Here is a 223210-nt window from a genome sequence, read left to right as displayed (position 1 = left end):
ACGCCTTCGGCCAGATTGCGACCCTTGACTTCGATTTCGCGGACTTCGGAACCCGGGAATGCGGACCCGATTTCCTTCTTGATCAGTTCAGCGGTGGGCTCGCCGATCAGCATGCCGTAGTTACGGCGGATATAGTTGACAATGGCTTCGTCGAACTTGTCGCCGCCGACGCGCACGGAACCCTTGTAGACCATGCCGCCCAGCGAGATGACCGCCACCTCGGTGGTGCCGCCGCCGATGTCGACGACCATGGAGCCGCTGGCGTCGGAGACGGCCAGGCCGGCGCCGATGGCTGCGGCCATGGGTTCTTCGATCAGGAAGACGTGGGACGCGCCCGCGCCCAACGCCGATTCGCGGATGGCGCGACGTTCAACCTGGGTGGAGCCGCAGGGCACGCAGACGATAATGCGCGGACTGGGCGCCAGCATGTTGCGGGGGTGCACCATGCGGATGAATTGCTTGAGCATCTGTTCGGTGACCGTGAAGTCAGCGATAACGCCATCCTTCATGGGCCGAATGGCCTCGATATTGCCGGGAACTCGGCCAAGCATCTGCTTGGCTTCGTGGCCGACGGCCTGGATGATCTTTTTGCCGTGAGGCCCGCCTTCATGACGGATTGCGACCACGGAGGGCTCATCGAGCACGATGCCCTTGCCGCGGACGTAAATCAGCGTATTGGCGGTACCGAGGTCGATCGCCATATCGCTGGAAAAATAACTGCGCAGGAATCCGAACATGGGAGCTCAGCTAAATTCTGGGGGGAATTGGGTTCATGCCATGGGGCGTTTGGCCCGAAAAACGTCGGGTCCGCCTGTCATCACGGCGATTAAACCGTGAATCATAACTTATAATTTCACCGGAAATAGCGCATAAATGCAGGCTATTCAAGCTTTGTAACGGGTTTGGCGCATGCATACTGCCCAGTCCCGCCCTTCGGCCTTCGCTTATCGATTTTGCAATCCCTATGGCGCTTAATGACACAGATGTGGCCCGCATTGCCCGGCTGGCCAGAATCGAACTGACCCCCGACCAGCGCACCGTCGCGCAGGCCGAGTTGAACGGCATCCTCCACCTGATCGAACGGCTCCAGGCCGTCGACACCCAAGGCGTCGAACCCCTGGCCCACCCCCTGTCCGCCCATGAGGACATCGTGCTGCGCCTGCGTGAAGACGCCGTGACCGAGGCCAGCTCGGAAGCCCGCCGCCAGGCGCTGCTGGCCAACGCCCCCGACGCCCAGGAAGGCTTGTTCCTGGTCCCTAAAGTCCTGGACTGAGCCATGACGAAACCTGCCTTGCACACCCAATTCGAGGGGATCGCCGCTTTGCGCGCGGCCCTCGCCCAACGCCAGGTCAGCGCCGTGGAACTGGCGCAAAGCGCCCTGGCGGCCGCCGATGCGGCCAGCGGCCTGAATTGCTTTTTACATATTGACGCTGAATTGACGCTGGCGCAGGCCCGCGCCGCCGACGCCGCCCTGGCCGATGGTACGGCAGGCCCGCTGGCCGGCGTACCCATCGCCCACAAGGACGCGTTCGTGACCCGCGGCTGGCGCACCACCGCCGGCAGCAAGATGCTGGAAGGTTATGTCAGCCCGTTCGACGCCACCGTCGTCGAACGCCTGGGCGCGGCCGGCGCCGTGTCCATCGGCAAGCTGAACTGCGACGAATTCGCCATGGGTTCCGGCAACGAGAACTCGGCCTACGGCGCCGTGAAGAACCCCTGGGACCACGCCGCCGTACCCGGTGGCTCCTCGGGCGGTTCGGCCGCCGCCGTGGCCGCCCGCCTGGTGGCCGCCGCCACCGGCACCGACACCGGCGGTTCGGTGCGCCAGCCCGCTGCCCTGTGCGGCGTGAGCGGCATCAAGCCGACCTACGGCACGGTCTCGCGCTATGGCATGGTGGCCTTCGGCTCCAGCCTGGACCAGGCCGGCCCGCTGGCCGCCAGCAGCCGCGACCTGCTTGAACTGCTGGATGTCGTCAGCGGCTTCGATCCGCGCGACGCCACCAGCCTGGAAAAGTGCGACGCCGCCGTCAACGAACCGGGCCGCGTCCGCCGCGACTTCGATTCGGCCCAGGCCGCATTTGACGCCGCCGGCAGCCAGCCCCTGAAGGGCCTGCGCATCGGCGTGCCGCAAGAGTATTTCGGCGCCGGCCTGGCCGCCGACGTGGCCGCCGCGGTGGAAGCCGCCCTGGCCCAGTTCGAAGCGCTGGGCGCCGTGCGCGTGCCGGTGTCGCTGCCGCGCACCGAACTGGCCATTCCCGCTTACTACGTCATCGCCCCCGCGGAAGCGTCCAGCAACCTGGCCCGCTACGACGGCGTGCGCTACGGCCACCGTACCGAGCAGTACGGCGATCTCACCGAGATGATCAGCCGCTCGCGCGCCGAAGGCTTCGGCAGCGAGGTCAAGCGCCGCATCCTGATCGGCACCTACGTGCTGTCGCACGGCTATTACGACGCCTACTACCTTCAAGCGCAGCGCCTGCGCCGCCTGATCGCGCAGGATTTCCAGCGCGCCTACGCCGGCCAATGCGACGTGATCATGGGCCCGGTCACCCCGACGGTCGCCAAGAACATCGGCGACAACCGCGACGACCCGACGGCCGACTGGCTGGCCGACGTCTACACGCTGGGCGTCAGCCTGGCCGGCCTGCCCGCAATGTCGATCCCGTGCGGCTTCGGCTCGGGCCGACCGGTCGGCCTGCAGATCATCGGCAACTACTTCGACGAAGGCCGCCTGTTGGCCATCGCCGACCGCTACCAACAAGTCACCAACTGGCATAAGCAATCGCCAGTAAAGCAGGACGCCTGACATGAACTGGGAAATCGTAATCGGCCTGGAAACCCACACCCAGCTTTCCACCGGCTCCAAGATTTTTTCGGGCAGCAGCACTGAATTCGGCGCCGCGCCCAACACGCATGCCAACGAAGTGGACCTCGCCTTGCCGGGCAGCCTGCCGGTCATGAACCGCGGCGCGGCCGAGCGCGCCATCCGATTCGGCCTGGCCGTGGGCGCCACGATCGCGCCGCGTTCGGTCTTTGCGCGCAAGAACTACTTCTACCCCGACCTGCCCAAGGGCTACCAGATCAGCCAGTACGAGCTGCCGGTGGTCGTGGGCGGTTCGCTGTCGTTCTTCGTGGGTGAAGAAGAAAAAACCGTCAACCTGACGCGCGCCCACCTGGAAGAAGACGCCGGCAAATCGCTGCACGACGACTTCACGCTGGCCAACGGCTCGCCCGCCAGCGGCATCGACCTGAACCGCGCCGGCACCCCGCTGCTGGAAATCGTGACCGAGCCCGAAATGCGCTCGGCCGCCGAGGCCGTGTCCTATGCCCGCGCCCTGCACAGCCTGGTGGTCTGGCTGGGCATCTGCGACGGCAACATGCAGGAAGGGTCGTTCCGCTGCGACGCCAACGTGTCGGTGCGCCCGATCGGCCAGAAGGAATTCGGCACCCGCACCGAGATCAAGAACGTCAACTCGTTCCGCTTCCTGGAACGCGCCATCGTCTATGAAGCGCGTCGCCAGATCGAGCTGATCGAAGACGGCGGCACGGTCGTGCAGGAAACGCGCCTGTACGACGCCGACCGCGACGAAACGCGCAGCATGCGCAGCAAGGAAGATGCGCACGACTACCGCTACTTCCCGGACCCCGACCTGCCCACGCTCGTGATCTCCAGCGCCTGGGTCGACGAAGTGCGCGCCGCCATGCCCGAACTGCCGGCCGCCCAGCGCGCCCGCTTCGAATCGGAATTCGGCCTGCCTGCCTACGACGCCGCCCAACTGACCGTCAGCCGCGATCTAGCCGCCTACTTCGAAGCCGTGGCGCGCGCGCTGCCGGCAGGTCAAGCCAAGCTGGCCGCTAACTGGGTCATGGGCGAAGTCGCTGCCGCCTTGAACAAGGACGAAAAGAGCATCGCCGATTCGCCCGTGCAGGCGCCGGCGCTGGCCGCCCTGATCGGCCGCATCATCGACGGCACGATCTCCAACAAGATCGCCCGCGAAGTCTTCGGCGCCATGTGGGCAGGCGAGAACGGCGGCGACGCGGACGCCATCATCGACGCGCGTGGCTTGAAGCAGATCAGCGACACGGGCGCCATCGGCGCCATGATCGACGAGGTGCTGGCCGCCAACCCGGCCATCGTGGAAGAGTACCGGGCCGGCAAGCAGAAGGCATTCAACTCGCTGGTGGGCCAGATCATGAAGGCCGCCCGCGGCAAGGCCAATCCGCAGCAAGTAAACGACCTGCTCAAGCAGAAGCTCGACAGCTGATCGTTCCTTCGGGAATCAGACGGATAAAAGGCCGCGGCACATTGCCGCGGCCTTTTCTTTTGCGAAGAATGGGGAGGGTCAACGGTTGAGCGGCTGGCACGCACCCGCCAGCCCTTTGCCTCACCCCTTTTTACTTCACCCCGTACTTCGTCCGGTACGCCTGCACAGCGTCGCGGTTTTCAGCGAACGATGCGTCGTCTTGCAACAAAGCCATGATGTCCGACAGCGACGCGATTGCCACGACCGGGATGCCGTAGGTCTTGGCCACGTCCTGCACCGCCGAATGCGCCGACAGCGCATCGTCCGGGCCGGCGCGTTCCATGCGGTCCATGGCGATCAGCACGGCGGCCGGTTCGGCGCCCGCGCTGCGGATGATCTCAACGGATTCGCGCACCGACGTGCCTGCCGTGATCACGTCGTCAATGATGACGACCTTGCCCTTTAGCGGTGCGCCGACCAGGGTGCCGCCTTCGCCGTGGTCCTTGGCTTCCTTGCGGTTGTAGGCAAACGGCACGTCGCCGCGGCCTTGCATGGCCGGGTGGCCGGCCAGCGCCACGGCCGTTGCGGTCGCCAACGGAATCCCCTTGTATGCCGGGCCGAACAGCATGTCGAATTCCACGCCCGAATCCAGCAGCGCCTGCGCGTAGAACTGCGCCAGCTTGCCGACCGAACCGCCGCTGTTGAACAGGCCGGCATTGAAGAAATAGGGGCTGATCCGACCCGATTTGACCTTGAAACTGCCAAAGCGCAGCACGCCTTCGTTCAGGGCAAAGCGGACAAAATCGAGGGAGGTGGCGGAAGAGGTGGCGGCGGGCATACGAGGGGGATCCGATAGATGGCAAACCCCGGCATTTTATCCGGTGTCAGGGCTATTGCCCGGCCCCGCCGCCGAGTCGGTTAAATTCCTGACATTGTTCCGGCCCCCACGGCCGCTCTACAGGAGTCTCGCTTTGCTGCGCATCACGTCCATCAATCTCAACGGCATCCGTTCCGCCTTCCGCAAGGGCCTGCAACCCTGGATGGACAAGCATGCCGCAGACGTCCTTTGCCTTCAGGAAATCAAGATCGCCGACGCGGACCTGACCGATGACCTGCGCCACCCGCCCGGCTATACCGGCCACTTCCACCACGCGGTCAAGAAGGGCTACAGCGGCGTGGGCATCTACCTGCGCGACGCCGCCGAACGCGTGAACGTCGGACTGGACTGCGAGGAATTCGACCCCGAAGGCCGTATCATCCGCGCCGACTGGAAGAACCTGTCGGTGATCAGCGCCTACCTGCCCTCGGGGTCCAGCGGCGACGAACGGCAACAAGCCAAGTACCGTTTCCTGGACCGCTTCGGGCCCTGGATCGACGCCCTGATGCACGAGCACAAGACCACCGGCCGCGAGTTCATCATCTGCGGCGACTGGAACATCGCGCACAAGGAAATCGACCTGAAGAACTGGAAGGGCAACCTGAAGAATTCCGGTTTCCTGCCCGAGGAACGCGCCTGGCTGACCGACGTGTTCGACAAGCGCGGCTTCGTGGACGTGTTCCGCACCATCGACGACCGGCCCGACCAGTACACCTGGTGGAGCAACCGCGGCCAGGCCTGGGCCAAGAACGTCGGGTGGCGTATTGATTACCAGATCGCTACCCCCGGCATCGCCGCCCGCGCCCGTAACGTGGCCATCTACAAGGACGAGCGCTTCTCGGACCACGCGCCGCTGACGATCGACTACGACGCCACGCTCTGAATCGGCCTGGCGTCGCTGCCCTCCGCATCCGGCAACGACGCCGCGGCCTCCTGGCGCAGCCATGCCAGAAACGCCACCGCCCGGGGATCGTCCCCGTACGGGCGTGGCGACAGCAGGAAGTACGCCGAACCGTCGCGGAGGAATCCGCAAGGCGCCTCCAACCGACGGTCGCGCAATGCGTCCTGAACCATCAGCGCCGAGCCGATGGCAACGCCCAGACCCGCCGCGGCGGCCTGCAGGCTGAGATAGAAATGTTCATAGACGGGTCCGGCCTTGCGCGGGGCCTTGTGGCCCGAAGCCTGGGCCCATTGCCGCCAAGCCCCCGGCCGGGTTGCGCTCCCTAAAGCCGCCGCACCGTTCCACGCTTGCTCGCCCGGACTGCCCGCCACGCCCGGCCGGCAGACCGGGCCCGTCCATTCATCGCATACGCGCTCGGCATGCAAGGCCGTGTTCCATTCGAAATCGTTGCGCCGCAGCGCCACGTCCACGCCCTGCGCCGCGAAGTCCACGGGGCCGCCGGCCGCATACAGATGCACCTGGATGCCGGGATGCGCCCGCTGGAAATCGGGCAGGCGCGGAATCAGCCACATCATGGCGATCGTCGGTTCGCATGAAAGCACCAGCGGCGCATCGGCAGCAGGTTGACGCAGTTGCGCCAAGCCAGCCGCCAACTGCTCGAACAGGCTACGCGTCAGAACCAGCAGCTGGCGCCCGGCATCGGTCAGGAAAACAGCCCGATTCCGGCGTTCGAACAAGACCAGCCCCAGCGCCTGCTCCAGCTGCTTGATCTGGCGGCTGACCGCGCCGTGTGTGACGTGCAGCTCTTCTGCCGCGCGGCCGAAGGCTTCATGGCGGGCCGCGGCGTCGAAGACACGCAGGGAGCCGAGCGGGGGAAGTTTCATCGCTATAGGTGATTTTTTCTAACGGATATCAGGCATTAAAAATCGTTTTTCATTGCCGCGCCAGCATCACAGAATGGGCACCCTTTCCGAAGCCTCTATTGCGCGCCGTTCCCGCCGCCGCTGCCATGACCGAACTGATCGCCGTTGCCCTTATCACCGTCCTTGCCGTCATCAGTCCGGGGCCGGACTTTGCAATGGTGACCCGATACAGCTACCTGTTCGGCCGGCGCACGGGCCTTGTCTGTGCGCTGGGCATCGCCCTGGGCGTGCAGGTCCACGTGTTCTATACGATGTTCGGCGTGAGCTTGCTGGCCCATTACGCGCAGCCCGTGTTGCAAGGCATCAAACTGGCCGGCGCCTGCTATCTGGTCTATATGGGTTGGAAGACCTTCTTCAACCGCACGCCGGTCAGCCGGGACCTGTCCGCACGCCCCCCGATTTCGGCCTGGCAGGCGCTGTACAGCGGCTTCCTGACCAATGCGCTGAATCCCAAGACCACCCTGTTCGTCATCAGCACCTACACGCAGGTGGTGGCGCCGGGCACGCCGTTGCCCCAGCAGTTCGGCTACGGGTTGTTCATGTCCTTTGCACATTGGGTGTGGTTCAGCGTGGTGGCGTGGTCGGTGTCGTCGGTCATCCTGCGCCGGCTGCTGCTGGACCACCAACGCACCGCTGACCGGGTAGTGGGCGCCATCTTGATGGCTTTGGGCGCAGCGCTGGCGGTCGTCCAGGTCTGACTCCGCGCCAATTCAAGTGATCTTTCTAAAATAATTAATGGGGACACATAAATAAGAAAAAACGGGGTGCAGGACACACGGATACCGCTGCGAGCCCCTTATTTCTTGACGGACTCGCTATTCTGCAGCCCTCTCACATGAAGCCATAAAATGGGGACATATTTATTTTCCCTGTAAATACAAGGCTAATACCTTTGGATCCCGTCTTCCCATCTGTAAACGCAGGTCCCTGTGATTTCATACGTCCCTAATATATCGCGCAAAAAAGTGCTTAGATATCAAGGTGATGGCGGCGTTTCCGGCTTTGCGCAGGGCAACAATTTGCCCCTACAATTCCGCACCATGCTGGTGCGATAAATGCACCAGAACAAATAATTCGCGCCCCAAAACGGCGCACACCCGCACCTGTTCGAAGCACCCCCGAGGAGATCATGTTGAAAGTGCAGAGTCTGGACGACTTCCTGCGTGGCGTCGCCGCGCGCGACCCGCAGCAGCCTGAGTTCATGCAAGCCGTCCAGGAGGTGATGCTGAGCCTGTGGCCTTTCATCGAAAAGCACCCTCACTATGCCGAGCACGCCCTGCTCGAGCGTCTGGTGGAACCGGAACGTGTGATCCAGTTCCGCGTGTGCTGGACCGATGACCAGGGCCGTGCCCAGGTCAACCGCGCTTTCCGCATCCAGCACAGCTCGGCCATCGGCCCGTACAAGGGCGGCATGCGTTTCCATCCCTCGGTGAACCTGTCCATCCTGAAGTTCCTGGCGTTCGAACAGACGCTGAAGAACTCGCTGACCACGCTGCCCATGGGCGGCGGCAAGGGCGGTTCGGACTTCGACCCCAAGGGCAAGTCCGATGCTGAAGTCATGCGCTTCTGCCAGGCGCTGATGATCGAGCTGTATCGCCACCTGGGTCCGGACACCGACGTGCCGGCCGGCGACATCGGCGTGGGTGCGCGCGAAGTCGGCTTCATGGCCGGCATGATGAAAAAGCTGTCGAATTCCACCGCCAGCGTCTTCACGGGCAAGGGCCTGACCTTCGGCGGCAGCCTGATCCGCCCCGAAGCCACCGGCTACGGCACCGTGTATTTCGCTGAAGAGATGCTCAAGCGCGTCGGCAAGTCGTTCGACGGCCTGCGCGTGTCGGTCTCGGGGTCGGGCAACGTGGCGCAATACGCCATCGAGAAGGCCATGTCGCTGGGCGCCAAGGTCGTCACCGTGTCGGACTCCAACGGCACCGTGGTGGACGAAGCCGGCTTCACGCACGAGAAGCTGGTCGCCCTGATGCACATCAAGAACGACCTGCGCGGCCGCCTGGACACGTATGCCAAGCAATTCGGTTTGACGTACGAAGCCGGCAAGCGCCCGTGGCACGTGCCTGTCGACGTTGCCCTGCCGTGCGCGACGCAAAACGAACTGGAACTGGCCGATGCGCAAACGCTGATCAAGAACGGCGTGCTGTGCGTGGCGGAAGGCGCCAACATGCCGGCCACGCTGGAAGCCGCCAAGGCCTTCATCGCCGCCCGCGTGCTGTATGCCCCGGGCAAGGCCACCAACGCCGGCGGCGTGGCCGTATCGGGCCTGGAAATGGCCCAGAACTCCGCCCGCCTGGCCTGGACGCGCGAAGAGGTCGACGCCCGCCTGCACGCCATCATGCGCGACATCCACGAGAACTGCGTGCGTCACGGCCACAGCGAGCGTGAATACGTCAACTACCTGGACGGCGCCAACATCGCTGGTTTCGTGAAGGTGGCCGACGCGATGCGCCAGCAAGGGCTGTATTAACCTCCCCCCCCCCCGCAGCGCTGCGCGCTTCCCCCCCAGGGGGGCGCCGCTGCGGACCGGCGAAGCCGGCTCCGCGCGGCCCCGATTGGGGGTGGACCTGCCTCTGATCGGGACAGACTTGCCCGATTGAGAGTCTGTTCAGGTGAAACACACCCGCGCCAGCAGGCGCGGGCAGCGCGGGCGCTTAGTGTTTCATCGCGCCGTGGTCCATGCCGCCGTGGCTCATGCCGGGGTTGTGCGAGGCCGGCTTGACCTTGAATTGCACCGCGACTTCGCCCGCCTTTTCGAACTTCAAGGTGGCCGGCACGGTCGCGCCGTCAGCGAACGGCGCCTTCAGCTTGATGAACATGACGTGGTAGCCGCCCGGGCTGAGCTTGACCTCGGTATCGGCGGGCAGCGCAATACCGCCTTCGACCTGGCGCATCTTCGACACGCCGTTTTCCGTCTGCACGTTGTGCAACTCGACCCGCTCGGCGGCCTCCGACGACACCGACAGCAGGCGGTCTTCCGTCTTGGCATCGTTGTCGATATCCATATACCCCGCACCATTGGACTGGCCCGGCGCCGACGCGCGGACCCAGAGGTCGTCGATTTCGATCTGGCCGACCTTGTAGTCCTTCGCCCACGCCGAACCGGCCGTACACAGGCCCAGGGCGGCAATGAGTGCGAACTTGCGGATGTTCATGGGGTGTCCTCCTAGTGGGTTAACGCCGCCGGACCAAGCTGCGGGCGGCCGACAGAACCGAATCGGTCAAGGCTTCCATCGCCTCGGAGTTTACCCGCCAATGCTGCCAATACAGCGGCACATCCTCCCAGGCGCGGCCCCGAAGCAGCATCAGCTGACCGGCATCAAGGTGTTCCTGGACGAGCGGCAGTGGATTCATGGTCCAACCCAGCCCGCCGAGCGTGGCCTGCACGAATGCGCGCGTGGATGGCACCCACCAGACGGGCGGCTGCCACGGCGCCGGGTCTGAGATCTTGTGCGCGAATCGCGCCTGCAGGGCGTCCTTGCGGTTGAACACCAGCACCGGCGCTTCCGCCAGCGTCTGCGCGTTGACCCCGTTGGCGAAATAGCGGTTGTGGAAATCCGGCGTGCAGGTCGCCACGTAACGCATGCTGCCCAGCGCGTGGATGCGGCAGCCCTGCACGGGATCGGCCAGCGTGGTCACGGCGCCCAGCACCGAGCCGTTGCGCAACAGCGCCGCCGTGTGGTCCTGGTCTTCGGACAGCATGTCCAGCGTGGCCCGCGTCCGGGCCGAGAATTGCAGGGCCGCGTCGACGAACCAGGTTTCCAGACTGTCGTGGTTGACCGCGATGGGGATGCTGGCGTGGGGAACCTCGTCGTCCGACACGCCCAGCCGATTCAGTGCATCGTGTTCCAGGAGCGCCGTCTGTTCCGCCAGTTGCACCAGCACCTGGCCGTCCGCCGTAGCGGCCGCCGGCACGGTTCGCTGGACGAGCAGGCGGCCCATGCGGTCTTCCAGCGCCTTGATTCGTTGCGACACCGCAGACGGCGTCACGCTCAGGGACAGCGCGGCCCGCTCGAAGCTGCCTTCGCGCACAACGGCGGCCAGCGCCCGCAAGTTGCCGTGATCGAGTTTCATGAATTAGTTTTACTTAATATAGTGAAGGAAAATTAGCTGTATTTCATCTGTCGCGCAAGGGAAAATACGCTATCACCAGAGTGCGCAATGCCTCTGGAACCATCATCAAAGCGCCGCCACAGGCGTTGCAGTTACAGGTATTTGCATCATGTTCGCCACCTTGTCATCCCCCCTCTTCCTGACCGCCTGGGCCAGCGGAACCGCCACCGGGCTGGGCCTGTTCGCCGTCGTGGGCGCGCAAAGCGCCTTCATCCTGCGCCAAGGCCTGATGCGGGCGCATCTGCTCAGCGTCGTAGCCATCTGCGCGCTGATCGACGCCGTGTTCATCTTCGCCAGCGTTTCCGGGCTGCAGGCGCTGACGGCCTGGTTCCCCTGGCTGACGACCGCCGTGCTGTGGTTCGGCGTCGCCTTCCTGACCTGGTACGCCGTGCAATCGGCCCGTCGCGCCTGGACGGCCACGGGCGGCTTGGCCGCCGCGCGCGACGTAGTGCCGTCGCGCCGCGCCGCCATGCTGGGCGCGCTGGGCTTTTCGCTGCTGAACCCCCATTTCTGGCTCGACATGGTGGTGGTGGGCTCATTGGCGCACGGCTTCGAGGACGCCCGCATGGCGTTCGCCGCCGGCGCCTTCACCGCCAGCCTGCTGTGGCTGGCCGTGCTGGGCATCGGCTCGCGCCTGTTCGCCCGCTTCTTCGCCAGCGCCTCGGCCTGGCGCATCCTGGACGGCGTCATCGCCGTGGTCATGGCCGGGCTGGCGGTCAGCCTGGCCATCAAGGGCGTCTAAGCCCCGCTTTCCGCATCAGGGCGGCGCGCTCGGACGGTGCGCCGCCATCACTTTTATAATCTCTCCGTTGCCACTTTTTCGTCGGGCGCACGGCCGGCCCGCCAGACGATCATGCGCGGACCCTCTCCTTCCAAAGATGTGCGGCTGCCGCCGCTGGCTGCCATCCAGGCATTCGAAGCGGCCGCCCGCCTGGGCTCTTTCGAACGCGCCAGCGAAGAACTTTTCGTCACCGCCAGCGCCATCGGCAAGCGCATCGCCGCGCTGGAAGCCTTGCTGGACGTCTCGCTCTTCATCCGCAGCAGCCGGGGCGCCACGCTCAGCGCCGCCGGGCGCGACTACCTGAACCAGGTGCGCACGGCGCTGGACCTGCTGTCGGACGCCTCGCTGCACAAGCGCGGCGACCCCAAGCCGGAACCGCTACGCGTCGTCTCGACACCCACCTTTGCCCGCCAGGTGCTGATCCCTTACCTGCCCGGCTTCACCGCCGCGCATCCGGACGTCGAGCTGGAGATCATGCTGTCTATCCCCTATCTGGACATCATGCCGCCCAACGCCGACGTGTGGGTACGGTTCGGTAGCGGCAAGTATCCCGGCCTGCACGCGCGCCAGCTCACGGCCGACCCCGTGTTCGCCGTCTGCTCACCGTCGTATCTGGCCAAGCACGGCCCCTTCAATCGCCCCGCGGACCTGGCCCACGCCGACCTGCTGCGCTGCCCGATGGAGCCCTGGCGTCCCTGGCTGGACGCGGCCGGCCTAGACTGGCCCGAACCCTCGCGCGGGGTCTGGCTGGTGGATCTGGGGATGATGCTGGCCGCCGCCCGCGCCGGCCAGGGGCTGGCACTGACCCGCCGCACCCTGGCCGCGGAATGGCTGGATGAGGGCAAGCTGGTGCGCGTGCTGGACATCGACATCCCCGGTGAATCCCAGTACCACCTGTGCACCGAAATGTCCCGCCCGCCGGGCCGCGCCGTCCAAGCGTTTTCCCTATGGCTGGAAGACGTCTGCAAACAGGCATCCCAATGGCCATGCGGCCTGCCGGCCAGCCAGGAATAAATTTCCAGTGAAGGGCGGAATGAAATTCCGCGCGCCTGCTGCCCACGCTGGCTAGCATGCGGCCAACGCGGCTGTCCGCCCGTCGCACGCCTTGACGCCCCGCAAGACCCCGCTTGCAAGTCCTGCCCATGCTGCGTTGCAACGCATGGCCCGCGCCCCTTGCGCCCGTACTAGGTATTTACGCGGAAAACCCCCGCCGGGTCAGATTCGCGTAAGCGATTAAGCAGACAGTCACAACACGCAACACAGGAGAGCGCCGCAACATCAGATTTCCCGCCGTCTGGCGCCGGCAACCGGTTTTCCACGCAGTTCATCTAATTACAACGGAGACATCCATGGATTTTCGTTTGAAGCTGCTAGCAGGAACCCTTGCATTTGCCGCATCGGCCGCGTCCTACGCCGCCGACCCCATCAAGATCGGCGTGGCCGGCCCCTACACCGGCGGCTCCTCATCCATGGGCGTGAGCATGCGCGACGGCGTGCGGCTGGCCATTGAGGAAATCAACAAGAATGGCGGCGTGCTGGGCCGCCAACTGGTGGCCGTCGAGCGCGACGACGAAGCCAAGAACGAACGCGGCGTGCAGATCGCGCAGGAATTGATCAACAAGGAACAGGTCGCCGCCACGGTCGGCTACATCAATACGGGCGTGGCGCTGGCCTCGCAGCGCTTCTACCAGGACGCCAAGATCCCCGTGTTCAACAACGTGGCCACGGGCAGCGTGATCACGCACCAGTTCAAGGCCCCAGAATTCCCCGACAACTACGTGTTCCGCAACGCGGCGCATGACAGCATCCAGGCCCCGATGATCGTTGAAGAAGCGATCACCCGCCGCGGCTACAAGAAGGTCGCGATCCTGGCTGACTCCACCAACTACGGCCAACTGGGCCGCGAAGACCTGGAAAAGGCCCTGGACGCCAAGGGCATCAAGGCCGTGGCCGTCGAAAAGTTCAACATCAAGGACGTCGACATGACGGCCCAGCTGTTGAAGGCCAAGGCCGCCGGCGCCGAAGCCGTGCTGACCTACGGCATCGGCCCCGAACTGGCGCAGATCGCCAACGGCATGACCAAGCTGGGCTGGAAGGTGCCGATCATCGGCAGCTGGACGCTCTCGATGGCCAACTACATCGACAACTCGGGCGCCAATGGCGAAGGCGCGCGCATGCCGCAGACCTTCATCCAGGACCCGGACACCCCCAAGCGCAAGGCGTTCATCGACGCCTATCTGGCCAAGTTCAAGCCCAAGAACAACCGCATCGATTCGCCGGTGTCGGCGGCCCAGGGCTATGACTCGATCTTCCTGTTGGCCGCGGCCATCAAGCAGGCCAACTCCACCGACGGCCCGAAGGTCCGCGAAGCGCTTGAAAACCTGCAAACGCCGGTCGAAGGCGTGGTGATGACCTACAACAAGCCGTTCACGCACGACAACCACGACGCGATCACCGCGAAGGAAGTGGTCATCGGCGAGGTCAAGGGCGGCCGCGTCGTCAAGGCCAACTAAGCCTGGAACAAAGCAGGAAGGCGGCGGCTTCCCGGCCGCCGCCGCCCGCGCCCCGAGCATCGGGCGCGGGGCATGCAGCCGCCTGAAAACAGCGTTCTGCCCAAGGGGGTTGGGACGGAACACAGCGCCTCAAGACACACACCATGATTCTTCTACAGCTTATCTATAGCGGTATCGCGCTAGGCATGATCTATGCCGTCATCGCGTTCGGATACCAGCTTACTTTCGCCACCTCGGGCACCTTGAACTTCGGCCAGGGCGAAGCCCTGATGCTGGGCGCGCTGGTCGGGCTGACGCTGGTCGGCCTGGGCGTGAACTACTGGGTCATGATTCCCATCGTCTGCATATTCGGCTTTGCGCAAGGCGCGCTCGTCGAACGGGTCGGCGTGCGGCCGGCCATCAAGACGCGGTCGGAGTTCGGCTGGATCATGGCCACCATCGCCTTGGGGATCATCTTCAAGAACGTGGCCGAGAACATCTGGGGCCGCGACGACCTGCGCTTTCCCTCCCCGCTGCCCGAGGCGCCGATCCAGGTGCTGGGCGCGAACGTGCTGCCCATGGAGCTGCTGGTTGTGTTCGGCGCGCTGGGCATGATGATCCTGGTCGAAATCTTCAATCGCAAGTCCATCTACGGCAAGGCCTTCGTGGCCACCTCCAACGACCGCGACGCGGCCGGCCTGATGGGCATCAACACCGGCATGGTGATCACGTTCTCGTACGCGTTGTCGTCGCTGACCGCGGCGTTCGCGGGCGTGCTGGTGGCGCCGCTGACGCTGACCGGCGCCACCATGGGCGCGGTGCTGGGCCTGAAGGCGTTCGCCGTGGCGATCATCGGCGGCCTGTCCAGCGGAATGGGCGTCGTGGTGGGCGGGCTGATCCTGGGGATCGCCGAGACGACCACCGGTTTCTATCTTTCGACGGGGTACAAAGACGTGCCGGGATTGGTGTTGCTGCTGCTCGTTCTGACCTTCAAGCCCGCCGGCCTGTTCGGCAAGACCGCGATCAAGAAGGTGTAAGCGATGAAACCCTTGCACCTATTGCTATCCGTCGTGGCCGTGGCCTGCCTGGCCGCCGTGCCGCTGGGCGTGACCAACACGTATTATCTGCACCTGATCGAAACGATCATGATCTATTCGATCCTGCTGTTCGGGCTCGATATCGTGGTGGGTTACACCGGCCAGGTGTCGCTCGGCCATGCCGGGCTTTTCGGCATCGGCTCGTATGTCGCCGGCGTGCTGTTCTTCCATCTGCAGATGCCTATCTGGGTGATACTGCCCGCCGCAATCCTGATCGCGGCGGCGTTTGGCGCGGTGCTGGCGCTGCCGGCGCTGCGGGTCACGGGGCCTTACCTGGCCATGGTGACGCTGGCGTTCGGCACCATCATCCAGATCCTGATCAACGAGATGACCTTCATGACCGAAGGCCCCTTGGGCATCAAGATCCCCAAGCCGTCCATCGGCGGCCACATCCTGACCAAGAGCGAGTACTTCTGGCTGGTGGGCGCGCTGCTGGTGATCTCGCTGATCGTTGTGCACCGCATCCTGAAGTCGCACCTGGGACGCTCCTTCGAGGCCTTGCGCGACAGTCCGATCGCGTCCGACTGCATGGGCGTGTCGGTCTACCGGCACAAGGTGTTCGCCTTCGTGATCAGCGCCGGTTTCGCCGGCCTGGCAGGCGCGCTGTACTCGTACTCCGAACAGTACATCTCGCCCAACACGTACAACTTCGAACTGACCATCCTGTTCCTGCTGGCCATCATCATGGGCGGCCGCAAGAGCCGCACGGGCGCCCTGCTGGGCGCGTCCATCATCGTGCTGCTGCCCAAGATGCTGGACGACATCGGCACCTTCCGGCTGATCGCACTGGCCGTGGCCATCCTGGTAACGGTGGGCAGCATCGTCGCGGTGTCCAAGGGCCGCGCCGAACCGCGGCGCGTGGTGGTGCCCGTCGTCGGCACCATCGTGCTGGCGGTCTTCTCGTATTGGCTGGACGCCGTGACCGACTGGCGCCTGACCATCTTCGGCGCCATGATCCTGTTCGTCGTGTATTACCTGCCCGACGGCATCGTCGGCTTCGTCCGCAACCTGTTCTTCTCGACCCGCCGCGCGGCGCTGACGGTCAAGACGGATCTGGTGAAGGAACAAGACGCGGTACCCGAAGCAGCGGCCGTGGCCGGCAAGGGCGAAACGCTGCTTGCGGCCAAGAGCGTACTGATGCAGTTCGGCGGCCTGAAGGCGTTGAACGAGGTGGACCTGACCATCAAGCGCGGCACCATCCACGGCCTGATCGGCCCTAACGGGTCCGGCAAGAGCACCATGATGAACGTGCTGACCGGCATCTATGTGCCGACCGCCGGCGCGGTGGAATTCTCGGGCAAGTCGCTGGTTGGCCTGGCGCCAGCGGACATCGCCGCCGCCGGCATCGCGCGCACCTTCCAGAACGTGCAGCTGTTCGGCGAGATGACCGCGCTGGAGAACGTGCTGGTGGGCCTGCACCACACCTTCACCACGGGGCTGGCCGGCATCGCGCTGCGCACGCCCAAGTGGAAGGGCGAAGAACAAGGCGCCCGGGCCCGCGCGATGGCGCTGCTGGAATTCGTGGGCCTGGAGTCGCTGGCTAGCGAGGAAGCCCGCAACCTACCGTATGGCAAGCAGCGCCTGCTGGAAATCGCCCGCGCGCTGGCGCTGGACCCGCAGTTGCTGCTGCTGGACGAGCCCGCGGCCGGCCTGACCGCGCCCGACATCGTCGAGCTGCTGGCCATCATCCGCAAGGTGCGCGACCACGGCATCACGCTGATCCTCATCGAACACCATATGGATGTGGTGATGGGAGTGTGCGACACCGTGTCGGTGCTGGACTTCGGCCAGAAGATCGCCGAAGGCCTGCCGAACGAAGTGCAAAGCAACGCCAAGGTTATCGAGGCGTATCTGGGCGGCGCGCCCGCCTGACGCCAAGAGGACAACAAGATGCTATCGATCAAGAATCTGGAAGCGGGTTACGGCAAGGTGAAGGTGCTGCACGGCATCAGCATGGAGGTGCCGAAGGCGAAGGTCGTGACGCTGATCGGCTCGAACGGCGCCGGCAAGACCACGACGATGCGTGCACTGTCCGGCATGATCCGCCCGACCGCGGGCGAGGTCACGCTAAGCGGCAAGCGCATTGACGGCCTGGAGTCCCACCGCATCGCACGATTGGGCCTGGCCCATTCGCCGGAGGGTCGTCGGGTCTTCCCGACGCTGTCGGTGACCGACAACCTGCTGTTGGGGGCTTTCCCCCGCCTGACCGGCAGCCGCCCCAAGGGCGACGTGCAGGCCGACCTGGGGCGCGCCATGGACCTGTTCCCGCGGCTGAAGGAACGCCGCGAGCAATTGGCCGGCACGCTGTCGGGGGGTGAGCAGCAGATGCTGGCAATGGCGCGCGCGGTGATGCTGAATCCTGAACTGGTGCTGCTGGACGAACCGTCGATGGGGCTGGCGCCGATCCTGGTTGAGGAAGTGTTCCGGATCATTGCGCGGTTAAAGGACGAGGGCGTGACGATGCTGCTGGTGGAACAGTTCGCGGCGGCGGCGTTGAATGTGGCGGACTATGGGTATGTGCTGGAGAACGGGCGGATTTCCGTGCATGGGAGCGCGGAGAAGTTACGGGATGATCCGGCGGTGGTGGCGGCTTATCTGGGGGGTGGGCATTAGAGGGGTTTGATTTGCTGGGGCGAGGTTCTTAAGACGCCTGACGCGCCGGTGGCCTGCGGGACGCGGGTCAACGATTGCGGTCCGGAGCCTTCGCTCCGGACTTCCCCTTCGTCATCTTCGTTGTTGCCTACGGCAACCGCCTTCAGATTCCCTCGGGCTTATCGACTCCCCGCATCCCGCAGGCCACCGACACGACAGGCTCTGGAAGCTGACATTCCACCGCAGCTGGGGCGAATGGTTTTCTTTGGCTTCGCATCAATGGTGGGGTTTGGTGGAGGGTCTTGCGGGGCCCGCCCCATGCCGGCCGCGCGGGCGGCCTCATGGGGCTTACGCGAAGTCTTGCGTCGGGGTGCTGCCGCTTCGCGTGTGGTGCGTGCGTATTGCTGTTTTTCGTAGGATGGGTGGAGTGCGTTCGAGTCTAGCTACGAAGACCGCAGCATGCCGCACGTAACCCATCATCGACGCATGCCGGACATCGCTTTCATCATCAATCAATAACGGCACGATGGGTTGCGCGCGATGTCTAGCATCGTTCCTGTGACGGATTTGCCGCGCTCCACCCATCCTACGGCGACTGCGAGAGACGGGTGGCGCGCAAGCGAGCATCGCCACGACGCCCAGAAGCGCGTATGCCGATTGCGCGCCGCCCGGGCGGCCGCAGTCGGCGGGCGACCTACAAAGCCCACCCACGCGCCCTAAAAAACCCGACGATCAGACAATCGTCAACGTCACATCAATATTGCCACGCGTCGCATTCGAGTAAGGGCAAACGATATGCGCCGCGGCTACCAGCTTCTCGGCCAACTCGCGCTCCATACCGGGCAGCGAGATCTTCAATTCGACTTCGATGCCGAAGCCCGTGGGGATCGGGCCGATGCCGACGATGCCGTTCACCGACACGTCCGACGGAATGGCGATCTTGTCGCGGCCGCCGACGAACTTCATGGCGCCCAGGAAGCAGGCGGAATAGCCCACGGCAAACAGTTGTTCCGGATTGGTGCCGGCTGCGCCTGCGCCGCCCAGTTCGCGCGGCGTGGTCAGCTTGACGTCGAAGTTGCCGTCATCGCTGACGCCACGGCCTTCGCGGCCGCCGGTTGCGGTGGCATTGGCGCGGTAGAGGACTTTTTCGATAGACATGGTGTGTTTCCTTTGTAGGATGAAAGTTGAACTGCCTCGCCGGGCGGGCCCTCCCGCTCTGGCGCTTACCGATGACATGCAAACCTGCTGACTATATTAATAGCACACAATTATATAGTGCACTATTTATTTAAGCGGATGACGGCGCGCGTCACCCCTCACTTCAAATACTGTCGGCCAGCTTTTCCCGCAGCGCGTGCAGCGTCTTCATCATGCCCTGCGCCTCGTCCAGGGTGCATTGTGCTGCACCGGCGATGGCGTGGGGCACGGTTTGGGCCTGCTCGCGCAGGTCGCGGCCTTGCTTGGTCAGCGACACGATCACTTGGCGCTCGTCGTCCACGGCGCGCTTGCGGCTGACCAGGCCTGCGGCCTCCAGGCGCTTGAGCAACGGCGTGAGCGTCGCGGAATCCAGGAACAGGCGGTCGCCGATATCCGTCACCGTTATCTCGTCGCCCTCCCATAGCACCAGCATCACCAGGTACTGTGGATAGGTCAGGTCCAGACCGCGCAGCAGCTTGCGGTACACCTTGTTCATCGCCAGCGAGGTCGAGTACAGGGCGAAACACAGCTGGCTGTCCAGCAGCAGCGGGTTGAAAGCGCCTTTCGGTTTGGGTCTGGATTTCATTGCGCAATATTAAATAGCGCGCTATTTAACGTCAAGCGCTTTTTTCAAAAAGAAATCTGCACCCGCTCAGAGCGCCTGTTCGCCCTCGACCGCGCTGCGGTCGGAGCCGTACAGTTTCAGGCCGTCAAGATCCAGCACGCGCACGGCGCCGTACTCCACGTTCAAGAGACCCGCCTCTTCCAGCTTGCGCAGCGCCTGGTTCGCGCGCTGGCGCGACACCCGGGCCAGATAGCCGACTTCTTCTTGCGTAATGGTCAGGCGCATCCCCATGCCGGGATACAGCAAAGGGTTGAAGAGCTCGGCCAGGCAGCGGGCCACGCGCGCATCCGGATCCAGCAGGCGGTCGTACTCCGCCTTGCCGATGAACTGCGCCACGCGCTCGTTCAGTTGATGGAGCAGATAACGGTTGAACGGGATGCTGGTGTCCAGCAGCCAATCGAAAGTAGGAGCCGGCAAGCGCGCCACCACCGAATCGCGCAGTGCGACGATGTCGTACTTGCGGACCTCGCGCTTGAGCAACGAGCCTTCGCCGATCCAGCCGCCGGCGGGCACGCCGGTCAGCGACGCGACCTTGCCTTCCGCATTGCCGACCGACACCTTGACCAATCCGGCCAATACGCCAATCCATGCCTGGGCGAGTTCACCTTTGCGCTCTATGATCGATCCGGCAACGGCTTGCTGCACAGTCAGGTCCCGCTCGACGCGCGTTTGCTGTTCGGCGTTGAGCAAACGGAACCAGGCCGCGGCGAGTTGCAGGGAGTCGGCTAGCTGCATCGGGAATACCCTAAAAGTTCCTTGAATGTCGCGATGGTGACAGTTGGTAGCAACCCAACCTTATACCTTAACTCCTGCCGTAAATCTAAAACCAACTGGTCAAGCCCTTCATCGCCACTGCCGCTCCCGCGGACCCCTGGCGCGATGTGCCCAAACCGGAGGAGACAACGTGGCACATTCATCGCCCGCATCTGCACAGGTGCCGGCGGCGCTGGACACCTTTCCAGCGCTGCTGTTCGCGCATGCCAAAGTTCGTGGGTCGCGGCCCGCGATACGTGAGAAAGATCTGGGGATCTGGCAAACCCTTACGTGGTCCGACGTGGCCGAACATGTCCGGCACGTGGCGAACGGCCTTGCCTCGTTGGGCATCCGGCCCGGCATGCACGTCGCTGTCATCGGTGAAAACCGTCCGCGCCTGTATATGGCGATGATGGCCGCGCAGTCGCTGGGCGCAATCCCCGTGCCGCTCTACCAGGATGCCGTCGCGCAAGAAATGGTCTACGTGCTGCAAGACGCCGAGATCAGCGTGGCCGTCGTGGAAGACCAGGAACAGGTCGACAAGATGCTGGAAGTGCGCGAGCAGTGCCCGGCGTTGAAGCACGTGGTGTTCGACGATCCGCGCGGCCTGCGCCATTACGCGGACCCCATGCTGCTGTCTTATGAGAAGCTGGAGACGCTGGGCCAGGAATACGCCGCCCAGCACGCCGACTACCTGGACCGCGCCATCGCCGCCGTGCAGCCGCACGACCCGGCCGCCATGTTCTATACCTCGGGCACCACGGGCAAGCCCAAAGGCGTGGTGCTGACCCACCACGCGTTGATCGACCGCGCACGCGCCGTGTCCGACATGGAGAAGCTGACCGACCAGGAAGACGTGCTGGCCTATCTGCCGCCCGCGTGGATCGGCCAGAATATGTTCTCGTATACGCAGCTGCTGGTCACGGGCTTTACTGTGAACCATCCCGAATCGCCGGACACCGTGTCGATCGACATGCGCGACATCGGCCCCACCTACTACTTCGCGCCGCCGCGCGTGCTGGAAGGCCTGCTGACGCATGTGATGATCCGCATGGAAGACGCGGGTTTCATCAAACGCAAGCTGTTCGGCGCCTGCATGAACCTGGCGCGCCGGGTGGGCACCAAGATCCTGGACGGCGAATCCGTCAACGCCTGGGACCGCCTGCGCTATGCGCTGGGCAACGTGCTGATCTACGGCCCCTTGCGCAACGCGCTGGGCATGAGCCGCGTGCGCGTGGCCTACACCGCGGGCGAGGCCATCGGCCCCGACCTGTTCGTCTTCTACCGCTCCATCGGCATCAACCTGAAGCAGCTGTACGGTTCGACCGAAACGTCCGTGTTCGTTTGCGTGCAGCCCGACGGCCACGTGCGCGACGATACCGTCGGCCCGCCGGTGGCCGGCGTGGAGATCCGGGTGGCGGACAACGGCGAGATCCTCGTCAAGAGTCCGGGCCTCTTCAAGGAGTACTACCGCAATCCGGACGCGACGGCCGAAGCACGCAGCGCCGACGGGTGGTTCCATACCGGCGACGCCGGCTACCTGGACACCGACGGCCAGTTGAAGATCATCGACCGCGCCAAAGACGTGGGCAAGCTGGCCAACGGCAGCCTGTTTGCGCCCAAGTACATCGAAAACAAGCTCAAGTTCTTCCCGCACATCAAGGAAGCCGTGGCCTTCGGCGCGGATCGCGAAGATGTCTGCGCCTTCATCAACATCGATCTGGAAGCCGTGGGCAACTGGGCCGAACGCCGCGGGCTGCCCTACGCCGGCTATACCGACCTGGCGGCCAAGGACGAGGTCTATCAGCTGATCGCGGAATGCGTGGAACAGGTCAATGCCGACCTGGCCACCGACCCGAAGCTGTCGGCCTCACAGGTCAGCCGCTTTCTGATCCTGCACAAGGAACTGGACCCGGACGACGACGAACTGACCCGCACGCGCAAGGTGCGCCGCGCCTTCATCGCGCAAAAGTACGGCGTGCTGATCGACGCCCTGTTCGGCGGCAAGCAATCGCAGTTCATCGAGACCGAAGTGAAGTTCGAAGACGGACGCTCCGGCAAGATCTCGGCCGACCTGAAGATCCGCCCCGTCAAGACGTTCCCCGCCATCACTGCCAAGGCCGCGTAGAGATCATGAGCAACAACGACCGCGACCAGCGTATCGGCGACGTCATGCTGGACATGCAGAACATCTCCTTGTCCTTTGGCGGCGTCAAAGCGCTGACGGACATTTCCTTCAATGTGCGCGAGCACGAGATCCGCGCCATCATCGGCCCCAACGGCGCGGGCAAGAGTTCGATGCTGAACGTCATCAACGGCGTCTACACGCCGCAGCAAGGCGGCATCGCGTTCCGGGGCGAGCGCTTCTCGAAGATGAACCCGCGCCGCGCCGCCGAAATGGGCATCGCGCGCACATTCCAGAACCTGGCCTTGTTCAAAGGCATGAGCGTGCTGGACAACATCATGACCGGCCGCAACCTGCGCATGAAGTGCGGGCTGCTGTCGCAAGCCTTCCGGTTGGGGCCAGCCGAGCGCGAAGAGACGCAGCACCGCGAATTCGTCGAGAACATCGTCGACTTCCTGGAGATCCAGGCCTATCGCAAGACGCCCGTCGGCCGCCTGCCCTACGGCCTGCAAAAGCGTGTGGACCTGGGCCGCGCGTTGGCGATGGAGCCGCGCCTCTTGCTGCTGGACGAGCCGATGGCCGGCATGAACATCGAGGAAAAGCAGGACATGAGCCGCTTCATCCTGGATGTGAACGACGAATTCGGCACGACCATCGTGCTGATCGAGCACGACATGGGCGTGGTCATGGATATCTCGGACCGCGTGGTGGTGCTGGACTACGGCAAGAAGATCGGCGACGGGCGTCCGGACGAAGTCCGTGCGAATGAAGACGTCATCCGCGCCTACCTCGGCGTCTCGCACTAAGGCGAACAGACATGGGATTTTTTCTAGAGACCTTATTCGGCGGCCTGATGAGCGGCATGATGTATGCGCTGATCGGCCTGGGCTTCGTCCTGATCTTCAAGGCGTCGGGCGTCTTCAACTTCGCGCAGGGCGCGATGGTGCTGGTCGCCGCGCTGTCCATGGCGCGTTTTTCGGAATGGATACCGCGCTGGCTTGGCTTTGACAACATGATCCTGGCCAACGTGCTGGCGTTCATCGTCAGCGCCATGGTGATGTTCCTCTTGGCCGTGGCCATCGAACGCTTCGTGCTGCGCCACCTGGTCAACCAGGAAGCCACGACCCTGTTGATGGCCACGCTGGGCATCAGCTATTTCCTGGACGGCCTGGGCCAGATCACGTTCGGCAGCTCGGTGTATTCCATCAACGTGGGTATGCCCAAGGATCCGATGATGATCCTGGACACCGTCTTCGAAGGCGGGCTGCTCATCAACCTGGAAGACCTGACGGCCGCCGTCATCGCCGCCCTGCTGGTGGCCGTGCTGGCGCTGTTCTTCCAATACACCTCGACCGGCCGCGCGCTGCGCGCGGTGGCCGACGACCACCAGGCCGCGCAATCCATCGGCATCCCGCTGAACCGCATCTGGGTGATCGTGTGGTGCGTGGCGGGCCTGGTCGCGCTGGTGGCCGGCATCATCTGGGGGTCGAAGTTCGGCGTGCAGTTCACGCTGTCCACCGCGGCGCTGCGCGCATTGCCGGTGGTGATCCTGGGCGGCCTGACCTCGGTGCCGGGCGCCATCCTGGGCGGCCTGATCATCGGCGTGGGGGAAAAACTGTCCGAGGTCTACCTGGGGTCGCTCGTGGGCGGCGGTATCGAAATCTGGTTCGCCTATGTGCTGGCGCTGGTGTTCCTGCTGTTCCGTCCGCAAGGGCTGTTCGGCGAGAAGATCATCGACCGCGTGTAACCACCAGGCCCTCTAGGATAAAAACATGTTCTATCGCGAAAACGGCCAATTCAAGACCAGCTACCGGGCCGACCAGCAGATCTTCCCGATCCGCCAGGACCGCATCTTCATCTGGCTGCTGCTGGCCGTGGCGTTCATCGCCGTGCCGGCGCTGTCGTCCGACTACCTGCTGCGCGCCATCCTGATCCCGTTCCTGATCCTGTCGCTGGCCGCCGTGGGCTTGAACATCCTGGTCGGGTACTGCGGGCAGATCTCGCTGGGCACCGGCGCCTTCATGGCGGTGGGCGCCTATGCGGCCTGGAACTTCGGCGTGCGCTTTCCCGGCATGCCGCTGGTCATCCAGATCCTGCTGGGCGGCTGCTTCGCCACGATCGTGGGCGTGATCTTCGGCATCCCCAGCCTGCGCATCCGGGGCCTGTACCTGGCTGTCGCCACGCTGGCCGCGCAGTTCTTCGTGGACTGGGCGTTCCTGCGCATCCCGTTCTTCACCAACTACTCATCGTCGGGCAACGTGTCGGTGCCGCCGCTGACGGCCTTCGGCCTGCCCGTGCAGAGCGCGCTGGAGAAGTACCTGTTCGTGCTGATCCTGGTGGTGATCTTCAGCCTGCTGGCCAAGAACCTGGTGCGCGGCGCCATCGGCCGCCAGTGGATGGCGATCCGCGACATGGACGTGGCCGCCTCCGTCATCGGCATCCGGCCCATGTACGCCAAGCTCACCGCGTTCGCCGTCAGTTCGTTCATCGTCGGCGTAGCCGGCGCCTTGTGGGGCTACATCCACCTGGGTTCGTGGGAGCCGCTGGCGTTCGACCTGACGCGTTCGTTCCAGCTGCTGTTCATGGTGATCATCGGCGGGCTGGGTTCGATCATCGGCAGCTTCTTCGGCGCGGCCTTCATCGTGCTGGTACCCGTGGCGCTGTCGAACATCCCGCACGCGCTCGGCATCCCGCTGTCGGTGGACACCGCCGCGCACATCGAACACATGGTGTTCGGCGCGCTGATCGTGTTCTTCCTGATCGCCGAACCGCACGGGCTGGCGCGATTGTGGAGCATTGGCAAAGAAAAGCTGCGCATCTGGCCGTTCCCGCATTGACCGTATTTTGATTTCGCATTGATTTCTGCGGACCGCGGCGGCAAAAGTGCCGCGGCCCACATCCTGAATACCCGGCTCAAGACCGGGCCAATCCCGGTGTCCCAGGGTTTACTGCCCCAAACACCACGCAGGAGGTAAATGGAGATGAAGCGTCTTAACCTGAAGTTGGCGGCAGCCCTGGTGGCCGCAGCCGGCGCCGTCGGCGCCGTGGCCACGCCGGCAATGGCGGCCGAAGAGCAGTTCGTTCCGTTGCTGGTGTATCGCACCGGGTCGTTCGCGCCGTTGGGCATTCCCTGGGCAGATGGCAAGCTGGACTACCTGAAGCTGGTCAACGAACGCGATGGCGGCGTCAACGGCGTCAAGATCACGTACGAGGAGTGCGAGACCGCCTACGCCACTGACCGCGGCGTGGAGTGCTATGAGCGCCTGAAGGGCAAGGGCACGGGGGCTTCGGGCTTCGACACCCAGTCCACCGGCATCACGTTTGCGGTCAGCGACAAGGCCATGGTCGACAAGGTGCCCGTCGAAACGATGGGCTACGGCCTGTCGCAGTCGGTGGACGGCAGCGTCTTCGAGTGGAACTTCCCGCTGCTGGGCACGTACTGGACCGCGGCCGACGTGATGATCCAGGACATCGCCAAGAAAGAAGGCGGCATGGACAAGCTCAAGGGCAAGAAGATCGCCCTGGTCTACCACGACTCGCCCTACGGCAAGGAACCGATCCCGCTGCTGCAGAAACGCGCCGCCAAGGAAGGCTTCGAGCTGGTGCTGTATCCGGTGACGGCGCCGGGCGTGGAACAGAAGTCCACGTGGCTGCAGATCCGCCAGGCGCGTCCGGCCTATGTGTTGCTGTGGAGCGCGGGCATCATGACGCCGACCGCCATCCGCGAAGCCCAGGCCAGCGGCTACCCCCGCGAGAAGATGTACGCGATCTGGTGGGCCGGCTCTGAAGGCGACGTGAAGGACCTGGGCGATGTTGCCAAGGGCTACAACGCCATCACCGTGCACAACAGCGGCGCCGAGCACGACAAGGTCTATGACGACCTGAAGAAGTTCGTCTACGACAAGGGCCAGGGCTCGGACAAGACGGCCAAGAACACGCTGGGCACCATCGCCCACACGCGCGGCATGATGATTTCGATGCTGCAGGTGGAAGCGATCCGCACGGCGCAAGAGAAGTTCGGCAAAGGCAAGGCATTGACGCCCGACCAGGTGCGTTGGGGCTTCGAGAACCTGAACCTGACGCAAGAGAAGCTGGACAAGCTGGGCTTTGGCCAGATCATGCGCCCGGTCAAGACCTCGTGCAGCAACCACAAGGGTGACGACTGGGCCCGCATCGTGCAGTGGGACGGCGCCAAGTTCAAGGTCGCCTCCGACTGGTATCAGGCCGACAAGACCATTCTGGACCCGATGGTCAAGGAAGCCGCGGCCAAGTACGCCAAGGAAAAGAACATCACGCCCCGCACTTGCGAGAACTGATGTGAACCGGCGGCGGGCGCCTTTGCCGGCGTCCGCCGCCACCACGCCGCAGGAATCGTCATGACCGCTGCAACAACTGCTGCATCCATTGCCCCCTCCCCCGCCGAAGCGCCCAACGTGCTGCTCGACGTGAACGGGATCGAGGTGATCTACAACCACGTGATCCTGGTGCTCAAGGGCGTGTCCCTGCAGGTGCCAGAAGGCAAAATCGTGGCGTTGCTGGGCGCCAACGGCGCGGGCAAGACCACGACCTTGCGCGCCATCTCGAACCTGCTCAAGGGCGAGCGCGGCGACGTCACCAAGGGCCATATCCAATACCGCGGCCAGCGCATCGAACGGCTGTCGCCGGCCGAACTCGTCAAGCGCGGCGTCGTGCAGGTGATGGAAGGCCGGCATTGCTTTGCCCACCTGACCATCGAAGAGAACCTGTTGACCGGCGCCTACACCCGCAGCATGAGCCGCGGCGATACCGCGGCCGCGCTGGAACGCGTCTACCAGTACTTCCCGCGCCTGAAGCAGCGCCGCGCGAGCCAATCCGGCTATACGTCGGGCGGCGAACAGCAGATGACCGCCATCGGCCGCGCGCTGATGGCCAACCCCAACATGATCCTGCTGGACGAACCGTCCATGGGCCTGGCCCCGCAGATCGTGGAAGAGATTTTCGAGATCGTGCGCGACCTGAACCAGCGCGAACGCGTGAGCTTCCTGCTGGCTGAACAGAACACCAACATCGCGCTGCGCTACGCCGACTACGGCTACATCCTGGAAAACGGGCGCGTGATGATGGACGGCGCCGCGCTGGACCTGGCCCAGAACGAGGACGTCAAAGAGTTCTACCTGGGCATTTCCAGCGGCGAAAGAAAGAGTTTCCGCGACAACAAGTTCTACCGCCGCCGCAAACGCTGGCTGGCCTGATCCCTGGAGCGGCAGCGCCGGTGTGGACCGGCGCCCCGCCGGCAACGACACCGCAGTACGGCACACGAGAGGGTGCGATCCCATGTCCGAGTTTTTCGATGTCCTGGAAACCCGAGCGCCCGAGCAACGCGAGCGCGAGCTGATGGCCGCCTTGCCCGGCGCGATTACGCGAGCGATCGCGCGCGCCCCGGCAATCGCCGAACAGCTGCGCGGCGTTGACCCCGCCACCATCACGTCGCGGGCGGCGCTGGCCCGCCTGCCCGTGCTGCGCAAGCACGAACTGCTGGAACGCCAGCAGCACAGCCGCGACGATGCGGCGGCGCCTGCGGGCCCGGCCAAAGCCTTCGGCGGATTCTCCGCGATCGGCTGGGGCGAAGCGATGCGCGTCTTCGCCTCGCCCGGCCCCATTTACGAACCGGAAAGCGCGCGCGCGGATTACTGGCGCTTTGCGCGTGCCCTGTATGCGGCCGGCTTTCGCGCCGGGGAACTGGCGTACAACTGCTTTTCCTACCACTTCACTCCGGCCGGCTCCATGATGGAGACGGCGGCGCACGCCGTGGGCTGCACGGTCTTTCCCGGCGGCACGGGTCAGACCGAACAGCAGGTGCGCGCCATTCAGGACCTGGCGCCCAGCGGCTACACGGGCACGCCCAGTTTCCTGAAGATCATCCTCGAGAAATCCGACGAACTGGGCGTGAAGCTGGATTCGCTGCGGCGCGCGCTGGTGTCGGGCGAAGCCTTTCCGCCGTCGCTGCGCGACTGGCTGGCGGCCCGCGGCATCGAAGGCTATCAGGCCTATGGCAGCGCCGACCTGGGCATGATCGCCTTCGAGACGCCTGCCCGCCAGGGGCTGGTGCTGGGCGAAGACATCATCGTGGAAATCGTGCGCCCCGGCACCGGTGAACCCGTGCCGGACGGCGAGGTCGGCGAAGTAGTCGTCACCACGCTGAACCCGGACTATCCGCTGGTGCGTTTCGGCACTGGCGACCTGTCGGCCGTCATGCCCGGCGTCTCGCCTTGCGGGCGCACCAACACCCGCATCAAGGGCTGGATGGGGCGCGCGGACCAGACCACCAAAGTGCGTGGCATGTTCGTTCACCCCTCGCAGGTCGCGGACGTGGTGCGGCGCCACCCTGAAATCCTGCGCGCCCGCCTCGTCATCAGCGGCAGCACCGGTTCGGACCGCATGGTGCTGAAGGTGGATTCGCGGGTACGCGGCGAAGAGCTGTCCAACCGCATCGCCGAATCCGTGCGCGACGTGACCAAGCTGCGCGCTGACGTGGAATGGGTGGACGCCGACGGCCTGCCGAACGACGGCAAGGTCATCGACGACGTGCGCACCTACGAGTAGCGCAGGTTCAGTTGCCCAGCGGCCGCGCCAGCCATTCGCGGCCGCGCAGCATGCCGTTCCAGTAGATCCACGGCAACAGCGTGGCCTTCAGGAACCACGCGCTCTTGCGAGGCACCGTCGGGTCCAGCGGGAAGGTGGGCAGCAGCTTGCCGCCGTAGCCGAACTCGGCCAACACGATGCGGCCGCGCTCGACCGTCAGCGGGCACGAGCCGTAGCCGTCGTACGTGACGGGCATGGCGTGGCCTTCGCGCACCGCGATCAGGTTTTCGGCCACGGTGACGATCTGCTTGCGCGCGGCGGCGGCCGTCTTGGCGTTGCTGGTGCTGATGCCATCGCCCAGGCCGAACACGTTGTCAAAGCGCACATGCCGCAGGCTGCCGGGGTCAACCTCGCACCAGCCGGCCGCATCCGCCAGCGCGCTGTCGCGCACGACGTCATGCGGCATTTGCGGCGGCACGGCGTGCAGCATGTCGAAAGACTTCTCCACGCGCGACACACTGCCGTCGGCGCCCTTCACATCGAACCAGGCCTTGCGCGCCGGCCCATCCACGGCCACCAGCGCGGAATTGAACGCCAGGTCGATGCCATAGCTCTCGACATAGCGCATCAGCGGCGGCACAAACGTGGGCACGCCGAACAGCGCCGCGCCCGCCAGATCGAATTCAACATGCATGCGGTCCAGCACACCGGTCCGGCGCCAATGGTCGCAGGCCAGATACATCGCCTTTTGCGGCGCGCCCGCGCATTTGATCGGCATGGCCGGTTGGGTGAATAACGCCTGCCCTTGCCTCATCGACCGCACCAGTTCCCAGGTGTAGGGCGCCAGGTCGTAGCGATAGTTGGACGTCACCCCGTTCTGGCCCAGCGCGTCGGACAGGCCGTCGATCTTGTCCCAGGCCAGCCGCAGGCCGGGGCATACGATCAGTTGCTGGTACGTGACACTGCCGCCATCGGCCAGGCGCACCCGGTTCGCTTGCGGCTCGAAACCCGCGGCCGACGTATGCAGCCACGTGGCCCGCGACGGCATTACCGAACGGGTCGGGCGCATGGTCTTCTTCACATCGAACGCGCCGCCGCCCACCAGCGTCCAGGCCGGCTGGTAATAATGCTTGTCGCTGGGTTCGATCACGGCAATGCGCAAATCCGGCCGGCGCCGCAGCAAACTGGCGGTCACGCCGATGCCTGCCGCGCCTCCTCCTACCACCACGACGTCGAAATCGGCGGATGCGGCGGGTGCTGACTGTACCTGGGGCATGCTTGTCTCCGCGCCGGGTTACCGGCTTTTGAATGGTTCAACCGCCGAGAATACCCCCATGCCGACAATCATCGCGGCCACGAAGATCAGCGCCTCGGTCACGCCCGCCGACGCAGCCACCAGCGCGGGGCCCGGACAGAAGCCCGCCAGCCCCCAGCCCGCGCCGAACGCCAGGCTGCCCGCAGCCAGGCGCAGATCGATGCGAGTGGCCGTGGGCCAACGCAGGGGCTCGCCCGACAGGCTGGCGCGTCGGCTTCGCAGCGCCGCGAAGCCCGCCGCCGTGGCGAGCACCGCGCCGCCCATCACAAAAGCCAATGACGGGTCCCAGGCGCCGGCGACATCCAGGAAACCCAGCACCTTGGCAGGATTGGCCATCCCGGACACGATCAGGCCCAGTCCAAAGACCAGGCCCGAGGCGAAGGCGATCAGCGCCGCCATATCAGCCTCCCGCCAGATGTCGCATGGCGTAGACGGTGGCAAAGCCCGCGGCCATGAACAAGGCGGTCGCCACGAACGAGCGCCGCGACCCGCGCGACAGGCCGCAGACGCCATGACCACTGGTGCAGCCCGAGGCGAAGCGCGTGCCGATGCCCACCAGCAGGCCCGCCACGATCAGGCGCGGGGTGCCGGCCTCGACGGCAACTGGCGGCAGCGCGGCACCCAGTTGGTACAACCAGGGCGCCGCGCACAAGCCCAGCAGGAACGCCACACGCCACAGGCCGTCGCGCTGCGGCGGCAGCAAACCGCCCAGGATGCCGCTGATACCCGCGATGCGCCCCGCGCCGGCCATCAACAGCACGGCGGCGGCGCCGATCAACAGGCCGCCTGCGGTGGCCGACGCCGGCGTCAGGGCGGACCAGTCTGGATTCACGCGAGTGACTCCATTGCGCGGCCGCAGTACAAACTGGATAGCGTCTTCATGACCTGGCTGACTTCGAAGCTGGCCATCTGGTAGTAGACGTACTTGCCGTCGCGGCGCGTCGTAACGAGCCCTTCGTCGCGCAGCACGCCCAATTGTTGGGACAAGGTCGGTTGGCGGATGCCGGTCAGCGATTCCAGTTCACTTACGTTGCGTTCGTTCTGCACCAGTTGGCACAGCAGCAGCAAGCGGTCTTCGTTGGCCAGCGCCTTGAGCAGCGCGCAGGCCTGGGCGGCGGATTCGCGCAAGACGGCAAGTTCGCAATCAGTCAGGGCGGCATTCATAAGGCGTATTGGCAGGTCGGATAGTCGCGGATCATTATATTGACTGATAAATTATCAAACAATATTATTTAAATATATATATTGTTAGCTGCTGGCGGCCATGAATCCTCACATCCAAGCCTTTTTCGATCCCGTCACCGCTACCGTCACCTACGTCGTGCACGACGGCAGCGCCTGCGCCATCATCGATTCGGTGCTGGACTACGACCCCAAATCCGGGCGCAGCAGCACCGCCAGCGCGGACGCCGTGGCGGCTTTTGTGCGCCAAGCGGGGCTGACCACCCAATGGCTGCTGGAAACCCACGCCCATGCGGACCATCTGTCGGCCGCCCCCTATCTGCAGCGGCAGTTGGGCGGGGTCATCGCCATCGGGCAAAGCATCCGCGCCGTGCAAGGCGTGTTCAAGCAGATCTTCAACCTGGAACCCGAGTTCCAACTGGACGGCTCCCAGTTCGGCCACCTGTTCACCGACGGCGAGACCTTCCGCATCGGCAAGCTGGAAGCCACCGCGATCCATGTGCCCGGCCACACGCCGGCCGATATGGCCTATTTGGTGGGCGACGCCGCCTTCGTGGGCGACACGATGTTCATGCCGGATGTGGGCACCGCGCGCTGCGATTTCCCGGGCGGCGACGCGCATCAGCTGTACCGATCGATCCAGCGGCTGCTGGGCCTGCCGGGCGGCACGCGGCTCTTCATGTGCCACGACTACCCCCCGGCGGGGCGCGAAGCGCACTGGCAGACGTCGGTGGCCGAACAGCGCGCCGCCAACATCCATGTGCATGACGGTGTCAGCGAAGACGAGTTCGTCGCCATGCGCACCCGGCGCGACGCCACCCTGTCCATGCCCACCCTGATCCTGCCCGCCATCCAGGTGAACATCCGCGCCGGCCATTTCCCGCCTCCGGAGGACAACGGCGTGCGCTACCTGAAAATCCCCATCGACGGGCTCTGACTCGGGCGCCCGCGCCGCACTTGCGCGCCGGGCGCTTATCCCGCAAGATCGGCCGATCTCCCGATTGCCGATCAGACGGATTTCCCATGTTCGCAGAAGCCGAAGCCGACCCCAGCCTATCCAAGGAAGCATTCAAACCGGTGGAAGCGCGGCTGCGCGTCGCCCTGCTGAACGCGCAGTACCAGCGCCTTGAAAAGGCGGAAAAGACGCTGCTGATCGTAGTGGCGGGGATCGACGGCGCGGGCAAGGGCGCCACGGTCAACCTGCTGAACGAATGGATGGACCCGCGCCACATCAAGACGCTGGCCTACGGCCCGCCCGAAGGCGACGAGCAGGACCGGCCGCCTTTCTGGCGCTACTGGAAAGACCTGCCGCCCAAAGGCAGCACGGGCATCGTGTTCGGGTCCTGGTATGCGCCGCTGATCATTGAATCGGCACGCAAGAAGCCCAACCAGGACGCCATCGAGGCGCAATCCGCCGCGATCCGCCGCTTCGAAGCGATGCTGGCCGCCGAAGGCGTGCAGATCGTCAAACTGTGGTTTCACCTGTCAGCCAAGGCGCAAAAGGAGCGGGCAGAGCGCCTCCTGGCCAGCCCCGAAACCTCGTGGCAGGTCAGCCCCGTCGACTTGAAGGTCTACAAGAAGTACGACCGCATCCGCGCAGGCGGCCAGGTTGTGCTGAACCACACCGACAGCGGCCACGCGCCCTGGGTAGTCATTCCCAGCGCCGACGAGAACTTGCGGTCGGCCCGCACCGCCGAGGCGGTACTGGCGGCAATGCGCCAGCGCGGCGTGCCCCGCATTCCGCAATCGTTCCTGGCGCATTCCGCGCCCGCCCGCATTGTCGACCGCCTGGGCGAACTGGATTACGAAGCCCGCGTCGACAAGGGCGACTACGAGTCCGAACTCGGCCTGCTGCAAGGCCGGCTGGCCCGCGCCGCGCGGTCCAAGAAATTCCAGGATCGTTCGCTGGTGCTGGTGTTCGAAGGGCAGGATGCCGCCGGCAAGGGCGGCGCCATCCGGCGCGTGACCCATGCGCTGGACGCCCGGCAATTCGACATTACGCCGGTCGCCGCCCCGAACAGCTATGAACTGTCACGCCCTTATCTGTGGCGCTTCTGGCGCCAGTTGCCGCGCCATGGCCGCGTCGCGATCTTCGACCGGTCCTGGTATGGCCGCGTGCTGGTCGAACGCGTCGAGAAGCTGACCGCGCCCGCCCACTGGCGCCGCGCCTACGCCGAGATCAACGACTTCGAGGAACAACTGGCGGCCAGCGGCGCGATCGTGCTGAAATTCTGGCTGGCCGTGACCGCCGACGTGCAGCTGGAACGCTTCAAGGAACGCGAGAAATCGCCCTTCAAGAATTTCAAGATCACGCCAGACGACTGGCGCAACCGCGACAAATGGAAGGAATACGCGGCCGCAACCAACGAGATGCTGGCCCGCACCGACATCGCGCACGCGCCATGGCATCTGGTGTCCGCCAACGACAAGCGCTACGCTCGGCTGCAAGTGCTGCGGCACGTCGTCGAAGCGATGGAAAACCAACTTTGAATCCCGACAGGAGACCCTGCGCCATGAGTACCGCCGAAATCCGCCCCATCGTCGCTGCCGACTTCGAAGTCTGGCTGCCGCTGTGGAAGGGCTACCAGGAGTTCTACCGCGTCAGCATCGACGACGCGGTCACCCGCAACACCTGGGCGCGCTTCCTGGACCCCGCCGAGCCGATGCACGCGGCGCTTGCCTACGACAGCGGCCGCGCCATCGGCATGGTGCACTGGATTTTCCACCGCTCCACCTGGACCGCAGGCGACTACTGTTATCTGCAGGACCTGTACGTGGACCCGGACGTGCGCGGCACGGGTGCGGGCCGCAAGCTGATCGAACACGTCTACGCCCAGGCCGCCGCCAACAACTGCGCGCGCGTGTACTGGCTGACGCACGAGACCAACGCGACCGCGATGCAGCTGTACGACCGCATCGCGGACCGCTCCGGCTTCATTCAGTACCGCAAGGTGATGGCTTGAGCGCTCGCGACCCGAACTGCCCCCTGTGCCAGGAAGACGGCGGCACGCTGCTGTGGCGTGGCCCGCACCTGCGCGTGATCGAAGTGGGCGATGCTGACTATCCCGGCTTCACGCGTGTGATCTGGAACGCCCACCTGGCGGAAATGACCAGCCTGTCCACGCACGGGCGCGATCTGCTGATGCGCGCCGTGTATGCGGTGGAAGAAGCGCAGCAATCGGTGCTGACACCGGACAAGATCAATCTGGCGTCGCTGGGCAACATGGTGCCGCACCTGCACTGGCATGTAATTCCGCGCTGGCGCGGCGACCGCCATTTCCCCGACCCGATCTGGGCAGCGGCCCGCATTGCGGCCGGTTCAGAGCCTGCGGAATGGCACGAACGGCAGGCCCGTACGCAGGCCCTGCTGCCGCGTTACCGCAACCGCGTGATCGAGGCGATGAACGCCTTGCTCATGCACTGAACGCCGGCGCCCGCCGGTAGATAACCCCTCAGGCCACGCGCACGGGCCAGCCCAGTTCGGCCAGCCAATGCGTGTAGGCGTGTTCCACCTGGCCCGCGGTGCGCTCGGCGGAAAACAGGCCTTGGCCGCGGATCAGCTCGCGGCCCGCGTCGCCCATGCGGCGGCGCAGGGCCGGGTCCGCCAACAGGGTTTCCAGCGCCGCCGCCAGCGCGGCGGGATCGCGCGGCGGCACCAGCAGCCCGGTCTCGCCCGCCAGCATGGTTTCCGGCACGCCGCCCACGTCCGTGCCGATGACGGGCACGCCCATCGCCGCGGCTTCGATGAACACCGTGCCCAGGGCCTCCCGGTGGGTCGGCAAGGCAAATACGTCCAAAGCCATCAGCACGTTGCCGATATCGTGCCGGCGTCCGGTGAAGTGCACCCGGTCCATCAGCCCCAACGCCGACACCTTCGCCTGCAACTGGTCGAACAAGGGCATGCCGTCGCCCACCAGGACCAGATGCGCCGACGGGAAGCGGGAGCAAACCAGATGGAATGCGTCGATCAGATCGCCGTGGCCCTTTTCGGCCCGCATCACGGCAACGCAGCCCACCACCAGCGCGTCCGGGGGCAGCCCCAGCTCATCGCGCACGCAAGCGCCTTCGCGTACCTGCGGCAACACGACCGGCGAATGGATCGTCGCGACCGACTCCGGCCGCGCGCCGCCCTCCAGCAATTGCTTGCGCACGTAGCGGCTGACGGCGATCACCCGATGCGCCAGCCAGGTGTAGGCGTAGAGCGAATTGATGGGCTTGGCCAGATGCCGCGTGCGCACGATCAACGGCGTGCCGGCCAGGCGCGCAGCCATGGCGGCCAGCACGGTGTCGCGGCGGCTGTGGGTGTTCACGACGTCGAAACGCTCGCGCCGCAGCAGGCGCCGCATGAACATCACGCCGCGCAGGAAGTTGCCCGCACCGTCCATGACGATTCGGTGCACCGTGAAGCCGGCCTCGCTCAGGCGGTCTCCGAGTTCGGCCCCGGGCTGGCAGACCAGCTCCAGGTGATGGCCGCGCTCGCGCATGGCGATCATCTCTTTGTAGATGCAGAATTCCTGCCCGCCGAACGACGTGGCCGCCTCGGTGTGCAGGATGCGCAGGCGGGCGCCGGTGTTGCCGGCATGCGGTTCAGCGGGTGTGGGCATCATGGGCGGACAAGTCTTCAGCAGCGTTGAGATCGTTCCAGCTGCGGTTCTGCCACAGCAGGAAGGCTTCGAGGTAGGCGACGTCCTCCGGCTCCAGCGGGAGCGCGGATTGCGCCTGGCAGTCGTTCACGCAATCGGACGCCGCCAATTCGCGGCCAGTCCACACGCGGATACCGCCTGTGCGAGCAAAATCGAAGCGCGCCCCCTCGCTTTGCCAGGTCAAAAGGCGCATGCTGGGCGTCAAGCGCTTAACGTGATAGCGACCATGCCCAGGCTGAGCGGCCGGCGGATCCAGCGCCTCGCCCACATCGACCAGACGACTCGTGGCGCCGGGCTTGGCAGGCGTGTAGATCAGCACCGATAGAGAAGGCAGGGTCATGGAGCTAGCAGGTGTCGCCAGGCGGCATCGCTAGCCACAAACTGGTCAAGATGTTCAAGAAAAAAGCCGTTTCAGAAATCGACTGAAATACTTATTACGTGTCGACGCACCGCGGATCGGAATTTAGTCGAAATCTCTATGGAAGTCATCGGTAGGGACCGCAATGCCCACGCCCTCGGTTTTTTCCAATTCCGCTAATTTTTGCAACAATTCATGGAAAATAGCCGACGTTAGACTGCAAAGCCAAATACTGTAATTTTGTTCAGTTAAAATTCAGCTTGAATTTGACATCTTAACAAAACATTACCAAGGAGGCCCAGTGACCCAGCAGGTTCCGGCTCATTCCCGCCGCCCCTCGTTTCTCCAGGCTTTCCTGCAATCTGAAGCGCTGGGCGGCTATGTGCTGATGGTCGCAGCACTAGCAGCCCTGATCATCGCCAACAGCCCGGCCGCTCCCCTCTACTTCGAGGTACTGGGCACCAAACTGGGCTTTCACACGGGGCCCGTTATGCTGCGCGAAACCGTGCTGCACTGGATCAACGACGGCCTGATGGCCGTGTTCTTCCTGCTGGTGGGTCTGGAGATCAAGCGCGAGGTGCTGGATGGCCAATTGCGCGGCGCCGCAAGAATTGTCCTGCCGGGCATCGCCGCGCTGGGCGGCATGCTGGTGCCGGCACTGATCTACGTGCTGGTCAACCTGGGCAACCCCGACACCCTGCGCGGCTGGGCGATCCCCGCCGCCACTGACATCGCCTTCGCATTGGGCATCCTGGCGCTGCTGGGCAGCCGCGTGCCGACCTCGCTGAAAATCTTCCTGACCGCACTGGCGATCCTGGATGACCTGGGCGCCATCGTCATCATCGCGCTGTTCTATACCTCGCAACTGAAAGTCTTCGCGCTCATCATGGCGGGGGCCTTGCTGGCCTGCCTGTTCTGCCTGAACCGTGCAGGTGTACTGCGGTTGACCCCCTACCTGCTGATCGGCGCCGTGCTCTGGTATTTCGTGCTGAAGTCCGGCGTGCATGCCACGCTGGCCGGGGTCGCGCTGGCGCTGACGATCCCGCTGCGACCCCGCAATGCCGGCCAGCCGCAGGCGCATTCGCCGCTGCATGACCTGGAACACGCGCTGCACAAGCCCGTGGCGCTGCTGATCGTGCCGGTGTTCGGCTTTGCCAACGCGGGCGTCTCGTTCGCCGGCATGGGGCTGGACAGCCTGGCGCAGCCCGTGCCGCTGGGCGTGGCGCTAGGCCTGTTCCTGGGCAAACAACTGGGTGTGTTCGGCTTCGCGTGGCTGGCCATCAAGACCGGCGTCGCCAGCCTGCCGCGCCACGCGTCGCTGACGCAGTTGTACGGCGTGGCGCTGCTGTGCGGCATCGGCTTCACGATGAGCCTCTTCATCGGCGCGCTGGCCTTCACCGACGCGGCAACCGTAGACGCCACCAAGATCGGCGTACTGACCGGTTCGCTGGCTTCGGCGGTGGCCGGATTCCTGCTGCTGCGCCTGAGTGGCAAGCCGCCGGAAACCGCCAAGATGAGTCCTCGCTGACCCAGTCGCCGCCGCCGACGATCTGGAATTGAAAGATCGAAGGTGGCGGCGCTGTCGCGTGCCTTGCGCTACGGCTGCTGGCAGGCGTGCGCACCATTCGCGATCGCCTGCGCCACCCGCTTGACGACCTCAGGGCGGGCCAGGCGGCGTTCCTCGTCCGGATTCACGATCACCCCCACCTCTACCAACACCGCGGGCATCGGCGCCGTCTTCAACACCGCCAACCCATCGAAACGGTGCACACCCAGGCGGCGGTCCAACAGCGGCCGGTTTTCGCCGGCGATCGGTTCCGCGTGATACAGCGACGGCTTCTCGCCCGCGGCCACCAACTGCTCGCCGATGGCGCGCGCGCAGTGCAGGCTTTGTTCGTACCTGGGATTGCGTTCCGACACGAACACGGAGAACCCCGCAAACTCGCGCTGGCGCCCCGCATCGATGTACTGCTGCTGCATCGAGTCGTGATGGATCGAGACAAAGAAATCCGCCGTCGGCGCCACGCGTGAACGCTTGCCCAGTTCGACTTCGGCGCCATTGGCCGCCACCTGGGTCACGCGGTGGCCGGCGGCGCGCAGATCGGCCGCCACCAGATTGCTGACATCCAGGTTGTACAGGTACTCCACGCGCCCGCTGGCGCCCGTCGCGCCCGGCCGGTTGGGGGTGTGCCCGGTATCCACCATGATGTGCGCGGCTTGCGCGGGCAATCCCAGCAGAACGCCCGCGCATACCGCCACGCACGCCGCTGCGCCCAGGAAACGATGGATGAAAGCTGATGCCACGCTGATGACCGCCTGCAAGAAGGGAGGGCACCTGGGTAAGGCCCAGCCGCCGGAATGGGCCAGATGTTACCGGCAACCGGCGGCCCGAGTGGCGTTCAGGCGTTGCTCAAGCTGAAGGACTACCATCCAGAGATGCTCCTTGCGGCGGGGCTGCGCCCCCGCGCCTTCCCCGCAAGGCCTGTTGCCGGCCCCGCCACGATGCAGCATGCGCGGGCCTGCCGGCATTTCTGAACCGGAGGTTGCAGCATGAGCCAGTTGAATGGAAAAGTCGCCGTCGTGACCGGCGCCGCCAGCGGTATCGGCAAGGAGATCGCCCTGACGCTTGCACGCGCAGGCGCGACCATTGCGATCGCCGACCTGAATCAGGCCGGCGCCGACGCCGTCGCGCGCGAAATCGAGCAGGCTGGCGGCAAGGCGATGGGCGTGGCGATGGACGTCACCAGCGAAGACGCCGTGAACCAGGGCATCGACAAGGTCGCGGCCGCCTACGGCAGCATCGACGTCCTGATCTCGAACGCCGGCATCCAGATCGTGAACCCCATCGAGAACTACGCCTTTTCGGATTGGAAGAAGATGCAGGCCATCCACGTGGACGGCGCCTTCCTGACGACCAAGGCGGCGCTCAAGCACATGTACCAGGACAATCGCGGCGGCGTGGTCATCTACATGGGATCGGTGCATTCGCACGAAGCCTCGCCGCTGAAGTCCGCCTACGTGGCAGCCAAGCATGCGCTGCTGGGCCTGGCCCGCGTGCTGGCCAAGGAAGGCGCGGCGCACAACGTGCGTTCGCACGTCATCTGCCCGGGCTTCGTGCGCACGCCGCTGGTGGAAAAGCAGATCCCCGAGCAGGCCCGCGAACTGGGCATCAGCGAAGAAGACGTGGTGAAGAAGGTGATGCTGGGCGATACGGTGGACGGCGTCTTCACTACCGTCGAAGACGTGGCGCAGACCGCGTTGTTCCTGTGCGCCTTTCCCAGCGCGGCCTTCACCGGCCAATCTTTCGTGGTCAGCCACGGCTGGTTCATGCAATAGGCGAACGGATGCGCCGAAGTTGATACCCTTATGCCGTTGAGCCGGCGCGCGGCGTTGCGCGCTGGCCGTAATCGGCCTGCCTGCGGGCATAAGGAATCCCATGTCTTTCAGCTCTGACGCCTGGGCGCGCAACGCCGCGCTCTATGAAAAAACGCGCGACATGCCGTTCAACCAGGAACTGGCCAGCGGCCAGCTCGACGAGAACGCATTCAAGCACTACATGATCCAGGACGCGCACTACCTGGTGGCGTTCGGGCGCGCGCTGGCGATCGCGGCCGCCAAGGCGGACGACGCCGACGGCGTCGTGCAATTCGCGGACGCGGCCAAAGGCGCAGTGGTGGCCGAGCGTTCGCTGCACGCGGGCTTCATGAAGCAGTTCGGCATCGATGCGGCCACTTTCGAAGCCACCCCGCTGACGCCCGCCAGCCATCACTACACCAGCTTCCTGATCGCCACCGCCTGGAGCGCGCCCTACCCGGTGGCGCTCGCCGCCTTGCTGCCGTGCTTTTGGATCTATGCCGAGATCGGCCGCGAGATCCATGCCCGCGCGACGCGTCCGAATCCCTACGCGGCGTGGATCGACACCTATGCCGGCGACGATTTCCACGCGCTGGTGCGTTCCGTGATCGCCTCGGTAGACCGCGCCGCGGAAACGGCGTCGGCGCAAACGCGCGAGGCCATGCACCAGGCCTACACGCACGCCGCCCAGCTGGAATGGATGTTCTGGGACTCGGCCCACCGCCAGGCCGGCTGGCCGGTCTGAGTCCGGCACGGGCGGGGGTCTGCCTGCCCCGTCGGGCGTGCCGGCCCGTGCTTAGAACTGATAGCGCGTGCTCAGCAGGAAGCTGCGCGGCGTGCCGTAGTAATTGCCGCCATTGTTGCCCTGCATCGACTCAAAGTAGCGCTTGTCGAACAGGTTGTTCACGTTCAGCTGGATGTCCAGCTGGCGATTGACCCGGTAGCCCGCCACCAGGTCCACCAGCGCGTAAGGCGATTGCTTGATGACGTACCCAGCGCTGCCGGTCAGCGATTGCGTGGTGATCTTGCTTTGCGCTCGCAGCGCGCCGCCGACGCGCCATTTCTCGTAGGCGCCTGGAAAGTGGTACATCGCGGCCAGCTTGAACTGGTGCTGCGGGATATAGCTGGCGTAGGGCTGGCCCGCTGCGCCGTCCACGCCGCCGCTGGACACCTTGGCGCGCGTGTAGGAATAGCCGATGCCCACATTCAGGCGCGGCAGCAGCTCACCGTTGATGTCGATCTCCACGCCCTCGCTTTTCACCTCGCCCACGGCACGGTAGCAGTTGGTGGCGACAAAGCAGGACGCGATATCCGTGACGGCCTGCGGCAGGTTCGTCTGCGTGGTCGAGAACAGCGCGATGGCGGCGTTGACGCGCTCGTCCAGGTAACTGCCCTTCAGGCCGATCTCGTAGTTGGTGCCCTCCACCGGCTTGATCACGGTGCCGGACGTGTCCAGGTAGTACTGCGGCTTGAAGATGCTGGAGTAGCTGGCGTAGACCGAATGGTTGTCGTTCAGGTCGTAGATGAGTGCGGCGTACGGCGTGAAGTGGGCGTCCTCGCCGAACTTGCGGTGGCTGCTCCAGCTGCCTTGGGTCTGCTTGTTGTCGAAGTCGAACCAGTCCATGCGCGCGCCCAGGATCATGCTCAGGGGATCGGCCAGGCTGAAGCGCCCCGTGGCGTAGCCCGAGGTCAGCTCGGAGCGCTGGTCTCGGCGCCACATGGTGTCACGCACAAAGTCCTGGCGGCGCAGCGAATCCGGATTCCACGTGTAGGGATTCACGCCGGACACCATCAGGTAGCCGCCCGGCTCGTCCAGATAGCTGTAGCCGTTGTCCAGCCACTTGTCGTTGCGATAGCTCGCGCCCACCGCGATCTCGTGCTCGCGGCCGAACAGCATGATGGGGCCTTGCGCGGACACGTCGAAGCTGCGCTGCTTCTTGTCGTAGTCGTAGCGCCCACCCATCACGTCGTACACGATGCCGCCTTGCGCGTCGTAGTCGCCCGAGACGAAGTACGCTCCATCCAGCGACGATTTCCCATTGACCCCGCGGGCCGCGGCGCGCGCGATCCAGCCGTTGTCGAAGGTGTGCTTCAGTTCGGCGAACAGGCTGTACTCGCTCTTGTCCCAATAGCTCCATGACGGCGAGAACCGACGCGAACGCCGGATGTCCAGCGGCGAGCCATCCGGCGCGGTGGGCACGCCCATCCATTCGGAACCGGGGTTGTCTTCGCGGTTGGAATGCCCGCCCAGCGTCAGCGTGGTGTTGTCGGTGATGTCGATGTCCACCACCCCGTAATACAGCTGCTTGCGGCTGCTGTAGCCGTCGGTGAAGTAGTCCCGCGATTGCTGCGACGTCACGAAGCGGCCGCGCACGGAACCGCTGTCGTTCAGCGGGCCGCTGGCGTCGAATTCGCCCGAGAAATTGTTCCAGGAGCCCGCACGCGCGGTGGCGATGAATTGGGCGGCATCGGTCGGCTGCTTGCGCACGAAGTTGATGGTGCCGGAGGGGTCGCCCATGCCGGTCATGAGACCCGTGGGGCCGCGCACGACTTCCACGTGGTCGTACATGGCCGTGGTGCTGTAGGTGGACGTGTCCGTCTCGTACGACACGGGCAGGCCGTCCATCAGAAAGGTGTTGATGGTGAAGCCGCGCGAGAAATAGCGCGAGCGATCGTTGCTCCAGTGGTTCACCGTGACGCCGGTGGTGCTATTGGCCACGTCATCGATCGTCTGCATGGCAAAGTCGTCCAGCTTCTGCCGGGTGACCACGCTGACCGACTGGGGCGTTTCCTGGATGGTCAGCGGCAGCTTGGTCGCCGTGTTCATGGCGCCGGTGGTGTAGGAGCCCGTGTCTTCGGTGATCGAGTTGCCTTTGCCCACGACCGTGATGGTGTTCAACATGACGCTGGACGTGTCGCCCTCCGCCTGGCGCGACACGGACACGCTGCTGCCAGACCGTTCGAACACCAATCCCGTGCCCGCCAGCAAGGCCCGCAACGCCTGGTCCGGCGTCAGGGTGCCCGACACCGCGGGCGCCTTCAGGCCCCGCACGGTGTCGGGCGCGTAGGCCAATTCCAGCGCGGCCTGCGTCGCCAGTTGCGTCAACGCGCCTTCCAGCGATTGCGCGGGGATGTTCAAGGACAGCGACGCCTCCTGCGCCTGGGCGGCAGGCTGCGGGATGGCCAGCGCCAGCAGCACGGACACGGCCAGCACAGTCAACCCGCGCGTCGGCACAGCCAGGCGCGCAGCGGCGCGGGTAGAGGGTCCAGAAGGGATACGGTTCACGGGACTAGCATTCCTGGAGGGGTCTTGATACAGGGCTCGCCAGTCAGCCGGATGCGGAAGATTCTGGCGGCGCAGCGGCATCGGATCGATGCCCTTGGGAGACAAGACGCCTGTCGCGGTGAAATCCCTGATGGAAAACTGCTGCTGAATAGTAACTATTCGTAATTTCATTCGCCGTGCACGGTGGCGGCGGGCCGTCGGCCTTGCTTGGCTAACGGCGGACGATCAGGGACGAGCCATCCGGGCCGGCTTGCACGCGCACCGGCGCAATCGCGGGCAACAAGTCCAGGAACGCCCGGGGGTTGTCGACGCTGAATACGCCCGACACCCGCATTGCGGCCACGTCCGCGCCGGACACGCGGATCGGCGCGTGGCCATAACGGTTCATCTCGGCCACAGCGTCGGCCAGCGGGACATCGCGGAACACCGCGCGGCCGGCGTGCCAGGCCAGCAGGTTTGGCACGTCCCATGTTTCGGAGGGCGACAGGCGCCCCTCCTCGACCGTGCGGGTGCCCTGCCCCGCGCTCAACAGCACCTGGCTGCGGTTCCACCAATGCCCGGCCTCGACCGCCACCGTGCCGGCCTCGACGGCCACGCGTACGGCGTCGCCGTCGCGCCGCACGTTGAATCGCGTGCCGGTCACGCGGACGGTCGCGCCGCCCGCTTCCACGTAGAACGGCCGGCTGGCGTCCGGTGTCACCGAAAACGTGGCCTCTCCGGCAGCAAGCGCCACCACGCGGCGGTCGTCATACAGCGCCACCGACAATTGCGTGGCCGTGTTCAGGTCGACGACCGACGCATCAGGCAACGTCACGTGCTGGCGTTGCCCCGGCTGCGTGGCGTACTGCGCCGAGTAACCGGGATCCCCCGCGATCCATCGTGGCAACACCACGGCTGCCACCACAGCGGCGGTACAGGCCACCGCCACGCCCGCCATGACACGGCGGCGCGACGATACGGCACCGGGTCGGCGGGCGGCGGCGGGCGCCTCTTGCAGCAGCGCGCGCAACCGGTCTTCGCCCAACTGGCTGCTGGCGTTCCAGATGCCGCGCGCGCGCCGGTACTCCAGGTCGTGCGCGGGGTCGGCCCGCAGCCACGCGTCGAACTGCTGGCGTTCGGCCTGGCTCATCTGTTCCGAATGCACGCGGGCGAACCAAAAGGCCGCCGCGTCGCGGGGATCAGTCAGGGTGTCTGGGTCGATGGGGTCTGTCATTGCGCGGCGGATCAATCCGGGCAGAAGTGTTTCAGCTGTTCGCGGATTTCTCGCGTGGCGTCCATGATATAGCGCTCGACCGTGTTCAGCGCCAAGCCCATCCGGGCAGCGACTTCGGGCTGCGTATAGCCCTCAAGGCGGCACCAGACATAGGCTTGCCGCTTCTTCAACGGCAGGTTGGCCAGGGCGCATTCCAGTGCATCGGCCAATTGGCGCGCACGCGCGTCGGACTCCGGATCATGCCACTGCGCAGGGTCATCCGCCGCCCACGCCTCCAGCGACACCTCGTCATGCCGCGTCTGCCGCCGGATCTCGCTGATCAGCCGGTTCTGCGCGGCGCGGAACAGATAGGACTTGCCATTCAATACGCCGCTGTTTGCCCCGCTCAACAAACCGGCCATCACGTCCTGGGCCGCGTCCTCGGCGTCGCAGGGCCTGGAATTGCGCTTGGCCCACGCGCCCACCAACTCGCCGTAATGGGCGAGCCAGGCTTTCAGGCTGCTGGGGGGACGGGACATGAGGGCGACTGCGGCAAAGGCACGAAGGCGGCAATATTAACAATGATTCTCAATTAATAAACAATATCCCGCGCTTGCCGGCACGCCGGCACGCGGCGCCTTGCCTATGCCAAAATCGCGCCCATGCCGATCGATAACCGCCTCGTTCCCCACGCCCTCGCCGCCCAGACGGCGCAACTTCCCGACGCCTGGGCCGCCGCCTTCGGTAACCGTGCCGTCGCCGACGCGCTGGCCGCGGTCGCCGCCCACGTCGAAAAGCGCCTTGCCGAAGGCGCGGTGGTCTATCCCGCCACGCCGTTCCGGGCCCTGCATGGGCTCGCGCCATCGGACGTGCGCGTGGTGATCCTGGGGCAAGACCCGTATCACGGCGCGGGCCAGGCCCAGGGCCTGGCGTTTTCGGTGCCCGACGATTGCAAGCGTCCGCCCAGCCTGCGCAACATCTTCAATGAGATCGCACACGAGTTCCCGGGCACGCCCGTCCCGGCAGGCAACGACCTGAGCCCGTGGGCGGACCAGGGCGTGCTGCTGCTGAATACCGCACTGACGGTGGAAGACGGCCAGCCCGCCTCCCACGCCAAGCGCGGCTGGGAAACCGTGACCGACGCCCTGATTTCGCTGGTCGCCCGCGACCCATCGCCCAAGGCCTTCCTGCTGTGGGGCGCCCATGCCCAGGCCAAGCGGATGTTGCTGCCCGACAACAGCGGCCACCTCGTCCTGATGTCCAATCATCCCTCCCCGCTTTCCGCCCGGCGTCCCCCGGTGCCTTTTCTGGGCTGCGGCCACTTCCGGGCGACCAACGACTGGCTCGTCGACCAAGGGAAAAACCCTATTGATTGGGGACTGGACAAAAAAATAATTCCCTTGCAAGGCGAATTCGGGTTATGATCGCCGCACTGCACAAAACGAGTTCGGCATTTACCGCCTTGATTTAGCGGAATTTTTTGCAGTCTGCCGGGCAGCCTACGCCCCGGCCCCATGCCGAACTATCATCGATTCCTGACCTCCTTTCCTTTCGCCCTGCGTTCCACTCTGTATACGAGAACGCGCCACGCGCACGGTTGATTCGGTCGGCACGATGCTCCATCAACCGTCGCCTGGATCCGGCCGCCTAATCCCCTGGCCCGACCAAGCACTGCGTCGCATTGATTGCGGCAAGGGAAAGTAATGTCTTTCGAAAACCTGGGTCTTGCACCCGCTCTGTTGTCGGCCGTTCAAGAAGCTGGCTTCAGCACCCCCACCTCCGTCCAAGCCGCTGCCATTCCGCAAGCGCTGGCCGGTCACGACCTGATGGTGTCCTCGCAGACGGGCAGCGGCAAGACCGCCGCCTTCATGCTGCCGGCCCTGCACCGTATTGCCCAGATGCCCGCCAACAAGGGCGTCGGCGTGCAAGTGCTGGTGCTGACCCCGACCCGCGAACTGGCTCTGCAAGTCACCGAAGCGACCGAAACGTATGGCCGCAAGCTGGCTGACCTGCGCACCGCTACCGTCGTGGGCGGCATGCCTTACGGCGCGCAACTCAAGGCGCTGTCGCGCCGCGTTGACGTGCTGGTCGCCACCCCCGGCCGCCTGATCGACCACCTGCAATCGGGCCGCGTCAAGCTGAACACCGTGCACACGCTGGTGCTCGACGAAGCCGACCGCATGCTGGACATGGGCTTCATCGAAGATATCGAAACCATCGTCAGCCGCCTGCCGGAAGATCGCCAAACGCTGCTGTTCTCGGCCACGCTGGACGGCACGATCGCCAAGCTGGCTGCCAAAATGATGCGCGACCCGCAGCGTATCGAAATGGCCGGCGCCAAGGAAAAGCACACCAACATCACGCAAAGCCTGCTGTACGCGGACGATGCCAGCCACAAGATGCAGCTGCTGGATCACGTGCTGCGTGACGCCAAGCTGGACCAAGCCATTGTCTTCACGTCGACCAAGCGCGGCGCCGATGACCTGGCCGACCGCCTGGCCGACCAAGGCTTTGCCGCCGCTGCCCTGCACGGCGACATGAACCAGCGCCAACGCACCCGTACGCTGTCGCAACTGCAACGCGGCCAGCTGCGTATCCTGGTTGCCACCGACGTGGCTGCCCGCGGCATCGACGTGCAAGGCATCAGCCACGCCGTCAACTTCGACCTGCCGATGCAAGCCGAAGACTACGTGCACCGTATCGGCCGTACCGGCCGCGCCGGCCGCAGCGGCCTGGCGTTCACGCTGGCCACGCACTCCGAACGCCACAAGGTTCGCCGTATCGAGCACTACATCGGCCAATCGATCACGCCTGAAGTGATCGCCGGCCTGGAACCCAAGCGCACGCCGCGCCCGTCGGCTGGCGGCAGCGGCGCCCCGCGTGGCGGCAAGCCGTTCGGCAAGCGTCCCGGCGGCTTCGGTGGTTCGCGTCATGAAGGCGGCTACCAAGGCAACCGTGAAAACCGTTCGTTCGGCGGCCCGCGTGACGGCGCCCCGCGTGGCGAGTTCAAGCCGCGTGAAGGCGGTTACCAAGGCAATCGCGACGGTGCGCCGCGCGAAGGCGGCTACCAAGGCAATCGTCCTTTCGGCGACCGCCCGGCCCGTTCGTTCAGCGACCGCCCCAGCTTCGGTGATCGTCCCCAGCGCGAAGGCGGCTACCAGGGCAATCGTCCCTTTGGCGACCGTCCCCAGCGTGAAGGCGGCTTCCGTGGCGGCGACCGCGATGCGCGTCCCAGCTTCGGCGGCGACCGTCCCAGCTTCGGTGATCGTCCCCAGCGCGATGCCCGCCCGTTCAGCGAGCGTGCTCCCCGTGAAGGCGGTTTCCGCGGCGGTGACCGTGACGCCCGTCCGAGCTTCAGCGATCGTCCCAGCTTCGGCGACCGTCCCCAGCGCGAAGGCGGCTTCCGCGGCGGCGACCGTCCGGAAGGCGGTTTTCGTGGCGCCAAGCCCTCGTTCGACAAGCGCCCCGGCGGCCCCGCCAAGCGCTTCGCCAAGCCGGCTGACCGCCGCGGCTAATTCGCCCGCTTGACCCCAAACAAACCCCGCGCCTGTCGCGGGGTTTGTCTTTTCAGGCCGGCAAACGCGCGCAGCAGGGCCGTTCTTTTTTTGGGAAAATGCCGCAATGACCACGCCTTCTTCGACCATGCAACGCCCCGCTCCCGCCAATCTTCCCCCGCTGTCCGCCGCCGCCCAGGAACATAGCGACGCCGCTGCCGCGCACCTGCGCGCCGCGATCACGGCCAACGGCGGCTGGCTGCCGTTCGACCACTGGATGGCGGAAGCGCTGTATGCGCCCGGCCTGGGCTATTACGCCGCCGGCAACGTGAAGCTGGCCGACGGCGACGACGACGCCAAGACGCCCGCGGGCGACTTCGTTACCGCGCCGCAACTGACGCCATTGTTCGCCCGCACGATGGCCCGGCAGGCGGCCCAGGTGCTGCGTCAGACGCAGACGCAGGCCGTGCTGGAATTCGGCGCGGGCACCGGCGCGCTGGCCGAAGGCGTGCTGCGCGAGCTGGATGCGATGGGGCTGGACCAGACCCGGTACCTGATCCTGGAAGTGTCCGCAGACCTGCGCGCCCGCCAGGCGGCGCGCCTGGCGCCGTTCGGCGATCGCGTGCAATGGCTGGATGCGCTGCCCAATGCGTTCGCGGGCTGCGTGCTGGCCAACGAAGTGCTGGATGCAATGCCCGTATCGCTGTTCACCTGGGACGCTGCCGGCGCCGTGCAGGAACGCGGCGTGGCGCTGGATGCCGGCGGGGGCTTCATCTGGGAAGACCGCCCCGCCCCGGTCGCGCTGGCCTCGGCGGTTGCCGCACGCATGCCGGCGCTGCCGGGCTACGTGTCGGAGATCAATCTGCAAGGCGAGGCGTGGATCGCCGCGATGGGCAGCTGGCTGGAGCGCGGCGCGGCGCTGCTGGTGGACTATGGTTTCCCCCGCAGCGAGTACTATCATCCGCAGCGCGCGGGCGGCACGCTCATGTGCCATCTGCGTCACCATGCGCATGGCGACCCTTTCACTGCGCCGGGTTTGCAGGACATCACCGCGCACGTGGATTTCACCGCCATGGCCGACGCGGCGCTGGAATCCGGCTTGCAAGTGCTGGGCTACACGTCGCAGGCCCGCTTCCTCATGAACGCCGGCCTGATGGACTTGCTGGCCCAGCTGGACCCGTCAGACGCGCAGCAATACGCGCAAGCTGTGGCGCCGGTTCAGAAGCTGCTGTCGGAAGCCGAGATGGGCGAACTCTTCAAGGTGCTGGCCGTGGGCCGAGGCGTGACCGAGCCGCTGGCCGGGTTCGCGCGCGGCGACCGGCTGGGCAAGCTGTAGCGGCGGGAGGGCCGGGCGGCCTCAGCCCGCTTGCAGCTGTTCCAAACGCTCAAGGCGCGCCTGGCGCACGCTGTCCTTGATGCGGGCCGGGTCGCCGGCACAGGCGCGGGCAATCGCCCCCGCGTCCACGCCGCGCACGGCGTCCGCACGCGACTGCCAGGCGGCCATGTCCACGGGTTGCAAGACTGAAGCCGTCTTCAAGAGATCGAAGAAACGTTCGGGTTTGCGCAGCGCGTCGGCGCGCTCCATCAGCGCCAGTTGCGCATCCGCACCGCCCCCTTCGGCGGCGTCCAGGCCCGCCAAAACCTCGGGCAGCAGGCGGGCGTAATCATTGCATTCGGTGGGCACGCGCATGCGCCGGCCCAACGCCTCGCGGTCGGGTGTCAGCCGGCACAGCAAGGCATAGCGCCCCGCGAGCGATAACGCCTGCGCCGCTGCGCGGTCCACGTCAGCGCCTACTTCATTCACGCCTTGCAGTTCAGGCATCACGCGGGCGAGCGCGCCGGAATCCTGCAGCACGCCGAGCATGCGCGACGGTTTCTTCGCCATCAGGCCGCGCGACAATTCCTTCCAGACGCGCTCGGCCACCAGGGCGTCGGCCTCGCCGGCGTCCACCATGCACCGGCACAGGGCCAGCGTTTCGGGGGCCACGGTGAAGTCGGGAAAGCGCGCCGCGAAGCGGCCCAGCCGCAAGATGCGCACCGGGTCTTCTTCGAATGCTTCGCCCACGTGGCGAAAGACGCGCGCGCGCACGTCGGCCTCGCCGCCCAGGGGATCGACCCGTTCGCCGTCCAGCGTCTGGGCGATGGCGTTGACGGTCAGGTCGCGGCGGCGCAGGTCTTCTTCCAGCGTCACGTCGGCGCCGGTGTAGAACGTAAACCCCTTGTAGCCGCGGCCGGACTTGCGTTCGGTGCGCGCCAGCGCGTATTCCTCTTTGGTGCGCGGGTGCAGGAACACCGGAAAATCGCCGCCGACCGGGATGAATCCACGGCGGACCATGTCTTCGGGCGTGGCGCCCACCACGACCCAGTCGTGGTCGCCCGGTGGCAGGTCGAGCAGCGCGTCGCGCACCGCCCCGCCCACGATATAGACCTGCAAGCCGTCGATGGCCGGATCCCGCGTCATGGAATCGACGTGCTCTCGGCGCCGATCGGCACGATATTGCCCAGCCGTTCCTTCAGGGACTGCGACTGCCCGCTGAACATCGCCGCGTAATAGACCGCGTTGGACATCACGTTCTTCACGTAGGTACGCGTCTCATTGAACGGAATGGTCTCGGCGAAGATCGCGCCTTCGACCGGATGCGTGAACGTCGAGCGCCAGTTGTGCGGCCGCCGCGGACCGGCGTTGTAGCCAGCGCTGGCCAGCATCTGCGACCCGTTCAGGTCGCGCAGCACCATGTTCAGGTAATTGGTGCCCAGCACAGTGTTGGTGTCGAAGTCGTTGACGCTGGCCGGGGTGAAATCGGTCATGCCGATCTTGCCCGCAACCCATTTGGCGGTGGCCGGCATCAGCTGCATCAGGCCCGAGGCGCCCACATGCGAGCGCGCGTCCATGATGAAACGCGATTCCTGGCGGATCAGGCCGTAGACCCAGGCAGGATCCAGCGCGATGGCGTTGGCCTTGGCGGTGACGCGGCCTTCGAACGGCGCGATGAAGCGCTGGCTGAAGTCGAATTCCTTTTCCGTGCGGTCGGACGTGTTGACGACGCGGTCGTAGATGTTTTCGGCGCGAGCCAGCTCGGCGGCCGCGATCAACTGGCGGTCGCTCATGCCGCGCAACGTGAAGTTCCATTCGGGCACGGCTTCGCCGCGCCAGCCCAGGCGGAACAGCTGCACGGCACGCTGCAGGCCGGGATTGGCGCGAGCCTCGGCGATTTCGCGGTCGCTGACGGGTGCGGGGCGAGGCGGCACATTGATGCGGCGGCCCAGTTCCTCGGCGGACAACTGACCGTAGAAATCGAAGCGGTCGGCGATGCTGGCGTACAGGGCGTTGGCCTGGTCCTTGCGGCCGGTCGCGGCCAGGCCGCGTGCCTTCCAGTACACCCAGGAGGGGTCATCGCGTTGCGACGGGGGCATCTCGTCGATGGATTCGATGACCCACTTCCAGTCGATCTTCGGTTGGCGCAGCGCGGCGCGCACCTTCCAGCCGGCGTTGTAGTCCGTCATGCGGATATGGCCGGCTTCGTGATACCAGTCGTCGGCGCGGCTATCCAGCCTCAGGGCGGCCATCAGCGCGTACTGCCCGCGCACCCAGGCCAGATTCGGCTTGGACATGGACTTGGCCCATTCGCGGCGCAGATAGGAATCGGCCACGCTGACGTCCGAACGCGCCAGGCGTGCCAGCGCGATAGTCACCAGCTCTTTTTCGTTGCGACCCACTGGCATGCGGTCTTGCCGGGTCAGCCACTTCATCGGATCCTTCATCAGAAGGTCGTAGGTCTTGATATCGCGCGCCTCGAACATGTATTGCACGAGCTTGCGCGCGTCGGCGGTCTTGTCGGCCTCGATGGCGTCGCGCAGCTGCGGCTCCAGCTGTTCCCAGCCCAGGATGCTGTCGGCCACCAGCTGGTCATACAGCGCCCAGCAGGCGCCGCCCGGCGCGAACACCGCCGTGGCTTGCGCCGCCGTGGCGCGCTGGCCGGTCATGTGCTTGGCGTCCAGGATGGCGCATTCAATCTGCGCGTTGCTGTTCTTCACGGGCGCCAGTTTGCGCACGGTTTCGAAATCGCCGCTGCGTGCGGCCGCCAACAGCCAATCGCCGCGCAGGCGGTCGGCCAGGTAAGCGTCGCCGTTGCTGCTGATGAAGCGCTGCAGATCGGCCGTGGGCCGGCCGGTGGCGGGCGGGGTCCAGAGCTGATAGCGCAGCAACCAGTATTCGGGGTACATGCCCAGCGTGTCGGACTTGGCCTGCGGCACCAGCGCGCCCAGCACGGACCACTGCTTGCGGTTCATGGCTTCGCGCGCGGCCACGACGGCGGCGAGAGCGGGCGTGTCGGCGGTGGGCGGCAGGCCGGCCAGCACGGCGGGCGGCACCGAGATGATGGGTTGCGTGGCCTGGACGGCCGGTTGCGGCTGGGGATTGACGGCGGCGCTGCGCTGTTGCGCGTCAACCGGCGCACAGGCGGCGGTGAACAGGGCCAGCAGCGGCAGCCAGCGGCGCAGCCCCGCACGGGGGTCCGAAGCGATGGCGCCGCCCGGGGATTTCCGGCCGGTTTTCTGATACCGTCGAACTTGCAGAATCTGTGTCATGCCGCGTCCCTCATTTGCCGTCATACACCGGCCCTGCACGCCGGCATGCCGACTGGCGTTTCAGATTCCTGCATGCCCGATTCCAGCATGTTCGCCTTCATTGTCCACCCCCATCACAGCCACTGCATGACTACGCAAAATACTCCAGAGGATACCGCAGTCCAGCACCGCACGCGATTGCGGAAACTGCGTGCCGAAATGCCCGAAGACCAGCGCAGCCGTGGCGGTTTGCTGATGCGTGCGCGTCTGTTCACCTGGCTGAATGTGGCGCGCGACGAAGCGGCCCGAGCCGGCCGTCCGGCGCCAGCCACCGTGGCGGCTTTCTGGCCCATGGCGGACGAACCCGACCTGCGCCCCCTGCTGTCGCAATGGGTGGAAAACGGCGTCGCGGTGGCGTTGCCCGTGGTGCGCGAACGCAACGCCCCCCTCGCCTTCCTGCCCTGGACCCCTGATGCGGAACTGCGCGCCGGCCCCTACGGCATCCAGGAACCGGTGGCTGGCGCCGAAGTCCTGCCCGACGTGGTTCTGGTGCCGACGCTCGGTTACACGGATCAGGGTGACCGCCTGGGTTACGGCGGCGGCTATTACGACCGCACCCTGGCGGCGCTGCGCGAACGCGGCCACCCGTTCGTCACGATCGGCATCGCCTGGAGCTGCGGCGAACTGGACGCCGACTATGTCCCGGCCGCGCACGACTACCCGCTGGACGCCGTGCTGACGCAGGACGGCTGGGTGCCGCATGCGCCGCTGGAACAAGGCGCCACGAGCGGCACCACGCTACACACGTACCGGATGAACTGACGCACCAGATAGGCCCGGCGGCATGCACCAATACGGTGCATACAGTACCGCTGGTGCCCTACGCGCGGCGGGGGATGGCGTTTCGGCGCCCTTGGGAGGATATTGTGCCCAAGGCCCCGGCTTGCCCGAAAAGCTGGCATGCGGGTTGCTTATTCTTTGGGACTGGCCACGTATCGGCCGGGTAATGACCGTGTGCAAGGCCGCCGCCTGCCGGCCGGCCGCAGCACCCAGCATCGGAGGAGCCATGAAGGACAGATCATCCCGTCCAGCCGCTTTTGACGAAATGCGCGACAGCGCCGGCGGCATACGCTCCCAATACCAGGCCTTCGAGCGCTGGCACCAAGAGCAATCGGCCGAAGCCATGGCCGTGCGACGGCTCGAAGCCGACCTGAGTTTCCGCCGCGTCGGCATCACTTTTTCGGTCGCCGGCGACGCCGCCGGCACCGAACGCCTGATTCCATTCGACCTGATCCCCCGGATCATCCCCGCCGACGAATGGCGCCACCTGGAAGCCGGCTTGAAGCAGCGCGTGCGCGCGCTGAACATGTTCATCCATGACATCTACCATGGCCACGACATCGTGCGCGCGGGCGTCGTGCCGGCCGAACAGGTGTTCCTGAATGCCCAGTACCGCCCCGAAATGCAGGACGTGGACGTGGCGGAAGACATCTACTGCCACATCGCCGGCGTGGACATCGTGCGCGCGGGCGCGGGCGAGTTCTACGTGCTGGAAGACAATCTGCGGGTGCCCTCCGGCGTGTCCTACATGCTTGAGAACCGCAAGATGTCGATGCGCTTGATGCCGGACGCGTTCAGCCGCATCAAGGTCGAACCGGTGGCGCACTATCCCGACCTGCTGCTGGACAACCTGCGCGAGGTCGCCCCGCACGGCGGCGACGACCCCACGGTGGTCGTGCTGACGCCCGGCATGTACAACTCGGCCTACTTCGAGCATGCCTTCCTGGCCCAGCAGATGGGCGTGGAACTAGTCGAAGGCCAGGATCTCTTCGTGGAGCAGAACACGGTCTACATGCGCACCACGCAAGGTCCGCGCAAAGTGGACGTGATCTACCGCCGGCTGGACGACGACTTCCTCGATCCCCTGTCGTTCCGCGCGGATTCGGCGCTTGGCGTGCCGGGTCTCTTGTCGGTGTACCGCGCCGGCCGCGTCACGCTTGCCAACGCGATCGGCACCGGCATCGCGGACGACAAGTCCACCTACCTTTACGTGCCGGACATGATCCGGTTCTATCTCAGCGAAGAGCCCATCCTGTCCAACGTGCCGACCTGGCGTTGCGGGCGGCCGGACGAACTGTCCCACGTGCTGGCCAACATGCACGACCTGGTGGTCAAGGAAGTGCACGGCGCAGGCGGCTACGGCATGCTGGTCGGGCCCTCCTCCACGCGCGCCGAAGTCGATGCGTTCAAGGACCGCGTGCGCGCCAACCCCGCCAACTACATCGCGCAGCCGACGCTGGCGCTGTCCACCATCCCCACCTATGTGGAATCGGGCGTCGCGCCGCGGCACGTGGACCTGCGTCCCTACGTGCTGTGCGGCAAGGACATCCGCACCGTGCCCGGCGGCCTGTGCCGCGTGGCGCTGACCGAGGGCTCGCTGGTGGTCAACAGCAGCCAGGGCGGCGGCACCAAAGACACCTGGGTTCTGGAGGACTGAACATGCTGAGCCGAACCGCCGACAACCTGTTCTGGATGTGCCGCTACACCGAACGCGCCGAGAACACCGCGCGCATGCTGGACGTGAACCTGCAGATGTCGCTGCTGCCGCAAGACACGCAGACGCGCGAGGGCTCATGGCTGGGCGTGCTGCGCATCTCTGAACTGCAGGGCCTGTACCAGAGCAAGTACGCGGCCATCTCGCCGCACGACGTGCTGCAGTACATGGTGCGCGACCCCGAAAACCCCTCGTCCATCTATTCGTGCATGCGTGCCGCCCGCGAGAATGCGCGCGCGGTGCGCGGCAGCCTGACGACCGAAGTCTGGGAGACCTACAACACCACCTGGCTTGAACTGCTCAAGCACCTGCACACCGGCCTGCTGGAGCGCAACCCGGGCGAATTCTTCGAATGGGTGAAGTTCCGTTCGCACCTGGCGCGCGGCGTCACCATCGGCACGATGCTGGAGGACGAAGCGCTGTACTTCCTGCGCATCGGCATGCACCTGGAGCGCGCCGACAACACCGCCCGCATGCTGGACGTGAAGTTCCATGAACGCGGCGGCAACGGGTCGCAGAGCGCGTCGCAGAACGGCACGCAAGAGGCGCGCCCCGAACCGAGCGGTACCGCCGCGCTGCAAAGCGAGTTTTACCGCTGGTCCGCCCTGCTGAGCTCCGTGTCCGGGCTGGAGATCTACCGCAAGGTGTACCGCGACGTGATCACGCCGGACCGCGTGGCCGAACTGCTGATCCTGCACGGCGACATGCCGCGTTCGCTGCTGGCGTCGATGCGGGCGGTGGCCGACGATCTGGCGCGCGTCTCCAACCAGCGCTCGACCGAAACGCAACGCCGCGCCGGCATGCTGTGCGCCGAACTGCAATACGGCCGCGTCGAGGACATCCTCGACAGCGGGCTGCACCAGTATCTGGACCACTTCCTGGACCGCATCAACGACCTGGGCAACCGGATCAGCCAGGACTTCCTGGTCCCGCTGTCGGCATAACACGGAGACAGCAATGAAACAGTTCATCACCCACGTCACCCATTACCGCTACACCGCGCCGGTCACCTACAGCATTCAGACGCTGCGGCTGACGCCGCGCGACGACGAGCACCAGCGCGTGCTGCGCTGGCACATCGAAGCGCCCGGCGCGCTGGAAAAGCAGGTGGACGCCTACGGCAACATCACGCATACGCTGACGCTGAACCACCCGCATACCGACATCGAGCTGCGCGTGGTCGGGCAGGTGCAGGTCGCGCCGCTTGCGCGCGGCTTGCTGGGCGGCGAGGACAGCCGTCTGCCCGTGCATGCCTATTGTGTGCAGACGCCACTGACGCAGGCCGACGACACGATCATGGCCTTCGTGCGTGAGGTCTTGCCCGGCGGGCTGACGACGCCGGACGACATCCTGGCGCTCGCCAACGCCATCAGTGACCGCGTGGCCTACGAACCGGGCACGACCGATGTGACCACGGCCGCGGGCCAGGTGCTGACCATGGGCCATGGCGTCTGCCAGGACCATGCCCACCTGTTCCTGGCCTGCGTGCGCGGCCTGGGCGTGCCCGCCCGCTACGTCAGCGGCTACGTGCACACCACGACCGAACACTCGGCAAGCCACGCCTGGGCCGATGTCTGGCTGGCCGACATCGGCTGGACCAGCGTCGACATCACCAACCGCCAGTTTGCCTCGGACAGCCATTGCCGGCTGGCCGTAGCGCGCGACTATGACTCGGCCTCGCCGGTGCGCGGCGTGCGCAGCGGCGGCGGCGAGGAATCCATGGAGATCAGTGTGCAAGTCCAGACCTCCGGGCAGCAATAACCGCCGCAACCGCGCCGCAATACAATGCGGCGTGGTTTTTTCAAATTTTCGATCATGACTTACTGTGTAGCAGCCCGCCTCGACGCCGGCTTGGTTTTCCTGTCCGACTCCCGCACCAACGCGGGCGTCGACCAGATCAGCGTCTTTCGCAAGATGACCGTCTTCGAGCGCCCGGGCGAGCGCGTCATGGTCCTGATGACCTCGGGCAACCTGGCGGTCAGCCAGGCCGTGCTGCATGTGCTGACCCGCCAGCACGATGAAGGCGGCGACACCATCTGGAACGCGGCCGACCTGTTCGAGGCCACCCGCTGCGTCGGCGCCGCCGTGCGCGAGGTCTATCAACGCGAAGCCCCCGCCTTGCACGAGCAAGGCGTGGACTTCAACGTCAGCATGATTTTTGGGGGACAGATAGGCACCGAGCGCTGCCGGCTGTTCCAGGTGTATTCGGCCGGCAACTTCATCGAAGCCGGCCAGGAATGCCCGTACTTCCAGATCGGCGAAGCCAAGTACGGCAAGCCCATCCTGGACCGCGTGCTGCGTCCCGACACCTCGCTGGACGAGGCCGCCAAGTGCGCGCTGATCTCAATGGACTCCACGCTGCGCTCGAACATTTCGGTGGGCCTGCCGCTGGACCTGCTGGTCTACGACACGAACGCGCTGCGCGTCACGCACTTCGCCAGCATCGACGAGCACAACGAGTACTTCCGCATGATCCGCGGCACCTGGGGCGAACGCCTGCGCCAGGTCTTCGCCGAAATCCCGGACCCGCTGTGGACCAACCCGGATGACCCCGGTTCGCTCGTGCCGCCCAGCCGCGTCCACCAGCCGCTGCGCATCGAACCCGTGAACGCCCCGCAGCCCAGCTACCCGACCCCGCAGGTGTTGGCTGAGGATCCGGGCAAGGATCAGGCGAATTAAGGCCTGCTTTCCGGTATCTGGTTTGCGCAAGACCGCGTAAACCCGCCTTTCCCGCTGCCGAAGCCCGGCTTGTGAAACGGCAAATTCTCATCCTTGGCATGACACGCCACACTGGCTGTGGTCCGCGATGCGTTCGCGGGTCCGAGAAAACCACAAGGAGCGAGACATGCCCCCAATTTTCGCGCGCGCGGCGACGCGTGCCGCCTGGCCCATGCTGGCCCTGTCCTGCCTTGCCTGGGGTTCCGCCAGCGCGCAAGGCGCGTATCCGAACCATCCCATTTCGCTTGTCGTGCCGTTCGCGGCGGGCGGCCCGACGGACGTGGTCGCGCGTAGCCTGGGCGCTTCCATGGCCAAGACGCTGGGCCAAAGCATCATCATTGAAAACCGCACGGGCGCGGGCGGCACGTTGGCATCCCAGCACGTCGCGCGCGCGGCGCCTGACGGCTATACCTTCCTGATCCACCACAACGGCATGGCCACGGCGCCGGCGCTGTACCGCAAGCTGTCGTTCAATCCGCTGACGGACTTTGCGTATGTCGGCCAGGTGGCGGACGTGCCCATGACGCTGCTGGGCCGCAAGGACCTGCCCGCCGACGGCATGGCGGGCTTCATCAAGTACGCCAAAGAGAACGGCAATAAGGTCAACCTGGCCAACGCCGGACTGGGCGCCGTGTCGCAGCTGTGCGGCATGTTGCTGCAAGAGTCGCTAGGGGTGCAGTTCACGACCGTGCCCTACGCCGGTACGGCCCCGGCGATGACGGCACTGCTGGGCGGCCAGGTCGACGTGCTGTGCGACCAGACCACGCAGACCATCCCGCAGATCAAGGCGGACCGCGTGAAGCTGTATGGCGTCACGACGCTGGACCGCATCAAGGCGCTGCCGGATTCGCCGACCCTGCAGGAAGGCGGGTTGAAGGGCTTCGAGGTCAAGGTGTGGCACGGCGTCTATGCGCCCAAGGGTACGCCGCCCGAGGCCATCGCGAAGTTCAACGCGGCACTGCGTACGGCGCTCAAGGATCCGGCATTCTCGCAAAAGATGGCCGAGCTGGGCGCCGAGATCGTGCCCGAATCCAAGCAGACGCCGGAAGGCCTGCAGACCTGGCTGCAATCCGAAGTCGACAAATGGGGCGGCATCATCAGGAAGGTGGGCGTGTACGCGGATTGAACCTGGGCCACGCACCCTTCAAGCATGAAAAAAAGGCCGGCATTTCTGCCGGCCTTTCCCATTGCGTACGCGACGCAACGACTACAGCGACAGCTCCTTCCACACCGCCAGCGGGGCTTCCGCATGGTTCAAGGTGTAGAAGTGCAGGCCCGGCGCACCGTTGTCCAGCAGGGTCTGGCACAGTTCGGTGACGACGTCCACGCCAAAGGCGCGGATGGAAGCCTTGTCGTCGCCGAACTCCGCCAGGCGCAGCCGGATCCAGCGCGGCACTTCCGCGCCGCACATTTCGGAAAAGCGCAGCAGCTGCGTGTGGTTCGTGATGGGCATGATGCCCGGCACGATCGGTACACGCACGCCCTTGGCCTGGGCCCGGTCGACGAAGTCGAAGTAGGCATCGGCGTTGAAGAAGTACTGCGTGATGGCCGCGTCGGCGCCGGCCTTCACCTTGGCCACGAAATGGTCCAGGTCGGCCGACGGATTGGACGCCTGCGGATGCATTTCGGGATAGGCCGCCACTTCGATGTGGAACCAGTCGCCGGTCTCTTCACGGATGAACGAGACCAGTTCATTGGCGTAGCGCAATTCGCCCGCATCGCCGCCCATGCCCGAAGGCAGGTCGCCGCGCAGGGCGACCACGCGCCGCACGCCTTCATGCTTGTAGGCCTGGAGGATGTCCCGCAGATCCTGGCGCGTGGCGCCCACGCACGACAAGTGGGGCGCCGCGTCGCAACCCAGGTTGCGCAGCGTGCGCACGGCGTCTGCCGTGCCGGCGCGCGTGGAACCGCCCGCGCCGAAGGTCACGCTGACGTACTTGGGCTGGATCGCCAGCATCTGCTTGGCCGCGCGGACCAGCCGTTCCTGACCGGCCAGATCGCGCGGGGGAAAGAATTCCAGACTGAAGGCGGGAGAAGTCGAGTCGGACATTAGGGGATCAGTTTGGTAAGCAGACCAGAGATGATGCTGTACAGAATCGCACCGCCCACGGCCCACCAGAACCCGTTGACCTGGAAGCCCTTCAGCACGGAGCCGACGAACCAGAACAACAAGGCGTTGATGACGATGAGAAAGAGCCCGAGGGTGACGATCGTGATGGGCAGCGTCAGCAGCACAAGCACCGGTTTGACCAGCATGTTCACCAGGCCCAGCACCAGCGCGGCAATCAGCGCAGATCCGAAGCTGGCCACGGCGATGCCGGGCAACAGGTAGGCAACGGCCAGCAGGGCCACTGCATTCAGGATCCAGACGAGTATCAAAGTCACCATGTTCGTTCTCCTGTATTAACGCTCCGCGGCCCCTTGATCGCCAGGCGAGCCCGGGGGAGCTCCGCGGTTCGGAAAGCCCGCGCCAACATGGCGCGGCACCTTCCTATTTTGCTACATGCATCAATAGCGGTAATGGTTGGGCTTGAAGGGGCCTTCCACCGGCACGTTGATGTAGTCGGCCTGATCCTGGCGCAGCGTCGTCAGCTTCACACCCAGCTTTTTCAGGTGCAGGCGGGCGACCTTCTCGTCCAGGTGCTTGGGCAGCACGTAGACTTCGCCGGACTTGTACGCTTCGTTGCGCGTGAACAGTTCGATCTGGGCGATGGTCTGGTTGGCGAACGACGACGACATCACGAACGAGGGGTGGCCGGTGGCGCAACCCAGGTTCACCAGGCGGCCTTGGGCCAGCAGGATGATGCGCTTGCCGTCCGGGAAGATCACGTGGTCGACTTGCGGCTTGATCTCTTCCCACTGGCAGTCGGCCAGGCCGGCGACGTCGATTTCGTTGTCGAAGTGGCCGATGTTGCAGACGATCGCCTGGTCCTTCATGGCGTTCATGTGCTCACGCGTGATGACGTGGTAGTTGCCGGTGGCGGTAACGAAGATATCGCCGTGGGCGGCGGCTTCTTCCATCGTCACGACCTTGAAGCCTTCCATCGCGGCCTGCAGGGCGCAGATCGGGTCGACTTCGGTGACCCAGACTTGCGCGCGCAGCGCGACCAGCGCCTGGGCGCAGCCCTTGCCCACGTCGCCGTAGCCGGCCACGACGGCGATCTTGCCGGCGACCATGACGTCGGTGGCGCGCTTGATGCCGTCCACCAGCGATTCGCGGCAGCCGTACAGGTTGTCGAACTTGGACTTGGTGACCGAGTCGTTGACGTTGATGGCGGCAAAGGCCAGCTCGCCCTTTTGCGACATCTGGTACAGGCGGTGCACGCCGGTCGTGGTTTCTTCCGTCACGCCTTTGATCAGCGCGAGGCGGGTCGAATACCACTTGGGATCACGCTTGAGCGTTTCCTTGATGGCGGCGAACAGGATGCGCTCTTCGTCGCTGCCCGGGTTGGCCAGCACCGAGAGATCTTTCTCGGCCTTGGTGCCCAGGTGCAGCATCAACGTGGCGTCGCCGCCGTCGTCGAGGATCATGTTGGCGTTCTGGCCGTTGGGCCATTCGAAGATCTTGTGGGTGTACTGCCAGTACTCTTCCAGCGTTTCGCCCTTGACGGCGAAAACCGGCGTGCCGGACGCGGCGATCGCGGCGGCGGCGTGGTCTTGCGTGGAGAAGATGTTGCACGAGGCCCAGCGCACTTCGGCACCCAGGGCAACCAGCGTTTCGATCAGCACGCCGGTCTGGATGGTCATGTGCAGGCTGCCGGCGATACGCGCGCCCTTGAGCGGCTGCGCAGCGGCGAATTCCTCGCGGATGGCCATCAGGCCGGGCATTTCGGTTTCGGCGATGGCCAGTTCGCGACGGCCCCAGCCTGCCAGCGACAGGTCGGCAACCAGGTAATCGGAGAAGGATTTATCAGTCACAGCGTTCATGGTGTGTGTAGGCTCCACGTGAATATCGAACGGCGCACGATATGGCCGGACAACGCGAATACACCACGACAGTCGAGTGCTCGCCTTTCCCGCCATATGCGACAAAGGTGAGCGCCGTTGCTGTAGCGACGCGCAGGGCGCGGCGCTTGAACAAGGATTCCTGAGCCTGGCGAGCCGGGTTCCGCGTGGCGTGGCTGTTTTGGATCACAGCACGGCGGGAACGGCAGGGTCGTCGCAACGCTCCTCAGGATTGCGAAGGATTGTACCGGTTTGGGGTGCGGTGCGGAAACCCGTCCCCCAAAAATTCCCCCAAGCCTCACCCGGCGCGGGCCAGCGACGGCCGCGACGGCGCGCCCGCCACGAGCGGCACCAGGGAATCCAGCAGGTCCGACGCCACCGAATCCCAGCTGCGGGTCAACGCGTGCGCCCGCACCGCGTGGCGGTCCAGCGGCAGTGCGGCGCGGCAGGCGTGGGCCAGGTCGTCGTCCAGGCAGCCGGTGACGCCCTGGGTGACGACCGCCAGCGGCGCCTCGCTACGGAACGCCGCCACGGGGGTGCCGCAGGCCATCGCCTCCAGCATCACGAGGCCGAACGTGTCGGTCAGGCTGGGGAACACGAAGACGTCGGCGGCAGCGTAGAACCCTGGCAGCGCATCGTCCTGCTGCATGCCCAGGAACACCGCGCCGGGGAATTTCTTTTTCAGCCGCGCCTCGTCCGGGCCTGCGCCCACGACCACCTTGCTGCCTGCAAGCTCAAGCGAGAGGAAGGCATCCAGGTTCTTTTCCCGCGCGACGCGGCCCACGCTCAGGTAGACCGGCCGCGGCAGGTGCGCGAACGCCGCGCTGTCGGCCGGCTGGAATTTGCGCGGGTCCACGCCGCGCGACCAGACCCGCAGGTTCGCCAGCCCGCGCTGCACCAGGATGTCGCGCACCGTGGGGGTCGGCACCAGCACGCATTGCGAGGGCCGGTGGAACCACCGCAGATAGCGCCACGGCAAGGCCGCGGGGATGCCCATGCGCGCTTGCAGGTAGTCGGGGAACATCGTGTGGAACGAGGTGGTGAATTGCCAGCCCCGGGCCAGTGCCATCCGGCGCGCGGCCAGGCCCAGCGGGCCTTCGGTGGCGATGTGCAGCGCGTCGGGAATGGTGTCGCCCAGGATGCGCCGCAACTGGCGCCCCGGCTGCAGGCATAGCCGCAGGTCCGGCTCGGACGGGGCCGGAACGGTCCGGCTGCCCTGTGGGTTCACCACGATCAGCTCGTGGCCCCATTCACTCAGGATCTGCTGCATGGTCGTCCAGGTGCGGACGACGCCGTTGACTTGCGGATGCCAGGCATCCGTAACCAGGACGATGCGCATGATAGGGCCGGAAGTGGGCGATAACGCGATTTAGCCCGCGCGATATGACATGCCCAAGACGGCCGGAAAATCCCGGCCGCCGCCCGCGCTCAGTTGTTGCGCCGGGGATACCCTTGCGCCTTGATGCGGATCCAGACTTCGCGCTTTTCCTCTTCCGTCATGAACACCCAATTGGCGACTTCCATGGCCGTACGGCCGCAACCGCGGCAGATATCGTCGAACAGGGTCGAGCACACGGCCACGCAGGGGGAGTCGGTCGCCTTGAAGACGCGTTGGGCGTCTTCAGGCTCGGGCAATTCGGAAAGATCGGCGAAGTAACGATTCATGGGGCGAAGGTTAACACCAGGGGTGTGTCCCCTTTTGGATAGCCCTATCGCCCGCCGTGGCTTGATTGACAGCCGCCCGCTACCGCCATCCGAAGAACGCGCCGGCCTCGCCCAGCAGCGCGTCGGGGGTCTCTTCGGCCAGGTAGTGCGCCCCGGGCAACGGCGCGCCCGAGACTTCGTCGGCCACGGCGCGCCACAGCTCCAGCACGTCGAAATTCTTGCCCACCGCGCCGCGCTCGCCCCACAGCGCCCGCACCGGCATGCGCAGGCGCTCGCCAGCGGCGCGGCCCGCGCGGTCGTGATCCAGGTCCAGCGTGGCCGAGGCGCGGTAGTCCTCGCAGATGCCGGTGGCCCAGCCCGGCTGCCGGGCCGCGCGTTCATATTCCGCCATGGCTTCGTCGGAAAAATGCACCAGCCCGCCCGGCCGGCCGCCCATCACCGAGCGCAGGTAGAACACGGGGTCGTGCTCGATCATGGTTTCGGGGCCGGGCGCGGGCTGGATCAGCCAGAACCAGTGGTAGTACGCCTGGGCGAACGCCCGCGTCGTACCCTCGTACATGTCCAGCGTGGGCGCGATGTCCAGCAGCATCATGCGGGACACGGCATCGGCATGGTCCAGCGCCAGCCGGTGCGCCACGCGGGCGCCACGGTCGTGCGCCAGCACCTCGAAACGCTCATGGCCCAGCGCGCGCATCACCGCGATCATGTCGGCCGCCATCTGGCGCTTGGAATGGGCGGAGTGGTCCGCCGTGGCCGCGGGCTTGCCGCTATCGCCGTAGCCGCGCAGGTCTGCGGCCACGCACGTGCGGTGCCGCGTCAGTTCGGGCCATACGCGGTGCCAGATGGCATGCGTCTGCGGATGGCCGTGCAGCAACAGCAGCGGCGGCCCCGACCCGTCGATGCGCGCGGCGATTTCAATGCCATCGCCCTGGATGCGGCGCACGGGCAAGTCGAAGAATGCGGTCATGGGTACTGCCTCCTGTTGCGTTTACTCGTGCCCGGCGTCCAGGCGGTCGCGCACCGTGCGCGCCACGTCCTTCATCCAGGGATGGCGCGCCCAGTGGGCGGCTTCGAAGCGTTCCACCTCGGGCAACTGGGCCAGCGACGCACCCACCATGTCCTGGCCTTGCGCGAACATGCGGCGATGCCGTTCGGGCAAGGTGAAGTTCGCCGTCCAGCCGTCGGCGGCGCGGACCTGGCCTGCCATCACGTCGACAGCCACGCGGTTGCCGCCGGCCAGATCCGTATTGGACACCCGTGCGAGCAAGGCGTCGACCTCGGCCGGCGGCAGGCTGACCAGCAGCAGGCCGTTGTTGACGGCATTGAAGTAGAAGATCTCGCCAAAGCTCGGCGCGATCACGGCGCGGATGCCGAACTGCTGCAGGCCCCACACCGCATGTTCACGGCTGGACCCGCAACCGAAGTTCGGGCCGGCCACCAACACGGACGCGCCCGTGTAGGCCTGCTGGTTCAGCACGAAGCCGGGACGGGGCGCGCCATGCTCGTCAAAGCGCAGGTCATACAACAGGCCGCGGTCCAGCCCCGCCTTGTCGATGATACGCAGGAACTGCTTGGGCATGATCTGGTCGGTATCCAGATTGGAGAACGGCAACGGCGCGGCGATGCCTTCGATCAACGGATTCATTTGGCTTGCTCCCAGTCGCGGGCGTCAACGATGCGGCCGGCCAGCGCGGCTGCCGCCGCCATGGCCGGACTCATCAGGTGCGTGCGCCCTGCCCGCCCCTGGCGCCCTTCGAAATTCCGGTTGGTGGTGGAGGCGCAGCGCTCGCCGGGGCGCAGCACGTCGTCGTTCATGGCCAGGCACATCGAACAGCCCGGCTGGCGCCATTCGAAGCCGGCGTCGATCAATTGCGCGGCCAGTCCTTCGGCTTCCGCCTGCGCGCGCACGGCGCCCGAACCCGGCACGACCATCGCGCGCACGCCGACGGCGACCTTCCGGCCACGCACCATCGCGGCGACCACGCGGAGGTCTTCGATGCGGCCGTTGGTGCACGAGCCGATGAACACGCGGTCGATCGGCACGCCGGCAATCGGCATGCCCGGCGCCAGGCCGATGTAGTCCATGGCCTTTTCCAGCGCCAGCCGGGCCAGCGTGTCGGGCTCGGCCTGCGGATCCGGCACGCGGCCGGTCACCGGCATGGCCTGGTCGGGGCTGGTGCCCCAGGTGACGAACGGCGCGATGTCGGCGGCGTCAAACGCGTGCTCCACGTGGAAGGCGGCGTCGTCGTCGCTGCGCAGCGTGGACCAATAGGCGCGCGCGGCGGCTAGCGTTTCGCCGCGCAGTTGCGGCGCGTGGGCGGTGACGTACGCGTCGGTCACGGCGTCCGGGGCGATCAGCGCGGCGCGCGCGCCGGCCTCTACCGTCATGTTGCACAAAGTCATGCGGGCCTCGGCCGACAGGGCGTCGATCGCCGTGCCGCAGAACTCCACCGCGTGGCCGCGCGCGCCTTGGGCGCCGATGCGGTGGACCACGTAAATGACCAGGTCCTTGGCCGACACGCCCGCGCCCAGTACACCGTCGACACGGATGCGCATGTTGCGCGCGACGCGGTAGACCAGCGTCTGCGTGGCCAGGATGTGCTCGACTTCCGACGTGCCGATGCCAAAGCCCAAGGCGCCCAAGGCGCCATAGGTGGTGGTGTGGCTGTCGCCGCAGAGCACCACCATGCCGGGCAGGATCATGCCGTGCTCGGGCGCAATCACGTGTTCGATGCCCTGCAGCGGGTCGGTGGTGTCGAAGAGCGCGATGTACTGTGCGTCGCAATTGCGCTTCAGGTTCAGCGCCTGGCGCGACGAGGCGTCGTCGGGGATCACGCGCAACGCCGCCGGCACCGGGTGCGTGGGGATGATGTGGTCCACCACCGCCATCTGCTGGCCGGGACGCAGCACGTCCCGCCCGCGTGCGGCCAGGCCGCTGAAGGCTTGCGGGCTGGTGTATTCGTTCATGATGTGCAGGTCGACGTACAGCAGGATGTGCTCGTCGTCGATGCGGGCCACTTCATGGCTGGCCACCAGTTTGTCATACAGCGTCATGCCGGGCATGTCTTTCGTCCTTGATTGCGGCGCCCGCGGCGGAGCGAGGGCGCATCTTGCGGTCTAGTTGGCCTGGATGCCGGCGTCCTTCACGATGTCCGCCCAGCGCGTCATCTCGGCGGCCACCATGTCGTCCGTCTTGGCCGGCGTGGAGATCAGGGGATCGAACCCTTCCTTCTGCATGCGTTCTTTCAACGCGGGTGACTGCAACGCTTCGGCCAGTTTGGCGTTCAGGGTATCGATCACCGGCTGCGGCGTGCCCGCCGGCGCACTGACGACGAACCAGGTGTTGAACTCGTAGCCGGGCAAGCCGGATTCCGCGATAGTGGGCACGTCGGGCAACAGCGGCGACCGCGTGGTGCCGGTCACGCCCAGCGCGCGGAGCTTTTTGCCGTCGACTTGCGGCTTGGCCGCGGACAGCACCGGAAAGCTCATCTGCACCTGGCCGCTGATGGTGTCCACCATGGCCGGTCCGCCGCCCTTGTACGGCACATGCAGGATCTGCGTCTTCGATACGGACTTGAACAGTTCCGCGGCCATGTGGAACGTGCTGCCCGTGCCGGCGGAACCGAAGCTCAGGTCATTGGCCGGCCGCGCGCGCACATAGGCCAGCAGCTCGCTCACGCTGGCGACCGGCAAGGCGTTGGTGACGGTCAGCACGTGCTGGGACGTGCCCACCGTGCCCACGGACCGCAGGTCCTGCTTCGTGTCGAACGGCATGTCCTTGAACAGCGCGGGATTGATGGCCAGCGACATGGTGTTGATCGCCAGCGTGTAGCCGTTGGGCTGGGCGCGCGCCACGGCCGCCATGCCGATGTTGCCGGACGCGCCGGCCCGGTTCTCGACGATCACGCTCTGGCCGAGAGCACGGCCCCAGGCGTCCGAGATGAGCCGCGCGGCGATATCCACGCTGCCGCCGGGCGCGAACGGCACGACAAGCGTCACCGCGCGTTCGGGAAACGCATTGGCGGCCACCGCCGGAAAGGTCCAACAGGATGCGGCGGCAAGGGCCGCGCACACGGCGCCGGCCACGGGTTTGATCTTCATTCCTGGTCTCCTCGGTTGGCCGCGTCATTGCGGCTCTATATCGGTAAGGCCAGTGTATAAGCCGGTTTAATTCTTATAATTACTGATCAAACTAAATCTTTATTAAATTAGATTTATAAATAGCGGCTGGAGGCCCCCATGGACGCTCTTTCCGATCTCGCCTTCTTTTCGCTGGTGGTCAAGCACGGCAACCTGTCGGCCACCGCGCGCGAACTGGGGTTGACCCCGCCCGCCATCAGCGCCCGGCTGGCCCGGCTGGAGCAGCGGCTGGGCGTCCGGCTGCTGAACCGCACCACGCGCCGCGTCAGCGTCACGCAAGAGGGCGAACTGTATCTGGCCGAGGGCGGCCGCATCTTGGCCGACCTCGAGGCGCTGGAACGGTCGGTCTCAAGCGCCCGCGCCCAACCCCAGGGCCTGCTGCGGCTGAACGCCACGTTCGGTTTCGGGCGCGCCCACATCGTGCCGGCCGTGTCGGATTTCGCGCGCCAGTATCCGGACGTGGAGGTATTGATGCGGCTGACGGACCGGCCGCTGAACCTGATCGAAGAAGGCTTCGACGTGGCGGTGCGTTTCGGCGACCTGCCCGACGCCCGGCTGACCGCACGCAAGATCGCGTCCAATCGGCGGCTGCTCTGCGCCTCGCCGCGTTACCTGGATACTTATGGCGAACCGCGCACGCCGGGCGACCTGCAACGCCATCGCTGCATCGTGGTGCGCGAAAACGACGTGGCCTACGGTACGTGGCGGCTGGAATCCGGCCAGCGCGCTGAAACCGTGAAGGTGCGCGGCCCGGTCAGCTCCAATGACGGCCAGAGCGCGCTGGAATGGGCGCTGGACGGCCACGGCATCGTGATGCGGTCCGAATGGGAGACCGCGGCCTACCTGCGCGCCGGCCGGCTGCGCGAGGTGTTGACGGATTGGCGCACGCCGCCCGCCGACATCCATGCGCTGTACCCCGAACGCCTGAACCTGCCGGCCAAGACCGTTGCGTTCGTGGAGTTCCTGTCGCAGCGCTTCGCCCGGCATCTGCGCACGCCGGGCGGGCACGACGCCGTGTGGTGAGGGCCGACCGGCTCAGATCTCGTCGATGGCCGTGCTGGCCGACGTGCCCGCCGGCGCATCGCCCGCGCCGATCGCGTAGCGGTCCCGCGTGGTGACGTAGAAGCTGGCGCCGAAGCGGCCCACCGGAAAGTAGTCTTGCAGGCGCACGCGCCAGGTTTCCGTGTCGATCAGGCCGTCGCGCGCGTGCAGCCAGCGCACCTGCCCGATGAAGATCTGCCGGCTGGCGGTTTCCATCGTTTCGTACAGCGTGCATTCGAAGGCCACGGGCGCCTGCACGATGCGGGGCGGCTTGACGTGGTGGCTGGGCGCGGCGTCCAGCCCCGCGTGGGCCAGCTCGCTGACGTCCGCCGGCAGGCGGTCGCCGCAGCGGTGCATCTTCTCGGCCATCGCCTCGTCGGTCAGGTGCACCACGAATTCCTTGTCGCGGGCAATGTTGCGCGCCGTGTCCTTCAAGCCGCCGTCTTCCAGGCGGTTGATGCTGACCATGACGATGGGAGGGTCCTCGCCCAGCATGTTGAACATGCTGAAGGGCGCCGCGTTGACCACGCCGGTCTCGGACAGGGTGGTGATCAGCGCGATCGGCCGGGGCACGATCAGGCTGGCCATCAGCTTGTAGCGCTGGTATTCGGTGATTGCGTCGAAATCGATTTCCATGTCAGGCCAGTCCCAGCATCTGGGCAAGGGTTTGGGCGGGCTGCGGGCGCTCCAGGCTGATGCGCCGCTCCAGGTCCGCCAGGTGGTTGTCATTGATCTTCACGGCCTCGGCCACGTCGCCGCGTTCCATCAGGTCGACGATCAGCACGTGCTCGCCGTGTTCGCAGGCGGCGTTGCCGGGCGGTTCGTACAGCGCCACGATGAGCGAGCACCGCGACACCAGTTCCGCCAGGTACCCGTGCAGGATGGCGTTGCCCGACAGTTCGCCTAGCCGCACGTGAAACGCGCTGGCCTGGCGCGCCCACGCGGGCTGGCCGGCCCGATGCAGCAGGGCGTGTTCGTCGCGCAGCTGCTTGCGCAGCGAGGCGTAGTCGGCCTTGGTGGCGCGGGCCACGGCCAAGGGCAGCAGCGCCGCCTCCAGCGCGCGGCGCGCCTGGAAGATCTGGCGCGTGTCTTCGGGCGTGGGTTCGGCGACCACCGCGCCACGGTTGTGATGCAGGTCCACCACGTGTTCGTGCGCCAGCCGCTGCAAGGCCTTGCGCGCCACCGAGCGCGACACGCCGAACAGCTCGCAGATGGCGGCCTCGGGCAGTTTGGTGCCGGGAGTAAGCCGCTGGCTCATCACGCTTTCATACACCGCTTCGCAGATGCGGCGCTCCATGTCGCTGTCCGGGACCGCCTCGGTACTGCCGGCGGCATCCGTCGCGGCGGGCTCGACGGCGATCCTGCTGCGGGCCGCGGGCTTGGCGCGGGGTTTGGCTGTTGGACGGGTAGGCATTGCGGGACTCGAATGGGCAGACGGAAGAAGGGATAGGAACGCAGGAAGCTCAGCGCGCGCCGGACGGCAGGATGTCCACATGGCGGCAGATTTCGCCGGGCGTGGTGAACCAGATCTCGCCCCGGTCGCGGGCCGCGGCCAGCGGCGCCAGCGCCCGGCGCAAGTGCCGCAGCCGGTACGGCTGCCCGACGATATACGGATGCAGCGCGATGCCCATCACCAGCGGCTGGCGTGCGGCCTGCGTACGCATTTCCTCGAACTGGTCAAGAATCATATCGGCAAAGTCGCGCGCATCCATCTTGCGGCCCATGATCATCGGGATGTCGTTGAGCTCCTGCGGATACGGAATCGCCCACAGGTCACCCGCGCGGGTCCGCATGCGCATGGGTTGATCGTCATGGCACCAGTTCAGCGTATAGCGGTAGCCCGCTTCGGCCAGCAGGTCGGGCGTGGCGCGGCTTTCCGAAATCCACGGCGACAGCCAGCCCGCCGGCGCGTGGCCCGCGTGCTGGCGGATGCGGTCGCGGCAATGCGCCAGCAGCGCGCCTTCTTCGGCTTCGGGCAGGCCGCCCTGCCGGTGCGCATTGCTGTAGCCGTGCCCGATCAGTTCATCGCCGCGCGCCAGGAAGGCGTCGATCAGTTCGGGGCAATGCTCATACAGCGCGGTGTTGAGCAGCACGCCGGCGGGCAGGCGCAATTCCTCGAACAGCTCCAGGCAACGCCACGCGCCCACCCGGTTGCCGTATTCGCGCCACGCGTAGTTGAGCACGTCGGGATGCGGCGAGGCCGGTCCCAATTCCGCGCCCAGCCCTTCCCCGAACGCGAAATGCTCGATGTTGAAGCCCAGGTACACGGCCAGCCGCGCCCCGTTCGGCCACGCATAGTCCCCTCGCCCGGTGATCGGCTGGTAGGCGAAGCGGCCATGGCAGGCCAGCGGCGCGGGCGTCCACGCGGACGCGTCGCCGCGCCCCGGATTAGTGCTTGAAAGCAAGGTTGGATTCATTTTGGTGCAAATCCTGATGCATGATTGTTAACAAAATCCGTGAGCCTTTGGACACAAAATTTGAATCTGATGCGGACAAACCACGGCCAAAGACGCTGCATCCCTCTCGTAGCGGGGTGATCGCCGCCCCCGGCGACCGACTTGGACCAGATGGCATGGATCTTGCATAGGGAAGCAAAGCAGCACTTAACCCCATGCAAGATCCGTTCCACTTTTCCAGGAGTGCCCGATGGTCCCGACCCGCCGTTCCTTTCTGCTTCGCGCCACCGCCGCCGCCCTCTTCACGGCCGGCCTCGCCCTGCAACCGGCGCTTGCCGCCGACCCCATCAAGATCGGCCTGATCACGGCACTGTCCGGCGAGTCGGCACGCGCAGGCGAAGCCCTGACGCGCGGCATGACGATCGCCATCGACGAGATCAATGCGAAGGGCGGCCTCCTGGGCGGCCGCCAGATCGTGCTGGTGCGGCGCGACGACGAAGGCAATCCCGCCAAGGGCATGGCGGCCGCGCGCGAACTGATCTTCAAGGAAAAGGTCGCCGTGCTGTTCGGCGGCCTGGACACGCCGGTTTCCATGGCGATCGTGCCCATCGTGAACCAGGAGAAGGTCCCCTTCATGGGGCCGTGGGCCGCCGGCACGGCGATCACGCAGAACAAGGGCAACCCGAACTTCGTGTTCCGCGTGTCGGCCATGGACGAGATCGTGGACAGCGCGATGGTCCAGTACGCGCAAAAGACGTTCCAGAGCGCCAAGCCGGGCATGATCCTGGTGAACAATCCCTGGGGCGAATCCAACGAGAAAGGCTTGAATGCCGCGCTGGCAGCGGCCAAGGTCACGCCCGCCGGCGTCGAAAAATTCCAGCCCAACGATCTGGACGTGGTGCCCCAGTTGAGCCGCCTGAAGGCCGAGGGCGCGGACACACTGTTCCTGGTGGGCAACGTCGGCCCGTCGGCGCAGGTCGTGAAATCGCTGGACCGCATGGGCTGGAAAGTGCCGATCGTGTCGCACTGGGGCCCCGCGGGCGGCCGCTTCACCGAGCTGGCCGGCCCCAATGCCAAGAACGTGCATTTCGTGCAGACCTACAGCTTCTTCGGCAAGCAAGGGCCGGTGGGCGACAAGGTGATGCAGGCGCTGAAGGCCAAGTATTCCGATATCAAGGGTCCGCAGGACATCACGCCTGCCGTGGGCGTGGCCAACGCGTATGACGGCATGCAGCTGGCTGCGCTGGCCATCGCAGCAGCCGGTTCGACCGACGGCGACGCGGTGCGCCAGGGCTTCTACAAGATCGGCAAGTACGATGGCCTGATCAAGACCTATGAACAGCCCTTCACGCCGGCCTCGCACGACGCGCTGCGCGAGAACGACTACGTGTGGACGCAGTTCATCGACAACCGCATCCTGCCCGTCAAGGGCGCCCAGTAAACGGCACGTTCACGCGGGAGACGCGCATGTTGTTGATGTCCGCCATCGTCAGCGGCCTGGGTCTGGGAAGCATGTACGGACTGATGGCCCTGGGCTTTTACCTGACCTACGCCGTGTCGGGCACGGTGAACTTCGCCCAGGGCAGCTCCATGATGCTGGGCGCCGTGCTGACCTATACGTTCGCGCAGACGCTGGGCTGGCCGCTGGCGCCCGCCTTGCTGGCGGCCTTCGCGCTGTGTGCGCTGTACGGTCTCGCGGTCGAACGGCTGGCCGTGCGGCCGTTCGCCAGCCGGGGCTCCAACGCCTGGTTGATGTCCACGGTGGCGCTCGGCATCGTGCTGGACAACGTCGTGATGTTCACCTTCGGCAAAGAGCCGCGCAGCCTGCCGTCGCCGCTGGCGCAAGCGCCGCTGGAGATCGGCGGGCTGGGCCTTGGCATCTATCCGCTGCAGCTGTTGATTCCGCTGGTCGGCCTGGTGCTGGCGGCGGCGCTGCACACCCTGTCGCGCCGCACTCGCTGGGGCGTGGCGCTGCTGGCGGTGGTGCAGAACCCCGGCGCCGCGCGGCTGATGGGCATCCCGGTGCGCCGCGCCATCATGGCCGCCTTTGCCGTGTCCACGCTGTTCGCCGGCGTGGCGGGCGCCCTGGTCGCACCGCTGTTCAACGTGCAGGCCGACATGGGCACGCTATTCGGCCTGAAAGCCTTTGTCGTTGCGATTCTGGGCGGCATCACCAGCGCCTGGGGCGTGATGATCGCCGGACTGCTGTTCGGTGTGGTCGAAGCGCTGATCACCGTGGCCCTGGGCTCCGGATACACCCAGATCATCAGCTTCACGCTGGTGATCGTCATGTTGGCCGTGCGTCCCAATGGACTGTTCGGACGCGCCGATGTCAGGAAGGTCTGATGAATAAACGACTTGCATCGCGCTGGCTCCCGCTGGCGCTCTACGCCCTGCTGGCCGTGGCCGGCCTGGCCCTGGCGGCCACCGTCAACGGCTATTACGTGTTCGTGCTGGGCAACGTGGCGCTGCTGGCGCTGGCCGGCATCGGGCTGAACGTGCTGCTGGGGCTGACCGGGCAGATGTCGTTCGGCCATGCGGGCTTCTACGCCATCGGCGCGTATACCGTGGCCATCCTGACCGGCCAGGCCGGCTGGAGCTTCTGGCTGGCCTGGCCGGCGGCGGCACTTGTGGCCGGCGCGTTCGGGCTGCTGCTGGCGCTGCCCGCGCTGCGCGTGAAGGGCCCCTACCTGGCGATGATCACCATCGCCTTCGGTTTTATCGTCGAGCACGCGCTCATCGAAGGCGGCGACGTTACTGGCGGCCAGAACGGGTTGATGGGAATCGTGCAGCCGTCCGTTGCCGGCATCGGCGGGGACCGCGGCGTGGCCATGCTGGCCATCGTGGCGGTGTTCGTGGCGCTGGCGGCCTACGCGCTGCTGTCGCGCGGTACCTGGGGTGCGGCGATGCGCGCGGTCAAGGACAGTGAAACGGCCAGTGAATCCATCGGCATCAATCCGCTGGCGGTCAAGGCCGTGGCCTTCATGGTGTCGGCGGCGGTGGTAGGCCTGGCGGGCGGACTCTACGCGCCGCAAGCCGGCATGATCACGCCGCACAACTTCAATTTCATGCAGTCCATTCTGTTCGTGCTGGCGGTGACGCTGGGTGGCGCGGGATCGCTCGCTGGACCCTTGCTGGGTGCGGTCGTCGTCGGCCTGCTGCCGGAAATGCTGTCCAGCCTGGAGGAATACCGCCTGCTGTTCTTCGGCGTCTTCCTGCTGGTGGTGCTGTGGGCTGCGCCGGACGGCGTGGCCGGGTTGGTGTCGCGCTGGCGCCGCCATTCAGCGGGCCACGCGCTGACGCCCCGCCAGGGCGGCGCCATGCCTGCCGGTGGCCGCCCCCGGCGTGTGCTGCGCGCAGACGCGTTGACCATGACGTTCGGCGGCGTGCGCGCCGTGCAATCGGTGTCGTTCACCGTGCCGCCGGCCGCCGTCACGGCGCTGATCGGGCCGAACGGCGCGGGCAAGTCCACGGTCATCAACATGCTTAGCGGCTACTACCAGCCCACCAGTGGCGGGGTCGCGCTGGGCGACGCGCCGCTCACCGCTATGCCCGCCTACCGCGTGGCGCGCAGCGGCATCGGCCGCACCTATCAGACCTCGCAACTGTTCGACACGCTGAGCGTGGAAGACAACGTGGCGCTGGGCATGGTGCGCGGCCGGCTGGGCGGGCTGCTGGCGTCGCGCCGATATCTGGCGCCCGACGTGCGCGAACGGGCACGCGCCCTGCTGGCGTTTTGCGGCTACGAGGGCGCGTTGGACGTGCCCGCCGCCGACCTGCCGCACGTTGACCGGCGCCTGGTGGAGATCGCCCGCGCGCTGGCTACCGATGCCGACATTCTGCTGATGGATGAACCCGCTGCGGGCCTGTCGCGCGAAGACAAGACGCGGTTGGCCGGCCTGCTGCGGCGCATCGCCGAGGCCGGCGCGGGCGTGCTGCTCGTCGAACACGACATGGCGCTGGTGATGGGGGTGTCGGACCACATCGTCGCCATCGACGCCGGCCGCGAACTGGCGCAGGGCAATCCTGCCCAGATCCAGCAATCGTCCGCCGTACGGCAGGCCTATCTGGGCGACGAAGCCGCCCGTCGCGCGCCCGCCGCGCGGCAACGCCCCGCAGGCGCCCCCATCGCGCCGGAAGTCCTGGGCGTGGGCAATCTGGTCACCGGCTACGGCGCCAACCCCGTACTGCACGGCATTGACCTGCAAGTGCGGCAGGGCGAGATGGTGGCCCTGCTGGGCGCCAACGGCGCGGGCAAATCGACGTTGATGCGCACGCTGGCCGGACTGCACCGGCCGGCGCAAGGCGGCATGCATCTGCAGGGGCAAGAACTCAACGGCCTGGCGGCCGATCGCATCGTGGCACGCGGCCTGGTGCTGGTGCCCGAAGGCCGCCAGGTCTTTCCGGGCCTGAGCGTGCTGGACAACATCCGGCTGGGCGCTTTCCTTCACCCGCAAGACCGCGAGGCGCGCGTCGAAGAGATGCTGACGCGCTTCCCGCGCCTGCGCGAACGCCTGCATCAACGCGCCGGCCTCTTGTCCGGCGGCGAACAGCAGATGTTGGCGATTGCGCGCGGCCTGATGTCCAAGCCCGTCATCCTGCTGCTGGACGAACCGTCGCTGGGCCTGGCGCCCAAGATCATCGACGAACTGTTCGATGCGCTGGACCGGCTGCGCGCCGAGTCCATGACGATCCTGCTGGTGGATCAGATGGCCGCGCTGGCGCTATCGCTGGCAGACCGCGCCTATGTGCTGGAGTCGGGCCGCGTCGCCGCGCAAGGCACGGCCGCGGAAATTGCAGAGGACGGGGCACTGGCCCGCGCCTACCTGGGCGCGTAGCGGCGCGAAGTCCCGGCTGCGCGCCCCTGGCCGGCGGACGTTATTCGGCGTCCGCCTCCAGCCGCGCGCCGGCGCGCACGATGCCGCAGCGCTTGTGTGCGCGCATCACCACGCCGACTTCACTATTGAGCACGCCGTCCAGTTCCCCCAGCCGGCGCGTCACGACGTCCCACAGATGCAGGCTGTCGCGGCACAGCACGTGCCAGAACAGCTGCGACGCGCCGCTGGTGCCGAACAGGCAGCGCGTGTTCGGATCCAGCGCCAGATGCGCGGCCAACGCGTCCACCGCTTGTGGGCGCACCTGCACCGAAATCACGGCCTCTACCGGAAACCCCACCAAGGCCGGCTCCACTTCCACGCGGAAACTCAGCGCGCGCCGCTCGACCAGATGCTGCAGCAGACGCTGCGCCGTGGGTTCGCTGACGCTGGCGTGCTCGGCCAGTTCGGCCAGGCTTGCCCGCCCGTCGCGCATCAGATGGGCGACCATGCGTTGTTCGGGTTCCGTCAGCGCAGCCGGTGGCTGCGCCTGCGGCGCTTCCGGGGCAGCGTCCGGCTGGGCCTGGATGCGCCATTGCCCGGCGCGGCGGAACGGGCGCAGCACCAGCCGCGCCTCCACGTGCTCGACGCCGTCGATGGAGGGCAGCACGCGCGTGACCACATCCGGCATGTCGGCAGCATCCGCCAGCGTCAGTTCGGCCATCAGGTCCGCGGTACCGGCCAGGGTGACCACCAACTGGCTGATGTCCAGCCGCGCCAGCTGCTCGGCCACGTCCGGCACGCGGCCCGACCGGCAGCGCACCCAGGCGTGCAGCACCACCCCCTGGCCCATGGCCAGCGGGTCGGGCTCGGCGATGACCCGCAGCGCGTCGGCGTCCATCAGGCGGCGGATGCGGCGCGCGACGGTCCGCTCGGCGATGCCGGTGGCCGCACCCAGTTCGCGCCAGGACGCGCGGGGATCCGACTGCAAGGCAATCAGGCAGGCCAGATCGGTGTCATCGAGCGCTGGCATTAGGGACTTACCCTTACTTGACGTGACCATATCCATTAATCTAACGTTCGCGCATTGATAAAAACACAAAATTAAACGGTCTTTTTGACCAAAAATAAATTCTTATTTTGAGGACGTCATGAGCAGCCCATCCGCGACCTTGCGCAGCAAGCAAGGAGCAAGCGCCGCATCAGCCAGCGCAGCGCCCGTATCCCGCGCCCGCACCATCCTGGCCGGTAGTGTAGGCAATGCAGTCGAATGGTTCGATTGGACCATCTACGCCTCCTTCGCCATCTTCTTCTCCAGCCAGTTCTTCCCGCCTGGAAATGAAACCACCGCGCTCCTGGCCACCTTCGGCATCTTCGCCGTGGGCTTCTTCATGCGTCCGGTGGGCGGCTGGGTCCTGGGCATCTTCTCCGATCGCTACGGCCGCAAGGCCGCGCTCGGCCTGACGATCCTGATGATGGCGGGCGGCTCGCTCATCATCGCCATCACCCCCACCTACGCCACGATCGGCATTGCCGCCCCGCTGCTGCTGACCGGCGCCCGCCTGCTGCAAGGCCTGTCGCTGGGCGGAGAGTATGCCTCGGCCACGACCTTCCTGGCGGAAATGGCCCCGCCGGAAAAGCGCGGCTTCTATTCCAGCTTCGTCTTCTTCAGCGCCGCCGTCGGCATCCTGGCCGCCTCCGCCGTGGGCTGGATCCTGACCTCGACGCTGACCAAAGCGGACATGGCGTCGTGGGGCTGGCGCATTCCCTTCCTGCTGGGCGCCCTGGGCGGCCTGGCCGGCATGTGGATTCGCCGCGCCATCCCGGAAACCGAAGCCTTCTCGCACGCCAAGAAGGCCGGCGTCGAAAAGCAGCCGTTGCGCACGCTGCTGCGTGACCACCCGCGCGAAGTGCTGCGCATCGTGGGCTTTTCCATCCTGACGACCTTCGCGTTCTACATCTTCGTGGCCTACGTCCCCACCTACGCCATCCGCCAGGTGGGCGCCGACCCGAAGACCGCGTTCGCCGCCAACACCGTCGCGCTGATCGTGTTCATGCTGGTCCAGCCGCTGTTCGGCATCCTGTCCGACCGCATCGGCCGCAAGCCGCAGCTGATCTTCTTCGCCGCCGGCTACCTCGTGTTCTTCTACCCGTTGATGACGACGCTGGGCCCGTCCTTCGGTTCGATTCTGGCAGTGGAGCTGTTCGGCCTGGTGCTGTATGCCATGTACACGGCGATCGCCCCGGCCATCATGTCCGAGCAGTTCCCCACCAGCGTGCGCGCCGTCGGCATCGGCACACCCTACAACCTGGTTGTCGCGCTGCTGGGCGGCACCACTCCCTACCTGCTGACCTGGCTGCAAAGCAAGGGCATGGAGCGCTGGTTCTTCTACTACGTGCTGGCAGGCGCCGTGATCACGCTGATCACCTTCATCCGCATGCCCGAGACCAAGGGCCAGACGCTGAAGTAGCGGCCAGGCACCCGTGTAAACGCTTTCCGGCTCCGCAAGGGCCGGAAAGCTTTTTCTTTTTCCATGAGACCCATGCCAGAACAAGACCACACCGACCTGCATTTCCGAGACGCCCGCGAACTTGCCCGCGCCATCCGCCAACGCGAGCTGAGCTCGCGCCAGGTCACCACGCACTTCCTGGACCGCATCGAACGCGCCCCGGCGCTTGCGGCCTATAGCGAAGTCACGGCCGAACGCGCCCTGGCGCAGGCCGACGCGGCGGACCGCCTGCAAGACGCCGGCATTCTCATGGGCCCGCTACACGGCGTGCCGGTGGCGGTAAAGGACAGCATCCAGTGGCAAGGCACGCCAGCCACCGGCGGCTCGCAGACCCGCCGCGGCGTCATCAGCGGAGAGACCTCGGCCGCCGTGCGCGCGTTGGCCGCGCAAGGCATGGTGATCCTGGGCAAGACGCGCATGACCGAATTCGCGTTCGGGCTGTCGGGCCAGAACCCGACCCAGGGCACGGCGCGCAATCCGTGGGACGCCCGCGTCGCGCGTGCGCCGGGTGGGTCCTCGAGCGGATCGGGCGTGGCGGTGGCGGCCGGGCTGGCGCCGATCGCGCTGGGCGGCGACACGGGCGGCTCCGTGCGCGCCCCGGCAGCATTGAACGGCGTGGTGGGCTACAAGCCGTCGACCGGCGTGATCAGCCGGGCCGGCTGCCTGCCCCTGTCAGACACGCTGGACGTGCTGGGCCCCTTGGCCCGCAACGTGGCGGACGCTCGTCTGCTGACGCAACTGCTGGCCGGCCCTGATGTGGACGACGCCACGACCCTGGCGTTACCCGCCGCCTGCTTCACCGCGCTGCGCCACCCTGCCCCGCGCCGGCCAGGCGCAGTCGCCGTGCTGGCCCCCCAGGCCTGGCCCGCGTCGCTGACCGAAGCCGGGCTGCAGGTCTGGCATCAGGCGCAAGCGCGCCTGGAGCAAGCCGGCCTCACCCCCACCGCCTGGCACCCGCCCGCCTCGCTGTCGTTTGCGCGCATGGCGGACGACAACTCGGTGGTGCTGGCCTACGAGGCCTATCGCTACTATGGCGCGCTGGCCGAGAACCCCGCAGCGCCCTTGTGGGACATCGTGCGTGCGCGCATCGCGGCAGGCGGCCGGATATCGCGGGCCGACTACGACGCCGCACTGCGCCGCCGCCAAGCCGACATGGCCGCGTTCGCCAGCGCCATGCAGGGCGTCGACGCCCTGCTGATGCCCGCCTGCGACCAGGGCGCGCAAGCGCTGGACGCCGAAGACGTCCGCCACGTCGGACTGGGCAAGCTGCTGCGCCCCGCCAACTTCCTGGGCGCGGCCGCGATCTCGCTGCCGGCGGGCTTCGACAACGAAGGCATGCCCATCGCCGTCCAGCTGCTGGCCCCCGCCGGTTGCGACGCCGCCCTGCTGGACTGCGCCGCCGCGCTGGAACCCGTGCTGCTGCCCGCGCCGCGCGTGCCGGACCTGTCGGCCTGGGGGCTGTAGGCGCGTCACGCGAAAGCCGTCCCACCCGGCGTAGCCCGGGCGGGGTGCAAGACGAAAAAAAGCCCCTGCGAACCTTCCGCAGGGGCTTTTTCTTTGAAGAACCGGCTTACAGCGCTTTCTTCAGGTCCTGAACCTTGTCCGTGGCTTCCCACGAGAATTCCGGTTCCGAACGGCCGAAGTGGCCGTAGGCGGCGGTCTTCGCGTAGATCGGACGCAGCAGGTCCAGCATGTTCACGATGCCCTTCGGACGCAGGTCGAAGTGCTCGCGAACCAGCTTGGCGATCTCGTGGTCGGGGATGACGCCGGTGCCTTCGGTGTAGACGGTGATGTTGATCGGCTCGGCCACGCCGATGGCGTAGCTGACCTGCACCTGGCACTGGCGCGCCAGGCCGGCGGCCACAATGTTCTTGGCCACGTAGCGCGCGGCGTAGGCGGCCGAACGGTCGACCTTGGACGGATCCTTGCCCGAGAACGCGCCGCCGCCGTGCGGGCATGCGCCGCCGTAGGTGTCGACGATGATCTTGCGGCCGGTCAGGCCGCAATCGCCTTGCGGGCCGCCGATGACGAAGCGGCCAGTCGGGTTGACCAGGAACTTCGTATTCGGGGTGATCAGGCCTTCGGGGAAGCTCGGCTTGATGATGTCTTCAATGACGGCTTCGCGGATGGTCTCTTGCGTGACTTCCGGGGCGTGCTGGGTCGAGAGCACCACGGTATCGACTTCCGCCGGGCGGCCGTCGACATAGCGGAAGGTCACTTGCGACTTGGCGTCCGGACGCAGCCACGGCAGGCGGCCATCCTTGCGCAGTTCGCTCTGGCGCTGCACCAGGCGGTGCGCGTACCAGATCGGGGCCGGCATCAGGTCCGGCGTTTCATCGCACGCGTAGCCGAACATCAGGCCTTGGTCGCCCGCGCCCTGGTTCAGATAGTCTTCCGAGCTGCGGTCCACGCCTTGGGCGATGTCGGGCGATTGCTTGTCGTAAGCAACCAGCACGGCGCAGCCCTTGTAGTCGATCCCGTACTCGGTGTTGTCGTACCCGATGCGGCGGATGGTATCCCGCGCGACCTGGATGTAGTCGACGTTGGCGGTGGTGGTGATTTCACCGGCCAGAACGACCAGGCCCGTGTTGCACAGCGTTTCGGCTGCGACACGCGCGTTGGGGTCCTGCGTGAAGATGGCGTCCAGGATGGAATCGGAAATCTGGTCGGCAACCTTGTCGGGATGCCCTTCAGAGACGGATTCGGAGGTGAAGAGAAAATCGTTATTGGCCACAGATGCGTCCTTAGTGTCCGGCTTGGCCGGCGCATAGGTTCACGAGGCGCGTTGCACCCCGGACTGCATGGCATACGCTAATCTGGGCGCGACGCTTTAGCGGATTCAGCAAAGGCCGCGCATGGCGCCGCACCCTTGCCGTCGCCCCGCAAGTTGTCGGTTAACTCGGCGACTGAGCCCATTTTAAGCGAAAATGCCGTTCTTATGCTTACGCCCGGGGTGTAAACATATTCCCGGAAACCCGGCATCCCCCGGCATGACCGTGCCCGCCCTTCTCCATTTACCGAATGCTGCTTGCCCTGTTCAGACTCTTCGCCGCCTTGCCGCTACCCGTCGCGCACGCCATCGGGCGCCTGGCGGGGCTTGCGGTCTACGCCTGGCCCGGCAAGTACCGCCGCCGGCTCCAGGCCAACGCGGCCCAGGCCGGCTACCCTGGCGCGGCGTTCGCCCGCCAGGCCGCCGCCGAGACCGGCGCCATGATCCTGGAGAACCCCCGGGTCTGGTTCAAGAATGAGCAAAGCCTGGCGCAGGTAGTGTCTGACGACAACGACGTCGTCACGGCCGCCCGCGCTGAAAACCGCGGCATCCTGTTCCTGACGCCCCACCTGGGCTGCTTTGAAATCACCGCCCGCTACCTGGCGCGCCAGATGCCGATGACGGTGATGTTCCGCCCCCCGCGCAAGGACATCCTGGCCCCGCTGCTGGAAACGGCGCGCAACAGCTCGGACGTCAACGCGGTACCGGCCACCATGCAAGGCGTGCGCGAGTTCGTGCGCGCCCTGCGCCGCGGCGAATCCGTCGGCATGCTGCCGGACCAGGCGCCCAGCGTAGGCGACGGCGTGTGGGTCCCGTTTTTCGGCCGCCTGGCCTACACGATGACCCTGCCCAGCAAACTGGCCACGCAAACCAATGTGCCGATCATCCTGACCGCGGGCGAACGCCTGCCCCACGGCCGTGGCTGGCGCATCCACTATGTGCGCGTGCCGGAGCCGCTGCCTGCCGACCCGCAGGCACAAGCCGCCTTGATCAACGCCGCGATGGAAACGCTGATCCGGCGGTGCCCCCAGCAATACCTCTGGAGCTACAACCGCTACAAGACCCCGCGCGGCGCTCCGGCAGCGCCCGATGCTGGCACGGCGCCCCCGGCCGCTCCCTGAAAGCCCCGCCGTCCCAAGTAGCCCGGTCTTACCCCCACTACCCCATGAACGAATCGAAAACGCGCACGCTGGTCACCCTGCTGAAATGGTTCGGCCGCATCAAGCCGTCGACGCGCCAGCGCATCGGCGCTGTCCTGGGTTGGCTGGCCCCCCGCCTGGCCCGGTCCCGCGCCCACATCGTGCGCCGCAATCTGGAACTGTGCTTTCCTGACCAGCCCGCGTCCGTGCGCGAACAATGGGTTGCTGATCACTTCCGGGCGCTGGCGCAATCCATCGTGGACCGCGGCGTGCTCTGGTACGGCACGCCCGAGGCCGTCAAGGACCTGGTCACGCAAACGGGCGCCGACCGCATCAACGCACTGACGGCCCAAGGCCGTGCCGTGATCCTGCTGGCGCCCCACTTCATCGCGCTGGACGCGGCCGCCACGCGCCTGACCATGGAAGTGCCCAGCGCGGCCACCATGTACACCCCGCAGAGCGACCCGCACATCGACGCGGTCGTGGCCGCCGGGCGCGCCCGCTTCAACGAGGTCTTCCTGGTCAGCCGCAAAGACGGCGTGCGCGACCTGATCCGCCACCTGCGCGCCCCGCGCCCGGTGTATTACCTGCCCGACATGGATTTCGGCCGCCAGGGCTCGGTGTTGGTGCCCTTTTTTGGCGTGCCGGCCGCCACGCTGCTGGCCACCGCCCAGCTGGCCCAGAAGTGGAACGCGGCCGTGCTGCCAGTGGTGGGTTTCTGGAACCCGCAGACCGGTCGCTATCACGTGGACGTGCTGCCGCCGCTGGAGGACTTCCCGGGCGAAGACTCGCTGGAAGCCGCCACCGCCCGCCTGAACCGCGAACTGGAATCCTGGGTGCGCCGCTGCCCCAGCCAGTACTACTGGGTGCACCGGCGCTTCAAGACCCGCCCCCCCGGCGAACCGAAAGTCTATTGACCTCCCGGCGCGGGCTGCCCGCACCCCAATAATGGGCGATAATCCAGGCATGAACTGGAACTTCACCAAAATGCATGGCGCGGGCAACGATTTCGTCGTGCTCGACGGGGTCCGCCAGACCATCGACATGACGCCCGAACGGGCGCGCGCCTTGGGCGACCGGCACTTCGGCATCGGCGCCGACCAGATCCTTCTGGTCGAACGCGCCACCCGACCGGACGCCGATTTCCGCTATCGCATTTTCAATTCCGACGGTAGCGAAGTCGAACACTGCGGCAATGGCGCCCGCTGCTTCGTACGCTTCGTGCACGAGCAAGGCCTGTCCGACCGCAATCCGCTGCGCGCCGAAATCGCCACCGGCATCCTCGTCCTGGACGAAGGCGACGACGAACAGGTCACGGTTGAAATGGGCAGCACCCGTTTCGATCCCGCCGCGCTGCCGTTTGACACCGCCGGCCTCGCCTCGCAACGCCAAGGCGAAGACACGCTCTGGGAACTGGAACTGGACGCGCCCGCCGGCGTGCCCGCCAAGGTGCTGCTGTCGGCCGTGGCCATTTCCAATCCCCATGCCGTGCAAGTGGTCGACAACGTCGACACCGCGCCCGTCGCCGTGCAGGGCCCGCTGATCGAAACCCATCCGCGCTTCGCGCGCCGGGTCAACGCGGGCTTCATGCAAGTGGTGGACCGCCACAACATCCGCCTGCGCGTGTTTGAACGCGGGGCGGGCGAAACCCTCGCCTGCGGCACCGGCGCCTGCGCGGCCGTCGCGGCCGGCATCCGCCGCGGCCTGCTGGAATCGCCCGTGCGCGTGCAAACGCGCGGCGGCGTGCTCACTATTGCCTGGAACGGCGAACAGCTGCGCATGACCGGCCCGGCCGAGTCCGTCTTCACGGGGCAGGTCGACATCGACAAGCTCGTCTTCTCCATGGCGCTGAACCGCTGACCCTATGACTGATACCGCATTCACCGCCCAGGACATCGCCGCTTTCCTGCAAGAACACCCCGGCTTCTTCGACGAGCACGCTGACGTCTTCGCCACCATGCAGGTGCCCCATCCGCACGGCTCGCGCGCGATTTCGCTGGGCGAACGCCAGATCCTCACGCTGCGCGAACGCAATCGCGAACTGGAATGGCGCTTGAACGAGCTGGTGCGCAACGCCACCGCCAACGAAAGCATCGGCACGCATGTGGCCAAATGGTGCAGCCGCCTGCTGTCTGAAAACGACGCCCAGCGCGTACCCGGCGAAATCGCCCTGGGGCTGGCTGAACAGTTCGAACTCAACCACGTGGCGCTACGCCTGTGGAACCTGTCCGAGCTGCCCGCCACCGGTTACGGCGAACCCGTCTCGCAAGACGTGCGCACGTTTACCGACAGCCTGAAGACGCCGTATTGCGGCACCGATACCGCGTTCGAAGCCGCGGGTTGGCTGGACAGCACGCCGAAATCGCTGGCGCTGGTGCCCCTGCGCCTGGAAGCCGACGGCGCCGCTGTCGGCCTGCTGGTGTTGGGCTCCGACGACCCCGAGCGCTTCACCCCGGAAATGGGCACGGCATTCCTCGAATCCATCGGCCAACTGGCTTCGGCGGCGCTGCATCGCCTGAATCCGGCGTCGCCGAAGGCGTAAGACAACGCCAGGGCGGGCGGACATGAATTCCACCACGCGCGACGCGCCCCCGCCCGACTCCCCGCCGCCTGTAGCGGGCGGGCAAGCCTTGCCCGATCCGATGGACGCCTGGGTGCGTCATCTGGAAACCAACCGCCGCTATTCTCCCCACACGCTCGACGGCTATCGGCGCGAACTGCACTTCCTGCGCGAACTCGCCGAAAAGGCCCGTCTGCCGCTGGACAAGATCGCCAACGGCCACATCCGCCAGTTCGTCGCGCGCCTGCATGCCCAGGGCCGCGGCCCGCGCAGCCTGGCACGCACGCTGGCGGCCTGGCGCGGCTTCTATCAATGGTGGGCGCCGTCGATCGAACTGGCCGGCAACCCCGTGGCCGGCGTGCGCGCCCCCAAGGCGCCGCGCGGCTTGCCCAAGGCCTTGTCGGTGGAACAGACGCAGGCGCTGCTGGACCGTGCGCCGGCCAAGGTCGCGAACGAGCCCGCCGCGCTGCGCGACCAGGCCATGCTTGAACTGCTGTATTCCAGCGGCCTGCGGCTGTCTGAACTGGTGGGGCTGGATCTGCGCTACACGCGCTCGGCCGACTATGAATCCCGCGGCTGGCTGAAACTGGACGAAGCCGAAGTCGAAGTGCTGGGCAAGGGCGGCAAGCGCCGCTCGGTGCCGGTCGGGCAGGCCGCCGTGGCGGCGCTGCAGAAGTGGATCGACGTGCGGGCCCAACTGGCGCCGCCCGCCCCCCAGCCGGAAGACGCCGCGGCCCTGTTCCTGGGTGCCCGCGGCAAACGTATTTCGCCCCGCGTCGTGCAGCTGCAACTGGCGCGCATCGCGCAAGACGCCGGCCTGCCCACGCATGTGCATCCGCACGTACTGCGCCACAGTTTCGCCAGCCACGTGCTGCAATCGGCGCAGGACCTGCGGGCCGTGCAAGAAATGCTGGGCCACGCCAACATCTCCACGACCCAGGTCTATACCCGGCTGGATTTCCAGCATCTGGCCAAAGCTTACGACCAGGCGCACCCGCGCGCCGGCCGCAAATCCTGAAGACCTAACCGCCTGCCGCCACCATGCCGCCCAGCAGCATGACGCCTAGCAACAGCACCACCAACGCCGCCAACGCTTCCACGCCGTAGCGCAAGCGCGCCGCGCCCGTGCTGGACAGGCGGTGGCCGATACGCGTTGCGGCGCTGCCGGCCGCCACTGCCAGGCAGGCCAGCGCCGCGACGGTCAGGCCCGTGCCCAAGCCCATCGCCAGGGCCGACGCCACGCCGGCCAGGAAGAAGCCTTGCGACAAGGCGAACACCAGCACGATCAACGCGCCGCTGCACGGCCGCAATCCCACCGCCAATACCGCCGATCCCGCGCGACGCCAGTTCAACGGGCCCGCAACCTGATCAGGCGCCGGCACGTGCGCGTGGCCACAACCGCAGTCGTCATCGTGGTGATGGTGATGTGCAGGCGCCGGCGCGGTGGGCGCATGCACGGCAATCGCCCGCAATGCGGCAGCGCCCTTCAGCGCGGGTGCGGCAGGCAAAGGCGCAGCGACGGCCGGCGCCGGCGCGACTTCTTGGCCTGCCCGGCGCCGCAGCAACGGCCGGATCGCCTTCACCCAGACCAGCCATGCGCCCAGCAGCGTCACCAGTGCATAGGACGCCAGCTCCAGCCAACGCGTCGCCTGGTTCATCGTCGCCGCGGTGGCGTTGAACACCAACGCCAGCACCGCCACCATCGCAATCGCAACCAACGCCTGGATCAACGCGGAAGCCAGCGCCAGCAGCGCGCCGTTGCGCGCCGTCTGCCGGTTGGCCAGCACATAGGAAGAGATCACCGCCTTGCCATGCCCGGGCCCCAAGGCGTGGAACACGCCATAGGCGAAAGACAGGCCGATCAGCGCCCAGGCCGCGCCGCCTTCCGCCTGCCAGGCCCGCACTGCGCCCGTCAGCTGACGGTAGAAATGGCTTTGCCAGACCGACACCTGCCCAAAGAAGCTGGCCAGCCATCCCGGCCCGGCCAACCCCGAACCGCTTTCCGGCACGCCAAAGGGATGTGCACCCTGCGCGACGGCCGCGCCCATGCCCCCCAGCAGCACCATAGCCACCGCGAACCGCAGCGCGGCGATCGCGGCGACGCTCGGACGTCGTACTACGGGCACCGCACTTCGATGCGGTGCGTCAGCCCCTTGGTGATGGCGAAAAGCTCGTCGGGCAACGCGTCCGGGTCGGCCGGGATCGCGGCCAGTTGCTGCATGGTCTTCCAATCCAGTTCCTTGGGCTTGCGGTATTCGGACGTGCACGCCGCGGCAGCCGGGCCGCCCAGCGCCACGGCACCTTTTTCATCGAAGGCGTACGCGACGAAATACGTGGGGTCGTAGATATCGACTTGCGCGCCGTCGGCACCCGGCGCCACGGGCGCGGCCAGCGGCAACGTGAACGACAGCGTCAACCGTTTGGTCTTCGCATTCCAATCGACGCGCGCATCGCGCGGAGCTGCGAACGCGGCCATCTTGCCGTCCGCGGTGACCCGGGTGAAATAGTGTGAGATCGGTTCGCCCAGCGCCTTCATCCAGTCATCGGCCATGCCCTTCAAGGTTGCGGCGGGCAAGGAACCGTCCTTGCCCGTCTTCAGGCCTTGCGTGGCATAGGCGCCGAACATCTCGTCAAACAACCAGACCTGGCGGACTGCCGTGATGCGGTGCTGCGCGTCGATATCGATGGTGGCGCGAGCGTCGATCCACATGTGCGGATGCGCGCTGGCGGCGCCCGCCGCCAGCATGGCCGTCACGGCGCTCAGGGTTGCAAGGCCGCGGCAAGCTGACGTACGTTCCATTCAAACATTTCCAGATAGGTGGCGCCGGGCTGTCCGGACTTGGACAGCGCATCGGAATAAAGCGTACCACCCACCTTGGCGCCGGTCTCGCGCGCGATCTGCTGCACCAGCTTGGGGCTGGTGATGTTCTCGACGAAGACGGCCGGCACGCGTTCGCGCTTGACCTGTTCGATGATGGCGGCGACTTCGCCCGCCGACGGCTCAGCATCCGTCGACACACCCATTGCCGAAATGAACGCCACGCCGTAGGCGTCGCCGAAATAGCCGAAGGCGTCATGCGAGGTCACGACCTTGCGCCGCTCGGCGGGAATGGCGGCAAACGTCTTCTTCACATTGGCGTCCAGCGCTTGCAGCTTGGCGATGTAGGCGTTTGCACGCTGGCGGTAGTCGTCGGCATGCGCCGGGTCGGCGGCGGCCAGGCCCTCGGCCACATTGCGCGCATAGATCACGCCATTGGCCAGGTTCTGCCAGGCATGCGGGTCAGCATCGCCGTGATGATGGTGGCCGTCCTCGCGGTCATGCCCGTGTTCGTGGCCGTGTCCGTGGTCATCGTCATGGCCGTGATCGTCGTGCTTGTCCGCATCGCCGTGCCCGGCGAACTTGCGCGGCGTCACGCCCTGCGAGGCCACCACGGTCTTGCCCGCAAAGCCCGAGGCCTTCGTCAGCTTGGGCAGCCAGGTCTCGAAATCCAGGCCGTTCACGAACAGCACCTGCGCGGCGGACAGCTTCTTCGCGTCGCCCGGAGTGGGTTCGTATTCATGGGCATCGCCGTCGGGGCCCACCAGCGTGGTCAGGCTGACGTCGTTGCCACCCACTTCGCGCACGATGTCCCCAAGGATGGAAAAGCTGGCGACCGCCTTCACGGGGTCGGCGGCGTGCGCCGCGCCGAAAACGGCCGACAGGCACAGTCCGGCAACGGCCAACAGGGCGCGGCGGCGCGCCGGCAGAATGGAACGCATAGCGAATCTCCTAGTGAAGTCAGGCCCGGCGCATGCGGCGCGGCGCCCGCAGCAACCCGCCATGCGGGCCGCCAACGATGGAAAACAGGTAACAGGCGCCGGCGGCCAGGATGATCGAGGGCGAGGCCGGCACGTTGTAGTGGTACGAGACCAGCAGCCCGCTGACGGACGCCAGCACGCCAAACGCCGCGGCCAGCGGAATCTGCCGGGCCGCCGAACGCGCCCAGAAGCGGGCAGCGGCCGCGGGCAGCATCATGATCCCGACCACCATCAAGGTGCCCAGCACCTGAAAGCCCGCCACCAGGTTCACGACCACCAGCACCAGGAAGCCCATGTGGACCCAGCCGCCCCCGCCGCCACTGGCGCGCAGGAAGCCGGGGTCCAGGCATTCGGCCACCAGCAGGCGGTAGATCGCCGCCAGCACCAACAAGGTCGCGCTAGCCGTGATGGTCACCAGCAGCAGCGCCGCGTCATCCAGGCCCAGCACCGTGCCGAACAGCACGTGCAGCAGATCCATATTGGAGCCGCGCAACGACACCAGCAGCACACCCAGCCCCAGCGAGATCAGATAGAAAGCCGCAAAACTCGCGTCCTCGCGCAACGGCGTCAATCGCGCCACGAGTCCCGCCAGGAGGGCCACGGCCAGGCCGGTGGCGATGCCGCCCAGCATCATCGCGCCCAACGACAAACCCGACAGCAGAAAGCCGGCCGCGACGCCCGGCAGGATGGCGTGCGACATGGCGTCGCCCATCAGGCTCATGCGCCGCAGCACCAGGAATACGCCCAACGGCGCGGCGCCCAGCGACAAAGCGCTGGCGCCCGCCAGCGCGCGCCGCATGAAGCCGTAATCCAGAAAGGGCGAGACCACCCATTGCGCCAGACTCATGCGTAGGCCCTCGCGTGCCATTGCCGCGCCATCTTCAGATGCGCGTCGTTCAAGGTGTCTTGCGTTGCGCCCCAGGCCACGACCGAGCCGCACAGCAGCAGGCAATCGGGGAAGTGGTCACGCACCAGTTCCAGGTCGTGCAGGACGGCGATCACCGTCCGGCCCTGGCCGTGCAGTCCGCACAGCAACGCCATCAAGTCGTCGGCGGTATGGCTGTCCACGGCTGCGAACGGTTCATCCAGCAGCAGCACCGGCGCATCCTGCATCAGCATCCGCGCAAACAGCGTGCGCTGCATCTGACCACCCGACAGCGTATCCACGCCGCGTCCGGCGGCATCCGCCAGCCCCACCGTTTCCAGCGCATCCATGCAGCGGTCAAGTTCTTCGCCGCCATACCGGCGCCATCCGCCGACTCGGCGCCACGCCCCCATCGCCACCAGATCCAGCACCGTCACGGGGAACGACCGATCCAGTTCAGCCGCCTGCGGCAACCAGGCCAGCTCGGACCGGCCCGCGCCGCTGATGCGCACGCTGCCGGTCATGGGGCGCAACACACCCATGATTCCCTTGATCAACGTCGACTTGCCGGCCCCGTTGGGGCCCACCACCGCCGTCATGCCGCCGGCGGCAAACCGGCCCGACACCGATTTCAACGCCGGATGGCCATGCCAGCCGAACGACGCGTCATCCAATTCGATGTGCACCGGCGTCACGCTCATCGCGGCCACCAATCCAGCGCCCAGCCGGTCAGGGCCCAGAGGGCGGCGGCCGCCACCAGTGCCGCCGCCATGCGGCGCCAGGCGGAAACCAGGAAAGCGGAACGGGGGATGGCGCCTTGCCGGGGCGCGGCGCCGGGCCGGCAAGGCAGAAGCGAGAAGTGAGACATGGGAAAGCGGTGTTCGAAAGGCGGCGGAATTGCGATGCCGCGTGATTTTATTATGTTATATCATAACTAATAAAGCTTGAATCCGCCCTGGATGCCCGCATATCCATGTTTTCTGCTACCTTCCAGGCATCTCGCGCGCGTCGCGCGCGTTCCTCATTCAGGTAAAGCCCGCCATGCCCGCTCCGCCCCGATCCCCCCGCAGCGACACCGTCGGCGCTCAGCTCAGCGTCGCCGAGACGCTGTGCGAGCAGCGCGGACGCCGCCTCACGCCCATCCGCCGCAAGGTGCTGGAACTGTTGCTGCGTCACGGCCGCAGCCTGAAAGCCTACGAATTGCTGGACGCCATGCGCGAAGTCCACCCGGGCGCCGCGCCTCCGACGGTGTACCGGGCGCTGGACTTCCTGATGGACGAAGGCCTGATCCACCGGCTGGACGCCGTCAACGCCTGGAGCGCCTGTCATGACGCCGGCGGCGCCCCCCATGACCTGCTGGTGGTCTGCACGGGTTGCGGCGCCGTGGCGGAAGTGTCCGATCCGGCCATGAGCCGCCAACTGGCCGAGCGCGTCGCCCAAACGGGCTACGCCCTGGCCACCCACGAAACCGAGATCCGCGCGTTGTGTCCCCAATGCCAGCAGAAGCAGCCCGCTGACGCCGGCCATCACCACCATCACCACTAGGCATCGGCGCCATCCGGCGGACGGCGTCCGCCTGGCGCGCCCCGCCCGCGGCAGGACGGACGCCTCACCGCCCTCTGTCCCTCATCGGGCCAGGGCCGCCGCCGCCCTTGAAATCCGGCAAACCGCCCCAAAATAGTGATATCGCCCGATACTTGACGGCGTACAGCCGCGATCCGGACGGCTTCGGCCCCTGGGTTGACCCGGGGTTTGCCCCCTGCCCCCGACTGTGCTGTAATCCTGCGTCCGGCCGCTGTTGGCGGCCTTCGCAGCCTGTGGCAAACATCATCCTGCACGGGAAAAATCCCCTGCCAGGCCCATGAGTTGAATGCCTAGACTTCAGCCTTGACCTCACGCTAGCAGCTTCGCCATGAACACCCCGCGCAGTTTGGACAAAATGGTTCCCGTCACCATCCTCACCGGCTTTCTCGGTGCGGGCAAGACCACCCTGCTCAAACGCATCCTGACCGAATTCCACGGCCGCCGCGTTGCGGTCATCGAAAACGAATTCGGACCGGAAAGCATCGACAACGACCTGCTCGTGCAAGACAGCGATGAAGAAATCATCGAACTGTCCAACGGCTGCGTCTGCTGCACGGTCCGTGGCGACCTGATGCGCACCCTGTCCGAGCTGCGCGCCAAGCGCGAAGCCGGCGAACTGAATTTCGAACGCGTCATCCTCGAGACGACCGGCATGGCCAACCCCGGTCCCGTTTGCCAGACGTTCTTCATGGATGACGACATCGCCGAGTACTACCGCCTGGATGCGGTGGTGACGGTGGTCGACGCCAAGCACGGCATGGCCACGCTCGACGCGCAACCGGAAGCCCAGAAGCAGGTTGGTTTTGCCGACCGCATCCTGATCTCCAAGCGCGACCTGGTCAACGAAGTCGACTACGAAGCGCTGCGCCACCGCCTGGTTCACATGAACCCGCGCGCGCCGATCACGCCGGTCAACTTTGGCGAAGTCGACCTGAAGTCCATCATCGACATCAGCGGCTTCAACCTGAATTCCATTCTGGACATCGACCCGGAATTCCTGGCCGATGAACACCCCGACGCCGCCCACGACCATGGGCATGACCACGGGCACGATCACGGCCATGCCCACGATCACGACCATGATCACGACGGCGACTGCGGGGCGCATTGCAATCATGCCCACCATCATCACCACCACCAGCACGACGACGAAATCGGCGCGTTCGTGTTCCGTTCCAACAAGCCGTTCGATCCCGCGCGCCTTGAGGAATTCCTGGGTGGCGTGGTGCAGGTCTATGGTCCCGACCTGATGCGTTACAAGGGCATCCTGTACATGAAGGGCATCAACCGCCGCATGTTGTTCCAGGGTGTGCACATGATGATGGGCGCCGAACCCGGCAAGCCGTGGACCGCGGCCGAAAAACCGTCCACCAAGATGGTGTTCATCGGACGTAAGCTGCCCCAGGAGATTTTCACCCGGGGCTTGGAGCAGTGCCTGGCGGGGTAATCCCCCTTCCCGACGTGACGCGATGCGACGAAGGCAGTACTGTGAGGTACGAATAGCGTAAGCAGCAAGCAACACGGACTGGGAAAGGACGCCCGCGCCAGGATCGATTCATAGTGGAGTGTTTTCATGGCTACCAAGGCAGCAACCAAAAAATCAAGCAAGTCGACGAGCGATACGGCGATTGATCTGCCCAGCGAGAAGGAATTGCTGGCCATGCCCGAGTCCGACTATATGAACGAACGCCAGCTGGCTTTCTTCAAGGAACGGCTCAAACAACTCGAACAGGACATCCTGGCCAACGCCGGCGAAACCACTGAGCACCTGCGCGAAACGCAGTTCGTGCCCGATCCCGCCGACCGCGCCACCATCGAGGAAGAACACGCCCTGGAGCTGCGCACCCGCGACCGCGAGCGCAAGCTGCTGAAAAAGGTGCAACAGTCCATCGCCCGCATCGACAGCGGCGAATACGGCTGGTGTGAAGAAACGGGCGAACCCATCGGCGTACCCCGCCTGTTGGCCCGCCCCACGGCCACCCTGTCGCTGGAAGCGCAGGAACGCCGTGAAATGCGCCAAAAGCTGTACGGCGACTAATCCGTCCCGTATTTCACGCCCTGCCCTGAAAGGCTATGCTGGTTTCCGGCATAGCCTTTTTTATTGCCCTTTTTGCCGACCCGGAGGATGCGCGCCCGCAGCCTTGATTTCCGGTCAACCGCCCCCAGCTAGTCCTTTCAAAGGAAGGAACGCATGGAACAATTTCACGCCACCACCATCGTGTGTGTGCGCCGCGGCAACCGCGTCGCGCTCGGCGGCGATGGCCAGGTCACCCTGGGCAACATCGTCGTCAAGGGCACGGCCCGCAAGATCCGCCGCCTGTACCACGACAAGATCCTGGCCGGTTTCGCCGGCGCCACCGCCGACGCATTCACGTTGCAGGAACGCTTCGAAGCCAAGCTGGAAAAGCACCAGGGCAACCTGATGCGCGCCGCGGTCGAACTGACTCGCGACTGGCGCACCGACCGCGTCCTGCGCCGGCTGGAAGCCATGCTGATCGTCGCCGACACCGAGCACACCCTTGTGTTGACCGGCAACGGCGATGTGCTGGAACCCGAACACGGCCTGGCGGCCATCGGCTCCGGCGGCGCCTACGCCCAATCGGCTGCCCTGGCGTTGCTGCGCAACACCGATCTGTCGCCCGAGACCGTCGTCAAGCAATCGCTGGAAATCGCCGGCGACCTCTGCATCTACACCAACCAGAACCACGTCATCGAAACGCTGGGCGACTGACGCCCGCCACGCGGCGCACCCCGTGCGCCGCGGCCGCCTCCCCAGCCCGCCCTAGCTTCAAGGATTCGCCCTCATGTCCGCATCCAACATGACGCCCGGAGAGATCGTCTCCGAACTCGACAAATACATCGTCGGCCAGAACCGCGCCAAGCGCGCGGTCGCCGTCGCCCTGCGCAACCGCTGGCGCCGCCAGCAGGTCGCCGAGCCCCTGCGCCACGAAATCCACCCCAAGAACATCCTGATGATCGGCCCCACCGGCGTGGGCAAGACCGAGATCGCGCGCCGCCTGGCCAAGCTGGCCAACGCGCCCTTCATCAAGATCGAAGCCACCAAGTTCACGGAAGTGGGCTATGTGGGCCGCGACGTCGACACCATCATCCGCGACCTGACCGAATACTCGATCAAGCAGACGCGTGAACTGGAAATGCGCCGAGTGCGTACCCAGGCCGAAGACGCCGCCGAAGACCGCATCCTGGACGCCCTGGTCCCGCCCGCTCGCGGCGCCTCCGGCGAACCGGAACGCGGCGAAGACAACAGCGCCCGCCAGACATTCAGAAAGCGTCTGCGCGAAGGCAAGATCGACGATCTGGAAATCGAGATCGAAGTGGCCCAGGCCGCGCCGCAGATGGACGTCATGACGCCCCCCGGCATGGAAGAAATGGCCGAGCAGCTGCGCGGCATGTTCGCCGGCATGGCCCGCGACAAGAAAAAACCCAAGAAGATGAAGGTGCGCGAAGCCTTCAAGCTGATCGTCGACGAAGAAGCCGCCAAGCGCGTCAACGAAGAAGACCTGCGCACCGTGGCCATCAACAACGTCGAGCAGAACGGTATTGTCTTCCTGGACGAAATCGACAAGATCGCGGCTCGCCAGGAATCGGGCGGCGCCGACGTGTCGCGCCAGGGTGTGCAGCGCGACCTGCTGCCGCTGGTTGAAGGCACGACCGTCAACACGCGCTACGGCATGGTCCGCACCGACCACATCCTGTTCATCGCGTCGGGCGCATTCCACCTGGCCCGCCCGTCGGATCTCATTCCTGAGCTGCAAGGCCGTTTCCCGATCCGCGTGGAACTGGAATCGCTGACCGCCGAAGACTTCGTGCGCATCCTGTCCGACACAGACGCCTCGCTGACCAAGCAGTACACCGCGCTGATGGCCACCGAAGACGTGCAGTTGGAGTTCACGGATGAGGGCGTGCGTCGCCTGGCCGAACTGGCCTACGACGTGAACGAAACCACCGAGAACATCGGCGCCCGCCGCCTGTACACGGTGATGGAAAAGCTGTTGGACGAACTGTCGTTCGACGCGACGTCCAGCCAGGACAAGCACGTGAAGATCGACGCCGCCTACGTCAACTCGCAGTTGGCGGAAGCCGCCAGCAGCCAGGACCTGGCGCGCTACGTGCTGTAAGTCGGGCGGCGCGCCTGGCGCGCTCCCTTCTGATCAACGCCGTTTATCGCAATCTTGCGGTAAACGGCGTTTTTCATGGCGCGGCGTCAGTTCGTGATCGCCGTCACGACATACTTGCCGTCCTTGCGGGTGGCCGTGAAGCGGACCTTGTCGCCCGCCTTGATCTTGGACAGCAGGGCCGGCGGATCGGCCTCATAGACCAGCGTCATGGCCGGCAGGTCCAGGGCCTTGATCTCGTCGTGCTTGATCGTGACCTTGCCCGCGGCCGGATCGACCCGGCGCACTTCGCCGCTGGCGTCGGCCGTTTGCGCGAACGCCAAGGGCGTAGCCAGGGTCACGACGGCCATCGCGGTAGCGATGGCCATGGGCATTGCATATTTGCGGTCAAAAGCCATACAGGCGTCCTCCATTGACAGCGAAAGCCGAAGGGGCCGAAACGCGCGCCCTTGCTGCTTTCCACAATGCTAGGATACCGCCGTTATGCAACAGTTCCGGCGGGGTCGACGCAACAATCCTTACAGTTGATTGCGAAGCGGCCGTCCGCCCGGGCGTGCGCTTACCCCCGGACGCAATCCGCCCCTTCCTTTTCCCCGATTCAGGACACTCCCCATGGCCAACCGCTTATCCGTCATTGCCACCCGCACCGGAGACGACGGCACGACAGGGCTGGGGGACGGATCACGCGTTCCCAAGGATGGCCCCCGCATCGCGGCCCTGGGCGACGTGGATGAATTGAACAGCGTCATCGGCCTGCTGCTGACTGACCCCCTGCCGCCCGAGATTTCGCTGGACCTGATGGCGATCCAGCACGACCTCTTCGACATGGGCGCGGAACTCTGCATTCCCGGTCACGCCGCCGTGACTGACGCGCAAATCGCCCGCCTGGATGCGCGGTTGGCGCACTACAACGCCACGCTGGCCCCGCTGCGCGAATTCATTCTGCCGGGCGGCACCCGCGCCGCAGCGCAGGCACACGTGGCGCGTACGGTGTGCCGGCGGGCAGAACGGGCGGTGGTGGCGCTGGCGGGGGCCGAATCTGTGAATCCTCCGGTGCGCCAGTACCTGAACCGGTTGTCGGACCTGATGTTCGTGCTAGCCCGTTGTATAAACCAGCATGCGGGGCAGAAAGACACGTTCTGGGCGGGAGCCCAGGCGCGCCGCTAAGGCGTGGCCGCGACACGCCGGACCTCCCCGGCCTTCAGATTTCCAAGCACATGAGCATTATCGTCACCGGCGGCGCCGGCTTTATCGGGTCCAACTTCGTCCTGGACTGGCTTGCCCGCAGCGACGAACCGGTCGTCACGCTGGACAAGCTGACCTACGCCGGCAATCTGGACAATCTGGCATCGCTGACGCTCGACGCGCGGCACACGTTCGTCCACGGCGACATCGCCGATCAGGCGGCGGTGTCGGCGCTGTTGCACACGCACCGCCCTCGCGCGCTGATCAATTTCGCCGCCGAGACCCACGTCGACCGGTCCATCGCCGATCCGGGCACGTTCCTGCAGGCGAACGTCGTCGGGACCTTCCACCTGCTGGAGGCCGTCCGCCACTATTGGTCGACGCTGGACGACGGCGGCAAGGCGAATTTCCGCTTTGTGCATATTTCCACCGACGAAGTCTATGGCTCGCTGGACGAAGACGCCCCTGCGTTCACCGAGCTGACCTGCTACGCGCCGAACAGCCCCTATTCCGCCAGCAAGGCGGCCAGCGACCACCTGGTGCGTGCCTATCACCAGACTTACGGCCTGCCCGTCCTGACGTCGAATTGCTCGAACAACTACGGCCCGCGGCAGTTTCCGGAAAAGTTGATTCCCCTGGTAATCCACAACGCGTTCGCCGGCAAGCCGCTGCCGATCTACGGCGACGGCCTGCAGCGGCGGGATTGGCTGTATGTGGCCGACCACTGCGACGCCATCCGCCGGATGCTGCAAGCCGGTGTTCCGGGCGCGACGTACAACGTGGGCGGTTGGAACGAAAAGACCAATCTGGATCTGGTGCGCGGCCTGTGCGCGCTGCTGGACGAGCGCCGGCCGCGGGCCGACGGCCAGTCGTACGCATCGCAGATCGTCCACGTGCCGGACCGGGCCGGCCATGACCGCCGCTATGCCGTGGACGCAACGCGCCTGCAGCGCGACCTGGGATGGATACCGGCCGAGACTTTCGAATCCGGCATCCGCAAGACGGTGCAGTGGTACCTGGACGAAGCGCAATGGGTGGCAAATGTTGCGAGCGGCGCCTATCGCACCCCCTCCACGATTTAGCGGAACCGCGTGAAGATCCTACTGCTGGGCAAAGCGGGTCAGATTGGTCAGGAACTGCGGCACGCCTTGCCCGCACTGGGCGAGGTCGTCCCGCTTGGCCACGGCGACGTCGACCTGCGCGATCAGGATGCCTTGCTGCGCGCCTTGGCTGCGCACCGTCCCGATGTAATCGTGAACGCGGCGGCCTATACCGCCGTCGACCAGGCCGAAACCGATCGGGAGGCGGCTGATCAGGTCAACGCGCAGGCGGTCACCGCGCTGGCGCAATACGCGAAGGACGCAAGCGCCCTGCTGGTGCACTATTCCACCGACTATGTCTTCGACGGCGACAGCGACCAGCCGTACACGGAAACCGATACGCCCCGCCCGTTGAATGTCTATGGCGCCACCAAGCTCGCGGGGGAGTCGGCAGTGCTGGAAAGCGGCTGCGACGCGCTGGTGTTCCGCTGCAGCTGGGTCTACGCGCCGCATGGCCGTAACTTTCCCACATCCATCTTGCGTCTGGCCCGGACCCGGGACCGTCTGGATGTCGTGGCAGACCAGATCGGCGCACCGACCTCCGCCTCGCTGATCGCCGACGTCACAGCACAGGCCGTGGCCCGCCACCGACAACAGCGGCTGCCGGCCGGCATCTATCATCTGGCTGCCGGCGGCGCCACCAGTTGGCATGCCTTCGCGCGCTATCTGGTTTCCGGCGCTGCGGCGCGGGGCGCGGCCCTGGCACTGACTCCGGATCGGATCCGCGCCATCGCCTCGAAAGACTACCCCGCCGCGGCCAAACGCCCGCACAATTCAAGGCTGGACACCACGCGGCTCTCGGCCGCACTGGCGCTGCGGCTGCCCTCCTGGACGCAAGGCGCGGACCGCTTCCTGGATCAACTTTCGGCGCGCGGGGAATTCACATGATGCGTAAAGGCATAGTGCTGGCCGGCGGCGCCGGCGAACGGCTGCATCCGGCGACGCTGGCGGTCAGCAAACAACTGCTGCCGGTCTTCGACAAGCCGATGGTCTACTACCCCCTCACCACGTTGATGCTGGCGGGCATCCGCGACATCCTGATCATCTCGACGCCGCAAGACACGCCGCGGTTCCAGCAGTTGCTGGGCGACGGATCGCAATGGGGTTTGAATCTTGCCTACGCGGTGCAACCCTCGCCCGACGGGTTGGCGCAGGCGTTCCTGATCGGCGCACCCTTCATCGGGCAAGACCCCTGCGCGCTGGTCCTGGGCGACAACATCTTCTACGGCCACGAACTGCCCCGGCTGCTGCAAAACGCCAACGGACGCCCAGACGGCGCCACCGTGTTCACCTATCACGTGCAGGACCCGGAGCGCTACGGCGTGGCCGAATTCGACCGCGACGGCAAGGTGCTGTCCATCGAGGAAAAGCCCGCCCGTCCCCGGTCCGGCTATGCCGTCACCGGCCTGTATTTCTACGACAACGATGTGATCGACGTTGCGCGCGGCATCCGGCCGTCCGCGCGCGGCGAACTCGAGATCACCGACGTAAACCAGCACTACCTGAAGCAAGGCAAGCTGAGCGTGGAGATCATGGGACGCGGCTTTGCCTGGCTGGACACCGGCACCCACGAATCGCTGCTGGAAGCCAGCCAGTTCATCGCCACGCTGGAACACCGCCAGGGATTGAAGGTGGCGTGTCCGGAAGAAATCGCCTTCCGCCAGCAGTGGATCAGCGCCGACGCCCTGGAAAAGCTGGCCGCGCCCTTGTCCAAAAGCGGCTATGGCCAATACCTGATGCGTGTCCTGGTGGATAAGGTGTTCTGATGAAAGCCCTTGCGCAAGCCATCCCAGACGTGCTGGTCCTGGAACCCCGCGTGTTCAACGACGCGCGCGGCTTCTTCTTCGAGAGCTTCAACCAGGAAGTTTTCGAAGCCGCGACCGGCCTCTCGCGCCGCTTCGTGCAGGACAACCATTCGCGCTCGGCCAAGGGCGTCTTGCGCGGCCTGCACTATCAAGTGACGCAGCCGCAAGGCAAGCTGGTGCGCGTATGCGCGGGCGAGATATTCGACGTGGCGGTCGACGTTCGGCGCACGTCGCCGACCTTCGGGCGATGGGTTGGCGTGGTGCTCTCGGCAGAGAACAAGCGCCAGATGTGGATACCCGAAGGATTCGCCCACGGTTTCCTGACGCTGTCGGATTCCGCCGACGTCCTGTACAAGGCGACGGACTACTACGCCCCGCACCATGAGCGCTGCATTCGCTGGGACGATCCGGCCGTGGGCATTACCTGGCCGGGCGGCCTGACGCCGTTGCTGTCCGCGAAGGACGGTAACGGCGTGTCCCTGGACGACGCCGAAACAGGCTGACTCAGGCTGACTCAGGCTGACTCAGTTCACGCCAGCCGCGTGCGCCTGCTCGTCCGCGTGATACGACGAACGCACCATCGCGCCCACTGCCGCATGCGAGAAGCCCATCGCATAGGCTTCACGCTCGAACATGGCGAAGGTGTCCGGGTGCACGTAACGCAGCACGGGCAGGTGGTGCTCCGACGGCTGCAGGTACTGGCCGATCGTCAGCATGTCCACATTGTGTTCGCGCATGTCGCGCATCACTTGCAGGATTTCTTCGTCGGTCTCGCCCAGGCCCAGCATCAGGCCGGACTTGGTGGGCACTTCCGGATGCAGCTTCTTGAATTCAGCCAGCAGCTTCAAGGAGTGCATGTAGTCCGAACCCGGGCGGGCCTGCTTGTACAGGCGCGGCACGGTTTCCAGGTTGTGGTTCATGACGTCCGGCGGGCCGGCGTTCAGGATCGCCAGCGCACGGTCCAGGCGGCCGCGGAAGTCAGGCACCAGCACCTCGATACGCGTGGTGGGCGACAGTTCGCGGATGTGCGTGATGCAGTCCACGAAGTGGGCGGCCCCGCCGTCGCGCAAGTCGTCGCGGTCGACCGACGTGATCACGACGTAAGACAGCTTCAATGCGGCGATGGTGCGCGCCAGGTTCTCGGGTTCTTTGGTGTCCAGCGGGTCGGGGCGTCCATGGCCCACGTCACAGAACGGGCAGCGGCGCGTGCACTTGTCACCCATGATCATGAACGTGGCCGTGCCCTTGCCGAAGCATTCGCCGATGTTCGGGCAAGACGCTTCTTCGCACACCGTGTGCAGGTTGTGTTCCCGCAGGATGCGCTTGATGTCGTAGAAGCGCGAGCCGGGCGCGGCAGCCTTCACGCGGATCCACTCGGGCTTCTTCAGACGTTCGGCAGGGACAATCTTGATGGGGATGCGTGCCGTCTTGGCCTGCGATTTCTGCTTTTGCGTCGGATCGTAGGCCGAGTCCGCGGGTGCGGCGGCGGATTCGTTCGAGGGAACAGGAGACTCGGCGAGCGTAGACATTGGGCACCTTCGAAACCGGGGCGCAAGACGGCCCGGTCTGAGACAAAAGAGGCATTTTACCCCCGCGCGCCGGGATCCGCCGCGATCGCCCGCCCGCGCCCGGCGGCGCCTGCCCGCCTGGGTTATCGTCACGCCTGACGAATCCCCTGAAATTCTCTATGTCCTCCCTGCCTACGCTGCGCCCCGTGGCGCTCATCGCGCCCCGCCTGGATGCCGGGCCCGCTGGCCGCGCCATCCAGGCCTGCGCTGAACGCCTGGCGCCCGCCGGCCATTACCTGGCCGCCGGCCCCTGGCACGATGCCGCCATGCTGCCCCAGCTGGCCGTCCTGCGCCCGGCCGCCGCCCTGGTCATCGGCCCTCTGGACGAGCCCGTCCTGCGGGCCGGCCTGGCCGCGCTGGAAATACCGGTGGTGGAAACCTGGAGCGCCTCGGCCCGGCCGCTGGACAGCGCGGTGGTGATCGACAACGAGGAAGCCGGACGCGCGGCGGCGCGTCATCTGGCCGAAAAGCGCCACGCGATGGTGGCCTGCATCAGCGCCGATAACCCGTGGGAGCGCGCGCGGCGCGACGGTTTCCTCAGTACGGCTGCCGCGCTGGGCCTGGACCGGGTTGCCGACATCGTGCAGCCCGAGGTACAGCAGATGAACGACGGCCGCATGGCCTTCCTGCGCTTGCTGGCCACCAACACGATCTTCGACGCGGTGTTCTGCACGTCGGACCTGCTGGCAGCCGCCGCGGTCTCCGAAGCACACAACCGCGACCTGCACGTGCCGCAGGACCTGGCGGTGCTGGGTTTCACGGACGATGGCAGCGCGGCGCAATGGGCCCAAGGCCTGACGACGCTGGGCGTGGATGCCGCCGACCTGGGCAGGCGGGCGGCCCAATTGCTGCTGGACCGCCTGGCCGGCGTACGCGGCGTCGGCCAGGGCGACACGCTGGAAACGGTCTTCGAAACCCGGTTAAGCACGTAGGATGGGTGTAGCGCGAGCGTTCTGACTGCCGGGCTACTTCACACCTCGTACAGCGCCGGGAACCCGCAGTCCTGCAGCATGGCGTTGGCTTCCTTCAGAAACGCCGGGGTGGATGTTTCCGGCACGCGGACAAGCCACTGCACCCCCTCTTCTTTCTTGCCGCGCAGCAACAGCAGGCGCCCCAGGTGGAACATGCCCCGGAAGTCACCGCCTTCGGCGCAACGCTGGTAGCAGTCGAAGGCGCGTTCCAGGTCTTGTTCGACCACATCGCCCGCTTCATAGAAGCGCCCGACCACGCCGATCGACTTCACGTGGCCGGTCTGCGCCGCCTGCTGGTATAAGGCCAGCGCCGCGGCCTTGTTCTGCGTGACCCCGCCCCGGCCGCTGCGCAGCATGTGGGCGTAGTTGTACATGCCCCAATCCAGCCCGCGGTCGGCGGCCAGGCGGAACCAGTACGCCGCCACCGTATCGTCGCGCGGCACGCCCCAGCCGTTTTCGTAGCAGCGGCCCACCATGTTGATGGCCATCGGGTGATCGGCGTTGGCGGCGCGCTTGAACCACCCCAGGCCCTCTTCCGGTTGGCGTTCGACGCCCACGCCGTCCAGCAGCATCTGCCCGTAGATCGTCTGCGCTTCAACGAGCCCGAGTTCGGCGGCCGCCCGGATCCAGGCGGCGTAGTCGTCGGGCGGCCCTTCACGCAGGCGCGCCAGCTGTTCCGGGGACGTCGCGGCGACGTCGGCGGCGCTGAATGTCTTCATATCGGGTTCCTTGCGCGGCGCCAGGCGGCCGCCAGATTCTGCGCCAGCGCGTCGCCCACGTCGGTAGGCGCGCGTCGCACGCCACAGGCCGCCATGTCGACGGTGCGCAGCCCTTCGTAGCCACAGGGGTTGATGCCTAAAAAGGGCCCCAGGTCCATCGCCACGTTCAGCGACACGCCGTGATAAGCCCGCCCGTTGCGGATCTTGATGCCCAGCGCGGCGATCTTGGCCAATTCGCCGCCATCGGGATCCGGCACGTATACGCCCGGAGCGCCAGGCTTGCGGCAAGCACCGTCGACGCCATGCTGGGTCAGCGTGTCGATGACGGCGCCTTCCAGCAAGTTGACGTATTCCTTCACGTACATGTCCACGCGGCGCAGGTCGAACAACGCGTACGCCATTACCTGGCCCGGGCCGTGGTAGGTCACCTGGCCGCCGCGGTCGCAGTGGACGATGGGGATGTTGCCGGGGTTGAGCACGTGCTGCGGCAGGCCGGCCTGGCCCAGGGTGTACACCGGCGCGTGCTCGCACAGCCAGATCTCGTCAGGCGTATCGGCGCCGCGCTGGTTGGTGTACGCCTGCATTTCCTGCCAGACCGGCAGATAGTCCGCCGGCCGCGCGAGCCACTTGATCACGGCGATCCCGCTTACAGAACGATGGACACCATCGGGTGGCCGTGCAGCGCCTGGTAGAGGCTGTCGAGCTGTTCGCGCGAGGTCGCGCGCACGGTAAAGGTCAGGCCCATGTAGTTGCCGCCCTTGCTGGGGCGCATCTCGACCGTGGCGGCATCGAAACCCGGGTCGAACTTCAACACGACTTCGGTCAGCGTCTGCGCGAATTCGGGATGGTGCTTGCCCATGACCTTGATGGGAAAGTCACTGGGATATTCGATAAGCGATTCTTCGGGCGGAATATGCATGATTTGCCTAGAGTGGGTGTTGCCCCTGAATGTTCTTATATGGGGGCAAACGGTGCGTTGGCAAGTGTCCGCTGGGTGGCGGACGGCCCGGAGGGCCGCCCGGAACAACGGTCTACAGCGCGGCGATGCGGGCATCATAACCCGCACGCAATTGCTCGAAAACGGGGCCGGGCTTGCCGGATCCCACCGGTTTGCCGTCCAGCGCCACGATCGGCAGCACTTCCTTGGTGGCCGACGACAGCATCAGTTCGTCGGCGGATTCCACCTCTTCCCGCGTGATGCGGCGCGCCTCGAAGGGAACGCCGGCCTCGGCCGCCAGTTCCCCCATCAGGCCGTAACGGATGCCTTCCAGGATCAGGTTGTTCTTCGGCGGGGCTAACAGCTTGCCGCCCGAGACCACCCAGATGTTGGTGGACGACCCTTCGGTCAGGTAGTCGTCGCGGAACTGCACGACCTCGTCGGCGTCGGCGTCCACGGCCTGCTGCTTGGCCAGCACGTTGCCCAGCAGCGATACCGACTTGATCTCGCAGTGCAACCAGCGTTCGTCGGGAATGCTGATGGCGGTCAGGCCGTGCGTGCGCTGCGCGGCCGACGGCGGCGCCCACGGTGAAATCATGCCGAACACCGTAGGCGTGACCGGTGTGGCCGGGAACTGGTGGTCGCGACGGGCGACGCCGCGCGTCACCTGCAGGTACACGATGCAGGTCTCCAGGTTCGTGCGCGCCAGCAACTGCTCGATCAGGTTGACCCAGCCTTCGCGGTCGAAGGGCTGCGCGATGCGCAAGGCGGCCAGGCTGCGGTCCAGGCGGTTCAGGTGCTCCGCCATGCGGAACGCGTTGCCCTGGTAGACGGGCACGACTTCGTAGATGCCGTCGCCGAAAATGAAGCCGCGATCCAGGACGGAGACCTTGGCCTCGTCCACACGCAGGAACTCACCGTTGAGATACACCTGGCTTTCGCCCGGCACGCCCGGAATCATGAGGCACTCCTGTGAAATGGCGAAGGACGGACCGCCCGGTCCGTCCCAGAATGGAAAACGGGCGTTTCGCGTACGAAACGCCCGCTGCTAGCTTACACCCGGGGCCGCGCCTGTGGCGCGCCCGCTTACTGGAACCAGCGCTTGACGGTGTCGACCATGCGGCCGAAGAAGCCGGCGCGTTCGACGGCGTCCTGCACCACCAGCGGTTCGGTGCGCAGCACCTTGCCGTCCAGCGTGAACTGCAGCGTGCCGACCTGTTGGCCCTTGGCCAGCGGGGCGATCAGCGGATCCGTGCGCTGCGCCACCGGCTTCAGGTCGCCGGCTTTGCCGCGCGGCACGGCGATCGACACCGGGTTAGGCGGGCCCAGCTTGACGTTTTCAGCCGTGCCTTCCCAGACGCGCGCATCGATGCCCGGCTGGCTCTTGTCGAACAGCTTCACGGTGTCGAAGTTCTGGAAGCTCCAGTTCAAGAGCTTCAGGCTTTCTTCGGCGCGCGTGGCCTCGCTGTCCGTGCCCACCACGACCACCAGGATGCGGCGGTCGCCGCGCACCGCCGTCGACACCAGGCAGTAGCCGGCCGAATCGGTGTGGCCGGTCTTCATGCCGTCCACCGACGGATCGGCCCACAGCAGGCGGTTGCGGTTGGGCTGCGTGATCTTGTTGTAGGTGTAGCTCTTCTGCTTGTAGTAGTGGAAGAAGTCCGGGTGATCGGTGATCAGGTGCGACGACAAGGTGGCCAGGTCGCGCGTGGACGTCATGTGCTGCGGGTCCGGCAGACCGGTCGCGTTCATGAAGTGCGTGTTCTTCATGCCCAGGCGTTCGGCTTCCTGGTTCATCAGCGACGCGAAGGCGGCTTCGCTGCCGCCCACGGCCTCGGCCAGCGCCACGGAGGCGTCGTTGCCCGACTGGACGATCATGCCCTGGTTCAGCTCGTCGACAGTGACGGGCTTGCGCGGCTCGATGAACATGCGCGAGCCGCCGGTGCGCCAGGCGTGCTCGGACACGGGCACGGTCTGCTCCAGCGTCAGGCGCTTTTCATCCAGCGCGTTGAAGACGACGTAGGCCGTCATGATCTTGGTCAGCGAAGCCGGCTCGACCTTCATGTCGGGGTTGGAGGCAGCCAGCGTCTGGCCGCTGTTCACGTCGATCACGATCCAGGCCTTGGCCGCGATGGTGGGCGCCGGCACGGACGACACGTCACCCACCGGCACCGCACCCGAAGCCGTCGGAGCCGGCGCCGTGGCGCCTGCGGCGGCCGGAGCAGCGGCGGGCGCCTGTTGTGCCCAGACCGGCATGGAGGTCGCGAGCATCGCCGACAGCACCGCGCCAGACAGCAAGCGGCGGGTCAAGACAACGGGGGATTGAGCGGAGTAAGGCAAATTCTTCATCGGCAACGTGGGTCCAGGAAAGACGCCCGCCGGCGCGGGGCTAATGGCTGACAATTATAGGCAGCCCATTGGACCGGTCCGCCCCGCGCAGGGTTCCGCAGCATTTAAATCATGCAACCTGATGCAACCTGCGGCCCGGCCGCAACGGTCGATCAGTCCAGCGCGACCTTCAGGCGCGCCTGCACCAGCTGGCGCAGCACCAGCAGCTTGCCGTGGAAAAAGTGCGACGCGCCCGGCACCACCACCACCGGAATTGAACGCGGACGCGCCCAGTCCATGGCTTCGGACAGCGGCACGACTTCGTCTTCTTCGCCATGCACCATCAGCGTGTCGTCAGGTACCTGCACTTCGTGTGACTGGAAGCGGTTCACGGCCGGGCCCATCAGCATCAGCGCCGCCGGCAACACCGCGTCGCCGGCCTCAGCCAGCGCCGCGTAGGTTTGTGCCGCGACCGCCGTGCCGAAAGAAAAGCCCGCCAGCACCCACGGAGCGGCGGCCAGTTCCGGATGCAGCTCGCGCATTTGCGCAACAACCGCCAGCATGTCCTGCGTTTCGCCGACCGATTTGTCGAACTCGCCTTCCGACTGACCGACCCCGCGGAAGTTGGGGCGCACCGCCACCAAGCCATGCTGCACGCAGGCGCGCGACAACGTGGTGACGACCTTGTTTTCGCGCGCGCCGCCTTGCAACGGATGCGGGTGCAGGACAAGGGCCCAGCCGCGCGGCGTGCCGGCAGGCCAGTCGACGGCGCAATCGATGCGGCCGGCGGCCCCGGTAAAGGCGTGGGTATCAGTACGAGCGGAGGACATGGCAGGACTCAACGTGCAAAAAGGAAAATCGATTTAATTGGCGGACCGCGAGGCGCCGGAGGACTGGGCGGGGATATCGAATGCCGGTTCGTACGACGGGCCGGGTCTGGGGCCGAATCCGCGTCGAGGGGTGGATTCGGGTGCGCCTTGCACCACCTCGGCCAGCCATTGTGCCAGTTGGTCTGCGGCCTCATCCGTGGCGTGCCGCAGCGCTGCAACCCCACCCGCCGCGTCTTGCGTGGGCGCGGGCGTCTGCACCTGAATGCGCTTCTGAGCCACGACGGCGCGACCATTCAGCAGCACCGCCTGCAACAGGATGCGGCCTTCGCTGGACTGCCCGTCTTCGGCATACACCTGTTCAAACTGCATCAACGACAGCTGCAATTGCGGCATCTGCAGGTTGACGCGATCAGCCAGCACCGGCCCCTGGCGCGACAGACGGTCAGTGATGCGCTGGCGCACCAGCTCCGACGGCGACGAGGCCCAGCGATACGTCGCGTAGGCCTTGGGCGCGGCGCTGTCACCCACCCGCCAGATGACGCTGGTATCCGACAGCGCCGGCACAGCCTGCAGGTTCAGCGCGATGGGCGCGCGCGCCGGCAGCGTCGGCACGGGCTTGGTGTCCAGGCCCAGGTCGAATACGGAGGGCGGCGCGCCCACGCGGCCAATGCCGCAACCCGCCAGGGTCACGGTCAGGGTCAGGATCAAAACGGCGTGACGCATCTTCATTTGGGCTGTCTCCCGAAACCGGCAAATCCGGCTTCGCCGGGTCCGGGCGCAACAGGCGCCGGGCCGAACAAGAACGATTGCGGCGTGCTGTCCACACGGCGCAGGGTAACCGTCGCGCCCCGCGCGGCGGCGCTGACGTTGGCGGCCATATTGGTCACGGCGGGCAGGGTCTCGCCATCCAGCCGCGCGGCGGCGAGAGCAATGTCGTTCAAGCTGCGCGTGGCCACCGACAAGGGGCCGTCGGGCGCATTCAGCCGCGCCAGCGCCTGCCGCGACTGCTGCGCCAGATCGGCGATCTCGCGCGCGGCGCGGTCCGCCTGGCGCGACGTGTTGCCTAGCGAATCCATCAGCGGCCCCAACTTGGCCAACGTGGGTCCAAGATCACGGCTGGCATCGCGCAGCGACTGCGTGATGTCGGTGGCGTTTTGCAGGCTGGCAGTCAGCGCCTGCACGTTCTGTTCGCTCAGCACGCGGCGCAGCTGCTCGGTGGCTTCTTCCACGTTCGAAATCAATTTGCCGCCGCGCTGCTCGATACGGTCCAGGAAACCCGGACGCAGCGGAATGGCAGCGGGATGTTCGGCCGACGAGGCCAGGCGCTTGAGCGAGGTGCCGTCGTCACGCAGTTCCACGTTGGCCATGCCGGTCACGCCCTGCACGCCCAGCTCGGCCCAGGTGGACTCGGTGATCGGCGTATTCGGCGCCACGCCGATGCGGATGCGCACCTGCCCCGGCTTGTCGGGGTTCAGCGCCAGCGACTGCACCTTACCCACCGGCACGCCCTGATAGCGCACGGCCGACTGCGGATTCAGCCCGCTGACCGCCGTGGCCGACACGATTTCGTACGTTTGCAGCTTGGTCCGGTCCCGGCCGATCCAGACGGCCACCAACGCGGCGGCGGCAAGCAAGACCAGCGTAAAGATCCCGGCCATGAGCGCATGACTACGGTTTTCCATGATGCATTCCCTTCGGCGCCAGATCCCCAAGCGCGCGCAAACCGCGTTCGCCCAGGAAGAATGTATGAATGAACGGGTGGTCGACCCTCAGTACTTCCGGCACCGTGTCGCACACGATCACCCGCTTGTCCGCCAGCACGGCGACACGCGTGGCCAACGCCAGCAGCGTGTCCAGATCGTGCGTCACCATGACGACGGTAAATCCCAACTGCCGGTGCAGGCTGCGCACCAGGTCCACGAATTCGTCCGACCGCAACGGGTCCAGGCCGGCGGTGGGCTCGTCCAGGAACACCAGTTCGGGGTCCAGCGACAGCGCACGCGCCAGCGCCACGCGCTTGACCATGCCGCCGGACAGGTCCGACGGCCGCTTGCCGGCGTCCTGCGCCGACAGGCCCACCATCGCCAGCCGGCACATGACGACGTCGCGTACCAGGTCTTCCGGCACCGTGCGCAGCTCGCGCAGCGGCAGGGCCACATTGTCGAACACCGACAGCGCCGAGAACAGCGCCCCCGCCTGGAACAGCATGCCCCAGCGATAGGACAGGCGCCTGCGTTCGGCGGGCGACAGCTCGAACAGCGAATGCCCCAGCACCTTCACGATGCCGGCCGCGGGCTGGTCCAGGCCGATGATCTGGCGCAGCAGCACCGTCTTGCCCGTACCCGATCCGCCCACCAGCACCAGGATTTCGCCCGGGAAGACGGTCAAGTCCAGATTGTCGTGGACCACGTGGTCGCCAAAAGCGGTGCGCAATCCGCGCACCGAGATGACGGGTTCGACGGTGACGCTGTCGTCGGTGAATAACCGGTGCTGGGCGGCGCCGTTCATCAGATGCCCACCGAGCTGAAGATGATGGCGTACAGCGCATCCAGCAGGATCACGCCGGTGATCGAGGTCACGACCGACGTGGTGGTGCCGCGGCCCAGGCTTTCCGTGTTGGGCTGGATGCGCAGGCCGAAATGGCACGCGATCAGTGCGATCAGGATGCCGAAGGTCACGCCCTTGAGGATGCCGATCCAATAATTGGTCAGGGAGATGGCGTCCGGCAGCGATGTCAGGAACCACTGCGCCGATACGCCCAGCTGCATCTGCGCGGCCAGCATACCGCCCAGAATCGCCATGGCGTCCGTCCACAGCACCAGCAGCGGCATCGTCACGGCCAGCGCAAGCACCCGCGGCAGGATCAGCCGCTGGCCGTGCGAGATGCCCATGACCAGCATCGCATCCAGTTCCTGCGTCACGCGCATCACGCCGATCTGGGCCGTGATGGCCGACCCCGACCGCCCTGCCACCAGGATGGCGGCCAGCACGGGCCCCAGTTCGCGCACGATGGACACGCCCAGCAGCCGCACGATGAAGCGGTCGGCCCCGATCATCTGCAGTTGCTGCGCCGACAGGTAAGACAGCACCACCCCGATCAGGAAGCCGACCAGCGCCGTGATGCCCAGCGCCTGCGCGCCGGTGCGGTACACCTGCGCCGAGATCTCGCGCCAGGGGCCCAGCCGTGGGCGGCGCAGCATGGCGCCGAAATCCAGCACCAGCTGGCCCAGCATGACCAAGAGCGCCCGGCCATTTTCGGCGCCCCGGAAGATCGCGCCGCCCAGGGCGCGCACCCACCCCCAGGATTCGGCTTTGGGCTCGGGCGCCCGGGCGCCGCCCTTGTTCATGGCCAGCGCGTTGAAAACGTCTTGCTGGCCGGCCGACCAGCGCACCCGTTCGGGCAGCTTTTCGCCCCAGGCCTGCCAGATGAGCAAGGCGCCGATGGTGTCCAGCCGGCTGATGCCGTGCAGATCCCAACGCACGCCGTCCTGGACGGCGCGGGCCAATGCCGAGCGCCGGCGTTCGACTTCGCCCGCCTCGGCCAGGGCCAGGACGCTCCAGTCGCCCGCGACGTGGCATGCGTTCCCGTCCTGACGGAATGGTGCGGCGGCGGACGCGGGTGAAGCGGTTTGCGGCATGTAGGCAGGGTACCGATGCAAAATGTATCGCCAATCATAAACGCTTGAAGGCCGAAAGGCCGCGTGAGGGGGGCCGCGTGCCCTACAATCGCCGCCATGTCCGATCACGTCCGCCCTATCGACCTGCCCGCGCCGGAAGCCCTGGCCCGGGAGCTAGGCTCGCGCCTGCCCGTATTCCAAGACATTGCCTGGACAGACAGCACCGGGTCGACCAACGCCGACCTGCTGGCCCGCGCCCGCTCGGGCGCCGGCGCCGGCAAGCCTTGGCTGCTGGGCACCCATCTGCAGGAAACCGGCCGTGGCCGCGCCGGCCGCCCCTGGCAGAACCGATCGGGCTCCACGCTGATGTTCTCGTGCGCGTTCGACGTGCACCTGCCGGCCGCGCAATTGCCCGCACTGTCCCCGCTGGCCGGCGTCGCCGCCTGCGAGGCCCTGCGCACCGTCGCCGGCCCGGACGCCCGCGGCCTGTGCATGAAATGGCCCAACGACGTCCAATGGCATGACGCCAAACTCGCGGGCGTGCTGGTGGAAACCACCCGCAACCCCGGCGGCCGCGAGGCCGGCTACACCGTCGTCATCGGCATGGGCGTGAACCTGATCGACGCGGCCGAACTGTCCCGGACGCTGGGCCGCGAGGTCGCCGACTGGACGCAGGTGCAGGCCCAATCGCACCGGCTGGTCACCGCCGCCGACCTGATCTGCGCCAGCGCCACCGCCTGGCACGAAGCCGTCCAGACGCTGGAGCGCAACGGTTTCGCGGCATTCCGGCAGCGTTTCGACCAAGTGGACGCCCTGGCGGGCCGCACGGTCAACGTGCTGGAAAAAGGCGATATCCTGCTTAGCGGCGCCGCCAGCGGCGTGGACGAGCAAGGCCGCCTGCTGGTGCGCACGCCCGAGGGCGCCACACCGATTTCGGTCGGCGAAATTTCGATTCGACGCCAAGCATGATTATTCTCATCGACTCCGGCAACAGCCGTCTCAAGGTGGGTTGGCTGGACGCCAGCAACCCCGACATGCCGCGCGAACCGGCAGCGGTTGCGTTCGACGGCCTGGACCTGGATGCGCTGGACCGCTGGCTGGCCGCGCTGCCGCGCCGCCCGGTGCGCGCGGTGGGCGTGAACGTGGCGGGCGACGCCCGCGGCACGGCCATTTCCGCCATCCTGCAAAAACACGGCTGTGCGGTCACCTGGTCGCCTTCACAGGCCTGCACCTTGGGACTCGTCAACAGCTACCGCGTGCCCACGCAACTGGGCGCGGACCGCTGGGCTTCGCTCCTGGGCGTGCTGTCGCGCCTGCCCGGCGCGCACCCGCCCTTCCTGCTGGCCAGCTTCGGCACCGCCACCACCATCGATACGGTCGGCCCCGACAACGTCTTCGCTGGCGGCCTGATCCTGCCCGGCCCGGCCATGATGCGCACGTCGCTCGCCCACGGCACCGCCAACTTGCCCATCGCCGAGGGCCAGGTCGTGGCCTACCCCGTCGACACGCACGAGGCCATCGCCTCGGGCATCGCCGCAGCCCAGGCCGGCGCCGTCGTGCGCCAATGGCTGGCTGGCCGCCAGCGCTACGGCCAGGCCCCGCAGATCTACGCGGCGGGCGGCGGTTGGCCGGAAGTGCATCAGGAAATCGAACGCCTGCTGGCGGATGCCGGCGGCGCGTTCGGCGCCGCTCCGGTGCCGGTCTACCTGGATCACCCCGTCCTGGACGGCCTGGCCGCGGTGGCGCGCGCCACCCTGGACGCCAACGCCTGAGCGAGGCCCGCCATGCGAGTGCTATTCATCCTGATCTTGCTGGCCAATCTGTGGATAGCGGCGCTGGGCCAAGGCTGGATCGGCATACGGCCCGAAGACGAAGGCCGCGACACGCGCCGTTTCAGCCAGGAGCTGAACCCGGGCGCGGTGACGCTGGTTCCCCGTAAAGCGCCGTAGGCCTGCCCCCGGGACAAGCCCGATCAGGTGCTGCCGGGTCGGTCCAGCCAGGGCGCAAGCGCGGCCAAGGTCCGCCGCGTTGCCCCGGCATGCGAATCAAACCAGGCACGCGCCGCCTGACTCGCTGCCTGCCGGCGCGGCGCATCGGCAAGCAAGGCCATCGCGCTGTCCACCGCCTGCCCCGTATCCGCCGCGCGCAAGACCGCGCCCGCTGCGATCGCGTCTTCCGCCGCCTGCTTGAAATTGAACGTGTGCGGCCCGACGATGACGGGCACGCCGGCGGCGCAGGCTTCGATCAGATTCTGGCCGCCCAGCGGCGCAAAACTGCCCGCAACGATGGCCACGTCCGACGCCGCGTAATAGAACGCCATCTCGCCCAGCGTATCGCCCAGCACCACCACGGTGTCCGGATCGGGCTCGGTGCCCTCAGAACGCCGCACGAACGCCAGCCCCGCCTCCGCCAACTGGCGCGCCGCCTCGTCAAAACGCTGCGGATGCCGGGGAATCAACAGGAGCAACGGGGAGTCCGGCGCCCGCCGCGCGGCGGCATGCCGCTTGATCGCGCCGATGAAACCGCTGTCCTCGCCCTCGCGGGTGCTGGCCACGGCCAGGACGGGCCTGCCCAACTGCGCCCGCCACGCCCGGCCCGCCTGCACCTGCGGCGCCGGCAAGGCCAGATCGAATTTCAGATTGCCCGTGACGATGGGCGCGGCGGCCCCCGCCTGCGCCAGCCTGCCTGCGTCTTCGGCAGTCTGTGCCAGCACCAGGTCCAGGCCGGCCAGCGCTTCGCGCATCACGCCGCCCATCCGGCCCGCCTGGCGCAGCGACGAGGCCGAGAACCGGGCGCTGACCAGCGCCATCGGCACGCGCGCGCGCCGGGCCGCCGCCAGCAGGTTGGGCCAGATCTCGCGTTCGATCAGCAGGCCGCACCGGGGGCGATAGCTATCCATGAAGCGACGCGTCGCACGGGGAAAGTCGTAGGGCAGCCACGTCTGGCGCAATTGTCCGCAAGCAATGGCCTGGGGAAACAGGCGCTGGCCCTCGGCGCGGCCGGTCGCGGTCATGTGGGTCAACAACACGGGCAGGCCGCGGTCAAGCAACGCCTGCAGCAGTGGTTGGGCGGCGCGGGTCTCGCCCAGGCTGACGGCATGCACCCACACGGGCGCCGTCCAGGACAAAAAAGGCACGGCGTCGGCTGCCGCTGGCGACGGCGCTGCGGCATGGCCAAACCGTTCCGGCGAGAAGATTCCCCATTCGCCGCCGGCGCGCCTGGCCCGACGGGCCATCCACAGCCAGACCAGCGGTGACAATGCCCTGAGCGCCAGAGAGTAGACGCCGCGGTTCATGTCACTGGGCGGCCAATGCCTGCTCCACCGCCGCCATCACGGCTTCACGCGACGGCGACGCGCCGCGGTCTCCCAGGCTGGCGGTGTAGTTCGAACCGACCAGCGGAGTTCTCACGGGAGTGGAGGCGCGGTAGATGCCGATGGTGGGGCGGCCCAGGGCGGCGGACAAATGGGTCAGGCCGCTGTCCAGGCCCACCATCAGGCGCGAACCCGCCAGCAGGCGGGCCACCGAACTCAGATCCATGCGGGGCATCACCTCGGCCCCATCCATGCCGGCCACCAGCAGGCCGGCGCGCTGGGCTTCAGATTCATTTCCTGCCAGCAGCTTCAAGGTGCAGCCGGCTTCGCGCAACCGGCGAAAGACCGCCCGCCAGTCCTCTTCGGGCCACAATTTATCGTCGCGGCTGGCCGAAGGCATGATCACTGCGTAGCCTCGATCGGTATCCAAATGATGTAAACGTGGCAGATCCGCCACATTATTTTGGTCGACAATATCGGAAACATCGCGCGATTGTGCCGCCAGTCGCGCGAATTCTTGCAATCCGAAATCAGGCAAACCAGCATGTTGGTAACCGAAAGTCAGTGCCGCCAATTTACGTTGCCGAATGACTGCGGGCTGCCAAAACTCCACACGATGTCGCACGTTGTAAAACAACGATGCCAACGGTTCGCGTGCGGATCGCCAATCCAGACCGTGGCGAACGCCGCGTGTTTGACGCACCAGCCAGGCGGACTTCAGTAAGGCCTGCATATCCAGCACGACGTCATATTGCTTTTCGCGCAGGCGTTCGCGCAACGCTTTACGTTCTGCCCGCACCTGCTGCGACCACCAGGCTTTTCGCCACCGGCGGTGTGCCACTTTGATCACGGAACTCACCGCAGGGTGCCACGACGGGATCTCGGCAAAAGCCTCTTCCGCCACCCAATCTATCTCCGCGTCCGGCACATGGCGGGCAATATCGGTAATAGCAGGCAACATATGCACTAGATCGCCAAGTGACGATGTTCGAACGATGAGAATGCGAGTAGGCATCAATAAGAAATTGGATGTTTACATTCGTGGACACCCAGGGGATTCAAGTATTATTACTGTCTAACCCCGGGTGGGTCCAAATAACCCCGGCAATTTACATCAAAACAATCTGATGACCATCAATCCCGTTACTGACCGGAAGCTGCGTTTTGCCATTGTGGGCTGTGGACGCATCTCCAAGAATCACATCGGCGCGATCACCCAGCACGGGGACAGGGCCGAACTGGTAGAAGTTTGCGACACCAACCCTGACGCATTGAAGGCTGCCGCCGAAGCGACGGGCGCTACCCCCTATTCCTCGTTGACCGAACTGCTGGCCAACAGCACTGCTGACGCCGTAATCCTGGCCACGCCCTCTGGCCTGCACCCGTGGCAAGCCATCGAGATCGCCCAGTCCGGTCGCCACGTCATCAGCGAAAAACCCATGGCCACGCGCTGGGAAGACGGCAAGCGCATGGTCAAGGCCTGTGACGAAGCCGGGGTCCGCCTCTTCGTCGTCAAGCAGAACCGCCGCAATGCCACCCTGCAGCTGCTGAAGAAGGCCATCGACCAAGGCCGCTTCGGCCGGATCTACATGGTCACCGTCAACGTCTTCTGGACGCGACCGCAAGATTACTACGACGCGGCCCGTTGGCGCGGAAAGTGGGAGTGGGATGGTGGCGCATTCATGAACCAGGCCAGCCACTATGTCGACCTGCTCGACTGGCTGGTCGGCCCGGTCGAAAGCGTCTATGCCTTCACGGCTACCCTTGCGCGCCGCATCGAAGCGGAAGACACCGGTGTAGCAGCAGTGCGCTGGCGCCATGGCGCCATGGGCTCGATCAACGTCACCATGCTGACCTACCCGCAGAACCTGGAAGGCTCGATCACCATCCTGGGCGAGAAGGGCACTGTCCGCGTGGGCGGCGTGGCCGTCAACCGAATCGACGAATGGAAATTCGCTGACGAGCACCCCGACGACACCAAGATCCGCGAAGCCAACTACGAAACGACTTCGGTCTACGGCTTTGGCCACCCGCTGTATTACGACAACGTCATCCGCACGCTGCGCGGCGAATGCGAACCGGAGACCGACGGCCGCGAAGGCCTGCAGTCCCTGGCGCTGCTGACCGCCATGTACCGTTCCGCCCGCGATGGCGTGCGCGTTCCGCTGCCGCTGGACTGATCCAATGAGCATCCATTCCACTGCTATCGTTGATGACGGCGCCCAAATCGGCACGACCAGCCGGGTATGGCATTGGGTCCACGTCTGTGGCGGCGCCGTTATCGGCGAAGGCTGCTCGCTGGGCCAGAACGTGTTCGTCGGCAACAAGGTCAAGATCGGTGATCGCGTCAAGATCCAGAACAACGTATCCGTCTACGACAATGTGACGCTCGAAGACGACGTGTTCTGCGGCCCGAGCATGGTGTTCACCAATGTCTACAACCCGCGGGCGGCCATCGAACGCAAGAACGAATACCGCAACACGCTGGTGCGCCAGGGCGCCACGCTGGGTGCCAACAGCACGATCGTGTGCGGCGCCACCGTAGGACGCTACGCCTTCGTCGGCGCGGGCGCCGTCGTCAATAAAGACGTGCCTGACTATGCCCTCGTTGTGGGCGTGCCTGCCAAGCAGATCGGCTGGATGAGCCGCTATGGCGAACAGCTCGACCTGCCCCTGACCGGCAACGGCCAGGCCACGTGCGCACATACGGGCGAAACCTATATTTTGAAGGATGGCGTCTGCCAACAGGCGTAAACACCATGCAATTCATTGACCTGAAAAAACAGTACCAAGTCCTGCGCGATCCGATCAACTCCCGTATCCAGAAAGTCCTGGATCATGGGCAGTACATCATGGGTCCCGAGGTCAAGGAACTGGAAACCGCCCTGGCCGCGTACACCGGCGCCAAGCATTGCATCACGGTAGCCTCGGGCACCGAGGCTTTGCTGATTGCGTTGATGGCACTGGGCGTGAAGGCGGGCGACGAAGTCATCACCACGTCGTTCACGTTCGTCGCCACGGCCGAGGTCATCGTGTTGCTGGGTGCCGTGCCGGTGTTCGTCGACGTCGAGCCCGACACCTGCAACATCAAAGTGTCGGAAATCGAAGCCAAAATCACGCCTCGCACCAAGGCCATCATCCCCGTCTCCCTGTACGGGCAGTGCGGCGACATGGACGAGGTCAACGCGATCGGCGCCAAACACGGCATCGCGGTCATCGAAGACGCGGCGCAGAGCTTTGGCGCCTCGTATAAGGGCAAGAAAAGCTGCAACCTGTCGACCATCGGCTGCACCAGCTTCTTCCCGAGCAAGCCGCTGGGCTGTTATGGCGATGGCGGCGCACTGTTCACGAACGATGACGAGTTGGCCCAGGCCATGCGCGAAATCCGCGTGCACGGCCAGTCTGCCCGCTACTACCACACCCGCGTCGGCGTCGGCGGCCGCATGGACACCCTGCAATGCGCAGTGGTGCTAGGCAAGCTGGAACGCTTCGAATGGGAAGTCGAACAACGCCTGAAGATCGGCGCCCGCTACCAGCAGTTGCTGGCAGATTTGCCGGACGGGGCGCGTACCGTGACGGTGCGCCCGGACCGCGACAGCGTCTGGGCCCAGTTCACCGTCATCGTGCCGAACCGCGAGGCCGTGATCGCGCACCTGAAGGAAGCCGGCATCCCGACGGCGATCCACTACCCGCGCCCTATTCACGCGCAACCGGCGTATGCAGCGTTCGCGGACGGCGAAGGCGCGACCCCGGTTTCGGACATGTTGGCGGAACGCGTCATGAGCCTGCCAATGCATCCCGATCTTGACGAGGCCACGCAAGATCAGATCGTCGCTACCGTCCGCGCCGCACTCGCCCGTTGAATATGACCAAGAAGATCCTGACCGTCCTGGGGGCCCGCCCGCAGTTCATCAAAGCCAGCGTGGTGTCGGCGGCCATCGCCCGGCACCCGCAGCTATCCGAAGTGCTGGTCCATACGGGCCAGCACTTCGACGCCAACATGTCTGATGTGTTCTTCGACGAACTCGGCATGAAGCAACCCGAGCATCAGCTGGACATACACGGAGGCGGCCACGGCGAGATGACCGGCCGCATGCTGATCGAACTGGAACGCGTCGTGCAGGACGAACGTCCGGACGCGGTCCTGGTCTACGGCGACACCAACTCGACGTTGGCCGGCGCCCTGGTGGCCGCCAAGCTGCATATCCCGGTGGCCCACGTCGAAGCGGGACTGCGTTCGTTCAATATGCGCATGCCGGAAGAGGTCAACCGCGTTCTGACGGATCGCGTGTCGCGCTGGCTCTATACACCGACGGATACCGCCACTGCGCACCTGATCCGAGAGGGCATGGATCCTTCGCGCATCATCCAGGTGGGCGATGTCATGCTGGACGTGGCCCGTTTCCAGGGCACCCGAGTCAACGCCGAAGGCGGCGCACTGGCGCGCTTCGGATTGACGCCGGGGCAGTACATCCTGGTGACGATCCACCGCGCCGAAAATACCGACGATCCCCAACGGCTCGGCATCATCGTCGATGCATTGATGCAAGTTGGCGCCGACCATGAAGTGGTGTGGCCGCTGCATCCGCGCACACGCAACATCCTGGAAAAGCTCGGCCTGCGGGACAAACTCGCAAGCCGCATCAAGCTGGTCGAGCCCGTCGGCTACCTCGACATGGTGCAACTGGAGAAGTACTGCAAGCTGGTCCTGACCGACTCCGGCGGCGTCCAGAAGGAAGCATTCTTCCATGAGCGGCCCTGTGTCACTGTGCGCGACGAAACCGAATGGACGGAACTGGTCGACGCCGGCTGGAACCGCTTGGCGCCCCCGACATCGGTGGAGGGCATCCTCTCGGCCATCGGGATGGCACTAACTCATCAGCCTACGCCTACCAGCCCATATGGCGACGGTAGCGCAGCAGACAAAATAGCCGAGAGTCTGGCTGAATAACGCAAGGGCCTTCGGGCCCTGTTTTCCTTCCTGCGACCCCGAATCTTCGCTATCCATGATGGCACTATGCGTCAATTACAAAACTCCATAAGGCACGCATTCGTCAACCTGCCGCGTCGCATCAAGCAAATACTGGCTATTGGGCTTGACGCGTGCCTGCTGCTCTTGGCGTTTCAGCTCGCGCTTTGGCTGCGCTTTGAACTGTTCTTTTTCGACGATCACTACATCCTGTTCTCGATTGTCGCCAGCGGCACCGGCGTGCTTGCGCTTGCCGCGCTGGGCCTGTACCGATACATCCTGCGCTACATGAACGAGCGCGTGGTGTTGTCGGTCATGGGCGGTATCATCGTATCCCTGATGGCCGTGGTCAGCGTCGACCGTTTCCTGGAAATCGGCCGCGGCCTGTCGCGCGGCGTGCTGACCATCTACTGCCTGCTGGCGTTGGTGCTGCTGCTGGGCTCGCGCCTGCTCGCGCGCCGTGTGCTGTTCCCGCGAGCCGGCATGATGTCGGCCGAGCGCTATGTACCGGTGATCATCTACGGCGCGGGCGGCGCCGGATCCCAGCTTGCAACCGCACTGGACGCCGGCCCGCATTACCGCACGGTCGCGGCGCTGGACGATGACCCGCGCAAGCAGGGGCTGATGATGGCGGGCATCCGCATCCATGCCCCCTCGAAGCTACCGGAACTGATCGAACGCTACACCCCGCACCAACTGCTGATAGCGATGCCCTCTGCTTCGCGCGGGCGCGTTCGCGAAATCGTCGAAAGTGTCGCCGATTACCCGTTACGGATTCGCCTGGTACCCAGCATCCGTGAACTGATCGTCCCGACCGACGGGCCGCGCCTGCGCGACCTGCAGATCGAAGACTTGCTTGGCCGCGACCCTGTGGCGCCGCAGCAGGAACTGCTGGGTCGCTGCGTGACCGGCCGGGTGGTCATGGTCAGTGGCGGCGGTGGCTCGATCGGATCCGAACTATGCCGCCAGATCGTCAGCCTGCGCCCCCGCAAGCTCGTGATCCTGGAAGTTTCCGAGGCCGCGCTCTACCTCGTCGATCAGGCGATCCGTTCACTGCCCGACGCCCGGCTGCTGGAGGTCGTTTCGGTGCTGGGGTCGGTGCGCGACGCCAAGCTATGCAAATCGGTATTCCGCGAACACGGCGTCGAGACCATCTACCATGCGGCCGCTTACAAGCATGTGCCGATCGTCGAGCACAATCCGGCAGAAGGCATTCTGACCAACGCATTTGGCACGCTCACGCTGTCGACGGCGGCAGTGGAATGCGGCGTGCAGGACTTCGTGCTGATCTCGACCGACAAGGCGGTGCGGCCCACCAACATCATGGGCACTTCCAAGCGCCTGGCCGAACTGATCCTGCAGGCCTTGTCGCAGACACAGACCGGCACCCGCTTTTCGATGGTCCGCTTCGGCAACGTGCTGGGTAGCTCGGGCAGCGTCGTGCCCCTGTTTCAGAAACAGATCCTCGCAGGGGGCCCGATCACCCTCACCCATCTGGAAATCACACGCTACTTCATGACCATCCCCGAAGCCGCGCAGCTGGTGCTGCAGGCCGGGTCAATGGGCGAGTCCGGGTCAGTCTTCGTACTGGATATGGGCGAACCGGTGCGCATCGTCGACCTCGCCTACCGCATGGTCCGTCTGTACGGCCTGACGGTACGCGACGAAGACCACCCCGACGGCGATATCGAGCTCCTCGTGACCGGCTTGCGCCCGGGCGAGAAACTCTATGAAGAATTGCTGATTGGCGGCGACGTGACGGAAACCGAGCATCCTCGCATCCTGAAAGCACGCGAGCGGGACATCCCCTATGCCGAATTGATGGTGGCCCTGGAAGCGCTCGGCCAGTCCCTGGTAACCAACGACCGCCTCGCCATCGTCACCATGCTGCAGCAGTTGGTGCCGGAATACCAACCGACGGCGGCAACATGACCCGGGCTTGCACCCACAGCACGGTCAGGAGTTCCGCTTGAGCTTTCGCAAGAACGTCATTGCGATGTTGTCAGGTACGGCCGCGGCCCAAGCGATTCCGCTGGCCATGTCCCCGGTATTGACGCGCCTGTACAGCCCCGAAGCTATCGGGCTGCAAACGCTTTTCATGGGATGGACGGCCGCGCTCGGCGTCGCAGCGACGTGCCGTTACGACCTGGCGGTGGTGCTGCCTGATTCGGATGACGAGGCCGACAGCATCGCCGCCGTTGTCCTGGCCATCGCCACCTTCGTGCTGCTGGCACTGGCTGTAGCCGTAGCGCTTGCCGGCGGTGACCTGGCAAACCTGTCCGGATATGCCGGCCACACTGCCTGGCTGTGGTTGCTGGTGCCCATGGTCTTCGGTACCACGCTCACCTTGCTGGGTACTGCCTATGCGTCCCGCGAGCGCAGTTTCACCCGCATCGCCAAGGCCGCTGTGCTGAATCAAGCGGGCTATGCAGCCATCGCCGTCGGTATCGGCTTGCTGGGCGCGCACGCCGAGGGTCTGGTCTGGGCCAAGATGGGCGGCCAGTTGCTAGGTCTTGCTGTCATCCTGGGTGGTGTCGGATACGCGCTGCGGCGCGTCCTTCAGAACTGGGATTGGACGCGAATGCGCACTGTAGCGCGCAGCTACCGCCAGTTCCTGTACTACAACACCCCGTACAGCCTGATCGGCACAATCGCCCGCGACATGCCCATTTTCGTGTTTGCCGCCATGTCCGCCACCGCCGCCGCCGGCTTTTACGGCCTGACGCGCACGGTGCTGCTGGCGCCCACCTTGCTGGTGTCCGGCGCGCTAAGCCAGGTTTTCTTCCGCGAGGCAGTGGCGCTGAAAGGCACCCCTCGCTTGGCGGAATTGACCGAAGGTCTACTCAAGCTGGGCCTTCTGGCGGGTGCACCATTGTTCGCATTCTGCACCGTCTGGGGCGACGTGCTGTTCGAGAACCTGTTCGGCGCCAACTGGTCGCAGGCCGGTCATTTCGCCATGATCATGGCGCCGGCTGCCTGGATGTCATTGCAGACAGGCTGGCCGGAACGCCTGTTCGAGGTTTCGATGCGCCAGGATGTCTCATTTAAGGTCCAGATCGCCGCGGATATAATCACGGCCGCCGCAGTCATCACTCCGCTGGCGATGGGTATGGACGTCATTGTCTCGATTGCCGCGTTCACTGCGGCCAATCTGCTCTACCACAGCATTTACCTCATCGCGATCTACCGCGTGAGCGGCTTCGCGTCCAATCGGCTGGGCCGGCTTCTGGGCCTGGGATGGATGGCTTTCGGGTTATCGTGCCTGGTGCTGGGTGCCTTGCGCCTGCTCCCGGGGCCTAGCCTGGCTATCGCGGTTGGCGCAGCAGTCATCGCTTCCGCTGCGGCGGCCCTGACGGGCCGCAAGCTGTGGCGAAATGTCGCTCTAATCATGCACGTGAAGGAAACAGCAACATGATCGCCATCGTTGATTACGACGTCGGCAACGTCGGGTCCGTCCTGAACATGCTCCGCAAGGTCGGCGCGAAGGCCGAGATCACCAGGGACCCCGCAGCCTTGCGCGCGGCCGACAAGCTGGTGCTGCCTGGCGTAGGCGCCTTTGACGAGGCCATCGCCCACCTGCGCCGCTTCGAACTCTGGGACCTTCTCAATGAACTGGTCCTGACCGAGCGCAAGCCGATCCTGGGCGTCTGTCTCGGCGCCCAGCTGATGACCCGTTCCAGCGAAGAAGGCGCTCAACCCGGGTTTGGCTGGCTGGACGCGCACATCCAGCGCTTCCGCGTTCCTGAAGGGGCGTCCCTGCGAATCCCCCACATGGGTTGGAACATCGTCAAGCCTACTCGGCCCGACATCGGCATCTTCAAAGGCGTGGCCGACCCCATGCGCTTTTACTTCGTCCATTCGTACCACATGGTCGCCGACTCGCCCGATATTGCCCTCGGTACCACCCCTTACGGTCAGGAATTCGTCAGCGTATTGGGTCGGGACAATATCCTTGCCATGCAATACCATCCGGAAAAAAGCCACAAATACGGCCTCCAGATCTATCGCAACTTCGTCGAGCAATTTCAATCGTGCTAAAGACCCGCATCATCCCCTGCCTGTTGCTGCGCGGCCGCGGTCTCTATAAGACCGTCAAGTTCAAGGACCCCACCTACGTCGGGGATCCTGTCAACGCCGTGAAGATCTTCAACGAAAAGGAAGTGGACGAACTGATCCTGCTCGACATCACCGCGACACAGGAAAAGCGCGAACCGAATTTCGAGCTGATCGAAGATATCGCGAGCGAATGCTTCATGCCCCTGAGCTATGGCGGCGGCGTCGCCTCCATGGAGCACATGCGCCGGCTGTACCGGCTCGGCGTCGAAAAGATCTCGCTGAACGCCGCGGCGTTCACCAACCGCCGGCTGGTGCAGGAAAGCTGCGCCGCCTTCGGCAGTTCCAGCGTGATCGCCTCGATCGATGTCAAAAAGACGTTCCTGGGCAAGTACGAAGTGTGGATCAACGGCGGCAAGACCAACACCAAGGAAGACCCGATCCGCTATGCCGAAGACTTGTCCAAGGCCGGCGTAGGCGAGATCCTGGTCAACAGTGTCGACCGCGATGGCACGATGTCAGGCTACGACGTGGCATTCCTGGAAAAAATGTCCGCCGCTGTGGACACGCCGATCATCGCCTGCGGCGGGGCAGGCAACCTCCAGCATATGCGCGAAGCCGTGGACAAGGCCCATGTACCGGCGTTCGCAGCCGGCAGCATGTTCGTCTTCCACGGCAAGCACCGAGCGGTGCTGATCAACTACCCTAGCCAGAAAGAGTTGGACCAGCTGTTTTCATAACGGCCCCTTTTTTTCCAAGTTTCAAATCGCAGCACCCACTTACGCGCTGGATTGGTCCAATCGTTGACGGTCAACGACGGACGCAGACGTAACCGGATGACCGCCACCGCCCGGCGGATCGATACAGGCGGCAAAGGACCCCGGTGGCGCCAGGCGCGACCGCCCCCACCGCCTCGATCCCAAGCGAGCATCCGGAACTCGGCTCCCGGCTTCTACAAATTGCTATGCCCGCACAGCCAATGTGCAACAGGACCTTATGAATACCCGTACCTACCAGAGATGTACGAGCTGTGTCATGGACACCACCGACCCGGACATCACGTTCAACGAGCAGGGCGTTTGCAACCACTGCCAACGTTACGACCTGCTGGTCCGCGACGTTGTCGACCGCGCCACTCGCGGCGAACGCACGCAGGAACTGGACGCCATGGTTGCGCGCATCAAGGAAGCGGGCAAGGGCAAGGATTACGACTGCATCATGGGCTTGAGCGGCGGCGTCGACAGCTCGTACGTGGCCTATACCGCCAAGCGCCTGGGGCTACGCCCACTGGCGGTGCACTTCGACAGCGGCTGGAACTCGGAACTGGCTGTCAACAACATCGAGAACATCGTCAAGCGCCTGGGCATCGACTTGTACACGCATGTCGTGAACTGGGACGAAATGCGCGACCTGCAACTGGCATTCTTCAAGGCGTCGGTGGCCAATTGCGACATTCCGACTGATCACGCTTTCCCGGCCATCCTGCTACGCCAGGCTGCGCGCCACGGTATTAAATATGTGCTGTCGGGCAGCAATTACGCCACTGAATTCATCTTGCCGTCGTCCTGGGGTTACCAGTCGGGTGACCTGAGGCATTTGAAGGATATTCAACGGCAGTTCGGCCAAGGCCGACTTCGGGATTATCCTACTATCGGATTCTTCAAACAGTACATCTGGTATCCGTATATCCGCGGAATCAAAACGGTTAAACCACTCAATTATCTGCCGTATAACAAGTTCGATGCCAAGCAGACCATCATGAATGAGTTGGGCTGGCGCGATTACGGCGGCAAGCACTATGAGTCGATATTTACACGATTCTTCCAGGGTTATTATCTCCCCACGAAGTTCGGTTACGACAAGCGCTTGGCGCATTTGTCTTCGTTGATTAAATCGGGGCAGTTGTCGCGCGAAGCGGCGCTGGAGGAATTGCAGCAGCCAACCTATGACCCCGCGCTGCAGGAAGACGATAAGAAATTCGTCGCCAAGAAGCTGGGCGTGACCGTTGCTGAGTTGGAAGAGATATTTGCCCGGCCCAATAAGGACTATACCGACTACGCGTCGTATGCCAAGTTGTTCGATATTGGGCTGCGTGTGAAACGAGCGATAACCAAACTATAAGGGCGCCGTATGCTGGGTCTGCTGTCACGTCACCGCGTTTTTGTCGCGTATTGCGCGTCACTGTTATGGCTGCTGGCCGCGAGCCTGTGGTTCGCGGAATTGACCAATAAGGGGCTGGGTCATGCACCGGTCGTGGCCGCCATTATCGGCGGCGCCGTCATATCGTATGTGCTGATCTGGAAAGCCCTGTCGTTGGCAGCCCCGCGCCTGACCAACTGGCCCAGCGAAACGCACCTCGTCCCGCCGCCGTTATCCCGCACCAAGTCCATGGTGCTTTTGGCGCTGGCCCTGCTGTTTGCGGCCGTGTTCATTGCCCACATGGTGACCCTGGGCAACGTCCCGATCCTCGCGGCACTGTCTTCCACGGACGACTACGGCATCAGCGTCATCCGGCAGGAAGGCTATTTCGGCTTGCCGCTGTGGCTACGCTACATGAGCGACTACAGCTTCAAGGCGCTTGGGCCGGCACTCCTAGTCATCACCTACCTGTACCGCAAGCGGCTCTTCTGGTTCGTTCTGCTGGTGGGCTCGCTGTATTCCCTGGCAGTGTTCGTGCGCATCCTGCCCGCCATTTTCCTCACCCCTCTGCTGCTGTTGCTGCTGTTCCAGCGCCGCTGGCTGCACCTGGTGCTGACCGCAGCGCTGCTGGCTTTGCTCATCACGGTAGCCACCTCGGCGTCCGCGCCTGGGATCCGCACCAGCTTCGTACCGGAAGAAAGCAAACCCCTGATCAGCCAATCCGACAAGGAAGTGGCCTCTGGCTACACCGCCGCAAAGGCGCCCGAAAAAGACTGGCGGACCGGATCGGCCCTATATGCCATCTTTGAACGCGCCCTGTTCGTGCCCGGGCAGGTGATCGACCAGTGGTTTTATTTCTACAGCCGCCCGGAAGTGCGGGAACACGGATGCGGATACCGGACTCTGGCTCGCTTCATGGGCTGCGAATACGTGCCCGTTCCCAGCAAGCTGTATCAGGCCTTCTACCAGGAAAACACACAGCGGGGCATGCAGGGCAGCCTGAACGCCGTGTCGTTCATGAGCGATTACGCCAACTTCGGCCCCATCGGCGTGGTCGTTTCCACGATCCTGACCGCCCTGCTTTTCTGCGTGATCACGATCGTCTATCGAGACCATCCGCTCGCACTGCCGCTGAATATCCCGCTGGTCATGGTCTCGATGGAGACCAGTATCATCACCGCCTTGAATTCAGGTGCAGGCTGGCTGGCCATGACTGCGCTGTTCCTATACTTCTTCCGCACAAAATAACGCATGACTTCCAGTCAATTCCTCCAGCGGCCCTATCAGCAATGCACCCGATGCCTGATGGACACGTCCGACCCGGATATCGTCTTCAACGATGAAGGCTGTAACCACTGCACGCGCTATTTCTCGCGCGTGGCCAATGAAGTGCACCGCGGCGCGCAGGGCGAATCCATGCTGGCCCAGGTGGTCGAGCGCATCCGCGCAGAAGGCAAGGGCAAGGACTATGACTGCGTCACGGGCGTCAGCGGCGGCGTGGACAGTACCTACGTCATCTACAAGCTGAAGGAACTGGGCCTACGCCCGCTGGCCGTGCACTTCGACAATGGCTGGAATTCCGAGCTGGCCGTCAACAACATCAAGAACGCGCTGGACAAGCTGGGCATCGATCTGCACACCTATGTGGTCGACTGGGAAGAGTTCAAGGACCTGCAGATGTCCTTCCTGCGCGCGTCTGTGCCGAATTGCGAGATCCCCACGGATCACGCCATCACGGCAACGCTGCTCAATACGGCCAAACGGGTAGGCACGCCTTACGTCATCAACGGCAGCAACGTCGTTACCGAAGGCATCCTGCCGATTTCATGGGTGTATTACAGCCACGATCTCAAGCACATCCGGGCGATCCATTCACGCTTTGGCAAGACCCGCCTGAAGACGTTCCCGCAGATCGGGCTGCCTGCGTTCACCCTGCGTATCCTGACCGGCAAGTACCGCATGGTGAACTTGCTGAACTACCTGGATTACGACAAGGCCGCGGCCATGCACGTGATGCAAGACGAGCTTGGCTGGCAATACTACGGCGGCAAGCACTACGAATCCATCTACACGCGCTGGTACCAAGGCTATTACCTGCCCACCAAGTTCGGTTTCGACAAGCGCCGCGCGCACTTGTCGGCCCTGGTGTGTGCCGGCCAGATCACCCGCCAGCAGGGCCTGGAAGAGATGGAGCAGGATCCCTACGCGAGCAACGACTTGGCCAGCGACACGGAATTCGTGTTGAAGAAATTCGGCATAACGCGTGCGGAACTCGACGCCATCATTGCCGCCCCCAACCACAAGCACACCGATTACCCGAACCAGAGCCAGTTCATCGAAGGGTTGTCCGGCTTGCGCACGTACATCCGCCGGCGGGCCAAGTCGATCTGATCCGCCATGGCTTCCCTGAATATCCACATCTACCCTTCGCCGTTGACCCACGAGAGCCGGATCCTGCGCATCACCGATGCGCTGGCACGGGCCGAGGTGTTCGATCAGATCGAAATCTACGGTGTCAGCGCACCCGGCCTGCCGGACAGACAACCCGTGGACGCAAAGCGCACCTTCCTGCGTTACCCGCGCAAGCTCTTCGGCACCCGCGACGGGTTCGTCGCCAAGGTCGCCAAGAACCTGGAATGGTCGGCACGTATCCTAGCCAGCCTGCGCGGCCGTAAAGTCACCTGCGTCAACGCGCACAGCCTGGCCGTGCTGCCCCTGTGCTACCTGGCCAGCCGCATGACCGGGGCCCGGCTGATCTACGACACGCACGAACTTGAAACCGAGACTACGGGTTACAAGGGTGTGCGACAGAAGCTGGGCCGCTTCATCGAAAAGCGGCTGATCGGCCGCTGTGACGATGTATTCGTGGTCAGCGACGCTATCGCTGACTGGTATGCAAACCGCTACGGCATTGCACGCCCCCACGTTACGCGCAACATCCCGCAATTCACCGTCCAGGCCTCTGCCGCCGCCGATCAGCATGGCCTGCGTGAAAAAATGGGGGTGAAGCCGGACGATCTGTTATTCATCTACCAGGGTGGCTTCATCGCCGGCCGGGGCATCGAACGGCTGCTCAGCGTGTTTGCGCAGATGCCCGCCAGCACGCACCTGATGTGCATGGGCAGCGGCCCGCTGCGCGATCAGATCGCCGCGGCCGCTCAGGCCAATCCGAATATCCATCTGCTGCCGCCAGTCGCCCCGCAGGAAGTGCTGGGCTATACCAAGGCGGCGGATGTCGGGATCTGCTTGACCGACAACTCCTGCCTGTCCCACTACTATTCCCTGCCCAACAAGGTATTCGAGTACCTGCATGCGGGGCTGCCAATCATCGTGAACCCGTTGCAGGAACAGCAGCGCATCATCGAGCAGTATCAGTGCGGCTGGGTCGCCCCGGAAGACGATGCGGCGTTGGCTGCAATGCTGCGCGGCGCCACGCGTGAACAGCTGGCGCAACGGCAAGCGGGCGTGGCCGAGGCCGCCGCGGCATTCAACTGGGAGATCGAGGCGGCGAATCTGGTGCAACGCTACAGGAGCCTCAACCTTGGCTGAGCACTCCGCTGGCGGCAAGCCCAACATCTGGTACGTACACCCCTACGCGGGCGGTCCGGGCGTGGGCCGATACAGCCGGCCCTATTATCTTGCCCGGCAATGGTTGGAGGCGGGCGCCCGGGCGACGGTATTTACCCCGTCGTTCCATCATCTGCTGGACGCGGCGCAGACCGCTGGCACCCGCGACATCGCCGGCGTGCCCTACGAATTCGTGCCTGCCCGCGCCTACCAGGGTAACGGCGCCGGCCGATTGCTGCACATGGCGGCGTTTACGTTGCAAATGCGATTGCATGCGGAAAAATTCGCCCGCCTGCACGGACGTCCGGACATCATCGTGGCTTCCAGCCCGCATCCGTATGTGTTCCTGGCCACCCACGCACTGGCGCGCAAATTCGGCGCGCGTTCGGTCTTCGAAGTACGTGACCTGTGGCCGTTGAGCCTTACAGAATTGGCGGGCGTCTCGCCGACGCATCCACTTGTGCGCTTTACCGGCTGGGTCGAGCGCTATGCACACCGCCACGCCGACACGGTCGTGTCCCTGCTGCCCTGCACGCTTGAGCATATGACGGCTACCGGCCTGGCGCCGGAACGCTGGCGCTACATCCCCAATGGCGTGCACACTGATGAAGGCGCCCCCTCCGCCAGCGCCGAGGAACAACCCAGCGTCAAACTGGCGCGGCAGTGGCGCGAGGCAGGCCGCAGCGTGGTCGTCTACGCAGGCGCGCTAGGCCGGCCCAACCATGTGGATTCACTGGTGCAGGCCATCGCGCATCTGCGCGACCAAGGTGACGACAAGGTGTCGGCCATCATCGTCGGCCGCGGCGAGCTCCAGGATGCGCTACGCACCCAGATCGCCGAACGCAATCTGGGGGACCGCGTCGCCCTATTCGAACAGATGCCCAAGCAGGCCGTCCTGGCGTTGCTGGCACATGCCAGCATTGGCTATATCTCGCTGCGTCCCGAGCCCCTGTTCCGTTTCGGCGTCAGCCCCAACAAGCTGTGGGACTACATGCTGGCACGCCTGCCGGTGCTGTTCGCCCTGCATGCTGGCAACGACCCCGTGCAGGAAGCACGGTGCGGCATCTCGGTCGACCCCGGCGAGGTTGGCGCAATCGCCGAGGGACTGCGCACACTCGCTGCGCTCAGCGAGCCGGAACGCGCCGCCATGGGCGAGCGCGGTCATGCCTACGTTCTGACACATCACAGCTACGAGGCGCTTGCCCAGGCCTATCTGCAGCTGGACCAGCCGCGGGAGCAATGACCATGCGGATTGCAGTGACCGGCGCGTCCGGATACATCGGCCTGGCCCTGTTGCGCTATCTTGACGGCCAGGGGCACGACATCATTGCCTTCACCCGCCACGCGACGCCTGCAGGCACCACGCGAGCCCAATGGCGCATCAAGGCCGACGGCCAGCCTGTAGCGACCGACCTGCTGGGCTGCGACGCCGTGGTCCACTTGGCTGGACGCGCCCATACCCGGCTGGCATTGCAGGACGGCGTCGACCTGTTCGACCAAGCCAACCACCAACTGGCCTGCGCTACAGCGTCCGCCGCGAAAGCCGCCGGTGTGCCGCGGTTCGTGCAGGTCAGCACGCTGGGCGTGCACGGCAGCTGGTCGGCCGATCCGATCACCGAAACCTCGTCCCTCAGCGGCGATACGCCCTACGCGCGGTCAAAGATCGCGGCCGAACGCGAACTTGCCGCCCTGTTGTCCGAGGGCGGCACCCGCCTGACCATCGTACGGCCGCCCATGGTCTATGGCGCGGCCTGCCCAGGAAATTTCCCGCGCCTGATCAAGCTCGTCAAGAGCGGCATCCCGCTGCCTTTCGGCAGCGTGCGAGGCATCCGCTCGTTCATCCACGTCGACAACCTGGCGTCGTTCCTGACTTTCTGCGCCGCTGGGCCAGCGGCGCCGGGCGTGTACATCGCCGGCGACGGGTCGGACTTCGAATTGCCTGACCTGATACGCGCCATCGCCGCCGGCATCGGCGCCCCGGCACGGTTGCTGCCGTTCCCCCCCGCGCTACTGCGCGTGGCCGCAGGGGCAATCGGCCGTCAACGCGAAGTCGACAGCCTGACGCGGCCGATGCCCGTGGATTGGTCCAAGGCGCGCGCCGCAGGCTGGACGCCGCCGACTGCACCGGCTCGCGCCCTGGCCGACTCGCTCAATTCCGTTTCGCCCGCCGTTTAACGACATGTCCACGTTCTATTTCCTGCTTATTGCCGTTTTCGTGGTCGCAGTGGTGGCGACACGGGCCAGCATCGCCTGGGCCCATCATCGCAACATTCTCGACGAACCGAACCACAGAAGCTCGCATTCGCGCCCGACACCGCGCGGTGGCGGCATCGGGGTAGTGACCGCCTGCATTGTCGGCATCGCCGGCGCAACGGCAATGGGGCTCCTGTCGCACTCGGCGGCCGGCGCCCTCGCCTGCGGGCTGCCAATCGCGGTTATCGGCTATATCGACGACCGCCGCTCGCTGTCCGCGCGCAGCCGGCTGCTTGTGCAAGTCGCAAGCGCCGCAGGTGCCCTGTGGTTCCTCTCGCCGCTGCCCGCCCTGACCGTCTTCGGATTCACGCTGCCCATCGGCCTGACGCTCGCCTTCTACCTGATCGGCATCGTCTGGATGACCAACCTGTACAACTTCATGGACGGCATTGACGGCATCGCCGCGGCCCAGGCCATTGCGATCGGCCTGTGCTGGGCCGTCGTGGCCGGTCCGGCGCCCGCCGTTGCCGGCCTGACGCTCGCCCTGGCCGCGGCAGGCTTCCTGGTCTACAACCGGCCGCCGGCCAAAGTGTTCATGGGGGACGTAGGCAGCGCATTTTGCGGCTTCTTCATCGCCGTCGCCGCCTTGCAAATGCAGCAGGCCGTGCAGCAGAGTTTGTTCCTCTGGCTGCTGCCCGCCGCCCCGTTTGTGTTGGACGCCACCGTAACGCTTTTGGTGCGCCTGATCCACAAGCAGCGCCCGAACGTCGCACATCGTTCGCATGCCTACCAGATCCTGGCACGCAAGTGCCGGGCGCACGGTCCGGTCAGCCTCGGCTATTTCCTGGTCGCCGTGCTGTGGTTCGGCGCCGTATTGTGGTGGGGCTATCATCACAATCAAGCCTTGGCGCCCGAGACGCTCTTCCTGTTGGCCGGCTTGCCGTTCGTGATAGTGGCAGCGGCATTGGGCGCGGGCCGTAACAATAACTAGACCGAGAGGCAACACCCGAACGCGCAACCCGCTCAAAGCGCAGCGGGCCAAAAGCCAGCATCTTTGCAGATGCCGACACACCCGATCCCACTTCTTGCTAAATTTTCTAGGAAAGCCATGCAGTTCAGACACCCCGTAGCCATCGCATCAATCGTTGCCATACTTGCATTGGGCATTGGCTACCTTGCTGTCGGCAAATCGGGGGCGCCTGTGCTTGAGCAAACGACCGAGGCACCCATGCCTGCCCTGAAGGCCCCTGATCATTCTATTGTCCGGTGGTCCGATGAAGCGCTCGCACCGTATCTCTGGACGTGGATGGATGAAGTCACCCTGACGGAAGAAGGGCTTCAAGCTACCGCTGCAAAAAAAGATCCCCTGCGTCCGTTCTTCCTGGCATTTCGTCTGCTTCACATCTACGACCGCACCCATGACGAAAAGGTAGGTGCCGCGGCGAAGCGTGCACTCGACTTCATGCTGGATGAGTATGAGCCCGCCGAGCGCTCACCCACGGGCTACCGCTGGTTCTACGGCTTCCCTTACGAGAATCTTCCCGCCAACTGGTGGTCGAGCATGGATGCGCTGTTCGGCCCCTTGGTGCTCTATGCTGGCTGGCAACAGTTCGGCATCGAACGCTATCGCGATGAAGCCATCAAGAGCGCCAAGCGCAGTCTTGTTCCTCCTACCGAGGGCGGCGTGTTGTGGCGCTCACCTAAAGGATGCTGGCTGTCTGAGTATGCGTGGGCTTCCATGACTCAGGAGCAGGAGTTCCATGTGCTGAATGGGCACTTGTATGGTTTGCAGGCGCTGGCCATGCTTGCGGCGCAGACCCAGGATCCCGCACTGACCGAAGCCTATAGTTGCGCGCGCGACGGCACGATTGCCCGACGCGGCGAGTTCATGAATGCTGACCATTCCTGGACGCTGTATCAAACCACGCCCCCCACGATCAATCCGACGCACTATCTGCTTTTTGAAACGGCGCAATTCCGCGCGCTGGAATTGGTGACCGGCGATCCGGCATGGCGCAAGGATGCCGACGTCCGCTCCCAGGACTTCCAACAGCAGTATCCCTTGCAACTGTCGCAGAATGCCGATAATTCATACACGGTCATGTTCTCGATGGTGGGCGCGCCACATCCATATTGGACGGACACGTATCCGGTCACGGTAAGCTGCAGCGTCGATGGCCGCGAGGTGTCCGCAAAGAGCCGAGGGCACTACAACCAGAGCCTCCCGTTTGACGACAGGTTCTTCGTCTCGCTGCGACTAGACAAGACTCCTCAACAATGCTCGGTCTATGTGCATCCCCTGCCCAGCGGTCGCACGCTTGCCTACACGCAGTCGGCATTCACCGTCGAAAAGGTCCTGCCACCGGAGAACCTGCCCCTGGATATGGAAGCCTCCTATAACGCTTCCAAGGCAAACGAGGCGGCGGGAGACCTTCGTATAAACCCGGCGGGAGGGCACACGGAAGGACGCATCGAGCTCAAGTTGAATCGTCCCGTCACTAGCGGCGACACGATTGCCCTGATCATCAACAGCGCAGCAGACCACCAATTGGGAATGTTGCTTTATGACAAGGAAGGGCACTCTGCTACCCGCGAGTACAACGATATCAAGGCAGGTAAGGACAACATCGTTATGCTCAACCGCCTCGGATTCAATCGCGGCGACAAGCTCACGGACAACCTAGGCTCTTTGTACCTGCGGATCTACACGAAAGCGACCGACAAGGCCTTCAACGTCTCGATCAAGCAATTGAACATCTTGAAGGACCCCGCCCAGCTGAAAGCATTCTTCGAACAGCACAAAGACGCTTACTTCCATCAGCAGTAGAGGGTCTGGCGCCGCGTCAACTCAGCATCGGCGCAGGATCCGACCTATGAATCGAATGCTGATTTACGCACGCTCAATGACACTCCCGTGATCAAGTACCGCCCAGATATCGACGGCCTGCGCGCGCTGGCCGTGCTGCCTGTCGTGCTGTTCCATGCCGACATCAATCCGTTCCACGGCGGCTTTGTCGGGGTGGACGTTTTCTTTGTCATCTCTGGCTACCTGATCACGCTGCTGCTGTTGCAGGATTTCGCCGCACAGCGGTTTTCGCTGCGCCATTTCTACGTGCGGCGGGTGCGGCGCATTTTCCCTGCGCTCCTGGCGACCGTGGCGTTCACCTTGCTGGCCAGCGTCTTCCTGTTGCTGCCCGGCGAATTGACGGAAGTCGGCCGAGCCACGCAACGCGTCGCCTACTTTTTCTCGAACCACTTGTTCTGGCACACGCAGAACGATTACTGGCAGCAGAATGCGCTGTCGAACCAGCCCTTGCTCCACACTTGGTCGCTGGCAGTCGAGGAACAGTTCTACGTAGTCGTGCCCGGCCTGCTGGCGCTGTGTTTCTGGCTGGGCCGTCACAGCGACAGGCAAGGGCATGGCCGGGAAGCGCTGCTGTGGACCCTGCTGCTGGCGTCGCTCGGCCTCAGCCAATGGATGCTGGCGCGCGACCCCGCCGGCGCCTTCTATCTGTTGCCGACGCGCGCCTGGGAATTGCTGCTGGGCAGCTTGCTGGCGTCAAGCACTCAGCGGGGCAAAGGGGTACCGCGCAGCGCCGCCATGGCGCAGATCGCGGGCACGCTTGGCCTTTGCCTCATCCTCTGGAGCGTCTTTGCCTATACGGGAAAAACCGTCTTTCCGGGGCTGAACGCGCTGGCACCGTGCCTGGGGGCCTTGCTGATCATCTATTCCGGCGCCCGCCCGGGCGGCAGCTGGGTAAGCCGCATGCTGAGCTTTCGCCCCATTGTCTTCATCGGACTGATTTCCTATTCCCTGTACCTGTGGCATTGGCCTCTGCTTGTGCTCATGCGGTCCACAGGGTGGTATGCCTGGGGGCTACCACCGGTACCGGTCTGGTGGCTGCTAGGGGTCATCCTCGTGGCGTCCTGGGCGTCCTGGCGCTGGATTGAACGGCCGTTCCGCGCCGCTGGCGGTGACGCCCTCGCCGAACGCCGCACGCTGGCTTGGGCGGCATTCGCCCTGGTTGCGTGCTGGGCATTGGGATATGGAGCGCAGCGCGTCGGCGAAGCCGGCCAGCCGTTCGCGCAGCCGCTGCCGCAAGCCATCATCACGCTGGGCGCCGACACGCTGGCTACGCCGGGCGCCCGATGCGAAGGCAATCCCTCGCTGCAGACAATCCGCGACGGCAAAGGCGGCTGCGCGTTGGGCGATGCGGACGCAGGCGCGCCCGCCTTCGCGATCCTTGGAGATTCACACGCCCGGATGTGGACATCGGCCCTGGACGTCCTTGCCTACGAACAGCAGCAACCCGGCATCGGCCTGACCTATTCCAGCTGCGTCCCCTTGGCTGGGGTCGTGCCGCCGACCCGCCGGGAATGCGTGGATATCACCGATGCCGCGCTGGACTATCTGGTGCGTTCGCCGATCAAACGCATTGTCATCGCCGGCTACTGGACCGACGCCGCGGAAACGGTGACTGAACTGCGCGACGGCCAGGCCGAACCCGGCCGTTCGCTCTTCTACACGGGCCTGGACCGTACCCTGGCGCGGCTGTCGAAGGCTGGAAAGACAATCGATCTGGTTTTGGACGTACCGGAGCTGCCATCGGACCGCACCCCATACGGCAAGGTGATCGAAAGCCTGCGGCACGGCGGCGAAGCGGTTTACGGTCCCACCTTGGCCCAGCACCAGCTGCGGCAACAGGCCGTGAACGCAGATATCGAGGCGCTGAGAACCAAATATGGCTTCACCGTCCTGGATCCCGCCGCACTGCTTTGTTCCGCTCCCGGCTGCCTGGTCGCCGACCATGGCCGCACGCTGTACCGCGACAAGCACCATCTGACCGATGCGGGCACGCGCCGCTTCCGCGAGGCCCTCGTCCCCGTCTTCCAGCCCCTGCCCTAGTGTCCCCTTGCCCGTGGCCGATACCCGGCCGCGGCAGCCAATACTGGCATCTGCCCGAAATTGGAGCGAGAATAGGTTCACAACGACAGGCATAAGGAGACAGCCATGCGCATTGCCGATGCCCAATGGATTCCTTCGACGCAGCACCAGACATGGGATGCGTTGACCGACCCGAGAGTGTTGCAGAAATGCATACCGGGCTGCGTGGAAGTCGCGATGCGCAGCCCGACCGAGTATGCCGTCACCCTTCGAGCCAATATCGCGGGGATCGATACCGACTACGAGGGCGAGATCCTGCTCTCTGACGTCAATGCCCCCGACAGTTGTACCCTGGTGTTCGAAGGCAAAGGCCGCGCCGCCTGCCTGGCCATCGGCACCGCCCAGGTCAACCTCAGCACCAAAGACCAGGGCACCCGCGTGGCCTACACCGTGGCCGGCATGGCGGGCGGCAAATTGGCCGAATGCGGCGAAGGCCTGCTGCTGAAAGCCGGCGACAAGATCATCCAGAAGTTCTTCGCGGCCTTTATCGACCACATGGCCAAACAACCCCGCGTGGCGCCGCCGCCCCCTCCCCCCGAGCCCGAACCCCGCGGACTGTCCAATTCGCGCTGGTCGTGGGTGCTGGTGCTGCTGGTCGTCGCGGTATTCTGGGGTTACCACTCGTTCTACAAGTGAAAACCCTAGTGGGCCGGTGATATCCTAGGCGGCATGACGCCGCCGCCATCACCGACCCCGCCAGCCACCGACCCCGCCCACTCCCGCAGGGACCTCTTGATGGCCATGGCGGGGGTGTCGGCGACCGTGGTGCTTGCCGCGCTGGATTCCACCATCATCAGCACAACGCTGCCGCGCGTGGCCGAAGCGCTGAACGGCATGGCCCTCTACGCCTGGGTCGGCACCGGCTACCTGCTGGCCACCGCGGCCTCCATCCTGATCTTCGGCCGCCTGGGCGACATGTTTGGCCGCAAGCCGCTGATGCTGGTCTCAGTGCTGATCATCGCGCTGGGGTCCATCGCCTGTGGACTGGCGCAGTCCATGACCCAGCTGATCGTGTTCCGGACCTTGCAAGGGATCGGCGGCGGCATGATGATCGCCACCGCGTTTGCGGCGCCCGCCGACCTGTTTCCCGACGCCAAGCAGCGCGTGCGCTGGATGGCGCTGGTGTCCGCCGCCTTCGCCATGGCCAGCGGCATTGGCCCTGTGCTGGGCGGTGCGGCCACGCAGGCGCTGGGTTGGCGCGCGGCGTTCTTCATTTCCCCGATCGCGGCGGCCGGCGCCTTCTTCCTGCTGGCGCGCTACTTCCCCCGCATCCGCCCCATTCATGACGGCAGCCGCCGGATCGACTGGTTGGGCGCCATCCTGCTGGTGCTGGCCGTCGGCGCGCCGCTGGCAGCCCTGGAGCTGGCGTTTGCGCGCGGCGAACACGCGCACCCGCTGCTGGGGGGCATCCTCGCCCTGATCGGCGTGGCCGCCATCGCCATCCTGATCCCCACCGAACGCCGTGTGAAATCACCCATCTTTCCGCTGCGCGTCCTGGCCGGCGGCGATTCCCAGCTGCTGAACCTGGCCGCGATGATGGTCGGCGCGGTGATGTTCGTGCTGATCTTCTACAGCCCCCTGCTGCTGCAGCAGGTGCTGGGCTATACGCCCAGCGAGGCCGGCCTGCTGCTGACCCCGTTGGTCGCGGCGATCTCGGTCGGCAGCATCGTCAACGGGCGGCTGTTCCCCAAGCAGACCGAGCCGCAGCGCCTGATGGTGTTCGGCGGACTGCTGCTGGCCGCCGGCACGCTGATGGTGCTGCTGATTTCTCCGGGCACCTCCGCCTGGTGGATCCTGGCCGCCTTCTTCGTCAATGGCTGCGCACTGGGCTTCCTGTTGCCCAACCTGACGCTCTTCATGCAGATGCTGAGCGAACGCCGCGACGTGGGCGTGGCCTCGGCGCTGGTGCAGACCACCCGCGCCATTGGCAGCGCCCTGGGCACGGCCGTGGTGGGCATCATCATTTCCCACAGCACGGTACTAAACGGAGTGCGGGCCGGGCTCGTCCTATGTATCGTCCTTTCATTGGCCTGTGCGCTACTGGCGTATCGGGTCAAGATGAAGAATCTGGTCACTAGCCGGAAATAGGCGCAAGCCCAGACACGCCCCCTAAAGGCAAACCCGAGACAAACCATGCGTCAACGCAATCTGCTGGACCTGCTGCTGCTTGCGGCGGTCTGGGGCGGCTCCTTCCTGTTCATGCGCGTCGCCGTCGGCGATTTCGGTCCGATCGCGCTGATCGAGCTTCGTGTCGGCCTGGCCGCGCTGTTCCTGCTGCCCGCGGCGATGTGGCGCGGCAAGCTGCCGGTGATCGCCCGGCACTGGAAGGCGCTGCTGGTGGTTGGCACCCTGAACGCCGCCATACCTTTCCTGCTGTACGCCTACGCGGCCCAATCCCTGGGCGCCGGCTTCCTGTCGGTGGCCAACGCGGTCACCCCCGTCTGGGGCGCGGTCGTCGGATGGCTTTGGCTGAAGGACAGGCTGCCATGGATGCGTTCGCTGGGCCTGATGATCGGGTTCCTGGGCATTATCGTGCTGGTGTGGGACAAGCTGAACTTCCAGGCGGGCGGCACGGGGCCGGCGGTGCTGGCCGCCGTGTCGGCGCCCATCTTCTACGGCATCGCCGCAAACTGGACCAAGCGCTTCCTGACCGGCGTGGACGCCCTGGCCAGCGCCACCGGCAGCATGATCGCCGCGTCGCTCGTGCTGCTGCCGCTGGCCATCTCCGCCTGGCCGGAAACGCCCGCCTCGATGGCGGCGTGGATCTCCACGATCCTGCTGGCTGTCGTGTGCACCGGCGCGGCCTACATCATCTTCTTCCGCCTGATCGCCAACGTCGGCCCGACCGGCGCCGTCAGCGTGACCTTCCTGGTGCCGATCTTCGGCGTGGTGTGGGGCGCGTGGTTCCTGGACGAGCGCATCACGCCGTCCATCGCGGTGGGCGCCGCCATCATCCTGGTGGGCACCGCCCTGGCGCTGGGGCTGATCAAGCGGCGCGTGTGAACCTCGCGCTTGAGACGCGCGCTTAGTACTTATCCGACGTACCCGTCAGCGCCACACCGATGCGCAGCAGGGTGTAGGACGCCGCATCCACCCAGCGCCGCACCCAGCCGCGGCGCTGGTATTCCAGCGGGCGGATGAAGTGGCCGCCGTCTCGGATGGCCGTCTCCAGGCGCTCCTGCAAGTCCCAGGCGAAGGGCTGGTCGTCCACGACGACGTTGGCCTCGCGCGCCAGCAGCAGGCTGAAGGGGTCCAGGTTGGACGAGCCCACGGTAGCCACGTTGTCGATCACCGCGACCTTGGCGTGCAGGTAGCTCGGCATGTATTCATAGATCTCGATACCGTCGCGCAGCAGCTGGTCATACAGCGAGCGGGTGGCGTGGTACTGCATGCGGTATTCGACCTTGCCTTGCAGCAGCAGCCGTACCCGCACGCCGCGGGCGGCGGCTTTTGCCAGCGCACGGCGGAACTGGCGGCCCGGAAAGAAGTACGCGTTGGCGATCAGGATGTCGCGGCGCGCCTGCGTGATGCCGTACAGGTAGGCGCGTTCGAACGTCTGCCGGTAGCGCAGGTTGTCGCGCAACACCAGCGCCGCCCGCAACGTGCCGCATGGGGCGACAGGGGCATGGTGCGGCTTAGTCAGCCGCATGCGGTTCCAGTCGCGCGGATGGCGCCGCAGGCGCGCCCAGTTCAAGCGCACCCACAGCAGGTCTTGCGCGTAGGCCGCATCGGTGACCAGCGGCCCTTCCACCTGCACGGCGAAGTCGAAGCGCGGCGCCGCGATGCCGTCCGTGGGGTCCAGATCGTCGTAGTCGTCGATGACGTTGATGCCGCCGATGAACGCGACGCGTCCATCCACGATAGTGACCTTCCGATGCAGCCGTCGCAAGCGGCTACGAGACGGGATCAGGCGTGCGAACCACCGCGGTTCGGGCCGGAAAATGCGGCATTGCGCGCCGGCTTCAAGCAGCCTTGCGCGTACGGCGTCGACGTTCATCGCGCTGCCGAAGCCATCCAGCACGACACGCACCTTCACCCCACGGCGGGCTGCCGCGGTCAGGCATTCCAGCACCCGCAACCCGGTGCGGTCCAGCATGAAGATATAGGTTTCCAGATGCACGCTGAACTGGGCGGCATCGATGGCCGCGCACAGCGCGGGAAAGAAGTCGGCGCCGTTCTGCAACAGGCGGATGCTGTTGCCGTCGGTCCATTCCAGCTTGACCTGCTCGGCCTTCACGGGAGTTCCAGTTCGGCCAGCAACGGAGAGTGATCGGATAGCCGCGCCCATTCGCGGCCGCGCAGCACACGTGCGCTGCGCACGGCGAAGCCGCGCTGGTAGATGCGGTCCAGACGGAACCACGGGAACACGGCCGGGAAGGTCCGGGGCGGCGGCAGCAGCAGCCGCGAACTGCCCTCCATGCCCAGCTGATTGTTGCGTTCCATGACGGACAGGCCGCTATTGGGCAGACCCCGCAGCGCATTGCTCAGCCGTTTGACGGAATCACGCAGGCGCGGCAATTCACCGCCATGGCTACGCGGTGCATGCGAGAACACTTCGTATAGGCCAAGCTGCTGCACAAACAGCGGCGCAAGCCGGTCGTTCCAGTCGTTGAAGTCGCCCGCGATCAGGATGGGCTCGCCGTCCGGCACCATGCGCCGGATACGCTCGGTCAACGCCAGGACCTGGCGGGTGCGGCTGCCGGCGAACAGGCCCAAGTGCACCACGAAGCAATGCACCGCTCGGCCATCGAGCTCGACGCGCGCATGCAGCAGGCCGCGTTGCTCCAGCCGATGGTCGGAGATGTCCAGGTTTTCGTGGTCAAGAATGGGAAAGCGCGACAGCAACGCGTTGCCATGGTCCGTCGCGTGGCGGATGGCGTTGCGGCCATAGGCCACATCCAGCCGCAAGGCGGCGGCAAGGGATTCGTGTTGGGCATCGAGCAGGGATTTCTGCTCGTTGCGGCCTTGGACTTCCTGCAGGAAGACCAGGTCGGGGCGCAGGCCGTAAAGCCCTAAGCGCAGTTCATTCAGGGAGTCGCGCCGGCCCAATGCCGAACGGCCCTTGTGGATGTTGTAGCTGACGACACGGATGAGCGACATAAAAGCGATGGCGCCTTTGAAAGCAGAGGAACCACTAGCCAGGCCCAAGAGCGACTCTGGCAAGCACCGCCGGAAAGCGACGTTTGCCAGATTACTCCAATTCAGCGAACCCTTGCCGCAACAGAACACCAACGAGCAGCGACGCCACAAAAGCAACGCAACACACCGCAAGCAAGTGCCGCCGCACAATCCGGGCCGCCGAGGATCCGGCTCCGCCGGTCCCGCGAGGCGCCCCCCTGGGGGGGAGGCGCCCCGGCGCCTCCGGGGGGATTACTTCGTTTCGACGTTACGCAACCGAATGTGCAATTCGCGCAGTTGCTTTTCATCGACTTCCGACGGCGCTTGCGTCAGCAGATCCTGCGCGCGCTGCGTCTTCGGGAAGGCGATCACGTCGCGGATCGATTCGGCGCCGGTCATCATCGTAACGATACGGTCCAGGCCGAAGGCGATGCCGCCGTGCGGCGGCGCGCCGTATTGCAGCGCATCCAGCAGGTAGCCGAACTTCTCGCGGGCTTCCTCGGCGCCGATCTTCAGCGCGCGGAACACCTTGCTCTGGACTTCTTCGCGGTGGATACGGACCGAGCCGCCGCCGATTTCCCAACCGTTCAGCACCATGTCGTAGGCCTTGGCGAACGCCTTGCTGGGATCGGTTTCCAGGAAGTCTTCGTGGCCATCCTTCGGGCTGGTGAACGGGTGGTGGGCGGCGGTGTAGCGGCCGTCTTCCTCGTCGTATTCGAACATCGGGAAGTCGACCACCCACAGCGGCTGCCAACCGGCTTCGAACAGGCCGGTCTTCTTGCCGAATTCGCTGTGGCCGATCTTCACGCGCAGCGCGCCGATGGCGTCGTTGACGACCTTCTCGCGATCCGCGCCGAAGAAAATGATGTCGCCGTCTTGCGCGCCGGTACGCTTGACCAGTTCAGCCAGCGCAGCGTCGTGCAGGTTCTTGACGATGGGCGATTGCAGGCCGTCACGGCCCTTGGCCACTTCGTTGACCTTGATGTAGGCCAGGCCCTTGGCGCCGTAGATGCCGACGAACTGCGTGTAGGCATCGATTTCGCTACGGGACATTTCCGCGCCACCGGGCACGCGCAGGGCGACCACGCGGCTGCCGGGCGCCGTGGCGGCGGCGGCGAACACCTTGAAGTCCACATCGCGCATCACGTCGGTGATGTCGGTGAATTCGAGCTTCACACGCAGGTCCGGCTTGTCCGAACCGTAGCGGCGCATCGCTTCCGTCCACGGCATGATGGGGAACGGCGACGCCAGGTCGACGCCCTGCACCACCTTGAACACGTGGCGGATCAGGTTTTCGAAGATTTCACGGATCTCGAACTCGTTCAGGAACGAGGTTTCGCAGTCGATCTGGGTGAATTCGGGCTGACGGTCAGCGCGCAGGTCTTCGTCGCGGAAGCACTTGGTGATCTGGTAGTAGCGGTCAAAGCCCGACACCATCAGCATCTGCTTGAACAGCTGCGGCGATTGCGGCAGCGCGAAGAAGTGGCCGGCGTTCACACGCGAGGGCACCAGGTAGTCGCGCGCGCCTTCGGGCGTGCTCTTGGCCAGCATCGGGGTTTCGATATCGATGAAGCCCAGCTGATCCAGGAACTTGCGCGTTTCGATCGACACGCGGTAGCGCAGCATCAGGTTGCGCTGCATCTGCGGGCGGCGCAGGTCCAGCACGCGGTGCGTCAGGCGGGTCGTTTCCGACAAGTTGTCGTCGTCCAGCTGGAACGGCGGCGTGACCGACGCGTTCAGGATTTCGACTTCCTTGCACAGCACTTCGATTTCGCCCGAGGCCAGTTCGCTGTTCGCGGTGCCAGCCGGACGTTCGCGCACGAGGCCGGTGACGCGGACGCAGAATTCGTTGCGCAGGCGCTCGGCGGTGGCGAAGGCGGCGTTGTCCGGATCGAACACGATCTGGGCCAGGCCCGCGCGGTCGCGCAAGTCGATGAAGATGACCCCGCCGTGGTCGCGGCGGCGGTTCACCCAGCCGTACAGGGTGACGGTCTGGCCGAGATGGTCACGGCAAACCTGGCCGGTGTAGCAGGTACGCATGCGGGATGACTCCGTTGTGTGCTTAGTTTGAGCGTAAGGGTTACGAATCGGCGCGAGGCGCGTCTTGCACGCCAGGCGCCGGAGAGAGCGGGGCCGGCCGGTCCTCGGGCGCGAGCGCCTGGGCCGGGGCGACCACGCCCATGGAAACGATGTACTTCAAAGCCGCGTCCACGCTCATCTGAAGATCAATCACTTCAGTGCGAGGCATCATCAGGAAGAAGCCGGACGTGGGGTTCGGCGTCGTCGGCACATACACGCTGATGTGGTCACCTGGCATCAGGCCGGCCACTTCACCGCTGGGCGTGCCGGTGACAAAAGCAATGGTCCAGGAGCCCGCGCGCGGGTATTGCACGAGCACCGCGCGGCGGAACGCTTGGCCGTTCGGGGCAAGCACCGTATCGCTGACCTGCTTGACCGAGTTGTAGATCGAGCGCACGAGCGGGATGCGGCCCAGCAGGGTCTCCCACTGGTCCACCATGGTACGACCGATCAAGTTGGCCGCGAAGACGCCGGTCAACAGTACCACCACGATGACCAGGACGAAGCGGAAGCCGGGGATGTCGATGCCGAACAGCGATTCGGACGACAGAAAGCCAGGCACGAACCCTTCCAGGGTGGCGACCAGCAAACCCAGCACCCACACCGTGATGACCAGGGGAACCCAGATCAGCAGGCCGGTGATGAAGTACTTTTTGATCAGGCGCATCCGCATCGCGTAGGCCTAGGCGGCGGGGGTTCCGCCAGCCGGCGCGGGGGTGGCGGGGGCTGCGGCAGGCGCCGAAGCCGCCGGCGCCGCAGCGGGCGCGGCGCTGTCCGACGGGGCCGGCGTGCTGGTCGGCGCAGCGCCGCCCGAACCGTTGCCGCGGAAATCGGTGACGTACCAGCCGGAACCCTTGAGCTGGAATCCAGCCGCGGTCACCTGCTTGGAAAACGTGCTTTGGCCGCATTCGGGGCAAACCGAAAGCGGCGCATCGGAAATCTTCTGCAGAACGTCTTTGGCATGGCCGCAGGCGCTGCACTTATAAGCGTAGATGGGCATCAAGGGCTCCCAGGCGCGGGCCCGGCAAATCAAAAGCCGTCAGTCGCCGGACGAGGGCGTCCGGGGCGGCGGGTGGGCAAGGCCGGAAAAAATACGGGGAAAGTCTTGAATTTTAGCGGTTTTTCATGAACCGTCGGTGTCCGGCCCGCCGGGCGGGCGGCAAGCGCCGTCCCGGGGGCCGTCCCCGGGCGCGGCGGCGCCGTTCCCCCTAGACGGGAAGCAGGAACATCACGGCCGCCACCAGGGTCGGCCCCAGGGCGGACAGGAACAGCCGGCCAGACGAAATGCTGCCGTCCGGGAAGTGGTTCTTCAGGATGGCGAAACCCGCGGGGTTTGGCGCATTGGCGATCACGGTCAGCCCGCCCCCCGTCACCGCGCCGGCCACCAGCATGTAGCGCCACGCCTCGTTGGTGCCTTCCACCAGCGATCCCAGGTAGGTCAGCGCCGCGTTGTCGGTGATGGCCGTCAGCGCGGTCGCGCCCCAGAACAGCACAAAGGGTTCGAGCCCGCCCAGCAAATCCTGCAACCACCATTTCTGCAGGCCGCCCAGCACCACCAGCCCGGCCAGGAAGAAGCCCACCATCAGGCCTTCCTTGATCAGCAGGCGGTTCTGGTGACGCTTGTAGGCTTCCGAGAAGCCGATGAACATCATCAGCAGGCCCAGGAAGATCGCCGGATGGTGCGCGGTCAGCACCACGGCCACGAGGAACACCAGGTGCACCAGGATGACGATGGCCGGCACCGGGGGACGCGAATCCGCCCCTTCCGGCGCGTCCACGCCCCCGCCCGTGCCCACCGAGCGTTCCATCAGCGCCTTGCGGCAGATGAAGGTCAACAGGCCAGCATTCAGGCAGACGGCAATGGCCGCGCGCCAGCCGAAGTGCTGCACCATGAAGGTCGAATCCCAGCCAAACGTGGACGCCACCATCAGCACGGGCGGCGCGGCGTAGGACGTCAGCACCCCGCCAATCGACACGTTCACGAACAGTACGCCCAGCGTCAGGTACTTGAAGCCCGCGCGGCCGCTCGTGCGGAAATAGGCGTCGCGCAACAGGATGGCGGCCAACGTCATGGCGGCCGGCTCGGTGATAAACGAGCCGCCCAGCGGCACCAGCGCCATCACGACGAAGAACGTGGCCAGTTCGCGCGGCAGCGGCAGCAAGCGCGCCACGATGCGCACGATCAGCCCCACCATTTCCAGAATCGGCCGGCTGGCCGCAACCACCATGATCACGAAGACGAACAGCGGCTCGGTGAAGTTGCGCGTGTCCATGTAGTTGATGGCGCTGGCCGGGCCCGACAGCGCGGCCATGGTCACGATCAGCGCGAAGGCCCACACGCCGAACACGGCTTCCACTTCAGAGAACAGATGCCAGAAGCCCGCATGCGGTCCGCCACGATGCGCCAGACGCGCAAAAACTGGCACCGAGAACGTGTGAAGAACCGCCACGGCGAATAGAACGGTGGCGATGACTTCAATAGGCTGAGGCATAAGAGGCACTTCCGGAATCAAGACTCACGCAACGGAGAATCACGCGATGCGAACGCGGTCCGGCGCCGCTCGCCGAACAAGGGACGCAATATAGCGCAGGCTTTTTCCCCTGTAACGCAGGGTCTACACCAAGTTGCGCCCTGTTGTGCACGTATTGCTAGGCAATCGGCGCCGGCGGCTCCGCCCCCTGTTGCGCCGCCTTCATCTCCATCAGCAAGCTGTGCAGCATTTCCGTCGACAAGCCGTGCAACACCAGGCGGTAGCCCGCGCGCAATGTCGACATGGGCACCAGCGGATGGCTGTTGTTGACCAGGATCAGATGCTGCGGCGCGCCCAGCAATTTGGCGGCGTAGATGCCGATGGTTTCGTCCAGCTGCAGCGAATTGCACGCGCGCCAGAAATCGTTATCGGTCAGCATCAGCTGATACAGCGGCGTGAACAGTTCGATGGCGCTTTGCAGGTCCAGGAAGTTCAGCTTGCCCTGCGGCATGTCTTCGAGCTTGAGCGGCGGGTCCTGGATCATCGAGAAATCGACGGATTCCGGCGCGTGCATTTCCACGCCCGCCTCGCGCAGCGCCTGGTTCAACCGGATGACGAAGTTGAAGAGGTTCAGGTCGTGTTTGACGAACAGCTCGTCCTTCAAGTCGTCGATCTCTAGCGGTTCCAGCGGATGCGTCGTGATCGGCACGGGCGAATTCGCGGCGATGAACGCCAGCGCCTGCGCGCCCAGATGGAAGTGCCGCAGGATCAGCCAGTTGGCTTCGGGCGACACGAAGCGCTTGAGGCCCCGCGCCAGGATGCGGTGCAGCAGCTTCGAATGCGACCAGCGGCGCGGCAGGAACGTCTTGATCACCTGGATCAGGATGATGAAGGCGCGTGCCAGCGGCCGCAGGAACGGCAGCAGGTACTGGCGCGACGCGCAGCTGGAATCCGTCAGCCAGGCCTTCTTCACCTTGTCCGGCAAGGGCGTGCTGCGGTCCAGGTACAAGGCCAGCCACGGGCTGGGGTCAGCCGGATCGTGCGCGCGGGTCAGGAATTCGGGTTCCTTGCTCATGCCGTGTCGCCCTCCATCACGTGATGGAACTGCATCAGGTACAGCGCGGCCGTGCGGCGCGCGGTATCCACGATGCGTTGCTCGGCGCGGCCATCCTCGTCGCAGTCCAGCGCCAGCTCCACCGCCGACAGCCAGCGCGCCAGATGGTGCTCGTCGTTGTGGCCGTGGTATTCCAGGAAGCGGAAGGCGTCGGGCGGCAGCGTCAGGCTGGCCTTCAGCAGCGGCAACAGCGCGGGCACGATGCGCTGGCCCGTGCCTTCGATGATGTAGATCGCGCCCAACAGGCCGATCGGATCGCGCGTGGCGGCCAGGCTGTGCAGATACGCGTTCAGCGCCTCGCCGCCCGGGTTGCGGCGCAGCGCATCGATGTTGTCCACCGTACCGCCCGCGTTGCGGTAATCCTGGAACAGGATCTGGAAATCGTTCTGCTCTTCGCCCGCGTGCATGTCGATCAGCGCAGCCAACGGCGCGTACTGCTCGGAAAGCGAAGCCGCGCCTTCGCGCATCCACTTGCTGCCTTCGCGCACCTGCGGAACCCAGTTTTCCATCCAGTTCAGGTAGTCCGCCGTCTGGAATTGGCGGTTGCGCAACCGGCGCACCACCGGCGTGCGCCAGACGCGCGACCGGTAGTCGTGCCAGATGGCGGCCAGCTCGGTCAGCAACTGGCCCAGCCCTTGCGGCGCCATGTCGGGGTCATGCGGCGGCGCGATCGCATCGGCGTCGCCGCTTTGCGCGTCCGCGCGCACAGCCACGGGCGCCCCCGCTGCCTTGGCGCCCGCGACGGCTAGCGGCGCATGCACGGCTTCGGCCTCCAGCAACATGTAGGCGGCCATGAAGCGGCCGGACTCGGGGATGTAGCAGAAGATCTGCTCGCCCGGCTTGACCTCGCGCGTCTCCAGGAATTCGGCCAGCATGATGAGGATGGATGCCGCGCCCGTGTTGCCGCGCCACGCCAGGTTGCTGAACCAGCGTTCGCGCGGGATCACCAGGCCCGCCTTCTCCATCAGGTCCTCGACCACCGGGATGAATTTTTCGGACGAGTAGTGGCACAGGAAGTGATCCACCTGGTCCGGGTCCAGCCAACCGTCGCGCACCAGTTTCGCGTATTCGTGGATGCCGATGTCGAACAGGTGCGGCAAGAGCCGGATGTCCTGACGCAAGGACAGCGCGCCGTCGGCCTCGGCCTCGTTCCAGGACGGGTAGTCCAGGTGGCCCTTCTGCCGGTCGGCCGACAGCCCCAGCTGCATGCACACCGGATAGTCGCCCGAGAACGAACGCTGGTGCACCCACTTCAGCTTGAGCCGCACGTCGCTGGAGGCGCCCGGCAGCGCGCGGCCGGTATTGCCCAGCAGCAGCGCACCCGCGCCGTCCGACAACATCCAGCGCAGGAAGTGCGCATCGAAATCCGCGTCGTAGCCGCGCGCCGCAAAGCGCGAACGCTTGAACAGCCGCGACGGCAGCTCACTGGCCACGGCCAGGGCGCTGGCGTGCCCGCCCATTTCCACGCCTTGCGCGGCCGCCTGGATCGCCGACACGCCGGCGGCGCAGATGCCATGCACCGACAGCGTCTCCATCGGCTGCGCGGCCAGTTCGCCCTGGATCATGTTCGAAAAGCCCGGCATCAACGCGTCGCCACCGGACGAGCCACTGGTCAACAGCGATACGGCCGACAGATCGCTATCGTTGCGCCGCAGGCAATCCCGGATCGCGTTGGCGGCCAACTGGGCGTTGGTGAACACGGTGGCGCCTTCGGGATCGATGGCGTAATAGCGGTGCTTGATGCCGTTCTCCGCCAGGATGCGGCTCTTGATGCGGCTGGACATCCGGTTCAATGGCGCGATGTAGCTATCCATGGCGTCGTTGGACACGGGCTCGCCCGGCATGAAATAGCCGGCGCTCTCCAGGTAGACACGATTGAACGCGATAGGCATGTGGCGGGTCTCTAGTGGGAGTGTGGATGCGGCGCTAGCGGATGTGCTCGGGCGCCATGCAGGAACGGCTGCGAAATCGCGGCACGAAGGTGCCCAGCACGAAGACACGGAACATGTAGGGCGTTAGCCCCATTTCGTTCAGCGCCGGATCGACGTGTTGGCGATAGTGCTCGCGGTGCAGCCGGGTCAGGTCGGACCAATGCGCGCGCGGATGCTCGTGATGCGCGGTATGCAGGCCGATGTTGAACAACAGCGGGTTGACCAGCCCTTCGAAATTGCGTGCATAGTTCAGCCCGGCGACCGCCCGCGGCCCCCCGTCGGCATGCGCGTGTTGCAGGTAGTTCGTGGCCAATAGCCAGTGCAGCCCATGCAACTGCGGCACGATCACGAACACCAGCGCCTTCACGGGGTTCACGGCCATCAGGCCGCCCCACAAGCCCAGCCACACGCCGTACTGCGCCATGCAGTAGCGCCACGCACCGGGCCAATGGCGGCGCAAGCGGCCCAGCCACGCGAAGAACAGCGGGTACAGCACCCAGCCGGCCTGAATGGGATGGATCAGGTAGCCCCACAGGTGGTTCGTATCGCCGCCGAAGCGGTAGGTGCGGGCGACGTCGCGCGCGCCGTGCTTGAAGCGGTGGTGATTGGCCACATGCGCGGGGTAGAACACGAAGGTTGGGTGGCCCTGCAGCAGCGTGATCCAGAAATCGGTCGCGCGGTTGGTCCAGCGCCCGCGCCACATCCGGATGTGCGTGTGGTTGTGGTGGATGACGCCGATACCCAGCGTCAAGAACAGCATCAACGCGTACAGCGGCCACCAGAATCCGTAGACCCATTGCCAGGCCGCCAGCGCGGGCAGCGCGGCCAGATAAGCCAGGCTTTGCCAGTCGCGTCCGTTGCGCAGCGACGGCAACCGGCGCTTTGGACTACGCCCGTCCGCCAAGCGATTCTCGACGCTGGAACGCGTCCAGCTGCGGGGCCGCCGCCTCGGCTTTGAGCCGGGTGCGGAACAGGCGGTCCATGAAGGTGAACTGGAAACCGTAGTTGCCGTTGTAGCAGGCATGGTGCAGATGATGCCGGCGGCTGGCGGCGAACCAGTGCGCATACGACACCTTGGGGAAGAAGTCGTAATTGGCGTGCCCGATGCAATTGAAGAACAGGCTGAACAGCGGCACTGACGCCAGCGCCCAGAAGCTGAAATCATGCAGCAGCATGGGCAGCAGGATCACGTTGCCCAGCATCAGGGCCTCGATGGGATGGAAGCTGTAGGTGGAGAACGGCGTCGTCACGACCGAACGGTGATGCGGCAGATGAAATCGCCGCAGCGGCTTGGTGTGGAGCAGCCGGTGGTTGATCCAGAAATGCACGTCGTTCCAGGCTACCAGCACCAGGATTTCGACCACTACCTTCTGCCAGCTGGGATCCGGGTCCAGGTGCGCCCACCCCAGTTGCAGCAGGCCCCACGGGAAGATCATGCCGGTACCGAACAACAGGATCGACAGCCCCGACTGGGCGAACTCGCGCCGCAGCTGGCCTGGCGCCAGCGGCCGCGGGTCCAGCGGGCGCCCCATGCCCAGCGCCGGCAACACGTGCTGCGTCAGCAGCCAGGTCGCCGCGCCGAAGACCAGATAGATGCCGCTAAAAAACAGCAGCCCCGCCAGCATTACCTGCCAGGCGGACAAGGCTTCAAAAGCTTGGGCCATAAACGTTTGGTTTTACCCCGAGAATGGCCGCATCATAAGCAATCCGTCAGCATCCCGGTAGGCCATTTATTACAAAATGAATCCGGGCACCACAAAGCTGGCTGATGGCGCCCCGGCAACGGCCTAACTTCCGGCTACTGGCAGGGATATAGCCGGTTCAAGCCTGCAACGGCCGCATCCATGCGCGCCGCCAGCGCCGCGCTTGCAGCCGGCATCGGCAGTCGCAGCTCTTCGCTCAAGAGGCCCTGGCGGCCCAGTTGCGCCTTCAACGGGCCCGGATTCGGCTCCTCGAACGCCAGTTGGATCACCGGCACCAGCGCCTGGAACAGCCTGCGGGCAAGATCCAGTTGCTGCGCCCGCACGGCCTGGTGCATGGCCACGAACAGATCGGGCCGGATATGCGCCGCGGCGGCGATCATGCCGGTGCCGCCCAGGCACAGCGTCGACAGCGATTGCAGGTCTTCCCCAGCCAACACGTTCATCTGGCCGTCGGCGATGAGCGCCAGCGTCTTCGCTAGCGACCCGCCGCAATCCTTGATGGCGGCAATGTTCGGATGCGCGGCCAGCGACAGCAAGGTCGCCGTATCCAGCGTCGTGCCGGTGCGGTAGGGAATGTCGTAGAGCACCAGGGGAAAGCGCGAGGCGTCGGCCAGACAGCGGAAGTAGGCGGCGGCGCCTTCCTGCCCGGCGCGCACGTAGTAGGGCGCGGGCGCCAGGATGCCGGCCAGCGGCCGGGTGCCGAATGCGGACAGGCGCTGCATCACGTGGCCCTGGTGGTTGCCGGCCAGACCCATGATCACGGGCAGGCGGCCGGCCTCGTTCAGCACCGCGTCCAGCACAGCCAGCTGCTCGGCGTCATCCAGCGACGCGGCTTCGCCCGTGCTGCCGCACACGACCAGCCCGTCCACGCCGGCTGCGGCATAGTGGCGCACCAGGCGGCGCAAGGCGCCCCCGTCCACGGCGCCGCCGGAAAACGGCGTCACCAGCGGCACCCAGACGCCCTGGAAAAGTGAAGATTGCGATGACATGGGAACACTCCTTCGATGTAAGCGGACCGTGGTGGTTGCCGTACAGAAGTGCTCGGGATATCAGGGGGTGCGCGCGGAGGCGCCAATGCGCCGCCAGGAGGCCGCTGTTCCGTCGCCCATCTGACGGAACAGCATGCTCCGGTCAGATGAGCGGCTGTTTTTTGGATTTCAGGCCGGCAGCAGCCAGCACCACGCCCAGGGCGCGGATGCAGGAAGCAGATTGGAAGGCCTGATGAATCATGAATGAATGGAACGCGCGATAAGCGACGGATGCAGAAATCTACCGGGCGCCCGCCGCCGTGTCAACGGCGGCAAACGCCCTGCCCGGTTCAGCCCAGGCTGGCCAGGAACACGGCGCAGAGCGCCTGCATGCCCTGGCGGTCGTCTTCGTCGAAGCGGTCGGGGATGGGGCTGTCCACGTCCCACACCCCGATCAGTTCGCCCTGATGCACCAGCGGCACGACGATTTCGGAACGCGAAGCGGCATCGCAGGCGATATGGCCGGCAAACGCGTGCACGTCCGGCACCAGCTGCGTCTGGCGCTGGCTGGCGGCCGCGCCGCACACGCCGCGGTCAAGCGGGATACGCACGCAGGCCGGCTTGCCCTGGAAGGGGCCCAGCACAAGTTCCGTACCGTCAAAGAAATAGAAACCTGCCCAGTTCAGATCGGGCAGGGCCTGATAGGCCAGCGCGCTCAGGTTGGCGGCGTTGGCGATGCGGTCGGGTTCGCCTTCCAGCAAGGCACGGGCCTGGACGACCAGTTCGGCGTACAGGGCGGCTTTGGAGTCGGCGACGATCGGGGCGGCTTCAAACATGGCGTCAAATGTAACTGTACAGGCGGTTATCGATGCAGGTGATTTTAGGGGTTCCGCGCGTTAAAGGGGCCGGGCTGCTACCGTATGGGACAATAGTTTTTTACCGCAGTCCCCCTCACACGCCTCTCCCTTTACCCTTCTTGATCAAGAAGCAATCCATGGACAAGCCTTTCGAACCTGCGTTTTCCTTCTCGGAACGCGCTCAGCAACTTACCAGCTCCGCCATCCGCGAAATCCTCAAGGTCACCGAGCGCCCCGAAGTCATTTCGTTCGCTGGCGGCCTGCCGGCGCCCGGCGGCTTCCCGGTAGAAGTGGTACGTGCTGCATTCGACAAGGTATTGGCCACCAACGGCCGCGCGGCCCTGCAATACGGCCCGACCGAAGGCTACGCGCCGCTGCGCCAATGGGTTGCTGAAGACCTGAACCGCGCCGGCGCCAATGTCGCCGCCGACCAGATCCTGATCGTCTCGGGTTCGCAACAGGCGCTGGACCTGCTGGGCAAAGTGCTGATCGACAAGGACAGCAAGGTCCTCGTCGAAGACCCCAGCTACCTGGGCGCGCTGCAGTCGTTCAGCCTGTATCAGCCCAAGTTCGTGCCGGTGCCCACCGACGAAGGCGGCCTGATCCCGGAAGCCATCACCCCTGAACTGGCCGACGGCGCGCGCTTCCTGTATGCGCTGCCCAACTTCCAGAATCCCACGGGCCGCACGCTGAACCTGGAACGCCGCATCGCGCTGGTCAAGCGCGCCGCCGAACTGAACCTGACCATCGTCGAAGACGATCCCTACGGCGAACTGCGCTACGCCGGCGAACCGCAGCCGGGCCTGATCGCGCTGGCCGCCGAACACGGCGCCAACGTCGTGCGCCTGGGCACGTTCTCGAAGGTGCTGGCCCCGGGCCTGCGCCTGGGCTACATCGCCGCCGCGCGTCCGCTGATCAACAAGCTGGTGCAGGCCAAGCAAGCCACCGATCTGCATACGCCCACGCTGACGCAGATGGCCGTGTACGAAATCGTCAAGGATGGCTTCCTGGAAGAGCATCTGCCCAACGTGCGCGAAATCTACCGCGCCCAGGGCAGCTGCATGCTGGACGCCATCAAGCGCGAATTCCCGTCCACCGTCACCTGGACCAAGCCGGAAGGCGGCATGTTCATCTGGCTGACGCTGCCGGCGCACATCGACAGCACCAAGCTGCTGGAGAAGGCTATTGCGCAGAACGTGGCCTTCGTGCCGGGTGCCCCGTTCTACAGCGGCGCCGGCCGCGCCAACACGCTGCGCCTGAGCTTCGCCACCGTGCCGGAAGACAAGATCCGCACCGGCATCGCCATCCTGGGCAAGCTGCTGAAAGAGGCATAAGCCCCCCCCCGAAGCGCCTGCGGCGCCTCCCCCCAGGGGGCGCCGCGACGGACCGGCGGAGCCGGATCCGTGCGGCCCCGCTTGCGTTGCATCGACGACCTATGAAGGGAGTGCCTCGCAGGGGCAAGCTCGGCACGGCGGAATATTAGGGTGGCCGGGCTTAATGCCCGGCCGTTGTTTTATGCTGTCGGCTTTCCCGACCATTTTCCGACCGTGACAGTGAGCGCCCCGCAACAACCTCCCGTCGACTTGAGCGACATCGTCTTCACCGACTGGGTCGAGCGCTGGCTGCCCAAATCGTGGCGGCCCTACGCCCGCCTGTGTCGCCTGGACCGCCCCATCGGCACGTGGCTGACACTGCTGCCGGCCATCGCCGCGCTCGTCCAGAGCGCGGGCGGCCTGCCGGACTTGCAGCGGCTGATCGTCTTCTCGCTGGGCGCCCTGCTGATGCGTGGCATCGGCTGCACGGTCAACGACATGTGCGACCGCAACTTCGACAAGCACGTCGAACGCACGCGCTTTCGCCCGTTGACCAGCGGCCAGCTGACGATGAAGAACGCCGTGTGGTTCCTGCTGGGCCAATTGGTGGTCTGCGGTTCGCTGCTGTTCTTCCTGAACGAAATGAGCCGCTGGCTGGCTGTCGCCGTACTGCCCTTCGTTTTCATCTACCCGCTGTGCAAGCGCGTCACCTACTGGCCGCAGGTGGTGCTGGGCATCTGCTTTAACTGGGGCATGCTGATGGCCTGGTCCGACACGCAGAACCACGTACCGCTGGCCGCCGTGGCCATGTGGTTCGGCGCGGTGCTCTGGCAGGTGGGCTACGACAGCATCTACGCCTACGTCGACGTGCGCGACGACCGCAGCCTGGGGCTGCATTCCACCGCCATGCGCTTTGGCGACCAGGGCAAGCTGTGGATCGGCGGCTTCTACGTTGCCACCGTCCTGCTGTGGGCCTGGGGCGGCTACGCCATGGGCTTGTCGTGGGCATATCAGGTGGGCATGGCCGCCGTTGCGGTGCATCTGGCGTGGCAGTTGAAGGTGTTCGACATCCAGCGCCCCGACCGCAATTTCATGCTGTTCCGCGCCAATCTGTGGCTAGGCGCGCTGCTGGTGGCGGCCGCGTTGGCCGGCACGCTGATCCGCTGAGCCGTTGCCAGTGATGTGCAGCGCCATTGACGCTGCACATTGCCGGCAACGCCCGATCGCGCGATCATGGTGTCCCCGCCTCGCTTACGGAGACACCGCATGCCTTCTTTGATCAAATCCCTGACAGCCGCGGCCGCCGCATGCGCCCTGTTCGGCGTGCTGCCCGCGCAAGCCGCCACCGACTGCTCGGCCCAGCGCGGTTGTGCGGCCAAGTTCTGCGAGATCGAAAACGACATCGCCGCCGCCAAGGCGCAAAACAACACCCGCCGCGAAGCCGGCCTGCGCAAGGCCCTGGCGGAAGCCAAAGCCCACTGCACCGACAGCCGCCTGCAATCGCAACGCGAGGCCGACGTGCGGGACAAGCAATCCAAGGTGTCCGAACGCGAGCAGGAACTGAAGGAAGCGCGCGCCAAGGGCAAGCAGGACAAGATCGACAAGGCGCAGCGCAAGCTGGAAGAAGCCCAGTCCGAATACAACGCCGCGCTGGTTGAACTGAACCGCTGACACCGGCATCGCAAGTCCATTTCCCCTGCCAGCCCCGGGCTCGTCCCGGGGCTGCGTCTTTTTTGCGCCCCCAAAAGCCGTCCCGCCCGCCTGCCCGGACCACCACCTATTGCGTCATCAAATGGAAATATCGCCACCTATGGTGTCATTTGGAAGAATCCAAATCGATTAGTACAGATTTTGGAAAGATGTTTTCAGGTAATAAGGGTTTATCCCAGGGTTGTTTGAGCACAGAATGCATCTCATCGGGACACAGCAAGCGAACCCCCAGCAATGAGGCCAGAGGTTCGGATCCCAAGCTCACAAGACACCGGAGGTCTGCTATGAAAACCCTTGCTACCGCATTGATGCTGTCCATGTCCGTTCTGGCTGCTGGCGCCCAAGCCGCTGAAGCCGACCAAGGCCCGTCGCGCGCCCAGGTTCAAGCCGAACTGCAACAAGCCAAGGTATCGGGCCAGTACACGTTTGGCGAAGAAGGCTACCCCGCCGCCATCGCCCAGAAGTCCAGCCTGACCTCGCAACAAGTGCAAGCTGAACTGGCGCAAGCCAAGACCGCTGGCGAAGTCACCTTCGGCAACCTGGACTACCCGCCCGTCGCCACCGCTGAATCCGCCACGTCGCTGACCCGCGCCCAAGTGGAATCGCAACTGGCTCAAGCCAAGGCAGAAGGCCTGGTCACCTTCGGCAACATGGACTACCCCCCCATGGGCAGCTGATCCCCGGGCCGGCAAAGGCCCTGCGATCACCCCTCGAAAGCCCTACGGCCCCAAGCCGGAGGGCTTTGTTTTTGACGTTTCGACATCGTATTAAGTCATATCGACGTTAACTTAAGCCGTTACGACACTTTCAGATCTACAAATCGACAGCACTCCCGCATAGGATGAGGCCAACCCATCCCCCCCTCATCGCAGGAGTCGCACCATGTCCACCCTCAACCGTCCCATCGTTCTGCTGGGCGCCGGAAAAATCGGTTTCGCCATCGCCCTGATGCTGGAACGCAGCGGCGATTATTCCGTGCTGGTTGCCGACCAGGACCCCGCCCGCCTGGCCGTCCTGGCCGAACTGGGTTGCGAGACGCGCCAGATCAGCGACGACGCCTCAGTGGCGCGCGCGATGGAAGGCGCCTATGCCGTGGTCAACGCCCTGCCGTTCCATCGCGCCACCGCAGTGGCCGGACTGTGCGCGAAGGCCGGCGTGCATTACTTCGACCTGACCGAAGACGTCGCCAGCACCCATGCCATCCAGGCGCTGGCCGAGAACGCGCGCAGCGTGCTGATGCCGCAATGCGGCCTGGCGCCCGGCTTCATCGGCATTGTCGGCAACGCGCTGGCGCGACGCTTCGACACCTTGCTGGATTTGCGCATGCGCGTCGGCGCCCTGCCGCGCTATCCCTCCAACAGCCTGCGCTACAACCTGACGTGGAGCACCGAAGGGCTGATCAACGAATACTGCAACCCGTGCGAGGCCATCGTGGACGGCCAACTGACTAGCGTGCCCGCGTTGGAAGGCTATGAGACGTTCGCGCTGGACGGCGTGGAATACGAAGCCTTCAACACGTCGGGCGGCCTGGGCACCCTGCCCGCCACCCTGTTGGGCCGCGCGCGCAACGTGGACTACAAGTCGGTGCGCTATCCCGGCCACTGCAACATCATGAAGTTGCTGCTCAATGACCTGCGCCTGCGCGACCGCCGCGATCTGCTCAAGGACATTTTCGAGTCGGCCATCCCCACCACCGAGCAGGACGTGATCGTGATCCAGGCCTCGGCATCGGGCCACCGCCACGGCCGCCTGGAAGAAGAGTCGTACCCGATCCGCGTGTTCGGCACAGACGTGGACGGCCATCGCTTGAGCGCCATCCAGTTGTCGACGGCCGCAGGCATCTGCGCCGCGCTGGATCTGGTGGCGCAAGGCGCGTTGCCGCAACAGGGTTTCGTGGGCCAGGAAGCCATCGACCTGGACGCGCTGCTGAACAACCGTTTCGGCCGCATCTACGCGGGCAAGCCGCTGGCGCTGGCCGGCTGCGCCACCGCCGACCGTTAAGCGCCGGGATCCATACCCCGCCGCGCGGGCGCTACGTCCAGCCTTCCAGGCGTAGCGTCGCGCGCACCAGGCGCTGTTCTTCCTGTTCGATCTCGGCCAGGCTCTGGCGCACGCTGTCCACATGATCGGCTGCGGCCTTGCGCGCCAATTCGGGCTGGCGCCCGGTCACGGCGTTGAACAGACGGGTGTGCTGGCGGTCGATCTGGCGCTTTTCCGGTTCGCGGTGATAGAGGTTGTTCACGCACGCGAACACCGATCCCAGCAGCAGGTCCGTCAGCGACTGCAAGGTGTGCACCAGCACCGGATTGTGAGAGGCCTCGCAGATAGCCAGATGGAACGCATGGTCCAGATGCGCGTGCGTGGCCGTATCGGTGGCCGTGCCCTGCGCGCCGACCATCTCGTCATAGCGGCGGCGGATCATGATGAAATCCGCCTCGGTGCCGCGTATGGCCGCCAGCCGAGCGGACTCCGCTTCCAGCAGCGAACGCACTTCCAGCAGGTCGTAGAGCGTGCGCGGCTGCGAGTTGAACAGGTGCATCAGCGGCCCGGCATCCACCTTCGAAATATGGGCGACGAACGATCCCTTGCCTTGTGCGGTATGGATGATCTCGCGCGCCCGCAACAGCTTGAGCCCTTCGCGCAACGCCGTGCGCGACACGCCCAGTTTTTCGGTCAGGCGCCGTTCGGACGGCAGGGCCTGCCCCGCCTTGAGCACGCCGTCCAAGATCAGGCGTTCGATCCGTTCAGCGACCTCGTCCGCCACCTGGCGGGGTTTCTCTTCGGTTTCCGCGTACATGCACTCTCCGGACCAGTGGTATGACCAAGCGTTGTTCCGGTTCGCGCCGCTTGACCCAGCCTCTGTAAGTAGCTGATATAAAACCATAAAAAGAACAGCTTTGCCGGAGCGCGTAAAAATAAACTGGTATGACCAGCTGGTTTTGATATGGACATTGCTGCAGGTGCGAACGATGATGTCAGGACAGATTCGCCCGGCGCCCGGCGCCGGCCAGCCCTTCTTACGCTAGAGATCCGCATGACTGAACGCATCCAGCACCACGGCCTGCAAGTGGCGGCCAATCTCAACCAATTCATCGAACAGGAAGCCCTGCCCGGCACCGGCCTGGATGCCGACGGCTTCTGGCAAGGCTTTGCCGCCTTGGTACACGATCTGGGCCCCAAGAACCGCGCACTGCTGGCTGAACGCGACCGCCTGCAAGCCGAACTGGATTCCTGGCACCGCGCCAACCCGGGCCCCATCGCCGACCCCGCTGCCTACCGCAAGTTCCTGGAAGGCATCGGCTACCTGTTGCCGCAGCCGGCCAGCGTGCAAGCCACGACCGACAACGTCGACACCGAAATCTCGCAGCAGGCCGGCCCGCAGCTGGTCGTGCCGATGTCGAACTCGCGCTACGCGCTGAACGCCGCCAACGCGCGCTGGGGCAGCCTGTACGACGCGCTCTACGGCACCGACGCCATTCCCGCCACGCCGGGCGACACCGGCAAGGGCTACAACCCCGACCGCGGCGCCGCCGTCATCGCGCGCGCCCGCGCTTTCCTGGATACCGCCGCTCCGCTTGCCCAAGGTTCGCACGCCGACGCCCGCGGCTATACGGTCGAAGGCGGCCAGTTGCGTGTGGTGCTGGCCGACGGCGCCACCGGCTTGAAGTCCGCGTCGCAATTCGCCGGCTACCAGGGCGAGGCCGCCGCGCCCACCGCCATCCTGCTCAAGAACAACGGGCTGCACTTCGAAATCCAGATCGATCGCTCCAATGCCATCGGCAGCACGGACGCCGCCGGCGTCAAGGATGTGTTGGTCGAAGCCGCGCTGACCACCATCATGGATTGCGAAGACTCAGTCGCCGCCGTGGATGCGGACGACAAGGTCCACATCTACCGCAACTGGCTCGGCCTGATGAAGGGCGACCTGACCGAAGCCGTCACCAAGGGCGGCAAGACCTTCACGCGCAAGCTCAATGCCGATCGCGTCTACACGCGCCCGGACGGCTCCTCGCTGACCTTGCACGGCCGTTCGCTGATGTTCGTGCGCAACGTCGGCCACCTGATGACCAACCCGGCCATCCTGGACCGCGACGGCCTGGAAATCCCCGAAGGCATCCTGGACGCCGTGGTCACGAGCCTGGCCGCGCTGCAAGACCGCAAGAACAAGCTGAACTCGCGCACCGGTTCCGTCTACATCGTGAAGCCCAAGATGCACGGCCCTGTTGAAGCCGCATTCGCCAGCGAACTCTTCGACCGCGTCGAAGACCTGATCAAGGTGCCGCGCAACACCTTGAAGATGGGCATCATGGACGAAGAGCGCCGCACCAGCATCAACCTGAAAGCGTGCATTGGCGCGGCCGCCTCGCGCGTGGCCTTCATCAACACGGGCTTTTTGGACCGCACCGGCGACGAAATGCACTCCAGCATGGAAGCCGGCCCGATGCTGCGCAAGGGCGACATGAAGTCCACCGCCTGGATCACTGCTTACGAACGCAACAACGTGCTGGTCGGCCTGGACAGCGGCCTGCGCGGCCGCGCCCAGATCGGCAAGGGCATGTGGGCCATGCCGGACCTTATGGCCGCCATGCTGGAACAGAAGATCGCGCACCCCAAGGCCGGCGCCAATACCGCCTGGGTGCCCTCGCCCACCGCCGCCACGCTGCACGCACTGCACTACCACCAGGTGGACGTGCAAGCGGTCCAGAAAGAACTGGAACGCACCAAACTGGCCGACGTCCGCGACGAGTTGTTGGGCGGCCTGCTGACTGTGCCGGTCGGCGACCGCTCCAAGTGGTCCGCGGCCGACATCCAGCAGGAACTGGACAACAACGTCCAGGGCATCCTGGGCTATGTGGTGCGCTGGATCGACCAAGGCGTGGGCTGCTCGAAGGTGCCCGACATCCACAACGTGGGCCTCATGGAAGACCGCGCCACGCTGCGCATCTCCAGCCAGCACATCGCCAACTGGATTCGCCACGGGGTGACCAACCAAGACCAGGTCATGGAAACGTTCAAGCGCATGGCCAAGGTCGTTGACGGCCAGAACGCCGGCGATGCGGCCTACCAGCCCATGGCCGGCCACTTCGACACCTCGCTGGCGTTCAAGGCGGCGTGCGCCCTGGTGTTCGAAGGGCTGACCCAGCCCAACGGCTACACCGAACCGCTGCTGCACAAGTACCGCCTGCAGTTCAAGGCCGCGGCCGCCTGACGGCACCGCGCACCCTGCGCGCCCGAAACGGACCGCCTCGGCGGTCCGTTTTTTTTGGGCTGCCGATCCTGCCCCGATTAATAAATCCCGATATTTCGCACGACCGTGCTAAATTCACGTTCATGACAGCCAAAACCGAGAAAAGCGAACTGACTTTCGCAGCCATTGTGGACGCGGCCGTGGACCTGGCCGCCGCGCAGGGCATGGAAAGCCTGTCGCTAGGCCAGGTGGCCAAGCAGCTGGGCATCAGCAAAAGCGGCGTGTTCTCGCGCGTCGGCTCGCTTGAGGCCTTGCAGCAAGCGGTGCTGGACGAATACGACCGCCGCTTCGTGGCCGCCGTCTTCACGCCGGCGATGGCGCGTCCCCGTGGGCTGCCCCGGCTGAACGCGCTGGTCTCGCTATGGGTGGACCGCGCCAGCAACGTCGAACTGCTGACCGGTTGCATCTATGTGGCCGGCGCCTTCGAATACGACGACGTCGAATCGCCGCTGCGCGCCGTGCTGGAAGGCAATCTGCGGCGCTGGCGCGCGGCCATGGTGCGCACCGTCAACCAAGCGCTGGAAGCGGGCCACGTGCGGCCGGACACCGACCCCGAGCAACTGGTGTTCGAGGTTTATAGCCTGATGATCGGTTTGATGCACGACGCCCGCTTCCTGCGGGACCCCAAGGCGCCCGCACGCGTGCGGGCGGCGTATGAGCGGCTGATCTCGACCTACCGCAGCTTCACCTACGTTGAATAACTGAACCGCGCCGGCGCATGCCGGCGTTTCTTGACCCTAATTTCGCACGACCGTGCGAATTTATATCTGGAGCTTGCCATGTGGATTCTGATCGCAGCCATCGCCGCCGGCGCACTGGCCCACCTGTGGCGGCAATGGCGCGCGCTGCTGCGCCAATTGCCCGACTGCGCCGAACACCTTGTGCTGTTCTAGTGAACTAGCAGCATCCCGGTCTATATTCCGGGATAGTCCAATCGAATCCAGCCATGCCGCGTTCCGTCCATTTATTGATCGTCGATCCGCAGAACGATTTCTGCGACCTGCCCGAGGCGTATCTGCCTACGGACCCGTTGACCGGAAACCCCAGCCTGCCGGCGCTGCCGGTAGCGGGCGCGCACGCCGACATGCAACGGCTGGCGCGCTTCATCGACGCCACCGCGCATGCGCTGACTTCCATCACGGTGACGCTGGATTCGCACCACCGGCTGGACGTCGCGCACCCCACGTTCTGGCGCACGGGCGACGGCCAGCCCGTCGCGCCCTTCACGCCGATCACGGCCGCAGAAGTGCGCGCTGGCGCCTTCCACCCGCGCCACATCGACGACCTGCCCCGCACCCTGACCTATCTGGACGAACTGGAGGCGCGCGGCCGCTACACACTGATGGTGTGGCCCGTGCACTGCGAGATCGGCACCTGGGGGCACAACGTGCATGCGGATGTGCGCGCAGCCTACAGCCGCTGGGAAGACGCGGACCAGTTCATCGTGCGCAAGGTGCCCAAAGGCACGAACCCCTGGACGGAACACTACAGCGCGCTGATGGCCGAAGTGCCGGATCCCGATGATCCACGCAGCCAGCTCAACCGCAGCCTGCTGGGGTCGCTGGACCGCTCGGACCTGATCATCATCGGCGGAGAAGCCGGCAGCCACTGCGTGCGCGCCACCGTGGAACATCTGGCCGAACACCTGCCCGGCGGTAAACTGTCGCGCATCGTGCTGCTGACCGATTGCATGAGCCCCGTTGCCGGCTTCGCCGATGCGCAAGCGACCTTCCTGCAACGCATGCGCGATCTGGGCATGCAAGAGCGCACCAGCGTGGACATGGCCCGGGCGCTGCAAGCCTGACCGCGCCAAAAACAACGGCCGCCTGCGGGAGCCAGGCGGCCGTATGGTTCATCGCTGCAATCGGAGCGCGTCTGCGCTAGGCGTCCACGGCGGGTTGCGCCGCCTGGCTGCCCTTCACATGATCGCATTCCACATACAAGGCGCTGATCGCTTCGCACAACGCGGGCGGCTGCTGGAACAGGCGCGCCACCAGCAAGCAACCTTGCACCGTGGCGAATACGGCCCGGCCCGCGGCTTCGGCCGTGCCGGAAAACTTCAACGTGCCCTGCGCCGCGCCTTCGGCCAGCACGCGGGCCAGCCACGCTTCGTGCGCACGGAAAAAGCCCTGCAGGGCGCCACGCACGCGGTCGGACAAGCTCATGATGTCGGCGGCCAGCATGCCGCCCAGACAGAGCTCACCGGCGCCGCAGGCGCGCGATTCCATCATCGACAGGTATTGCTCCAGCCGCGCCTGCGCGGGCTGCGCGGTGTCGATGGCGCGCACCGTGCCCAGCGCGCGTGCGCTGTAGGCCTCGACCGCTTCATAGAGCAGATCGTCTTTGCCGGGAAAGTAATAGTGGATGCTGGACGTCTTCACGCCCACATGCTCCGCCAGGTCGCGGTAGCTGAAACCATTGCAGCCGCGCGTGCGGATCAGCTTCTCGGCGTGCGCCAGCAGCAGGTCTCGAGTGGTGTTGGGGGTCGGAGTGTCCATGGCTGAATATTACCTACTAATAGGTCGGTTCGTCATCGGGGGCCGCCCTAAGTGCGGTCCAAAACGCCCGTGCGGACCCCGGCCGGGAAACATCCCGCCCCCCGGGGTCCGCATGTGCCGGCATCCTGCTTAGCCTTGCACGGGCGGGTAGTCCAGTTCGCCGCTTTCGGTCAGGCCTTGGGCACGGGCAGCGGCCAGTTCCTGCGTCACCTGGGCGCGGGTCTTGTCGTGGCCGATGGCGGCAAACGCGGTGGCGGCGTAGCCTTCTTCGCCGGAGACGAGTTCACCATTGGCGCGGGCGGCGGCCAGCTCTTGCTGCACTTGGGCGCGGGTGACCGTGCTTTGGGTGTTCAGGGCGGGCGGATAGTCCAGTTCGCCGGCTTGGGCGGCGCCGATGAAGGAAGCGGACAGAATCAGGGCGGATACGAGGGTCTTCATGGTTAATCTCCAGTAAGGATCAGTGCTGCATCAGGGTATTTGGGTAAAGCTATCTATCGCTAGATAGATACGACTTCAAAAAAACTCAGCCTTGAACGGGCGGGTAATCCAGTTCGCCGCTTTCGGTCAGGCCTTGGGCGCGGGCAGCGGCCAGTTCCTGCTTCACTTGGGCACGGGTCTTGTCGTTGCCAACGGCGGCAAACGCGGTAGCGGCGTAGCCTTCTTCGCCGGAGACGAGTTCACCATTGGCGCGGGCGGCGGCCAGCTCTTGCTGCACTTGAGCGCGGGTGACCGTGCTTTCGGTGTTCAGGGCGGGCGGATAGTCCAGTTCGCCGGCTTGGGCGGCGCCGATAAAGGAGGCGGACAGGATCAGGGCGGATACGAGGGTCTTCATGGTTGATCTCCAGATAACGATTCGATGCGGGTTTGGTTTAAACTATCTACTTATAGGTAGACAACTTGGGAAATAAAAAAGCGGTCCTACTGTATTTCTGGTTCGGCGGCAGCGGCTTGGTTGGGTTTGCTGCGTCGATGGATGAATCTTACCTACTACTAGATAGATAGCACAAGCGGGTATTGTGAAACCAAATATTTCATGATGCCTGCGGGCAACAGCCATTCACCGGCTGACGGCGACCAGTACATCATCGGTCGGTCCTGCTCCTTGGCCAGCGCGGGGTCGACCTTACCAGGAGCGGGGCGACACGCCATAGCGCGCCTTGAAGACCTTGCTGAAATGGCTCAGGCTGGAAATCCCCACTTCGCCCGCGACCTGCGTCACGCTCATGCCGGCCTGGAGCAAGTCGCACGCGCGGGCAAGCCGCACGTCGCTCAGATACGCGTGCACGGACTGGCCCGTGCTTTCGCGCATCAGCTGCTGCAGCCGCTTTTCCGACAAGCCCACGGTCCGCGCCAACAGGCCCGGCGGCCAATGCTCGGCGTGGCGCGCCCGCAGCAGATCGCAGGCCTCGTGCAGCCGCTGGCGTTCCTGCGCCGCCGGGCCCTTCAACGCCTCCGGTTGCGACAGCAGTTGGACGAAAGCCGACAGCATTTCCAGCGATTTGGCGCGATACCACAGGCGGCGCGCCTCGGCGGCAGGCGGCGGGTTCCGCGCCAGGCTGCCGGCCAGCGCCAACAGGCCGCTCGGAGCGTCCAGCGCCGCCACCAGAGAACCGTGCGCCGGCACGCTGACGTCACGGCGAAACCGCCGCCGCAACATGGCGACAAGCCCCGTGTCGCCCGCGCGGGCCAGCGCCTCGGGCGTGTAGCGGACATCCACCATCCGCACGCGCTGGTTCGCGGGCAGGTGCGTCGCCCAGCGCAAAGGCCGTTCGTGATTGAACAGGAGCGCCGCCCCGGCAGCCACCCGCAGGGGTTCGCCGCCTTCCAAGGCCAGCGTCGCGTGCCCTTCCTGCCATACCTGCATGCCGAACACGGGCGCCCCCGGCGCGGGAATCGTCAACGCGCGCCGCGGGCTGCCGTCCAGGACGACCAGGCTCACGCCCTCGTCCACCCGCAGCACGCATTCGATGACGTCTTCCCAGTCCTGCGTGGCCGGCACGGTCGGCAGCGTGCCGCGCCACCATTCGTGCGGCTTGGGCGGCGCGGTGGACGGGTCGGGCAGAGGCGGAATGAACAAGGGCGCGGCGGCGCGGACGGACATGGGCGAAGCGCAAAAAACGGGGCGGCAGCAAAACCGTCAATCCCCGCCGAAGAATCGTCAGACAGGTGCCGAGAGTTCTGGAATCATGCCGACGCGCAGGAATGATTCTTGTTAATTATAAATCGACCCAGGGGTAATACCGTGTCCTTTTCCGTCAAGCCGCTGCCGTTGGCGCTGCTGGCCGCCCTTGCCGCGTCGGCCCCCGCCGCCGCGCAAACCGTCCAACCCGCCGGCACTGGCGTGACCACGCTGGCCCCCGTCGTGGTGCGGGGCGCGGGCGATTCGTCGCCGGTGTCCGGCGCCGACTACGTGACGACGCGCAGCCGCTCCGGCACCAAGTCGGATGCGGCGCTCATCGATACGCCGCAAACCATCAACGTCATCACCCGCAATGAAATGGACGAACGCGGCGTCACCTCCGTCGCCCAGGCCGTCCGTTACACCCCGGGCGTGTTCGCCCAGTATGGCGACAACGATGTGCGTTATGACTGGCTGACCGTGCGCGGCTTCACGCCCTCGCGCTACCTGGACGGCCTGTTGCTGCCCTTCGGCTCGCGCGGCTATTCGCAGCCGCGGATCGACACCTACGGACTGGAACGCGTGGAAATCCTGAAAGGCCCGTCGTCCGGGCTGTACGGGCAAAGCGCGCCGGGCGGCCTGGTCAACATGACCAGCAAGCGGCCCACCGCTGAACCGTTCAATGAAGTGGTCTTGCAGGCCGGCAGCTTCAACCGGTATCAGGGTTCATTCGACTTCTCGGGCCCGGCCGACGAAGAAGGCAAATTCCTCTATCGCCTGACCGGCACGCTGCGGGACAGCGACACCCAGTACCAGCACGTCGACGACGAACGCCAATTCATCGCCCCCAGCTTCACGTGGCGCCCGTCTTCGGACACCAGCCTGAACCTGAGCGCGCAATATCAGAAGATCACCAGCCACGGCGGCGGCGGCGCCCCCGTGCTGCCCGTGATCGGCACGCTGGAAAAAAGCGCCACCGCCGGCTATATCCCTCGCGACCGCTTCGTGGGCGAGCCGGGCTACGACATCTTCACCAACGAACAGGCCATGGTCGGCTACACGTTGGACCACCGCGTGAACGACATCTGGAGCGTGCGCCAGAGCGCCCGCTACACCAATGTCGACACCAACACGCGCCGCGTGCAGATCGGCGCGATGGTGTCGGACACGCAGGCCGTCCGCTACGCCTGGGCCTTCCCCGAAACGTCGCACACCTTCCAGATCGACAACCAGTTGAACGCCAAGTTCAGCGCCGGCCCGACCCGTCACGACGTCACCTTCGGCCTGGATTACCTGCGCGAAAAATCCCGCTACAACGAGAGCAGCCTGGGGCTGATGCTGCCGCCGGCGTCCCCGCTGTTCAACGTGTTCGATCCCGACTATGGCACCCCGGTCACGCGCCCTGCCACGGCCACCAAGATCAACATGACGCGCAGCCAGCTGGGCCTGTACGCGCAGGATCAGATCGAACTGGACCGCCTGCGCTTCACGTTCGCCGGCCGCTATGACTGGACCGAAGGCACCACCGACAACGGCGTGGCGGGCAGCGGCGGCCAGTGGGCCTGGACGTCGCGCAACGCCGACGCCGACCGCTTCACCGGCCGAGCCGGCGTGACCTACCGTTTCGACAACGGCCTGGCGCCCTACCTGAGCTATTCCACGTCGTTCCAGCCGATGACGGGCGTCACGCGCGACGGCTCGCCGCTCAAGCCCACGACCGGCGAACAATACGAAGCCGGCGTGAAGTTCCAGCCAGACGGATACGCCAGCTTCGTCACGCTGTCGGCCTTCCAGATCACGCAAAAGAACGTCAGCACGCCGGATCCGGTCAACACGAGCTTCGTGGTGCAGACCGGTGAAGTCCAGGTGCAGGGGATCGAGCTCGAAGGCAAAGCCAGTTTCGACAATGGGCTGGACCTGACGATGTCCTATGCGCTTAGCGACAGCGAGATCACCAAGACCAACACGGCCGCGCAACGCGGCAACCAGCTCATCTTCGTACCCCGCCATCAAGCTGCGCTGTGGGCCGACTACACGCTGCGCGACGGCCCGCTGCAAGGCGTGGGCCTGGGCGCGGGCGTCACGTACCGCGGCGGCTTCTACGGCGACCTGAACAACCGGTACGCCATTCCCGCCGTCACGCTGGTTGACGCGGCGATCCGCTACGACCTGGGCCGCGCCAGCCCCACGCTGGCCGGCGCGCAAGTGGCGCTGAACGTCTCGAACCTGTTCGACAAGCGCTACGTCGCCAATTGCCTCGGTACGGCCGTCAGCTGCTACTGGGGCGCGGAACGCACGGTGATGGCGACATTGCGCTATCGCTGGTGAAGCCTCGGCTAGCCGCCACCTGGCTGGACGAGGTGCGAAGCGGCCTCGGCCGTCAGCCAGTGCTTCAGGGACTCCACCGCAGCACTGGCGTTCGCACGGAAGTACAGGCTGAACCAGCCTCCCGTTGCCGTGAACCCGAGGGGCGCCACGAGCTTTCCTGCGCGGAGATCGGCCTGCACCAGCATCTCGGGCGCAATGCCGACGCCTAAGCCCACGGCCGCGGCGTCGAGCATGTGGCCCAGTTGATCGAACTCGCGCTTGGGCCGGGCCTCGGCCCGCGCCAGCGCCACGCCGCCAGCCGAGGCCCACTGCTCCCAGGCCGCGGGCCGGGAAGAGGTGTGCAGCAGCGGCATGTCCAGGAGGTCGGCCGGCGTGCTGATGCGCTGTGCCAGCGCGCGGGTGCAGACGGGCCCGATCGCCTCGGGGAACAACGGCACGGCGCCGATGGCCGCAGACGCGTGGTCCTCGGCAACGATCAACACGTCAATAACCCGCCGCTCCAATAGCCCGATGTCGGTCGCGGTCTGAAGCCTGACCTGGACCCCAGGGTGCGTGCGCTCGAAATGTTCCAGCCTTGGGATGATCCAGTTGGATAGCAGACTGGCCGGGGCGCCCACCACCACGTCGGCCGACGTGGTCCTGCCCCGTAGCTCGACGCAGCGTTGTTCGAGCATGTCGAAGGCCGGCTGGCAGGCGCGCAGCAAATCCTGCCCGGCAACGGTCAACCGCACGCCCCCCGAGTGCCGTTCAAAGAGCTTGCTGCCCACCCAGGTTTCCAGCTGCCGGATCTGCTGGCTGACCGCGCTATGCGACACGCGCAATTCATCGGCGGCAAGGGAAAGGTTCAAGTGCCGGGCGGCGCTGTCAAAGACACGCAGCGAATTCATCGGGGGAAGCGTACGCATGCTCACGATATTAGAAAATCTAATAATCACAGGCAAGAAATCTATGATTTATCAGAGGAATATCCGTCGCTACCATAGCCCTAACGTATTCAATGGGCTAAGGTCATGTCGCTTGTTTCCCACCCTGATTCCCCCGACGCGCTCGGGCAATTCGGCCCCTACGGCGGCCGCTACATGCCCGAGACCCTGATCCCCGCACTCGATGATCTGGAGCGGACCTATCGCGAGGCGCGAGAGGATCCCGCGTTCTGGAACGAATTCAGGTCGATGCTGGCCGATTACGTGGGCCGCCCCAGCCCGCTGTTCCATGCCCGCGCAATCAGCGAAGAGTTGGGGGCCCGCATCTTCCTGAAACGGGAAGATCTCAACCACACCGGCGCGCACAAGATCAACAACTGCCTGGGCCAGATCCTGCTGGCCAGACGGATGGGAAAGACGCGCGTCATTGCAGAAACCGGCGCCGGCCAGCACGGGGTCGCCACCGCCACGGTCTGTGCGCTGTACGGCCTGCAGTGCGTGATCTACATGGGCGCGGTCGACGTCGCGCGCCAAGCCACCAACGTCACCCGCATGAAGATGCTGGGCGCCGAAGTGCGGGCGGTTCCCGACGGCAGCGCAACGCTCAAGGATGCGATGAATGCGGCCATCCGCGATTGGATCGCGCGCTCCGACGACACCTACTACCTGCTGGGTACCGGCGCCGGACCGCACCCTTACCCGTGGATGGTCCGGGAGTTCCAGAAGGTGATCGGCGAAGAGACCCGAGCGCAAATCCTGGAGAAGACGGGCCGGCTGCCCGACGTGATGGTCGCCTGCATCGGCGGCGGCTCCAACGCCATCGGCTTCTTCCACCCCTTTCTGGGTGAGCCCCAAGTCCAGCTGCACGGCGTGGAAGCCGGGGGCCATGGAGTCGACACCGCGCAGCACGCCGCCAGCATTGGCGCAGGCCGACTGGGCGTGCTGCACGGGTGTTGCAGCTACTTCCTTCAGGATCAGGACGGCCAGATCACGAACGCGCATTCGATTTCGGCCGGGCTGGACTACCCCGGCGTGGGACCGGAACACGCCCTGCTTCATGACACGGGGCGCGTGAGCTATGCCTCCGTTACCGACGCCGAGGCGGTCGACGCCTATCGCTGGCTGACGGAAAAGCAAGGCATCATCCCCGCCTTGGAAAGCGCGCATGCCCTGGCCTACACCCGAAAGCTTGCCGCGCGCCTGGAGGCGGACAAGACCATCGTGGTCTGCCTGAGCGGCCGCGGGGACAAGGACCTGAACACGGTCCTCCAATTTGCCGGAGCCACGAAATGAGCCGACTGGAAAACACCCTCGCCACGCTTCGCACGGCGGGCCGCGCGGGGCTGGCCGCGTATTTCACGGCCGGCGACCCCACCTATGACGACTGCCTGAGCCTTCTGAAACGCCTGCCCGCGGCTGGCGCCGACGTGATTGAACTGGGCATGCCGTTCAGCGATCCGGTGGCCGACGGCCCGGTGCTGCAATTAGCCAACGATCGGGCGCTACGCGCCGGCCAGACGATGCGACGGACCCTGGACCTTGTGCAAACGTTCCGTGAACAGGATCCGCAGACCCCGATCGTGCTGATGGGATACCTGAATCCGCTATTGCGGTATGACGTCGCGGCCTTCATGGCCGACGCGGCCCGGGCGGGCGTGGACGGACTGATCATCGTGGACTTGTCGCCGGATCACGCCGACGAGATCGGCCGGCAGGCGCGCATGCATGGCATCGACATCATCCGGATGACGGCACCGACGACGCCCGCGGCCAGGCTGGACGCCGTGCTGCGCGGGGCCAGCGGCTTTGTCTATCACGTCATGCTGGCGGGCACGACTGGCGGCGCGCTCCCTTCCGATGACACCATCGCCGACGCCTTGCAACGGGTCAGGGCCCGGACGCAGCTCCCCATCGCCGCCGGGTTCGGCGTGCGCTCCGCCGAGCAGGCACGCGCCGTCGGCCGCCATGCCGATCTGGTCGCCGTCGGCACGCGGCTGGTGGAGGTGCTGGCAACAGACGGAATCGACGCGGCAGTCGACGAGGTGCGGCTGCTGTCCGGGGCATTGCGGGCAGCCGCGTGACGCACAAGCCGTAGAAACCACAGGCCGCAAAAAAAGCCCCGGTTCGTGAAGAGCCGGGGCTTTCTGACTGCTAGAGCGCGTCAGGTCGGAATCAGAACGGAATATCGTCGTCCATGTCCGCCAGGTTGGCGCCGCTGCTGGCCGGAGCCGCTGCGGGAGCCGGGCGCTGTTGGGGCGCCGGGCGTTGCGCCGGTGCGCGTTGCTGCTGCGGACGCGACGGGGCGTCGTCGTAGCCGCCACCACCACCGTAGCTGGCGCCACCGCCACCGCCGTCTTCGCGGCCGCCCAGCATTTGCATCTGGTCGGCGACGACTTCGGTGCTGTAACGGTCAGCGCCGGTGTCCTTGTCTTGCCACTTGCGCGTCTTCAGGCGACCTTCGATGTAGACCGAGCGGCCCTTCTTCAGGTATTCGCCGGCGATTTCAGCCAGGCGGTTGTACATGACGACGCGGTGCCATTCGGTTTCTTCGCGCTTTTCGCCGCTGGCCTTGTCTTTCCAGGACGAAGTGGTGGCAATCGACATGTTGCAGATTGCCGCCCCGTCCGGGCTGTAGCGGACTTCCGGGTCGCGCCCCAGATTGCCCACGAGAATGACTTTGTTAACCGATGCCATGCCGATGTCCCTCTGTTGTTGACAGCCTGCGCCTGTGCGTTGCCGCGAGCGCGCCGGCAACAACATAAAAAGCGATGTTGAAGACCGGCTTCATGAAACACGCCGGTCACCGTAACGATGACCGGCGACGCCGGATGAAGCCCTAGTTTGGTACGTATTATCGACGAAAAGGGCCTGCCGCGCCAAACGCGATTCGTGACAAATCCGTCCAGCCCGGAAAACGAATTCAGGGCAATTGGCCGCCGTACGCGACACAATCAGCCACTTTTCCGCACAGTCGGGGACGCATCCCCTGCGCGGAGTCAGGCCAGGGGCCGAAGCGCCCAGGTGACGGCCAGCCAGATCGCCGACAGGATGGCCGCGCCGATGAAGACCGCGCCGGCGCCCGAATGCGACGCCAACCACCCGCCCAAGGCGCCGCCCGCAAACAGCCCGGCCGCCTGGGCCGTGTTGTAGAAGCCCAGCGCCAGGCCCTTGTAGGCCTGTGGGGCCACGCGCGACACCAGCGAGGGCTGCAAGGCCTCCAGCACGTTGAAGGCCACGAAGAAGCCCGTCAGCGCGATGGCCAGTGTGTAGAACCCGTGGCTGGCCGCAGGCAGCAAGGCGCACACCACCACCAGCCCTGCCACGGCGGCGCGCAAGGCGCCCCGATGGGCGCGGCGCTTCTCGGCGATGAACACGACCGGCACCATCAGCACGAACGACACCAGGATGACCGGCAAATAGACTTTCCAGAGCTCGCGGGCATCCAGGCCGCCCACCTTGGCCAGCAAGGCGGGCACCACGACAAACAGCGACACCTGGATCAGGTGCAGCACGAACACGCCGAAATTCAGGCGCAACAGGTCGCGGTGGGTCAGGACTTCGCGCGGACGGGCGGCCTGCATGGTGCGAGCTTGCGTGCGCGGCACCACCGGCACCACAAAGCGCGCCACGCCCAGGCAGATGACGCCCAGACAGGCGATGGTCCAGAACAGGCCGGACAGCCCCCACCAGCCCACCAGCACGGGCGACAGGACGAGCGACACCGCGAACGACAGGCCGATCGACCCGCCCACCATGGCCATGGCGCGCGTGCGGACCTCGTCGCGGGTGGCGTCGGCCAACCAGGCGGTGACAGCGGCGGATATGGCGCCCGCCCCCTGGATGGCGCGCCCGATGGTGATCCAGTACACATCCGTCGCCTGGGCACAGACGACGCTGCCCGCCACGAACAGCAGCAGGCCGAACAGCACGACGGGGCGACGGCCCCAACGGTCGGAGGCCAGCCCGAAGGGGATCTGCATGAAGGCCTGGGTCAGCCCGTACATGCCCAGCGCCAGGCCGACGCGGGCCGGGTCGTTGCCGCCCGGCAGGCCGGCGGCCGCCACGGCGAAAACCGGCAGCAACAGGAACAGCCCCAGCATCCGCGCAGCGAACAGGCCGGCCAGCGCAATGCTGGCGCGGCGCTCGGAAGGGGTCAATTTCAGTTTGTTATCTGCCGGCATGCGGAAATTTCAACAATGACAAGGGCGGGCGCGCGTGGATGTCACACGCTCACGGTCTGATCTAGCGGTGCCGCGCCGGCTCCGGTTCAGTCCAACTTGGCGGACTACCCTGAACGCGGGGGGATTCGGCGCGCTATAGTACCAAGTTGGCCTTTGAAACCGCTTAAAAGAGCCCGATGGACGCGATACGCATTCGGGGTGCACGCACCCACAACCTCAAGAACGTCTCGCTGGACCTGCCGCGCCACAAACTGGTGGTCGTTACCGGCTTGTCCGGTTCGGGCAAGTCTTCGCTGGCGTTCGATACGCTGTACGCGGAGGGCCAACGACGATACGTGGAAAGCCTTTCCGCGTATGCCCGCCAATTCCTCCAGCTGATGGACAAGCCGGACGTGGACTTGATCGAAGGCCTTTCGCCGGCCATTTCGATCGAGCAGAAGGCCGCCGGGCACAACCCGCGCTCCACCGTCGGCACCATCACCGAGATTCACGACTACCTGCGCCTGCTGTACGCACGCGTGGGCACGCCCTATTGCCCGGACCACGGCCTGCCGCTGCAAGCCCAGAGCGTCAGCCAGATGGTCGACGCGGTGCTGGGCTGGACGCCCGAGACGCGCCTGGCCGTGCTGGCGCCCATCGCGCGCGGCAAGAAAGGCAGCTTCGAGGACGAATACGCCAGCCTGCAAGCGCAGGGCTACGTGCGCCTGCGCGTCGACGGGCAACTGGTGGAAATCGACGGCATGGCGCCGTTGAAGAAGACCGAGAAGCACGATATCGACGTCGTCATCGACCGGCTGCGTATCAAGCCGGAAAGCAAACAACGCCTGGCGGAGAGTTTCGAAACCGCCCTGCAGCTGGCCGACGGCCGCGCGCTGGCGCTGGACATGGACAGCGAACGCGAGCAGGTCTTCTCCAGCCGCTACGCCTGCCCGGTATGCAGCCACAGCCTGCCCGAACTGGAACCGCGGCTGTTCAGCTTCAACAATCCGATGGGCGCCTGCCCCAGCTGCGACGGCATCGGCCAAGTGGGCTTCTTCGACCCCAAGCGCGTCGTCGCCTTCCCCGAACTCAGCCTGGCCGCCGGTGCGATCCGCGGCTGGGACCGCCGCAACGCGTTCACGCATTCGCTCTTGACGAGCCTGGCGGCGCACTACGAATTCGACATCGAAGCCCCCTTCGAAGACCTGCCCGAAGCACTGCGCGACAAGGTGCTGTACGGCTCGGGCGAAGAAGAGATCTCGTTCCTGTACCTGAACGAGAAGGGCCGCAGCACCGTCAAGCGCCACACGTTCGAAGGCGTCATCCCAAATCTGGAGCGCCGCTGGCGCGAAACGGATTCGGCCACGGTGCGCGAAGAGCTGGGCAAATACCGCAACATCAAGACCTGCCCGGACTGCGCGGGCTCGCGCCTGCGCCCCGAAGCGCGCAATGTGCTGATCGGCCACGACCCGCGCGGCGGCGAACGCCACGGCCAGGCCATCTACGAAGTCGAGGCCATGCCGCTGTCCAGTTGCCTGGCCTGGTTCCGCGACCTGAACCTGACGGGCGCCAAGCAAGAGATCGCGCAGCGCATCGTGCGTGAAATCGAAGCGCGGCTCAGCTTTCTGAACAACGTCGGCCTGAATTACCTGTCGCTGGACCGCAGCGCCGACACGATCTCGGGCGGCGAAGCCCAGCGCATCCGGCTGGCCAGCCAGATCGGCTCGGGCCTGACCGGCGTGATGTATGTGCTGGACGAACCCTCCATCGGCCTGCACCAGCGCGACAACGACCGCCTGATCGGCACCTTGCAGCACCTGCGCGACCTCGGCAACAGCGTCATCGTCGTCGAGCACGACGAAGACATGATCCGCATGGCCGACTGGGTGGTCGACATGGGCCCGGGCGCGGGCGAACACGGCGGCGAAGTCGTCTCGCAAGGCGATCCCGAAACCGTGCAGCGCGACCCGAATTCGTTGACGGGCCAGTACCTGAGCGGCGCGCGCGAAATCGCGATCCCTCCCCGCCGTCCGGTCAACGACGAACTTCCCTGGCTGACCCTGACCGGCGCCAGCGGCAACAACCTGAAGGATGTGGAACTGCGCCTTCCGGCGGGCCGGCTGGTGTGCGTGACGGGCGTGTCGGGATCCGGCAAGTCCACGCTCATCAACGACACGCTGGCAGTCGCGGTGTCGCGCCAGCTGCACCATGCGCAAAGCGAACCCGCCCCCTACGTGTCCATGCAGGGGCTGGAGAACTTCGACAAGATCATCAGCGTCGACCAAAGCCCCATCGGCCGCACGCCGCGCAGCAACCCCGCCACCTATACCGGCCTGTTCACGCCCATCCGCGAACTCTTCGCCGGCGTGCCGGAAGCGCGCACGCGCGGCTACGACCCCGGCCGGTTCAGCTTCAACGTCAAGGGCGGCCGCTGCGAGGCCTGCCAGGGCGATGGCGTGGTCAAGGTCGAGATGCACTTCCTGCCCGACATGTACGTGCCGTGCGACGTCTGCCACGGCAAGCGCTACAACCGCGAAACGCTGGAAATCCGCTACCGCGGCCGCAACATCAGCGAAGTGCTGGACCTGACGGTTGAGCAGGCGCTGGAGTATTTTGAGTCCGTGCCGGCCATTTCCCGCAAGTTGCACACGTTGATCGATGTCGGTCTGTCCTATATTCGTCTGGGCCAAAGCGCGACCACGCTCTCGGGCGGCGAAGCGCAACGCGTGAAGCTGTCTCAGGAACTGTCGCGCCGCAGCACCGGCCGCACGCTGTACATCCTGGACGAGCCCACCACCGGCTTGCATTTCCGGGATATCGAGCTACTGTTGCAGGTGCTGAACCAGCTGGTCGACAGCGGCAACACCGTCCTCATCATCGAACACAACCTGGACGTCATCAAGACGGCCGATTGGCTGATCGACATGGGTCCGGAAGGCGGCGACGGTGGCGGTTATGTGGTGGCGCAAGGCACGCCGGAAGATGTCGCGGCCACACAGGCCAGCCATACCGGGCAGTACCTGGGCAAGCTGCTGCGCCGCAATGCCGGACGATGAACCAGCACGTTGTAGCGGACAACCTGGCAACCCCTGCGTAAGGAAAAGCGGCATGTACACCCTGATCATCGCCAACAAGAACTACTCATCGTGGTCCTTGCGTCCGTGGATCGCCCTGCGCGCCGCGGGCGTGGCCTTTACCGAGCAAAAGCTCGGGTTTTTCACGGAAGCGTTCACGCGCCAGGTGGGCGCGGTGTCGCCCGCGGGACTCGTGCCCGTGCTGCTTGACGGGGATTTCGCGGTCTGGGATTCCCTGGCCATCTGCGAGTACGTGGCTGAACAACGCCCCGAGGCCAACCTCTGGCCGCAAGACGCGAAAGCGCGCGCCCGCGCGCGTTCGCTGGCTGCGCAGATGCACAGCGGGTTTTCCGCCATGCGCCAGGCCATGCCGATGAACATCGAAGCGCATCTGCCCGGCATCGACCTGCCCGAAGCGGCCCGGCAGGACATCTCGCGCCTGCACGCCATCTGGCGCGACACGCGCGCCGAATTCGGCCAGGGCGGGCCGTTCCTGTTCGGGGCCTTTTCGATTGCGGATGCCTTCTTCGCGCCCGTGGTGTCGCGCTTTACCACCTACGGCATTGCGGCCGCCGGCCCGGTGCGCGACTACATGGACGCAGTGCTGGCGCTGCCCGCCATGCAGGAATGGATGCGCGACGCCCGCGCCGAAGCCACCTTCGTTCCCGAAGACGAGCCCTACCGCAAGCATCGTTGAAAGGCGCTGGCCAATCCTTTCAATCGTGCAGCCGCTGCGCCATGAATTCGCGCAGCAGCGCCATCGCGGGCGCTTCGGTCCGTCCCGTCAGTGTCACCAGCGCGAATAGCGCGTGACTGCGCAGCGGCGGCTCGCTCGGCAATTCCATCAGTTCGCCGGCCGCGATGCCTGCCCGGGCCGCGCCCACAATGCCCAGGAACACCGCGTCCGACACGCGCACCGCGTCAAGCAGGCTGCCGATCTCATCGCAACGCAGGCGCACCGACGTGCGGGGGTCGGGCTCGATGCCGAAATGCTCGATCAGAATCCGTTCGGTGTCGGCCGCCAGAAAGGTGGAGGCCAAGGGATAAGCCGCAATGTCCGCGAACCGCGGCGGCTGCGTTTGGCTGGCCAAGGGGTGGCCACGGCGGCAGATGAAGCCTGCGCGCATCTGCGACACGGGTTCAATACGCAAATCGGCCGATGGCGCGATGCCGCGGGTATCGACCACCAACGCGTCCAGGCGCCGTTCGCGCAACAGCGCCAGATGCGCCTCCAGCGGCCCGCGCATCAGCTCCAGGTGCAATTGCGGATAGCGCTGCGCCACATGCGTCAGCAATGGCGTCATCAGCATCGCGCCGGGCCCCGAGCCCAGGCCGATGTTGATCGCCCCCCGGTCCCCGTGGGTCAGCAGTTCGGCGCTGCGGCGCAATTCGGCCGATTCGAACAAGATGCGCCGGGCGCGGTCGGCCACGGTCAGGCCTAACGGCGTCAACTCAGTGCGCTTGCCCATGCGGTCCAGCAGCAGCGCGCCCAGATCTTCTTCCAGCAGCCGGACGCTGCGGCTCAGCGCCGATTGCGTCAGGTGCAGGCGCTCGGCCGCGCGGCTGAACGAACCCGCTTCGGCCACCGCCAACAGATGCTCCAACTGCTTCAGATTCATGTCCAGGTATGAGTTTTTTTTCTAGCTTCCAGAATAACAATTCGTTAGACAACTAGCGAGGGCTGTCCCTAGCATGCGGATCACAACCACATCACAAGGGGAATCTCGTGAGCATGCTTTCCAATCGCCTGCACCTAGCGGCCTGTGCGCTGGCGCTGGGCGCGGCGATGCTGTGGGCGCCGGACGCCCGGGCCGCCGACTATCCCAGCCGGCCCGTCATGATGATGGTGCCCTACCCGGCCGGCGGCACTTCCGACGCCATTGCCCGCCTGGTGGCGCCTCCGGTGTCCAAGACGCTGGGCCAGCCGGTGCTGGTCGAAAACCTGGGCGGCGTCAGCGGCGCGCTGGGCGCGCAGAAGGTGCTGGGCGCCAAGTCCGACGGCTACTACCTGTTCCAGGGCTCGCCCAACGAACTGATTCTGTCGCCCATCGCCAACCCCGCGGTCAAACTCAAAAGCGAGGACTTCCGGTTGGTGCAGATGATCGGCATGGCGCCGCTGGTGATCGTGGCGCGCAGCGACCTGCCTGCCACCAGCGCCGACGAACTGGTCGCGTTGGCACGTTCGCGCTCGGCGTCGCAGCCCCTCACCTTCGGCAGCGTGGGCGTCGGCTCTCTTTACCATGTGCTGGGCGAACACCTGGCCCACACCATCGGCGCCAGCATGGTCCACGTGCCGTACAAGGGCGGCGCGCCGCTGATGCAGGACATCGGTGGCGGCCAGGTCGATCTGGCCATCCTGCCGCTGTCGCAGCAGCAGATGGCCATGGCCGAGCAGGGCCGCATCAAGCTGGTGGCCACGCTCGATGCGCAGCGCAGTCAGCTGCCGTCCCTATCCGCCGTGCCTTCGGTCAACGAGGGCCAACTGTTGAAGGGCTTCAACTTCACCACCTGGACCGGCTATTTCGTCAAACGCGACACCCCGGAAGACGTGGTGCTGCGGCTGCACGCTGCGCTCAACGACGCCATGCAGGACCCCGCCGTCAAACGCGGGCTGGAATTCCAGAACATCCTGGTCTCCGAGCCGATGGGTGCAGACGCGGCAGAAGCGATGTACCGCGCCGAAACCAGCCGCTTCCGCGAGATCGCCACCCGGGTGGGCGGAGTCGCAAAGCCATGACTACCGCCTCCCCCCACAAGGAACACGCCGACATGCATCCCATCCTGCAGACCTTGACCGCCCAGGCCGACGAATTCGTCTCGATCCGGCGGGACATCCACCGCCATCCCGAACTGGGCTTCCAGGAATTCCGCACCAGCGACCTGGTGGCGCAATGCCTGACGCAATGGGGCTATGACGTGGAACGCGGACTGGGCGGTACTGGCGTGGTCGGGCAGTTGCGCCGCGGCGACGGCGGCAAGCGCCTGGGGCTGCGCGCCGACATGGACGCCTTGCCTATCCAGGAGGCCACGGGCCTGGACCACGCCAGCCGCAACGAAGGCGTCATGCATGCCTGCGGCCACGATGGCCACACGGCCATGCTGTTGGCGGCGGCGCACCACCTGGCCCGGCACGGCGAATTCGACGGCACGCTCAACCTGATCTTCCAGCCCGCCGAAGAAGGCCTGGGCGGCGCCAAGCGCATGATGGAAGACGGGCTGTTCACGAAATATCCCTGCGACGCCATCTTCGCGATGCACAACATGCCGGGCCACCCGCAAGGCCATCTGCTGCTGCGCGACGGCCCCACCATGGCGTCCTCGGACAACGTGACCATCGTGCTGGAAGGCGTGGGCGGACACGGCGCCGTGCCGCACCGCGCCGCCGACCCCGTCGTGGCGGGTGCCGCCATCGTGATGGGGCTGCAGAGCATCGTCGCCCGCAATATCGATCCGCTGCACATGGCGGTGATCACTGTCGGCGCGTTCAATGCCGGCCGCGCCAACAATGTCATTCCCCAGACCGCGACGCTCAAGCTCAGCGTCCGCGCGCTCGACCGCGGCGTGCGCGACGCGCTGCAGGCGCGCATCACCGAGCTTGTCCACAACCAGGCGGCCAGCTACCAGGTCCAGGCGACAATCGACTACGGCCGCGGTTATCCCGTGCTGGTGAACACGCAGGCGGAAACGGATTTCGCGCGGCAGGTGGCCGTGGAATTGGTCGGGGCCGACAAGGTCGACCCGCAGACCCGGCCACTGACCGGCAGCGAAGACTTCGCCTTCATGCTGGAAGACGTGCCCGGCTCCTACCTGCTTGTGGGTAACGGCGACGGGTCGGCGGATGGTTTCAACAGCGGGCATGGCGCCTGCATGGTCCACAACCCGGGCTATGACTTCAACGACCACAGCCTGCCCGTGGGTGCGGCGTACTGGGTGCTGCTGACCCAGCGTTACCTGACGCGCTGAGGCAGCTGCAACGACCCTACCCCATCTCGAACAGGCGCTTGTGTTCGCGGATGGCGTAGCGGTCGGTCATGCCGGCGATGTAGTCGGCGATTGCGCGGGCCTGGTCATTGAAGGCCGGGCGGCGGTAGTCCGGCGGCAAGAGGCGCGGGTCTTCCAAGAAGGCCGCGAACAGCTCGCGCACGATGCGGCGCGCCTTGGTGGTCATGCGCAACACCTGATAGTGCCGGTACAGGTTATCGAACAGGAATTTCTTCAGCGCATCGGCCTCGCGGCGGATCTCGTCCGAAAAGCCCGCCAGCGGCGGCGAGCGACGCACATCGTCGGCGCTGGCCGGTGCCGCATCGCGGATGCGCGCAAGCGAGGTCTGCGTCAGGTCCACGATCAGCGTGTTGATCATCCGACGGATGGTTTCCGCCACGGCGCGGCGTGAGGCCAGCCCCGGATAGCGTTCCAGCACGTAGGCGTGGTGGCGCTCGAAGATCGAGACCTCTTGCAGCTGTTCCACGGTGATCAGGCCCGAGCGCAAGCCGTCGTCGATGTCGTGGTTGTTGTAGGCCACCTCGTCGGCCAGATTGGCCAACTGCGCTTCCAGCGACGGCTGCGTGCGGTTCAGGAAGCGTTCGCCCACGTCGCCCAGCTGGCGCGCGTGCGCGGCCGAGCAATGCTTCAGGATGCCTTCGCGCGTTTCGAAGCACAGGTTCAAACCGTTGAAGTCCGCATAGCGTTCCTCAAGCTCGTCGACCACGCGCAGGCTTTGCAGATTGTGCTCAAAGCCCCCGGCCTCGGGCGCCAGCTCGCGCATGCAGGCGTTCAGCTCGTCCTGGCCGGCGTGGCCGAACGGCGTGTGGCCCAGATCATGCGCCAGCGAGATGGCTTCGGTCAGGTCTTCGGACAGCCCCAGGCTGCGGGCCAGTGTGCGCCCGATCTGCGCGACTTCCAGGCTGTGGGTCAGGCGGGTGCGGAACAGGTCGCCTTCGTGGTTCACGAAGACCTGCGTCTTGTACTCCAGGCGCCGGAAGGCGCCCGAATGCACGATGCGGTCGCGGTCCCGCTGAAACTCGGTCCGATTTTCCGGCGGCGGCTCGACATAGGACCGGCCGCGCGATTGAGACGGGTCGGATGCGTAGGAAGCCAGTTCTTTCATCTGCAACACCGTCTCCGGTCGCGGTTATTGAGTGGTGCGAGCCAGGACGGCGCGCACCGCGTCGTCCGGGGCGGCCTGCATGAAGGCTTCGCCGATGCGGGGCATGAGCACGTAGCGGATCGAACCGCCCTCCGTTTTCTTGTCCACCTGCATCAGGTCGAGCCAGCGGTCCGCGCCCAGATCGGGCGCCATCACCGGGCAACCGATGGCCGCCACCAGCGCGCGCACGCGCTCGACGTCGGCGCGGTTGAAGCCCGCCACGTCCGCCGACAATTCAGCCGCCTGCACCATGCCGCAACCCACGGCCTCGCCGTGCAGCCAGGCGCCATAGCCCAGGCCGGATTCGATGGCGTGGCCAAAGGTGTGGCCCAGATTCAGGATGGCGCGCAGGCCGGACTCGCGTTCGTCCTTGCCCACCACCTGCGCCTTCAGTTCGCACGAACGGCGGATGGCGTAGGCAATCGCCTCCGGGTCCAGATCGCGCAGCTGCTGCACGTTGTCTTCGCACCAGGTCCAGAAGGCCGGATCCAGGATCAGGCCGTACTTGATCACTTCGGCCAGACCCGCGGACACTTCGCGCGCCGGCAAGGTATTGAGCACGTCCGTGTCGATTTCCACCGCCACGGGCTGGTAGAACGCGCCGATCATGTTCTTGCCCAGCGGATGGTTGACGGCCGTCTTGCCGCCCACCGACGAATCCACCTGGGCCAGCAGGGTTGTGGGCACCTGCAGGAATCGCACGCCGCGCATGTATACGGCAGCCGCGAACCCGGTCATGTCGCCGATCACGCCGCCGCCCAGCGCCACCAGCACGCAGCGGCGGTCCAGGCGATGGGTCAGCAAGGCGTCGAAGATCAGGTTCAGCGATTGCCAGTCCTTGTAGGCCTCGCCGTCGGGCAGTTCGATGCGCAGCACGCGCTTGCCGGTGCGGGCCAACGCCGCCTCGGCGCGCTCGCCGTACAGCGCCGCCACCGTGGGGTTGGTGACGACCGCAATCGCGGTGGCGTCGGCGGGGATGCATTGGTCCAGGGCATCGATGCGGCCGGGGCCGATATGGATCGGATAACTTCCGCCCGGGGTGTCAACGTCAACAACGTTCATATGCGCTTCTCGAAGGCTTGTAATTGCGGCAGCAGCGCCTTGACCAGGGTGTGGATGGGCGTGGAACCCGTTTCCACCACCAGATCGGCGACTTCCTTGTAGAGGGGCTCCCGCAGGGTCATCAGGTCCCGCAGGGTGCCGCGGGGGTCGGCGGTGGCCAGCAAGGGCCGGTTGCGGTCGCGGCAGGTGCGGCGGAACAATTCGTCCACGCTGGCCCTCAAATAGACGACGATTCCGCGTTCGTGCAGCCGTTGGCGGTTTTCGAGCGCAAGGATCGCGCCCCCGCCGGTGGCAAGAATAATGTTGCGCCGTTGGGTACACTCTTCCAAGGCGGCGGACTCTCGGCGACGAAAACCGGTTTCGCCCTCGATTTCGAAGATTACCGGCACCCGCACGCCGCAACGCGCCTCGAGCTCATGATCCAGATCCATAAACTCGCGTCCCAACGCACGCGCCAGGCTCCGGCCGATGGTCGTCTTGCCCGCTCCCATCATCCCGACCAGGAAGACGGGCAGGTCGTGCGGCAACGACACGGTCTTGCCTGTGCACTCCAAGGCGCAAGGCAGGTTTTCAGTCCCCTCGTCCGAGGGCGCTGGGTCCGGATCAGCCTCCGGACATGAGTTGGCGGAAAAGTTCATGACGGCATTATCACATCTGCCGCCAGTTGCCCGCGCACCACATTGAACTATCTTGTTACAGAAACCGATCCCCTGCGCTAAGCCGGGCCCGGAGAGTCCCGTAAAATCGCCGCGATGAGCAAGCCCCAGAATTCCTCCAAGAAAGACAAGCCCGCCAAGAGCGGCTCCCCGATACTGCGATTCTTCGTGAAAGCCGGCATCTTCTGTGCCGGCCTGTTCCTGTGCGGCGTACTGCTGGCCGGGATGGCGTTGGCGCTGGCCTGGCCGAACCTGCCGGACTTGAACGCCATGACGGACTATCGCCCGCGGGTGCCGCTGCGCGTCTATACGGCGGACCGCGTCCTGATTGGCGAATTCGGCGAAGAACGCCGCAACGTGCTGCGTTTCAATGAAATCCCGGACGTCATGAAATCCGCGGTGCTGGCGGCCGAAGACGACCGCTTCTACCAGCACGGCGGGATCGACTGGATGGGCGTGGCGCGCGCCGGCCTGACCAACCTGATCAACATGTCGAAGACGCAGGGCGCCAGTACGATCACGATGCAGGTGGCGCGCAACTTCTACCTGTCGTCGGAAAAGACCTATTCGCGCAAGTTCTACGAACTGCTGCTGACCTTCAAGATCGAATCCGAGCTCACCAAGGACCAGATCCTTGAGCTCTACATGAACCAGATCTACCTGGGCCACCGCGCCTACGGTTTCGCCGCCGCCTCGCGAACCTACTTCGGCAAGCCGCTGTCGGAAGTGACCCCGGCCGAAGCCGCCATGCTGGCCGGCATCCCCAAGGCTCCGTCGCGCTTCAACCCGATTTCGAACCGCCCCCGCGCCGAACTGCGCCAGCGCTACGTGCTGGGCCGCATGCAATCGCTGGGCTACCTGACCGAGCCCGAATACAAGCAGGCGATGGCGCAGCAGATCGTCATGAAGTCGGCGGAAGGCACGCCGGCCGGCGGCTACTCCATCCATGGCGAGTACGTGGCCGAACTGGCCCGCCAGCTCCTGTACAACGTGTACCAGGACAACGTCTATTCGCGCGGCATCAACATCTACACCACGGTGCAGTCCAAGGACCAGGAAGCGGCCTACCGCGCCGTGCGCGAAGGCGTGCTGGAATACACGCGCCGCGCGCCCTACCCCGGCCCGGAAGAGCAGCTGGACCTGCCCGCGGGCACCGAGAACAACCCGGCCGCCCTGGATGAATTCCTGGACGGCGTGTTCGACAAGTTCAGCGACAGCGGCGATCTCCTGACCGCGCTGGTGCTGTCGGCCAGCCCCACCGAAGTGAAGCTGGCGCGCAGCTCGCGCGAAATCATCACCGTCACCGACAAGAAGGTGCTGGGCGTGGTGGCGCGTGCGCTCAACGACAAGGCCAAGCCCGAACAGCGCATCAAACGCGGCTCCGTCGTCTACATCCGCAAGTTCGGCGACAACTGGGAAATCATCAACCTGCCCTCGGTGCAGGCGGCCTTCGTGGCGCTCTCGCCGCAGGACGGCGCGATCCGCGCCATGATTGGCGGCTTCGACTTCTACCGCGGCAACTTCAACCGCGTGACGCAGGCCTGGCGCCAGCCGGGCTCGAACATCAAGCCCTTCATCTACGCCGCCTCGCTCGAACGCGGCCTGACGCCGGCCACGCAGATTTCCGACCAGCCGTTCGAACTGACTGCGGCGCAAACCGGGTCCAAAGCCTGGAACCCCAAGAACTACGGCAACCAGTACGAGCCCATGCTGACCTTGCGCCAGGGCCTGTACAAGTCGAAGAACATGGTGTCGATCCGCATCCTGCAGGCCATCGGCCCGCAGTACGCGCAGGACTACCTGACCCGCTTCGGCTTCGACAAGGCCCGCCAGCCGGCCGTGCTGCCGCTGGCGCTGGGCGCAGGCTCAGTCACGCCCTTGCAGCTGGCCGGCGCGTTCTCGGTGTTCGCCAACGGCGGCTACCGCGTCACGCCCTACCTGATCGACCGCGTCACCGACAGCAACGGCAAGGTCATCATGCAATCCAAGCCGGTCGTGGCCGGCGACGCGGCAGCGCGCGCCATCGATCCGCGCACCGCCTGGATCATGGACGACATCCTGCGCGGCGTGGCCACCTACGGCACCGCGGCGCGCGCCCGGGCCTTGCTCAAGCGCAACGACATCGCCGGCAAGACGGGCACCACCAACGAATCCGTCGACGCCTGGTTCTCGGGCTACACGCCGAACCTGGTGGCGACTTCGTGGCTGGGCTTTGATCAGCCCAAGTCGCTGGGCTCGCGCGAAACCGGCGGCGGCGTCGCCATGCCGATCTGGGTCGACTACATGCAGGACGTGCTCAAGGGCGTGCCGGAAGAAAAGCCGCGTGCCCGCCCCGACGGCATCATCGTCGAGAACGGCGAGTTCTACTTCTCGGAATTCCCGCCCGGACAAGCGGTCGCCCGCCTGGGCCTCGCCGAAGCCGACACGCTGGGTGAGTTCCTGCACGGCCTGGGCAGCGGCAACGAAGAGACGAAGATCAAGGTTGCACCGGGCGTGGGTTCGCAGAACGCCGCCCCCTGGTCGCAGAAGATCCCGTTCTAAAAGATAAATACCCCAGGCCGCACCCGCCACGCGGGTTTGCGGCCTTCCAAAAGGGGCATTTTCATCGTGGGGACCGCCCGGCGATGAAAAAAAGCCGGCCTATCAAGGCCGGCTTTTTGTTTGGGCGGTCGGATTTACAGCTTCAACGTCACGGGGACGCCCGCCGCGGCGGAGCAAATCTGAGACAAGGCGTCAGGCAATTGCGGGCCACCTCGGGTATCGTTCCAGTGTTGGCCGTCGTAGCGGTAGTGGAAGCCGCCGCTGCGCGCGGCCACCCACAGCTCCTGCATGGCGGCCTGGCTGTTCACCACGACGTGGCTATTGTCCTCGAACACCATCGTCAGCACATTACCGCTGCGGCTGGTTTCGACGTCGACGTCGAGCGAAGCCGCCCAGTCATCGGCCTGGCTTTCGATGCTATCCAGCACCTGGTCGATCAACGCAAGAAATTCGGTTTCGGTCATAATCGAGCCTGCAAGAATTACGGAGTTCCCAGTGTTCCAATTGGCATTCAGCCGCATGGCTCTTCGCATTGTAGCCACGCTCTTGGCCTCCGGCATGGTTGCGGCCTGCGGGTACAAGGGGCCTTTGTATATGCCGACGCCTGACGGCAAGCCGCCGGCGCGCACCCCGTCGCAGCCCACGCAGCAGATTCCACCGGCGCCGACCATCCCATGACGCCCGCCTACCCCGTGCAGCCAGACCTGGCCGGCCATCCCTACTTCCAGTACCGCAATAACGTACTGTACGCCGAGGATGTGCCCCTGGACCATCTGGCGCATGGGCTAGGCACACCGCTGTACGTCTATTCCCGCGCCGCGCTGAAAGCCGCCTGGGAAACCTACCGCAGCGCCGTCGCGCAACGCCCGGTGCTGGTCTGCTACGGCATGAAGGCTAACTCCAACCTAGCGGTCCTGAAGGAATTCGTACGCCTGGGCGCGGGCTTCGACATCGTGTCCGGCGGCGAACTCAAGCGCGCGCTGGCAGCGGGCGCCGACCCATCGAAAATCGTGTTTTCGGGCGTGGGCAAGCAAGCCTGGGAAATGCGCGACGCGCTCGCGGCCCAGGTGAAGTGCTTCAACGTCGAATCCGTGGCCGAACTGCACCGGCTGTCGGAAGTGGCCGAAAACATGGGCGTGCTCGCCCCCGTGTCGCTGCGCGTCAATCCCGACGTCGACGCGCAGACCCACCCCTATATCTCCACCGGCCTGAAAGAAAACAAGTTCGGCATCGCCATCGATGCCGCGCTGGACGCCTACCGCACCGCGCAATCGCTCCCGGGCCTGGACATCGTCGGCGTGGATTGCCATATCGGTTCGCAGCTGACCGACATCAGTCCCTATTTCGATGCGCTGGAAAAGCTGCTGGACCTGATCGACACGCTCGACCAGGAAGGCATCCGGATCGCGCATCTGGACCTGGGCGGCGGCCTGGGCATCCGCTATACGGACGAAACGCCCCCCTCGCCCAAAGCCTTGCTGGACCGCGTCTTCGAACGCCTGAACGCGCGCGGCCACGGCCATCTGCATCTGGTGCTCGAACCCGGCCGCTCGCTGGTCGGCAACGCCGGCGTGCTGCTGACCACGGTCCAGTACCTGAAGCATGCCGAAGCGCGCAACTTCGCGATCGTCGACGCCGCCATGAACGACCTGCTGCGCCCGGCGCTGTACGACGCGTTCCACGGCGTGCGGGCCCTGCGCCCGCGCGCGGGCGACCCGACCCCTTACGACATCGTCGGCCCGGTATGCGAAAGCGCCGACTGGCTGGCCCGGCAGCGCCCCCTGGCGCTCCAGCAAGGCGACGTGCTGGCCGTCGAATCCGCCGGCGCCTACAGCATGGCGATGGCCAGCAACTACAACACGCGCGCCCGCGCGGCCGAAGTCATGGTCGACGGCGACAACTACTACGTCGTGCGCCAGCGAGAAACCCTGGACGACCTGCTGCGCGGCGAATCCACGCTGCCGTAGGATGGGTGAAGCGCGAGAGGTTGAAGGCAAGAACATTGCTGCCGAGCGCGCGCAACCCATCGAGCAACGACTGCGTTGTGGCTGAAGTTGCCAAGAAATCACCGTTGCTTGATGGGTTACGCGCGTTGAACGTGTGGGTCCTTGCCTTCGACCTCTCGCGCTTCACCCATCCTACGATGCATCACGATTTATCCAGCGCAAAAAAAAGGCCCCGAGGGGCCTTTTTCTCTACCTCCGCGTCCTCACAGTTCCCCGTAGGAATGCAGGCCGGAAAGGAACATGTTCACGCCCAGGAACGCAAAGCCCGTGATCAGCAGACCCATCAGCGCCCAGTAGGCCGCCATGGTGCCGCGCAGGCCCTTGATCAGGCGCATGTGCAGCCAAGCCGCGTAGTTCAGCCAGACGATCAGCGCCCAGGTCTCCTTGGGGTCCCATTGCCAGTACGCGCCCCAGGCATCGGCCGCCCACAGCGCGCCCAAGATAGTCGCCACCGTGAAGAACGCGAAGCCGATCGCGATGGCGCGATACATGATGTCGTCCAGCACTTCCAGCGACGGCAGCGCGGCGGCGATGCGGCGGCGGCCCAGCAGAATGGCGCCCACGATCACGGCGCCAATGCCGAAGTACAGCATCCACGTCGCCGACAGGCCGTCGGTGCGGAACACCATCGGTTCGGCGCACAGCAGCACGCCCAGGATGAACAGCGGCGTGAGCTTTGCCCACGACGTCGTCTGCCCATGCTGCTTGATCAGATAGGCAAAGCCCACCATCGCCGCCAGCGAGAACGTGCCGTAGCCGATGAAGTTAGCCGGCACGTGCAGCTTCATCCACCAGCTCTTCAAGGCCGGCACCAGCGGCTGGATTTGCCCCGCGTCGCGCGTAAACGAATACCACAGCAGGAAGACCACGGCGGACGTCACCACCAGCAGCACGAAGCCGCCGAGTGCTCGCGTGGCGTATTTGCGTTCGTAGTACAGGTAGAACAGCGCCGTGATCAGCGAGAACAGCACGAACACTTCGTACAGGTTGCTGACCGGGATGTGGCCCAGGTCGGGTCCCATCAGATGGCCTTCGCGCCAGCGCACCAGCAGCCCCGTGACGCCGGCGAACACCGCGCCCCAGGTCAGCGCCGTGCCCAGCCATGCGGCCGTCGGGCTGAACACGCCGATCCAGTAGCAGACCATCGCCAATGCGAACAGCGCGCACATCCACAGGATGGCGGACTGAGACGAGAACAGGTACTTCAGGAAGAACACCTGCTCGGCGCGGGCCAGATCATTGCCGTAAAGCATCAGGGCCAGCCCGGCCGCGATCGCACAGGCGATCATCAGGTGGCGCAGCGGACGCCACAGCCAACCCAGCCACGCCAGCGCGGGCACGGTGCCGCACAGGATGATCTTCTCGTAATAGTCCATCGCGTTGCCGTGGCGGGTCAGCGCGAAGGCGGCGCCCACCGACAGCAGCAGGAAAAAGACGATGTCGGTCCAATCGGGCTTGCCGCGCCGGGCGCGGTTGTCGCCGGTTTCCGACAGGCTGTCCTGCCAGAGCGTGTCCGGCGACGCGTTCAGCGCCTTCGGCGACGAGGGATGCGTAGTGGTCGTAGTCGACATAAATAAACCTTAAGACCTCTTCTGGCGCAGCAGCGCCTGCTTGAAGCGTTCGAACTCTTGATTGAAGTCGAGTGTACGCTTCTGGGACGTCATGGCCGCCATGACGCTGCTTCCGCCCTCATGCGGCTTGACCCAGATCCAGACGCGGCGGTCTCGAATATAGAACATCGAGAACACCCCCAGGACCAGCAACAGGCTGCCCAGGTAGACGGTGTTCTTGCCCGGCGTGCGGCTGACCTGGAACACGCTGGCCTGCACGTGATTGAAATCCGCCAGCGACAGGAACACCGGCGCCGGATACACCGTCAGGTCCGACAGCGCGGCCACCGCCAGGCGCGACCATACCGCCGCGCGCTCGCCCTCGGGGCCTTCGACCGCCACGGCGGGCAGGCCCGCGCGCTCGCGTTCAATGGCGCGCAATTCGTTCATGCTGGCGCCGATCAGCCGGATCACGACGTCGGCCGCGCGCTCCAGGTCGGCGGCGGGCGTATTGGCTTGCAGGAAGGCGGCCACGGCTTGCAGGCCCCCAGTTGCGAAGGTCTCCAGCGCGCGCTCGGCGGCCGTCTGCAAGGGCTGGCGGTCGGCGCCCGACGGGCTGTTGCGCTCGGCGAAGCGGCGGGCCGCCTCCTGGCGCGCCGCCGGGTCGGCCAGCGTCGCGCGCAAGCGCATGAATTCGGCAATCGAACTGTCGTCGTCGGCGGGGATGCGCAGGTAGCGGAACGGCTCCGAGGCGTTGTTGCGCACGCCAGCCAGGAAAACGCTGGCGCCGTCGAGTTCCATGGGCAACATGTAGTTCTGGAATTCGTGGGCCTGGCCCGCATCGTCGATCAGCTTGTATTCGACGCTGGGTCCCACGTTGCGCAGGTTCTCGTTCTTCTTGCCCGCCGCGCTGCCCGACACCGACGCCACGTGCTCGGCGAAGCTGCGGTCCGGGCCCTTGGGCTCGCCGCGCGTCAGGTCTTCCACGTTGATGGGGCGCATCGCCGTGATTTCGACGCCCATGCTGCGCGGCCCGTTTGCTGTGTGAGCGGTTACTTCGGCGGTCTTGCCCACCGTGCCGTCAACAGCGAACGTCCCATCGCCAGAACCTACCAACGGGTAGCCTTTCAGCACCACTGTGCTGCCGCCGTCGTCGAAGCTGGACTGGTAGACGGTCATGCCCTTGAAGCGCAGCGGTTCGTTGACCTCGATGGTGGAATCAAACGTCTTGCCGGTGTCGGGGTCGGTGACTTCGACTTCGCTCAGAAAGCGGCTGGGCATGCCCGTGGAGTAGTAATCGACGACGAACTTCTTGAGCTTCAACGTGAAGGGCATCGGCTGCACCAGGGCGCCGTCGCCCACCATCACGACCGCCGTGCTGGCCTGGCCGCCTTCGGGCACCAGCACGCTGGCGCGAAAGCTCGGGTTGTCGACCGACAGGCGGCCGCTTTCCGGCACTTCCGAGATCAGCATGTTCTCGACGATGGGCTTCTTGCCGCCCAGCATCACTTGCAGGCGCACAGGCAGTTCGCTGTCCAGCAGGCCGCCGATGCAGATGATGACCATCGCCGCATGCGCGAACACATAGCCCAGCCGGTTGGCACTGCCTTTCTTGGCCGCCAGCATCACGCCGTCGTTGTCCGTGCGTTGCCGCACCGCGTAGCCCATGCGTTCCAAAAGGGACTTCAGGCCGGCCGCGGTCTGCGGCACGTCGGTCGGGGCTTCGGTTTCCACGCGGTGCGGAAAACCCCGCAGGCTGCTGGCCCGCACGTGTTCGCGAAACGAACGTGCATCCCGCAGCATCTTGGGCGCGTTGCGGATCAGGCAGACCGAGGTCGACACGACCAGGAATCCCATGATCACCAGGAACCACCAGCTGTTGTAGACGTGCCAGATCGAGAACTTGTCGAACACCTCGAACCAGAACGGCCCGAACTGGTCGATGTAGTTGTTCGACGAGCGGTTCTGCTGCAACACGGTCCCGACCAGGCTCGCCACGCAGATGAACATCAGCAGGCTGACGGCGAAACGCATCGAACCGAGCAGTTCGAAGAAATCGCGAGGCAGGCTGCGCAGGGAGGGACGGGTATGGGTTCGTGTTGAATTCATGAAAAAAGGGGGGCCGCGCTATCGGCTACCCCCCTCATAGACAGCGCACGACGGAAACAGGTTCCGTCATGCCCAAGTTGCATGAACGCGGACCAGCCGCGCGTGTTGCAGGCAAGAAGCCTACCGCAGGCCAGCCGCGTAGTCCGACACCGCCTTGATGTCGGCGTCCGACATGCGGTCCGCAATGGCGAACATGATGTCATTCTTGCGGTCACCGCTGCGGAACAGCTTGAGCTGCTCTTCGATGTACATGGGGAACTGCCCCGACAAGCGGGGGTATTGGCCGGGCAAGCCCGCACCATTGGCAGAGTGGCACGCCGCGCACGCAGGGACATTGCGTTCCGGCAAACCGCCGCGCCAGATCTTTTGACCCAGATCAACCAGCTTCTCCTGGCCGGCCGTGGCCGGCTCTTTCAGCGGTTGCTGCGCCAGATACAGCGCGATGTTCTGCATGTCGGCCGGCGTCAGGTTCTGCGCCATGGCCGTCATCGGGGTCGGGTTGCCGCCGGCGCCATTGCGCACAGGCAGCTTGGCGCCCTGCTTGACCTGGAAATCAGCCAATTGCTTGGCCAGGTATTCGTGGGGTTGCGCGGCCAAGTTGGGGTTCACCGGGATGGTGCTGTTGCCCGCCGCGCCATGACAGGACGCACAGGCAATGATGCCTCTTGAGGCGTCGCCTTGGTCAAACAGCTGACCGCCCTTGGCGGCATCTGGCTTGGCCGGGCCCGCAGCGCCGTCAGCGGCGAAACTGGGGGTCGATAAGGCGGAGGCGCCGAGCAACAGCCCGCTCGCAACCAACATCCGGGACAGCACACGCTTCATGAAGACCTCGACGATCACATCGATCAAGGCGCAAAAAGGCGCCCACGCCTGCCCCGCTCACCTTGGAAAACCGTCTCGAACCTGATTTGCCCATTCTGCCTTCCAGGCTGCCGTCGGCAACCCAAAGAGTAAGCAAAAAAGACGGCTCCGCGCACGGGGACCACTGTTGCAAACGCCGGATTATACAATAGGGCTCGAAACCAACCGTATCCAAAGCCCATCCGTGTCCCTCCTACATCGCGCCTCCTTCCTTACCTCCGCAGCTCGCCTCGACCAGTTGCCGGCCGCCGGCGCTCCCGAGGTCTGCTTTGTCGGCCGCTCGAACGCCGGCAAATCCACGGCCATCAACGTGCTGTGCAACCAGCGTCGTCTTGCCTTCTCGAGCAAGACGCCGGGCCGCACGCGCTTGATCAACATGTTCGGCTTGCCCGACCCGCTGGATCCGGAAGGCCACATCGGTTTTCTCGTCGACTTGCCCGGCTACGGCTATGCCTCGGTCGCCCGCAACGAGAAAGAAAAATGGGCCGACATCCTCGGCGGCTACCTGCGTGACCGCGAGTCGCTGGCCGGCATCGTGCTGCTGATCGACATTCGCCGCGGCGTCACCGAACTGGACCGCCGCCTGGCCAACTTCATCGCCCCCACCGGACGCCCCGTGCTGGCGCTGCTGACCAAGGCCGACAAGCTGCCCTACGGCCAGCGCATGCGCACCGTCTTCTCCGTGCGCAAGGACCTGGCGGACATCGGCGCGCTGCACACCATTCCTTTCTCGGCGCCCGAGCGCATCGGTCTGGAAGAAGCCGGCGCCCACATTGAAAATTGGATTTCTCCCAAGGTCGTACCATGAACCCGCAGATCATCACCCCCGAGTTTCCGGTTTCCCGCCCGCGCCGCCTGCGTCGCGACGACTTCACCCGCCGCCTGGTGCGCGAGAACGCGCTGACGGTCAATGACCTGATCTATCCCGTCTTCGTGGCCGAAGGCACGGGCTTGCAGCAAGCCGTGCCGTCGCTGCCCGGCGTCGTCCGCTATTCGCTGGACACGCTGCTGCCCGTGGCCGAAGAATGCGTGAAGCTGGGCATCCCGGTGCTGGCGCTCTTCCCCGTCATCGACGCGTCGCTGAAGACGCCCGACGGCATCGAAGCGACCAATCCGCGCGGCCTGATCCCGCGCGTGGTCGGCGAACTGAAGAAGCGCTTTCCGGAACTCGGCATCCTGTGCGACGTGGCGCTGGATCCTTACACCAGCCACGGCCAGGACGGCGTCATCGACGAAGACGGCTACGTCATCAACGAACTGACCGTCGAGATCCTGGTCAAGCAGGCGCTGACCCAGGCGGCCGCCGGCGTCGACATGGTCGCCCCCAGCGACATGATGGACGGCCGCATCGGCGCCGTACGCCGCGCGCTGGAAGCCAACGGCCATATCCACACGCAGATCATGGCGTACTCCGCCAAATACGCCAGCGCGTTCTATGGCCCCTTCCGCGACGCCGTGGGGTCGGCCACCAACCTGGGCAAGTCGAACAAGATGGCTTACCAGATGGATCCGGGCAACCTCGATGAAGCGCTGCGCGAAGTGGCTGCCGACTTGCAGGAAGGCGCCGACATGGTCATGGTCAAGCCGGGTATGCCGTACCTGGACGTGCTGCGCCGCGTGAAGGACACGTTCCGCGTGCCCACCTTCGCCTACCAGGTCAGCGGCGAATACGCGATGATCAAGGCCGCCGCCGCCAATGGCTGGCTGGACCACGACAAGGTCATGATGGAAGCACTGCTGGCGTTCAAGCGCGCCGGCGCCGACGGCATCCTGACGTACTTCGCGATCGAAGCGGCCAAGCTGCTCAAAGCCCAGCGCTGATCGCGCAACGCCTTGCGGGCCGGGCGTATCCGGCCAGCCCGCAAGGCGTCTTCTTTACCTTATGCCCCTTGCCTTATGCCCGCCCGTTGCGCGGCACGGCAGGCGCCACGCGGCGCAATCCCAGCCACGTTCCGCCCAGCACGCAAGCCAGTCCCACGACGTGCGTCAGGGTGACGTGTTCGTCCAGGAACAGCGAGGCGAACAGCAGCCCGAATATCGGCAGCCAGTTCACGAACAGCGCGGCGCGGCTGATGCCCAGGCGCGCGATGCCGGCATTCCAGATGATGTTGCTGACGCCTGATGCCACCACCGCAGAAAACATCAGCACCAACCACGGCCACCACGTCATCTGCCAGGTGTCGGTCTGATACGACGCCGGCGTCATCGCCGCATGCACCACCAGCATCAGCCCGCCTGCCAGGTACATGTACCAAAGCATGCCCAGCGGATCCATCGTGCGCGACATGCGCTGGATGACCAGGCCGCCGAACACGAACACCAGCACGGCCACGAACACGACCGCGTCGCCCCAGCCCGTCAGGCCGATCTGCGCGCCGCTGCCTGCGACCACCATGCCCACGCCCAACAGGCCCAGCATGGCGCCCGAGATGCGTACCAGCGTCAGTTTTTCGCGATAGAAGATGGCGGCCAGCAGCGCCGACAGCAAGGGGCTGGTGGCCATGATCAGCGTGCCGTTGGCCGCCGAAGAGAACCGCAGCCCCGAGACCAGCGCCACCTGGTGCGCGTACACCACCAGGAAGCCTGCCAGCGCTACCCAGCCCAGCTCGACGCGACCCAGCTTGGGGATGCGGCCGCGGCGGGCCTTGATGATGAGGGTGACGGTGATGAACGCAACGACGATCCGCACGGCGGCCAGCGCCTGGATGTCCATGTGCTGCGTCAGATACTTGATGGAGACGATGTTCAGGCCCCATGTGGCCATGACGAACATCAATTGAACATAGATAAGACCTTGCCGGTCCTGGCTTGCATCAACTGTTGGGGACGTCACGGGCGCCGGCCTGAAGGGAGTGGAGTGCGCCGCCCACGCGGCGCAGCAGCCATGGTATACGCCCAGGCGTCAGCGCACCAGCACCTTGTCCAGCGATTCCGTGAAGCGCTTGGCGTCCTGGAAACCCACCACGCGGGCTTCCGGCAATTCCTTGCCACCCGGCTCGAAGAACATGATCCCCGGCGGGCCGAACAGGCGGAAGCGCTTGAGCAGCGCGCGGTCGTCGGCATTGTTCGCCGTCACGTCCGCCTGCACCAGCAGCATGCCCGACATGCGTTGCGCCACGCCGGGATCGGTGAAGGTGAAGCGTTCCATCTCGCGGCACGACACGCACCAGTCGGCGTAGAAATCCAGCATCACCGGCTGGCGGCTTTGCGCCAGCAGCGCATCCAGCTCGGCGTTATTGCGCACGCGGGTGAAATGGACTTCCCCGCTTGCGGCCGCGGCATCCGAAGGCGCACCGGCGCGCGAGGCCAGATGCGACAACGGTTGCAGCACATCGCGTCCGCCGCTGGCCGCGCCGACCAGCCATGCAGCCGCCGCCAGCGCCAGCAGCAAGCCCAGCCCCTTGCCGAACATGCGGGCCGCACCCGCGCTAGCCGGCAAGGCGTCGAACGCCCGCAGCATCACGGCCGACACCACCGCCAGGAACGCCCAGCCCGTCATCTGCACCCAGGTCGGCACCACGGGGATGAGCATCCACCAGGCAGTCGCCAGCAACAACATGCCGAACAGGCGCTTCACACCGTCCATCCAGGGGCCCGCCTTGGGCAGCAGCGCGCCGGACGACGCACCCACGATCAACAGCGGCACGCCCATGCCCCAGGCCATGGCGAACAACGCCGATCCACCCAGGACCACGTCGCCCGTTTGCGAGATATACAGCAGCGCGCCCGCCAACGGCGCAGCCACGCAAGGCCCGACGATCAGCGCAGACAAGGCGCCCATCACCAGCGCACCGGTATAACGCCCGCCCGGAATGCGCGACGAACGCTCCGCCAGCTTCGCCTGGATGCCCGACGGCATCTGGAACGTGAACGCGTCAAACATCGCCAGCGCCAGCACGGCCAGCAGGATGGCGAACAGCGTCAGGATCCAGGGCGTCTGCAGCCAGGCGGCCAAGCCCGCGCCGCTCAGTCCTGCGGCCACGCCGAGCGCGGTGTAGACCACGGACATGCCCAGCACATAGGTCGCCGCCAGCGCCAGTCCGCGGCCGCGCGTCGGCCGGGGCTGCGCCACGCCGCCCAACACGATTGAAGACAAGATGGGAATCATCGGCAGCACGCAGGGCGTGAAGGCCAGCAACAGGCCCAGCACCAGGAACACGCCCGCGGTCTTGGCCCAGCCCAGACCGCCCAGCGCGTCAGCCAGGCCGGTGTCGCCAGCGTTGAACAGCGCGCTCAGCCCGCCCGACGGTGCTGCCTGCGACGCCGGCGCCAGCGCGGATGCGCCACCCGCCAGCGCGTAACCACCCGCCACCGGCGTCAGTTTCACGCTGCTGTCCATCGGCGGATAGCACAGGCCGGCGTCCGCACAGCCCTGGCCGGTCAAGGTCAGGGTGAAGGGCTGGCCCCCGGCGCCGACCGGCACGCGGATCACCACGTCCTTGTGGAAGACCTCCATGTCTTTCTCGAAGGTCGGGTCGTACTTGACCTCGCCCTTGGGGTAGACGGCTTCGCCCAGCGTCGTCGCCCCCATGGGGCTGATCGTGATGCCGAAACGCTCGCGGTACATGTAGTAGCCGGGCGCGACCTTGTAGCGCAGCTCCAGCGTATCGGGTGCAGCCATCTGCGCGCTGAACACGAAAGCCTTTTCGGGCTCCAGGAACTCGGCCTCGGCATGCGCCGCCGCCTGCCATCCCATCAGCAGCAGCGCCATCGCCAGGAACATCAGGCATTGCCTGAACAGGGCATGGGCCGCGCGGGCAGCGCGGGTGGCGTGAATCGGGCGCCGCGGCGCACCGACAATACCGGCAAGTTGCAACATCAGTCTCTCTTGTTCTGCGTGACGGCCGTCTGCTCGCGCACCCAATCCAGATAAGGCGCCGCGCCGCCGATGACCGGCAGCACGATGATTTCGGGCACATCATAGGGATGCATCTGCGCCAGGGCCTGAACCACTGCCTGGTGGCGCGCGTAGGTGGTCTTGATGTGGATGGGGACTTCTTCCGCCCCTTCGACCTCTCCGTTCCACTGGTAGATGGACAGGCCCGGCGCGCCAAGGTTCACGCAGGCCGCCAGCCCGTCTTCCACCAGCACGTGCGCGATGCGCTTCGCAAGCAGCACGTCCGGCGCATTGCTGATGACCAGCACGACGTCGTCATCGCGCAACATGGAGCCTCCTCGGGATACCCGTGTGAGATGTAACTCGGGGTATTTTATCGGTATTGCGGCGGCCGCCCGGATCCTCGGCGCCGGCCATGCCACCCAGCCATCCGTTTTCACCGAGGCACGCATGTCCGACAACTGTCTGTTCTGCCGCATCGCGCGGCACGAGATCCCCGCGCACATCATCCACGAAGACGAGCGCCTGCTGGCCTTCCTGGACATCCAGCCGGTGCGCCCGGGCCACACCCTCATCATCCCGAAGCAGCATTACCCCTATTACGAGGACATGCCCGCCGATCTCGCCGGCCACATCCTGAACCTGGGGCAGAAGCTCGGGCGTCACATGAAGCGCCTGTACGGGGTCGAGCGGGTGGGCTTCGCCTTCACCGGCATCCACGTGGCGCACGCCCACGCCCACATCATCCCGATGCATCACACGCAAGACGTGACGTCCACGCAGTACATCGAACAGCAGGACCTGACGTTCAGGATGCCGCCCCAACCGCCTCAGGAGGCGCTGGCGGCCACCGCAGCGCAGCTGCGGGGGGAATTGCACGCCTCGTGATCCAAACGCCGTGGCGGGCGCGCAAATAAAACAAGGGCGGGTCCGAAGACCCGCCCTTGTCGCTTATCGAGCTACCGAGAATTACTCGGCGCTGTCCGCAGCGGCTTCATCAACTTCCGGACGGTCAACCAGTTCCATGAAAGCCATGGGAGCGTTGTCGCCTTGACGGAAGCCCATCTTCAGCACGCGGGTGTAGCCACCGTTACGGGCCGCGTAGCGCGGGCCGATTTCGGCAAACAGCTTCACCACCGCATCGCGATCGCGCAGACGGGCAAATGCCAGACGCTTGTTCGCCAGCGTGGGCTCTTTGCCCAGCGTGATCAGGGGTTCGATGACGCGGCGCAATTCTTTCGCCTTCGGCAGCGTGGTCTTGATGGCTTCGTGGGTGATCAACGAAACGGCCATGTTGCGGAACATGGCAAGACGGTGACTGCTGGTGCGGTTGAGCTTACGCAAGCCATTACCGTGACGCATGATAAGTTTCCTTTGAATCTAGAGATGGCGTTCGCCATCGGGTTGCCGGCTCTTCTATCAACCTGCAATCAGGCCGCGGTCCGGTAGAAAACGGTGCATTTTACGACGATTTCGCAAACGGCCCGGCGGCAAAGCCGGGCGCTGCGGGAAACGCCCCGTTTCCGGGGCATCACCCTCTTAAGACTTACGGACGCTCCAGGCCCAGGGGCGGCCAGTTCTCGAGCTTCATGCCCAGAGTCAGACCACGTGCAGCCAGGACTTCCTTGATCTCGTTGAGCGACTTGCGACCCAGGTTCGGGGTCTTGAGCAGCTCGTTTTCGGTACGCTGGATCAGGTCGCCGATGTAGTAGATGTTTTCGGCCTTCAGGCAGTTGGCCGAACGCACGGTCAGTTCCAGGTCGTCGACCGGGCGCAGCAGCACCGGGTCGATCTGCGGCGTGCCGCGGACCGGGGCTTCGTACGAATCGCCAGCGCCTTCCAGAGCAGCGAAGACCGAGATCTGGTCCATCAGGATGCGAGCCGACTGGCGCACCGCTTCCTCGGGCGAGATGACGCCGTTGGTTTCGATGTCCAGAACCAGCTTGTCCAGGTCGGTGCGCTGTTCCACGCGGGCGCTTTCAACCGCGTAGCTCACGCGGCGGACCGGGCTGAACGAAGCGTCCAGAACGATGCGGCCGATGGTGTGGGTGCGGTCTTCCGACAGCGCGCGCACGTTGCCCGGCACGTAGCCGCGGCCCTTTTCAACCTTGATCTGCATTTCCAGCTTGCCTGCGTCCGTCAGGTTGCAGATGGCATGGCCGGGGTTGATGATCTCGACGTCATGCGGCAGCTCGATGTCGCTGGCCAGCACGGTGCCCGCGCCGGTCTTGCGCAGAACCAGGGTCACTTCGTCGCGATTGTGCAGCTTGAAGACCACGCCCTTCAGGTTCAGCAGGATGTCGACGACATCTTCGCGAACGCCCGGGATGGTCGAGTATTCGTGCACCACGCCCGTCATCTGGACTTCGGTCGGCGCGTAGCCGGTCATCGAAGACAGCAGGATGCGGCGCAGGGCGTTGCCCAGCGTATGACCGTAGCCACGCTCGAACGGCTCCATCACGATCTTGGCATGGTGCGTGCCGACCGGTTCGACTTCAATGGAGCGCGGCTTCAGGAAACCTTGAGTGGACATTTACTGTGTTCCTTTTCAATACCCTCGGCTCGTTACACCGATAAGGCTGATGGACAGGGTGAAACATGAAACTCGGACGGCGCGAAAACGCCGGCCGATACTTACCGCAAAGCCCGCCCCACCAAAAGGCGGAAAGCGGGCTGCTGCGGGACGTGCAAACGGGTCGCGAGACCAGCTTCGTGCCGGCACACCTGCGAAGGAGGCGCCGGCAGAGACCTGATTAACGCGAGTACAGTTCGACGACCATCGATTCGTTGATGTCGCGAGCGACGTCAGCGCGATCGGGGACCGACTTGAACGTACCGGTCAGCTTGGTCGAATCGACTTCCACCCATTGGGGGATGCCGATGCTGGTGGCCAGGTCGAGCGATTCCTTGATACGGCCTTGCTTCTTGGCCTTTTCACGGATCGAAACGACGTCGCCAGCCTTGACCAGCATCGAAGCGATGTCAGCCGTGTGGCCGTTCAGTTCGATGGCGCGGTGGCTCACCAGCTGGCGAGCTTCGGCGCGCGTCGAGCCGAAGCCCATGCGGTAGACGACGTTGTCCAGGCGCGATTCCAGCAGCTGGATCAGGGTTTCGCCGGTGTTGCCACGGCGACGCTCTGCTTCAGCGAAGTACTTGCGGAATTGCTTTTCCAGCACGCCGTACATGCGCTTGAGCTTTTGCTTTTCGCGCAGCTGCAGGCCGTAGTCGGAAGTGCGGGCACCCGAAGTGCGGCCGTGTTGGCCAGGCTTGGAATCCAGCTTGCACTTGGAATCCAGCGAGCGACGGGCGCTCTTCAGGAACAGGTCAGTACCCTCGCGGCGCGAGAGCTTGCATTTGGGTCCAATATAACGTGCCATGTGGATTCCCTTTAGATACGACGACGCTTCGGCGGACGGCAGCCGTTGTGCGGAACGGGCGTGATGTCGGCGATGGACGAAATCTTGATGCCCAGCGCGTTCAGCGCACGGACAGACGATTCGCGACCGGGGCCGGGGCCCTTGATACGCACTTCCAGAGTCTTGATGCCGTACTCCAGCGCGACGCGGCCAGCCGTTTCAGCAGCGACCTGCGCGGCGAACGGGGTCGACTTACGCGAACCCTTGAAACCAGCACCGCCCGACGTGGCCCACGACAGTGCGTTGCCCTGACGATCGGTGATGGTGATGATGGTGTTGTTGAACGAAGCGTGAACGTGCGCGATGCCGTCCGAGACGTTCTTCTTAACCTTTTTGCGCACGCGCGAAGCGCCGCTGGTGGAAGCTTTCGCCATAATCCTGTTCCTCGATTATTTCTTCAGGGACGCAGCTGCACGACGCGGGCCCTTACGGGTCCGTGCGTTGGTGCGAGTGCGCTGGCCGCGCACGGGCAAACCGCGCTTGTGACGCATACCGCGGTAGGTTCCCAGGTCGATCAAACGCTTGATCGAGAGCTGTACTTCACGACGCAGGTCGCCTTCAACCGTGAACAAACCAACATGTTCGCGGACGCGTTCCAATTCAGCGTCGTTCAGATCCTTGACCTTTTTGTCAAAGGGTACGTTTGCCGCTTCGCAGATTTTGCGAGCGCGCGTACGACCAATGCCAAAAATGGCGGTCAGTCCGATCTCGGCGTGCTGTTGCGGCGGGATGTTAATGCCAGCAATACGGGCCATGACTATTCCTTGAATAAATCTGTTGCGTAGTCGCTAACCCGAGTTAGCCTTGACGCTGCTTGTGACGCGGGTCGGTGCAGATAACACGCACCACGCCGTGACGTTTGATAACTTTGCAGTTGCGGCAGATCCGCTTAACCGATGCCATTACTTTCATGGTTGACTCCTAATTTTCCGTAATCCGGTTCCGCTCATTTGGAGCGGAAAACTATCCTGGCTCGCGTCAGATCATAGGGCGTGAGCTCCACTGTGACCTTGTCACCCGGCAGGATCCGGATGTAATGCATACGCATCTTGCCGGAAATATGGCCCAACACCACGTGGCCGTTTTCGAGCTTGACGCGAAATGTCGCGTTCGGGAGGTTCTCAAGAACCTCGCCTTGCATCTGAATGACGTCGTCCTTGGACATTCTTTTGCTTACCGCATCGGCAAACCCGCGCCCTTGAAGTTGGCCTTCTTGAGCAACGAGTCGTACTGGTGAGACATCATGTAGGCCTGAACCTGTGCCATGAAATCCATCGTCACCACCACAATAATCAACAGAGACGTACCACCGAAGTAGAAAGGAACGTTCCAGCGCATCACCAAGAATTCAGGCAACAGGCACACCAAAGTGATGTACAAGGCACCTGCGAGCGTCAGACGCATCAGGATCTTGTCGATGTAGCGCGCTGTTTGTTCACCCGGACGAATGCCCGGAACAAACGCACCACTCTTCTTCAGGTTGTCCGCCGTTTCGCGGCTGTTGAACACCAGAGCCGTGTAGAAAAAGCAGAAGAAAATAATCGCGACGGAGTACAGCGTGATGTAGAGCGGTTGACGAGGCGACAGGGCCGCAGCCAGGTCGCTAAGCCAGCGCATGTTCTCACTGCTGGAGAACCAGCTCGTGATCGTGGCCGGGAACAGAATGATCGACGATGCGAAGATCGGCGGAATCACCCCTGCCATGTTCAGCTTCAGCGGCAAATGCGAGCTTTGACCACCGTAGACCTTGTTGCCGACCTGACGCTTGGCGTAGTTCACCGTGATCTTGCGCTGTCCGCGTTCCACGAACACCACAAAAGCGGTAACCAGCACCACCAGAGCCACGATGAACAGTGCGGAAAGCACAGACATCGCGTTGGTGCGGACCAGGTCCAACAGTGCAGCCAGCGCCGCGGGCAGACCCGCAACGATACCTGCGAAGATCAGGATGGAAATCCCGTTGCCCAGACCGCGTTCCGTAATCTGCTCACCCAGCCACATGACGAACATGGTGCCAGTGACCAGAGTCACAACGGTCGTGAAGCGAAACAGCATACCCGGATCGATCACCAGTCCCTGTTGGGACTCCAACGCTACCGAAATGCCCACTGCTTGCACCAGCGCCAGCACGACTGTGCCGTAGCGGGTGTACTGGGTAATCTTCCGACGACCGGCTTCGCCCTCTTTCTTGAGCGCTTCCAGCGACGGCACCACCACCGACATCAACTGCATGATGATGGATGCCGAAATGTACGGCATGATCCCCAGGGCAAAAATCGAGAAACGCGAGAGCGCCCCACCCGAGAACATGTTGAACAGGCCCAGGATCCCGCCCTGGTTCTGACGGAACAAGTCCGCCAGCGCATCCGGATTAATACCCGGTACGGGGATGTGTGTACCCAAACGGTAAACCACCAGGGCGAGCACCAGGAACACAAGACGGCGCTTCAAATCACCGTACCGTGCTCCGGTTTTGCCCAATGCCTGCGCGTTAGCCACTCGTCACCTCGTGATCAAGCAAGCGAGCCGCCCGCGGCTTCGATGGCGGTGCGAGCACCAGCCGTCGCGGTAATGCCCTTGAGCACGACCTTGCGCGAGAGTTCACCCGACTTGATGACCTTGGCGTAACGAACCGCCTGGCCAATCACGCCAGCCGCCTTCAGCACTTGCACATCGATTTCGTCGATGGGCAGGGCTTGCAGGTCCGACAGACGAACTTCGGCATACAGGTGTTGACCGAGCGGGGTGAAACCACGCTTGGGCAGACGACGCTGCAGCGGCATTTGACCGCCTTCGAAGCCAACCTTATGGAAACCGCCCGAGCGCGACTTCTGACCCTTGTGACCACGGCCGGCGGTTTTACCCAGACCCGAACCGATGCCACGGCCGACGCGGCGCTTGGCGTGCTTGCTGCCCTCAGCGGGCTTCAGCGAATTAAGTTGCATATCCGACATGGTGATTCCTTAGGCTTCCGAGACGGAAACGAGATAATCCACCTTACGGATCATCCCACGCACCTCGGGCGTATCGACCAGCACGCGGCTGCTGTTGATGCGACCCAAGCCCAAACCGCGAACCGTATCACGGTGCGATTGCTTGGTACCGATCACCGAGCGCACGAGGGTCACTTTGATCTGCTTCTGAGCCATGATTTACCCCAGGATTTCTTCGACCGACTTGCCGCGCTTGGCAGCAACATCGGCCGGGGTCAGGGAAGCGCGCAGACCGTTCAACGTGGCGCGAACCATGTTGTAGGGGTTGCTCGAGCCCAGGCTCTTGGCAACCACGTTACGCACACCCATCACTTCAAAAATAGCGCGCATCGGGCCGCCGGCGATAACGCCAGTACCTTCAGCAGCCGGCGAGATCAGCACGGTAGCGGCGCCATGCTTGCCAACCACGGTGTGGTGCAGCGTGCCGTTCTTCAGGGCAACCTTGAACATGCCGCGACGGGCCTGTTCCATTGCCTTCTGAACGGACACCGGCACTTCACGCGCCTTGCCCTTACCCATGCCGACGCGACCATCGCCATCGCCAACCACGGTCAGCGCGGCAAAGCTCATGGTGCGACCACCCTTGACCACTTTGCTCACGCGGTTGACCGCGATCATCTTTTCGCGGAGGCCGTCATCGTTCTCTTTTTCCGCGGCGTTCTTGCCTTGTACTTTAGCCATTTGACAGATCCTCGCTTAGAACTTCAGGCCGGCTTCACGCGCGGCATCGGCCAGCGCTTTCACGCGGCCATGGTAACGAAAGCCCGAGCGATCGAAAGCGACCAGTTCGATACCGGCAGCCTTGGCCTTTTCGGCCACGCGCTTGCCGACCAGCGTAGCAGCGGCAGTGTTGCCACCCTGACCGGTTTGGCCGGCCAGTTGCGCACGCACTTCGGCTTCCACCGTCGAGGCGCTGACCAGAACGCGATCGCCTTCCGGCGAAATGATGTTGGCGTAGATGTGCTGGTTCGAGCGGAAGACCGAGAGGCGGTGAACGCGCAGCTCGTTGATCTTCCGGCGGGTCGGAACCGCACGACGCAAACGGGAAACTTTTTTGTCCATGATTCGTCCTTGCGTGCGCCGTTATTTCTTCTTGGTTTCTTTGATGACGACGCGTTCGTCCGAGTAACGCACACCCTTGCCCTTGTAGGGTTCGGGTTCGCGGTACGCGCGGATTTCAGCGGCCATCTGACCGACGACTTGCTTGTTGGCGCCCTTGATGACGATTTCCGTCTGGGTGGGGCATTCGGCCTTGATACCGGCCGGCAACTGATGCAAAACGTCGTGCGAGAAACCGAGCTGCAGCTTAACGGCATCGCCTTGGATCGAGGCGCGGTAACCCACGCCAACCAGGGTCAGCTTGCGCTCGAAGCCCTTGCTCACGCCGGTAACCATATTGGCCACCAGAGCGCGCACGGTACCCGACATGGCATTGGCGTGACGCGTTTCGTTAGCGGCGGCAAACGTGAGCTTGCCTTCGTCCAACGCAACGGTGACGTCGCCAGTCAGGGCTTGGGTCAGGGTGCCCAGCGGGCCCTTGACAGTGATCTGATCCTGCTTGATGTCAGCTTCGACACCCTTGGGCAGTTCGACCGGATACTTAGCGATACGTGACATTAGAATTTCTCCTTAGGCCACGTAGCACAGCACTTCGCCGCCGACGCCGTTGGCGCGAGCCTTACGGTCGGTCATGACGCCGCGCGAGGTCGAAACGATAGCCACGCCCAGGCCGTTCATGACCTGAGGAATGCTGGTACGGCCCTTGTAGATACGCAGACCGGGGCGCGACACGCGTTCAATGCGCTCGATAACCGGACGGCCAGCGTAGTACTTCAGGGTGATCTCGAGCTCAGGCTTGGCCTGGGTGCCCTTGATTTCAAAGCTGTCGATGTAGCCTTCGTCTTTCAGCACAGCGGCAATTGCCGCCTTCAGCTTCGAGGAGGGCATGCTCACCGTAACTTTGTCCACTTGCTGCGCATTGCGAATGCGGGTCAGCATATCGGCGATGGGATCGCTCATGCTCATAATGTATCTCCTACCAGCTGGCCTTGGTGATGCCGGGGATTTCGCCCTTCATCGCCATTTCACGCAGTTTGTGACGCGTCAGGCCGAACTTGCGGAACACACCGCGCGGACGACCGGTGACCACGCAACGGTTACGTTGGCGCGTCGGATTGGCATTGCGCGGCAGCTGTTGCAGCTTGAGCCGAGCTTGGTAACGTTCTTCGTCGGTCTTCGACTGGTCGTCGATGATCGACTTCAACTCAGCGCGCTTGGCAGCGAACTTGTCAGCCAGCTTGGCGCGCTTGATGTCGCGATTGATGAGGGAAAGTTTTGCCACGTCATCAGCCCCTTAGTTACGGAACGGGAAGCTGAAGGCCGTCAACAGCGCCTTGGCTTCTTCGTCGGTCTTCGCGGAGGTGGTGATGCTGATGTTCAGCCCACGCAGCGCGTCGATCTTGTCGTACTCGATTTCGGGGAAAATGATCTGCTCTTTCACCCCGATGTTGTAGTTGCCGCGGCCGTCAAATGCACGACCCGAGATACCACGGAAGTCACGCACGCGAGGCAGCGCGACCGCAACGAGGCGATCCAGGAATTCGTACATGCGTTGACCACGCAGCGTGACCATGCAACCAATCGGGTAGTTTTCGCGGATCTTGAAACCGGCGATAGCCTTCTTGGTCTTCGTCACGACAGGCTTTTGGCCAGCAATCTTGGTCAGGTCCGACACCGCGTGTTCGATAACCTTCTTATCGGACACGGCTTCCGAGACACCCATGTTCAGGGTGATCTTGGTGATGCGCGGCACTTCCATGACGCTCTTGTAGCCAAACTTGGCCTGCAGGTCGCCAGCGACCTTGCTCTTGTAGAAATCTTGCAAACGAGACATGTCTATCGCCCCTTACGCCTTGGCGCCGACAACGGCACCATTGGAACGGAACACGCGGACCTTGCGACCTTCGACTTCTTGAACGCCCACGCGGTCGCCACGACCGGTTGCGGGGTTGAAGAGCGCCACATTCGAGATGTGGATCGGCATGGTCTTTTCGACAATCCCGCCCGGGTTGTTAGCCATCGGGTTGGCTTTCACGTGCTTCTTGACGATGTTGACGCCTTCGACCAGAACGTGGTCGGCATCAACACGAGCCAGCACGGTACCGCGACGCTTCTTGTCGCGGCCGGTCAGGACGATGACTTCGTCGCCTTTACGAATGTTGTTCATCGTAGGGCTCCTTACAGCACTTCCGGGGCCAACGACACGATCTTCATGAACTTCTCGGTACGCAGTTCACGCGTAACGGGTCCGAAGATGCGGGTGCCGATGGGCTCCAGCTTGGCGTTGAGCAACACGGCGGCATTGCCACCGAAACGAATCAGCGAACCGTCTTTACGGCGCACGCCCTTGGCGGTACGAACCACCACGGCATTGTAAATTTCGCCTTTCTTGACGCGTCCGCGCGGAGCCGCATCTTTGACGCTCACCTTGATGATGTCGCCGATACCGGCATAACGGCGCTTGGAGCCACCGAGCACCTTAATGCACATGACATGACGCGCACCAGTGTTATCGGCCACGTCCAGCGTGGTCTGCATTTGGATCATGATTTTTCCTGTTCCAACTTAACTGGAAATACGGTTTTCCCAATAAGGGAACACTGCAATTCCTGCCAGTTTTGGTCCCGTCAGGTCTGCCGCCCTGCTTTATGTGCTGTAGCTCTAGAGCTTTCGCTCCATCTCTACAACTGGTTGGCAACGCAACGACCCTGGGTTGAAATCCTGCGGGTATTCCCCCAACACGCCGACTAGTCTTCGAAACAACTTTCGGTTAACTGGATCGACAATCTGGGAAAGCTGATCATTCTAGCGTGGTTAAATTTTGAGCGCAAGCACTTTGTTGGAATGACGCACAAAACACCACGCCCCCTCAACGAGGGGACGGTTTTCGAGCTATCCGCCCCTTATTTGTGACGGTAAAAGCCCTTCTCCCAGGCGTCATGGTTGGCCTTGCCCCGCCGGATTTCGTCCGTGAAGGGGGCCGCCCTGAGCACCAGGCGATTCAACCATTTTACCGGAACCCGGCAGGGACGTTCAAAGTCCACGAACAACACAGCGCGCAGACCGTCCGTATCGTTGTGCACCTGGTGGGGATAGAGGTCGTCGAACACCACGGCCCGGCCCTCCCGCCAGCTGTAGCGCTCGCCCCCGACCTCGATCCAGCACCGGTCCGCCGGCTCGGGCACGACCAGCCCCAGGTGCAGGCGCAGGACGCCGTTGTACGGGCCGGTGTGCAGCGGGATCCGCTTGCCGGCCTCGAGGATCGAGAAGAAGGCGCTGCGAATGCCCGGGATCCCTTCCAGCGCCCGGGCCGTGGCCGGACAGCTGGCCAGGTTGCGTTCGGAGCGCAGCCCGTAGCCCATGAAGAGGAACGTCTTCCATTGGTCATCCGACGTGATCATGCCCACATCCGGTGATATCTCATGGAAGGCCGGCAGTTGCTGGCGTTGCGCCAGCAGCGCCGTCAGCTCGGCGCGGATGGCGGGCGTCTGGGCTTCCAGGGCGGCGATCCACGGGAACTGGCTGTTCTGGAAAATGGGCCGGTCCCCCACCAGCGACGCTTTCGCGATGCGGTGTCGCAGCCAATCGATGAAGCGGAACAACACGCGTGAGTAGATACTGGACTTGCCGGCGGGGCGCGCGTCGACGGATTGCACGATGGGTTCGGTGATAGCTGCCAAGGATGCCCCATTGTGTCCATGCCGGCGCCGCCTTGCAAGGCGTGGGGCATCGCCCTGGCCGCCCCCGATTGGCTCCAGGTTTGCGCGCACGAGTGGCCCTCCCTGGCGCCCACGAGCTGGTTTAGACTGGCGCGGGCGACTGCGGTCGCACTCCACTCCTATTTCGCAAGGAACGACAGGCATGTATGAACAGTTGGCGCTGTATATCGACGGCGAATTCATCTCCGGCGAGGGTAGGCGCACCCAGGACGTCATCAACCCGGCCACGCTAGAAGTGCTTGGCCAGCTGCCTCACGCCACCGAAGCGGATCTGGACCGCGCGCTAGCCGCCGCCCAACGCGCGTTCGAGTCCTGGAAGAAGTCTTCCCCCATGGACCGTTCCGCCATCCTGCGCAAGGTCGCCACGCTGTCGCGCGAGCGCGCCAAGGAGATCGGCCGCAACATGACGCTTGACCAGGGCAAGCCGCTGGCCGAAGCCGTGGGTGAAGTCACCTCCTGCTCGGAGCATGCCGACTGGCACGCCGAGGAATGCCGCCGCATCTATGGCCGCGTCGTGCCGCCGCGCAACCCGGATGTGCGCCAATTCGTCGTGCGCGAACCCATCGGCGTCTGCGCCGCGTTCACGCCCTGGAACTTCCCGTACAACCAGGCCATCCGCAAGATCGCCGCCGCGCTCGGCGCCGGTTGCACAGTGGTGCTGAAAGGCCCCGAAGATTCGCCCAGCGCCGTCATGGCCATTGCCCGCATGTTCCACGACGCCGGCCTGCCCAAGGGCTGCCTGAACATCGTCTGGGGCGAACCCGCCAAGATTTCCGACTACCTGATCCGTTCGCCGATCGTGCGCAAAGTGTCGTTCACCGGTTCCGTGCCGGTGGGCAAGCAGCTGGCCGCGCTGGCCGGCGCGCACATGAAGCGCGTCACGATGGAATTGGGCGGCCATTCGCCCGTGCTGGTGTTCGATGACGCCGACGTCGAGCGCGCCGCTGAAATGCTGGCCAAGTTCAAGGTCCGCAACGCCGGTCAGGTCTGCGTGTCGCCCACCCGCTTCTACGTGCAAGAAGGCGCCTACGAGCAATTCCTGGCGCGCTTTTCCGACGTGCTGAAGAACATCAAGGTCGGCGACGGCCTGGAAGCCGGCACCGACATGGGCCCGCTGGCGCATGAGCGCCGCGTGCCCGCCATGAGCGCCTTCATCGACGACGCCAAGAAGCACGGCGGCAAAGTCGTGGTCGGCGGCGGCCCGCTGGACCGCAAGGGCTTCTTCTTCGCGCCCACGGTCGTGACGGATCTGCCCGACGATTCCATGCTGATGACCGAAGAGCCCTTCGGCCCCGTCGCACCGGTCGTGCGCTTCAAGGACACCGATGAAGTCCTGCGCCGCGCCAACAGCCTGCCCTTCGGCCTGTCGTCCTACGTGTTCACGAACTCACTGAAGACGGCGACCAAGGTCTCGAACGGCCTGGAGGCCGGCATGGTCAATATCAACCACTTCGGCAGCGCGCTGGCCGAGACGCCGTTCGGCGGCATCAAGGACAGCGGCATCGGTAGCGAAGGCGGCCTGGAAACGTTCGACGGCTACCTGGTCACGAAATTCATCACGCACATCTGACCCCGTACCCCCAGTACGAAAAAGCCCCGCGATTTTCGCCGCGGGGCTTTTTTTATCTGGGCGACCAGGGGTTTCACGCCGGCGCGGCTTCCACCTGCAAGCCCGCCGCCTTCCACTCCGGGAAGCCGGCGTCCAGCCGGCGCGCCGCCACACCATGCGCGCGCAACGCCGCCACGGCGTCGGTGGACAGCACGCAATACGGTCCCCGGCAATAGGCGACGACATCCGCGCCCGCGGGCAGGTCGGCCAGGCGGCGTTCCAGGTCTTCGGTCGGGATATTGATGGCGCCCGGCAAATGGCCTTGGGCGAACTCTTCAGAAGGCCGCACGTCCAGCAGCACGACGCCGCCGCTGTCCAGCATGCCCAGCAGTTCTTCAATGGAGATGCCGTCCAGGCGGTCACGCTGATGGATGCTGTCTGCGATGACTTCCCGGATCTCTGCATGCTGATGCTCGGCATAGCCGCGCAACGCGGCCAAGAGCGGCGCGATCGGCCCCGCCCCCAAGCGGTACAGCACCCGCTTGCCCTCGCGCCGGGTCTGCACGAAGCCGGCACGGCGCAGGTGCTGCAAATGCTGCGAGGTATTGGCGACAGACAGCCCGGTCAGTTCGGCCAACCGTTCCACCGCGCGTTCACCCTGCGCGATGTGTTCAAGCAGGGCCAGGCGATGGGCCTGCCCCAGCGTCTTGGCGATCTCGGCAAGCGCGTCGAAGCGCTGGGAAGGTTGAGGGCTGTCTGGCGAGTTCATTGACATCACGATAGCATCGCTCTAACATTCAATCAATAAATTGAATGTATTAAATAAGGATGCCGCCTCGTGACCCCAGCCCTGATTGAATTCCTGCAACGCGCCGTGCTGATCGGCGCGGGCGCCACGCTGGTGATGGACGTGTGGGCGCTTTTCCTCAAGCGCTGTTTCGGCATCCCTTCCCTGAACTTCGCGATGGTGGGCCGGTGGATCGGGCATCTGCCTCGCGGCCGTTTCCAGCATCAGAACATCGGCCGCGCCCAACCCGTGCGCGGCGAAGCGTTGCTGGGTTGGGGCGCACATTACGGTATCGGCATCATCTTTGCCGCGATGCTGCTGGGCGTCGTGGGTGTGGCCTGGACGCAGCAACCCACGCTGGCGCCCGCCCTGCTATTCGGCGTTCTGAGCGTGGCCGCGCCCTTCTTCATCCTGCAGCCCGGCCTGGGTGCCGGCATCGCGGCCAGCAAGACCCCGCATCCGAACACAGCGCGCCTGCGCAGCCTGATGGCGCATGCCGTATTCGGCGCCGGCCTGTACATCACGGCATGGATATTGACGCCCGTCTACGGGGGCTGATGCCCCGCCCGGATCCCGTCGCGCTCTAGGAACTTGCCCGCAGGTCCCGCGGCGTCATGCCGAAACGCTGCTTGAACAGGCGGCTGAAATGCGAAGGATGCGCAAAGCCAACTTGATATGCCAGCTCGGCGATGCTGCGATGGCGATGCTGAGAGTTCAGCAGCAGGTCGCGACATTTGTCCAACCGCTGATCGAAGATGAAGGACTCGGCCGAGAGGCCGCCTGCGCGCAGGATGCGGTGCAGGTACGCCACCGATACGCCGCATCCCTGCGCCACCCGCTGCGGCGACAACGCCGGGTCGGCCAGATGCTGCCGAATGTAGGCCAGCACGCGCTGCCGATGTGCCACCGTGACGCTGCTATCGGACTCCGATGCATGTCCCTGCCCCGACTGCACCAGGAACAGCACGATCAGGTCGATCAGGCGTTCGCCCAATTCCGTCACCTCGGTGTCCGACCAGCCGTTCATGCCCTTGAACAGGTGATCCATATAGCTGGCCAGCATCGCGCCGCGCGGTGACCCATCGTCGACGCGCAGCTTGTAGAAGGCGCCGATGCGCGAATCCCGTTGCGACAGCGCGCTGCGCGGAAACGACACGCTCAGGCTGCGATAACCCGATGCCCCCAGCGCCGTCGCCTGGTAAGGCAGGCTCTGGTTCATCAGGTAGACGCAGCCCGGCTCCACCTGGAACTCGCGGCCCAGCTGGCGCACGGCCAGCGGGCCGGCCAGCGGCAGGCCGAAGGTGTAGAACTCCTGGTCCAGCCGCGACACGTTGCCCGCCGTGCGCTCCAGCTTCTGTCCCTGATAGTGCAGGTCATTGAACTGCAGGCTGGCGCGGCGCGCGTAGCGCACATGCCCGGCGAAATGGGCCGGCATTGCGCCGTGAACCTCGAACGGACCGAACGCGTCCGACAGCGCCGCGCGCCATTGCTCGCGCCGGTCGGCGCCAGCGCTGGCCGAAATGGCGAATTCCGTATCGGACATGGCGCGGTCTCCTGTACGCGGCGGGAAGCGCAAATTGATCTTGCGTCTACAACTTCTTGACTCACCCTGCTCTGGGGTGGGCGGCGCATTGTGGATGCGTTTGGCAGAAGTCTATAGTCAGCCCGATAAGCACACAACCTGGACAACCCGGGAGGAGACTCATGGCACACGCGCCCGCAACGGCTGCCCGCCACACCCCCGCTTCGCGCTATCTGCGCTGCGAAGGCCGCGAGCTGCACGTGACCGAATGGGGCGACGCGGACGCGCCCCCCATCATCATGTGGCACGGCCTTGCCCGCACGGGACGCGACTTCGACGAACTGGCGGATGCGCTGGCGGACGACTACCGCATCCTCTGCCCCGACACGATCGGCCGCGGCCTGTCGCAATGGAGCCCGGACCCCGTCGCCGAGTACCAACTGGATTTCTACGCCCGCCTCGCCCGCGCTCTCGCGGACAGCCTGTCGCTTACGCGCGTGCGGTGGGTCGGTACCTCGATGGGTGGCGCCACCGGCATGCACGCGGCCGCCACGACGCTGCGCGGCCGAATATCGCATCTGGTCGTCAATGACATTGGCCCCGAACTGCCCCAGCCCGCCATCGACCGCATCCTGGCCTATGCGGGCAACCCTCCCGCGTTCGACACCGTCACCGAACTGGAAGCCTGGTTACGCGTCGCCTACAAGCCCTATGGATGGCAAAGCGACGAGCAATGGCGCCGGATGGCCGAGACCTCGGTACGCCGATTACCCGACGGTCGCGTCACGGCGCACTACGACCCTGCCATCGTCGGGCAGTTCAGCCATCACCCCGGCGACTACAACCGCTGGAGCGGCTACGACTCGCTGCGCATGCCGGTGCTGTTGCTACGCGGCGCCGAGTCCGATCTGCTGCTGCCCGATGTCGCCCATGCGATGACGCAGCGTGGACCACGCGCGACGCGCATCGACTTCCCCGATTGCGGCCATGCACCCGCGCTGAACGTGGCGCCGCAGATCGATGCCATCCGCCGGTTCCTTGCCACGCCGGACCCTATGCATGACCACACCGCGGCCGGCCACGCCCGCTGATAACAGGAGAGACATCCATGAATCGCATTCTGCTTGCCGCGCTGGCAGCCCTTTGCATGAATTCGGCGGTCGCGGCGAAAGACTTCGTCGTCGCCCACGTGTACGACAAGACGGGCCCGCTGGAGGCCTACGCCAAACAGACGCAGAACGGCCTGATGCTGGGCCTGGAATACGCGACCCAAGGCACGATGACGGTGGCGGGCCGCAAAATCCGCGTGATTGAAAAGGACAACCAGGGCAAGCCCGATGTGGCCCGCGCGCAGCTGGCGTCCGCCTACGCGGACGACAACGCCGACATCGCCGTCGGCCCCACCTCGTCCGGCGTGGCGCTGGCCATGCTGCCCATCGCCGAAGAGTACGAGAGGATCCTGCTGGTGGAGCCCGCCGTGGCGGACTCCATCACGGGCGAAAAGTGGAACAAGTACATCTTCCGCACGGGCCGCAATTCATCGCAGGATGCGATCGCCAACGCGGTGGCGTTCGACCAGGCAGGCACGTCCATCGCCATGCTGGCGCAAGACTACGCCTTTGGCCGCGACGGCGTGAAAGCCTTTAAGGGCGCGCTTAAAAACGCCAAGATCGTGCACGAGGAATATCTGCCTGCCAACGCCACGGATTTCACGGCAGGCGCCCAGCGCCTGTTCGATGCGCTGAAAGAAAAACCCGGACGCAAGATCATCTTCATCCTGTGGGCGGGCGCGGGCAACCCGTTCAAGATCGCTGATCTGGATCCCAAGCGCTTCGGCATCGAGATCGCCACGGGCGGCAACACGCTGGCCGCGATGACGCCGTTGAAGTCGTTGGCGGGCATGGAAGGCGCCACGTATTACTACTACGGCATCCCCAAGAATCCGATCAATGATTGGCTCGTTGCCGAACACCAGAAGCGCTACGGCCAGCCGCCGGACTTCTTCACCGCGGGCGGCATGTCGTCCGGGATTGCCATCGTGGCGGCGCTGAACAAGACCGCCGGCGATTCGGATACGGACAAGCTGATCAAGGCCATGGAAGGCATGAGTTTCGACACGCCCAAGGGCAAGATGACGTTCCGGCCCGAAGACCACCAGGCGATGCAATCCATGTATCACTTCCGCATCAAGAACGATCCCTCGGTGCCGTGGGCGGTGCAGGACCTGGTCAAGGAAATCACGCCCGACCAGATGACCGTGCCGATCCAGAACAAACGCTGAAGGCACGCCGCTGCAATGTTGGAAACCCAATCGCTCACGATCCGTTTCGGCGGGCACGTGGCCGTCAATGACGTCAGCTGCACTTATGCGCCTGGCACGCTGACAGCCATCGTCGGCCCGAACGGCGCGGGCAAGACCACCTACTTCAATCTGATCTCCGGCCAGTTGCGCGCAAGCGCCGGGTCGGTGCGCTTGAATGGCCGGGACCTGACCCCGCTATCGGCGCCCGCGCGCATGCATGCCGGCCTGGGCCGCGCGTTCCAGCTGACGCAACTGTTCCCGCGCCTGTCCGTGCATGAGAACGTGCGGCTGGCGCTGCAATCGCGCCAGCAAGGCATGAGCTGGCGCCAGATCCGCTTCTGGCGCACCTGGGATGACGATCGCGCCCTATTGGCCCGCGCCGATGCGCTGTTGGAACGTACCCGCTTGTCCGCACGACGCGACCACGCCGCCGCGGACCTGCCGCATGGCGACCAGCGCAAGCTGGAAATCGCGATGCTCATCGCGCTGGAACCGCAGGTGTTCATGTTCGATGAACCGACCGCCGGCATGAGCGTGGACGACGTGCCGGTGGTGCTGGAACTGATCCGCGAGATCAAGAACGATCCGACCAAGACGATTCTGCTGGTGGAGCACAAGATGGATGTGGTGCGCGAATTGGCCGACCGCATCGTCGTACTGCACAACGGCCAACTGATGGCCGACGGCGACCCCGCCACCGTCATCGCCTCGCCCATCGTGCAGCAGGCCTATCTGGGCATGAGCCCGACGGAGACGCCAGCATGAGCGCCCCGATGCTGCTGGAGCTGCAAGGGGTGCATACCCACATCGGTGCGTACCACATCCTGCACGGCGTCGACCTGGCGGTGCCGTCTGCGGGCGTCACCATGCTGCTGGGCCGCAACGGCGCCGGCAAGACCACCACGCTGCGCACGATCATGGGATTGTGGCGGGCCTCGCAAGGCCTGGTAACGTTTGACGGCACCCCCATCGGCGGACCCGGCACACGCAAATCGCCGCCCGACATGGCGCGCATGGGCATGGCCTATGTGCCCGAGAACATGGGCATCTTTGCGGACTTGTCGGTGAAGGAAAACATCTTGCTCGCCGCACGGCAGGCGCGCAGCGCAGACCAGCTCGACACGGCACGGCTGGAATGGATCTTCGGTTTCTTCCCTGCGCTCAAAAAATTCTGGCTGCATCCGGCCGGCAAGCTGTCGGGCGGACAGAAGCAGATGCTGGCGGTGGCGCGCGCCATCATCGAGCCGCGCCGGCTGCTGCTGATCGACGAGCCCAGCAAGGGTCTTGCGCCCGCCATCATCCAGAACATGATCGACGCCTTCCTCGAACTCAAGGAAGCGTCCACCACCATCCTGCTGGTCGAGCAGAACTTCAACTTCGCGCAGCAGGTCGGCGACCACGTCGCGATCATGGACAACGGCCGCGTCGTCCATGCGGGCAGCATGCGCGAGCTTGTACAAGACGAAGCATTACAGACACGCCTGCTTGGGCTGTCGTTGGGAAGCCATCAATGAGCACCCTGGATATCGATACCCCGCTGCCCCGCACACGCGCGGACCTGCGCCCCGTACTGCTGGTCGCCGCACTGGCCGCCATCGCGTTGCCGCTGGTGGGTTCCTTTTCGACATGGGTCACGCTGACGCTCGCGGGCCTGGCGATGGGCATGATCATCTTCATCGTGGCCTCGGGCATGACGCTGGTGTTCGGTTTGATGGACGTCCTGAACTTCGGGCATGGCCTCTTCATCGCCATCGGCGCCTATATGGCCGCGACGGTGCTGGGCGGCATGGCTGACTGGACTCAGACGGGCAGCCTGTGGATGAACCTGGCCGCCGTGCTGCCGGCCATGATCGTGGGCATGCTGGTGGCGGGCGCCGTGGGCCTGGCGTTCGAACGCGTGATCGTGCGGCCGGTGTACGGCCAGCATCTGAAGCAGATCCTGATCACCATGGGCGGCATGATCATCGGTGAAGAGATCATCAAGATGATCTGGGGTCCGCAGACCCTGTCCCTGCCGCTGCCCGAGGCGTTGCGCGGCGCATTCCTGCTGGGGGATGCGGCGATCGAGAAGTTCCGGATCGTGGCGCTGGCCGTCGGCATCCTGGTGCTGGGCGGCATGCTGTGGCTGCTGAACCGCACCAAGCTGGGCCTGTTGATTCGCGCCGGCGTGGAAGACCGCGAGATGGTGGAAAGCCTGGGTTACCGCATCCGGCACTTGTTTGTGGGCGTCTTCGTCGCCGGGTCAATGCTTGCCGGGCTGGGCGGCGTGCTGTGGGGCATGTATCAGCAGTCGGTGGTGCCGCAGTTGGGTGCACAGGTGAACGTGCTGATTTTCATCGTCATCATGATCGGCGGGCTGGGGTCGACGGTCGGTTGCCTGATCGGGGCGCTGCTGGTCGGGCTGATGGCCAACTACACAGGCTTCCTCGTGCCCAAAGCCGCCCTGTTCTCGAATATCGCGCTGATGGTCGCCATCCTGTTGTGGCGCCCACAAGGCGTCTATCCGGTCACGAACCGCTAGGAGCGCCGACATGTCTTTCCGCTTGCTCTCCGGCGACCCGCCGCGCAGCACCTTCCTGGCGCTCGTGCTGATTACCGTCGTCGCCCTGCTTGCCGCAGCGCCGTTTCTCTTTCCCGGTCCCAAATCGCTGGCCGTGGCCGCCAAGATACTGGTGTTCGTGATTCTTGTCGCCAGCTACGACCTGCTGCTGGGCTACACCGGCATCGTGAGCTTCGCGCACACCATGTTCTTCGGCATCGGCGCCTACGGCGTGGCGATCGCCAGCATCCGGATGGAGCCCGGCTGGATTGCGGTGTTCGCGGGCGTCGGTGGCGCGTTGGTCGTGTCGCTGGCGTTCGCCCTGTTGATCGGGCTGGCCAGCCTGCGCGTACGCGCGATCTTCTACGCCATGATCACGCTCGCGGTCGCGGCTGCATTCCAGACGCTGGTGTCGCAGCTCTCTGACCTGACGGGCGGCGAAGACGGCCTGAACTTCAAAGTGCCCCAGATGCTGCGCCCGGCGTTCCGGCCGCTGTCGGAACCCCTGTTCGGCGTGACGATCGACGGCCGCATCATCACTTACTACCTGATCGCCGCGGTCTGCGCTGTGTTGTTCCTGATGTTGCTGCGTATCGTGAATTCGCCGTTCGGCCGCGTGCTGCAAGCCATTCGCGAAAACCCCTTCCGCGCCGAAGCCATCGGGTATCGCACGGTGCTGTACCGTAGCTTGTCCAATCTGCTGGCGGCCGCCTTCGCCACGCTGGCCGGCGCCATATACGCACTTTGGCTGCGCTATAACGGGCCGGACACCTCGCTGTCGTTCGAGATCATGCTGAACATCCTGCTGATGCTGGTGATCGGCGGTATGGGCACCATGTATGGCGCCGTGGTGGGCGCGAGCCTGTTCGTGTTCGCGCAAAGCTATCTGCAGGACGGCCTGCACGTGATCCACGATGCCGTCTCCGGCGTGGCGCCGCTGGCCCTGCTGTTCGAGCCGGACCGCTGGCTGCTATGGCTGGGCATCCTGTTCGTGGTGTCGGTGTACTACTTCCCGACGGGCATCGCGGGACGGTTGCGCGAACTGGCGCGGCGACATTGATTCCGTCGGCGGGGCCGCGCGCGGCGCCAGGGCGCGATAGGCCGTCCTACTTTCCGTCCTACTCCCGCCCTACTTCCCGCTCTGCCGCAGCGTGTCGGCTTCGCGCCGCAGGCCATCCACACGCCGCTGCATCTCATCGATCTTGCCGCGGTCCAGTTGCGAGCCGGCTGGCGTCGGCGCCAGGGGCTTCATCGTCGAGCCCGTGTTCAACGGCATCATGGCAGGCGGCGCCGTCGCGGCATCCACGGGCTTCTGGTTAAGCAGCCGTTCAAGCAACATCAGTTGATTGCGCTGCGCCTGCAGCGCTTGCTCTTGCGAGGCCAGCGCCTGCTCATCCTCGTTGTCAGTGCCGAAGATGGCGGCGTGGTCCGGTGATCCGGCAGGAAGCTTGACGCGCGGTTCGGGCCCCGCATTCAGGACGTTCTTGCCCGCACGCGGGTCATCCACCGGCGAGGCCGCCGTGACGTCCGCGCCCGGATCGCGCTGCGCCACGGCGGCGGCAGCCGCGCATAGCGCGACGCCAAGCACGCCGGCCCTGACGGTGCTGCGCATGATGTCATTTACCCGCATCGGCATAGATCTCGAAGACGAAAAAAAACGGCAAGGGGTTTAGCCCTTGCCGTTTTATATCAGAACAGCGAACCGTTCCGACGTACTACTTAGATGATACGTGCGGCTTCAACCAGACGCACCACACGCCACGACTTCGAGCGCGAGATGGGACGGCCTTCAGCGATTTCAACCGTATCGCCTTCGTTGAATTGGTTCGATTCGTCGTGTGCCTTGTACTTCGCGGAGCGCACGATGATCTTGCCGAAGATGGGGTGCTTGACGCGGCGCTCAACGAGCACAACGACAGTCTTGTCCATCTTGTTGCTGACGACCTTGCCAACCAGCGTACGCTGGCGCTTGGCCACTTGGGTGTTTTGAGTTTCGCTCATGTTTATTTCCCTGCCTTCTCGGTCAGCAAGGTACGAACGCGCGCAATGTCGCGACGCACGTTGCGCAGCTGGCTGGTGTTGGCCAGTTGCTGCGTGGCCTTCTGCATACGCAGACCGAATTGTGCCTTCAGCAGGCTTTCGAGCTCTTTGCCGAGCTCGGCGGCGTCTTTCGAACGGAGTTCGCTAGCTTTCATGTTAGTACTCCTTAAGCACCGATATGACGCGCGACGAACGTGGTCGAAATCGGCAGCTTGGCAGCGGCCAGGCGGAAAGCTTCACGCGCGATCTCTTCGCTCACACCTTCCATTTCGTAGAGCACTTTGCCGGGCTGAATTTCAGCGACCCAGTACTCAGGATTGCCCTTACCGTTACCCATACGGACTTCGGCGGGCTTCTGCGAGATGGGCTTATCCGGGAAAATGCGAATCCAGATACGGCCGCCACGCTTGATGTGACGATTGATAGCACGACGAGCGGCTTCGATCTGGCGAGCGGTCAGACGGCCACGGCCGGTGGCCTTCAGACCGAATTCGCCGAACGACACGTGGGTACCACGGGTCGCCAGACCGGTGTTGCGGCCCTTCTGCTCTTTGCGATACTTTCTGCGAGAGGGTTGCAGCATGGTTATTCTCCTTCAGGCGCCGGAGCAGCGTCCGCCTTGCGGGGACCACCACGACCACGGCCACCCGGACGACCGGTGCGAGCACCGTCCGGACGATCACCACGCGGAGCGCGGCGCGGACGACGTTCTTCTTCGCGCGGGGCAGCGGTTTCCGGCGGCAATTCGCCGTTGGCCAGCATGTCGCCCTTGTAGACCCAGACCTTGATGCCGATCACGCCATAGGTCGTGTGGGCTTCGGAGGTGCCGTAGTCGATATTGGCCTTGAGGGTGTGCAGCGGCACACGGCCTTCGCGATACCACTCGGTGCGGGCAATTTCGATACCGTTCAGACGGCCGGCGCTCATGATCTTGATGCCTTGGGCACCCAGACGCATTGCGTTCTGCATCGCGCGCTTCATTGCGCGACGGAACATGATGCGCTTCTCGAGCTGTTGCGAGATCGAGTCGGCGATCAGTTGAGCATCGGTTTCCGGCTTGCGGATTTCTTCGATGTTGACGTGCACGGGCACGCCCATCAGACGCTGCAGATCAGCCTTCAGGCTTTCGATGTCTTCGCCGCGCTTGCCGATCACCACGCCCGGACGAGCCGAGTAGACGGTGATGCGGGCATTCTTGGCCGGACGCTCGATGATCACGCGACCAACGGAGGCGCTCTTGAGCTTCTTCTTCAGGTACTCGCGAACGCGAATGTCTTCGGCAAGCATCGTGCCGAAGGCCTTGTCGTCGGCGAACCAACGCGAGGACCAATTACGGGTGACCGCGAGACGGAACCCAGTGGGGTGAATTTTCTGACCCATCGTGACTCCTTAAGCTCCGACCTTGACCGTGATGTGGCAGGTCTGCTTCTCGATACGGTTGCCGCGGCCCTTGGCGCGAGCGGAGAAGCGCTTCATCGACTGAGCCTTGTCCACAAAAATCGTGGTGACTTTCAGTTCGTCGATATCGGCGCCGTCGTTGTGCTCGGCGTTGGCGATGGCGGACTCGACAGCCTTCTTCAGGATGACGGCAGCCTTCTTCGGCGAGAAGGTGAGGATCTCCAGCGCACGGCCGACCTTCTGACCACGGATCAAGTCCGCAACCAGACGGGTCTTCTGTGCCGAGATGTGCACCCCACGGATAATGGCAGTAGTTTCCATCGCTTACCTCTTCGCCTTCTTGTCCGCAGCGTGGCCCTTGAACGTACGGGTCAGCGCGAACTCGCCCAGCTTGTGACCGACCATGTTCTCGTTGATGTACACGGGGACATGCTGCTTGCCGTTGTGCACAGCGATCGTCAGACCGATGAACTCGGGCAGGATCGTGGAACGACGCGACCAGGTCTTGATCGGCTTCTTGTCTTTGCCCGCGACGGCCGTGTCCACCTTTTTGATCAGGTGAGCATCGACAAACGGGCCTTTCTTGATCGAACGTGACATAGTGTTCGCCTCTTACTTGCGCTTGCGCCGTTGGACGATCATATTGTTCGTCCGCTTGTTGCGACGGGTCTTGAAACCCTTCGCCGGAGTACCCCACGGGCTGACCGGTTCGCGTGCTTCACCGGTACGGCCTTCACCGCCACCGTGCGGGTGATCCACCGGGTTCATGGCAACGCCACGGACCGTCGGGCGGATACCACGCCAACGCATTGCACCGGCCTTGCCGATTTGGCGCAGGCTGTGTTCTTCGTTACCGACTTCACCAATGGTGGCGCGGCATTCGATGTGCACACGGCGGACTTCACCCGAGCGCAGACGAACCTGAGCGTAGATGCCTTCGCGAGCCAGCAGGACGGCGGAAGCGCCAGCCGAGCGGACCATCTGAGCACCCTTGCCAGGCAGCATTTCGACGCAGTGAATCGTCGTACCCACCGGGATGTTGCGGATCGGCAGGGTGTTGCCGGCGCGGATCGGGGCTTCGATACCCGACAGCACAGTGGCACCCACTTCCAGACCACGCGGAGCGATGATGTAACGACGTTCGCCGTCGGCGTAGCACAGCAGAGCGATGTGCGCCGTACGGTTGGGGTCATATTCCAGACGCTCAACCTTCGCCGGGATACCGTCCTTGTCACGACGGAAGTCGACCAAGCGGTAGTGTTGCTTGTGACCGCCGCCACGATGGCGGATCGTGATGTGACCGTTGTTGTTACGGCCAGAACCACGGGTCTTCTTTTCCAGCAGCGGCGCGTAGGGCTCACCCTTGTGCAGGTTGGGACTGACAACCTTCACCATGCCACGGCGGCCGGCCGAAGTCGGCTTAACTTTTACGAGGGCCATTTACTTCACCTCCGCAAAGTCGATTTCCTGGCCGTCCTTGAGCGACACGTAAGCCTTGCGCTCATTACGGCGACGGCCAACGAATCGGCCAAAGCGCTTGACTTTGCCCTTACGGTTGAGGACCTGCACGGACTCGACCTGCACCTTGAAGAGCAGTTCGACGGCAGCCTTGATTTCCGGCTTGGTAGCGTCAGCCACGACACGGAAAGCGACTTGCTGATTCTTCTCAGCGACGAACGTGGCCTTTTCGGTCACGATCGGAGCCAGAATGACTTGCATCAAGCGTTCAGCGTTCATCCCAGCATCTCCTCGAGTTGAGCGATGGCCGGCTTGGTGATCAGCACTTTCTTGTAGTGGACCAGCGACAACGGATCGGCATAACGGGGCTCGACAACAGCAACGTGCGGCAGGTTGCGGGTGGCGAGGTAAACATTCTCATCAACGCTGTCGGTGATGATCAGGACGGAGTCCAGGCCCAGGCTCTTCAGCTTTGCAGCAGCAGCCTTGGTCTTGGGCGATTCCAGATCAAACGATTCGACAACAGCGATGCGGTCTTCACGAGCCAGTTGCGACAGGATCGAACGGATCCCGGCGCGGTACATCTTCTTGTTGACCTTCTGGCTGAAGTTCTCTTCGGGCGAGTTCGGGAAAATCCGACCACCGCCACGCCACAGCGGCGACGAAGTCATACCAGCGCGTGCGCGGCCGGTACCCTTCTGGCGCCAGGGCTTCTTGGTCGAGTGCTTAACTTCGGCACGATCCTTCTGAGCGCGGTTGCCGGCACGGGCATTGGCTTGGAAAGCCACCACGATCTGATGAATCAGCGCTTCGTTGAAGTCACGGCCGAAGATCGTATCGGGCGCGCTGAACGTAGCAGCGGCCTGACCTTGGTCGTTCAGGAGCTTGAGATCCATTTACTTACGCTCCCTTCTTGGCCGGGGCCTTGATGGCCGGGCGCACGACGATGTCGGCGCCAGCGTGGCCGGGGACAGCGCCCTTGACCAGCAGCAGGCCACGCTCAACGTCAACGCGAACGACGTCGAGGTTTTGAACGGTGCGGGTGACATCACCCAGGTGACCAGCCATGCGCTTACCCGGGAAAATACGGCCCGGATCTTGTGCTTGACCAATCGAGCCGGGAACGCGGTGCGAACGGGAGTTACCGTGCGAAGCGCGTTGCGAGCCGAAGTGGTGACGCTTGATGGTACCGGCGAAGCCTTTACCAATGGTCGTGCCCGTCACGTCGACCTGTTGGCCGGCTTCGAACACGGATTCCACAGCGATCACGGTACCGGCTGCAAATTCAGCAGCGCGAGCGGGATCCAGGCGGAATTCTTTGAGGATGCTACCGGCTTCAACGCCGGCTTTGGCGTAGTGGCCCGTTTGCGGCTGAACCACACGCGAGGCACGACGAGTGCCATAAGTCACTTGGATCGCGGCGTAGCCGTCGGTTTCCTGCGACTTAACTTGGGTCACGCGGTTGTTCGACACGTCCAGCACGGTCACCGGGATGGATTCACCTTCCTCGGTAAAAATGCGGGTCATGCCGACCTTGCGACCCACCAGCCCCAGCCGATGAGCGGCGGGCGTGGGTGTCGAATTCGACATCGTTTTCTCCATTCCCGACTGCGATTGGTCGGGGCTAATCGGGCAAAAGGTAACGGCCTTTGCCCTACGACTATGTTCAACCTGGGTCGAGGATTAGTTGGGTATTAGCCCATCCCGTTCCCATAGTCAGTCTTGCCACAAAATGGCAAGCTTGGCATATTAGCATGATTTTTTCAGTCAGCACAAGCACTTAGCCCACTTAGGGCGTGTGCCCAGCGGCAGTTTTGCCACAGTGTGGCAAGGCGCCGCCAGCGACCTTGAAAACAGGTCCCTGCTGGGACAGTGAGCGCCCGCTAACTTGCGGACAGAGCCGCGAAAGTCCGGACGCCATGCCTGGGGCATATCACCGCCAGGTGCCGCTGAAAAAACAAAATGGCCGCACTCCCAGGGGAATACGGCCATTTTTCGAGCCTACCGGCGAAGGTAGCAGGCTCGGTACGCCTTACTGCAGCGCGATTTCGACGTCGACGCCGGCCGGCAGGTCCAGACGCATCAGAGCGTCAACGGTCTTGTCGGTGGGATCAACGATGTCCATCAAGCGCTGATGGGTACGGATTTCGAACTGGTCACGCGACGTCTTGTTGACGTGCGGCGAACGCAGAACGTCGTAGCGACGGATACGCGTGGGCAGCGGCACCGGGCCGCGGACAACGGCGCCGGTACGCTTGGCGGTGTCGACGATTTCAGCGGCCGATTGATCGATCAGCTTGTAATCGAAGGCTTTCAAGCGGATACGGATCTTTTGGTTTTTCATGGCGTTTCCTAAAGAACGAGAGGCGAAGGCGACGAAGCGCCCTCGCTGGTTGTTTGCTGCTTAAGTGATCCGAATTACTTCAGGATCTTGGCGACGACGCCGGCGCCGACGGTACGACCGCCTTCACGGATGGCGAAACGCAGGCCTTCTT

228 protein-coding genes and 1 riboswitch (1 of these 229 cut by a window edge) are annotated in these 223210 nt (G+C 65.1%); of the genes, 109 read left to right on the top strand and 119 right to left on the bottom strand.

Features of this window, described 5'->3' with window-relative positions; all coding sequences use genetic code 11:
* Positions 1 to 737, bottom strand: the 5' portion of a protein-coding gene (locus AC3WMU_RS12545) for a rod shape-determining protein (protein ID WP_006216320.1). The gene continues 307 nt to the left of window position 1, outside the view; 737 of the gene's 1044 nt are visible here — the first part of the coding sequence; the start codon lies at positions 735 to 737; its stop codon lies off the left edge, out of view.
* A 227-nt stretch (positions 738 to 964) separates the two neighbouring features.
* Between AC3WMU_RS12545 and gatC the strand changes: the two genes are divergently transcribed.
* The 3 genes from gatC to gatB are packed head-to-tail and all read left to right on the top strand — an operon-like array spanning position 965 to position 4265.
* A complete protein-coding gene (gatC, locus tag AC3WMU_RS12540) occupies positions 965 to 1273 on the top strand; it encodes an Asp-tRNA(Asn)/Glu-tRNA(Gln) amidotransferase subunit GatC (protein WP_006224749.1) in 309 nt (102 codons plus the stop codon).
* 3 nt (positions 1274 to 1276) lie between these two features.
* Positions 1277 to 2806: an Asp-tRNA(Asn)/Glu-tRNA(Gln) amidotransferase subunit GatA gene (gatA, locus tag AC3WMU_RS12535; RefSeq protein WP_006224750.1), complete on the top strand. Its 1530-nt coding sequence runs from the start codon at positions 1277 to 1279 to the stop codon at positions 2804 to 2806.
* A 1-nt stretch (position 2807) separates the two neighbouring features.
* Complete coding sequence (gene gatB, locus AC3WMU_RS12530; RefSeq protein WP_492282422.1) at positions 2808 to 4265, top strand: Asp-tRNA(Asn)/Glu-tRNA(Gln) amidotransferase subunit GatB; 1458 nt, start codon at positions 2808 to 2810, stop codon at positions 4263 to 4265.
* 130 nt (positions 4266 to 4395) lie between these two features.
* Here the strand turns inward: gatB and pyrE are convergent, their stop codons facing one another.
* Positions 4396 to 5082 (bottom strand): orotate phosphoribosyltransferase, encoded by a 687-nt coding sequence (gene pyrE / locus AC3WMU_RS12525; RefSeq protein ID WP_006224752.1) that lies wholly within the window; start codon positions 5080 to 5082, stop codon positions 4396 to 4398.
* Between the two features lie 133 nt (positions 5083 to 5215).
* On the opposite strand from pyrE, the gene AC3WMU_RS12520 reads away from it, so the two are divergent.
* On the top strand, positions 5216 to 6004 hold the full coding sequence (locus AC3WMU_RS12520) for an exodeoxyribonuclease III (RefSeq protein ID WP_006224753.1): 789 nt from the start codon (positions 5216 to 5218) through the stop codon (positions 6002 to 6004).
* Here the strand turns inward: AC3WMU_RS12520 and AC3WMU_RS12515 are convergent.
* A complete protein-coding gene (locus AC3WMU_RS12515; RefSeq protein WP_424624601.1) occupies positions 5986 to 6906 on the bottom strand; it encodes a LysR substrate-binding domain-containing protein in 921 nt (306 codons plus the stop codon). The two genes, AC3WMU_RS12520 and AC3WMU_RS12515, sit on opposite strands and share 19 nt — an antisense overlap.
* Positions 6907 to 7031: 125 nt before the next feature.
* Between AC3WMU_RS12515 and AC3WMU_RS12510 the strand changes: the two genes are divergently transcribed.
* Together AC3WMU_RS12510 and gdhA are read left to right on the top strand one after the other, a co-directional pair.
* Complete coding sequence (locus AC3WMU_RS12510) at positions 7032 to 7643, top strand: LysE family translocator (RefSeq protein WP_088588896.1); 612 nt, start codon at positions 7032 to 7034, stop codon at positions 7641 to 7643.
* A 431-nt stretch (positions 7644 to 8074) separates the two neighbouring features.
* Complete coding sequence (gene gdhA / locus AC3WMU_RS12505) at positions 8075 to 9421, top strand: NADP-specific glutamate dehydrogenase (protein WP_006224756.1); 1347 nt, start codon at positions 8075 to 8077, stop codon at positions 9419 to 9421.
* Positions 9422 to 9605: 184 nt separating this feature from the next.
* Here the strand turns inward: gdhA and AC3WMU_RS12500 are convergent, their stop codons facing one another.
* Together AC3WMU_RS12500 and AC3WMU_RS12495 are read right to left on the bottom strand one after the other, a co-directional pair.
* On the bottom strand, positions 9606 to 10106 hold the full coding sequence (locus AC3WMU_RS12500) for a copper chaperone PCu(A)C (protein WP_280028481.1): 501 nt from the start codon (positions 10104 to 10106) through the stop codon (positions 9606 to 9608).
* Between the two features lie 19 nt (positions 10107 to 10125).
* Entirely contained in the window at positions 10126 to 11025 is a 900-nt protein-coding gene (locus AC3WMU_RS12495; RefSeq protein WP_492282421.1) for a LysR family transcriptional regulator ArgP, read from the bottom strand.
* Between the two features lie 148 nt (positions 11026 to 11173).
* On the opposite strand from AC3WMU_RS12495, the gene AC3WMU_RS12490 reads away from it, so the two are divergent.
* From AC3WMU_RS12490 to AC3WMU_RS12465, 6 genes are all read left to right on the top strand, one after another.
* Positions 11174 to 11806 (top strand): LysE/ArgO family amino acid transporter, encoded by a 633-nt coding sequence (locus tag AC3WMU_RS12490; RefSeq protein ID WP_006224759.1) that lies wholly within the window; start codon positions 11174 to 11176, stop codon positions 11804 to 11806.
* Positions 11807 to 11917: 111 nt separating this feature from the next.
* Positions 11918 to 12859, top strand: a complete 942-nt coding sequence (locus AC3WMU_RS12485) for a LysR substrate-binding domain-containing protein (RefSeq protein WP_280028479.1) — start codon at positions 11918 to 11920, stop codon at positions 12857 to 12859.
* 335 nt (positions 12860 to 13194) lie between these two features.
* Positions 13195 to 14358 (top strand): ABC transporter substrate-binding protein, encoded by a 1164-nt coding sequence (locus AC3WMU_RS12480; RefSeq protein WP_006224761.1) that lies wholly within the window; start codon positions 13195 to 13197, stop codon positions 14356 to 14358.
* Between the two features lie 143 nt (positions 14359 to 14501).
* Positions 14502 to 15374, top strand: coding sequence for a branched-chain amino acid ABC transporter permease (locus tag AC3WMU_RS12475; protein WP_006216335.1), 873 nt, complete (start codon positions 14502 to 14504; stop codon positions 15372 to 15374).
* 3 nt (positions 15375 to 15377) lie between these two features.
* A complete protein-coding gene (locus AC3WMU_RS12470) occupies positions 15378 to 17306 on the top strand; it encodes a branched-chain amino acid ABC transporter ATP-binding protein/permease (RefSeq protein ID WP_280028477.1) in 1929 nt (642 codons plus the stop codon).
* Between the two features lie 18 nt (positions 17307 to 17324).
* A complete protein-coding gene (locus AC3WMU_RS12465; protein WP_006224764.1) occupies positions 17325 to 18047 on the top strand; it encodes an ABC transporter ATP-binding protein in 723 nt (240 codons plus the stop codon).
* 711 nt (positions 18048 to 18758) lie between these two features.
* Here AC3WMU_RS12465 and AC3WMU_RS12460 read toward each other — a convergent pair.
* The 3 genes from AC3WMU_RS12460 to AC3WMU_RS12450 all read right to left on the bottom strand — a co-directional run bounded on the left by AC3WMU_RS12460 (position 18759) and on the right by AC3WMU_RS12450 (position 20583).
* Positions 18759 to 19184, bottom strand: a complete 426-nt coding sequence (locus AC3WMU_RS12460; RefSeq protein ID WP_492282420.1) for an organic hydroperoxide resistance protein — start codon at positions 19182 to 19184, stop codon at positions 18759 to 18761.
* 163 nt (positions 19185 to 19347) lie between these two features.
* Positions 19348 to 19809, bottom strand: a complete 462-nt coding sequence (locus tag AC3WMU_RS12455; RefSeq protein WP_088588677.1) for a MarR family winged helix-turn-helix transcriptional regulator — start codon at positions 19807 to 19809, stop codon at positions 19348 to 19350.
* A gap of 66 nt (positions 19810 to 19875) precedes the next feature.
* On the bottom strand, positions 19876 to 20583 hold the full coding sequence (locus AC3WMU_RS12450; protein WP_006224767.1) for a Crp/Fnr family transcriptional regulator: 708 nt from the start codon (positions 20581 to 20583) through the stop codon (positions 19876 to 19878).
* 169 nt (positions 20584 to 20752) lie between these two features.
* On the opposite strand from AC3WMU_RS12450, the gene AC3WMU_RS12445 reads away from it, so the two are divergent.
* The 7 genes from AC3WMU_RS12445 to AC3WMU_RS12415 all read left to right on the top strand — a co-directional run bounded on the left by AC3WMU_RS12445 (position 20753) and on the right by AC3WMU_RS12415 (position 29308).
* Positions 20753 to 22729, top strand: a complete 1977-nt coding sequence (locus AC3WMU_RS12445; RefSeq protein ID WP_006224768.1) for an AMP-dependent synthetase/ligase — start codon at positions 20753 to 20755, stop codon at positions 22727 to 22729.
* 5 nt (positions 22730 to 22734) lie between these two features.
* On the top strand, positions 22735 to 23532 hold the full coding sequence (locus AC3WMU_RS12440; RefSeq protein ID WP_006224769.1) for an ABC transporter ATP-binding protein: 798 nt from the start codon (positions 22735 to 22737) through the stop codon (positions 23530 to 23532).
* Between the two features lie 11 nt (positions 23533 to 23543).
* Positions 23544 to 24473, top strand: coding sequence for a branched-chain amino acid ABC transporter permease (locus AC3WMU_RS12435; protein WP_006224770.1), 930 nt, complete (start codon positions 23544 to 23546; stop codon positions 24471 to 24473).
* Between the two features lie 25 nt (positions 24474 to 24498).
* On the top strand, positions 24499 to 25563 hold the full coding sequence (locus tag AC3WMU_RS12430) for a branched-chain amino acid ABC transporter permease (protein WP_006224771.1): 1065 nt from the start codon (positions 24499 to 24501) through the stop codon (positions 25561 to 25563).
* 138 nt (positions 25564 to 25701) lie between these two features.
* Entirely contained in the window at positions 25702 to 27042 is a 1341-nt protein-coding gene (locus AC3WMU_RS12425) for an ABC transporter substrate-binding protein (protein WP_492282419.1), read from the top strand.
* Between the two features lie 60 nt (positions 27043 to 27102).
* The gene (locus AC3WMU_RS12420) at positions 27103 to 27957 is read left to right on the top strand and encodes an ABC transporter ATP-binding protein (protein WP_006224773.1); all 855 of its coding nucleotides are present in this window, start codon (positions 27103 to 27105) and stop codon (positions 27955 to 27957) included.
* 82 nt (positions 27958 to 28039) lie between these two features.
* Positions 28040 to 29308: a phenylacetate--CoA ligase family protein gene (locus AC3WMU_RS12415; protein ID WP_006224774.1), complete on the top strand. Its 1269-nt coding sequence runs from the start codon at positions 28040 to 28042 to the stop codon at positions 29306 to 29308.
* Positions 29309 to 29315: 7 nt separating this feature from the next.
* Here the strand turns inward: AC3WMU_RS12415 and AC3WMU_RS12410 are convergent, their stop codons facing one another.
* From AC3WMU_RS12410 to AC3WMU_RS12395, 4 genes are read right to left on the bottom strand one after another with little or no spacing between them, the layout of a single operon-like run.
* A complete protein-coding gene (locus AC3WMU_RS12410) occupies positions 29316 to 30563 on the bottom strand; it encodes an NAD(P)/FAD-dependent oxidoreductase (protein WP_492282418.1) in 1248 nt (415 codons plus the stop codon).
* An 18-nt stretch (positions 30564 to 30581) separates the two neighbouring features.
* Complete coding sequence (locus AC3WMU_RS12405; RefSeq protein WP_006224776.1) at positions 30582 to 31001, bottom strand: DUF6691 family protein; 420 nt, start codon at positions 30999 to 31001, stop codon at positions 30582 to 30584.
* A 1-nt stretch (position 31002) separates the two neighbouring features.
* Positions 31003 to 31434, bottom strand: a complete 432-nt coding sequence (locus AC3WMU_RS12400) for a YeeE/YedE family protein (RefSeq protein ID WP_492282417.1) — start codon at positions 31432 to 31434, stop codon at positions 31003 to 31005.
* The gene (locus AC3WMU_RS12395; protein ID WP_006224778.1) at positions 31431 to 31766 is read right to left on the bottom strand and encodes an ArsR/SmtB family transcription factor; all 336 of its coding nucleotides are present in this window, start codon (positions 31764 to 31766) and stop codon (positions 31431 to 31433) included. Before AC3WMU_RS12395 ends, AC3WMU_RS12400 begins: the two co-directional genes overlap by 4 nt.
* A gap of 100 nt (positions 31767 to 31866) precedes the next feature.
* Here AC3WMU_RS12395 and AC3WMU_RS12390 point away from each other — a divergent pair, with 100 nt between their 5' ends.
* The 4 genes from AC3WMU_RS12390 (at position 31867) to AC3WMU_RS12375 (ending at position 35208) form a co-directional block, all read left to right on the top strand.
* Positions 31867 to 32721, top strand: a complete 855-nt coding sequence (locus tag AC3WMU_RS12390) for an MBL fold metallo-hydrolase (RefSeq protein ID WP_492282416.1) — start codon at positions 31867 to 31869, stop codon at positions 32719 to 32721.
* Between the two features lie 86 nt (positions 32722 to 32807).
* Positions 32808 to 34274, top strand: coding sequence for a polyphosphate:AMP phosphotransferase (pap, locus tag AC3WMU_RS12385; RefSeq protein WP_006224780.1), 1467 nt, complete (start codon positions 32808 to 32810; stop codon positions 34272 to 34274).
* A gap of 23 nt (positions 34275 to 34297) precedes the next feature.
* Positions 34298 to 34747, top strand: a complete 450-nt coding sequence (locus AC3WMU_RS12380; protein WP_006224781.1) for a GNAT family N-acetyltransferase — start codon at positions 34298 to 34300, stop codon at positions 34745 to 34747.
* Positions 34744 to 35208 carry an HIT family protein gene (locus AC3WMU_RS12375; RefSeq protein WP_006224782.1) on the top strand — a complete coding sequence of 155 codons (465 nt, stop codon included), beginning with the start codon at positions 34744 to 34746 and terminating at the stop codon, positions 35206 to 35208. The genes AC3WMU_RS12380 and AC3WMU_RS12375 overlap by 4 nt, the downstream gene beginning before the upstream one ends.
* Before the next feature lie 28 nt (positions 35209 to 35236).
* On the opposite strand, the gene AC3WMU_RS12370 is transcribed toward AC3WMU_RS12375, so the two are convergent.
* Entirely contained in the window at positions 35237 to 36391 is a 1155-nt protein-coding gene (locus AC3WMU_RS12370) for a glycosyltransferase (protein ID WP_492282415.1), read from the bottom strand.
* Positions 36372 to 36767 carry a hydrogenase gene (locus AC3WMU_RS12365; protein WP_492282414.1) on the bottom strand — a complete coding sequence of 132 codons (396 nt, stop codon included), beginning with the start codon at positions 36765 to 36767 and terminating at the stop codon, positions 36372 to 36374. The genes AC3WMU_RS12370 and AC3WMU_RS12365 overlap by 20 nt, the downstream gene beginning before the upstream one ends.
* Before the next feature lie 319 nt (positions 36768 to 37086).
* On the opposite strand from AC3WMU_RS12365, the gene nhaA reads away from it, so the two are divergent.
* Positions 37087 to 38313, top strand: a complete 1227-nt coding sequence (gene nhaA, locus AC3WMU_RS12360; protein WP_492282413.1) for a Na+/H+ antiporter NhaA — start codon at positions 37087 to 37089, stop codon at positions 38311 to 38313.
* A 68-nt stretch (positions 38314 to 38381) separates the two neighbouring features.
* Here nhaA and AC3WMU_RS12355 read toward each other — a convergent pair whose 3' ends face one another.
* Entirely contained in the window at positions 38382 to 39062 is a 681-nt protein-coding gene (locus tag AC3WMU_RS12355) for an N-acetylmuramoyl-L-alanine amidase family protein (RefSeq protein WP_492282808.1), read from the bottom strand.
* Between the two features lie 273 nt (positions 39063 to 39335).
* Between AC3WMU_RS12355 and AC3WMU_RS12350 the strand changes: the two genes are divergently transcribed.
* Together AC3WMU_RS12350 and tenA are read left to right on the top strand one after the other, a co-directional pair.
* Positions 39336 to 40121 carry a 3-hydroxybutyrate dehydrogenase gene (locus AC3WMU_RS12350; RefSeq protein WP_492282412.1) on the top strand — a complete coding sequence of 262 codons (786 nt, stop codon included), beginning with the start codon at positions 39336 to 39338 and terminating at the stop codon, positions 40119 to 40121.
* 100 nt (positions 40122 to 40221) lie between these two features.
* Positions 40222 to 40884: a thiaminase II gene (gene tenA / locus AC3WMU_RS12345; protein ID WP_006224788.1), complete on the top strand. Its 663-nt coding sequence runs from the start codon at positions 40222 to 40224 to the stop codon at positions 40882 to 40884.
* A gap of 51 nt (positions 40885 to 40935) precedes the next feature.
* Here the strand turns inward: tenA and AC3WMU_RS12340 are convergent, their stop codons facing one another.
* The 3 genes from AC3WMU_RS12340 to AC3WMU_RS12330 form a co-directional block, all read right to left on the bottom strand.
* On the bottom strand, positions 40936 to 43425 hold the full coding sequence (locus tag AC3WMU_RS12340; protein ID WP_492282411.1) for a TonB-dependent siderophore receptor: 2490 nt from the start codon (positions 43423 to 43425) through the stop codon (positions 40936 to 40938).
* A 211-nt stretch (positions 43426 to 43636) separates the two neighbouring features.
* On the bottom strand, positions 43637 to 44638 hold the full coding sequence (locus tag AC3WMU_RS12335; RefSeq protein ID WP_035213084.1) for a FecR family protein: 1002 nt from the start codon (positions 44636 to 44638) through the stop codon (positions 43637 to 43639).
* A gap of 11 nt (positions 44639 to 44649) precedes the next feature.
* On the bottom strand, positions 44650 to 45156 hold the full coding sequence (locus AC3WMU_RS12330; RefSeq protein WP_006224791.1) for an RNA polymerase sigma factor: 507 nt from the start codon (positions 45154 to 45156) through the stop codon (positions 44650 to 44652).
* A 123-nt stretch (positions 45157 to 45279) separates the two neighbouring features.
* Between AC3WMU_RS12330 and AC3WMU_RS12325 the strand changes: the two genes are divergently transcribed.
* The 3 genes from AC3WMU_RS12325 (at position 45280) to AC3WMU_RS12315 (ending at position 49447) form a co-directional block, all read left to right on the top strand.
* Positions 45280 to 46041, top strand: coding sequence for a uracil-DNA glycosylase (locus tag AC3WMU_RS12325; RefSeq protein WP_492282410.1), 762 nt, complete (start codon positions 45280 to 45282; stop codon positions 46039 to 46041).
* A 279-nt stretch (positions 46042 to 46320) separates the two neighbouring features.
* A complete protein-coding gene (locus AC3WMU_RS12320) occupies positions 46321 to 48132 on the top strand; it encodes a DEAD/DEAH box helicase (protein ID WP_006224793.1) in 1812 nt (603 codons plus the stop codon).
* 106 nt (positions 48133 to 48238) lie between these two features.
* Positions 48239 to 49447 carry a class I SAM-dependent methyltransferase gene (locus AC3WMU_RS12315; protein ID WP_006224794.1) on the top strand — a complete coding sequence of 403 codons (1209 nt, stop codon included), beginning with the start codon at positions 48239 to 48241 and terminating at the stop codon, positions 49445 to 49447.
* 21 nt (positions 49448 to 49468) lie between these two features.
* On the opposite strand, the gene AC3WMU_RS12310 is transcribed toward AC3WMU_RS12315, so the two are convergent.
* Together AC3WMU_RS12310 and AC3WMU_RS12305 are read right to left on the bottom strand one after the other, a co-directional pair.
* A complete protein-coding gene (locus AC3WMU_RS12310; RefSeq protein WP_006224795.1) occupies positions 49469 to 50572 on the bottom strand; it encodes a tRNA nucleotidyltransferase/poly(A) polymerase-related protein in 1104 nt (367 codons plus the stop codon).
* Positions 50569 to 52698, bottom strand: a complete 2130-nt coding sequence (locus AC3WMU_RS12305; protein WP_006224796.1) for a lytic transglycosylase domain-containing protein — start codon at positions 52696 to 52698, stop codon at positions 50569 to 50571. The genes AC3WMU_RS12310 and AC3WMU_RS12305 overlap by 4 nt, the downstream gene beginning before the upstream one ends.
* Positions 52699 to 52824: 126 nt before the next feature.
* Here AC3WMU_RS12305 and AC3WMU_RS12300 point away from each other — a divergent pair, with 126 nt between their 5' ends.
* From AC3WMU_RS12300 to AC3WMU_RS12275, 6 genes are all read left to right on the top strand, one after another.
* Complete coding sequence (locus AC3WMU_RS12300) at positions 52825 to 53499, top strand: 5-formyltetrahydrofolate cyclo-ligase (RefSeq protein ID WP_035213137.1); 675 nt, start codon at positions 52825 to 52827, stop codon at positions 53497 to 53499.
* 244 nt (positions 53500 to 53743) lie between these two features.
* Positions 53744 to 55174 carry a circularly permuted type 2 ATP-grasp protein gene (locus tag AC3WMU_RS12295; protein ID WP_035213088.1) on the top strand — a complete coding sequence of 477 codons (1431 nt, stop codon included), beginning with the start codon at positions 53744 to 53746 and terminating at the stop codon, positions 55172 to 55174.
* Positions 55175 to 55176: 2 nt separating this feature from the next.
* Entirely contained in the window at positions 55177 to 56175 is a 999-nt protein-coding gene (locus AC3WMU_RS12290; RefSeq protein ID WP_006224799.1) for an alpha-E domain-containing protein, read from the top strand.
* A gap of 13 nt (positions 56176 to 56188) precedes the next feature.
* Positions 56189 to 56992 carry a transglutaminase family protein gene (locus tag AC3WMU_RS12285; protein ID WP_492282409.1) on the top strand — a complete coding sequence of 268 codons (804 nt, stop codon included), beginning with the start codon at positions 56189 to 56191 and terminating at the stop codon, positions 56990 to 56992.
* 54 nt (positions 56993 to 57046) lie between these two features.
* Positions 57047 to 57910 carry a proteasome-type protease gene (locus AC3WMU_RS12280; RefSeq protein WP_035213138.1) on the top strand — a complete coding sequence of 288 codons (864 nt, stop codon included), beginning with the start codon at positions 57047 to 57049 and terminating at the stop codon, positions 57908 to 57910.
* A gap of 166 nt (positions 57911 to 58076) precedes the next feature.
* Positions 58077 to 59075, top strand: coding sequence for a tripartite tricarboxylate transporter substrate-binding protein (locus AC3WMU_RS12275; RefSeq protein ID WP_006224802.1), 999 nt, complete (start codon positions 58077 to 58079; stop codon positions 59073 to 59075).
* An 81-nt stretch (positions 59076 to 59156) separates the two neighbouring features.
* Here the strand turns inward: AC3WMU_RS12275 and metF are convergent, their stop codons facing one another.
* The 9 genes from metF to AC3WMU_RS12230 all read right to left on the bottom strand — a co-directional run bounded on the left by metF (position 59157) and on the right by AC3WMU_RS12230 (position 67660).
* Positions 59157 to 59999, bottom strand: a complete 843-nt coding sequence (metF, locus tag AC3WMU_RS12270) for a methylenetetrahydrofolate reductase [NAD(P)H] (RefSeq protein ID WP_088588652.1) — start codon at positions 59997 to 59999, stop codon at positions 59157 to 59159.
* The gene (locus AC3WMU_RS12265; protein ID WP_006224804.1) at positions 59999 to 60334 is read right to left on the bottom strand and encodes a phage holin family protein; all 336 of its coding nucleotides are present in this window, start codon (positions 60332 to 60334) and stop codon (positions 59999 to 60001) included. The genes metF and AC3WMU_RS12265 overlap by 1 nt, the downstream gene beginning before the upstream one ends.
* 123 nt (positions 60335 to 60457) lie before the next feature.
* A complete protein-coding gene (ahcY, locus tag AC3WMU_RS12260; protein WP_006224805.1) occupies positions 60458 to 61876 on the bottom strand; it encodes an adenosylhomocysteinase in 1419 nt (472 codons plus the stop codon).
* Positions 61877 to 61978: 102 nt separating this feature from the next.
* Positions 61979 to 62128: riboswitch (S-adenosyl-L-homocysteine riboswitch) on the bottom strand.
* 64 nt (positions 62129 to 62192) lie between these two features.
* Positions 62193 to 63233 (bottom strand): glycosyltransferase family 4 protein, encoded by a 1041-nt coding sequence (locus tag AC3WMU_RS12255; protein WP_424624612.1) that lies wholly within the window; start codon positions 63231 to 63233, stop codon positions 62193 to 62195.
* Between the two features lie 89 nt (positions 63234 to 63322).
* On the bottom strand, positions 63323 to 63559 hold the full coding sequence (locus AC3WMU_RS12250) for a DUF1289 domain-containing protein (RefSeq protein ID WP_006224807.1): 237 nt from the start codon (positions 63557 to 63559) through the stop codon (positions 63323 to 63325).
* 79 nt (positions 63560 to 63638) lie between these two features.
* On the bottom strand, positions 63639 to 64526 hold the full coding sequence (locus AC3WMU_RS12245; RefSeq protein WP_006224808.1) for an alpha/beta fold hydrolase: 888 nt from the start codon (positions 64524 to 64526) through the stop codon (positions 63639 to 63641).
* A gap of 21 nt (positions 64527 to 64547) precedes the next feature.
* Entirely contained in the window at positions 64548 to 65204 is a 657-nt protein-coding gene (gene leuD / locus AC3WMU_RS12240; RefSeq protein WP_006224809.1) for a 3-isopropylmalate dehydratase small subunit, read from the bottom strand.
* On the bottom strand, positions 65201 to 66622 hold the full coding sequence (leuC, locus tag AC3WMU_RS12235; protein WP_492282408.1) for a 3-isopropylmalate dehydratase large subunit: 1422 nt from the start codon (positions 66620 to 66622) through the stop codon (positions 65201 to 65203). The genes leuD and leuC overlap by 4 nt, the downstream gene beginning before the upstream one ends.
* 54 nt (positions 66623 to 66676) lie before the next feature.
* On the bottom strand, positions 66677 to 67660 hold the full coding sequence (locus AC3WMU_RS12230) for a tripartite tricarboxylate transporter substrate binding protein (RefSeq protein ID WP_006224811.1): 984 nt from the start codon (positions 67658 to 67660) through the stop codon (positions 66677 to 66679).
* 138 nt (positions 67661 to 67798) lie between these two features.
* On the opposite strand from AC3WMU_RS12230, the gene AC3WMU_RS12225 reads away from it, so the two are divergent.
* Positions 67799 to 68722, top strand: a complete 924-nt coding sequence (locus AC3WMU_RS12225; RefSeq protein WP_006224812.1) for a LysR family transcriptional regulator — start codon at positions 67799 to 67801, stop codon at positions 68720 to 68722.
* A 12-nt stretch (positions 68723 to 68734) separates the two neighbouring features.
* On the opposite strand, the gene AC3WMU_RS12220 is transcribed toward AC3WMU_RS12225, so the two are convergent.
* From AC3WMU_RS12220 to AC3WMU_RS12210, 3 genes are read right to left on the bottom strand one after another with little or no spacing between them, the layout of a single operon-like run.
* Positions 68735 to 69376, bottom strand: a complete 642-nt coding sequence (locus AC3WMU_RS12220; protein WP_006224813.1) for a flavin reductase family protein — start codon at positions 69374 to 69376, stop codon at positions 68735 to 68737.
* A gap of 1 nt (position 69377) precedes the next feature.
* Positions 69378 to 70154, bottom strand: a complete 777-nt coding sequence (locus AC3WMU_RS12215; protein ID WP_280028440.1) for a GntR family transcriptional regulator — start codon at positions 70152 to 70154, stop codon at positions 69378 to 69380.
* A 49-nt stretch (positions 70155 to 70203) separates the two neighbouring features.
* Positions 70204 to 71157, bottom strand: coding sequence for a polysaccharide deacetylase family protein (locus AC3WMU_RS12210; protein WP_280028438.1), 954 nt, complete (start codon positions 71155 to 71157; stop codon positions 70204 to 70206).
* A 229-nt stretch (positions 71158 to 71386) separates the two neighbouring features.
* Between AC3WMU_RS12210 and AC3WMU_RS12205 the strand changes: the two genes are divergently transcribed.
* Genes AC3WMU_RS12205 through AC3WMU_RS12195 form a run of 3 tightly spaced genes read left to right on the top strand, consistent with a single transcriptional unit; the run spans position 71387 to position 75974 of the window.
* Positions 71387 to 72577, top strand: a complete 1191-nt coding sequence (locus AC3WMU_RS12205; protein ID WP_088588643.1) for an ABC transporter substrate-binding protein — start codon at positions 71387 to 71389, stop codon at positions 72575 to 72577.
* A gap of 26 nt (positions 72578 to 72603) precedes the next feature.
* Positions 72604 to 73482 (top strand): branched-chain amino acid ABC transporter permease, encoded by an 879-nt coding sequence (locus tag AC3WMU_RS12200; RefSeq protein WP_035213091.1) that lies wholly within the window; start codon positions 72604 to 72606, stop codon positions 73480 to 73482.
* On the top strand, positions 73482 to 75974 hold the full coding sequence (locus AC3WMU_RS12195) for a branched-chain amino acid ABC transporter ATP-binding protein/permease (protein WP_454678045.1): 2493 nt from the start codon (positions 73482 to 73484) through the stop codon (positions 75972 to 75974). The genes AC3WMU_RS12200 and AC3WMU_RS12195 overlap by 1 nt, the downstream gene beginning before the upstream one ends.
* Positions 75975 to 76014: 40 nt before the next feature.
* Here AC3WMU_RS12195 and AC3WMU_RS12190 read toward each other — a convergent pair whose 3' ends face one another.
* Positions 76015 to 77019: an Lrp/AsnC family transcriptional regulator gene (locus tag AC3WMU_RS12190; RefSeq protein WP_492282407.1), complete on the bottom strand. Its 1005-nt coding sequence runs from the start codon at positions 77017 to 77019 to the stop codon at positions 76015 to 76017.
* Between the two features lie 82 nt (positions 77020 to 77101).
* Between AC3WMU_RS12190 and AC3WMU_RS12185 the strand changes: the two genes are divergently transcribed.
* A complete protein-coding gene (locus AC3WMU_RS12185) occupies positions 77102 to 78421 on the top strand; it encodes an MFS transporter (protein WP_006224820.1) in 1320 nt (439 codons plus the stop codon).
* Between the two features lie 72 nt (positions 78422 to 78493).
* Positions 78494 to 79924 (top strand): amidase, encoded by a 1431-nt coding sequence (locus tag AC3WMU_RS12180; RefSeq protein ID WP_492282406.1) that lies wholly within the window; start codon positions 78494 to 78496, stop codon positions 79922 to 79924.
* A gap of 106 nt (positions 79925 to 80030) precedes the next feature.
* On the opposite strand, the gene metK is transcribed toward AC3WMU_RS12180, so the two are convergent.
* On the bottom strand, positions 80031 to 81194 hold the full coding sequence (gene metK / locus AC3WMU_RS12175) for a methionine adenosyltransferase (protein WP_006224822.1): 1164 nt from the start codon (positions 81192 to 81194) through the stop codon (positions 80031 to 80033).
* 287 nt (positions 81195 to 81481) lie between these two features.
* On the opposite strand from metK, the gene AC3WMU_RS12170 reads away from it, so the two are divergent.
* From AC3WMU_RS12170 to xerC, 5 genes are all read left to right on the top strand, one after another.
* Positions 81482 to 82351, top strand: a complete 870-nt coding sequence (locus tag AC3WMU_RS12170; RefSeq protein WP_006224823.1) for a lysophospholipid acyltransferase family protein — start codon at positions 81482 to 81484, stop codon at positions 82349 to 82351.
* A gap of 44 nt (positions 82352 to 82395) precedes the next feature.
* Entirely contained in the window at positions 82396 to 83286 is an 891-nt protein-coding gene (locus AC3WMU_RS12165) for a lysophospholipid acyltransferase family protein (protein WP_492282405.1), read from the top strand.
* Between the two features lie 31 nt (positions 83287 to 83317).
* Complete coding sequence (gene dapF / locus AC3WMU_RS12160; protein WP_088588636.1) at positions 83318 to 84229, top strand: diaminopimelate epimerase; 912 nt, start codon at positions 83318 to 83320, stop codon at positions 84227 to 84229.
* Between the two features lie 4 nt (positions 84230 to 84233).
* On the top strand, positions 84234 to 84911 hold the full coding sequence (locus tag AC3WMU_RS12155) for a DUF484 family protein (protein WP_006224826.1): 678 nt from the start codon (positions 84234 to 84236) through the stop codon (positions 84909 to 84911).
* Between the two features lie 100 nt (positions 84912 to 85011).
* Entirely contained in the window at positions 85012 to 85947 is a 936-nt protein-coding gene (gene xerC / locus AC3WMU_RS12150; protein WP_035213140.1) for a tyrosine recombinase XerC, read from the top strand.
* Positions 85948 to 85951: 4 nt separating this feature from the next.
* Here the strand turns inward: xerC and AC3WMU_RS12145 are convergent, their stop codons facing one another.
* The 6 genes from AC3WMU_RS12145 to AC3WMU_RS12120 are packed head-to-tail and all read right to left on the bottom strand — an operon-like array spanning position 85952 to position 90460.
* The gene (locus AC3WMU_RS12145) at positions 85952 to 86995 is read right to left on the bottom strand and encodes a nickel/cobalt transporter (protein WP_492282807.1); all 1044 of its coding nucleotides are present in this window, start codon (positions 86993 to 86995) and stop codon (positions 85952 to 85954) included.
* A gap of 50 nt (positions 86996 to 87045) precedes the next feature.
* Positions 87046 to 87729 carry a DUF1007 family protein gene (locus tag AC3WMU_RS12140; RefSeq protein WP_088588635.1) on the bottom strand — a complete coding sequence of 228 codons (684 nt, stop codon included), beginning with the start codon at positions 87727 to 87729 and terminating at the stop codon, positions 87046 to 87048.
* Positions 87690 to 88688, bottom strand: a complete 999-nt coding sequence (locus tag AC3WMU_RS12135; protein WP_424624623.1) for a metal ABC transporter substrate-binding protein — start codon at positions 88686 to 88688, stop codon at positions 87690 to 87692. The genes AC3WMU_RS12140 and AC3WMU_RS12135 overlap by 40 nt, the downstream gene beginning before the upstream one ends.
* Positions 88689 to 88707: 19 nt before the next feature.
* On the bottom strand, positions 88708 to 89574 hold the full coding sequence (locus tag AC3WMU_RS12130) for a metal ABC transporter permease (RefSeq protein WP_035213094.1): 867 nt from the start codon (positions 89572 to 89574) through the stop codon (positions 88708 to 88710).
* Positions 89571 to 90293, bottom strand: coding sequence for a metal ABC transporter ATP-binding protein (locus AC3WMU_RS12125; protein WP_280028427.1), 723 nt, complete (start codon positions 90291 to 90293; stop codon positions 89571 to 89573). Before AC3WMU_RS12125 ends, AC3WMU_RS12130 begins: the two co-directional genes overlap by 4 nt.
* A complete protein-coding gene (locus AC3WMU_RS12120) occupies positions 90290 to 90460 on the bottom strand; it encodes a hypothetical protein (RefSeq protein ID WP_492282404.1) in 171 nt (56 codons plus the stop codon). Before AC3WMU_RS12120 ends, AC3WMU_RS12125 begins: the two co-directional genes overlap by 4 nt.
* A 173-nt stretch (positions 90461 to 90633) precedes the next feature.
* On the opposite strand from AC3WMU_RS12120, the gene AC3WMU_RS12115 reads away from it, so the two are divergent.
* From AC3WMU_RS12115 to hslU, 5 genes are all read left to right on the top strand, one after another.
* Positions 90634 to 91137: a Fur family transcriptional regulator gene (locus tag AC3WMU_RS12115; protein ID WP_006224833.1), complete on the top strand. Its 504-nt coding sequence runs from the start codon at positions 90634 to 90636 to the stop codon at positions 91135 to 91137.
* A gap of 367 nt (positions 91138 to 91504) precedes the next feature.
* A complete protein-coding gene (locus AC3WMU_RS12110) occupies positions 91505 to 92623 on the top strand; it encodes a CobW family GTP-binding protein (protein WP_006224834.1) in 1119 nt (372 codons plus the stop codon).
* A gap of 126 nt (positions 92624 to 92749) precedes the next feature.
* Positions 92750 to 93214 (top strand): RNA polymerase-binding protein DksA, encoded by a 465-nt coding sequence (gene dksA / locus AC3WMU_RS12105; protein WP_006216410.1) that lies wholly within the window; start codon positions 92750 to 92752, stop codon positions 93212 to 93214.
* A 153-nt stretch (positions 93215 to 93367) separates the two neighbouring features.
* Positions 93368 to 93907, top strand: a complete 540-nt coding sequence (gene hslV / locus AC3WMU_RS12100) for an ATP-dependent protease subunit HslV (RefSeq protein WP_006224835.1) — start codon at positions 93368 to 93370, stop codon at positions 93905 to 93907.
* 73 nt (positions 93908 to 93980) lie between these two features.
* A complete protein-coding gene (hslU, locus tag AC3WMU_RS12095) occupies positions 93981 to 95315 on the top strand; it encodes an ATP-dependent protease ATPase subunit HslU (RefSeq protein WP_035213095.1) in 1335 nt (444 codons plus the stop codon).
* 86 nt (positions 95316 to 95401) lie between these two features.
* Here hslU and AC3WMU_RS12090 read toward each other — a convergent pair whose 3' ends face one another.
* A complete protein-coding gene (locus AC3WMU_RS12090; RefSeq protein WP_006224837.1) occupies positions 95402 to 95710 on the bottom strand; it encodes a copper-binding protein in 309 nt (102 codons plus the stop codon).
* 214 nt (positions 95711 to 95924) lie between these two features.
* Between AC3WMU_RS12090 and AC3WMU_RS12085 the strand changes: the two genes are divergently transcribed.
* The 5 genes from AC3WMU_RS12085 to rfbC are packed head-to-tail and all read left to right on the top strand — an operon-like array spanning position 95925 to position 99905.
* Complete coding sequence (locus AC3WMU_RS12085) at positions 95925 to 96479, top strand: cob(I)yrinic acid a,c-diamide adenosyltransferase (protein ID WP_006224838.1); 555 nt, start codon at positions 95925 to 95927, stop codon at positions 96477 to 96479.
* A 50-nt stretch (positions 96480 to 96529) separates the two neighbouring features.
* Complete coding sequence (rfbB, locus tag AC3WMU_RS12080; RefSeq protein WP_424624627.1) at positions 96530 to 97579, top strand: dTDP-glucose 4,6-dehydratase; 1050 nt, start codon at positions 96530 to 96532, stop codon at positions 97577 to 97579.
* A 9-nt stretch (positions 97580 to 97588) separates the two neighbouring features.
* Positions 97589 to 98485, top strand: a complete 897-nt coding sequence (gene rfbD, locus AC3WMU_RS12075) for a dTDP-4-dehydrorhamnose reductase (protein ID WP_454678049.1) — start codon at positions 97589 to 97591, stop codon at positions 98483 to 98485.
* Positions 98482 to 99363, top strand: coding sequence for a glucose-1-phosphate thymidylyltransferase RfbA (gene rfbA, locus AC3WMU_RS12070; RefSeq protein WP_035213097.1), 882 nt, complete (start codon positions 98482 to 98484; stop codon positions 99361 to 99363). Before rfbD ends, rfbA begins: the two co-directional genes overlap by 4 nt.
* On the top strand, positions 99363 to 99905 hold the full coding sequence (gene rfbC, locus AC3WMU_RS12065) for a dTDP-4-dehydrorhamnose 3,5-epimerase (RefSeq protein ID WP_492282403.1): 543 nt from the start codon (positions 99363 to 99365) through the stop codon (positions 99903 to 99905). The genes rfbA and rfbC overlap by 1 nt, the downstream gene beginning before the upstream one ends.
* A gap of 21 nt (positions 99906 to 99926) precedes the next feature.
* Here the strand turns inward: rfbC and lipA are convergent, their stop codons facing one another.
* Positions 99927 to 100931, bottom strand: coding sequence for a lipoyl synthase (gene lipA, locus AC3WMU_RS12060; protein WP_313462663.1), 1005 nt, complete (start codon positions 100929 to 100931; stop codon positions 99927 to 99929).
* A 158-nt stretch (positions 100932 to 101089) separates the two neighbouring features.
* On the opposite strand from lipA, the gene AC3WMU_RS12055 reads away from it, so the two are divergent.
* Positions 101090 to 101902, top strand: a complete 813-nt coding sequence (locus AC3WMU_RS12055; RefSeq protein WP_492282402.1) for a substrate-binding domain-containing protein — start codon at positions 101090 to 101092, stop codon at positions 101900 to 101902.
* 38 nt (positions 101903 to 101940) lie between these two features.
* On the opposite strand, the gene AC3WMU_RS12050 is transcribed toward AC3WMU_RS12055, so the two are convergent.
* The 10 genes from AC3WMU_RS12050 to AC3WMU_RS12005 all read right to left on the bottom strand — a co-directional run bounded on the left by AC3WMU_RS12050 (position 101941) and on the right by AC3WMU_RS12005 (position 110393).
* A complete protein-coding gene (locus AC3WMU_RS12050; protein WP_492282401.1) occupies positions 101941 to 102660 on the bottom strand; it encodes a tetratricopeptide repeat protein in 720 nt (239 codons plus the stop codon).
* The gene (lipB, locus tag AC3WMU_RS12045; protein ID WP_492282400.1) at positions 102657 to 103295 is read right to left on the bottom strand and encodes a lipoyl(octanoyl) transferase LipB; all 639 of its coding nucleotides are present in this window, start codon (positions 103293 to 103295) and stop codon (positions 102657 to 102659) included. The genes AC3WMU_RS12050 and lipB overlap by 4 nt, the downstream gene beginning before the upstream one ends.
* Before the next feature lie 11 nt (positions 103296 to 103306).
* Complete coding sequence (locus AC3WMU_RS12040; protein WP_006224847.1) at positions 103307 to 103579, bottom strand: YbeD family protein; 273 nt, start codon at positions 103577 to 103579, stop codon at positions 103307 to 103309.
* 112 nt (positions 103580 to 103691) lie between these two features.
* Positions 103692 to 104558 carry a D-amino acid aminotransferase gene (locus AC3WMU_RS12035; RefSeq protein WP_280028414.1) on the bottom strand — a complete coding sequence of 289 codons (867 nt, stop codon included), beginning with the start codon at positions 104556 to 104558 and terminating at the stop codon, positions 103692 to 103694.
* A 125-nt stretch (positions 104559 to 104683) separates the two neighbouring features.
* Complete coding sequence (locus tag AC3WMU_RS12030; RefSeq protein ID WP_085946934.1) at positions 104684 to 105946, bottom strand: D-alanyl-D-alanine carboxypeptidase family protein; 1263 nt, start codon at positions 105944 to 105946, stop codon at positions 104684 to 104686.
* Between the two features lie 152 nt (positions 105947 to 106098).
* Complete coding sequence (locus tag AC3WMU_RS12025; RefSeq protein ID WP_006224850.1) at positions 106099 to 106755, bottom strand: alpha/beta hydrolase; 657 nt, start codon at positions 106753 to 106755, stop codon at positions 106099 to 106101.
* A 33-nt stretch (positions 106756 to 106788) separates the two neighbouring features.
* A complete protein-coding gene (locus AC3WMU_RS12020; protein WP_492282399.1) occupies positions 106789 to 107484 on the bottom strand; it encodes an ABC-type transport auxiliary lipoprotein family protein in 696 nt (231 codons plus the stop codon).
* Positions 107481 to 108437: an MlaD family protein gene (locus tag AC3WMU_RS12015; RefSeq protein ID WP_035213099.1), complete on the bottom strand. Its 957-nt coding sequence runs from the start codon at positions 108435 to 108437 to the stop codon at positions 107481 to 107483. Before AC3WMU_RS12015 ends, AC3WMU_RS12020 begins: the two co-directional genes overlap by 4 nt.
* Entirely contained in the window at positions 108424 to 109263 is an 840-nt protein-coding gene (locus AC3WMU_RS12010) for an ABC transporter ATP-binding protein (RefSeq protein WP_492282398.1), read from the bottom strand. Before AC3WMU_RS12010 ends, AC3WMU_RS12015 begins: the two co-directional genes overlap by 14 nt.
* Positions 109263 to 110393 carry an MlaE family ABC transporter permease gene (locus AC3WMU_RS12005; RefSeq protein WP_035213101.1) on the bottom strand — a complete coding sequence of 377 codons (1131 nt, stop codon included), beginning with the start codon at positions 110391 to 110393 and terminating at the stop codon, positions 109263 to 109265. The genes AC3WMU_RS12010 and AC3WMU_RS12005 overlap by 1 nt, the downstream gene beginning before the upstream one ends.
* A 96-nt stretch (positions 110394 to 110489) precedes the next feature.
* On the opposite strand from AC3WMU_RS12005, the gene AC3WMU_RS12000 reads away from it, so the two are divergent.
* From AC3WMU_RS12000 to AC3WMU_RS11990, 3 genes are read left to right on the top strand one after another with little or no spacing between them, the layout of a single operon-like run.
* Entirely contained in the window at positions 110490 to 111341 is an 852-nt protein-coding gene (locus AC3WMU_RS12000; protein ID WP_006224855.1) for a biotin--[acetyl-CoA-carboxylase] ligase, read from the top strand.
* The gene (locus AC3WMU_RS11995) at positions 111338 to 112144 is read left to right on the top strand and encodes a type III pantothenate kinase (RefSeq protein ID WP_006224856.1); all 807 of its coding nucleotides are present in this window, start codon (positions 111338 to 111340) and stop codon (positions 112142 to 112144) included. The genes AC3WMU_RS12000 and AC3WMU_RS11995 overlap by 4 nt, the downstream gene beginning before the upstream one ends.
* Before the next feature lie 12 nt (positions 112145 to 112156).
* Positions 112157 to 112321, top strand: coding sequence for a hypothetical protein (locus AC3WMU_RS11990; protein WP_006224857.1), 165 nt, complete (start codon positions 112157 to 112159; stop codon positions 112319 to 112321).
* 23 nt (positions 112322 to 112344) lie between these two features.
* On the opposite strand, the gene AC3WMU_RS11985 is transcribed toward AC3WMU_RS11990, so the two are convergent.
* Positions 112345 to 113667, bottom strand: a complete 1323-nt coding sequence (locus AC3WMU_RS11985; protein ID WP_492282397.1) for a 3-deoxy-D-manno-octulosonic acid transferase — start codon at positions 113665 to 113667, stop codon at positions 112345 to 112347.
* A 1-nt stretch (position 113668) separates the two neighbouring features.
* Complete coding sequence (gene waaC, locus AC3WMU_RS11980; RefSeq protein WP_035213102.1) at positions 113669 to 114700, bottom strand: lipopolysaccharide heptosyltransferase I; 1032 nt, start codon at positions 114698 to 114700, stop codon at positions 113669 to 113671.
* A gap of 112 nt (positions 114701 to 114812) precedes the next feature.
* Between waaC and AC3WMU_RS11975 the strand changes: the two genes are divergently transcribed.
* From AC3WMU_RS11975 to AC3WMU_RS11880, 20 genes are all read left to right on the top strand, one after another.
* Positions 114813 to 115865 (top strand): Gfo/Idh/MocA family protein, encoded by a 1053-nt coding sequence (locus tag AC3WMU_RS11975; RefSeq protein WP_006224860.1) that lies wholly within the window; start codon positions 114813 to 114815, stop codon positions 115863 to 115865.
* A 4-nt stretch (positions 115866 to 115869) separates the two neighbouring features.
* Positions 115870 to 116439, top strand: a complete 570-nt coding sequence (locus tag AC3WMU_RS11970) for an acyltransferase (RefSeq protein WP_006224861.1) — start codon at positions 115870 to 115872, stop codon at positions 116437 to 116439.
* A 5-nt stretch (positions 116440 to 116444) separates the two neighbouring features.
* Positions 116445 to 117548: a DegT/DnrJ/EryC1/StrS family aminotransferase gene (locus tag AC3WMU_RS11965; protein ID WP_006224862.1), complete on the top strand. Its 1104-nt coding sequence runs from the start codon at positions 116445 to 116447 to the stop codon at positions 117546 to 117548.
* Positions 117549 to 117550: 2 nt separating this feature from the next.
* On the top strand, positions 117551 to 118636 hold the full coding sequence (gene wecB / locus AC3WMU_RS11960) for a non-hydrolyzing UDP-N-acetylglucosamine 2-epimerase (RefSeq protein WP_006224863.1): 1086 nt from the start codon (positions 117551 to 117553) through the stop codon (positions 118634 to 118636).
* Between the two features lie 66 nt (positions 118637 to 118702).
* The gene (locus tag AC3WMU_RS11955; RefSeq protein ID WP_280028401.1) at positions 118703 to 120586 is read left to right on the top strand and encodes a polysaccharide biosynthesis protein; all 1884 of its coding nucleotides are present in this window, start codon (positions 118703 to 118705) and stop codon (positions 120584 to 120586) included.
* 37 nt (positions 120587 to 120623) lie between these two features.
* The gene (locus AC3WMU_RS11950; RefSeq protein WP_006222913.1) at positions 120624 to 122069 is read left to right on the top strand and encodes a lipopolysaccharide biosynthesis protein; all 1446 of its coding nucleotides are present in this window, start codon (positions 120624 to 120626) and stop codon (positions 122067 to 122069) included.
* Positions 122066 to 122692 (top strand): imidazole glycerol phosphate synthase subunit HisH, encoded by a 627-nt coding sequence (gene hisH / locus AC3WMU_RS11945; protein ID WP_006222915.1) that lies wholly within the window; start codon positions 122066 to 122068, stop codon positions 122690 to 122692. Before AC3WMU_RS11950 ends, hisH begins: the two co-directional genes overlap by 4 nt.
* A complete protein-coding gene (locus AC3WMU_RS11940) occupies positions 122686 to 123447 on the top strand; it encodes an AglZ/HisF2 family acetamidino modification protein (protein WP_006222916.1) in 762 nt (253 codons plus the stop codon). The genes hisH and AC3WMU_RS11940 overlap by 7 nt, the downstream gene beginning before the upstream one ends.
* Before the next feature lie 256 nt (positions 123448 to 123703).
* On the top strand, positions 123704 to 124828 hold the full coding sequence (locus AC3WMU_RS11935) for an N-acetyl sugar amidotransferase (protein WP_081533987.1): 1125 nt from the start codon (positions 123704 to 123706) through the stop codon (positions 124826 to 124828).
* A 9-nt stretch (positions 124829 to 124837) separates the two neighbouring features.
* Positions 124838 to 126094 (top strand): hypothetical protein, encoded by a 1257-nt coding sequence (locus AC3WMU_RS11930; protein WP_006222918.1) that lies wholly within the window; start codon positions 124838 to 124840, stop codon positions 126092 to 126094.
* Between the two features lie 3 nt (positions 126095 to 126097).
* A complete protein-coding gene (locus AC3WMU_RS11925; protein ID WP_081533990.1) occupies positions 126098 to 127237 on the top strand; it encodes an N-acetyl sugar amidotransferase in 1140 nt (379 codons plus the stop codon).
* A gap of 6 nt (positions 127238 to 127243) precedes the next feature.
* A complete protein-coding gene (locus AC3WMU_RS11920) occupies positions 127244 to 128395 on the top strand; it encodes a glycosyltransferase family 4 protein (protein ID WP_454678056.1) in 1152 nt (383 codons plus the stop codon).
* Complete coding sequence (locus AC3WMU_RS11915; RefSeq protein WP_006222921.1) at positions 128388 to 129656, top strand: glycosyltransferase family 4 protein; 1269 nt, start codon at positions 128388 to 128390, stop codon at positions 129654 to 129656. Before AC3WMU_RS11920 ends, AC3WMU_RS11915 begins: the two co-directional genes overlap by 8 nt.
* Positions 129657 to 129658: 2 nt before the next feature.
* Positions 129659 to 130588: an NAD-dependent epimerase/dehydratase family protein gene (locus AC3WMU_RS11910; protein ID WP_052017812.1), complete on the top strand. Its 930-nt coding sequence runs from the start codon at positions 129659 to 129661 to the stop codon at positions 130586 to 130588.
* 4 nt (positions 130589 to 130592) lie between these two features.
* Positions 130593 to 131597 carry an MraY family glycosyltransferase gene (locus AC3WMU_RS11905; protein WP_006222924.1) on the top strand — a complete coding sequence of 335 codons (1005 nt, stop codon included), beginning with the start codon at positions 130593 to 130595 and terminating at the stop codon, positions 131595 to 131597.
* A 117-nt stretch (positions 131598 to 131714) separates the two neighbouring features.
* Positions 131715 to 133433, top strand: a complete 1719-nt coding sequence (locus AC3WMU_RS11900) for a D-glucuronyl C5-epimerase family protein (RefSeq protein ID WP_159106372.1) — start codon at positions 131715 to 131717, stop codon at positions 133431 to 133433.
* An 87-nt stretch (positions 133434 to 133520) separates the two neighbouring features.
* A complete protein-coding gene (locus tag AC3WMU_RS11895) occupies positions 133521 to 135512 on the top strand; it encodes an acyltransferase family protein (protein WP_492282396.1) in 1992 nt (663 codons plus the stop codon).
* 105 nt (positions 135513 to 135617) lie between these two features.
* A complete protein-coding gene (locus AC3WMU_RS11890; RefSeq protein WP_006222927.1) occupies positions 135618 to 136187 on the top strand; it encodes an SRPBCC family protein in 570 nt (189 codons plus the stop codon).
* Positions 136188 to 136286: 99 nt separating this feature from the next.
* Positions 136287 to 137639, top strand: coding sequence for an MFS transporter (locus AC3WMU_RS11885; RefSeq protein WP_006222928.1), 1353 nt, complete (start codon positions 136287 to 136289; stop codon positions 137637 to 137639).
* 45 nt (positions 137640 to 137684) lie between these two features.
* Positions 137685 to 138554, top strand: a complete 870-nt coding sequence (locus AC3WMU_RS11880; RefSeq protein ID WP_006222929.1) for a DMT family transporter — start codon at positions 137685 to 137687, stop codon at positions 138552 to 138554.
* 22 nt (positions 138555 to 138576) lie between these two features.
* Here AC3WMU_RS11880 and clsB read toward each other — a convergent pair whose 3' ends face one another.
* From clsB to AC3WMU_RS11820, 12 genes are all read right to left on the bottom strand, one after another.
* A complete protein-coding gene (gene clsB / locus AC3WMU_RS11875) occupies positions 138577 to 139788 on the bottom strand; it encodes a cardiolipin synthase ClsB (RefSeq protein WP_006222930.1) in 1212 nt (403 codons plus the stop codon).
* On the bottom strand, positions 139785 to 140651 hold the full coding sequence (locus tag AC3WMU_RS11870) for an endonuclease/exonuclease/phosphatase family protein (protein WP_006222931.1): 867 nt from the start codon (positions 140649 to 140651) through the stop codon (positions 139785 to 139787). Before AC3WMU_RS11870 ends, clsB begins: the two co-directional genes overlap by 4 nt.
* Before the next feature lie 270 nt (positions 140652 to 140921).
* Complete coding sequence (gene aspS, locus AC3WMU_RS11865; protein ID WP_006222932.1) at positions 140922 to 142709, bottom strand: aspartate--tRNA ligase; 1788 nt, start codon at positions 142707 to 142709, stop codon at positions 140922 to 140924.
* Between the two features lie 40 nt (positions 142710 to 142749).
* Complete coding sequence (locus tag AC3WMU_RS11860; protein ID WP_492282395.1) at positions 142750 to 143415, bottom strand: DUF502 domain-containing protein; 666 nt, start codon at positions 143413 to 143415, stop codon at positions 142750 to 142752.
* Between the two features lie 15 nt (positions 143416 to 143430).
* Positions 143431 to 143748 carry an FmdB family zinc ribbon protein gene (locus AC3WMU_RS11855; protein WP_006222934.1) on the bottom strand — a complete coding sequence of 106 codons (318 nt, stop codon included), beginning with the start codon at positions 143746 to 143748 and terminating at the stop codon, positions 143431 to 143433.
* Positions 143749 to 143956: 208 nt separating this feature from the next.
* Positions 143957 to 145240, bottom strand: coding sequence for a putative Na+/H+ antiporter (locus AC3WMU_RS11850; RefSeq protein ID WP_492282394.1), 1284 nt, complete (start codon positions 145238 to 145240; stop codon positions 143957 to 143959).
* A 157-nt stretch (positions 145241 to 145397) separates the two neighbouring features.
* Complete coding sequence (locus tag AC3WMU_RS11845) at positions 145398 to 146294, bottom strand: DUF6999 family protein (RefSeq protein ID WP_492282393.1); 897 nt, start codon at positions 146292 to 146294, stop codon at positions 145398 to 145400.
* Positions 146291 to 148225 carry an iron-containing redox enzyme family protein gene (locus AC3WMU_RS11840; protein ID WP_492282392.1) on the bottom strand — a complete coding sequence of 645 codons (1935 nt, stop codon included), beginning with the start codon at positions 148223 to 148225 and terminating at the stop codon, positions 146291 to 146293. Before AC3WMU_RS11840 ends, AC3WMU_RS11845 begins: the two co-directional genes overlap by 4 nt.
* A 34-nt stretch (positions 148226 to 148259) precedes the next feature.
* On the bottom strand, positions 148260 to 149168 hold the full coding sequence (locus AC3WMU_RS11835) for a fatty acid desaturase (protein ID WP_424624640.1): 909 nt from the start codon (positions 149166 to 149168) through the stop codon (positions 148260 to 148262).
* Positions 149152 to 149928, bottom strand: coding sequence for a sterol desaturase family protein (locus AC3WMU_RS11830; RefSeq protein WP_006222939.1), 777 nt, complete (start codon positions 149926 to 149928; stop codon positions 149152 to 149154). The genes AC3WMU_RS11835 and AC3WMU_RS11830 overlap by 17 nt, the downstream gene beginning before the upstream one ends.
* A gap of 134 nt (positions 149929 to 150062) precedes the next feature.
* Complete coding sequence (dapA, locus tag AC3WMU_RS11825; protein WP_006222940.1) at positions 150063 to 150956, bottom strand: 4-hydroxy-tetrahydrodipicolinate synthase; 894 nt, start codon at positions 150954 to 150956, stop codon at positions 150063 to 150065.
* Positions 150957 to 151285: 329 nt separating this feature from the next.
* Positions 151286 to 151771 carry a GAF domain-containing protein gene (locus AC3WMU_RS11820; protein WP_454678060.1) on the bottom strand — a complete coding sequence of 162 codons (486 nt, stop codon included), beginning with the start codon at positions 151769 to 151771 and terminating at the stop codon, positions 151286 to 151288.
* A 158-nt stretch (positions 151772 to 151929) separates the two neighbouring features.
* Here AC3WMU_RS11820 and AC3WMU_RS11815 point away from each other — a divergent pair, with 158 nt between their 5' ends.
* The 5 genes from AC3WMU_RS11815 to AC3WMU_RS11795 all read left to right on the top strand — a co-directional run bounded on the left by AC3WMU_RS11815 (position 151930) and on the right by AC3WMU_RS11795 (position 156816).
* On the top strand, positions 151930 to 153126 hold the full coding sequence (locus tag AC3WMU_RS11815; protein ID WP_492282391.1) for an aminotransferase-like domain-containing protein: 1197 nt from the start codon (positions 151930 to 151932) through the stop codon (positions 153124 to 153126).
* Positions 153127 to 153345: 219 nt separating this feature from the next.
* Entirely contained in the window at positions 153346 to 154272 is a 927-nt protein-coding gene (gene ubiA, locus AC3WMU_RS11810; RefSeq protein ID WP_035212493.1) for a 4-hydroxybenzoate octaprenyltransferase, read from the top strand.
* Positions 154273 to 154371: 99 nt separating this feature from the next.
* Entirely contained in the window at positions 154372 to 154776 is a 405-nt protein-coding gene (locus tag AC3WMU_RS11805; protein WP_006222947.1) for a DUF1090 domain-containing protein, read from the top strand.
* A gap of 323 nt (positions 154777 to 155099) precedes the next feature.
* A complete protein-coding gene (locus AC3WMU_RS11800; RefSeq protein WP_081533996.1) occupies positions 155100 to 155492 on the top strand; it encodes a DUF4148 domain-containing protein in 393 nt (130 codons plus the stop codon).
* A 205-nt stretch (positions 155493 to 155697) separates the two neighbouring features.
* Entirely contained in the window at positions 155698 to 156816 is a 1119-nt protein-coding gene (locus tag AC3WMU_RS11795) for a saccharopine dehydrogenase family protein (protein WP_454678061.1), read from the top strand.
* 31 nt (positions 156817 to 156847) lie between these two features.
* Here the strand turns inward: AC3WMU_RS11795 and glcC are convergent, their stop codons facing one another.
* Entirely contained in the window at positions 156848 to 157612 is a 765-nt protein-coding gene (gene glcC, locus AC3WMU_RS11790) for a transcriptional regulator GlcC (RefSeq protein WP_006222950.1), read from the bottom strand.
* Between the two features lie 237 nt (positions 157613 to 157849).
* Here glcC and AC3WMU_RS11785 point away from each other — a divergent pair, with 237 nt between their 5' ends.
* The 3 genes from AC3WMU_RS11785 (at position 157850) to AC3WMU_RS11775 (ending at position 161867) form a co-directional block, all read left to right on the top strand.
* Positions 157850 to 160024 carry a malate synthase G gene (locus AC3WMU_RS11785; protein WP_006222951.1) on the top strand — a complete coding sequence of 725 codons (2175 nt, stop codon included), beginning with the start codon at positions 157850 to 157852 and terminating at the stop codon, positions 160022 to 160024.
* Between the two features lie 122 nt (positions 160025 to 160146).
* Entirely contained in the window at positions 160147 to 160764 is a 618-nt protein-coding gene (locus tag AC3WMU_RS11780; RefSeq protein ID WP_280028389.1) for a TetR/AcrR family transcriptional regulator, read from the top strand.
* Positions 160765 to 161009: 245 nt separating this feature from the next.
* Positions 161010 to 161867: a cysteine hydrolase family protein gene (locus AC3WMU_RS11775; protein WP_492282390.1), complete on the top strand. Its 858-nt coding sequence runs from the start codon at positions 161010 to 161012 to the stop codon at positions 161865 to 161867.
* Between the two features lie 76 nt (positions 161868 to 161943).
* On the opposite strand, the gene AC3WMU_RS11770 is transcribed toward AC3WMU_RS11775, so the two are convergent.
* From AC3WMU_RS11770 to AC3WMU_RS11755, 4 genes are all read right to left on the bottom strand, one after another.
* Positions 161944 to 162561, bottom strand: a complete 618-nt coding sequence (locus AC3WMU_RS11770) for a TetR/AcrR family transcriptional regulator (RefSeq protein ID WP_492282389.1) — start codon at positions 162559 to 162561, stop codon at positions 161944 to 161946.
* A gap of 129 nt (positions 162562 to 162690) precedes the next feature.
* Positions 162691 to 162999 (bottom strand): DUF4148 domain-containing protein, encoded by a 309-nt coding sequence (locus tag AC3WMU_RS11765; RefSeq protein ID WP_006222957.1) that lies wholly within the window; start codon positions 162997 to 162999, stop codon positions 162691 to 162693.
* Between the two features lie 85 nt (positions 163000 to 163084).
* Entirely contained in the window at positions 163085 to 163393 is a 309-nt protein-coding gene (locus AC3WMU_RS11760) for a DUF4148 domain-containing protein (RefSeq protein WP_105555759.1), read from the bottom strand.
* Between the two features lie 291 nt (positions 163394 to 163684).
* Positions 163685 to 164662: a helix-turn-helix transcriptional regulator gene (locus AC3WMU_RS11755; RefSeq protein ID WP_492282388.1), complete on the bottom strand. Its 978-nt coding sequence runs from the start codon at positions 164660 to 164662 to the stop codon at positions 163685 to 163687.
* 141 nt (positions 164663 to 164803) lie between these two features.
* Between AC3WMU_RS11755 and AC3WMU_RS11750 the strand changes: the two genes are divergently transcribed.
* Complete coding sequence (locus AC3WMU_RS11750) at positions 164804 to 167008, top strand: TonB-dependent siderophore receptor (protein ID WP_280028383.1); 2205 nt, start codon at positions 164804 to 164806, stop codon at positions 167006 to 167008.
* Positions 167009 to 167016: 8 nt separating this feature from the next.
* Here AC3WMU_RS11750 and AC3WMU_RS11745 read toward each other — a convergent pair whose 3' ends face one another.
* Complete coding sequence (locus tag AC3WMU_RS11745; RefSeq protein WP_035212495.1) at positions 167017 to 167913, bottom strand: LysR substrate-binding domain-containing protein; 897 nt, start codon at positions 167911 to 167913, stop codon at positions 167017 to 167019.
* Positions 167914 to 168018: 105 nt separating this feature from the next.
* Here AC3WMU_RS11745 and trpB point away from each other — a divergent pair, with 105 nt between their 5' ends.
* A complete protein-coding gene (trpB, locus tag AC3WMU_RS11740) occupies positions 168019 to 169224 on the top strand; it encodes a tryptophan synthase subunit beta (RefSeq protein ID WP_424624649.1) in 1206 nt (401 codons plus the stop codon).
* Entirely contained in the window at positions 169221 to 170012 is a 792-nt protein-coding gene (gene trpA, locus AC3WMU_RS11735; RefSeq protein WP_492282387.1) for a tryptophan synthase subunit alpha, read from the top strand. The genes trpB and trpA overlap by 4 nt, the downstream gene beginning before the upstream one ends.
* Before the next feature lie 91 nt (positions 170013 to 170103).
* Here the strand turns inward: trpA and ssb are convergent, their stop codons facing one another.
* Both ssb and AC3WMU_RS11725 read right to left on the bottom strand, forming a co-directional pair.
* Positions 170104 to 170625 carry a single-stranded DNA-binding protein gene (ssb, locus tag AC3WMU_RS11730; protein ID WP_006227444.1) on the bottom strand — a complete coding sequence of 174 codons (522 nt, stop codon included), beginning with the start codon at positions 170623 to 170625 and terminating at the stop codon, positions 170104 to 170106.
* 302 nt (positions 170626 to 170927) lie between these two features.
* Positions 170928 to 172112, bottom strand: a complete 1185-nt coding sequence (locus AC3WMU_RS11725; protein ID WP_280028376.1) for an MFS transporter — start codon at positions 172110 to 172112, stop codon at positions 170928 to 170930.
* A gap of 176 nt (positions 172113 to 172288) precedes the next feature.
* Between AC3WMU_RS11725 and uvrA the strand changes: the two genes are divergently transcribed.
* Entirely contained in the window at positions 172289 to 175147 is a 2859-nt protein-coding gene (gene uvrA, locus AC3WMU_RS11720) for an excinuclease ABC subunit UvrA (protein ID WP_492282386.1), read from the top strand.
* A gap of 52 nt (positions 175148 to 175199) precedes the next feature.
* Complete coding sequence (locus tag AC3WMU_RS11715; RefSeq protein ID WP_088588577.1) at positions 175200 to 175862, top strand: glutathione S-transferase family protein; 663 nt, start codon at positions 175200 to 175202, stop codon at positions 175860 to 175862.
* Positions 175863 to 175881: 19 nt separating this feature from the next.
* On the opposite strand, the gene AC3WMU_RS11710 is transcribed toward AC3WMU_RS11715, so the two are convergent.
* Positions 175882 to 176784 (bottom strand): LysR family transcriptional regulator, encoded by a 903-nt coding sequence (locus AC3WMU_RS11710; RefSeq protein WP_006227440.1) that lies wholly within the window; start codon positions 176782 to 176784, stop codon positions 175882 to 175884.
* A gap of 113 nt (positions 176785 to 176897) precedes the next feature.
* Between AC3WMU_RS11710 and AC3WMU_RS11705 the strand changes: the two genes are divergently transcribed.
* Together AC3WMU_RS11705 and AC3WMU_RS11700 are read left to right on the top strand one after the other, a co-directional pair.
* Positions 176898 to 177902, top strand: coding sequence for a tripartite tricarboxylate transporter substrate binding protein (locus AC3WMU_RS11705; protein ID WP_492282806.1), 1005 nt, complete (start codon positions 176898 to 176900; stop codon positions 177900 to 177902).
* Positions 177903 to 177934: 32 nt separating this feature from the next.
* Positions 177935 to 179128, top strand: a complete 1194-nt coding sequence (locus AC3WMU_RS11700) for a M20 aminoacylase family protein (protein ID WP_006227438.1) — start codon at positions 177935 to 177937, stop codon at positions 179126 to 179128.
* Positions 179129 to 179144: 16 nt separating this feature from the next.
* On the opposite strand, the gene AC3WMU_RS11695 is transcribed toward AC3WMU_RS11700, so the two are convergent.
* From AC3WMU_RS11695 to AC3WMU_RS11685, 3 genes are read right to left on the bottom strand one after another with little or no spacing between them, the layout of a single operon-like run.
* Positions 179145 to 180272: a deoxyguanosinetriphosphate triphosphohydrolase gene (locus AC3WMU_RS11695; protein WP_006227437.1), complete on the bottom strand. Its 1128-nt coding sequence runs from the start codon at positions 180270 to 180272 to the stop codon at positions 179145 to 179147.
* Positions 180273 to 180296: 24 nt separating this feature from the next.
* Positions 180297 to 181373 carry a 3-dehydroquinate synthase gene (gene aroB / locus AC3WMU_RS11690; RefSeq protein WP_424624652.1) on the bottom strand — a complete coding sequence of 359 codons (1077 nt, stop codon included), beginning with the start codon at positions 181371 to 181373 and terminating at the stop codon, positions 180297 to 180299.
* Complete coding sequence (locus AC3WMU_RS11685) at positions 181370 to 182011, bottom strand: shikimate kinase (RefSeq protein WP_492282385.1); 642 nt, start codon at positions 182009 to 182011, stop codon at positions 181370 to 181372. Before AC3WMU_RS11685 ends, aroB begins: the two co-directional genes overlap by 4 nt.
* Before the next feature lie 114 nt (positions 182012 to 182125).
* Between AC3WMU_RS11685 and AC3WMU_RS11680 the strand changes: the two genes are divergently transcribed.
* Positions 182126 to 184570, top strand: coding sequence for a penicillin-binding protein 1A (locus AC3WMU_RS11680; RefSeq protein ID WP_492282384.1), 2445 nt, complete (start codon positions 182126 to 182128; stop codon positions 184568 to 184570).
* Between the two features lie 134 nt (positions 184571 to 184704).
* Here the strand turns inward: AC3WMU_RS11680 and cyaY are convergent, their stop codons facing one another.
* On the bottom strand, positions 184705 to 185034 hold the full coding sequence (cyaY, locus tag AC3WMU_RS11675; protein ID WP_088588573.1) for an iron donor protein CyaY: 330 nt from the start codon (positions 185032 to 185034) through the stop codon (positions 184705 to 184707).
* On the opposite strand from cyaY, the gene lptM reads away from it, so the two are divergent.
* Together lptM and lysA are read left to right on the top strand one after the other, a co-directional pair.
* Complete coding sequence (lptM, locus tag AC3WMU_RS11670; protein WP_337360715.1) at positions 184985 to 185248, top strand: LPS translocon maturation chaperone LptM; 264 nt, start codon at positions 184985 to 184987, stop codon at positions 185246 to 185248. The genes cyaY and lptM overlap by 50 nt on opposite strands.
* Entirely contained in the window at positions 185245 to 186537 is a 1293-nt protein-coding gene (lysA, locus tag AC3WMU_RS11665; RefSeq protein ID WP_492282383.1) for a diaminopimelate decarboxylase, read from the top strand. The genes lptM and lysA overlap by 4 nt, the downstream gene beginning before the upstream one ends.
* 242 nt (positions 186538 to 186779) lie before the next feature.
* Here the strand turns inward: lysA and ccsB are convergent, their stop codons facing one another.
* From ccsB to AC3WMU_RS11650, 3 genes are all read right to left on the bottom strand, one after another.
* The gene (gene ccsB, locus AC3WMU_RS11660; RefSeq protein ID WP_280027027.1) at positions 186780 to 188147 is read right to left on the bottom strand and encodes a c-type cytochrome biogenesis protein CcsB; all 1368 of its coding nucleotides are present in this window, start codon (positions 188145 to 188147) and stop codon (positions 186780 to 186782) included.
* A gap of 9 nt (positions 188148 to 188156) precedes the next feature.
* Positions 188157 to 190235, bottom strand: a complete 2079-nt coding sequence (locus AC3WMU_RS11655; RefSeq protein WP_427958247.1) for a cytochrome c biogenesis protein ResB — start codon at positions 190233 to 190235, stop codon at positions 188157 to 188159.
* Between the two features lie 120 nt (positions 190236 to 190355).
* The gene (locus AC3WMU_RS11650; RefSeq protein WP_035214109.1) at positions 190356 to 191057 is read right to left on the bottom strand and encodes a c-type cytochrome; all 702 of its coding nucleotides are present in this window, start codon (positions 191055 to 191057) and stop codon (positions 190356 to 190358) included.
* 223 nt (positions 191058 to 191280) lie between these two features.
* On the opposite strand from AC3WMU_RS11650, the gene yihA reads away from it, so the two are divergent.
* Both yihA and hemB read left to right on the top strand, forming a co-directional pair.
* Positions 191281 to 191904 (top strand): ribosome biogenesis GTP-binding protein YihA/YsxC, encoded by a 624-nt coding sequence (yihA, locus tag AC3WMU_RS11645; protein WP_006227427.1) that lies wholly within the window; start codon positions 191281 to 191283, stop codon positions 191902 to 191904.
* Positions 191901 to 192917, top strand: a complete 1017-nt coding sequence (gene hemB, locus AC3WMU_RS11640) for a porphobilinogen synthase (protein WP_006227426.1) — start codon at positions 191901 to 191903, stop codon at positions 192915 to 192917. Before yihA ends, hemB begins: the two co-directional genes overlap by 4 nt.
* 73 nt (positions 192918 to 192990) lie before the next feature.
* Here the strand turns inward: hemB and AC3WMU_RS11635 are convergent, their stop codons facing one another.
* From AC3WMU_RS11635 to cutA, 3 genes are all read right to left on the bottom strand, one after another.
* A complete protein-coding gene (locus AC3WMU_RS11635) occupies positions 192991 to 193869 on the bottom strand; it encodes a DMT family transporter (RefSeq protein ID WP_280027349.1) in 879 nt (292 codons plus the stop codon).
* Between the two features lie 129 nt (positions 193870 to 193998).
* Positions 193999 to 195915, bottom strand: coding sequence for a protein-disulfide reductase DsbD (dsbD, locus tag AC3WMU_RS11630; RefSeq protein ID WP_492282382.1), 1917 nt, complete (start codon positions 195913 to 195915; stop codon positions 193999 to 194001).
* Positions 195915 to 196262 (bottom strand): divalent-cation tolerance protein CutA, encoded by a 348-nt coding sequence (cutA, locus tag AC3WMU_RS11625; RefSeq protein WP_006227424.1) that lies wholly within the window; start codon positions 196260 to 196262, stop codon positions 195915 to 195917. Before cutA ends, dsbD begins: the two co-directional genes overlap by 1 nt.
* A 121-nt stretch (positions 196263 to 196383) precedes the next feature.
* On the opposite strand from cutA, the gene AC3WMU_RS11620 reads away from it, so the two are divergent.
* Positions 196384 to 196821: an HIT family protein gene (locus AC3WMU_RS11620; RefSeq protein WP_006227423.1), complete on the top strand. Its 438-nt coding sequence runs from the start codon at positions 196384 to 196386 to the stop codon at positions 196819 to 196821.
* Positions 196822 to 196902: 81 nt separating this feature from the next.
* Here the strand turns inward: AC3WMU_RS11620 and rplQ are convergent, their stop codons facing one another.
* The 19 genes from rplQ to AC3WMU_RS11525 all read right to left on the bottom strand — a co-directional run bounded on the left by rplQ (position 196903) and on the right by AC3WMU_RS11525 (position 207057).
* Positions 196903 to 197295 (bottom strand): 50S ribosomal protein L17, encoded by a 393-nt coding sequence (rplQ, locus tag AC3WMU_RS11615; protein WP_006216513.1) that lies wholly within the window; start codon positions 197293 to 197295, stop codon positions 196903 to 196905.
* Between the two features lie 184 nt (positions 197296 to 197479).
* Positions 197480 to 198466, bottom strand: coding sequence for a DNA-directed RNA polymerase subunit alpha (locus AC3WMU_RS11610; protein WP_006216514.1), 987 nt, complete (start codon positions 198464 to 198466; stop codon positions 197480 to 197482).
* A gap of 220 nt (positions 198467 to 198686) precedes the next feature.
* Positions 198687 to 199310 carry a 30S ribosomal protein S4 gene (gene rpsD / locus AC3WMU_RS11605; protein ID WP_006227422.1) on the bottom strand — a complete coding sequence of 208 codons (624 nt, stop codon included), beginning with the start codon at positions 199308 to 199310 and terminating at the stop codon, positions 198687 to 198689.
* A gap of 11 nt (positions 199311 to 199321) precedes the next feature.
* Complete coding sequence (gene rpsK, locus AC3WMU_RS11600; protein ID WP_006216516.1) at positions 199322 to 199723, bottom strand: 30S ribosomal protein S11; 402 nt, start codon at positions 199721 to 199723, stop codon at positions 199322 to 199324.
* Positions 199724 to 199738: 15 nt separating this feature from the next.
* A complete protein-coding gene (gene rpsM, locus AC3WMU_RS11595) occupies positions 199739 to 200104 on the bottom strand; it encodes a 30S ribosomal protein S13 (RefSeq protein WP_006216517.1) in 366 nt (121 codons plus the stop codon).
* A gap of 43 nt (positions 200105 to 200147) precedes the next feature.
* Positions 200148 to 200261, bottom strand: coding sequence for a 50S ribosomal protein L36 (gene rpmJ / locus AC3WMU_RS11590; RefSeq protein ID WP_003806928.1), 114 nt, complete (start codon positions 200259 to 200261; stop codon positions 200148 to 200150).
* A gap of 34 nt (positions 200262 to 200295) precedes the next feature.
* A complete protein-coding gene (gene infA, locus AC3WMU_RS11585; protein ID WP_003806927.1) occupies positions 200296 to 200514 on the bottom strand; it encodes a translation initiation factor IF-1 in 219 nt (72 codons plus the stop codon).
* An 8-nt stretch (positions 200515 to 200522) separates the two neighbouring features.
* On the bottom strand, positions 200523 to 201848 hold the full coding sequence (gene secY / locus AC3WMU_RS11580) for a preprotein translocase subunit SecY (RefSeq protein ID WP_088588568.1): 1326 nt from the start codon (positions 201846 to 201848) through the stop codon (positions 200523 to 200525).
* 14 nt (positions 201849 to 201862) lie between these two features.
* Positions 201863 to 202303 carry a 50S ribosomal protein L15 gene (gene rplO / locus AC3WMU_RS11575; protein ID WP_035213993.1) on the bottom strand — a complete coding sequence of 147 codons (441 nt, stop codon included), beginning with the start codon at positions 202301 to 202303 and terminating at the stop codon, positions 201863 to 201865.
* A gap of 9 nt (positions 202304 to 202312) precedes the next feature.
* Positions 202313 to 202498, bottom strand: coding sequence for a 50S ribosomal protein L30 (rpmD, locus tag AC3WMU_RS11570; RefSeq protein ID WP_006216520.1), 186 nt, complete (start codon positions 202496 to 202498; stop codon positions 202313 to 202315).
* A 3-nt stretch (positions 202499 to 202501) separates the two neighbouring features.
* Positions 202502 to 203023 carry a 30S ribosomal protein S5 gene (gene rpsE, locus AC3WMU_RS11565; RefSeq protein WP_006216521.1) on the bottom strand — a complete coding sequence of 174 codons (522 nt, stop codon included), beginning with the start codon at positions 203021 to 203023 and terminating at the stop codon, positions 202502 to 202504.
* A gap of 15 nt (positions 203024 to 203038) precedes the next feature.
* Positions 203039 to 203404, bottom strand: coding sequence for a 50S ribosomal protein L18 (gene rplR, locus AC3WMU_RS11560; RefSeq protein ID WP_006227039.1), 366 nt, complete (start codon positions 203402 to 203404; stop codon positions 203039 to 203041).
* 21 nt (positions 203405 to 203425) lie between these two features.
* Positions 203426 to 203959, bottom strand: a complete 534-nt coding sequence (gene rplF, locus AC3WMU_RS11555; RefSeq protein ID WP_006227038.1) for a 50S ribosomal protein L6 — start codon at positions 203957 to 203959, stop codon at positions 203426 to 203428.
* A 12-nt stretch (positions 203960 to 203971) separates the two neighbouring features.
* On the bottom strand, positions 203972 to 204367 hold the full coding sequence (gene rpsH, locus AC3WMU_RS11550) for a 30S ribosomal protein S8 (protein ID WP_006216525.1): 396 nt from the start codon (positions 204365 to 204367) through the stop codon (positions 203972 to 203974).
* Positions 204368 to 204377: 10 nt separating this feature from the next.
* Positions 204378 to 204683 carry a 30S ribosomal protein S14 gene (gene rpsN, locus AC3WMU_RS11545; protein WP_006227037.1) on the bottom strand — a complete coding sequence of 102 codons (306 nt, stop codon included), beginning with the start codon at positions 204681 to 204683 and terminating at the stop codon, positions 204378 to 204380.
* Between the two features lie 12 nt (positions 204684 to 204695).
* Positions 204696 to 205235 (bottom strand): 50S ribosomal protein L5, encoded by a 540-nt coding sequence (gene rplE, locus AC3WMU_RS11540; protein WP_006216529.1) that lies wholly within the window; start codon positions 205233 to 205235, stop codon positions 204696 to 204698.
* A 12-nt stretch (positions 205236 to 205247) separates the two neighbouring features.
* Complete coding sequence (rplX, locus tag AC3WMU_RS11535; RefSeq protein ID WP_006227036.1) at positions 205248 to 205568, bottom strand: 50S ribosomal protein L24; 321 nt, start codon at positions 205566 to 205568, stop codon at positions 205248 to 205250.
* 11 nt (positions 205569 to 205579) lie between these two features.
* Entirely contained in the window at positions 205580 to 205948 is a 369-nt protein-coding gene (rplN, locus tag AC3WMU_RS11530; RefSeq protein ID WP_006216531.1) for a 50S ribosomal protein L14, read from the bottom strand.
* A 356-nt stretch (positions 205949 to 206304) separates the two neighbouring features.
* Entirely contained in the window at positions 206305 to 207057 is a 753-nt protein-coding gene (locus tag AC3WMU_RS11525) for an aspartyl/asparaginyl beta-hydroxylase domain-containing protein (RefSeq protein ID WP_035213995.1), read from the bottom strand.
* Between the two features lie 205 nt (positions 207058 to 207262).
* On the opposite strand from AC3WMU_RS11525, the gene AC3WMU_RS11520 reads away from it, so the two are divergent.
* Entirely contained in the window at positions 207263 to 208690 is a 1428-nt protein-coding gene (locus tag AC3WMU_RS11520) for an NAD-dependent succinate-semialdehyde dehydrogenase (protein ID WP_492282381.1), read from the top strand.
* A gap of 73 nt (positions 208691 to 208763) precedes the next feature.
* On the opposite strand, the gene AC3WMU_RS11515 is transcribed toward AC3WMU_RS11520, so the two are convergent.
* A complete protein-coding gene (locus tag AC3WMU_RS11515) occupies positions 208764 to 209438 on the bottom strand; it encodes an ArsR/SmtB family transcription factor (protein WP_492282380.1) in 675 nt (224 codons plus the stop codon).
* Positions 209439 to 209507: 69 nt separating this feature from the next.
* Here AC3WMU_RS11515 and AC3WMU_RS11510 point away from each other — a divergent pair, with 69 nt between their 5' ends.
* Positions 209508 to 210014 carry a DUF2938 domain-containing protein gene (locus tag AC3WMU_RS11510; RefSeq protein WP_280027030.1) on the top strand — a complete coding sequence of 169 codons (507 nt, stop codon included), beginning with the start codon at positions 209508 to 209510 and terminating at the stop codon, positions 210012 to 210014.
* A 25-nt stretch (positions 210015 to 210039) separates the two neighbouring features.
* Here AC3WMU_RS11510 and AC3WMU_RS11505 read toward each other — a convergent pair whose 3' ends face one another.
* The gene (locus AC3WMU_RS11505; RefSeq protein WP_492282379.1) at positions 210040 to 210999 is read right to left on the bottom strand and encodes a helix-turn-helix domain-containing protein; all 960 of its coding nucleotides are present in this window, start codon (positions 210997 to 210999) and stop codon (positions 210040 to 210042) included.
* Positions 211000 to 211160: 161 nt separating this feature from the next.
* On the opposite strand from AC3WMU_RS11505, the gene AC3WMU_RS11500 reads away from it, so the two are divergent.
* The 6 genes from AC3WMU_RS11500 to AC3WMU_RS11475 are packed head-to-tail and all read left to right on the top strand — an operon-like array spanning position 211161 to position 216879.
* On the top strand, positions 211161 to 212069 hold the full coding sequence (locus tag AC3WMU_RS11500; RefSeq protein WP_492282378.1) for an alpha/beta fold hydrolase: 909 nt from the start codon (positions 211161 to 211163) through the stop codon (positions 212067 to 212069).
* 17 nt (positions 212070 to 212086) lie between these two features.
* Positions 212087 to 213259 (top strand): substrate-binding domain-containing protein, encoded by a 1173-nt coding sequence (locus AC3WMU_RS11495; protein ID WP_492282377.1) that lies wholly within the window; start codon positions 212087 to 212089, stop codon positions 213257 to 213259.
* A gap of 15 nt (positions 213260 to 213274) precedes the next feature.
* Positions 213275 to 214045, top strand: a complete 771-nt coding sequence (locus AC3WMU_RS11490; protein ID WP_492282376.1) for an ABC transporter ATP-binding protein — start codon at positions 213275 to 213277, stop codon at positions 214043 to 214045.
* Positions 214042 to 214794 carry an ABC transporter ATP-binding protein gene (locus AC3WMU_RS11485; RefSeq protein ID WP_280027033.1) on the top strand — a complete coding sequence of 251 codons (753 nt, stop codon included), beginning with the start codon at positions 214042 to 214044 and terminating at the stop codon, positions 214792 to 214794. The genes AC3WMU_RS11490 and AC3WMU_RS11485 overlap by 4 nt, the downstream gene beginning before the upstream one ends.
* Positions 214791 to 215801, top strand: coding sequence for a branched-chain amino acid ABC transporter permease (locus tag AC3WMU_RS11480; protein WP_006227026.1), 1011 nt, complete (start codon positions 214791 to 214793; stop codon positions 215799 to 215801). Before AC3WMU_RS11485 ends, AC3WMU_RS11480 begins: the two co-directional genes overlap by 4 nt.
* Positions 215802 to 215811: 10 nt before the next feature.
* Positions 215812 to 216879, top strand: a complete 1068-nt coding sequence (locus AC3WMU_RS11475; protein WP_492282375.1) for a branched-chain amino acid ABC transporter permease — start codon at positions 215812 to 215814, stop codon at positions 216877 to 216879.
* 69 nt (positions 216880 to 216948) lie between these two features.
* Here AC3WMU_RS11475 and AC3WMU_RS11470 read toward each other — a convergent pair whose 3' ends face one another.
* The 13 genes from AC3WMU_RS11470 to AC3WMU_RS11410 all read right to left on the bottom strand — a co-directional run.
* On the bottom strand, positions 216949 to 217431 hold the full coding sequence (locus tag AC3WMU_RS11470) for a hypothetical protein (RefSeq protein WP_280027036.1): 483 nt from the start codon (positions 217429 to 217431) through the stop codon (positions 216949 to 216951).
* A gap of 107 nt (positions 217432 to 217538) precedes the next feature.
* Positions 217539 to 217820, bottom strand: a complete 282-nt coding sequence (rpsQ, locus tag AC3WMU_RS11465) for a 30S ribosomal protein S17 (RefSeq protein ID WP_006227023.1) — start codon at positions 217818 to 217820, stop codon at positions 217539 to 217541.
* Positions 217821 to 217822: 2 nt separating this feature from the next.
* Positions 217823 to 218014, bottom strand: a complete 192-nt coding sequence (gene rpmC / locus AC3WMU_RS11460; RefSeq protein ID WP_003806912.1) for a 50S ribosomal protein L29 — start codon at positions 218012 to 218014, stop codon at positions 217823 to 217825.
* Positions 218015 to 218025: 11 nt separating this feature from the next.
* Positions 218026 to 218442 (bottom strand): 50S ribosomal protein L16, encoded by a 417-nt coding sequence (gene rplP, locus AC3WMU_RS11455; protein WP_006216552.1) that lies wholly within the window; start codon positions 218440 to 218442, stop codon positions 218026 to 218028.
* Between the two features lie 2 nt (positions 218443 to 218444).
* Positions 218445 to 219239, bottom strand: a complete 795-nt coding sequence (gene rpsC, locus AC3WMU_RS11450) for a 30S ribosomal protein S3 (RefSeq protein WP_006227022.1) — start codon at positions 219237 to 219239, stop codon at positions 218445 to 218447.
* 9 nt (positions 219240 to 219248) lie between these two features.
* On the bottom strand, positions 219249 to 219578 hold the full coding sequence (gene rplV, locus AC3WMU_RS11445; RefSeq protein ID WP_006227021.1) for a 50S ribosomal protein L22: 330 nt from the start codon (positions 219576 to 219578) through the stop codon (positions 219249 to 219251).
* Positions 219579 to 219581: 3 nt separating this feature from the next.
* Positions 219582 to 219857 (bottom strand): 30S ribosomal protein S19, encoded by a 276-nt coding sequence (rpsS, locus tag AC3WMU_RS11440; protein WP_006216555.1) that lies wholly within the window; start codon positions 219855 to 219857, stop codon positions 219582 to 219584.
* Between the two features lie 12 nt (positions 219858 to 219869).
* On the bottom strand, positions 219870 to 220697 hold the full coding sequence (gene rplB, locus AC3WMU_RS11435; protein ID WP_006227020.1) for a 50S ribosomal protein L2: 828 nt from the start codon (positions 220695 to 220697) through the stop codon (positions 219870 to 219872).
* Positions 220698 to 220994 (bottom strand): 50S ribosomal protein L23, encoded by a 297-nt coding sequence (rplW, locus tag AC3WMU_RS11430; RefSeq protein WP_006216557.1) that lies wholly within the window; start codon positions 220992 to 220994, stop codon positions 220698 to 220700.
* Positions 220991 to 221611, bottom strand: coding sequence for a 50S ribosomal protein L4 (gene rplD, locus AC3WMU_RS11425; protein ID WP_006216558.1), 621 nt, complete (start codon positions 221609 to 221611; stop codon positions 220991 to 220993). Before rplD ends, rplW begins: the two co-directional genes overlap by 4 nt.
* 4 nt (positions 221612 to 221615) lie before the next feature.
* The gene (gene rplC, locus AC3WMU_RS11420; RefSeq protein ID WP_006227019.1) at positions 221616 to 222305 is read right to left on the bottom strand and encodes a 50S ribosomal protein L3; all 690 of its coding nucleotides are present in this window, start codon (positions 222303 to 222305) and stop codon (positions 221616 to 221618) included.
* A 442-nt stretch (positions 222306 to 222747) separates the two neighbouring features.
* On the bottom strand, positions 222748 to 223059 hold the full coding sequence (gene rpsJ, locus AC3WMU_RS11415; RefSeq protein ID WP_003806903.1) for a 30S ribosomal protein S10: 312 nt from the start codon (positions 223057 to 223059) through the stop codon (positions 222748 to 222750).
* 74 nt (positions 223060 to 223133) lie between these two features.
* A partial coding sequence (locus AC3WMU_RS11410; protein ID WP_446649917.1) for an EF-Tu C-terminal domain-related protein occupies positions 223134 to 223210 on the bottom strand: 77 nt, incomplete at its 5' end.

Source organism: Achromobacter sp. FW305-C-13, from assembly GCF_058783475.1.
Note: the sequence above shows the minus strand (reverse complement) of the source record. Positions and strands in the feature narration are given on the sequence as shown.

Excerpts from the sequence above, each read along its gene's own strand:
- gatC (WP_006224749.1), top strand. The coding sequence starts at position 965 with ATGGCGCTTAATGACACAGATGTGGCCCGCATTGCCCGGCTGGCCAGA.
- gatA (WP_006224750.1), top strand. The coding sequence starts at position 1,277 with ATGACGAAACCTGCCTTGCACACCCAATTCGAGGGGATCGCCGCTTTG.
- gatB (WP_492282422.1), top strand. The coding sequence starts at position 2,808 with ATGAACTGGGAAATCGTAATCGGCCTGGAAACCCACACCCAGCTTTCC.
- pyrE (WP_006224752.1), bottom strand. The coding sequence starts at position 5,082 with ATGCCCGCCGCCACCTCTTCCGCCACCTCCCTCGATTTTGTCCGCTTT.
- AC3WMU_RS12515 (WP_424624601.1), bottom strand. The coding sequence starts at position 6,906 with ATGAAACTTCCCCCGCTCGGCTCCCTGCGTGTCTTCGACGCCGCGGCC.
- AC3WMU_RS12510 (WP_088588896.1), top strand. The coding sequence starts at position 7,032 with ATGACCGAACTGATCGCCGTTGCCCTTATCACCGTCCTTGCCGTCATC.
- gdhA (WP_006224756.1), top strand. The coding sequence starts at position 8,075 with ATGTTGAAAGTGCAGAGTCTGGACGACTTCCTGCGTGGCGTCGCCGCG.
- AC3WMU_RS12500 (WP_280028481.1), bottom strand. The coding sequence starts at position 10,106 with ATGAACATCCGCAAGTTCGCACTCATTGCCGCCCTGGGCCTGTGTACG.
- AC3WMU_RS12495 (WP_492282421.1), bottom strand. The coding sequence starts at position 11,025 with ATGAAACTCGATCACGGCAACTTGCGGGCGCTGGCCGCCGTTGTGCGC.
- AC3WMU_RS12490 (WP_006224759.1), top strand. The coding sequence starts at position 11,174 with ATGTTCGCCACCTTGTCATCCCCCCTCTTCCTGACCGCCTGGGCCAGC.
- AC3WMU_RS12485 (WP_280028479.1), top strand. The coding sequence starts at position 11,918 with ATGCGCGGACCCTCTCCTTCCAAAGATGTGCGGCTGCCGCCGCTGGCT.
- AC3WMU_RS12480 (WP_006224761.1), top strand. The coding sequence starts at position 13,195 with ATGGATTTTCGTTTGAAGCTGCTAGCAGGAACCCTTGCATTTGCCGCA.
- AC3WMU_RS12475 (WP_006216335.1), top strand. The coding sequence starts at position 14,502 with ATGATTCTTCTACAGCTTATCTATAGCGGTATCGCGCTAGGCATGATC.
- AC3WMU_RS12470 (WP_280028477.1), top strand. The coding sequence starts at position 15,378 with ATGAAACCCTTGCACCTATTGCTATCCGTCGTGGCCGTGGCCTGCCTG.
- AC3WMU_RS12465 (WP_006224764.1), top strand. The coding sequence starts at position 17,325 with ATGCTATCGATCAAGAATCTGGAAGCGGGTTACGGCAAGGTGAAGGTG.
- AC3WMU_RS12460 (WP_492282420.1), bottom strand. The coding sequence starts at position 19,184 with ATGTCTATCGAAAAAGTCCTCTACCGCGCCAATGCCACCGCAACCGGC.
- AC3WMU_RS12455 (WP_088588677.1), bottom strand. The coding sequence starts at position 19,809 with ATGAAATCCAGACCCAAACCGAAAGGCGCTTTCAACCCGCTGCTGCTG.
- AC3WMU_RS12450 (WP_006224767.1), bottom strand. The coding sequence starts at position 20,583 with ATGCAGCTAGCCGACTCCCTGCAACTCGCCGCGGCCTGGTTCCGTTTG.
- AC3WMU_RS12440 (WP_006224769.1), top strand. The coding sequence starts at position 22,735 with ATGAGCAACAACGACCGCGACCAGCGTATCGGCGACGTCATGCTGGAC.
- AC3WMU_RS12435 (WP_006224770.1), top strand. The coding sequence starts at position 23,544 with ATGGGATTTTTTCTAGAGACCTTATTCGGCGGCCTGATGAGCGGCATG.
- AC3WMU_RS12430 (WP_006224771.1), top strand. The coding sequence starts at position 24,499 with ATGTTCTATCGCGAAAACGGCCAATTCAAGACCAGCTACCGGGCCGAC.
- AC3WMU_RS12425 (WP_492282419.1), top strand. The coding sequence starts at position 25,702 with ATGGAGATGAAGCGTCTTAACCTGAAGTTGGCGGCAGCCCTGGTGGCC.
- AC3WMU_RS12420 (WP_006224773.1), top strand. The coding sequence starts at position 27,103 with ATGACCGCTGCAACAACTGCTGCATCCATTGCCCCCTCCCCCGCCGAA.
- AC3WMU_RS12415 (WP_006224774.1), top strand. The coding sequence starts at position 28,040 with ATGTCCGAGTTTTTCGATGTCCTGGAAACCCGAGCGCCCGAGCAACGC.
- AC3WMU_RS12410 (WP_492282418.1), bottom strand. The coding sequence starts at position 30,563 with ATGCCCCAGGTACAGTCAGCACCCGCCGCATCCGCCGATTTCGACGTC.
- AC3WMU_RS12405 (WP_006224776.1), bottom strand. The coding sequence starts at position 31,001 with ATGGCGGCGCTGATCGCCTTCGCCTCGGGCCTGGTCTTTGGACTGGGC.
- AC3WMU_RS12395 (WP_006224778.1), bottom strand. The coding sequence starts at position 31,766 with ATGAATGCCGCCCTGACTGATTGCGAACTTGCCGTCTTGCGCGAATCC.
- AC3WMU_RS12390 (WP_492282416.1), top strand. The coding sequence starts at position 31,867 with ATGAATCCTCACATCCAAGCCTTTTTCGATCCCGTCACCGCTACCGTC.
- pap (WP_006224780.1), top strand. The coding sequence starts at position 32,808 with ATGTTCGCAGAAGCCGAAGCCGACCCCAGCCTATCCAAGGAAGCATTC.
- AC3WMU_RS12380 (WP_006224781.1), top strand. The coding sequence starts at position 34,298 with ATGAGTACCGCCGAAATCCGCCCCATCGTCGCTGCCGACTTCGAAGTC.
- AC3WMU_RS12370 (WP_492282415.1), bottom strand. The coding sequence starts at position 36,391 with ATGATGCCCACACCCGCTGAACCGCATGCCGGCAACACCGGCGCCCGC.
- AC3WMU_RS12365 (WP_492282414.1), bottom strand. The coding sequence starts at position 36,767 with ATGACCCTGCCTTCTCTATCGGTGCTGATCTACACGCCTGCCAAGCCC.
- AC3WMU_RS12350 (WP_492282412.1), top strand. The coding sequence starts at position 39,336 with ATGAGCCAGTTGAATGGAAAAGTCGCCGTCGTGACCGGCGCCGCCAGC.
- tenA (WP_006224788.1), top strand. The coding sequence starts at position 40,222 with ATGTCTTTCAGCTCTGACGCCTGGGCGCGCAACGCCGCGCTCTATGAA.
- AC3WMU_RS12335 (WP_035213084.1), bottom strand. The coding sequence starts at position 44,638 with ATGACAGACCCCATCGACCCAGACACCCTGACTGATCCCCGCGACGCG.
- AC3WMU_RS12330 (WP_006224791.1), bottom strand. The coding sequence starts at position 45,156 with ATGTCCCGTCCCCCCAGCAGCCTGAAAGCCTGGCTCGCCCATTACGGC.
- AC3WMU_RS12325 (WP_492282410.1), top strand. The coding sequence starts at position 45,280 with ATGCCGATCGATAACCGCCTCGTTCCCCACGCCCTCGCCGCCCAGACG.
- AC3WMU_RS12320 (WP_006224793.1), top strand. The coding sequence starts at position 46,321 with ATGTCTTTCGAAAACCTGGGTCTTGCACCCGCTCTGTTGTCGGCCGTT.
- AC3WMU_RS12315 (WP_006224794.1), top strand. The coding sequence starts at position 48,239 with ATGACCACGCCTTCTTCGACCATGCAACGCCCCGCTCCCGCCAATCTT.
- AC3WMU_RS12310 (WP_006224795.1), bottom strand. The coding sequence starts at position 50,572 with ATGACGCGGGATCCGGCCATCGACGGCTTGCAGGTCTATATCGTGGGC.
- AC3WMU_RS12305 (WP_006224796.1), bottom strand. The coding sequence starts at position 52,698 with ATGACACAGATTCTGCAAGTTCGACGGTATCAGAAAACCGGCCGGAAA.
- AC3WMU_RS12300 (WP_035213137.1), top strand. The coding sequence starts at position 52,825 with ATGACTACGCAAAATACTCCAGAGGATACCGCAGTCCAGCACCGCACG.
- AC3WMU_RS12295 (WP_035213088.1), top strand. The coding sequence starts at position 53,744 with ATGAAGGACAGATCATCCCGTCCAGCCGCTTTTGACGAAATGCGCGAC.
- AC3WMU_RS12290 (WP_006224799.1), top strand. The coding sequence starts at position 55,177 with ATGCTGAGCCGAACCGCCGACAACCTGTTCTGGATGTGCCGCTACACC.
- AC3WMU_RS12285 (WP_492282409.1), top strand. The coding sequence starts at position 56,189 with ATGAAACAGTTCATCACCCACGTCACCCATTACCGCTACACCGCGCCG.
- AC3WMU_RS12280 (WP_035213138.1), top strand. The coding sequence starts at position 57,047 with ATGACTTACTGTGTAGCAGCCCGCCTCGACGCCGGCTTGGTTTTCCTG.
- AC3WMU_RS12275 (WP_006224802.1), top strand. The coding sequence starts at position 58,077 with ATGCCCCCAATTTTCGCGCGCGCGGCGACGCGTGCCGCCTGGCCCATG.
- metF (WP_088588652.1), bottom strand. The coding sequence starts at position 59,999 with ATGTCCGACTCGACTTCTCCCGCCTTCAGTCTGGAATTCTTTCCCCCG.
- ahcY (WP_006224805.1), bottom strand. The coding sequence starts at position 61,876 with ATGAACGCTGTGACTGATAAATCCTTCTCCGATTACCTGGTTGCCGAC.
- AC3WMU_RS12255 (WP_424624612.1), bottom strand. The coding sequence starts at position 63,233 with ATGCGCATCGTCCTGGTTACGGATGCCTGGCATCCGCAAGTCAACGGC.
- AC3WMU_RS12250 (WP_006224807.1), bottom strand. The coding sequence starts at position 63,559 with ATGAATCGTTACTTCGCCGATCTTTCCGAATTGCCCGAGCCTGAAGAC.
- AC3WMU_RS12245 (WP_006224808.1), bottom strand. The coding sequence starts at position 64,526 with ATGACCGCATTCTTCGACTTGCCCGTGCGCCGCATCCAGGGCGATGGC.
- leuD (WP_006224809.1), bottom strand. The coding sequence starts at position 65,204 with ATGAATCCGTTGATCGAAGGCATCGCCGCGCCGTTGCCGTTCTCCAAT.
- leuC (WP_492282408.1), bottom strand. The coding sequence starts at position 66,622 with ATGCCCGGCATGACGCTGTATGACAAACTGGTGGCCAGCCATGAAGTG.
- AC3WMU_RS12230 (WP_006224811.1), bottom strand. The coding sequence starts at position 67,660 with ATGAAGATCAAACCCGTGGCCGGCGCCGTGTGCGCGGCCCTTGCCGCC.
- AC3WMU_RS12225 (WP_006224812.1), top strand. The coding sequence starts at position 67,799 with ATGGACGCTCTTTCCGATCTCGCCTTCTTTTCGCTGGTGGTCAAGCAC.
- AC3WMU_RS12220 (WP_006224813.1), bottom strand. The coding sequence starts at position 69,376 with ATGGAAATCGATTTCGACGCAATCACCGAATACCAGCGCTACAAGCTG.
- AC3WMU_RS12215 (WP_280028440.1), bottom strand. The coding sequence starts at position 70,154 with ATGCCTACCCGTCCAACAGCCAAACCCCGCGCCAAGCCCGCGGCCCGC.
- AC3WMU_RS12210 (WP_280028438.1), bottom strand. The coding sequence starts at position 71,157 with ATGAATCCAACCTTGCTTTCAAGCACTAATCCGGGGCGCGGCGACGCG.
- AC3WMU_RS12205 (WP_088588643.1), top strand. The coding sequence starts at position 71,387 with ATGGTCCCGACCCGCCGTTCCTTTCTGCTTCGCGCCACCGCCGCCGCC.
- AC3WMU_RS12200 (WP_035213091.1), top strand. The coding sequence starts at position 72,604 with ATGTTGTTGATGTCCGCCATCGTCAGCGGCCTGGGTCTGGGAAGCATG.
- AC3WMU_RS12195 (WP_454678045.1), top strand. The coding sequence starts at position 73,482 with ATGAATAAACGACTTGCATCGCGCTGGCTCCCGCTGGCGCTCTACGCC.
- AC3WMU_RS12190 (WP_492282407.1), bottom strand. The coding sequence starts at position 77,019 with ATGGATATGGTCACGTCAAGTAAGGGTAAGTCCCTAATGCCAGCGCTC.
- AC3WMU_RS12185 (WP_006224820.1), top strand. The coding sequence starts at position 77,102 with ATGAGCAGCCCATCCGCGACCTTGCGCAGCAAGCAAGGAGCAAGCGCC.
- AC3WMU_RS12180 (WP_492282406.1), top strand. The coding sequence starts at position 78,494 with ATGCCAGAACAAGACCACACCGACCTGCATTTCCGAGACGCCCGCGAA.
- AC3WMU_RS12170 (WP_006224823.1), top strand. The coding sequence starts at position 81,482 with ATGCTGCTTGCCCTGTTCAGACTCTTCGCCGCCTTGCCGCTACCCGTC.
- AC3WMU_RS12165 (WP_492282405.1), top strand. The coding sequence starts at position 82,396 with ATGAACGAATCGAAAACGCGCACGCTGGTCACCCTGCTGAAATGGTTC.
- dapF (WP_088588636.1), top strand. The coding sequence starts at position 83,318 with ATGGGCGATAATCCAGGCATGAACTGGAACTTCACCAAAATGCATGGC.
- AC3WMU_RS12155 (WP_006224826.1), top strand. The coding sequence starts at position 84,234 with ATGACTGATACCGCATTCACCGCCCAGGACATCGCCGCTTTCCTGCAA.
- xerC (WP_035213140.1), top strand. The coding sequence starts at position 85,012 with ATGGACGCCTGGGTGCGTCATCTGGAAACCAACCGCCGCTATTCTCCC.
- AC3WMU_RS12145 (WP_492282807.1), bottom strand. The coding sequence starts at position 86,995 with ATGGTGCTGCTGGGGGGCATGGGCGCGGCCGTCGCGCAGGGTGCACAT.
- AC3WMU_RS12140 (WP_088588635.1), bottom strand. The coding sequence starts at position 87,729 with ATGGAACGTACGTCAGCTTGCCGCGGCCTTGCAACCCTGAGCGCCGTG.
- AC3WMU_RS12135 (WP_424624623.1), bottom strand. The coding sequence starts at position 88,688 with ATGCGTTCCATTCTGCCGGCGCGCCGCCGCGCCCTGTTGGCCGTTGCC.
- AC3WMU_RS12130 (WP_035213094.1), bottom strand. The coding sequence starts at position 89,574 with ATGAGTCTGGCGCAATGGGTGGTCTCGCCCTTTCTGGATTACGGCTTC.
- AC3WMU_RS12125 (WP_280028427.1), bottom strand. The coding sequence starts at position 90,293 with ATGAGCGTGACGCCGGTGCACATCGAATTGGATGACGCGTCGTTCGGC.
- AC3WMU_RS12120 (WP_492282404.1), bottom strand. The coding sequence starts at position 90,460 with ATGTCTCACTTCTCGCTTCTGCCTTGCCGGCCCGGCGCCGCGCCCCGG.
- AC3WMU_RS12115 (WP_006224833.1), top strand. The coding sequence starts at position 90,634 with ATGCCCGCTCCGCCCCGATCCCCCCGCAGCGACACCGTCGGCGCTCAG.
- AC3WMU_RS12110 (WP_006224834.1), top strand. The coding sequence starts at position 91,505 with ATGAACACCCCGCGCAGTTTGGACAAAATGGTTCCCGTCACCATCCTC.
- dksA (WP_006216410.1), top strand. The coding sequence starts at position 92,750 with ATGGCTACCAAGGCAGCAACCAAAAAATCAAGCAAGTCGACGAGCGAT.
- hslV (WP_006224835.1), top strand. The coding sequence starts at position 93,368 with ATGGAACAATTTCACGCCACCACCATCGTGTGTGTGCGCCGCGGCAAC.
- hslU (WP_035213095.1), top strand. The coding sequence starts at position 93,981 with ATGTCCGCATCCAACATGACGCCCGGAGAGATCGTCTCCGAACTCGAC.
- AC3WMU_RS12090 (WP_006224837.1), bottom strand. The coding sequence starts at position 95,710 with ATGGCTTTTGACCGCAAATATGCAATGCCCATGGCCATCGCTACCGCG.
- AC3WMU_RS12085 (WP_006224838.1), top strand. The coding sequence starts at position 95,925 with ATGGCCAACCGCTTATCCGTCATTGCCACCCGCACCGGAGACGACGGC.
- rfbB (WP_424624627.1), top strand. The coding sequence starts at position 96,530 with ATGAGCATTATCGTCACCGGCGGCGCCGGCTTTATCGGGTCCAACTTC.
- rfbA (WP_035213097.1), top strand. The coding sequence starts at position 98,482 with ATGATGCGTAAAGGCATAGTGCTGGCCGGCGGCGCCGGCGAACGGCTG.
- rfbC (WP_492282403.1), top strand. The coding sequence starts at position 99,363 with ATGAAAGCCCTTGCGCAAGCCATCCCAGACGTGCTGGTCCTGGAACCC.
- lipA (WP_313462663.1), bottom strand. The coding sequence starts at position 100,931 with ATGTCTACGCTCGCCGAGTCTCCTGTTCCCTCGAACGAATCCGCCGCC.
- AC3WMU_RS12055 (WP_492282402.1), top strand. The coding sequence starts at position 101,090 with ATGTCCTCCCTGCCTACGCTGCGCCCCGTGGCGCTCATCGCGCCCCGC.
- AC3WMU_RS12050 (WP_492282401.1), bottom strand. The coding sequence starts at position 102,660 with ATGAAGACATTCAGCGCCGCCGACGTCGCCGCGACGTCCCCGGAACAG.
- AC3WMU_RS12040 (WP_006224847.1), bottom strand. The coding sequence starts at position 103,579 with ATGCATATTCCGCCCGAAGAATCGCTTATCGAATATCCCAGTGACTTT.
- AC3WMU_RS12035 (WP_280028414.1), bottom strand. The coding sequence starts at position 104,558 with ATGATTCCGGGCGTGCCGGGCGAAAGCCAGGTGTATCTCAACGGTGAG.
- AC3WMU_RS12030 (WP_085946934.1), bottom strand. The coding sequence starts at position 105,946 with ATGAAGAATTTGCCTTACTCCGCTCAATCCCCCGTTGTCTTGACCCGC.
- AC3WMU_RS12025 (WP_006224850.1), bottom strand. The coding sequence starts at position 106,755 with ATGTCCTCCGCTCGTACTGATACCCACGCCTTTACCGGGGCCGCCGGC.
- AC3WMU_RS12020 (WP_492282399.1), bottom strand. The coding sequence starts at position 107,484 with ATGAAGATGCGTCACGCCGTTTTGATCCTGACCCTGACCGTGACCCTG.
- AC3WMU_RS12015 (WP_035213099.1), bottom strand. The coding sequence starts at position 108,437 with ATGGAAAACCGTAGTCATGCGCTCATGGCCGGGATCTTTACGCTGGTC.
- AC3WMU_RS12010 (WP_492282398.1), bottom strand. The coding sequence starts at position 109,263 with ATGAACGGCGCCGCCCAGCACCGGTTATTCACCGACGACAGCGTCACC.
- AC3WMU_RS12005 (WP_035213101.1), bottom strand. The coding sequence starts at position 110,393 with ATGCCGCAAACCGCTTCACCCGCGTCCGCCGCCGCACCATTCCGTCAG.
- AC3WMU_RS12000 (WP_006224855.1), top strand. The coding sequence starts at position 110,490 with ATGTCCGATCACGTCCGCCCTATCGACCTGCCCGCGCCGGAAGCCCTG.
- AC3WMU_RS11995 (WP_006224856.1), top strand. The coding sequence starts at position 111,338 with ATGATTATTCTCATCGACTCCGGCAACAGCCGTCTCAAGGTGGGTTGG.
- AC3WMU_RS11990 (WP_006224857.1), top strand. The coding sequence starts at position 112,157 with ATGCGAGTGCTATTCATCCTGATCTTGCTGGCCAATCTGTGGATAGCG.
- AC3WMU_RS11985 (WP_492282397.1), bottom strand. The coding sequence starts at position 113,667 with ATGAACCGCGGCGTCTACTCTCTGGCGCTCAGGGCATTGTCACCGCTG.
- waaC (WP_035213102.1), bottom strand. The coding sequence starts at position 114,700 with ATGCCTACTCGCATTCTCATCGTTCGAACATCGTCACTTGGCGATCTA.
- AC3WMU_RS11975 (WP_006224860.1), top strand. The coding sequence starts at position 114,813 with ATGACCATCAATCCCGTTACTGACCGGAAGCTGCGTTTTGCCATTGTG.
- AC3WMU_RS11970 (WP_006224861.1), top strand. The coding sequence starts at position 115,870 with ATGAGCATCCATTCCACTGCTATCGTTGATGACGGCGCCCAAATCGGC.
- AC3WMU_RS11965 (WP_006224862.1), top strand. The coding sequence starts at position 116,445 with ATGCAATTCATTGACCTGAAAAAACAGTACCAAGTCCTGCGCGATCCG.
- wecB (WP_006224863.1), top strand. The coding sequence starts at position 117,551 with ATGACCAAGAAGATCCTGACCGTCCTGGGGGCCCGCCCGCAGTTCATC.
- AC3WMU_RS11955 (WP_280028401.1), top strand. The coding sequence starts at position 118,703 with ATGCGTCAATTACAAAACTCCATAAGGCACGCATTCGTCAACCTGCCG.
- hisH (WP_006222915.1), top strand. The coding sequence starts at position 122,066 with ATGATCGCCATCGTTGATTACGACGTCGGCAACGTCGGGTCCGTCCTG.
- AC3WMU_RS11935 (WP_081533987.1), top strand. The coding sequence starts at position 123,704 with ATGAATACCCGTACCTACCAGAGATGTACGAGCTGTGTCATGGACACC.
- AC3WMU_RS11930 (WP_006222918.1), top strand. The coding sequence starts at position 124,838 with ATGCTGGGTCTGCTGTCACGTCACCGCGTTTTTGTCGCGTATTGCGCG.
- AC3WMU_RS11925 (WP_081533990.1), top strand. The coding sequence starts at position 126,098 with ATGACTTCCAGTCAATTCCTCCAGCGGCCCTATCAGCAATGCACCCGA.
- AC3WMU_RS11920 (WP_454678056.1), top strand. The coding sequence starts at position 127,244 with ATGGCTTCCCTGAATATCCACATCTACCCTTCGCCGTTGACCCACGAG.
- AC3WMU_RS11910 (WP_052017812.1), top strand. The coding sequence starts at position 129,659 with ATGCGGATTGCAGTGACCGGCGCGTCCGGATACATCGGCCTGGCCCTG.
- AC3WMU_RS11905 (WP_006222924.1), top strand. The coding sequence starts at position 130,593 with ATGTCCACGTTCTATTTCCTGCTTATTGCCGTTTTCGTGGTCGCAGTG.
- AC3WMU_RS11900 (WP_159106372.1), top strand. The coding sequence starts at position 131,715 with ATGCAGTTCAGACACCCCGTAGCCATCGCATCAATCGTTGCCATACTT.
- AC3WMU_RS11890 (WP_006222927.1), top strand. The coding sequence starts at position 135,618 with ATGCGCATTGCCGATGCCCAATGGATTCCTTCGACGCAGCACCAGACA.
- AC3WMU_RS11885 (WP_006222928.1), top strand. The coding sequence starts at position 136,287 with ATGGCCATGGCGGGGGTGTCGGCGACCGTGGTGCTTGCCGCGCTGGAT.
- AC3WMU_RS11880 (WP_006222929.1), top strand. The coding sequence starts at position 137,685 with ATGCGTCAACGCAATCTGCTGGACCTGCTGCTGCTTGCGGCGGTCTGG.
- AC3WMU_RS11870 (WP_006222931.1), bottom strand. The coding sequence starts at position 140,651 with ATGTCGCTCATCCGTGTCGTCAGCTACAACATCCACAAGGGCCGTTCG.
- aspS (WP_006222932.1), bottom strand. The coding sequence starts at position 142,709 with ATGCGTACCTGCTACACCGGCCAGGTTTGCCGTGACCATCTCGGCCAG.
- AC3WMU_RS11860 (WP_492282395.1), bottom strand. The coding sequence starts at position 143,415 with ATGCGCCTGATCAAAAAGTACTTCATCACCGGCCTGCTGATCTGGGTT.
- AC3WMU_RS11855 (WP_006222934.1), bottom strand. The coding sequence starts at position 143,748 with ATGCCCATCTACGCTTATAAGTGCAGCGCCTGCGGCCATGCCAAAGAC.
- AC3WMU_RS11850 (WP_492282394.1), bottom strand. The coding sequence starts at position 145,240 with ATGCCTCAGCCTATTGAAGTCATCGCCACCGTTCTATTCGCCGTGGCG.
- AC3WMU_RS11845 (WP_492282393.1), bottom strand. The coding sequence starts at position 146,294 with ATGAGCAAGGAACCCGAATTCCTGACCCGCGCGCACGATCCGGCTGAC.
- AC3WMU_RS11840 (WP_492282392.1), bottom strand. The coding sequence starts at position 148,225 with ATGCCTATCGCGTTCAATCGTGTCTACCTGGAGAGCGCCGGCTATTTC.
- AC3WMU_RS11830 (WP_006222939.1), bottom strand. The coding sequence starts at position 149,928 with ATGGCCCAAGCTTTTGAAGCCTTGTCCGCCTGGCAGGTAATGCTGGCG.
- dapA (WP_006222940.1), bottom strand. The coding sequence starts at position 150,956 with ATGTCATCGCAATCTTCACTTTTCCAGGGCGTCTGGGTGCCGCTGGTG.
- AC3WMU_RS11820 (WP_454678060.1), bottom strand. The coding sequence starts at position 151,771 with ATGTTTGAAGCCGCCCCGATCGTCGCCGACTCCAAAGCCGCCCTGTAC.
- AC3WMU_RS11815 (WP_492282391.1), top strand. The coding sequence starts at position 151,930 with ATGGACAAGCCTTTCGAACCTGCGTTTTCCTTCTCGGAACGCGCTCAG.
- AC3WMU_RS11805 (WP_006222947.1), top strand. The coding sequence starts at position 154,372 with ATGCCTTCTTTGATCAAATCCCTGACAGCCGCGGCCGCCGCATGCGCC.
- AC3WMU_RS11800 (WP_081533996.1), top strand. The coding sequence starts at position 155,100 with ATGAAAACCCTTGCTACCGCATTGATGCTGTCCATGTCCGTTCTGGCT.
- AC3WMU_RS11795 (WP_454678061.1), top strand. The coding sequence starts at position 155,698 with ATGTCCACCCTCAACCGTCCCATCGTTCTGCTGGGCGCCGGAAAAATC.
- glcC (WP_006222950.1), bottom strand. The coding sequence starts at position 157,612 with ATGTACGCGGAAACCGAAGAGAAACCCCGCCAGGTGGCGGACGAGGTC.
- AC3WMU_RS11785 (WP_006222951.1), top strand. The coding sequence starts at position 157,850 with ATGACTGAACGCATCCAGCACCACGGCCTGCAAGTGGCGGCCAATCTC.
- AC3WMU_RS11780 (WP_280028389.1), top strand. The coding sequence starts at position 160,147 with ATGACAGCCAAAACCGAGAAAAGCGAACTGACTTTCGCAGCCATTGTG.
- AC3WMU_RS11775 (WP_492282390.1), top strand. The coding sequence starts at position 161,010 with ATGCCGCGTTCCGTCCATTTATTGATCGTCGATCCGCAGAACGATTTC.
- AC3WMU_RS11770 (WP_492282389.1), bottom strand. The coding sequence starts at position 162,561 with ATGGACACTCCGACCCCCAACACCACTCGAGACCTGCTGCTGGCGCAC.
- AC3WMU_RS11765 (WP_006222957.1), bottom strand. The coding sequence starts at position 162,999 with ATGAAGACCCTCGTATCCGCCCTGATTCTGTCCGCTTCCTTCATCGGC.
- AC3WMU_RS11760 (WP_105555759.1), bottom strand. The coding sequence starts at position 163,393 with ATGAAGACCCTCGTATCCGCCCTGATCCTGTCCGCCTCCTTTATCGGC.
- AC3WMU_RS11755 (WP_492282388.1), bottom strand. The coding sequence starts at position 164,662 with ATGTCCGTCCGCGCCGCCGCGCCCTTGTTCATTCCGCCTCTGCCCGAC.
- AC3WMU_RS11745 (WP_035212495.1), bottom strand. The coding sequence starts at position 167,913 with ATGCGTACGCTTCCCCCGATGAATTCGCTGCGTGTCTTTGACAGCGCC.
- trpB (WP_424624649.1), top strand. The coding sequence starts at position 168,019 with ATGTCGCTTGTTTCCCACCCTGATTCCCCCGACGCGCTCGGGCAATTC.
- trpA (WP_492282387.1), top strand. The coding sequence starts at position 169,221 with ATGAGCCGACTGGAAAACACCCTCGCCACGCTTCGCACGGCGGGCCGC.
- ssb (WP_006227444.1), bottom strand. The coding sequence starts at position 170,625 with ATGGCATCGGTTAACAAAGTCATTCTCGTGGGCAATCTGGGGCGCGAC.
- AC3WMU_RS11725 (WP_280028376.1), bottom strand. The coding sequence starts at position 172,112 with ATGCCGGCAGATAACAAACTGAAATTGACCCCTTCCGAGCGCCGCGCC.
- uvrA (WP_492282386.1), top strand. The coding sequence starts at position 172,289 with ATGGACGCGATACGCATTCGGGGTGCACGCACCCACAACCTCAAGAAC.
- AC3WMU_RS11715 (WP_088588577.1), top strand. The coding sequence starts at position 175,200 with ATGTACACCCTGATCATCGCCAACAAGAACTACTCATCGTGGTCCTTG.
- AC3WMU_RS11710 (WP_006227440.1), bottom strand. The coding sequence starts at position 176,784 with ATGAATCTGAAGCAGTTGGAGCATCTGTTGGCGGTGGCCGAAGCGGGT.
- AC3WMU_RS11705 (WP_492282806.1), top strand. The coding sequence starts at position 176,898 with ATGCTTTCCAATCGCCTGCACCTAGCGGCCTGTGCGCTGGCGCTGGGC.
- AC3WMU_RS11700 (WP_006227438.1), top strand. The coding sequence starts at position 177,935 with ATGCATCCCATCCTGCAGACCTTGACCGCCCAGGCCGACGAATTCGTC.
- AC3WMU_RS11695 (WP_006227437.1), bottom strand. The coding sequence starts at position 180,272 with ATGAAAGAACTGGCTTCCTACGCATCCGACCCGTCTCAATCGCGCGGC.
- aroB (WP_424624652.1), bottom strand. The coding sequence starts at position 181,373 with ATGAACGTTGTTGACGTTGACACCCCGGGCGGAAGTTATCCGATCCAT.
- AC3WMU_RS11685 (WP_492282385.1), bottom strand. The coding sequence starts at position 182,011 with ATGAACTTTTCCGCCAACTCATGTCCGGAGGCTGATCCGGACCCAGCG.
- AC3WMU_RS11680 (WP_492282384.1), top strand. The coding sequence starts at position 182,126 with ATGAGCAAGCCCCAGAATTCCTCCAAGAAAGACAAGCCCGCCAAGAGC.
- lptM (WP_337360715.1), top strand. The coding sequence starts at position 184,985 with ATGCTATCCAGCACCTGGTCGATCAACGCAAGAAATTCGGTTTCGGTC.
- cyaY (WP_088588573.1), bottom strand. The coding sequence starts at position 185,034 with ATGACCGAAACCGAATTTCTTGCGTTGATCGACCAGGTGCTGGATAGC.
- lysA (WP_492282383.1), top strand. The coding sequence starts at position 185,245 with ATGACGCCCGCCTACCCCGTGCAGCCAGACCTGGCCGGCCATCCCTAC.
- ccsB (WP_280027027.1), bottom strand. The coding sequence starts at position 188,147 with ATGTCGACTACGACCACTACGCATCCCTCGTCGCCGAAGGCGCTGAAC.
- AC3WMU_RS11655 (WP_427958247.1), bottom strand. The coding sequence starts at position 190,235 with ATGAATTCAACACGAACCCATACCCGTCCCTCCCTGCGCAGCCTGCCT.
- AC3WMU_RS11650 (WP_035214109.1), bottom strand. The coding sequence starts at position 191,057 with ATGAAGCGTGTGCTGTCCCGGATGTTGGTTGCGAGCGGGCTGTTGCTC.
- hemB (WP_006227426.1), top strand. The coding sequence starts at position 191,901 with ATGAACCCGCAGATCATCACCCCCGAGTTTCCGGTTTCCCGCCCGCGC.
- AC3WMU_RS11635 (WP_280027349.1), bottom strand. The coding sequence starts at position 193,869 with ATGTTCGTCATGGCCACATGGGGCCTGAACATCGTCTCCATCAAGTAT.
- dsbD (WP_492282382.1), bottom strand. The coding sequence starts at position 195,915 with ATGTTGCAACTTGCCGGTATTGTCGGTGCGCCGCGGCGCCCGATTCAC.
- cutA (WP_006227424.1), bottom strand. The coding sequence starts at position 196,262 with ATGTTGCGCGATGACGACGTCGTGCTGGTCATCAGCAATGCGCCGGAC.
- AC3WMU_RS11620 (WP_006227423.1), top strand. The coding sequence starts at position 196,384 with ATGTCCGACAACTGTCTGTTCTGCCGCATCGCGCGGCACGAGATCCCC.
- rplQ (WP_006216513.1), bottom strand. The coding sequence starts at position 197,295 with ATGCGTCACGGTAATGGCTTGCGTAAGCTCAACCGCACCAGCAGTCAC.
- AC3WMU_RS11610 (WP_006216514.1), bottom strand. The coding sequence starts at position 198,466 with ATGTCCACTCAAGGTTTCCTGAAGCCGCGCTCCATTGAAGTCGAACCG.
- rpsD (WP_006227422.1), bottom strand. The coding sequence starts at position 199,310 with ATGGCACGTTATATTGGACCCAAATGCAAGCTCTCGCGCCGCGAGGGT.
- rpsK (WP_006216516.1), bottom strand. The coding sequence starts at position 199,723 with ATGGCGAAAGCTTCCACCAGCGGCGCTTCGCGCGTGCGCAAAAAGGTT.
- rpsM (WP_006216517.1), bottom strand. The coding sequence starts at position 200,104 with ATGGCCCGTATTGCTGGCATTAACATCCCGCCGCAACAGCACGCCGAG.
- rpmJ (WP_003806928.1), bottom strand. The coding sequence starts at position 200,261 with ATGAAAGTAATGGCATCGGTTAAGCGGATCTGCCGCAACTGCAAAGTT.
- infA (WP_003806927.1), bottom strand. The coding sequence starts at position 200,514 with ATGTCCAAGGACGACGTCATTCAGATGCAAGGCGAGGTTCTTGAGAAC.
- rplO (WP_035213993.1), bottom strand. The coding sequence starts at position 202,303 with ATGTCGGATATGCAACTTAATTCGCTGAAGCCCGCTGAGGGCAGCAAG.
- rpmD (WP_006216520.1), bottom strand. The coding sequence starts at position 202,498 with ATGGCTCAGAAGCAGATCAAAGTGACCCTCGTGCGCTCGGTGATCGGT.
- rpsE (WP_006216521.1), bottom strand. The coding sequence starts at position 203,023 with ATGGCTAAAGTACAAGGCAAGAACGCCGCGGAAAAAGAGAACGATGAC.
- rplR (WP_006227039.1), bottom strand. The coding sequence starts at position 203,404 with ATGGACAAAAAAGTTTCCCGTTTGCGTCGTGCGGTTCCGACCCGCCGG.
- rplF (WP_006227038.1), bottom strand. The coding sequence starts at position 203,959 with ATGTCACGTATCGCTAAGTATCCGGTCGAACTGCCCAAGGGTGTCGAA.
- rpsH (WP_006216525.1), bottom strand. The coding sequence starts at position 204,367 with ATGAGCATGAGCGATCCCATCGCCGATATGCTGACCCGCATTCGCAAT.
- rplE (WP_006216529.1), bottom strand. The coding sequence starts at position 205,235 with ATGTCTCGTTTGCAAGATTTCTACAAGAGCAAGGTCGCTGGCGACCTG.
- rplX (WP_006227036.1), bottom strand. The coding sequence starts at position 205,568 with ATGAACAACATTCGTAAAGGCGACGAAGTCATCGTCCTGACCGGCCGC.
- rplN (WP_006216531.1), bottom strand. The coding sequence starts at position 205,948 with ATGATCCAAATGCAGACCACGCTGGACGTGGCCGATAACACTGGTGCG.
- AC3WMU_RS11520 (WP_492282381.1), top strand. The coding sequence starts at position 207,263 with ATGTATGAACAGTTGGCGCTGTATATCGACGGCGAATTCATCTCCGGC.
- AC3WMU_RS11515 (WP_492282380.1), bottom strand. The coding sequence starts at position 209,438 with ATGAACTCGCCAGACAGCCCTCAACCTTCCCAGCGCTTCGACGCGCTT.
- AC3WMU_RS11505 (WP_492282379.1), bottom strand. The coding sequence starts at position 210,999 with ATGTCCGATACGGAATTCGCCATTTCGGCCAGCGCTGGCGCCGACCGG.
- AC3WMU_RS11500 (WP_492282378.1), top strand. The coding sequence starts at position 211,161 with ATGGCACACGCGCCCGCAACGGCTGCCCGCCACACCCCCGCTTCGCGC.
- AC3WMU_RS11495 (WP_492282377.1), top strand. The coding sequence starts at position 212,087 with ATGAATCGCATTCTGCTTGCCGCGCTGGCAGCCCTTTGCATGAATTCG.
- AC3WMU_RS11490 (WP_492282376.1), top strand. The coding sequence starts at position 213,275 with ATGTTGGAAACCCAATCGCTCACGATCCGTTTCGGCGGGCACGTGGCC.
- AC3WMU_RS11485 (WP_280027033.1), top strand. The coding sequence starts at position 214,042 with ATGAGCGCCCCGATGCTGCTGGAGCTGCAAGGGGTGCATACCCACATC.
- AC3WMU_RS11480 (WP_006227026.1), top strand. The coding sequence starts at position 214,791 with ATGAGCACCCTGGATATCGATACCCCGCTGCCCCGCACACGCGCGGAC.
- AC3WMU_RS11475 (WP_492282375.1), top strand. The coding sequence starts at position 215,812 with ATGTCTTTCCGCTTGCTCTCCGGCGACCCGCCGCGCAGCACCTTCCTG.
- AC3WMU_RS11470 (WP_280027036.1), bottom strand. The coding sequence starts at position 217,431 with ATGCGCAGCACCGTCAGGGCCGGCGTGCTTGGCGTCGCGCTATGCGCG.
- rpsQ (WP_006227023.1), bottom strand. The coding sequence starts at position 217,820 with ATGAGCGAAACTCAAAACACCCAAGTGGCCAAGCGCCAGCGTACGCTG.
- rpmC (WP_003806912.1), bottom strand. The coding sequence starts at position 218,014 with ATGAAAGCTAGCGAACTCCGTTCGAAAGACGCCGCCGAGCTCGGCAAA.
- rplP (WP_006216552.1), bottom strand. The coding sequence starts at position 218,442 with ATGCTGCAACCCTCTCGCAGAAAGTATCGCAAAGAGCAGAAGGGCCGC.
- rpsC (WP_006227022.1), bottom strand. The coding sequence starts at position 219,239 with ATGGGTCAGAAAATTCACCCCACTGGGTTCCGTCTCGCGGTCACCCGT.
- rplV (WP_006227021.1), bottom strand. The coding sequence starts at position 219,578 with ATGGAAACTACTGCCATTATCCGTGGGGTGCACATCTCGGCACAGAAG.
- rpsS (WP_006216555.1), bottom strand. The coding sequence starts at position 219,857 with ATGTCACGTTCGATCAAGAAAGGCCCGTTTGTCGATGCTCACCTGATC.
- rplB (WP_006227020.1), bottom strand. The coding sequence starts at position 220,697 with ATGGCCCTCGTAAAAGTTAAGCCGACTTCGGCCGGCCGCCGTGGCATG.
- rplW (WP_006216557.1), bottom strand. The coding sequence starts at position 220,994 with ATGAACGCTGAACGCTTGATGCAAGTCATTCTGGCTCCGATCGTGACC.
- rplD (WP_006216558.1), bottom strand. The coding sequence starts at position 221,611 with ATGGATCTCAAGCTCCTGAACGACCAAGGTCAGGCCGCTGCTACGTTC.
- rplC (WP_006227019.1), bottom strand. The coding sequence starts at position 222,305 with ATGTCGAATTCGACACCCACGCCCGCCGCTCATCGGCTGGGGCTGGTG.
- rpsJ (WP_003806903.1), bottom strand. The coding sequence starts at position 223,059 with ATGAAAAACCAAAAGATCCGTATCCGCTTGAAAGCCTTCGATTACAAG.